This window comes from Bradyrhizobium sp. USDA 4538 (genome assembly GCF_024171045.1).
Taxonomy (GTDB): domain Bacteria; phylum Pseudomonadota; class Alphaproteobacteria; order Rhizobiales; family Xanthobacteraceae; genus Bradyrhizobium; species Bradyrhizobium australafricanum.
This window is the reverse complement of the sequence record NZ_JALJZE010000001.1, coordinates 8177774-8402538: the sequence shown is the minus strand read 5'-3', so window position 1 is coordinate 8402538 and position 224765 is coordinate 8177774. Positions and strand designations below refer to the sequence as shown.

Sequence of the window (224765 nt, the reverse complement as noted above, 5' to 3'; positions counted from 1 at the left end):
TCTCGGGTCATTCCGGACCACTACGACAGTCCGGGACAGACCTCTGTGAAGCAGATCACATGCGCCGCACTTTTTTTGCGGCAGGTTCGCGGGAACGACCCGGCGGATTCCGGGTTGTGTACGCTCAGGCAAGATACGGCGGCGATGGCTCGAGAGTTTCAGACAGCGCGATCAAGGCTTGGCCGGGCAGATGGCATGGATCGCCGCTGGCTGGCGGCGCTTGTCGATGCCATGGAGCAGGCGGCGCGTCCCGAGGTCCGCAACGTTCCCTGCGATGCCAGCTTGATTTCGACCGCCGCAGCCCATCTGGCGCGTCCGGCGCCGACCTTTGGCCATTGCGGGTCGGCCTACAGCCTGCGCAACTAGCCGCAACCCGTTCCTTCAGACCTATTCGCCGGCCAGTTGTAGCCGGGGCCTGGCCGCGCCGGCCTCCTTCAGCCGCAGGCGGGCTTCTTCGCCGCCGATATAGTCGCGGGTTATCGGGACGATGCCCTGGCGCTTGGTGAGCTGGAGCTGGAAGTTCATCATATTCTGCACGCGGAACGACATCTCCGAGGCAGCCAGGTAGAATTCCCACATCCGGGCAAAGGTCTCGTCGTAGAGCCGCACGGCCTCCTCGCGCCGCGCCATGAAGCGCTCGCGCCATGCCTTCAGCGTCTCGGCATAGTGCAGGCGCAGGATCTCCATGTCGCAGATCAGCAATCCGGCCTTCTCGATCGCCGGCATGACCTCGGACAGCGCCGGAATGTAGCCGCCGGGGAAGATGTATTTGCGGATCCAGGGGCTGGTGACGTCGGGGCCGGTCGAGCGGCCGATCGAATGCAGCACCATGACACCGTCGTCGCTGAGCAGTTCGGCGCAGCGCGCGAAGAAGGTTTCATAGTAGGCGACCCCGACATGCTCGAACATGCCGACCGAGACGATGCGGTCGAACGGCCCGGGGATGTCGCGGTAGTCCTGCAGCAGGAAGCGCGCCGATTGCGCCAGGTTCCGCTCCGCCGCCCGGGCGTTGGAAATTTGCAGCTGCTCGGTCGACAGCGTGACGCCGGTGACGTCGGCGTCGCTCATCTCGGCGAGATAGAGCCCAAGGCCACCCCAGCCGGAACCGATGTCGAGGATGCGGTGCCCGGGCTTGATCAGGAGTTTTGCGGCGAGGTGACGCTTCTTGGCGAGCTGGGCATCGTCCAGCGTCGCGTCCGGCGTCTCGAAATAGGCGCAGCTGTATTGCTTGTCCGCGTCGAGGAAGAGCGAATAGAGGCGGCCGTCGAGATCGTAATGACGGGCGACATTGCTTCTGGATCGGCCGCGCACATTGATCTGCTGGGCGCGGCGTCCGAGGAAGCGTACCCAGGCCTGCAGCCTGGCAAAGTTCGGCAGCATGGCTGCCTGACCCATAAGCACCGCCAACACGTCGGCAACGGTGCCTTGCTCCACCACGAACGTGCCGTCCATGAAGGCTTCGCCGAGATAAAGCTCGGGATCGACCAGCACGCGGAGTTCAGCCCCTCGCGTCATGAAGCGCACGGCAACCGGTACGCCCGTGCCGTCACCGCAGGTGAACTGAGCGCCGCTCGCGGTCGTGAACGTGATCGAACCGCGGCGGATGAAGCGCCCCAAGAAGTATCGCAACAATCGGTCCATCGAAACACCAACGGAACGGCAAGCTGCACACCGACACCACCGGAGTTGATCACTCCAATGTGTCCCCAACCTCAAGATAGGCAGGGAATTAGATCGCGCTATAGCGTTGTGGTCAAAGCCGATATTCCAAAATGTGACAATTGCGTGGATGCGTCATGGGCGCGCTTCCATTCGCGCGATAATCGGCTAAAAGGTGACCGCCGCGGCCGATCCATCAGGCGCTGGCGGCGATTTTTCCGGAATCTGGAGACTTAAGGAATGTTGAGCCGAGCCCTCAGTCTGGCGACGGTGGCGCTTCTGATTGGCTGCCTGTCAGCCGTATCGGCGCAGGCGCAAAACCTCGAGGCCGGCAAGAGCCCCTCCCAGATCTTCGCAAGCACCTGCACAGCTTGCCACAAGAGCCCGCGCGGCCTGCTGAAATCGGTCCCGGCCGGTTCGCTGCCGGGCTTCCTGCGCCAGCACTACACGACGTCCAGCGACATGGCCGGCGTGCTTGCCTCCTATCTGATTTCGAATGGTGCCAACGACCCGCGCTACCAGGCCAAGGATCAGCCCAAGGGGACTAAGGGCGGTAGGGAAGGCAGGCAGGAGGCGAACCAGTCCCCGGAGCAGCCGTCCGAGCGTCCGGCCCGCCGACGGCACCAGGATGCCGCGCCGCAGGAAGGGGCCAAACCCGATGGCGATGGCTTGAATCCCGAAGGACGTCCAGCTCACCGCGGCAAGCGGATGGCCCGCCCGAGCGAGACGCCGGAAGGCGCGAAGCCGGATGACGGCCAGACGCCGCAGGCCTTGGGCGAGGGCAAGCCGTCGCGTCAGAAGCACGGCCGTCGCGGCAAGCCCGTCGAGGAGCCGAAGTCCGAGGAGACGCCCAAGGGCGCGGCGACCAGCGACGAGCCCAAGACAGACCCCAAGACATCCACCCGGCATGATGACAAGGGTGAAGCCGAGAAGCCGGCGAAGCCTGCCGCCGAGCCCGACACGGCAAAGGTCGACGCGCCCAAGAGCAATGGCGGCGGCGAGCCGGCTGCCGTGCGATCCGATCCGGTTCCGCAGGTCACGCCGGCGCCTGCCGCGGCTGCGCCTGCGGCGTCCGAGCCGGCAGCAGCCGCATCTCCCGCTCCGGCGCCAGCCGCGCCGCCGGTGACTGCGACGGCGCCGCCGCCGCCACCGCCCACGACGCCAGGCTCCGGCCCGCCGGAAGCTCCGACCTCGAAGTAATCGCCAACGCCGGGCCGCAAGGTCCGGCGTATTTGTTTGACCATCATTAGAGCAGTGCTCTAGAGTGTTAATCTAGTCAGGAGGACGACTTGAGCACGGCGCGCGAAGATCTGCTGGCAGCGGGACTGGCGGTGTTCGACCGCGACGGATTTGAGGGCGCGACGGTGGCCGAGATTCGCTCCCGCGCCCGCGCGTCCAACGGCAGCTTCTTCCACTTCTTCACCTCGAAGAAGGCGCTCGCCGGCACCCTGTTCCTGGAAATCCTGCAGGCCTATCACGCCGCCATCATCAGCTCGGTCGACGCCAGCTGCGGGGCGGGCGAGGGCGTTGAGCGGCTGATCCACGCCCATCTCGATTGGGTCGTGAGCAACCGGCGCGAGGCGCGCTTCCTGTTCGAGATTTCGCGCAGCGAGTGGGGCGAGGAGGTGCGCGGCGCGCAGCGCAGCGAGAATTCGCGGCTCACCGATGGCATCGAGCGCTGGCGCGCGCCACTGCTCGCGCGCGGCGAATTGCTGCCGATGAGCGCCGTGCTGTTCTTCAGCCAGATCGTCGGGCCGGCGCAGATCTTCTGCCGCGCCTGGCTATCGGGCCGCCATACCGGCGATCCGCGCGAACAGGTCGAGACGCTGATCGCCTGCGCGGTCCGCGCGGTGGTGGCGCCGGGTGCGCCAGAACGAACAGGAGAGACTTCATGAGCGAGACCGATCCGGACTTTGCACCGATCGCGACGCGAATTCGCGACAATGTCGGCCGGCAGGGCTTCATGGGTCTTGTCGGTGCCGAGGTAGCCGAGCTGTCGCGCGGCACCTGCACGCTCGCGGTCGACCGCCGGCCGGAGCTGTTGCAGCAGCATGGCCTGTTTCACGGCGGAGTGACGGCGTTTCTGGTCGACAACGCCACCACGATCGCAGCGGCGACGTCGCGCGGCCAGCCGGCGCTGACGGCGGAATACAAGCTGAACCTGCTGTCGCCGGCCTCGGGCGATCGTCTGATCTGCCGGGCGCGCGTGATCAAGCCGGGACGTCAGGTCGCCGTCGTTGCAGCCGACGTGTTCTGCGTCATCGACGGCAAGGAGAAGCACACCGCGACCGCATTGGCGTCGATCGCCATGCTCGACGACAAGGCGGCGGCACGAATCCAAAGCCCGGCCTGATCGAGGCCGGGCTTCGTAGCGTTTAGTCGGTTGGACGATGGAGAGAAGCTTACTTCTCTTCGGCGGCCGGAGCCGGCGCGGCTTCCTCGTCCTGCTGGGCTTCCGGATCGAAGAATTCGCCGGCGGCGGCGAGCGCCTCGGCGGCAGCGTCCTGGTCTTCCTGGCGGGTCGAGATGTCCTCGCCGCGCTTGATCCGCTCGGCCTCTTCGGCGGAGCGGGCGACCGTCACGGTGACGCTGGTCTCGACCTCGGGGTGGACGGCGATCGTCACCTTCTGCGCGCCGATCACCTTGATCGGCGAGTCGAGCCAGACCTGCGGGCGCGACACCGTCACGCCGTCGGCAGCCAGCGCGGCGACGATGTCGCGCACCGTCACCGAGCCGAACAGCTGGCCGGATTCGGAGGCCTGGCGGATGATGACGATGTCGCGGCCGTCGATCTTCTCGGCGACCTTGGCGGCTTCGCCCTTGGCCTGGATGTTGTTGGCCTCGAGCTCGGCCTTCATGCCGTCATACTTGGCGCGGTTCGCCTCGGTGGCGCGCAACGCCTTGCCGCGCTTCAGCAAGAAGTTGCGGGCGAACCCGTCCTTGACGCGCACGACTTCGCCCATCTGGCCAAGCTTGGCGACGCGTTCGAGCAGAATGACTTCCATTTTCGTTCTCCTTTAGATGCAAAGTACGGGTTTAAGTGGTTGGATCGAATCTCAAGCCGTGGGCAAAGGCGGCGGTCTTGTCTGCAGATAGCGCTGGCGCAGCCCGAACACGGCGTCGGCGATGCCGAGCGCGAACATCGCCACGATCGGCCAGCCGAACATGACGACGACCGCATAGATGCCACTGAGCCAGAAGCCGCGATTGGTGAGCGACAGCGTCAAGGTGTGCAGAACGGCGAAGCCGACCAGCGCATAGGCGATTACGAGTGCCGCGGTGACGATCTGCGCCAGCAGCGCAAGCATGCCGCCGATGAAGCTGACGGCGACAGCCGCCAGCAGCGCGACCAAAGTCACGGCGGGAAGCGCCGTGGTGCGGAAATCCGGCCACGGCCGGTTCAGTCGCCCGGAGGTTTGCGTGATCTTGCCGGCGAGCCAGAGGTTCAGCGTCAGCGTCACCATGGCGATGACCGTCGCCGCGAGCGGCGCGAAGATCACCAACGCGTCGACCAGCCGTTCGATGTCACCGCTGGGCTGGGCTTCGCCGGCGCTGAGCATCTTGAGCAGGCCACGCCGCAGCGTGCCGGTGATCGTGTCAGTATCGGTGCCGAGCGTGAGCAGTGCGACGGTCGTGGTGATGATGGCGAAGGCTGCAATCCAGAGCAGGATGCGGCCGACGGGGTACCATTCAAGTGCAGGCGGCTGCTGCTTGGCGCTGTCGCCGGCTGCGCCTGCGATCGGCCGTCCGAGCAGGGCGAGGTGGCCGAGCCACCAGCCGGGTACGGCGACCATCATGGCAAACGCGATGCTGTAGGGAAGGCCGAAGATCGTGCCGAGCACGGATGCCGCACCCACTCCACCAATAGCGGCGGTGAGGGGACCCCAGCCGAGCGCCGCCACCATGATCGGCAGCGATGCGAGATAGAACAGCAATATCGAGATCAGCGCGCCCGAACTGATCGAGGCGAACATCAGCGCCGACGCGGCGCCGGCGGCAAGTGCAACAATGAGTATCCCGATCATCAGCTGTCCCGCCCCCTTTGAGCGGTTAGGGGTCCTGCTTCGAGAACCCCAACCATCGGCGACCGGACGACCCGGAAGCCTTATGAGAATGAGCGGACGGCGACGTATGCCGCCGGCCGGAAACGATTACCTGATCACGTAAGGCAGCAAGCCGAGGAAGCGCGCGCGCTTGATGGCGCGGGCGAGCTCACGCTGCTTCTTGGCGGACACGGCCGTGATGCGGCTCGGCACGATCTTGCCGCGCTCGGAGACGTAACGCATCAGCAGCTTGGAATCCTTGTAGTCGATCTTCGGCGCATTCGCGCCCGTGAACGGGCAGGACTTGCGACGGCGGAAAAACGGACGGCGGGCACCAGCATCAGCCATGATTCATTACTCCTCGGTCGCAGCTTCTTCTTCACGCGGACGGCGCGGGCCACGGTCGCCACGGAAACCACCCTCGCGGTCGCCACGGAAGCCGCCTTCGCGGTCGCCACGGAAGCCACCACCACGGTCATCGCGCTCGCGATCGCGGTCGGCCTTGCGCATCATCGCGGACGGGCCTTCCTCGTGCTCTTCAACGCGCACGGTGAGGTAACGGATGACGTCTTCGTTGATCCGCTCCTGGCGCTCGATCTCGGTGACGACAGCCGACGGTGCGTCGATGTTCATCAGCACGAAATGCGCCTTGCGGTTCTTGTTCATGCGGTAGGTGAGGGAACGCACGCCCCAGCTCTCGGTCTTGGTGACCTTGCCGCCGCCCTGTTCGACGATCCCCGTCATCTGGGCCGTCAGTTCATCCACCTGCTGGGTGCTCGCATCCTGACGCGCGAGAAAAACATGCTCGTAAAGAGGCATGGTTGTCCTTTCCTGTGTTGGCGCGGTTTCCGGCGACAAGCCCTTCGAGACCTTCGGAAAGGACTCGAGCTGCTCAGAAGGCGGGAGCACGGGACGACGGGCCGACTGGCCCTGCCACATCAAAATCAACGGGTGAGTTTGCTGAGACCGTCCGTTCAGCTCCCGGCCGGAGCCCACGAATGGCGCGCTTATACGGATTCTGGCCGCGAAAGCAAGGGGTCTCGGCCTCCCGATGTGCGAGGCGTCGTAGCCCTCCAGGCCGTTTGACGCAACCTCGGGCGATTTCCCGTTGATTTCTTTGTTTGTATATCATACAAACACCTTTGGGAGGACGAGATATGGGTTCGGAGACCGCCAGCGGCATGTCTGCGCCCGATCCGAAGCACGCGGTCCGCGCGACGCGGTCGGCGGGGCGCAAGATGCGCTCGCTGCTGCTCGATGCCGCCAGCCGCCTGTTCAAGGAACGCGGGCTCTCGGGCACATCGATCTCCGATATCGCCGCGGCCGCCGACGCCTTTCCGAGCCAGATCACCTATTACTTCCGCACCAAGGAAGCGCTGTTCGTCGAAGCCGCCAGCCGCGACATGCTCTATCTCGCGCGCGCGACCGAGCAGGCCGCCCTGAATGCCCACACCCCGCGTGACTACACCCACGCCCTGGCCGAGACCGTGACCGCGACCGACACGGTCGCCTTTTTCGCGGAGGCCTTGACCCTCACGCGGCGCCGGCAGGACCTCGCGCCCCTCGTCGAGCGCACCATCGAACGCCTGCACAGCGAGGGCGCGCGCGCCTATGCGGGCCAGGTCGAGCGCCATGGCTGGCGGTCGCTGCGCGCGCCCGAGGAGAGCTCGCGGCGGTTCTGGGCGATCGCGATCGGCGTGATCGTCGAAGGTTTCGCCATGGGCCGCGGCTCCGAGGAAATGTGCCGCGAATTGCTGCGCGCGCTCGGCGAGCAGGCGACATCAACTTCGACGTCGCCCAATGATGGGACGCGGCTGCGCCTGGTCGGCGATCACAGCACTTCATCCTCAACGGACCGGGAGACAAGCTCATGACCGCGCTTCGCATGCGAGCCCGCGATTTCCTGACCGAGGACGAACTGGTCGCGGTGCGCGAGCGCACGACGTGGAAGGGCGCAGCCCTGATCGTGCACGCCTGGGCGCTGATCCTGGGCGCGATCGCGCTGGTCGCGTGGTGGCCCAATCCGCTGACCTATCTGCTCGCCGTTGCGATCATAGGCTCGCGCCAGCTCGGGCTTGCGATCCTGATGCATGACGGGGCGCACGGCTGTCTGTCGGCGGACGAGAGGACCAATCTGACGCTGAGCCAGTGGTTCTGCGCCTATCCGATCTTCGCGGAGACCCGCGGCTATCGCCGCTATCATCTGCAGCATCATGCGCGGACGCAGCAGGAGGATGATCCCGATCTCGTGCTGTCGGCGCCGTTTCCGATCACGAAGCTGAGCTACCGCCGAAAGTTCTTCCGCGACATCACCGGGCAGACCGGCTACCAGCAGCGCAAGGCGCAATTGCTCAATGCGATGGGGCCGAAGGAGTGGCCGTTGTCGCGGCGCGCCGCCAACTTCTGGCAGAAGCTCGGGCCGCAATGCGTCACCAACGCGCTGCTGTTCGCGGGCCTTGCCGCCGCCGGCGTGTGGTGGGCCTATCCGCTGTTGTGGCTGGTGCCGCTGCTGACCTGGATGATGGTGATCACGCGCATCCGCAACATTGCCGAACACGCCGTCGTGCCCGACAGCTCCGATCCCCTGCGCAACACCCGCACCACGCGGGCCAATGTCCTCGAGCGCCTCTTCATCGCGCCGTACTACGTGAACTATCACCTCGAGCATCATCTGCTGTTCTACGTGCCCTGCTACAACCTGCCGCGCGTCCACCGCATCCTCAGCGAAAGCCGTTATGCGGATCGGATGGAGGTGCAGCCGGGCTACGCCGCCGTGCTGCGGCTGGCGACCGCCAGGCCCGCCAGCGAGGATCGTCCGGGCCAGCTGGTCAACAGCGCACGCCGGGCGAGGGCCGGCGCCGAGGTTAACGCCGACCAGAATGCCGGCGGGTTCTAGTGTGCTGAATGCGAAGTTCGTGCGATTTCGCGGCAGCCACTTTCACGAACTTCGCATTCATAAAGCACACTAGAATCATAAGTTTGCTAGTGTCCTTATCGAATCCGAAGTTCGCTCCGAAGGTGCGGCAAATGATGCGAACTTCGGATTCGGGACACTAGCCCGGAGCCGGACCGGCATCCCCAGGGTTCCTCCGGCGCGGCTTGACAGCACCGCCTCCGTCAGTGTCTTACGGCCCGGTCCGGGGCCGGTTGCAAGGCTTGGTTGCAAGGGATTGGCCTGGACCCGCTGTGGCGCGTTTTGCGCGGCGCGGATACCGTTTCCCCTGCGGCAGGCGTAACGCGCCTGCGCGGAGATCACGCTCAACAAGGTAGGGATCGCCGATGACGGCAGCATTTACATTTCCCGGGCAGGGCTCGCAGGCGGTTGGCATGGGCAAGGCCCTGGCCGACGCCTTTCCGGCGGCCAAGGCGGTGTTCGACGAGGTCGATTCCGCGCTGGGCGAGAAGCTGACCGCGATCATCTGGGATGGTCCCGGCGAGACATTGCAGCTCACCGAAAATGCCCAGCCCGCCCTGATGGCGGTGTCGATCGCCACATTGCGCGTGCTCGAGAGCGAAGCCGGCTTTTCGGTCGGCCGCAACGCGGCCTTTGTTGCCGGGCACTCGCTCGGCGAGTATTCGGCGCTGGCCGCCGCCGGAAGCCTCTCCGTCAGCGACACCGCGCGGCTGCTCCGCACCCGCGGGCTTGCGATGCAGAAGGCGGTGCCGGTCGGCGTCGGCGCGATGGCCGCACTGCTCGGTCTCGATTACGAAACCGCCGTGGCGGTCGCCAACGAGGCGGCGCAGGGACAAGTCTGCCAGGCCGCCAACGACAATGGCGGCGGCCAGGTGGTGGTCTCCGGCGACAAGGCCGCCGTCGATCGCGCGGTCGAAATCGCCAAGACCAAGGGCGCCAAGCGCGCCATGCTGCTGCCGGTGTCGGCGCCGTTCCATTGCAAGCTGATGCAGCCGGCGGCCGACGCGATGGCAGAGGCGCTGTCCGGCGTGACCATCAGGGCGCCCGCGGCGCCGCTGGTCTGCAATGTGCTGGCCTCCGCCATCACCGATCCCGACGAGATCCGCCGCCGCCTGATCGAACAGGTCACGGGCACGGTTCGCTGGCGCGAGTCGGTTGCCTATATGGCAGGGCACGGCGTGACGCGGTTCTTCGAGATCGGCGCCGGCAAGGTGCTGAGCGGCCTCGTCAAGCGCATTGCCGACGGCGCGGTCGGCGTGTCCGTCGGCGGTCCGAACGATATCGCTGCGGCCAAGGACGCGCTCGCAGCTTCGGCTTGAAGCAGCCGGAAGGAGAATTCGATGTTTGATCTGACTGGCAAGACGGCGCTCGTCACGGGCGCAACCGGCGGCATCGGCGGCGCGATCGCGCAGGCGCTGCATGCGCAGGGCGCGACGGTAGCGATCTCGGGGACGCGGCGCGAGGTGCTGGACGGCTTCGCGGCCAAGCTCGGCGAGCGCGTGCACGTCCTGCCGTGCAATCTCTCCAGCAAGGATGATGTCGAGGCGCTGGTGCCGGCAGCGGAAGCTGCGATGGGGCAGGTCGACATCCTGATCGCCAACGCCGGCATCACCCGCGACAACCTGTTCGTGCAGCTGCGCGACGAGGATTGGGACGACGTGATCGCTGTCAACCTGACCGCGACGTTCCGCCTGGCGCGCGCGGCGACCAAGCTGATGATGCGCAAGCGCTTCGGCCGCATCATCGCGATCACCTCGATCGTCGGCGTCACCGGCAATCCGGGGCAGGGCAACTACACCGCGTCGAAGGCCGGCATCATCGGCCTGATCAAGACGCTGGGCGCCGAATACGCCAAGCGCGGCGTGACCGCCAATTGCATCGCGCCGGGTTTCATCAAGACGCCGATGACCGATGCGCTCAACGACAAGCAGCGCGAATCCATCCTGGCGAAGGTTCCTGCGGCGCGGCTCGGAACGCCCGAGGACATCGCCGCCGCGGCGGTCTATCTGGCCTCGAACGAGGCCGCCTACGTCACCGGACAGACGATCCACGTCAACGGCGGGATGGCTATGATTTGAGCTACTGGCCGGCTCTCGCAATGCGGCGAAAAGCCGTTTTCGGGAGCCGGTTCAGGCGTGTAGTCAAGGCTTTGGAAGTATGGTAGCTGAAGCCCCCGTGGATGGGCGAAGAACGCCATTGCAGGATTTTGAAACCCTGTATATTGGCGTGGCGACGCCTGCCGTTCGCCGGGGCTTTAATCGGCTACGACCGGGCCGAATCAAGACTATGCGCGACTGAGTAATCGAGACGACCACGATGGCTCGTATCGTCTTGGGGTCGGGTCCAATGGAACAACGAGGTTGAACGATGAGTGAGATTGGCGAGCGGGTTAAGAAGATTGTGGTCGAGCACCTTGGTGTCGAACCCGAGAAGGTGGTCGATAGCGCGAGCTTCATCGATGACCTCGGCGCCGACAGCCTCGACACCGTCGAGCTCGTGATGGCATTCGAAGAAGAATTCGGTTGCGAGATTCCCGACGACGCGGCGGAGACGATTCTGACCGTTGGCGACGCGACCAAGTTTCTCGAGAAGAACGCGAAGAGCTGACGCCGATCGCGAAGTTGACGGGGCCGGACGGACCGTGATCGAGCGGTCCCCCGGCTTCTTATTATCAGCCGCGCATTGCTGGCCGGAGACGTGGAAATGAGACGAGTTGTCGTCACGGGGCTGGGCATGCTTACACCGCTCGGCTGCGGCGTTGACGCAACTTGGGCGCGCATCCTCGCCGGAGACAGCGGCGGCAAGAAGATCGACACGTTCGACGTGTCCGACCTGCCGAGCCAGGTCGCCTGCTACATTCCGCGTGGCGACGGCACTGGCGGCACCTTCAATCCCGATCAGTGGATGGAGCCGAAGGACCAGCGCAAGGTCGACGACTTCATCGTCTATGCGATGTGCGCGGCCAAGCAGGCGCTGGACGATGCCAACTGGCATCCGAAGTCGGACGAGGACCAGTTCGCCACCGGCACGATGATCGGCTCCGGCATCGGCGGCCTCACCGGCATTGCCGAGACTGCGGTGCTGCTGAAGGAGCGCGGACCGCGCAGGGTCTCTCCCTTCTTCATTCCGGGCCGCCTGATCAATCTGGCCTCCGGCTATGTCTCGATCGAGCACGGCCTGAAGGGACCCAATCATGCGGTGGTCACGGCGTGCTCGACCGGCGCGCATGCGGTCGGCGACGCGGCGCGGCTGATCGCGCTCGGCGACGCCGAGGTGATGGTCGCGGGCGGCGCCGAATCGCCGATCTCGCGCATCGGCATCGCCGGCTTCTGCGCGGCGCGTGCGCTGTCCACCGGCTTCAACGAGACCCCGCAAAAGGCATCGCGGCCGTACGACAAGGATCGCGACGGCTTCGTGATGGGCGAGGGCGCCGGCGTCCTCGTGCTGGAGGAATACGAGCACGCGAAGCGCCGCGGCGCGAAGATCTATGCCGAAGTCACCGGCTATGGCCTGTCGGGCGATGCCTTCCACATCACCTCGCCGCCGCCGGACGGCAATGGCGGCTTCCGCAGCATGACCATGGCGCTGAAGCGCGCCGGCCTCGCGGCATCCGATCTCGACTACATCAATGCGCACGGTACCTCGACGCAGGTCGGCGACGAGATCGAGCTCGGCGCGGTCGAGCGCCTGCTCGGCAATGCGGCATCGAAGGTTTCGATGTCGTCGACCAAGTCCGCCACCGGACATCTGCTCGGTGCGGCCGGCGCGATCGAGGCGATCTTCGCGATCCTGGCGATTCGCGATAACGTGGTGCCGCCGACCATCAATCTCGACAATCCGTCGGTGCAAACGGCGATCGATCTTGTGCCGCATACGTCGCGCAAGCGTGACGTCAATGTGGCGCTGTCCAATTCCTTCGGTTTCGGCGGCACCAACGCTTCCGTGATCGTGCAGCGCGTGACCAATTAGTAGGTCGTTAGAGCGTTTTCGAGCGAAGTGGGTGCCGGTTCGCGTGAACGAAACGCGTCGAAAAAGAGAAGCCAAAGTCCCGTTCCGATTCGATCGGAACCGGACTTTAGAACTAGTCCACCATTTTGCCGTATTCCGCGGTGACTCCTAATAGCGGGCGTATGCTATTGGCAGGGCAGGGGTTTGTCCGGCCACGATTCAACCGGCAGGATATTGGTTTGCATCGATGAGTGAGAGGCCGCCCATTTCACCGAGGAGTCCACGCGCCGCGCTGGAGCCCGAACAGCTTCCGCCGCCGCCCAAGCGCTCGGATCGCGCCCGCAATCCCTTCGTGATCGTCGGCAATGCCATCTTCACCATCCTGATCATCCTGATGATCGGCGCCGGCGCGACGTATTACTACGGCAAGCAGGCGCTGGAATCGCCGGGACCGCTGCAGGAAGACAAGATCGTCAACATCCCGGCGCGCGCCGGCAAGCGTGACATCGCCGACGTGCTCTCGCGTGAGGGCGTGATCAACGTCAATCCGTGGGTCTTCATCGGCGGGGTGTTCGCGCTGAAGGCAAGTTCCGATCTCAAGCCCGGCGAATATTCGTTCCAGAAGAACGCCAGCCTGCGCGACGTCATCGCCACCATCGTCGACGGCAAGGTGGTGCAGCACGCCATCACGATACCGGAAGGCCTGACTTCCGAGCAGATCGTGACGCGGCTCTCCGACAACGACATCTTCACCGGCTCGGTGCGCGAGATCCCGCGCGAGGGCACGCTGCTGCCGGAGACCTACAAATTCCCGCGCGGCACCACGCGCGACCAGGTGATCCAGCGCCTGCAGCAGGCGCAGAAGCGCGTGCTCGCCGAAATCTGGGAACGCCGCAACACCGACACGCCGCTGAAATCGCCGGACCAACTGGTCACGCTGGCCTCGATCGTCGAGAAGGAAACCGGCCGCGCCGACGAGCGCAGCCGCGTCGCCGCCGTGTTCGTGAACCGCCTGCGCCAGCGGATGAAGCTGCAGTCCGATCCGACCATCATCTACGGACTGGTGGGCGGCAAGGGAACGCTGGGCCGTCCGATCAAGCGCAGCGAAATCACGCAGCCGTCGCCCTACAACACCTATGTGATCGACGGCCTGCCGCCCGGACCGATCGCCAATCCCGGCCGCGCCTCGCTGGAGGCGACCGCCAATCCGGCGCGCACCCGCGACCTGTTCTTCGTCGCTGACGGAACCGGCGGCCACGCCTTCACCGAAACCTACGACCAGCACGCGAAGAACGTCGCCAAGCTGCGCGCGTCGGAAAAGCAGATCCAGAACGACACCGTCGAGCCCGCGGATGATCCGGCGCCCGCCGCCGCGACGCCCGGCGCCGACACCAATCCCACGGCGACGACGCCGAAGCCCACCAATCAAAAGAAGCCGCCGCGCGGTCGGCAGGGCGCAGCCCAACAGACCAATTCGCCGCCGGTGGTGCAGCGCTAAAGCGCGATCGTCATCGCGCTTTAGCTTCTTGTTTGAGCATGATCTTTCGGAAAACCGCCATACACTTTTCCGGATCATGCTGTAGCTCTGCATTTTCCGGTGGTGGAACGTAATTCCACTTTCACGGAATCCGTTTTAAGGTCGCACCGGCTCCCCACGAGTCTCGCAGGCTCCGGGTGAGTCCCATATCCTTCTGTTGGAGAGTTCACGCGATGGCGCTGTCGAGCATGACTGGCTTTGCCCGAAGCCATGGCGCAAGCGGTCCCTATACGTTCGAGTGGGAGCTGAAATCGGTCAATGCCAAGGGCTTTGACCTGCGGTTGCGGCTTCCGCCGGGCTGGGACGAACTGGAAGCGCTTGCCAAGAAGCGGGCCGGCGAGCTGCTGTCGCGCGGCACGGTCTACGCCAATCTCAGCGTCAAGCGCACCGACGCGGCGCAGACGATCCGGATCAATGAGGACGTGCTCGCCGCCGTGGTGAAGGTCGCCGGCACGCTCGCGCAGCGGATCGACGCGGTGGCGCCGAGCATCGACGGACTGCTCGGCATCAAGGGCGTCATCGAGGTGGTCGAGCCCGAGAGCAACGAGGACGAGGACAAGGCGGCGCGCGAGGCGGCGGCGATGGCCTTCGAGCAGGCGCTCGGCAGCCTTGTCGAGATGCGCCGCCGCGAGGGCGATGCGCTGGGGCAGATCCTGATGCAGCGGATGGACGAGATCGAACGGCTCGCCAGGCGCGCCGAGACCGCTCCCGGCCGCAAGCCCGAGGCGATCAAGGCGCGGCTTGCCGAGCAGATCGCGGCCCTGCTCGAGACGTCCGACCGCTTCGATGCCGACCGCTTGAATCAAGAGGCGATCCTGATCGCCACCAAGGCCGATATCCGCGAGGAGCTCGACCGCATCGCCTCGCACATCGCCCAGGCGCGCGAGATGATCGGCAAGGGCGGTCCGGTCGGGCGCCGACTCGACTTCCTCGCCCAGGAATTCAATCGCGAGGTGAACACCTGCTGCTCGAAGTCGAACGACGTCGAGCTGACCAACACCGGGCTTGAAATGAAGAACGTGGTCGAGCAGTTCCGCGAACAGGTCCAGAATCTGGAGTGAATGATGACGGCGCAGGGTTTTGACGGCGTAGAGCGGCGCGGACTGATGTTCGTCCTGTCGTCGCCGTCGGGCGCCGGCAAGACGACGCTGTCGCGCATGCTGCTGGAGCGCGAGCCGGGCCTGAAGATGTCGGTGTCGGCGACGACGCGGGCGATGCGGCCGGGCGAGGTCGAGGGCCGCGACTATTTCTTCGTCGACAAGAAGAAGTTCGAAAAGATGGTCGAGCAGGGTGAACTGCTCGAATGGGCCACCGTATTCGACAACCGCTACGGCACGCCGCGCGCGCCGGTCGAGGCGGCACTGGCGGTGGGGCAGGATGTTCTGTTCGATATCGACTGGCAGGGCACGCAACAGCTCCACCAGAAAGCCAGCGCCGATGTGGTGCGGGTGTTCATCCTGCCGCCGTCGGCCGCCGATCTCGAGAGGCGGCTGCATACCCGGGCGCAGGATTCGGAGGAAGTCATCCGCGGACGGATGAGCCGTGCCAGTCATGAGCTGAGCCATTGGGCGGAATACGACTACATCGTCGTCAACCAGAACGTCGACGATGCCTTTGCCGAGGTGCAGTCGATCCTGAAGGCCGAGCGCCTCAAGCGCGAGCGCCGCACCGGCCTTACCGAATTCGTGCGCGGCCTGCAGCGTCAGCTCGAGAAGTAGCGCGTTGCGGACGTGATGCGACCGCATCACGTCCGGTTGCATTTTTTCCTAAGCGGACCTTAATTCGTCGCGCTGCGCGCAAGCCGCTGCAGCATTGCGGCGATCTGCTTGTTGTCCTGCTCCCTTTGATCCCGATCACGCGTAGTCTCGCGACGTGGAGCTGGCTTCTCGGCGCGGCGTGGAGCGGGCGTTTCCGCACGGCGTGGAGCGGGCGTCTCCGCACGGCGCGGAACGGGCGTCTCGGCGCGGCGCGGCGCGGCCTCGGACAGCCGCAGCGGACGGTCCCGGCTGACAACTGCCATCGGGGGCGCCGGCTCGGTGTGCAGCGAATCCCACGGCGCCTGCCACTCGTCCTCGGTCTGGTAGGGCGCCGAGCGCCTGCGGGTCAGCCGGAACACCAGCGTGCTGACCAGGCCGGCCAGCGCCAGGGCTCCAACCATCACGATCAGCAGCATCTGCGTCGACGACGGTGACTTCTCGACGGATGCCTCGGCCGAGGCGGGCGCAGCAGGCACCGGCGCGGCCGCCGGTTGCGGCGTCGTGTCTGCCTGCGCAACCGCGGTCGGCTGGTCTGCGGCGCGCCTGGTTCCGTTGGTTCCGGCCATGCTCGATGCATCCAGCCATCTGGCGTTCACATCGGACGGCTGCGCGCTGGTACCGGCGGGCGTGGCTGACGGGTCGGGCGTCGCTGCCGTTCCGCCGGCCTGGCCGGCGTCGGCGCTTGGCGCAGGTACGGCTGCGACCTGCGGCGAGGGCCATTCGGCATGGGCATCGGCGACTGATCTGCGCATCGCCGGCTGCTGCGGCGCGGACTGGCTCTGCGGCGTCGGCTGGCTCTGTGGCGGCGTCGCGTCGGCCGTTGTGGTATCGGGCGCGGTTGCCGCTGGCGGCTGCGCGCTCGTGGTCGCCGTCTTGGCGGCCTTGTTCTTGGCCTCGCCGAGATACCAGCACTTCTTCTTGCTGCGATCGAGATGGTAGAACCAGTGGCTTCCCGCAGGCGCGGTTCCCTTGGGCGCGGACAGGCAGGTGTCTGCCGTGTTGGTGCTATTGGCCGTATTGGCGGCGGTCTGGGCCATGGCGCTGCAACTGGCGCCGGCCAGGATGCTGGCGGCAAGCGCCGCAGCGAATTTCGCTGAACGATTTGACATACGCGTCCCCGGTATCTCTTTTTTAACGCAAACGCTGGAGATTCCAATCTCGGCAAAGAGTTGGGTCGCAATGCGCCGCAAATCCGGAACGGGTAGGGCTTAATTGGGGCTCGCGGCGTGCCGCAATTGCGGCGAGCCCGAGGCCGCGGAACATGAACCGAACGATGGCTTGGTTCGACCGTCAGGTTCCATCGGAGCGGCCGCGTCCCGCCGGCGATAGCAGCACCGGCGGCACGTCATGTCTCAGCGTGATCTTTCGGAAAACCGCGTCACGCTTTTCCGGATCATGCTCTAGTTCTTCAGGATGATGCGTCCGACGACCTTGCCGGCGCGCAGCTCGTCGATCCATTTCTGGACGTCGGCCATCGGCTCTTCCTTCATCGGCGTCGGCCTGATCTTGCCGGCGCGCGCGAGCGCCATCAATTCCTGACCCTCGGCCAGCGTGCCGACCATGAAGCCTTCGATGGTCATGCGCTTGTACACCCACTGCACCATCGGCAGCGTGAACTGGCCGCCCATCAGGCCGGACACCACGATCTTGCCGCCGCGCGCGACCGTCGACACCGCAAACGCCATCGACTTCTCGTTGCCGGCAAAGTCGACGACGCCGTCGAAGCCGCCGTCGCTCTCCTTCAGCATGCGCTTGACGACATCGGGCTCTGCCGGGTCATAGGCGGCCGCCGCGCCGTTCTTCAGCGCGGTCTCGCGCGCCGCGGGGCTGAGATCGGCAACCGTGATCGGCTGCTTGAACATCGCCTGCGCGAACGACAGGCCCATCATGCCGACGCCGCCGAGGCCGATCAGCAGCAGATTGCGCTGGCGCGGACGATCGACGAGGCGCTTCAGCGCGCCATAGGCGGTGACGCCGGAGCACATCAGGGTGGCGGCCTGGTTGACCGGCAGCGGATCGTAATCGAGCAGGTATTTTGCGTCGGGCACCAGCACGTGGGTGGCGAAGCCGCCGTCGATCGAGACGCCGAGGAAGCGCTGCTTGACGCAGAGATTCTCGTCGCCGGCGAGGCAGTCGCGGCACTGGCCGCAGCCGATCCAGGGGAAGACGGCCTTCTTCGTCCCGATCAGATCCTTCGGCGCATCGGGGCCGACCTCGTCGACCACGCCCGCGATCTCATGGCCGAGCGTGAAGGGCAGGGTCATGCCGCGGGTGGTGTCGAGCTTCTTGCCGCCGCCGAGATCGGCGTAGCCGTCCTGGATGTGGAGATCGGAATGGCACAGGCCGCAGCGCTCGATGCGCACCAACACTTCGCGTCCCTGGGGCTTCGGCGTGTCGACGATGGTTTCGCACAGCGGTGCATCGAATTTGACGAGGGATTGGCGAACCATACGCGCCATTACGTTTTCTCCTGTTGTTCTATTTTGTGGCCCGTATATCGGCCAATTCCCGGGCCATGGCAACAAAGCCCGCGACCGGAATGGTTTCGGCGCGCCGTGTCGCGTCGATATCGGCTGCGGCAGCAAGCCGCGCCGGATCGACCGACAGCGATTTCAAACTCTGGCGCAGCATCTTGCGGCGCTGGCCGAAGGCGGCGGCTGCGACCTGCTCGAGCATGCGGCGGTCGCACGGCTCGGGCGCGGCGCGCGGTATCAATCGTACCACCGAGGACGTGACCTTCGGTTGCGGCACGAAGGCCGCGGGCGAGATGTCGAACAGGATCTTGGTCTCGGCGCGCCAGTTGGCGAGCACCGCGAGCCGGCCATACGCCTCCTCGTCCTCATGGGCGACGATGCGCTCGGCGACCTCGCGCTGGAACATCAGGACCATCATGTCGTACCAGGGCGGCCACGGCTCGATCGACAGCCAGTCGACCAGCAGCTGGGTCGCGATGTTGTAGGGCAGGTTGGCGACGATCTTGGCCTTGGCGCCATCGAGCAAGGGACGCGGGTCAAAGCGCTGCGCGTCGCCATGCACGATCTCGATGCGGCCGGGATAGCGCTTGGCGATATAGTCGAGCGCAGCCAGCGCCCGCTCGTCGCGCTCGATGGCGATCACGCGCTTGGCACCCAGCGCAAGCAGCGCGCGCGTCAAGCCGCCGGGACCGGGGCCGACCTCGATCACGGTGGAGTCTTCCAGCGGGCCCGCGGCGCGGGCAATGCGCGCGGTGAGGTTGAGATCGAGCAGAAAATTCTGGCCGAGCGATTTGCGCGCCGACAGCGAATGCTCGCGAATGACGTCGCGCAGCGGCGGCAGATCGTCGATCGTGCTCACTTAGCTTGATGCCGCGGCCATGCGCGCGGCGAGCCGGAGGGCGGCGATCAGGCTCGACGGATTGGCCTTGCCGGTGCCGGCGATATCGAATGCGGTGCCGTGATCGGGCGAGGTCCGGATGAAGGGCAGCCCCAGCGTGACGTTGACGGCGTCCTCGAACGCGACGGTCTTGATCGGGATCAGCGCCTGGTCGTGATACATGCAGATCGCGCAGTCGTAGGTCTTGCGCGCGGCTGCGTGGAACATGGTGTCGGCCGGCAGCGGGCCTCGGACGGCAATGCCGTCGCGGCGCAGGATCTCGACCGCGGGCGCGACGATCTCGACGTCTTCCATGCCGAGCGTGCCGTCTTCGCCGGCATGCGGATTGAGGCCGGCAATGGCGAGCCGCGGCGCTGCGAGGCCGAACCGCGCCTTCATGTCCGCGACCACGATCCGCGCGGTCGACACGATCAGGTCGGTCGTCAATTGCGCCAGCGCCTCGCGGACCGACACATGGATCGTCACCGGGACAACGGCGAGCGCCGGTGACCACAGCATCATCACCGGCTGCGGCGCGCGCCCGCCGCTTGCGGCAAGCTCGGCCAAGAACTCTGTGTGGCCGGGATGCCGGAAGCCGGCGCGGTACAGCACGTTCTTGGCGATCGGATTCGTGACGACGGCGCTGGCCTTGCCGGCGGCGACATCGGCGACGGCCTGCCGGATCGATGCCAGCGCCGCATCGGCACTCGTGCCGTCGGGCTGGCCCGGTCGCGCCGTCGCCGTCTTGCTGGTCGCAACTACGGGAAGGGCGCGTGCGAACGTCGCGGATGCCTCCGCGGCGCTGACCTCGGCCAACTCGACGGCAAGCCCGAGCGTCTTGGCGCGTTCGGCAAGCGCGGCGCGGTCACCCAGCAGATAGAACGGCGGGAGATCGAGTTCGCGGCGGCACAGCCATGCGGCGAGCGTGATGTCGGGGCCGATGCCTGCGGGCTCGCCGGATGTAAGTGCGAGAGGTTGAGCCATGCGTCAACGATAGTCGATCATCGCCCGCCTGGATATTCGATCATCGCGGCTTTTCGGACTTCCTGCAGGTAGGCCTTCGACTTCGCCTCGTACTTCTGCACGTACATCTTGTCGCGCATCTCACGCTTCTTCGGCGTGTCGACGGTGGTTGCCTTCCTGCCGCAGAGGGCGACCATTTCAACGCCCTGCTTGGTGACCTCGGGAGGGGTGAGGTGGCCGACCGGGGTCTTGTCCAGGATGTCGCGCAGCGACTGCGGCAGGTCAGCCGAGGTCTTCACGACGATCTCGCGGATCGCGGCGTTGCGCATCGACTTGAAGAAGGTGTTGGCTTCCTCGCAACTGGTAACGCGCTCGCGCAGGCTGTCCGCTTCCTTGCGGCGTCCCTCGAACTCCGACTGCGGCGCGCCGCGGGGCACGATCAGAACGACCGGCTGCATCCTGTATTCGAATGCCTCGGCCTCAGCCGCGCCTCCGGTCTCCTTGACCGCGTTGGCCACGTCCTTTTCGCCAACCTGCAGGCTTTCCTTGAAGCGGCCGCGGACCAGGCTGGTCCAGACCATGTCGGCCCTGATGCGTTGCTTCAGCGTGTCCGGGCGGATGCCCTTGCCCTCGAGCACCTTGGTGAGTTGGTCGCCGGAAAGCCGCATCCGCTGCGCCATGCCGCCGAAGGACTGGTCGATATCGCCGGCGGAGGGATCGACGCCGAATTTCTTGGCTTCCTTGATCTTCAGCTTCTCATCGATCAGCTCGTCGAGGACGGTCTTCCGATCAGGCGTCTTGCCGCCGGTCAGGGCGTTCAGCTTGGCGCGCTGCTCGATGTCGTAATTGGTGATGGGCTCGCCATTGACCATCACGGCGATGGTCTGGGCATGCAGTCGCGCACCGCCTCCGAGCAGGAGGAAAAGAGCCAGCAGGGAACTCAACACTAGCTGATGGCGGCGCGTTGGCAGGCTAGCGGTCGTCATTATCGTCATGTCAGCCGTTTAAACCAATTCAAGCCGGAGCCACAGGCCCGCAGGCAATCCAAGCACCCCGCCAGACCGCTCGCTCGCTACTGCATGCCAGCCGAACTGCTGGACGTGGAGGTCTGCGCGATCGTCCGCAGCCCGATCTGGAACATGAACGCGTGGCTGAGGACGGGCGGCGTCGAGCCGGCCTGATAGGTATAGGACGTGACATAGTTGGCGGCCAGCACGAAGCAGTCGTCCACATAGCCCGCGCCGAACGCGTACTGGTTGATTTTGTTCGCTTCAAGGTCCCAGCGCGCCGCGCCCTGAACCACCCAGTTCGCCGCCACCTTGATCGATCCGCTGGCGAGGATGCCTTCGCGGCGCGTCAAATAGCCAAGCTCCGGCTGCGCGGCATAGTCGCCGTACATCAGGCTGACCGACCAGCGGTCGAAGTTCGCGCTGGCCTGGGCCTCGAACCGGTTGATGTTCCAGGTCGCCTCGTCCATCCGCGAGCGGACGCTGAACGTGTAGGTGCGGTTGGGCGAGTAGGCGAGGCTCGCGACATAGTCCGAGCGCGGATTCTGCAGGCCGGAATCGATGCCGGTGTTGGTGACGTCCGCGACTGCGAACGAGTTCAACCCGAACATCTGGTAGGACTGTCCGAACATCGCCTTGACGCTGCCGCCGCGATCGAACTGCGTGGTGGCCTGCACGCCGACATTGGCGCGGCTGCCGCCTTCGACGCGGTCGTAGCCCGAGAACTTGTCGATCGCGAACAGGTTCGAGGTGTCGAACACCAGGCTCTGCGCGTCCTCGTTCGGAAGCTTGCCGGCGCTGGGTTCGTCGGGCCGGATGATGACTTGCGCAATCGGCTCGATGGTCGTCGTGCCCCACGGCTGCACGTTGATGAAGGGGTAGCGGTACTCGAAGCCGACGGTCGGCATCAGGCGGACCGTCTGGGTGTCGCCGACCGGCAGGAAGTTGGAAACGCCCGGCTGGTTCGAGATGTCGGCGTTGATGGCATCGGCGCGGACACCGACGAACGGCGTCCAGATCTGGCCGAGCGGGTCGGTATAGGATTTACGCCACTGCGCCTCGGCGGTCAGCCTTGTGTAGGTGCCCGGCATGCCGCGCAGCAGGCACTGCGACGGCGTGCGCGCCATCGGGTCCGCGGATGTGGTCAGGCACAGGCCGTTGGTGTTGGCCGTCGTCGTGATCGGGTCGAACACCGCGGTTTCGCGGGTCAGGTTGGTGAAGTTCACCTTGTAGCTGAACTCGCCACCGAAGATCGGGCTGTTGATCACGTTGTTGTAGTCGATAACGGGCGCGACCACCGGAACCTGGTTCTGGTTGCCGGAGTAGCTGAGATAATAGATCGCGCGTGCGTCGAAGAAGCTGCGGTTGCCGACGCCGGTCAGATAGAGCTGCGAGATCGCCTCGGTCGGCAGCGACAGGAACGATCCGAACGGATCCTTGTACTGGGCCAGCCGGTAATCGGACATGAAGTAGTAGTCGGACAGCAGCACGCCGTCCCAGCCCCAGGTCCATTTGTCGTTCAGCGCGAACTGACCCTTGGTCTCGATGCCGCCGCGGAACTGGCGGTCACCGGGCTGGCCGGCGAAGGCGCCTTGATCAAGCTGGTCGATGCCGTAGAGCCGGATCTGATAGGCGCCGTTCGACAGGCGCTGACGGAATTCGCCCTGGAACAGCACGCCCTGCTTCGAGGTGATGCGCGGATTGAACGTCGCGTCGAAGTCCGGCGCGAGCGCGAAGTAATAGGGGATTTCGACGCCGACGCCGAACGCCGAATACGTGGTGAAGCCCGGCATCAGGAAGCCGCTCTTGCGCTTCACGGTCGGATCGGGCGTCGAGAAATAGGGCAGATACGCCATCGGAACGCCGAAGAACTCGAGCTGGGCGTTCTCGAAATAGAGCATCTTCTCGGTCTGGTTATGGATGATGCGCGCGCCCTTGACCTGCCAGAGCGGCGGCTTCTTCGGATCATCCTTACAGGGCGCACAGGCGGTATAAACGCCGTTGTCGAACACCGTGTAATTGCCGCTGGACCGATCGGCGCGGGTCGCCGCCATGCGGGTCTGGTCTTCGGTATCGACGCGCAGCGAATCGACGAACCCGTCGCGGTAGTCGTCGCTGAGATCAAGGATGTTGGCGTAGGTGATCTTGCCTTCCGCATCGGTCATGCGGATGTTGCCTTCGGCATGAAGACGCTTGGTCTTCTGATCGTAGATGACCTTGTCGGCCTCGACGCTGGTGCCGTTGTAGAACATCTGGACGTTGCCGACGGCCGAGATGCGCTGGTTGTTGTAGTCGTAATCGACCTCGGTCGCCTGAACCAGCATCTGCCCGTCATTCTTGGCCGGCGGGCGGGGCGGCTTCGGCGGACGCGGATTGTAGGTGAAGGCCTGCGCGGCAGCCGGCGTCGACGCGACAACATCGAGCGCGCTGACCACGACGAACGCGGCGAGGAGAGCTGAGATCGAAACGCCAAACGCGGCCATGCGGCTCCGTTGACGGCGCAGGACACTGCGCCGCCCGAGAGCAGGCGACCTCAACTGGCGGGCGGCGACGAGAGCCACTACCCGTCCTCCTGGTACAGCAAGGCTAAGAAACCGGTGAGGCTGCCCACAACGACAGGCAACCACGCCGCAGCGATGGGATGCATCAACTCAGCCTTGCTCAAATCTTCAGTTACTTTCGACAGCACGTAGAGCAGAAAGCCTGCGCCCACGCCACTCAAAACCATCTTCTGCACGCCGCCCATCCGAAAGAAGCGGAGGCTCACAGAAGCCGCCAACATCACCATCGCAGCCAGCAAAAACGGCTGTGCGATGAGCTTGTGATACTGCAAGCGATAGCCAGCCGTCGCGAACCCTGAGCTCTCCGACGAACGGATGTAGTTCGGCAGTTGCCAAAAGGACACAGTTTCCGGGGTGGAGAAACTGTTGCGCACCTGTGCCGGGGTAAGGGTGGTGGTCAGGTAGAAGGTGTCCTGATCCACCGGAGGCTTATCGAGGGTGAATCGGCGCACGCCCTTGAACACCCAACGGCCGTCTTCGAGCGCCGCTTCGCGCGCTTCGATTCGCTCCTTGAACTGGAGCGCCGTATCGAATCGGAACACGGTGAGGCCGGTCAGCCGCACGCCCTGCTGCTCGCTGCGGGCCGCATTGATGATCGCCTGACCCTCGTCGTTGATCTGGTTCAGCCAGAAGCCGGACGCGTCCTGAATGCCGCCGCCTGGCGCCGAGCCGAACAGCTCGGCTTCCATCCGTTTGGACAGCTCGCGCAGATTGGCCGATACTGGATTGTAGGCGGTGGTCGCGAAGATGCCGAGCATGATCGCACTGGCCAGCGCCGGCGAGATGAATTGCCAGGCCGAGACGCCGGCGGCGCGGGCCACGACGAGCTCCAGCCGACGCGACAAGGCGAGGTAGCAGGTCATGGCGCCGATCAGCACGCAGAACGGCATCAGCTTCTCGAGCAGCTGCGGCACCCGGAATAGCGAAGTCTCCGCCACCGTGATCGCGGAGGCCGAGACGAGGCCCGACGTCTTGCGCACCATCTCGATGTAATCGACCAGCACGAGCAGCACGAAGATGCCCGCGAACACGCCCACCGCCGCGACCACGAAGCGGCCGGCGAAATAACGCCCGAGCGTGTTTGTGACCATGCTCATGCGGTTGCCGGCCTCCGGAAGAGGCGCGCAATGCGCTCGTTGTTCCTGTTGATCGCTTCCATCAGCCGCGGCGGCGGTTCGACGACCACGCCGCCGACGATCATCCAGATGCCGATGCCGATGCCGCCGAACAGCATCAGATACTGCACCAGCGCCGCGAGCGGCGTCTTGACCGCCATAACCGAGCAGGCGAACCCGACCATGCGCAGGCCGAACACCGCGAATACCGAGCCGCCGATCGAGAAATTGCGGCTCTGGCGCGTGGTGCGCGGCGCGCCGAGGAAGGCGAAGGTGAGGGCAGCGAACGCGAACGGATAGATCGGCGCCATGAAGCGATCATGCAGCTCCGCGAAGAACTGGCCCGACAGCTGCTGATAGGTCTTGTCTTCCTCGTCCGGCCACATCAGCTCCCAGAGATAGCGCTCGCGAATCCCGAGCGTGACGTCGCGGCCCTGCGAGAATTTCGACATGTCAAAGGCGTAACGGGCGAACGCGACCAGCGCCGGATCGCGCTTGCCAACCTCGAACCGCTGCAGATTGCCGTCATAGAGCACGAGGTACGAACCTCGATCGGTCTTCTGCACGGTGCCGTGGTCGGCGATGATGGTGACGCGCTCCTGCGGATCGCGGCGATCGTCGACGAAGACGCCGCCGAGCACGCCGCCGGGCAGGCGCTCGCGGATCCGGATCGTCAAGTTCTGGTCGAGCTGGGCGAAGCGGCCGGGCTGCAGGATGTTGGTCAGCACGTCGGCGGTGATCTCGGCGTCCCACTGCTTGATTCGGCGCATGCCGTCGGGGGCGAGATAGGCGCCGATGAAGGCGACCAGCGCCGCCACCACGCAGGTGGCAAGGAAGAACGGCCGGAACAGCCGGATCGGCGAGAAGCCCGCCGCGTTCATGACGATGATTTCGGAATCGGTCGCGAGCTTGTTCAGCGTGTGGGAGATCGCGATCATCAGCGCGATCGGGGCGATGATCAGCACCAGGGCGGGAATCACGAGACCGGTGATGCCAAGGAAGGTGAGGATGGTCTGACCCTGGCTGGTCATCAGGTCGATGCCGCGCAGCGCTTGCGTAATCCAGATCACGCCGGTGAGGCTGACCAGGACAAGCGCAAACGACGCCAGCGTCGTTTTAAAGATGTACTTGTCGATCGACCCCATCGCTACCGCACGACCCCCAAGGCCCCCTGCACGCAACCAAACGCACGGCTTCGACCATCCCCGTCAACCCGGGTTCCCCTATGGTCGAGCCGCGGATCCGTCCGGCTCACTCTCTAGTCACTCTCTCACTACCATCCCTTTGATCCGTCAACAAAATGGCCGGGCCAAGGCACGCTTAATTTATGGTTAATTAATCGCTTTTGTGGCCTTCCGGCCACTCCGGCGCTTGGCAGCGGCGCAGCCGGCAGGTCATAGTGTATGACAAGCCCGGTCCGGGCTGGTTCCGGACCGCCATCGCAATGCTCACCCCGCGTGCCGGAAGGACCGCCTCAGGTCCGAGCAACACCCTGAGTTCTGGAGGATTTTCCTATGTCCGACGCCGTCAAGGTCGGCTTTGTTCCGATCTCCGCGTCCGCTCGCGGTATTCTGGTGGTCTTGTGCGACGACCAATTGAAGCTGGGAGCCGCCGCCCGGAAGGCGCTGGGAGCTGCCGCCGAGACGGTCAAGCGGGCCGCGGCCGCCAACCAGTTCAAGGGCAAGAGCGGGGCGGTCCTCGACATCCTGGCGCCGGAGGGAATCAAGGTCGAGCGGCTGATCGTGATCGGCACCGGCAAGGCCGCCGACCTCAAGGAGAAGGATTTTCTCAAGTTTGGCGGCGCGGCGGCCGGCAAGCTCAATGCCGGCAGCGGTTCGATGACCGTGGTCGCGGAACTGCCCGATACCGCGATGGCCGCCGGCCAGGCCGCCGCGATCGCCACCGGCATCCGTCTGCGCGCCTACAAGTTCGACCGCTACAAGACCAAGAAGAAGGACGGCGAGGACGGCGCCCTGCGGGCCGACGTCTCGATCGCCGTCGACGATGTTGCCGCCGCCAGGAAGGCCTATGCGCCTGAAGCGTCCGTCGTCGACGGTGTGAATCTGGCGCGTGAGCTCGTCAACGAGCCGCCGAACGTGCTGTATCCCGAGGAATTCGCACGCCGCGCCAGCCAACTTCGCAAGCTCGGCGTCAGCGTCGAGGTGCTCGACGTCAAGGCGATGACCAAGCTCGGCATGGGTGCGCTGCTCGGCGTCGCGCAGGGATCGGCACGGCCCGGCCGCACCGTGATCATGCGCTGGAACGGCGGCAAGAAGAGCGAGGCGCCGGTCGCGTTCGTCGGCAAGGGCGTCTGCTTCGACACCGGCGGTATCTCCATCAAGTCGGCCGGCGGCATGGAGGATATGAAGGGCGACATGGGCGGTGCGGCCTGCGTGGTCGGGCTGATGCACGCGCTCGCGGCGCGCAAGGCCCGCGTCAATGCGGTCGGTGCCATCGGCCTTGTCGAGAACATGCCCGACGGCAATGCGCAGCGTCCGGGCGACATCGTCACCTCGATGTCCGGCCAGACCATCGAAATCATCAACACGGACGCCGAGGGACGCCTCGTGCTCGCCGACGTGCTCTGGTACGTCGCCAAGAAGTTCAAGCCGAAATTCATGGTCGATCTGGCCACGCTGACCGGCGCGATCATGGTCGCGCTCGGCACCGATCACGCCGGCATGTTCTCCAACAACGACGAGCTCGCCGAGCGCCTGGCCAAGGTCGGCCTCGAGACCGGCGAGAAGGTGTGGCGCATGCCGCTCGGTCCCGAATACGACAAGCAGATCGATTCGCAATTTGCCGACATGAAGAACACCGGCGGGCGCAACGGCGGCTCGATCACGGCAGCGCAATTCCTGCAGCGTTTCGTCGACGGCACGCCGTGGGCGCATCTCGACATCGCCGGCACCGCGATGGGCGCGCCGAAGACCGAGATCAATCAGAGCTGGGGTTCGGGTTATGGCGTCCGGCTGCTCGAGCGGCTGGTCTCCGACTATTATGAAGCCAGGAAATAGAGTGTCGGCCGGCGCATGACCGAGGTTCTGTTCTACCACCTGCAGAACATCACGCTGGAGAGCGTGCTGCCGCCGCTGCTCGAGAAGTCGCTCGAGCGCGGCTGGCGCGTGGTCGTGCAATCGACGTCACAGGAGCGTGCCGAGACGCTCGACGCGCATCTGTGGACCTACAGCGACGATTCGTTCCTGCCGCACGCGACCTCGCGCGTCGCCGACGCGCAGGACCAGCCGATCATCCTGTCGATCGAGGAGAGCAATCCGAATCGGGCCAATGTCCGCTTCCTGGTCGACAATGCGGCGTTGCCGGCCGACTGCGACAGCTACGAGCGGGTGGTCCTCGTGTTCAACGGCGACGACCCCGACGCGGTGGCCTCGGCCAGGGAAAGCTGGACCGCTTGCAAGGCGCGCGGCTTCGAGGTCACCTATTGGCAGACCGACGAGCGGGGACGTTGGCAGCGGCGCCAATAGCGATAGCTACTAATTAATGATAATTCGACGTTTCTTGGGGCGGGCCACGGTCATGCCGCAAAGTGATGTTCGGACAAGCCCTTAGGTAAGGGGTAGGAGCTTTGTCGATCGTGCGGGACGGAACATTCAGTCGGAAGTCGCTGCTGGCGTTGCTGGTGCTTGCACCGGGACTTGCCGGCTGTTCGGGCGCCGGATCCGATTTGTTTTCGCGCGATGCGGAATGGTTCTCGCGTCCCGGGCGGGTGTTCATCCGCAACATCTCGATCGAATCGCCGCCACTGACGCCGGACAAGCCGGTAACCAACGACGATCTCGTCAGTGCCGACGGCAGCTGTCCAGGCATGGCACCGCCGCCGGGCGCCACCGATGCCAACGCGCAGGCCGGCGGTGCACCGCCGCCGCAGCCAACGGGCGGCAGCGTTGCACTCGGCCACACTGAATGCGACGTCGTGCGCGGCATCGGCGCGCCCGACAGCGTCAACCTGTCCAGTGCTCCGGGCGGCGGGCGCGTTGCGGTCGTGACCTGGTCGCGTGGCGCGCGCGCCGGCATCTACACCTTTACCTCGGGGCGCCTGTCGTCCGTCGAACGCGGCCCGGATCCCGTGCCCGAGCCGAAGCAGGCGAAGCCGAAGAAGAAAAAGACCTCGCACGGCTAGAGCGTTTTCGCCGCAGCGGCAGATCGATGCCTGCATGCGCGGGCATGATACCGGACGCGCGGACATCACACCGGATAGATGAGAGCCCCGGCTCTCTCCACACGTCGTCCCTGCCTAGTGCGCAATTGCGCACGGGAGCAGGGACCCATACGCCGCGGCCGATGTGGTTGAGCGGACTCGTCGTTCGACGATCGCGCAGCAACGACCATCTGTGGTTATGGGTCCCTGCTTTCGCAGGGACGACATCGGATATGTGGCTCCGCCCGGTCTAACTCGCCGCTTCGTCGAGTTCGGCGCTGGCTTCCAGCCAGTCTTCCTCGGCGCGCTGTAACGCGCTCTCGGCGCCGGCGCGCGCCTTGGTCAGTTGCGCGGCCTGCTTGGGGTCGCGGGTAAAAATATCGGGCAATGCGAGTGCGGTATCGATCTTGGCGATGATGGCGTTGATGCGCTCGATCTCGGCCTCAGCTTGCGCGACCCGCTGCCTGGGTGAAGCACGCTTCTCGTTGCGGATGCGCTCCGGCTTCGCGGCCTCCTTGACGCGCTCGCGCGAGGCCGGCCGGCCGTCATTGGCCGACAGGATCATGCGTCGATATTCGTCGAGATCGCCGTCATAGGCCGTGACGGTCTGGTTGGCCACGACCCACAGGCGGTCGGCGCAGGCCTCGATCAGATAGCGATCATGCGAGACCATGATGATGGCGCCGGGGAATTCGTTGATCGCCTCCGCGAGCGCCGCACGGCTGTCGATATCGAGGTGGTTGGTCGGCTCGTCCAGGATGATCATGTTCGGGCCGTAGAACGTGGCAAGCCCCAGCAGCAGCCGCGCCTTCTCGCCGCCCGACAGGCTCTTCACCAGCGTGTCGCCGGCCTTGCCGGAGAAGCCGATCGCGCCGACGCGGCCGCGCACCTTGCTCTCCGGCGCCTCCGGCATCAGCTTGCGGATGTGATCATAGGGCGAGCCGTCGAGATTGAGCTCGTCGACCTGGTGTTGGGCGAAATAGCCGACCGACAGCTTGTCGGCCCTCGTGATCCGGCCGGCAAACGGCGCGAGCTTGCCCGCCAGCAGCTTGACCAGCGTCGACTTGCCGTTGCCGTTGGCCCCTAACAGCGCGATGCGGTCGTCGGTATCGACGCGCAGCGTCACGCGATTGAGCACCGGCTTGCCGGGCTCGTAGCCGACCGAGACGTCATCGACCGCGATGATCGGCGGCGACAGCAGCTTCTCCGGCGCCGGGAACGAGATCTCATGAACATCCTGGGTCACCAGCGCGGTGATCGGCTTCATCCGCTCCAGCATCTTCACGCGCGACTGCGCCTGCCGCGCCTTCGAGGCCTTGGCCTTGAAGCGGTCGACGAAATCCTGCAGGCGCTTGCGCTCATCGGCCTGCCGCTTGGCGTGCTTGGCGTCGAGCAACTCGCGCGCGGCGCGCTGTTCCTCGAACGAGGAATAGGTGCCCTTGTAGAGCGTCAGTCTGCCGCGATCGAGGTGCAGGATCTGATCGACCGAGGTGTCCAGCAGGTCGCGATCGTGGCTGATCACGATCACCGTGCGCGGATAGTTGGCGAGGTGGTTCTCGAGCCACAACGTGCCTTCGAGATCGAGATAGTTGGTCGGCTCGTCCAGCAGCAAGAGGTCGGGCGCGGAGAACAGCGTCGCCGCCAGCGCCACGCGCATGCGCCAGCCGCCGGAAAATTCCGCGCACGGCCGCGCCTGGTCTGATGTCGAGAAGCCGAGGCCGGAGAGGATCGCCGCGGCACGGGCGGGCGCGGAATGGGCGTCGATGTCGACCAGCCGGGTCTGGATTTCGGCAATCCGGTGCGGATCGTGCGCCGTCTCGGCCTCGCGCAGCAGCGCGTCGCGCTCGAGATCGGCCTTCAGCACGACGTTGATCAGGCTTTCGGGCCCGTCGGGCGCTTCCTGCGCGAGGCTGCCGATACGCCAGCGCGGCGGAAGCGCGATGCTGCCGCTCTCGGTCGGGATGTCGCCCCGGATGGCGTGAAACAGCGTCGATTTGCCGACGCCGTTGCGGCCGACAAATCCGACGCGGGCTCCGGGTACAATTTGCACCGAACTGTGATCGATCAACAGCCGTCCGGCGATCCGGACCGAGATGTCAGTGATGGAGAGCATGCAGCGTTGTCACCGGACCCGCCGCCAAACGCAACCCCGTCTGTTCGTAAAATCTCTCCCGGAGCTGTTGCAAAACGCAATTGGGCTGCTGGTCAGCCCTCAACATCTAATGGCGATCGCCTTCCCGTCGTTGCATCTCATCGAGGAGTTGCTGCAGGCGAGACGAAAGTGCGGGCTCTGGCCGCATGCTTTGCTGAAGCCGTTCGCCTACGGCATCGCAGATGTAACGGCAGGTCTTGTGATCAATCTGATCGGCGTCCTTGTCGATCTTGCTCATTGTCATCGTCATGGCATGTCTCTTGGCGAGTTCCACCTCGCATGTTCGAGTAGCTCCTCGCCATGACAAGTCGCGACCCCGAATTTGGTTTCCGCGCCTTGCTCTCGCCTTGAGGTAGTGGGTCCCATCATATGCCCGGGTTCCCCCGGCGGACCCGAAAAAAGCCCCGGCGCGAGGGCCGGGGCGAGAAGCAAGTCAGGGGAGCAGTCGTAGATTCGATGGATCAGTAGCAGCGGTTGACCAGGCGCCAGCGGGGCCCCCACGGGGTCGGCACCACGCGGCGCACGTAGCAGCCGCCGCCGTAGCCATAACCGCCGTAATAGGCCGGGCCGCCGACGATGACGCGCGGACCGCCCCACCAGCCGTGGTGCCATCCACCGTGCCAGCCGCCATGCCAACCACCCCACGCAGAAGCGGAGGTCGGGGCGAGCGCGGCGGCACCGAGCGAAACCGCGGCGACGGCGGCAAGCGAGAGTTTGCGTAACATGATCGTCTCCTCGAGGTATGGGCGCGCGCGACGCGCCCGCGGTGACATTTCCCGAGACGTCCTGTGAGGCTTGCGGATGGGGGGCCAGCAAGGCGTCCGATCGCTGCAGAGCCTATGTGACTTGAGCTGAACGGCAGCGGCACGGCGCTGACAGAATGGGTTCACCTAGGTGAAATCGCGGTAAGTTGGCCGAGCCGGCCGCTGTCCGGAGGGCGCCCTAACGACGGTTTTCGTCGTGAAAATGCGTCAAAACTAAAGGCTAACGCGTCACAGGGTCGCTTGCCGTTATCCCATCGCGCCGATATAAGCCCCGGCAACTCCCAGCCAAGTTTACAAGGACGAAATCATGGCGATTGAACGCACCTTTTCGATCATCAAACCCGACGCCACCGAGCGCAACCTGACCGGCGCGGTCAATGCGGTGATCGAGAAGGCGGGCCTGCGGGTCGTGGCGCAGAAGCGCATCCGCATGACCCGCGGCCAGGCCGAGACCTTCTACGCCGTCCACAAGGCGCGTCCGTTCTTCGGCGAGCTGGTCGACTTCATGACTTCGGGCCCGGTTGTGGTCCAGGTGCTGGAAGGCGAGGGCGCTATCCTGAAATATCGCGACGTGATGGGCGCGACCGACCCGTCGAAGGCCGCTGAAGGCACCATCCGCAAGCTCTATGCGAAGTCGATCGGCGAGAACTCGGTGCACGGTTCGGATGCGCCGGAGACCGCGGTGATCGAGATCGCGCAGTTCTTCGCCGGCAACGAGATCGTCGGCTGACACCGTATTGCTGAAAGTGGCGCGGTCTCCCGAGGAGACCGCGTCGAAGTAGAACCGGGGAGCGGCGGACGACCGCCGCCAGGGGCGGCCGCAAGGCCGAATAGGACTCGCTGTGGACTGGCTGTGGCAGATCTTTGATCCGGCGTACATCGGCGCGTTCTTCACCGAATTCAAGAACGAGATGGCGACGCCGACGTTCTGGGTCGCCGTCGGCAAGATCATCTGGATCAACGTCCTGCTGTCGGGCGACAACGCGCTCGTGATCGCGCTCGCCTGCCGCGGGCTCGCGCCGCGCCAGCGCCTGTGGGGCATGATTCTCGGCGCCGCCGCGGCAGTGCTGCTGCGCGTCATCTTTACCGGCATCGTCGCCAGCCTGATGGAGCTTCCCTATTTGAAGCTGGTCGGCGGACTGGCGCTGATCGTGATTGCCGCCAAGCTGCTGGTGCCGGAGCAGGAGGACGAGGACAGCGTGCACGCGGCCGCGCATCTGTGGGCCGCGGTTCAGATCGTCGTCGTCGCCGACATCGTGATGAGCCTCGACAATGTGATCGCCGTGGCTGCCGCCGCTAATGGCAGCGTGCCGCTGCTGGTGCTCGGACTTGCGATCAGCGTTCCCCTGATCGTTGCCGGCGCGGCGCTGATCATGGCGCTGCTCACCAAGCTGCCGGTCCTGGTCTGGGCCGGTGCCGCGCTGCTCGGCTGGATCGCGGGCGACGTCATCGCGACCGATCCTGCCGTGCATCCGAAGCTGGACGCGCTGTTCGCCGGACCGCTCGGTACCAAGCTCGATTCCTGGCTGACGTCGGTCGGGATGTCGCCGCAATTCGCGCATGGCGGCAATGGCGGCGAGATCGCGCTCGCAGTGCTCGGTATCATCGTGGTGCTGGTCGTGGGGTCGATCTGGCGCCGCCACGCACTCCGCAAGGCCAAGCACGCCGCCAAGGCGGCGTGAGGTCTAAATCGCGATGCGATTTGGTCGAGCTCGTTGTTTGAGCATGATCTCCGCGCAAACGCATGCCGCGTTTGTCGCGAGGGAAAACCGCTTCGCACTTTTCCGGATCATGCCCTAGCGCCGCACGATCGAGCCGGCGCGCCCGACCAGCCGCGCCAATTGCTTGAAGCGGCTGCCGACGCGGTCGGCGACCAGATCCACCATCCGGTGCTCGAACACCAGCATCAGCTTGCGGCCCTGGGTGCGGAAATGGGTTGCCGGCAGCACGCCGGTGCGCGCCGCCGTGATCAGATGCGCGACGCGAAATGCGGCGCCGAGCACGCGGGCGCGCTCGTCCATCGCCGGCGTCACCAGCGCGCGGATCTGCGGCGGCGGCTCGTTTTCCTCGCTGAGCCCGGCGTAGCGATAGAACACCGAGAGCGCGACGAAGGCGCGGCCCTGATGCGTGATCGAGCCGAAATTGCCGTTCATGATCAGGCTGAGGGTTTCCTCGCCGCGATGATCGGGATGCACCCGCCAGCCGATGTCGGAGAGCAGGCACGCGACGTGCCGCAGCCTGCGGTCTTCCTCGGTCTCGCGCAGCCTGACGACGCGCACCAGCCGGTCGGTCCACGCCGTCAGCTCCTGGGCGTGGCGGGCCGAGCGCGACAGCAATTCGTTGAGGTTCTGCGCGGCGCACAGCAGTCCGTCCTTGGCGCGTTCGGCCTGCGGCAGCATCTCGTAGAGCAGGCCCTCGCGTACGCCGAAGGTCGAGAACACGATGGTCTTCGGCTGGGCCACGCGGATGATGTATTCGAGCACGAGCGCGGCATAGGCCAATAGCGGCCGCCGCGCGTCGGCGACCGACTCGATATTGGCCAGCATGTTGGTGGCCGCCAGCCGTCGCAGCCGCTGCGCGAAGTCGAGTGCGTCGGCCGCCGGGATCGAATAGCCGTGCATCACCTTGAGCGGGTAGCCGCTCTGGATGATGTGAATGCGCGCCAGCGCACGCCAGGTGCCGCCGACCGCGTAGAAGGTACGGCCACGCCCGGTCTTGAGCTGGGCGACGCCGAGCAGCTCGTTCTTGACGATGCGCTCGGCGCGCTTGAGCGATTTGTTGGAGAGGTCCTGCAGCGCGAGGCTGCCGAGCGGCAACGTCACGCCGCTGCGCACGCGGCTGCCCTTGACATCGATTAGTTCAAGCGAGCCGCCGCCGAGATCGCCGACGATGCCGTTCGGATTGTGCACGCCCGAGACGACGCCGAGCGCGGACAGCTTCGCTTCACGCGGTCCGGTGAGGATCTCGATCTTGGCGCCGCAGATGCGCTCGGCCTTGGCGATGAAGTCCGGACCGTTCTTGGCGTCGCGGCAGGCCGCGGTTGCGATCGCGTAGACGCGGCCGACTTGCTGGATCTTGCACAGCGCGCGAAAACGGCGCAGCGCGGTGAGCGCCTTGTTGACGGCATCGGTTGCGAGCAGGCCGGTGCTCTGCACCTCGCGCCCGAGTCCGCACAGCGCCTTCTCGTTGAAGATGGTGATGAGGCTGCGCGCCATCGCCTCGTAGACCACGAGACGAACCGAGTTCGAGCCGATATCGATGACAGCGACGCTGGAAGCGCGCTTCCGCGGCCGCTTCACCGTAAGGCCCCCTTAAGACGATGGCTGCTGACGCTCGTTGCGACGCGTGAGACGGCGCGGTGAAGATTCCTTGAGAGACTTACCACGGCCGGACAGACTCGGATTTGTCATGAAGTAGTCATGCAGATTGAAGGGCTCTTCGCCTTTCGCGGCCTTCATACGCGTTGACGACCCATCCGGCAACAATTGCCAGCTTTGCTCGGTGTCCTTCAGGTTCGCGACCATGATCTGTTCGAGAACCTGCTGATGCACCGTGGGATTTTGCAGCGGACAGAGAACCTCGACGCGGCGGTCGAGGTTCCGCGGCATCATGTCGGCGGACGAGATATACACAGCAGCTTTTGTGCTCGGCAGGCCCTGACCCATGCCGAAGCAATAGATTCGGCCGTGTTCCAGGAACCGGCCGATCACCGATTTGACGCGGATGTTCTCCGACAGTCCCGGCAGCCCCGGCCGCAGGCAGCAGATGCCGCGCACCACGAGCTCGACCGAGACGCCGGCCTGCGAGGCCTCGTACAGCGCGTCGATGATATCGGGATCGACCAGCGCATTCATCTTCATCCAGACCGCGCCGGGCCGGCCGTGCTTGACGTGCGCGATCTCGCCATGGATGTGCTCGATGATCCGCTTGCGCAGCGTCAGCGGCGACACCGCCATCTTCTCGATGTCGCTCGGCTCGGCATAGCCGGTGATGTAGTTGAAGACCCGCGCGACGTCGCGGCCGATGATCGGATCCGAGGTGAAGTAGGAGAGGTCGGTGTAGATGCGCGCGGTGACCGGGTGATAGTTGCCGGTGCCGGTGTGCACATAGGTCGTGAGATTGCCGCCCTCGCGGCGCACCACCATCGACAGCTTGGCATGCGTCTTCAATTCGATGAAGCCGTAGACCACCTGCACGCCGGCGCGTTCGAGGTCGCGGGCCCAGCGGATGTTGGCTTCCTCGTCGAAGCGCGCCTTCAGCTCGATCAGCGCGGTCACCGACTTGCCGGCCTCGGCGGCTTCCGCCAGCGCGCGCACGATCGGCGAATTGTTCGAGGTGCGATAGAGCGTCTGCTTGATCGCGACCACGTCGGGATCGCGTGCCGCCTGCTGCAGGAACTGCACCACGACGTCGAAGGATTCGTAGGGGTGATGGACCACGAGGTCCTTCTGGCGGATGGCGGCGAAGATATCGCCGCCATGATCGCGCACCCGCTCGGGGTGGCGCGGCACATAGGGCGGGAATTCGAGGTCGGGGCGATTGAGGCGGGTGAGCTGCGACAGCTCGTTCATCGCCAGCACGCCGTCGACCAGGATCACTTCGTCGTCTGCGGCCGACAAGGCGTGCTGCACGAAGATGCGCAGCTCCTCTGGCATCGTGGCCTCGATCTCAAGCCGGATCACCGACCCGCGGCGTCGCCGCTTGAGCGCGGTCTCGAACAGGCGAACGAGGTCTTCGGCCTCTTCCTCGATTTCGAGTTCGGAGTCTCTGATGATGCGGAATGCGCCCTGGCCCTTGACCGTGTAGCCGGGGAACAGGCGGCCGATGAAGAGACCGGTGGCCTGCTCCAGCGTGATCAGCCGCGCCGGCGCGCCTTCCTTGGTGGAGGGGATGCGGATGAAGCGGTCGATCTTGCCGGGCATGCGGATCAGCGCGTTCATCGCCTTGCCGTCGGAGATCCGCGACAATTGCAGCGCCACCGTGAAGCCGAGATTCGGGATGAACGGGAAGGGATGCGCCGGGTCGATCGCCAGCGGCGTCAGCAGCGGGAAGATGCTGTGGAGGAAGTGATCCTCGATCCAGCTGCGCTCGGACTTGGTGACGTCGCGGCCGTCGACCAGCTGGATGCCGACCTTGGCCAGGATATCCCGCAGGTCGCTCCAGATCGCCTGCTGGTCGGAGGCGAGCTGCGAGACGGTCTTGTTGATCATCACGAGTTGATCGGCCGGCAGCAGGCCGTCCGGGCTGCGCTCGGTAATGCCCTCGCGGACCTGCGCCTTGATGCCGGCGACACGGACCATGAAGAACTCGTCGAGGTTATTCGCCGAAATCGACAGGAAGCGGACCCGCTCCAGCACGGGATGGCCGAGATTGACCGATTCCTCGAGCACCCGCCGGTTGAAGTGCAGCCAGGAGAGCTCCCGGTTGATGAAGCGTTCGGGGCTGGTCGCGATTGCGGGAATGGCGGGAAATTCCGCCTCTTTTTCTTTGATTTCAGTAGCTTGTGCCGAGTCCATAAAGTGCTGGTCCAATTCAGGGCAGGGGCCGGGGCGGTGTAGCCGAGAGCCGCAGAGACCATGTGATATTGCGATGACGTTTCGATGACATTGATGTTCCGCTCGCCTGCGCCGTCAAGCCGCGGGGATGGATCAGGCATCGCGCAACAGCTCCGCCGCCAGCGCCCGCGTGACCGGACGGCCGAGCCGGAGTGCCTCGGTATCCAGGAGCTCGACCGCTTGCCGGACGGCAACGTAGGAACGCTCGATCCGGTTGCTCAGATAGCTGACCAGCGGTTCGTCCACGCTCATCTGGCGGTCGGCGCAGAACTTGACGATCAGGCCGCGGAACAGCTGGTCGTCCGGCGGCAGCAGCGTCACGGTCGGCACCGCGCGGAGCCGCGACCGCAGGTCGCGCAATTCGATCTCGAACGCCGAGGGCGGAATGCGCGCCGTGATCAGCACGTAGGCATCGTCCTGGCGCGCCAGATTCATCAGATGAAACATCGCGCGCTCGTCGAAATCCGACGGTCTCAGATCCTCGACCACCAGCGCGCCGGTCGCAAGCGCGGTCGGCACCGTGTCGGCCGTCAGCGCATGCGCCGCGGTCGAGCGCGCGCCGGCGCTCTCGGCCCAGATCGCGGCGAGGTGGCTTTTGCCGGAGCCGCCAGGCCCGACCAGCAGCATGATTCGGTTCGGCCAGTCTGGCCAGCCGTCGATCAGCGCCAGCGCCGCCTCATTGGCTGGGCCCTCGAGGAAATCGTCGCGGGTCAGCTTCTCCTCGTGCGGCAGGGCCAAGGCCAATTGACGAGGTTGAACGCTACTGGCCACGCAGGTCTCCAAACCACTTCATTTTAGCCATGCGCAAACGCGTCGCGTTTGTCGCGGGAAAACCGGCTTCCACTTTTCCGGATCCCGCCTACCGAGCTTCGATGGTGCTCATGTGCCGCACCCACTCCACGAGATAGAGGGACACCGAACCCAAAGTAAAGATCGTGACCAGGCCCATCAGGATCAGGTCGTAAGGATGTGGCTGAAAGCCGAAGCCGAGCGAGGCCAGCACCAGCGCTGCGAACGCGACCTGCGCCACCGTGTTCAGCTTCGACACCATCAGCGGCTTCATCTCGACCGGCTTGTCGAACAACCATGACACAATCACGGCGGAGACGATCATGATGTCGCGTGACACCACGAGAATCACGATCCAGCGCGGCACCGCGCCCCAGATTCCGAGCGCGACATAGATCGACACCAGGAGCGCCTTGTCGGCGAGCGGATCGAGCAGGGCGCCGAGCTCGCTCGTCATGTTGAAGCGCTTGGCGAGGAAACCGTCGACCGCGTCCGAGACGCCGGCGATCACGAAGATCGCGAACGCAATCTCCATCTGGCTGGACACGATGGCCCAGACGATCACCGGCACCAGGATGATGCGGCCGAGGGTGATGATGTTCGGAATGCTCAACTTGGATCGCTTCCCGGCTAGAAGCCTGATTTTACTCGATATCCGGCTCTTTTGCGCAGCCGCCTTGTGTTATCTACATAGTATCGCGGCGGCAGCGCCGCGAGCCATTGCGCGGGGGCGGAATTCCTCGTAACCAGCCCCTGATCATCTGGAATTGGGCATGACCGAGCGCAAAAACGGGCTCACTTACGCGGATTCGGGTGTCGATATCGACGCCGGCAATCGACTGGTCGATCTGATCAAGCCGATGGTGCGGGCCACCGCGCGGCCTGGCGCGGACGCAGAGATCGGCGGTTTCGGCGGGCTGTTCGACCTCAAGGCCGCCGGCTTCAAGGATCCGGTCCTGGTGGCCGCGACCGATGGCGTCGGCACCAAGCTGAAGATCGCGATCGAGACCGGCATTCATGGCGGTATCGGCATCGATCTGGTCGCGATGTCGGTCAACGACCTCGTCGTGCAGGGCGCGGAACCGCTGTTCTTCCTCGACTATTTCGCCTGCGGCAAGCTGCACCCGGAGGCCACCGCGCAGATCGTCGCTGGTATCGCCGAGGGCTGCCGCGAATCCGGCTGCGCGCTGATCGGCGGCGAAACCGCGGAGATGCCCGGCCTCTACAAGGACGGCGATTACGACCTCGGCGGCTTCGCGGTCGGCGCGGCCGAGCGCGGCACGCTGCTGCCGACCGCGGATATCGCGGCGGGCGATGCCGTGATCGGGCTGGCTTCCTCCGGCGTGCACTCCAACGGCTATTCGCTGGTGCGCAAGATCGTCGAGCAGTCCGGCGTTGCCTATGACGCGCCGGCGCCGTTCGCGCCGGTCATGACGCTTGGCGCAGCGCTGCTGACGCCGACCAGGCTCTATGTGAAATCCTGCCTGCGCGCGATCCGCGACACCGGCGCGGTGAAGGGGCTCGCCCACATCACCGGCGGCGGCTTCACCGACAACATTCCGCGCGTGCTGCCGAAGCATCTCGGCGTCGGCATCGATCTGGCGCGGCTGCCGGTGCTCCCGGTGTTCAAATGGCTGGCCGAGCAGGGCGGCATCGCCGAACTCGAACTGCTGCGCACCTTCAACTGCGGCATCGGCATGATCGCGATCGTCAAGGCTGATGCGGTCGACGCCGTGACCGAGGCGTTCACCGCCGGCGGCGAGACCGTGACGTTGCTCGGCGAGGTGATCGAGGCCAAAGGCGAGCATCGCGTGATCTATAACGGTCATCTCGATCTCTCGCGATGAAGCGCCGCGTCGCCATCCTGATCTCCGGCCGCGGCTCCAACATGGCCGCGCTGATCGAGGCTGCGAAGGCTGCGGATTTCCCAGCCGAGATCGTGGCCGTGATCTCGAACCGCGCCGATGCCGCCGGGCTCGAGAAGGCGGCCGCCAGCGGCATTGCGACCATCGTCATCGAGAGCAAGCCGTTCGGCAAGGACCGCGCCGGCTTCGAGGCCGTGCTGCAGCGCGCGCTCGATGACAGGCAGGTCGAGTTGATCTGCCTCGGCGGCTTCATGCGGCTGTTCACCGCCGAGTTCGCGCGGCACTGGTACGGGCGGATGCTCAACATCCATCCCTCGCTGCTGCCTTGCTTTCCGGGTCTCGATCCGCACGGCCAGGCGTTGCGTGCAGGGGTCAAGCTGTCCGGAGCGACGGTGCATTTCGTGATCCCGGAGACCGACGCCGGACCGATCGTGATGCAGGGCGCGGTCACGGTCGCTGACGACGACACCGCCGAGACGCTCGCCGCGCGCGTGATCACCATCGAGCATCGCATCTATCCGGAGGCGCTGCGGCTGCTGGCGAGCGGCCGGCTCAAGCTCGAAGGCGATCTCTGCAGGACCCTGGGCAGCGGCGCAACCGACCATACCCTGATCGCGCCGGCGCCTTAGCGCGCGGTTGCAGGAGACATCCCCCGGGGTGATGCGGCCGGGGGAGGCATCAGGATGAATTCCGCTGGCAGCGGCGTTCAGTGAACCTTGAGGTTCTCTGCCGACGCCTTGCCGCGGTTCTCCACCAGCTCGTACTCGACGGACTGGTTCTCGTTCAATGTGCTGAGGCCCGCGCGCTCGACCGCCGAGATGTGGACGAACACGTCCTTGTCGCCGACGGCTGGCTTGATGAACCCGTAACCTTTGGTCGGGTTGAACCATTTGACGGTACCCTTCGGCATCGTCTCTCTCCCAGTTTAGACATAAAAAAGACGCGGCCACGTTTTCCACGTGCCACGCCACAAGCGGACTTTGCGCTGTCTGTTCACTTCCCGGGTCGTCAGATCCAAAGTCTTCAAGTCCGAAGTTTCGCCTCTCGAGGCCCTGTACATCGAAGCCTTGGATATCAACGTCGCGAAACGCACAGTCGAACGGCCGCAAATCCGATTGTGAACGGATTGCAACACGAAAATTGCGCCTTAGCAAGCGCGGTGGTTTTGCGTGACGCAACCTCAGCCTGTGCCGGTCGAACTCCGGGGCAACGCGTTCGGCCACTGGCCGACTGCCGGTGGAACCTGGCGCGCATCAGGCGGACGCGCTAACCCCGGTCCACCCGCACCACGCGGCCCTTGTCGATCGCCAGCGCGAGCTGGCCGTGCTTGAGCTTGAGCGCGGCCTCGCCGAACAGTTCGCGGCGCCAGCCGTGCAGGGCGCCGACCTCGGCCTGATCGCTGGCCGCGATCTGCTCGAGGTCGTCGACGGTGGCGATCACCTTGCTGGCGACGCCGTGGCGCTCCGAGGTCATGCGCAGCAGCACCTTCAACAGCTCGACGGTCGCCGCGCCGTTGGAATTGTTTCTCGGCTTCTCCAGCTTGGGCAGCATGGCCTGGTCGCGGGCGAGCCCGCGCTGCACGGCAGCAATGATGTCGGCGCCCCATTTCGAGCGCTCAAAGCCCTTCGGCAGCGAGCGCAGATTGCCGAGCTTCTCCAGCGAGGTCGGCGCATGGGTGGCGATATCGCCGACCGCATCGTCCTTGAGCACGCGTGAACGCGGCACGTCGCGGCTCTGCGCCTCCTGCTCGCGCCAGGCCGCGACCTCGATCAGCACCGCGAGCTCGCGCGGCTTACGCACGCGGGTCTTGAGCCGCTCCCAAGCGCGCTCGGGATGGAAGTCGTAGGTCTTCGGCGAGGTCAGGACCTCCATCTCCTCGCTGACCCAGTCACTGCGGTCGCGCTTCTTCAGATCGGCATCGAGGGCTGCGAACACTTCGCGCAGATGGGTCACGTCGGAGACGGCGTAGTGGAGCTGCTCGTCGGTCAGCGGCCGGCGCGACCAGTCGGTGAAGCGATGGGTCTTGTCGGGGCGGTGGCCGGTGACGCGGTCGACGAGCTGGTCGTAGGCGATGCTGTCGCCATAGCCGAGCACCATGGCGGCGACCTGGGTGTCGAAGATCGGATGCGGGATCGTGCCGGACAGGTGCCAGACGATTTCGATGTCCTGCCGCGCGGCGTGGAATACCTTGAGCACGGCCTCGTTCGACATCAGGTCGAAGAACGGCTTGAGGTCGATGCCGGGTGCCAGCGCGTCGACCACGACCGCTTCTTCCGCGCTCGCCATCTGCACGACGCAGAGCAGCGGATAGTAGGTCGTCTCCCGCAGGAACTCGGTGTCGACAGTGATGACCTTGTGTTTGGCGAGCCGGTCGCAGGCGGCGGCGAGGTCGGAGGTCGTGCTAATCAAATCCATGAAGTGTCCATAACGGCTTGACCACACGCGTTCTGCCGAAAGGGCAGCTATGTCAAGGGTCTTGCAGGGATTTTGGCCCTGCGCGGGGTGAGGGACGGGCCGTTTTTGAATTGATTGGGCGTGATTCGAGGGTGTTTTCGGCCTGGTCGTGCCGGCAGTTCGTCGGTCGTCCGCCATCTTCGGTGTCACCGCCCGGCTTGACCGGGCATGACGAACGGGGGCTGAGCGCCACAGGCGATAGCCCGCTGGCGCCGGGACGCACGACCAAAATATCGAAAACAACCCCATGCAAAGGAGCCGACAGCTAGCGGTGTTCGACACGGCAACTTGACACGTCGGGCAAATCAGCGATATTTTTCCATTATTCCGAAGTCATGCGTCGCCACGCTTGGGGCTGTGACATTTGCGGACTTCTGCAACCGACCCGTCATGGTGACGAGGCGCACCGCGCCGTCATTGCGTCCCCACTTGCAGCTTTGATCGCCCGGCTCGACCGGTTGAATCCGCCCAGTATTCCAGAGACAGTTGTGCTCGAACCGAGAGGCCGCGGCGTACTGGATCGCCCGCTTTCGCGGACGATGACAGTCGTAGTGGGGGCGCGCCGCTGCGGGAGCTTGCGCCGTCGGGATGGCGATTTGGGTCAACCGGAGTGCTGAGCTTTCTCGGGGGCCGGCTTGCCTGGCCGATCATGGGTGCCGTACTCTGCCAAAGCAACCTGAAGTCGATGACCAACGAGGAGCCGCTATCGTGATCGCGACGCAGCCCGGGGCTGTCACCAGCGAGCTGTTTCAAATCGCCCCGAACGTCCCAGAACAACGCCGCGATGCAGTGCTCGAGAGCATCAACAGCATCATCGACACGAATTGGCTGACGGAGGAAAAGTTCTGGTCCCACGAACACTCTCCGTTCAAGCCCGACCACGGCATTGTCCTGCTCCATCACGGCGGTGAATGCGTGGCTTACCTCATCATTCAGCGCCTCGCCGTTGCCGGCACGTCGGTGATCTATCTCTCGGGTACCGCCGTCAGAGACACGCATCGTGGTTGCGGCTCTTTCAAGCGGATGTTCGATACCGCTATGACGGCGGAGTTCGGTCACCCGGCGGCGCCGGCTGAATACTGCTTGTGCTGGCGAACGAGAAATCCCGTCATCTACGTGCTGGGTCGCGCGCAGTGCCGCAGCGTCGTGCCGGCTATCTCGGACGACACGCACGCGGATGATCTCTGTCTCAAACTGGCTGCAACCCTGTACCCTCGTCAAACCGTCGAGAAGACGACGATGGTGATGCGGAGGGCCTATGGCCGGCTTCGCTATCGCGATGAGCCGGCGACCCAAACCTCGCCGGATGTCGACCGATGATTCGCGCAGACCATCCCCAACAGCGCTGATGCGGTGTTCTGTGCCGGATTGGCGAGCAATCGCTGGTCACGGCGCTGAGCAGCGTTGCCAACGACTGGATAACCCAGGACGGGCAACTCAGTGGCAGGGGGGCCTGTCATGGCGCGAAAATCGAATGGCTCCGCGCGCAAATTCGTACGTCACGCCATCGTTCGCCGGGCGCCTTTGTCACGCCGAGTGCCGAGCATGCCGGAGGTCGGATGGTGGCGCCCGAGGGGGCGACTCTGGTTTCGCCTACAGACTTGGCGAACGTCATCGCAGTCGGCGAAGGGCCAAAATACCGGTGTGTGCGCTATCTCGAATATCCGAGCGACCGAGGGCAGAGTGCGTCTTCGATCGGTCTGCTCCTTGTTTTCGCACTTTGTGAACGCGTCCAGTCTGGGGTAAACAGGTCCCTTGGCATCGTCGAACGAGGCCCATTGTCGCCAATGGCCCGCAGTCGGACGGATCACAATGCCGGAGAAACAGCCAAGCGCCGATATGGAGGCTGCTCTCAAGCACTGGCTCGAAACCGTTGATCTCGGCCAGTACAGCGACCTCTTTGTCCTGCATCGCATCGGTTTGGACATCCTGCCCGATTTGACCGAGCAGGATCTGGTCGAACTTGGACTTCCGCTGGGAGACCGCAAGCGCTTGCAGCGCGCGGTTGCTTCCCTGACCCGTTCGGCAAAAGGTCCCGCCGGCGGTAGGAGCGTCGCGGAAGGCGCAGCGGTGAGCGCCGAGCGGCGCCAGCTGACCGTGATGTTCTGCGACATGGTCGGATCGACCTCGCTGTCCGAGCAGTTCGATCCCGAAGACGTCCGCGACATGATCGCGAGCTTCAGGGAAAAGTGCGTCAGCGTGGTCAAGCGGTACGAAGGCTTCGCGGCCCGCTACCTCGGGGACGGCATTCTGGTCTATTTCGGCTATCCGAATGCGCATGAGGATGACGCCGAGCGGTCGGTGCGCGCGGCGCTCGAAATTGTACGGAGCCTGTCGTCGGCGAGAGCGAGTGACGCCCGCGACGTTGCAAGTCATGAGCCCAGTGTGCGCATCGGGATTGCGACCGGCCTTGTTGTCGTCGGAGACCTGGTTGGACAGGACACCGAGGAGCACGATTCCGCAGTCGGCGAGACGCCAAATCTGGCTGCCCGTCTGCAGGCCTTGGCGCCTCCGGACGGCGTCGTGATTGCGTCTTCGACGCAATCCCTGCTCAAAGGAAAGTTCGACTACCAGGACTTCGGATTTCACACGCTGAAGGGGATATCCGCGAAGGCGCAGGCCTGGCTCGTGGTTCGGCCCTGCCGCGCCGAAACGCGATTTGCCGCAGCCATGGGCTCCAGATTGACGCCGCTGGTCAACCGCACCGAAGAGGTGGCGTTGCTGCTCACGCGTTGGCAGCAAGCGAAAGCCCATGAGGGGCAGGTCGTGTTGCTGACGGGCGAGCCGGGAATTGGAAAATCCAGGATCGTTCAGGAATTGCGGGAGCGGATCGCTGGTGATCAGCACGGACAAGTTTCGTTCCAGTGCTCTCCCTATTACAGCAGCACCGCTTTTCACCCATTCATCGAGCATCTCAAATTCGCGCTCGGCCTTGACGGCGAGAACGCGTCTGCGCTTTGGCTGACAAAGCTTGAAGCCGGTGTCGCCGCCTCGAACGGCGAGGCGGCGACAGTAGTGCCGATCCTTGCGGCGTTGCTTTCAATTCCCACCGGGGACCGCTACGCGGCCCTGGATCTCTCGCCGCAACAGCTGAAGGATACGACGATCGCCACGCTCGTCAACCATCTGCTCGCGCAAGCGCGCGAGCAGACGCTCCTGATCGATTTTGAGGACGCACATTGGATCGATCCCACCTCGCGGGCCGTGCTCGATCTGCTGGTGGAGAACGTTCGCACCACGTCGATCCTTGTCGTGATCACCTGTCGTCCGGAGTTTCAGCCGGGCTGGAAGGATCACGCGCACACCATCAGTGCGAACCTCAAGCGTCTCGGCCGACAGGTCCGCACGATATTGGTCGAACGTGTGGCTGGAGAAAAGGAGCTTCCCCGAGAGGTGATTGAGGACATCATTGTCAAAACCGATGGCGTGCCGCTCTTCCTTGAAGAGCTGACCAAGGCCGTTCTCGAATCCGACGTCTTGACTGAGCAACATGGACGTTACGTCTTGTCCGGTCCGTGGCATCAGCTCGCTATTCCCGCGACATTGAACGATTCCCTGATGGCCCGCCTCGACCGGATGGGATCATTCAAGAAAATCGCGCAGATCGGCGCCACCATCGGCCGCGAGTTTTCTTATGAGATCCTTCGCGAGGTTGCCGAAGCGCCGGCGGACCAGATCGAAGCCGCCCTGAACCATCTGGAGGCAGCCGGATTGATCGTCCGCTTCGGCTTTCTGCCGGAGGCGCTGTACTCGTTCAAGCACGTGATGATCCAGAATGCGGCGCATGAAAGCTTGTTGCACAGGGAAAGACGGACGCTGCACGCCAGGATCGCGCGCGTGCTGGCCGAAAAATATCCGGAAAAGATCGAGCGCGAACCGGAGCTTCTCGCCTACCACCTGACCGAGTCTGGACAAAGCGAGCCGGCTGCGGGTTTCTGGCTCAAGGCCGGAAAGCAGGCCGCGATGAAGGGTGCGACTCTGGAGGCGATCGGTCATTTGCGTCGTGGGCTCGGGGTTCTGCAAGCCTCACCCGGCATGCAGGGCCGAAACGAGTCCGAGCTTGAGCTTCGCATCGCCCTGGGCACCGCCCTGATCGCGGCAAAGGGATACGCCGTGCAGGAAGTCGAGGAGAACTATGTTCGCGCGCTCGAACTCGGCCGGAATCTTGGCAACATGGCGAAGGTCTTTGCGGCGACGCGCGGACTTTGGGTGTGCCACTTCATCCGCGGCGATCTCGCACGGGCGCATGAGCTGAGCGCGGAGCTCCTGCAGTTCGCAAGGCGCGAGGCATCGAACCAAAGTTCGTCCGCGACGCAACAGACGGGATATCTGATCGAGGCGCATCGGGCGATCGCGATGACCATGCTGTACCGCGGGCGGTTTGTCGCCGCCGAACATCACCTTCATCGCTTCAGGAATCTGTACAGTCCTGATCTACACAGCGCCCTGACGGCAACGCATGGCATCCATCCTGGCATCGTCTCGCTCTCGTATCTCGGGTACGTGTCGTGGTTTCTGGGCCGTCCTGACGCGGCGCGCCGATATAGCCAGCAGGCTATTTCGGAAGCGGAAGACCTTCGCCACCCCTTCACGCTGTCATTTGCGCTGACATTCGGCGCTTACGTTTGCCAGCATCTCCGCGATGTCGAAGGGACCCACGACTACACCAACAGGGCACTGGCTCTCTCATCGGAACACGGCTTCCTGCATTGGAAGCATCAGACGACCATCCTGCGAGGATGGGCGATGACCGAGCTCGGGAATGTCGATGAGGGATTGAACCAGATGCGAATGGCTATCGACGGCTACGAGGGCATGAGCGCCCGGCTAGCCAGTTGCTGGTTCAGAAGCCTGCTCGCGAAGGCTTATGCAAGTGCCGGCTTGCCGGATGCTGCCTTGCACGAACTCGACAGCGCACTGGCGATCGGGAGAAGAACGGGAGAGCATTTTTACGAAGCTGAGATCTATCGTCTGCAAGGTGAGATGACGCTCAATGATTCGAGATCATCGTCCGTTGAATCCGCCGAGCGAATGTTCCTCGCCTCGATCGAGCTGGCGCGCAGGCAAAGCGCGCGGTCCTTTGAATTACGGTCAGCTGTCAGCCTGGCGCGCTTATGGCGACATTCCGGCAAACAGGCGCGAGCAGCCGAGCTGCTGCTACCCGTTGTCCGAACATTCACGGAAGGTCTGCTTGCGCCTGACGTCAAGGAAGCACTCGAGCTTGCGAATGAACTGGCAATGGAAATGCCCGGAGATCATGAATGGAGCGGGCGGGTCTGAGGATAGCGAGGCGCCCCGGCGCCATCCGCCCCCTTACGCCTGATCGTCGTCACCACGCATCGCAGATGAATGATGGTGTTCGCTTCGGCCCAAGGTTCGCTAGGGCGGCAACGTTGGGTGGATGCTGTTCCGGCGGTTTGCGCCGGATTGATCAGCGGTTGGCGATGCTGCTGGCCTCGATTGGCGAGGCAACGTCGTCCCGTTCGATCCGGGCTTCGTTCGCGCGAATGCGTGACGGCCATCCGTGCCGCGAGGCCAGCGTCGTCAGCCTGTCCCTGACGAGATAATGCGCGGGGCCTTCGAGGAAGCGCCAGACGAGCCATGCCAGCACCACCATGCCCGTCACGACCAGCGCGGTCGACAGCGCGTCCGGCGTTGGCGTGATCAGGAGGAGGATGACGTAGCCGAGCTGCAGATGCAGCAGATAGAGCGGATAGGTGATGCCGCCGACGGCCCTGACGAGGCCTGCAGGCAGGGCTACCGACTTGATGCGAGTGGCGGCGAACACGATGCCGAGCGAGACGATGCAGATCACCGTCACGACGCGGGGATCGAAGCTGCCATGGGTGTGGACGCCGAGCCGCTCCAGCTTGTGCACGGCCTGGAACGTCGCCGTGCCGATCGCCAGCGTCAGCAGGCTGTAGAGCCTGGTGTCGCGCCGTCCGCGGTAATGCTCATAGATCAGGAGCCCGACGGCGAAGAAGCCGCTGTCGTCGGCCATGAACAGCTTCTCGAACAGCGGAACGTCGAGGGTCAGCTCGTTGGCGAAGGTGATTGCGATCCACGCCACGATGATCGTGTCGATGCGCCGCGGAAAGATGCCCCAGGTCAGGAACAGCGCGATCCAGGCGTAGAACACGACCTCGATCACCAGCGACCAGTAGGCGTCGTCCATGTAGGGCTGACCGAGCATCGGGGCCGCGATGAACAGGTTTGTCAGCCATTGCCCCCACGTCACGTGGAAGTACGCGTGGCCCAACAGCAGCGTCGCGAGGAAGGTCAGCGTCATGCAGATGACGAAGGTCGGATAGATCCGGCTGAAGCGGGCGATCGCGAAACCGACCGGCGTGCGGCCTTCGGCGGAATAGGCGATGACGAAGCCAGAGATCGCGAAGAACACGGGGACGCCGAGGAAGCCGTATTGCGCGACCGGGGCGAGGTACGGCATCGCCACCTTTTGCACGCCGTTCGATGCCACGCCCCAGAAGCCGTAATGGTACAGGATCACGGCCCCGACCGCGGCGAGCCGCAGCAGGTCCAGCACGGGAACTCGGGTCGGATCCGGTTGTTTAGAAACGCTCGGCATATATCCGCTATCGTGGCGGCGAGGCATGAAGGCGTTCTTAATCCACCCGGCGAAACGACCGCGCGATCGTTCACGATTGCAGGAGCCCCGTGGCGATGCCGGCGGCCGCGCTGAGCACGACCACCACGAGCGGCGGCGCGCGCCATGCCGTGAGCAGGACGAAGCCGGCCAGCGCGATGCCGAAATCGAGCGGACGGTGCACGCTGCTGGTCCACACCGGATTGTAGAGCGCGGCCCCCAGAAGGCCGACGACGGCGGCGTTGACGCCGCGCACCATCGCCTGCGCCGCCGGCCGTTTGCGAAAGCTATCCCAGAACGGCAGCGCCGCGAGCAGCACGAGAAGTCCCGGCAGGAAGACGCCGACGAGGCCGACGATCGCGCCCGGCAGGCCGCCGATCACGGCGCCGAGATAGGCGGCAAAGGTGAATAGCGGGCCCGGCACCGCCTGCGCGGCGCCGTAGCCGGTCAGGAACGCATCGTCGCCGATCCAGCCCGGCGTCACCACGGCTTCGCGCAGCAGCGGCAACACGACGTGGCCGCCGCCGAACACCAATGCGCCCGAGCGGTAGAAGGCCTCGAACAGGCCGAGGCCGGGCCATGTCCGCGACAGCAGCGGCAGTCCGACCAACAGCGCGACAAACAGGATCAGCGCCGCGACGCCAACGCGGCGCGATACCGGCATCGCGATATGGGTGACTCCGTTGGCCTGTTGCGCCCGGCAGAACCAAAGCCCGGCGATGGCGCCGAGAATGATCGCGCCGATCTGCGCGATCGACGACGAACTGGCGAGGATGACGAGTGCTGCGACCGTCGCGATCGAGGCGCGTTCGCGATCGGGGCAGAGCGAGCGCGCCATGCCCCAGACGGCCTGGGCGACGATCGCCACCGCAACCAGCTTGAGGCCATGCACCAGGCCGCTACCCGCCGGGCCACTCAATCCGCTGGCGCCGAAGGCAAACAGCACGAGCGCGATCGCCGAGGGCAGCGTGAATCCGGTCCAGGCGGCCAGCGCCCCCAGGTACCCGGCGCGCATCAGGCCGAGCGAAAAGCCGACCTGGCTGCTCGCAGGGCCCGGCAGGAATTGGCAGAGCGCGACCAGATCCGCATAGGCCTGTTCGTCAAGCCAGCGCCTGCGGGTGACGAACTCGTCGCGGAAATAGCCGATATGGGCGATCGGGCCGCCGAAGCAGCTGACGCCGAGCTTGAAGAAGATGAGCAGCACCTCCAGCGGCGAATGCGTCGAGCTCGCGGTGGCGGGCGGTGTGCCGGGCTGCGGGACGTCGGTGTTGTTCAAGCGTCGTCAATTCCCGCAATTTGCGTCCCAGGTCGGGACTCGTCAGCGCGAGCATATCGCCATTCGATGACGTTTGAGCGCGTTATTTCTCGCGGCTCTCACTCGTAGCGGATGTTCTTCGACGGCCGGCGCGCGGCGGGCATCGCCAGCACGACGAGACAGAGCGCGATCATCGCCAATCCCATAAATTCGAATGCAAATGCGTCCACGGGCCATTCTCCCCATCAGAAACAGTTAGACTTGTTGGGGGAGCGTTGACGCGCTGTTAAGCCTTATGGTTACCGCTGCCGGCCTCGGCGCATGGTGGAGAGTGAGTTAACGCTCACATCGCGAAGCTAGGCGGCTACGCTGAGCGGTCCGGTGCGCAGCTTCAGATCCACCGGCGTCGGGTTGCGCAGGATGTCCAGCACGGGGCAATGACGGTCGACGGTTTCCTTCAGCCGGGCGATGTCGGCCGCGGAGGCCGGGCTGTCGATGGCGACCTCGGCCTCGATCTGCTGGAAACCGGCTCGCACGTCTGGATCGACGCTGAAGAAGCCGCGCAGATCGATGGCGCCCGACAGCTTGACGGACACGCCGTTGAGGGGAATGCCGAGCGCGTCGGCATAGAGCCGATAGGTGATCTCCTGGCACGAGCCGAGCGCGGCGAGAATGTACTCGACCGGGTTCGGTGCGGTGTCCTCGCCGCCCAGCGCCGGTGGCTCGTCGACGCTGACGTTGAATTGCCGCACGGCAACGCGGCTATTGACGCCGTCGCCGAGTTGCGAAGTCGCCTGGAACACGGCCTGCGCCTGCGCCGGTTCGGCGCCGAGCGCCTGTTGGGTGTCTGCGAAAACCTGCTTGAACCTGAAGCTCATCGTTCGTCTTCCCCATGGCATCAATCACGAGAGGCTGATCGAACGGCCCATGCAGGGCAATAGTCGCGAGATAAAAACGACAGCAGCTCCGCGAAGCGCGAAATTTGCAGCAGCATTTTTCCCGCGCGCGTCGATGCGTAGGATGAGTAGAGCCAACGGGGCCGCGCAAGGCGCGGCCCGTTGATAGAACTCCGCGAAACCCATAGTGGTGCCGCTCGCGAGATGAGCTGATGGGTTTCGCTGCGCTCTACCCATCCTACGGGCCACCCATCCTGCCGTGTCACGCGGCGAGGGCGTCCTGGTTGATCTCGCCCTTGGCGAGCGCCGTCAGCAGCGTGTCGACGTGCCGCTCTTCGTCGAGACTGTCGTGCAGCAGCCGCTGGTCGTCGCGCAGATTGAGCTGACCGGCGAGGGCGGCCGCGCTGCCATAGGCGGCGATCTCGTAATGCGCGAGCTTCTGCGCCGACGCGACGAGGCCGGCATCGCGCAGATTGTCGTCGGGCAGCAGCGAAACCATCTTGGCGGTCTCGTGGATCAGCGCCTGCATGGCCTGGTCGGTGTGCTCCAGCGGATCGGCCCCGTGCATCCGCAGCAGCGACTTCAACCGCTCGCCCTGCACGATGGTCTCGCGGTGATGGCGGCTGAACGCATCCTTGAGCGACGGATGCGAGGCGATCTCCGCCATCCGCGCCAGCGCCACGGCGAGCTGCTCCTCGACGCTTGCGAGTTCCTGAAGCTCGGCGACATACATGTCCTTGAAGCTGGTGATCCTCATCGTGAATCCTTTCTTGTTTCGGCGTTCAGGCGGTGTGGCCGCCGGAACCGGAATCGACCGGCGTCTTCTTGGCGCGTTGTGGCGTCATCTTCGCCGGGTCCGGTTGCCCGGGCACGCCGCGCGGCCCGAGTTGCTGTCGCTGCAGATCGTCCTCGGAGAAGGGCGGCTCGACGCCGTTCGGGTTGCTGCGCTCGATCGCGGTTTTCAGGTCGTCATCGCGCTGGTTCATGCTGGCGCTCCATCATCTCGGCGGTACGGAACCTGGATCGGACGAGGCCGCACGTTCCGCGCTGCCCGGCCAACGATGCGCGCGCGAAATCGTTGCAAACAAATCGGGGGCGCGGCGCTACGCCACGAGCTTCGGCAGCGCGGCCGCGAGCGCATCCACCGCAAAGCGGATCTTGGGTGGCAGTCGCGGCGTCGGCAGCCACAGCGCGTGGCAATCGTAGGGAAATTCCCCGCTGTCGCCGAGAACGCGGACCAGCGCGCCGGTGTCGAGGCGTTCGCGCACCAGCCAGGAGGGCAGCCACGCCAGCCCCATGCCGCGCGCTGCGGCATCCGCGATGGCTTCGAGGTCGTCGAGCCTGAGCCGCCCGGCCGGCCAGACCTCGTGCGGCGCAAGACCGTCGCGCGGGAACAGCCACGGGCGAACGCGGCCCGAGCGGCGGTAGACGATCGCCTGGTGCCGGCCGAGCTCGTCGAGCGTGCGCGGCCTGCCATGGGCCTTCAGATAGGCGCGCGAGCCGCACACCACCATGCGCTGGCGCGCGATGCGCCGCGCGATCACGCCGGATTGCTCGTTAAGCTCGCCGGTCCTGATCGCAAGGTCGTAACCGCCCTCCATCAGATCGGCGATCGGATCGCCGAACGCGAGATCGAGCTCGAGCGCCGGATGTTTCTGCGCGAGCTTCAGCAGCGTGGGGACGATGCAGTAGCGGCCGAGCAGCGCCGGCATCGTCACCCGCAGCCGCCCGCGCGGCTGCGACGATTGATCGGAGGCGAGCGCGTCGGCCGCCTCGGCCTCGCCGAGCACGATGCGGCAGCGCTCGTAATAGGCTTGCCCTGAATCGGTCAGGCTCTGCCGCCGCGTGGTGCGATGGAGCAGGCGGACGTCGAGCCGTTGTTCGAGGAAGCGCACATGCTTGCCGACCATGGGGGCCGACATCTCGAGCGCATCGGCGGCGGCCGCGAACGAGCCGAGATCGACCGCCCTGACGAAGACGGCCATGCTGGTGAGGCGATCCAATTCAAAACTCCTGGTTTCGATTGTCGGAGCTACCGGGTGATTTATCCGGCGATCGCCGCCGGGCATAGCGGCATTCCATTCAATTGTTTTGGAGTTCGCCCATGGCCCGCGTCGTCCGCTTTCACCAGCATGGTGGTCCCGAGGTGCTGCGTATCGAGGAGATCGCGGTTGCGCCGCCGGCGCCCGGCGAGGTTCAGATCCGAGTCAAGGTGCTTGGGCTCAACCGCGCCGAGGCCTCGCTGCGCCGGGGCAGCTATATCGAGACCGCGACGCTGCCGTCCGGCCTCGGGCTGGAAGCCGCCGGGATTGTCGCGGCGATCGGCGAAGGCGTCGAAGAATTTGCGCCGGGCGATGCCGTGAGCATCGTGCCGCCGGTCTCGATGGTGCGCTGGCCGGCCCATGCCGAGCTCGCGACCTTTCCGGCGGAGCTTGTCGTCAAGCATCCGCCCGCGCTCGGTTTTGAAACGGCCGCTGCGGTGTGGATGCAGTATCTCACCGCGTTCGGTGCGCTGGTCGATCTTGCAAGGCTCGGGCGAGGCGAGTTCGTCGTCATCACAGCGGCGTCGAGCAGCGTCGGGCTCGCGGCGATCCAGATCGCCAACCGTATCGGCGCGGTCCCGATAGCGGTGACGCGGACATCGGCCAAGGCGCAGGCGCTGCGCGAGGCCGGCGCGGCGCACGTGATGGCGTCGGCGGAGCAGGATCTGCAATCAAGGCTGGAGCAGATCGCGGGACCGAACGGCGTGCGCGTGGTGTTCGATGCCGTCGGCGGCCCCGCCTTCGTGCCGCTGACGGCGGCGATGGCGCCCGGCGGCATCCTGATCGAATATGGTGGACTCAGTCCTGAGCCGACGCCGTTCCCGCTCGCCAACGTGCTCGGCAAGAGCGCGACCCTGCGCGGCTACCTCGTGCACGAGATCGTGCGCGATCCCGGCCGGCTTGCCGCGGCGAAGGCGTTCATCCTCGACGGGCTTGCGGACGGCGCCTTGAAGCCGATCATCGCCAGGACGTTTCCGTTCGAGGAGATCGTCGAGGCGCACCGGTACCTGGAGTCGAACACGCAGTTCGGCAAGATCGTGGTGACGGTGTGAGGGTCGCACCAGCGTCATTGCAAGCGAAGCGAAGCAATCCATCGGCTCGCATGCACGGAGGTATGGATTGCTTCGTCGCTGCGCTCCTCGCAATGACGGCGGAAAGACCTCACGTCCCGCAGAATGTCTGCGTCACGCGCTGCTCGGGGAGCGGCGGATCGGCGTAGGCCGCGAACTGCGGCTGGTCCTCATAGGGCTTGGCCAGCACCGTCAGCAGCTCCTCGAACGGCGCGTAGTCATCCGAGTTCACCGCAGCCGCAATCACCGCCTCGATCCGGTGGTTGCGCGGGATGAAGGCCGGATTGACCGCCTGCATCGCGGCCTTGCATTCGGCCGGCGTTTGCGGCTCCAGCGCGAGGCGGGCGCGCCAGCGGGCGGCCCATTCGTCGAACGCCGCGGGATCGGTGAACTGCGCGCGGACGTCCGCGGCGTCATCGCTTGCGGCCTCGCCGAGATGGCGGAAGGTCAGGGTGAAGTCGGCCGCGTTCTTGGCCATCGCGTCGAGCAGATCCTGGATCAGCGCCTCGTCACCGTCGCGCACGGTGAACAGGCCGACCTTGGCGCGCAGGCCGGCGTTATAGGCTGCGGTGAACTTTTCGGGGAATTCGCCGAGGATCACTTGCGCCTGCTCGATGGCCTTCTCCTGCTCGTCCGCGAACAGCGGCAGCAGGCATTCGGCGAGCCGGGTCAGATTCCACAGCGCGATGCGCGGCTGGTTGGCATAGGCGTAGCGGCCCATCTCGTCGATCGATGAGAATACCTGAGCCGGATTGTAGGCATCGAGGAAGGCACAGGGACCGTAATCGATGGTCTCGCCCGAGATCGAGGTGTTGTCGGTGTTCATCACGCCGTGGATGAAGCCGACAAGGAGCCAGCGCGCGACCAGCGCGGCCTGCCGTGCCACGACGCCGGCGAGCAGGGCGTGATAGGGCTGGGCCGCGTCCTTCAGCTCGGGATAGTGCCTGGCGATGACATGGTCGGCGAGCGCGCGCACGCCCTCGGTGTCGCCGCGGGCGGCGAAGAACTGGAAGGTGCCGACGCGGATGTGGCTCGCGGCGACGCGGGTCAGCACCGCGCCCGGCAGCGCGGTCTCGCGCATCACGGGCTCGCCGGTGACGACCGCCGCAAGTGATCTGGTGGTCGGGATGCCCAACGCGAACATCGCCTCGCTGACGATGTATTCGCGCAGCACAGGACCGAGCGCGGCGCGGCCGTCGCCGCGGCGGGAGAACGGGGTCGGGCCGGATCCCTTGAGCTGGATGTCGCGGCGGACGCCGTCCTTGTCGATGACCTCGCCGAGCAGGATGGCGCGGCCGTCGCCGAGCTGGGGAACAAAGTGCCCGAATTGATGGCCGGCATAGGCCATGGCGATCGGGTCGGCGCCGTCAGGCAGCCGCTTTCCGGCAAGGATCTCGGCGCCCTCCGGCGTCGACAGCAGGTCCGGATCCAGCCCAAGCTGGACGGCGAGCGTCCGGTTCAGCTTGATCAGCCGGGGGGCGGCGACCGGGGTCGGCGCGACACGGGCGAAAAAGTTCGCCGGCAGCGCCGAATAGGTGTTCTGGAACGGGAAATGAATGGTCATATCCAGAAGATAGGCCTGCGGGCCGAATAGGCAAACGATTGGCGCCCATCTGGCGCCGGATCGCAGCAAAATCTGCAGTTTCGGGCCAAAAGCGGGCGTTCCCTTGGTTGCCGCCCCGAGCGGGCTCGGGTAAACCCAGCGCCTTCGGATAGGAAGTTTCCTATCGCGATTCTCCTCCGACATCAGTTTTTGGAACGACTATGCATCGCTACCGGTCACACACATGCGGCGCGCTCCGAGAGGGCGATATCGACCAGACGGTCCGGCTTTCGGGTTGGGTTCACCGGGTCCGCGACCATGGCGGCGTGCTGTTCGTCGATCTGCGCGACCATTACGGCATCACCCAATGCGTGGCCGATCCGGACTCGCCGGCATTCGCCGAGGTCGAGAAGTTCCGCTCCGAATGGGTGGTGCGGATCGACGGCAAGGTGCGCCGCCGTCCCGCCGGCACCGACAACCCCGAACTGCCGACCGGCATGGTCGAGATCTACATCAAGGAGATCGAGGTGCTGGGCCCGGCGGCCGAGCTGCCGCTGCCGGTGTTCGGCGAGCAGGAATATCCTGAAGATATCAGGCTGAAATACCGCTTCCTCGACCTGCGTCGCGAGAAGCTGCACCAGAACATCATGACCCGCGGCGCGGTGGTCGATTCCATGCGCAAGCGGATGAAGGAGCAGGGCTTCTTCGAATTCCAGACCCCGATCCTGACGGCGTCCTCGCCGGAAGGCGCGCGCGACTTCCTGGTGCCGTCGCGCATCCATCCCGGCAAGTTCTACGCGCTGCCGCAGGCGCCGCAGCAGTACAAGCAGCTGTTGATGATGTCGGGCTTCGACCGCTACTTCCAGATCGCGCCGTGCTTCCGCGACGAGGACCCGCGCGCCGACCGTCTGCCGGGCGAGTTCTATCAGCTCGACGTCGAGATGAGCTTTGTCACCCAGGACGACGTGTTCGCGGCGATGGAGCCTGTGATCACCGGCGTGTTCGAGGACTTTGCCAAGGGCAAGCCGGTGACGAAGAACTGGCCGCGGATTCCGTTCGCGGAGGCCGTGCGCAAATACGGCTCCGACAAGCCCGATTTGCGCAACAAGATCGTGATGCAGGAAGTCTCCGAGCACTTCCGCGGCTCCGGCTTCAAGGTGTTCGCGCGCATGCTCGAAGACCCGAAGAACCAGGTCTGGGCGATCCCGGGCACCGGCGGCGGCAGCCGCGCGTTCTGCGATCGCATGAACTCGTGGGCGCAGGGCGAAGGCCAGCCCGGTCTCGGCTACATCATGTGGCGCGAGGGCGGCGAGGGCGCAGGTCCCCTGGCGAACAACATCGGCCCCGAGCGCACCGCTGCGATCCGCGACCAGCTCGGCCTCAAGGAAGGCGATGCGGCGTTCTTCGTCGCCGGCGATCCCGAGAAATTCTGGAAGTTTGCGGGTCTCGCGCGCACCAAGCTCGGCGAGGAATTGAACCTGATCGACAAGGACCGGTTCGAACTCGCCTGGATTGTCGACTTCCCGATGTACGAGTATGACGAGGAGAACAAGAAGGTCGACTTCTCGCACAACCCGTTCTCGATGCCGCAGGGCGGCCTCGACGCGCTGAAGTCGCAGGACCCGCTGACCATCAAGGCGTTCCAGTACGACATCGCCTGCAACGGCTACGAGATCGCCTCCGGCGGCATCCGCAACCACAAGCCGGAAGCGATGGTGAAGGCGTTCGAGATCGCAGGCTATGGCGAGCAGGAGGTCATCGACCGCTTCGGCGGCATGTACCGTGCGTTCCAGTATGGCGCCCCGCCGCACGGCGGCATGGCGGCCGGCCTCGACCGTATCGTGATGCTGCTCTGCGGCACCAACAATCTGCGCGAGATCTCGCTGTTCCCGATGAACCAGCAGGCCATGGACCTGCTGATGGGCGCGCCGTCGGAAGCAACCCCGAAGCAGCTCAAGGAGCTGCACATCCGCACCAACCTGCCGGCGAAGGGTTAGGCGGGCAGGAGAGGTGCGTAGCCCGGATGGAGCGAAAGCGAAATCCGGGGCGGTCCCTCCTGCGGCGACGCTGTTCCCGGATTGTGCTTCGCTCCATCCGGGCTACGGGCGGGAGAATCACAACCCCGTCGAGGCCTCGATCCGGAACTGCGCCAGCGCCGATTGCGGATCGGTCTTGAGGAGCTGCATCAGCTGAAGCGCCGGCGCCTTCGCGCGCGGAGTGAGCTTGATGACCAGCGTCTGTCCCGGCGTCTCGATGAACTGGCCGATCGCGGTGACGAGCGCGGTGGCGTCGGGATTGCTCCCGCCGATCTCGCCGCCCTGCGCCTTGATGGCGTCGAGGATGACCTTGCGCGCCTCGTCGCGGCTGATGTTCCGGGTGCGCGCAAATTGAGCGACCGCGAGATCGATGACGCCGAGGTCGTGGACCGTGAGCTGGATCGTGCCGGCTTCGATCTGCGCGGCAGCGCCCATCGCTTCCGCGGCGCTGGTCGAGAATGCCTCGCGCGGCACGTTGCCGAGCGTGACCTTCGCCGACGCGCTCAGCACGCCCGCCATGTCGAGCTTGACCGGCTCGAGTGCGAACGCGCGCGAGGTCTCGGTCCAAACGGCGCCGAGATCGGCATCGACGGCCATCCGGTCGATCCCGGCAGCGACGAGCGGTTGCTGCCGCGGATCGGCCGCATCGAGCGGCGCCGCCAGCTTGGCGGTCAGCCGCAGCTTGCTCGGGATCGATCCGACGAACTGACCCCAGTCGAGACTGAAGACGTCGATGTTGACCGGCTTGCCGGTGGCCTTGTAGGGCGACGCGACGCCCTTGATCTCGACGCCTTCGATCAGCGGGAATAGCGCCAGCGCCTGTTCGGCCGACGGCTTCTGCGCAGCGAATTGTGCCGACAGCCGCATGAAGTTGGCGACGTCGAGCGACTTCAGCGCGAAGCGTCCGACCTTGATGGGACCATTCGGCGCACGGGTATCGAGTCCCTCGACCGCAAGCTCGCCGATCTTGCCGTGTTCGAAGTTGAACCGCACCGAGGCGAGCTTGAGCGGGCCCTGCGGCGTCTCGAGCGAGAGCCCATGCATTTCAGCATTTGCAATTCCGATGCCCGAATAGAGGCCGGCGACCTTGTCCAGCAGTTCGCGCGCCTGGACGGCAGACGGCGGTGGGCTCCCTTGCGGCGGGATCATTGCCAGCAGTGCCGGCAGCTGCATCCGTGACGGATTGATCCTGGTGTCGTCGACGGTCACGCCCCCGATCCGCATGTTCACGCCGGGCGCAGCGGTGATGACATAAGGACCGGCCGAAACGTGTCCCTGGACCCGGTACTCCCTGTCATCGTTGGCCTTGCCTGGATCGAACATCGCCGCCATCGCGCCGACGTCGATATCGGTCGCGGCGATGTTGGCGAGCTCGCCGGTCATTTTGATCGGCTTGCCGGCCGCCTGCTGGTTGATCGTGAACACAACCTTGTCGGTTTTGCTGGACGCGATTTTTCCGTCCTTCATGTTTTCGATGGCGATGCCCGAATAGGCGAATTCGCCGCCGGCGCCGTCGCCGGCTTTTGCGGCGGCGCTGAAGGTCATCGTTCCGGTCAGGCTAGGCGCAGCGACCGATGATGCGTTGATGCTCGCGAGCAGTCCGAACGCGGACCGGTACAGCTCGAAGATCGACGACGACGCCGGAAGCTGGGGCAGGCTGGCGGGGCCGGAAAAATCCTTCACAGTGATCCGCGGCGCCTTGTAGGTCAGTGAGGTGATCGTCGGGGTAGGTCCTGCCACGCCGATCTCGACATCGCTGAACTCGACATTGCCGGCGGAGACCCGTGCCGCGTCGGTTTGACCGAGGCCGGTCATCGTGAGACTGGCAATCTTGACGCTGACCGGGGATTGCGTCCCCGACTCGGTGGCGACGTCGGCGATCGTCAGGGTGCGGCTCTTGACGTCGAACGTGATCTTGCCGTGGCTCGCCTTGGCGCCAGTGGCACGGACCTGCTCGAAGGCGGCCTCGACGTCGCGCGTGACCCGGCGCTGGGCGTAAAAGTCGAAACCGAAGAAGCCGGCGGCCGCGATCACAACCACGGCGATCAGGCCGAGCAGAATTTTCTTCATTCGGTCAACTCCGGATCATCAAGGGAAAAAAATTGCCAATCCCGGCCGAAAGGCGCGGGGAGGGGCAGGCGTCGATGAACGGCCGGCCCGGGCCTGTTGACGGGGACATTATCGGATGTTGCATCCAAGTGGTTGGACATGCTTCACATCCGGCTCGATTTGCCGGACAACTGACTTTTGCCTGGATTAGCACAGAAACAAGAAATTTGGGCCGGAAACGCGGGGAGCACGCATGTCGTCATCGTCTGAAGAACTCCACAACGCGGCGCTCGCCTACCACCGGCTGCCGCGGCCGGGCAAGCTCGAGATCCAGGCGATCAAGCCGCTTGCCAACCAGCGTGACCTGGCGCTGGCCTATTCGCCGGGCGTGGCCGCCGCCTGCACCGAGATCGCCAAGAACCCGGCCGAGGCGGCGACGCTGACCGCGCGCGCCAATCTGGTCGCCGTGGTCTCGAACGGCACCGCGGTGCTCGGTCTCGGCAATATCGGTCCGCTGGCCTCGAAGCCCGTCATGGAAGGCAAGGCGGTGCTGTTCAAGAAATTCGCCGGCATCGACGTGTTCGACATCGAGATCAAGGCCGACACGATCGAGCGCGTAGTCGAGACCGTTGCCGCGCTGGAGCCGACCTTCGGCGGCATCAATCTCGAGGACATCCGCGGACCTGAGTGCTTCGAGATCGAGGCGCAGCTCAAGGAGCGCATGAAGATCCCGGTCTTCCACGACGACCAGCACGGCACCGCCATCATCGTCGCCGCGGCGATCGTCAACGGGCTGTTGTTGAACGGCAAGCAACTGTCTGACGTGAAGATCGTCTGCTCGGGCGCCGGCGCCGCCGCGATCGCAACCCTCAATCTGCTGGTCTCGATGGGGGCGCAGCGCAAGAACATCTGGGTCTGCGACATCGACGGTGTGGTCTATGAGGGCCGCAACACCACGATGGATCGCTGGAAGGCGGTCTATACCCAGAAGACCGACGCACGCGTGCTCGCCGACGTCATTCCGGGCGCGGACATCTTCATCGGCCTGTCGGCGCCGGGTGTGCTGAAGCCCGAAATGGTCAAGCAGATGGGCGACAAGCCGCTGGTGATGGCGCTGGCCAATCCGGTGCCGGAGATCATGCCGGATGAGGCGCGTCTGGCGCGTCCCGACGCGATGATCTGCACCGGACGGTCGGACTTTCCGAACCAGGTCAACAACGTGCTCTGCTTCCCCTTCATCTTCCGCGGCGCGCTCGACGTCGGCGCCACCGCGATCAACGAGGCGATGAAGCATGCCGCGGTGGACGCGATCGCGCAGCTCGCGCGCGATCCGCCGTCGGATGCGGTGGCCCATGGTTTCGAGAGCGGCGAGACCCAGGGGTTTGGCCCCGGTTCGCTGATCCCGAGCCCGTTCGATCCGCGCCTGATCCTGCGCATCGCGCCGGCGGTGGCCAGGGCCGCGATCGAGTCCGGCGTCGCGACCCGGCCGATCACCAATTTCGACGAATACGCCGCCAATCTCGAACGCTTCGCCTTCCGCTCCGGCCTCACCATGAAGCCGGTGTTCGCCAAGGCGAAGACCCAGCCGGTGCGCGTGATCTACGCCGAAGGCGAGGACGAGCGTGTGCTGCGCGCGACGCAGGTGGTGCTCGAGGAAAAGCTGGCGCGGCCGATCCTGGTCGGCCGTCCGTCGGTGGTCGAGACCAGGATCAAGCGCTTCGGCCTGTCGATCAAGGCCGGCCGCGATTTCGACCTGATCAATCCCGAGGACGATCCGCGCTACCGTTCCTATGTGCAGTCCTATATCGACGTCGCCGGCCGGCGCGGCGTGACACCGGAGGCCGCGCGGACCGTGGTCCGCACCAACAATACCGTGATCGCGGCGCTTGCCGTGTCGCGTGGCGAGGCCGACGCGATGCTGTGCGGCGTCGAGGGCCGCTACATGAGCCATCTGCGCCATGTCCGCGAGATCATCGGCTTCCTGCCGGGGGTCAGCGACTATGCCGCGCTGGCGCTGATGATCACCTCCACCGGAGCCCATTTCCTCGCCGATACCCAGGTGCGGCCGAACCCGAGCGCGGAGGAACTCGCTGAAGTGGCATCGCTCGCGGCGATCCACGTCCAGCGCTTCGCCTTCAAGCCGAGGGTCGCCTTCGTGTCACATTCCGACTTCGGCAGCTATGACACGGATTCCTCGCGCAAGATGCGGCGAGCGACCCAGCTCTTGAAGGACAAGCATCCGGAGATCGAGGCCGACGGCGAGATGCAGGGCGACACCGCGCTGTCGGCGGCGGCGCGGCGCCTGGTGCTGCCGCAGTCGCGGCTGGAAGGCGAGGCCAACATCCTGATCATGCCGAACCTCGATGCCGCCAACATCGCCTATCAAATGATCAAATCGCTGGCCAACGCGTTGCCGGTGGGGCCGATCCTGATCGGTCCGGCGCGCCCGGCGCACATCCTCACCCCCGGCGTGACGGCGCGCGGCATCCTCAACATGACGGCGGTGGCCGCCGTCGAAGCCCAGGAACGCGCCGGCCGCGCGCAGCCGACGCTGTTCGGCTGACGGCCGTTGTTTGAGCACGTTATGTTCGGATAACCGCAGCGCGGTTTTCCGCATCGTGTTTGAACCGAGATGGATTCGATTTGATCGAGGCAGGTGGAGCGACCATAATCGCTTCGCCTGCTTCGTCCGATTTCTGCCATCCAGTGAGGCCGACCCATGCCAGCGTTCATCACCTTCGGGCGGATCCTGTTCGCCGTGCTGTTCCTCTATTCGGGAGCGAGCAAGCTGTTCGGCATCCAGGCGACGGCGGATCTGCTGGCGGCCAAGGTGACGATCCCGGCCGTGGTCGCGCCCTATACGCAGCAGATCGAAACCGCCGTCGGCATGCCCCTCATGCAGCTGCTGGCGGTCACGATCGGCGGCTTCGAGATCGTCGCGGGGCTGATGATCGCGGTGAACGTGCTGGCGCGGTTCTTCGCGATTCTCCTGATCATCTTCGTGTGCTTCGCCACCTTCTACTTCCATGACTTCTGGAATCAGCCGGCGCCCGACAACCTCAGGACGCTGATCGATGCGCTGAAGAACCTGTCGTTGATCGGCGCGCTGTTCATCATCGCCGGCTACGGCCGCGGCCCGCGCCGCGACGACCCGGCCTATGGGGACGTGTAGGTCACGGCAGACCGCCGGGCGATCTACGCTGCGCTAGCTCGTCCGACGAGTTATTGCCGGCTTGTCACGCATCCATGCGCCACTGTGAGGTTCAGAAAAGTGGTCCCCACATCGGTACGCTCTCAAACCTTTCTAGCCTGATCGTTTTCCCGCCAGCCGATGACGTGTCGGTGCCAAGTCGCATGATATCCCGGTCTTTGGTATCGACGCGCAGTTCGAGTTCGCCTGGACAGTCTTTGGGCTGATCGATTTCCAGGGCGAACGGAATGGGAAGCGTCTCGCTCGTGTTGGGAACCACGAACGATTGAAAGAGCTTCTCCGGGCCCGTCGGGCCCTCCGTCGTCATTTCGACGAGGTAGAAGTACAGGAATTCCCCGACATAGGCCTTGCGGTCGCCGGGCGCTTGCACGAGTTCGCCGCGCAGGGTGGTTTTGCAGGCGCCAACTGCGCTGGTTGCGACCAGCGACGCCATCGCCACAAGAGCTACGGCCTTCGCCAGGGAGGTCATGCCGTTGTTCATCGCAAGCTGCTCGGGATCTATGCGCTTCGCCGCCACGGCGTAACGCTGACGTCCTGCGCAGCATCGATCAGCTGCGGCGCGCCGGCGTGCAGGCCGTGCGCTGACAGCACCTGCTGCGGGGTGCGGGCGGGGACGCCGGGAAAGCACGGCTCGCCGTCGGGGATGCGCACCCGTGGCGCGACCGAGAGCCAGAACGTGTCGTAGCGATCCATGAACATGCCGAACACGCCGGGGCCGCCGATGATCGCGACCATGCCCGAGGTCACGCCGGCCTCGCGGCTCGCGGTCTCGAACGGGCAGCCGGCGGGATTCCACAACAGCGCCTTCGGATTGTCGGGGTCGGGCGCGGTCGCCGCAACCTTGCTGGTCAGGATCAGGCGCCGCCGCTTCGGCGCGTTCGGCTGCTCTTCCTGGGAGTTACGACCATGCACGACGAGGTCGGCGCGGTCGAGGGCCGCGGTGAAGAACCGCTTGTCGCCCTCGATCTTGAGGTCGTCGGGCATTACGTTCCGCGCATTCGCCAGCCGGCCATCGGCGGAGACGATGACGAAGCCTTCGATACGCAGCGCCGGCACCAGGATTGTCGCCGGCGTTATTGCTGATCGACGGTGGTGACGACGCTGTTCACCGGGCGCGAGCTTACGGTCGGCAGCTTGACGTCCTTGGCGAGCTCCTGCTCGTATTGCGGCAGCACCGTCACCGGGAACTTGGCGCGCATCGCGACCACCTTGTAGCCGCCGGCCTTGAGCTGCGTCAGCAGCGTGGGTAGCGCTTCCGCGGTGTGCTTCTGGAAGTCGTGCATCAGGATGATGCCCTTGCCGAGCTTGTTCAGCTTCTTCATCACGGTGTCGATCACCTGCTGCGGCTTGCTCGCCTTGAAGTCGAAGGAGTCGAGGTCGCAGGAGAAGATCGCGATGTTGCGGTTGCCGAGATAGGTCACCATCTCCGGCGGATGCTGCAGCGCCGGGAAGCGGAAGAACGGCGAGGGTGAGGTCTCGAGCGCCCACTTGACCGCAGCGTAGCCGCGCTCGATCTCGTCCTTCTTCTGATCCTCGGTCAGCTTCTTGTTGTTCAGATTGGCGTGCGACCAGGTGTGAGCGCCGACCGTGTGGCCGGCGGCATAGACCTGCCGCAGGATTTCGGGGTGATAGGTCGCGTGCTTGCCGATCGGGAAGAAGATGCCCGTGGTGCATTCATCCGCGAGCGCCTTCAGCACTGCCGGCGTGTTGCCCGGCCACGGGCCGTCGTCGAAGGTCAGCACCACCTCATGGTCGCGAAGGAAGTCGAGCTGCTTGAAATGCTCGAAGCCGAAGCCCGGACCGCCGGTGGTATCGATCTCGACCGTGCGGCCGACGCCGAGCGCGTTCGGATTGTTGCAGGCGGCGCGCGCCGGCTGTGGCGGTTGCTTCGGCGGAACCGGGGCTGCGGTTGCGGTTGCCGGGGCCGGTGCTGCGGCGGCGGGCGCGGGAGCCGCGGCCGCTGGTGCCGCCGGTGCCGCAGTAGCGCCCTTGGGGGGCGACGTCTGCGACCAAGCTGCGCTCGACGCGAGCAACGATACGGTCCCCGCAAAAATCAGACCTGTCGCAATGCGCATGGCGTGTTCCCTGCTGCTCGCGCTCCCGGCGCCGGCATTGCCGCGACCGGGTCGCTTCGCCCCCAACCGATCGTACCCTAGTCGCAGTGGCGACGCCAAGGCAATGAACGTGGCGAGCGCGTGTCCAAAATCCTCGTCGGATCAGTTAATTCCGGGGATTATCGTCATATCTCACGCGGCCGCCGATGCCCGTGCGATCCCGGTCTTGATGCGCGTGTCGTCGGGCGCAACCGACTCAGCGAAAACGTCGGCGATGTAGCCGTCGCGGCCGATCAGGTATTTGTGAAAATTCCAGCGCGGCACGTCCTTTGGCCGAGCCTCCGCCGCCCAGCGGTAGAACGGATGCGCGCTCGCTCCGCGGACGATTGCTTTCGCCGCGATCGGGAAGGTGACGCCATATTGATGCTGCGCAGTCTCGGCGATATCGGTTGGGCCGCCGGGCTCCTGGCCGCCGAAATCATTGGAGGGGACGCCAATGATGACGAAGCCGCGATCGCGGAATTCGGTCCAGAGTTGCTGCAGGCCGGCATATTGCGGCGTGAAGCCGCAAAGCGAGGCCGTGTTCACGATCATCAGCGGACGGCCGGCATAGTCGGCAAGTCTGATATCGCCGCCGCCGAGTGCCGGAAATGAGAAGGCGTAGGCGGTGATCCGGCTTATCGCGGGCTGCTCGGCATGCAGCGGGCGGGATGCCGCGGCTGCGGCGATCGCGGTCACGATCAGGGTCCTGCGGTCCATCATGGTCTCGTCCCCGGAACAGATGTTCGTCGGGATCATAATCCGGAGGGGACGCGCAGGCTTTCAAGAAGGCGTTATTGCCGGAGGCGAGTAGCCCGGATGGAGCGAAGCGAAATCCGGGATCGATCGCCTCAACGCAGCGGCAGGATGAAGTCAGTGCCTTCGCCGGTCTCGCCCTGGTTCACACCGAGGTCGGAGACGATGATCGATCCGCCGGTGCCGAGCGCTTCGCTGATCCGCGCCATCACGTCGGCCGGAATCGAGATGCGGTCGAGCGCCTCGGCCGGACTGTTGGTCACCGGCTGCGGCCTGGCCTCGGCCACTGCTGCCGCCGCGACCTTGCGGCGATGCGAGGCACGCTCCTCGACGTCGATGCGGGCGACGTTGCGGGTCGGCAGCGTCACCACCGACCAGCGCAGCAGGTTCGTATCGGTCTTGTCGGCTTGTGCGGTGAACACATGGGTGCCGAGCGGCCGGTCGCTTGCCGCGATCGTCACCGGCACCTCGAACAGAGGTGCAAAATTCTGCCGCACGTAGAGCTTGGAATCCTTGCGGCTGATGAACACCGCAATCTGGCCGGCGCGCTTCGGCACGTCGATCCTGGCGGTGCCCGGCAGCCGCGCCGGATCCTTCTTGGCGTCGGGCCCATCAGCTGCGATCGCTGCCTCGGCGGGCTTGTCAGCGGCCTTCGATGCATCGGCCTTCGGTGCATCGATCTTGGGCGCCTCGGCAACACCAGGCTTGGCGGCGTCCGCCTTCGGCTCGTCGGCCTTGGCTTCCGCCTTCACCGGATCGCTTGCGGAGACCTCGCTCTTTGGCGTGTCGGTGCTGGCGGTGGTTTCGCCGACCGTCTTGTCATCTGTGGTCGCGTTGCTGTCGTGGCCGGCGGAATTGGTCTCGGCCGGCTTGTCGGCGGCGGCCGTCTCGGGCTTCACGGTCTCGGACTTGTCCGCTGCGATCTTCTCCGCGATGGCGTCGCGCGCCGTGGAAGAGGACGCATCGGACATTGTCACTGACGCACTCGCTGCCGGCATCGCGCTGCTGGCGTCGGCGGTGTGGGTGTTGTCGCGCAGCGACGCGGCGGCATGACCGACGCTGCTGCGCAAATCGAGACTGGACTGCTTGTCGGCGCCCTTGTCGCTCTTCACGCCGAGCGGCGCATCCATCTTCAGAATGTCGTCGGCAACCGGCTGCTGCGGCGCCACCTTCTGCGTGACCAGCAGCGGGTGCGAGAAACTTTCCGGCGAGATCGTGCCCGGCGTGACGAAGACGCGGGCGCCCATCCGCGTCCAATTGTACATCTTGACCGCGAACGACATCGGCATGCGGATGCAGCCGTGGGACGCCGGATAGCCGGGCAGCACGCCGGCGTGCATGGCGATGCCCGACCAGGTGATGCGCTGCATATACGGCATCGGCGCGCCGCTATAGATGTTGGACTGGTGGTACTTCTGCTTCTGGATGACGCTGAAGACACCCATCGGGGTCGAATGCCCCTTCATGCCCGTTGACACCGGGCTCTCGGCATAGAGGCCGTTGGCGTCGTAGAGGCTGACCCGCTGCTGGTCGATCGAGACCGAGATGATCAGGGGACCTTGCGGCTTGCTGCCGGCCTCCTTCTCGATCGCCGGATTCTTCTTGGCTGTGCTGCGCTTCGGCTTTTGCCGGTGCGGCTGTGGCAGCGGCATCGGCTCGTAGTCGCCGTAGAAGGCGGAGTCGCGGTTCCAGTAATAGAGCGCTGCATCGGCCTGCGTGGAGGCGGCGACGGTGCCGGCGGTCGTCAGAATTGCCAGCTGCCAGAACCGCTCATTCGCGAAGTCAAAAACCGAAATCCGCCGTCCACCTGCGCGCATATTCCGAATCCCAGTCCAAACTACATGTTGGTTGTCGCAGACGCACAACGCGTTCACCAGCGCAAGCGATCTAACCCTTCCGTGAGGGCGGTATTTTCGACGAAAGAGTAACAAAAAAGCCTCACAAGAGGTTAAAGCGCCGCGTTCGATCACCGAACTGTCAGCGCCTTCCTGTGCGGCGTTTGCGCACTACATAGGCGGGACCCACCCCGCGGAGACCTCAATGACATCGAGAACTGTGAGCTTGTGTGACCTGCGACGGTTGTCTCGATGGGGATGCGCGGTGCTGCTGATGTTGCTGGCTTTGGGGCAGGCGGGTCCTGCGGTCGCGGCCGACGAGCCGGACCTGATCTTCCGCCGCTCCACCGTGTTCAAATGGGTGAGCCCCAACGACAAGCTCGCGACCTATGGCGTCGATGATCCCGAGGTCGAGGGCGTCGCCTGTCACTTCACGGTGCCGGAGAGGGGCGGCTTCAAGGGCTGGCTTGGCCTTGCCGAGGAAGTCTCCGATATCTCGCTGGCTTGCCGGCAGATCGGGCCGATCCGCTTCAAGACCAAGCTCGGGCAGGGCGATGACATGTTCAGCAAGCGCCGGTCGCTGTTCTTCAAGAAGATGCAGATCGTGCGCGGCTGCGACGCCAAGCGCAATGTGCTGGTCTACATGGTCTATTCGGACCGCCTGATCGAGGGCTCGCCAAAGAACTCGACGTCGTCGGTGCCGATCATGCCGTGGGGCGCGGCCGATACTGCCGTGCAGAAGTGCGGCGAGTTCATTCAATAGCTGGAGCAGGGGCAGGGGCTTGGCCCAGGCGGCTGAGGCGGTGGGCGAGCTAGCGCTCGGTTTGCCCGAACTGCTTCGCGCTGATGCCAAGGCCCGGTTTGACCTTCGAGTCGCGGCAGCCGACGAGGCGGACCAGCTTCTGCGGCGCGCACTCATTGTCGCCCATCACGTAGGCGCCTTGCTGCGGCATCGCGGCCGTCATCTGCTGCTGGCCGGATTTGCTCGCCGCGGATTCATTGCCAACACCGATGTTGCCATTGCCCACGACTGACATCCTTCGTTGGATCGGGAGGGATTACGACAACGTGCCACCGCGAAGATGGTTGCACGGCGCCCAGACATGAGTCGACGAAACCGCCGCCCGGTTCACCGCAGCCCTTGCTGTGCTGCTTCTCCTCTCAGCAGAGGAAAGTTAACAAAGCGCGGTAGCTCGTTCAGTTTGCACGCATAATTGGCTGTCGCTCCGGCAGTGGCCGGGGGCCGGCATTGTCGCGCGAAGTTTTCAACAGCTTTTCAGTCACGCTGCTGCCGCTGAAATCATTGGTGTTTTCCGCCGAATGTTTCGTGGACCGCTGGTCGACGAAACAATTCGAGTTCCGACGAAACCATTTTCGGCTTGTTCCGCAGAACTCCGGAAACGGCAGATCGTTATCAGACCGTCACACAACGGCGCCGGACGCCGACGAGCGGAATAACGGAGACTTTCAGATGCGAACCATGAGCCTGATCCTCGCCTTCGCCTTTGTGATGGCCGGTTCGTCGATGGCAGGCTCGCCGGACAGCGGTTTGCCCGGGATTGGCACCTTCTCCTATAACGGCTCGCCGGTAGTCACCCCGGTCCCGATGGTGCTGGCGCAGGCCAACTGAGCGCGACGCAAAAAACAGAACTGCCGGTAAAGGCTCCCCATGCTGCTCCGTATCTGTTCCGCCGCGATGTTGGCATCGCTCGTCCTGATGGGGCCCTTGGCGGGCGCCGCGCAGGCCCAATCCCAGCTCCCCCTCGAATCGATGCAGATCCGCTCGCTGTACCGCGTGCCTGAACCGCGCGACGAGTTCGTGCGGCAATGCGCGCCGCATATGCTCGGCCGCTGGGCGCATCCCGAGGCCGTGTGCGGCTGCCTGCACGACCACGCCGCCGCGACCGTGGACGATCCCGACCTGCGCCAGGCGCTGCTACGCGGTATCAGCGAGACCGGCGTGCCGACCATCGAGACCGATTGGGTGCCGCCGTCCAAGCAGGGCGAGATCGGGCCGACCTTCACCAAGATCGCCAAGCCGACCCTGCAATGCATGTTCGAGCCGGTCTCGAACTGAGCCGCGCCTCAAAGCAATGAGGACCGCAGCGCCTCGCGTCAGCGGGGCGTTTTACTTTTTGGCGAGGCGCGGCACGCAGCTGCTGGTCCGCACCACGCCGTTCTGGCTCAGCCTGGAGCCGACGACCTGCTTGATCTGCCCGGCCGGGCACGAGCCGTCATCGACAAGGACGCGCTGGCCGACCCGCAGATCGACGATGTCGCCCTCGCGCATGTAGGACTGCTCTGCTGCGGCGGATTGAGTCATCGCGCCAAGAGCTGCGACGCTGACCAGCGCGACGAATCCCAAGCGCAGCATCGCAGCCTCCTTCACTTGTTCTGGATCTTGAGCCCGTCGGGGCCGACATTGATCTGAAGGCCTTCGGGCTGCTTGTTCGCCTGATAAAGATTGTAGCCGAGCATGCCTGCGATCACGACCAGCGCGGCGATCACGAGATACAGGACGTTGCGATTTGGCATCCGGTATCTCCGTAAGCGGACACTGACTGAACGCGGGCGACCTTAGTCAGGTGACTGCGATTCTCCTAGAGCGCTGCGGCTTGGCGGATGGCTTGACCGATGTCTTGCGCGTCGCGCGCAGCGCGGCGAGCGTTGTCTTCGCCAATCGTTCCGCCGATGCAACGAGTTGCGGAGCCGGATGCCCGGAAAATCCCAGCACGAAGCCAGGCAATGGGCGCGCGCGATGATAGGTCTCGGCGAGCAACCAGCCGCCGACGCCGGCATTAGCCTTTGCCTGCGCGGCAATCAGCGGATCGGTCGCGGGATCGAGCCGCGCCACGAGGTGCAGGCCCTGCGAGGGCACGGGAACCGTGAGCTCGCCTTCGGATGCGCTCACAAGCGTCGACGCCAGGACGTCGCGCGCCTCGCGATAGAGTTTGCGCGATTTGCGTAAGTTGGCCGCAAAGGCGCCGGAGTTCAGCATGTCGGCGACCGCGCCTTCCATCAACGTGGCGGGAAAGCGGTCGAGCGCGGCGCGCGCCGCCGTCACCGGTCCGATCAAGGCTTCGGGCAGGGCGCAATAGCCGATCCGCAATCCGGGAAACAACGTCTTCGCAAACGTGCCCATGTAGATCACGCGGCGCAGATGATCGATGCCGGCCAGCGACAACAGCGGCGCGCCGTCGTAGCGGAACTCGCTGTCGTAGTCGTCTTCGAACACGAAGGCGCCGGCATCCCGTGCCCAGTCGAGCAGCTCGAGCCGGCGCGGCATCGACATCTGCACGCCGAGCGGAAACTGGTGCGAGGGCGTGACATAGGCAGCGCGCGCTTGCGGCGCGGACGCGCGCCCCTTGTCGATGCGCATGCCCGACATGTCGACCGGCACCGACACCGGACGATAGCCGCAATGCTCGATCGCGCGCCGCGCCGCCGGATAGCCGGGGTCTTCGCACCAGACCTGGTCGCCGGGCTTGAGGATCGCCCCGAGCACGATGCGCAGGGCATGCAGCGTGCCGGACGCCAGCATGATTTGGTCGGGGTCGCAGCGCAGCCCGCGCGCCGACAGCAGATGGTCCGATATCGCCGCGCGCAGCTCGCTGCTGCCGCGGGGATCGCCGTAATGCAGATGCTCGGACCCGAAGGCGCGCAGCCTGCGGCCGGCGAAGGCGCGGAAGCGCTGCAATGCGCGCTCGTCGATATGGGTGCAGCCGAGCGACAGCGCATTGTGCTGCGGCGGCTCGATCGCGATCCTTGCGCGGCGCGGCGCGGCGGCCTGCGCCGGAATGCGCGCCGCGACGAAAGTTCCGGAGCCCGTGGTTGCCACCGCAAAGCCGTCGGCGATCAGCCGCTCATAGGCCGTGGTGACCGCGTTGCGGCGGAAGCCGGTCTGCTTGGCGAGCGCGCGCGACGGCGGCAGCGGCTCGCCCGGCTTGACGAGGCCGCCGACGATCGCGTGGCACAGCGCCTGATAGAGCCGCTGCTGCGAGGCCGCGCCGGGGGTGACGTGCGGGCCGGCGAGATCGAGCGGCAGCTCGGCCTTGCGCGCCGCGGGCTCCCGGGAATTGGTCGGAATTTTTCGCATGGAATTGGCACTATCGCAGACCAAATGAGCCGCTACAATTCTGGACAGATTCCAGATTTCGAAAGGCTCACCGTGACCGAAGGCGCATCCGCTCCGTCCTATCCCATGTCGTCCCGCAGCCGCGTGAAGCGCCGCCACGACCGCGGCTTCTACGACCACGCCACCGTGCACAAGATCCTCGACGCCTCGATGCTGTGCCACGTCTCCTACGTGATCGACGGCCAGCCCTATTGCACGCCGACCTTCTTCTGGCGCGAGGGCACCAGGCTCTACTGGCACGGCTCGAGCGCGAGCCGGATGCTGGAGAACCAGTCCGAAGGGCAACGCGTGTGCCTGACGGTCGCCCATCTCGACAGCCTGGTGCTGGCGCGCTGCGGCTTCAACCACTCGGCCGACTATCGCGCGGTGATGGCGTTCGGGTCAGCCTATCTCGTCACCGACCCCGCAGAGAAGGAACGCGCGATCGTCGCGATGGTCGACCGTTTCTTCCCCGAGCGCACCGCGAGCCTGCGTGCCAGCAACAAGCAGGAGATCAAGGCGACCTCGTTCATCGCGATGGAGATCGAGGAGGCCTCGGCAAAAATTCGCGCCAAGGGCGTCGCCGACGATGACGAGGATTACGAGTTGCCGATCTATGCCGAGCGCATTCCGGTGCGCGCCGTGCTCGGCGCGCCCGAGCCGTGCCCGCGGCTGCTCGACGGCGTGACGCGGCCGAAGACGCTCGATGGCTATTCGGAAGGCCGGCTGCTCGAAGATGCATTGCGGGACGCCTATTTTGCGCAATACCCCGCGGAGTGAAATCGGGCTACGCTGCGGCTCCCGCCTGATCTGTTTTCCCGATGGAGCCAAAGCATGACTGCCGAGACGCAACAACGAATCCTTGCCGCTGTTGATGAGGGATTCGATGCGCAGCTTGCGACGACGCAGGCCTTTGTCGCGATCCCCTCGAGCCGCGGCGCCGAGGGGCCGTGCCAGGACATGATCGGCGATCTCCTGCGCGAGCGCGGCTACGAGGTCGACGACTGGCACATCAATCTCGACGAGCTGAAGGATTTGCGCGGCTTCGGCCCGATCGAGCATGATTTCTCGAAGGCGCGCACGGTGGTCGGCACTTACCGCCCGGCCAGCAATGCCGGCAAATCGCTGATCCTGCAGGGCCACTGCGACGTGGTGCCGACCGGTCCGCTCGAGATGTGGGAGACGCCGCCGTTCTCGCCCGTCATCAAGGACGGCAGGATGTATGGCCGCGGCGCCTGCGACATGAAGTCCGGCACCATCGCCGCGCTCTATGCGCTGGATGCGATCAGGAAGGCCGGGCTGAAGCCGACAGCGCGGATTCACTTCCAGTCCGTGATCGAGGAGGAGAGCACCGGCGTCGGCGCGCTCTCGACCTTGCAGCGCGGCTATCGCGCCGATGCCTGCTTCATCCCGGAGCCGACCAACGGCACGATGATCCGCTCGCAGGTCGGCGTGATCTGGTTCCGCCTGAAGGTGCGCGGTTTCCCGGTGCATGTGTTCGAGGCCGGCGCGGGCTCGAACGCAATCATGGCGGCGTATCATCTGGTGCATGCGCTGGAGAAACTCGAGATCGCCTGGAACGAGCGCGCCAAGGCCGACCGCCACTTCAAGGACGTCAATCACCCGATCAATTTCAATCCGGGCATCATCAAGGGCGGCGACTGGGCCTCCAGCGTGCCGGCCTGGTGCGACGTCGACTGCCGCATCGCGGTCTTGCCGGGCTGGTCGATCGCCGAGTGCCAGAAGGAGATTCTTGCCTGCGTGTCGGCGGCGGCGCGCGATCATCGCTTCCTCTCCAATAATCCGCCGCAGGTCGAATGGTCGGGCTTCCTGTCGGAAGGCTACGAATTGGTGAACTCCGAGGCACCGGAAGCTGCCTTCGCCAAGGCGCACTCGGTCGTCTATGGCGGCGCGGTGGAAGACCGCGCCTTCACCGCGTTGACCGACACGCGCTTCTACGGTCTGAACCACAACATCCCGAGCCTCTGCTTCGGCGCCACCGGTGCGGCGATGCACGGCTTCAACGAATATGTCGAGCTGGAGTCGCTGCGCAAAGCGACCAAGGCGATGGCGCTGTTCATCGCGGAATGGTGCGGCGTAGAGAAGGCGTAGGTAGTCTCTCCGTGATTGCGAGGAGCGAAGCGACGAAGCAATCCATTTCTCGGCAAGCGGTGACATGGATTGCTTCGCTTCGCTCGCAATGACGATGGCGAGAGCTTAAGGGGGCTCCGGCCACAACGCCTTCACGATCGCATCGAGCCCATCCGTCAGCGCGGCAGGCCCGGGCTGCAGAATGATCGGCGACTTGATCTCGACGATGCGGTCGTTGCGCACCGCCGGGATTTCGCTCCAGCCCTCACGCTTGCGGATGCGGTCGGGCACGACCTTCTTGCCGCACCAGGACGCCAGGATCACGTCGGGCATCGCCGCGCGCACCGCGTCAGGCGTGACGATGCGATCCTTGGCCGCCTTGTGAACGCGCAAATGCGGCAGCGCGTCCTCGCCGCCGGCGATCTCGGTCAGTTCGGACACCCAGCCGATGCCGCTGATCAGCGGATCGTCCCATTCCTCGAAATAGACCTTTGGCCGCGGTGCCGGACGCGGCGTTGCCGCGATCGTCGCCAGCCGTTGTTCGAGGTTTTGCGCGAGCCGATCGGCGCGGTCGGCGGCACCGACCATTGCGCCCAGACTGCGGATCATCGCGAGGATGCCGGCGACGTCGCGCTGGTTGAAGACGTGGACGGCGACGCCGGCGCGCACGAGATCGGCGACGATGTCGGCCTGCAGATCGGAGAAGGCGAGCACCAGATCGGGGTCGAGCGCCAGGATCTTTGGCATGTCGGCGGAGATGAACGCCGACACGCGCGGCTTCTCCCGGCGGACCTGCGGTGGCCGCACCGCGTAGCCGGAGACGCCCACGATGCGGTCCTGCTCGCCGAGCAGATAGAGCGTCTCGACCGTCTCTTCGGTCAGGCAGACGATCCGGCGGGGAGGGAAGTCGCGCATGGCAGGCGGTATGCAGGCTCGGAGGCACATTGTCACTCATGTCATGACGTCATTCGCGCCATTACCTCAGACGTCATTGCCGGGCCCGCTCTGGCAATCCATCATGCCCGATATCAACCTCGAAGAAGGCCACAAAGCAGGGAGTGCCCATGACGCCGCTCGAAAAGATCCAGTCGATGAAGATGCCGTTTGCGGAACTGAAGGGCGTTACGTTCATCGAGGCCGATCAGGACCGGGTGGTCGCGAAAATGGTGGTGCGGCCGGACCTCTGCACCCTCCGCAACACGATCCATGGCGGCGCGGTAATGGCCTTTGCGGACTCGGTCGGCGCCGCCGCGACCGTGATCAACCTGCCCGGGGACGCCAAGGGCACCACGACGCTGGAGAGCAAGACCAACTTCATCGGCGGCGCCAAGGAGGGGACGACCGTGATTGCGACCGCAACACCGGTTCACCGCGGGCGACGGACCCAGGTGTGGCAGACCAGGCTGGAGACCGAAGACGGCAAGCTGGTCGCGGTGGTGACCCAGACACAGCTGGTACTATGATGGGGCGATAATGTGATTTTCCAATCACCACATGCCTTAATTGAATGAATCTCGGTACTTGAATTTTATGGTGCGTCGCACAATATAGGTATTGCTAGGGACTCGACGCCTCCTCGAGGGCTACCAAGAGGAGTTATGAAATGAACTATGATTCCATTTGTTCGACGGCCGCCAAGGGCACCGTGCGGACGTTGAGCCAGCAGGAAGAGCTTCCGCTGCTGCGCGATCACCTGCTGCGGCTGGATCGCACCAGCCGTCATGATCGTTTTCATGGCTTCATCGACGACAGTTTCATCCGCCGCTACGCCGAGCGCTGCGCCAATGACGGCACGGTCATCATCGCCTATTTCGAGGACGGCGTGGTCCGCGGCGCGGCCGAGTTGCATCCGCCGGAGCAGTCACCGGATGCCCAGCCCGAGATCGCTTTCAGCGTCGAGCGGTCGGCGCGGCGGAAGGGCGTCGGCAGCACCCTGTTCCGCAAGCTGATCGCCGAGGCGCACGCCAAGGGCTACGGCAGCCTGCGCATCACCACTGGCGCACAGAACGATGCGATGCGGGCGCTCGCTACCAAGTTCGGTGCCCAGCTGACCTTCCGTCATGGCGAGTCGACCGGCAGCATCGACCTGAGCGAGCGGCAGCAGCCCGAAGCGGCGCCGGCTGTCGCCGCGGTGACGCCGGTCGAGGCTGCGCACGCGATCGTCGAAATGAACCGCGCGTATTGGCGCATGGTGATGCAGATCTCCGGCTGGGGCCGGGCGGCCTGAATCGGCAGCGTTTCCAAGCGAAGTGGATACCGGTTCGCGTGAAGGACACGCGCCCAACAAGAATCTCGGATCAAACGAAAAAGGGCAATCCACTCAATGGATTGCCCTCTTTCTTTCAGCAATTGGATGGTGCGTCTCAGGTGCCGGTGCGCTTGTCGGTCGCAAAGCGGCGGACCACGCGGCGCTCGACTACCACGGAGCGCTGCGCGCCCTGTTCGCCGGCGATGACGCGGGTTGCTGTGCCGGTGCGGGCACTGACGCGCGCGGTCTTCTTCACCTCGGCGAGCACGTCGTCATAGGGCAGTCCCATCAGGGCCGACGCGATCTCGGCCTGGGCCTCCACGTCATCGGTGATGCCGATGGCAGCGAAGATTGCTTCTTCCAGCGTCGGCGGATCATGCCGCACGCGCCGGGTGCCATACTTGGTGTTCCAGTCTCCGCTCATCGCCGCCTCATCATTGAATCGCGAGAGATACGTAAGGTCCCCAATGTTGCATTGCAATATGAATGTGAGATGGCAATCCAGCCATGCAGCTAGAGTCTCTCAATCTTGTGAGCGTCATAAAGTTCGATGGTGGTCGCCGCGGCCGCGAGAGATTGCAGCGAGCGGACGAAATCGCGCGACGCAGGGACCGCAAAATGCGCCGCCAGCGCGGCGCGGTCGGCCCATTGCTCGAAGAACACCAGTCTAAGCGGATTCTCGCAGTCGACATGGACCGCGTGGGAGATACAGCCGGGCTCGGTGCGTGAGCGATGAACATGTTCAAGGCTCAGCCGCCGCACCTCGTTGAACGAGTCGGGGCGGGCGGTGACGCTGCCGGTGACGACGATCATGATTTCCCCCTCCAATGCGCGATGAAGCCAAGTCATCATCGCGCTTTAGGTTCTTGTTTGAGCATGATCTTTTCGGAAAACCGCTTCGCACTTTTCCGGATCATGCTCTACGGGGCGGCTTCTGCCCCGGATGCACTCGTCTGTTGCTGCGGCCAACGCTTCAGCGCGGCGCGACCGGCATCGGTCAGCACATAGATGCCGCGCTCGGCGCGATCGAACCAGCCATAGACATTATGCAGCAGGATCTTGCCGGCGTCGGGAATATCCGCGCGAAGGTCGCGCACCCGCCGCGGCCCATCCGAAAGCGCACAGGCGCAGGCCAGCGCCTGCTGCCGGTAGGCGGTCATGATCGGCGCCCGCGTCGATCCGCCCATTGCGGGATCGCCCTTGCGCTTCTGGTGCTCGGTGATCAGCCGCGAACGTTTCTTCGGATTGCGGCGGGGCGCGGCGGTCGGCGGCGGCACCAGCACCTCGACGTCGCCGCGATCGGTGACGCCGAGCATGCCGAAGCCGAGCCGCCGGCACAGATTGCGATAGCGCGCGTCGCTCTCGCGGCCCTTGCCGCGGGCCGACACCTTGGCCGCGATCCACACCTCGTCAGCGGCGCCGGCGCGATCGACCGCCTGCAGGATCAGTTCGAGATTGAAGGCGAGCTTGAGTTCGCCGATCACGACGACCGGTGGATCATCGCCGCTCAGCGCTACGAGATCGCAGCCGCCGATCTCGCCCTTCACCGTGAAGCCGAGCTTTTCCAGGAAGCGTTTGACGGGCAGATAAAGCGCGGTTTCCAACAGGCAGGCTCCTGCGGCATCGGCCGCGACTCGGTGCGCCAGCATAGCGCGGAATTGGGCCCGCCGAGGGCGGATGGAATTTGCGCAAGGCACGGCTGAACGGCTATTGTCGGAACCGGGACCAGGCGCAGCTCATGATCCGGAACGGGCTCTATCACATCACCGTCGAATTTCTCGACGGCGTCTCTGGCGGCAACCAGGGCGTCATGGTGCTGCGCGACGGACAGATGCGCGGCGGCGACTCGTTTTTCTTTGCCTACGGCAGTTACACCGCAGCCGATGGCAAGTGGAAGGGCGAGGTCACCAACGAGGAGCATTCGCCGACCTATGGCGAGCGCCCGGTGTGGGAACGCAAGGTGGTCACGATCGGATTTACCGGCACCTATACCGATCAGACCGCCGAAGGTGACGGCATGGCGCTCGCCGGCAAGCAGAGCATCCGCTTCAGGTCGAAACTGCGGCTGCTGGTTGCGGATTAAACCCGCCCGTTCACCGGCAGGAGCGCGCCGGTGACGGCGCTCGCGGCATCGCTGGCGAGGAACAAGATCACGTCGGCGAGCTCTTTCGGCGTCACCCATTTGGAGATGTCGGCCTTCGGCATCGCAGCGCGATTGGCGGCGGTGTTGATGATCGAGGGCAACACCGCGTTGACCGTGACCTTGCCCTTCAGTTCCGCAGCGAGCGACTCGGTAAGGCGGTGCACGCCGGCCTTCGAGGCGGCGTAGGGACCCATGCCGGAGGCCGCCTGCAGGGCACCGAGCGCGCCGATATTGATGATCCGTCCGGCGCCCGACTTGGTGAGATGCGGGATGGCGGCGCGCGAGGTGTTGAGCGCCGTCATCACGTTCATCGCGTACATGCGCTGCCAGGTCGCCGGATCGCCGTCGCCGACCGCCTCGAAGGTAAAGCCGCCGGCGATGTTGATCAGCCCGTCAAGCCGGCCGAAATGCGCGGCCGCCTTGTCGATCGCGGCCGTCGCCTGCGCAGTGTCGGTGAGGTCGACACCGCCCAGCTCGATATGGTCGGCCGTCGCCGCAAGCGTTGACGCGGCATGATCGATGCCGGCGACGCGCGCGCCGCGCGCCAGCGCCTCTGTGGCGACCACTTTGCCAAGCGCGCCAAGGGCGCCCGTGATGACGATGGCTTTTCCGTGCATGGCGGTCTCCGCATTCGCGAGCAAACGAATGCCCACTATGATCAGGCGGAATTCATTTGCAATGCCGCCAATTTCGCCGCCTACTGCGCGCATTCATCAATTCATTCACCTCAAGGATGTTTGCTATGCCGACACCCAGACCGTGCGAAACCCATCCCGATCTCGTCAGGTTCGGACATAAGCTGCCGCACTTCGCGGATGCGCTGCGGCATCAGCGCAAGATCAAGCTGGTGGCGCTTGGATCGTCCTCGACCGCGGGCGCCGACAACATCCTGCCGTTTCCGCCGCGGCTCGAGATGCTGCTGCGGCAACGCTTCTTCGGCCGGATGATCGACGTGATCAATCGCGGGATCGGCGGGCAGGAGGCGCCGGAGGAATATTCGCGCATCGAGTCCGACGTGACGGCTGAGGCGCCGGTGCTGGTGATCTGGCAGGTCGGCACCAACGCCGTCTACAAGGGCTACAATCCGGCCGAGGTGCGCGCGACGCTGGAGGCCGGGCTCGACGTGCTCACAGCGCTTCCGCTTGACGTCGTCGTGATGGATTCCCAGTACACGCAGGCGATCGTCGGCACTGAAGCTGCGCTCAATCTCGCCAACGTGATCATGCCGATGATCGCCGAAGTGACCGCAAGCAAGAAGGTGAATCTGTTCAGCCGCTTCGCGCTGATGAAGCGCTGGACCGATGACGGGATTCCACTCGCCGAGCTCGACGATGGCGGGCAGCTTCATACCAGCGAATGGGCGACCAATTGCGTAACCCAGTCGCTGTTCGGCGCGATCGACGACGCCTTGAAGCCGGAGGCGATCACGTAAGCCCAACGACGTCGGCCCGACTACGTAAGACTACGGGGTAGGGCCGGTTGGATAAAATTTGCAGCAGTTCTGTAAGTCGTTTGCAGAACCCTTTCCTTAGAAGCGGAACTCCAGCCAAGGTAGGGGTTATGCGAATGGGAAATCTTCCGGATCACGGTTTACCGCTGGTTCAGCTTAAGGAGCAGCGGCGCGATCTCGTGGTGGCGCTGCAAAACCGCAAGGGACCAGTGGGCAGCTGGGAATTGATGCAGATCGCCGCGATCCAGCAGGCAATCTCGGCGTTCGAGGATGTGATTGCCGACCTCGATGCGGAGCTCGAGCTCGAGGCCGCAGCGGCCTGAGCTTTTTTAGTTCAGCCGCGTTTCCTTCACGCGAACCGGTGTGCACGTCGCTCGAAAAGTCGGGCGAACTGATCAGGCCTGCAGATAGCGGCCTTCGAGCGCCTTGCGCTCGGCTTGGCCGAGCCCGAGGCCGTCGCGGAAATAACCGTCGAGGCCGCCATAGTCGGCATCGATCGCCTCGAATGCAGCCTCCAGAAACGCCGCGCGCACGGTGCCGAGCACCTGCTTGACGTCGTCAGGCAGCTCGGTGCTGTGGGCCGGGTCGCGCTTGTAGAACTGGTTGGTCAGGAGATAGTCGTCCGCGATCACCTGATCGGACACGCCGAGCGCGTGCAGGATCAGCGCACAGGCAAAGCCGGTGCGGTCCTTGCCGGCGGTGCAGTGGATCACCAGCGGCGCCCGGTCTTCCAATAGATGGGCAAACAGCGTGCGGTAACGCGCCGTGTTGTCCTGCACATAGCCCCGGTAGGAGTCCCGCATCACGTCGATCGCATCGGCTTCCGAGAGCTGACGGTTGCTGGCGATCTCGCGCAGCGAAGCCACCACGGTCGGCTCGACGGGAAGCGAATGCACGGTGACGTCGCTCATGCCGCATAGCGCCTCGGCGCGCTCGGCGACGCCGCGAAAATCGAACGCGCTTCTGACCCCGAGCGAGCGCACCACGGCGACGTCCTGCTCGGTAAGATGCGCAAGATGGTTGGAGCGGAAGATCTGGCGCCAGCGCACCGTCCGCCCGTCGCGCGTCTGGTAGCCGCCGAGGTCGCGAAAATTGCTGGCGCCGGCGAGATTGAGATGACGGGCAGGGGCTTCGGACATCGGGCGGGCCTGTTGCAGCTGATGAGGTCTTGGCGCAGGAATAGCGGCGCAGACAGGTCTATAACCGGCCCGTTGGGGGGAGAATATGACTTATCGCGGGGGCGCCATTGTCATCGGCGCAATTCTTTTCGAGCTCTTTGGTTCCTCGAACGTGTCGGCGCAGTCCGCCTTCCGGAATTATCGCTGCGCTGACGGCACGCAATTCATTGCCGGGTTCTTCAACGGGGATACGCGCGCGCATCTGCAACTCGACGGCAAGGCGGTGACGCTGAAGAAGCGCCTGTCGCTGACTGGCACGCGCTACAAGGGCGGCGGGGTCACGCTCGAGATCAGCCGGGCCGGGCTTGCCAGGCTCCGGCATGCGAGGCGGCCGGCGACAGCCTGCGAGCCGGCATGAAAAAAGGGCCGAAACGCTCGCGTTCCGACCCTTGTTATTGTTCTGCTGCTGTCTGACGTTTTTGCGTCGCGCCCCTCGATCGCATCGGCATCAGTGATCGCGGCCCGGCTTGGCGTCGTCGATGGCCGCCTGATGGTACCAGCTCTCGCTGCAGGCCGAGGTCTCGACTTCAGCGGCGAGTTCGAGCGCGGTCCGCGTCTCGCCGTAGCGGCGTCCGCCAAGAGCCGCGCGGCCTCCTGCCGGGAATTGATAGATTGTTGCCGATCCCTGGATCGGTCCTTGGTTTTGGCCCGTGGTGATCATGTCAAAGTCTCCTTTGGCCGGAGCGAGCCTCCATGGTGCGCCCGACTCATTCGCGTGTGGTTACCGTGTTTTCGATATCGGCCCGGGCTCGGCGGGGTGCAAGTGAACAAGAAATAGTCATTGTTTGATCAATTCGTGGGCAGATTCGGGTTTGCTTCCTGTGAGGCAGGATGCAGCTGACCAACGCTTGAGCCGCGGCGGTGGTTGCAGGGCGCCCGACCGTTGGACACGAACTGTCACATGGCGCTGCCGCCGTAATAAGCGGCAGGCGATGCCGTAGCCGAATTTGCTGCAGAAACGGGCGGTGGAGAGCGTTGAGAGAAGATTTTGACTGACCGCGGCGCATGCCAGCCGCGCTGCTATGTCGCAGAAAAAAATGTGATCTCCGCTGTGGACATCCGCGGCCGGGCGGGCGCCGCAGTGCAGCAACTGGCATTTTAATTGCTTAGTAAGAGCCGGCCGATGGTGGCCGGGTACGCGTGCGGCGGCCGACTGGCTTTCGGTTCCTCACGGTTTTGCATCATCAACAGAGAGGTTCAATGACCAAGTACAAGCTCGAGTATATCTGGCTCGACGGATATACGCCGACGCCGAGCCTGCGCGGTAAGACGCAGATCAAGGAATTCGCGTCGTTCCCGACCCTCGAACAGCTTCCGCTGTGGGGCTTTGACGGTTCGTCCACCCAGCAGGCTGAAGGCCACAGCTCTGACTGCGTGCTGAAGCCGGTCGCCTGCTATCCCGACGCCGCGCGCGAGAACGGCGTGCTGGTGATGTGCGAAGTCATGATGCCCGACGGCAAGACGCCGCATGTCTCGAACAAGCGCGCCACCGTTCTGGATGACGAAGGCGCCTGGTTCGGCTTCGAGCAGGAATACTTCTTCTACAAGGACGGCCGTCCGCTCGGCTTTCCGGAAGAGGGTTATCCGGCGCCGCAGGGCCCGTACTACACCGGCGTCGGCTACAAGAACGTCGGCAGCGTCGCCCGCAAGATCGTCGAAGAGCATCTCAATCTCTGCCTCGCCGCCGGCATCAACCACGAAGGCATCAACGCCGAAGTGGCGAAGGGCCAGTGGGAATTCCAGATCTTCGGCAAGGGCTCCAAGACCGCCGCTGACCAGATGTGGATGGCCCGCTACCTGATGCTGCGCCTCACCGAGAGTTACGGCATCGATATCGAATTCCATTGCAAGCCGCTCGGCGACACCGACTGGAACGGCTCGGGCATGCACGCCAACTTCTCGACCAAGTACATGCGCGAAGTCGGCGGCAAGGAGTACTTCGAGAGCCTGATGAAGGCCTTCGACAAGAACCTGATGGATCACATCGCCGTCTACGGCCCGGACAACGACAAGCGCCTGACCGGCAAGCACGAGACCGCGCCCTGGAACAAGTTCAGCTACGGCGTGGCTGACCGTGGTGCCTCGATCCGCGTTCCGCACTCCTTCGTCAACAACGGCTACAAGGGCTATCTGGAAGACCGTCGCCCGAACTCGCAAGGCGACCCCTACCAGATCGCTTCGCAGATCCTGAAGACGATCTCCGAGGTTCCGACCGGCGCCAAGGCTGCGGCCTAAGCTGCTATCGGACCCGGATGGAGCCATCCGGTACCGCAAATCGGGTCCGCCAGGGCGACAGCCTTGGCGGACCTTCGCTATTTAGCGATACCCTTTGCAGGCGGCGTTCCGCCGAAACCGGTTTCGCTGCGTTATGAACCGCGCTAGATAACGGGTGCATCTTGGCTGCCGGGGATGCGGCGCTTGTTTGAGGGGTTTTACAAGGTCCGGTTCGAACTCGGCGGCGCCGTCGGCCGCGGCGTGATGTATGTCGGCGATGGCAAGATGCTGGGCGGCAATTCGGCGTTCGCCCATATCGGCACCTACGAGAAAGCCGGCGACGAGGTCGCAGTCGAGATCCAGACCGTCCGCCATAACCCCGATCCGAACTACCGCGCGATGGCCGGTACCGATGACGCCACGCTGATTGCCAAAGGCCGGCCGGACGGCGACCTCTACCGCTTCAAGGGCGAACTGAAGGAGTTGCCCGGCGTGCCGTTCCAGTCGGTGATGACGCCGATCACCGAGGGGGACATCCCGCTCGCCGGCGGGGTCGGCGAGGGCGGCGTCATCAACGGGCTCTATTCGATCCACATCCGCGTGCTCGACGGGGTCGACGGCGGCCTCACCGGCGTGATGCTGCTGAACAACGGCCGCATCCTTGGCGGCGACGCCTTCTTCTACTATCTCGGCACCTACACTTCCGAGAAAGGCCGCTGGAAGGGCCAGATCCTCAATCAGGAGCACACTTCGGCGATGGGCGAGAACCCGATCTTTGGCGGCCATGAGGTCGGCATCGGCTTTGCCGGCACCTGCGACGCCGAGGGCGCCGTGCTGGAGGCGACCGCGCTTGCCGGCAAGCGCAGCCTGCGCCTCACGGCCGCGCTCAAGCTGATGCGGCGGGCATAGGCCATATGAGCAATTCGGTTCGTGTTCTTTCGACACTGGCGTTGAAGGGCGCGGTCGCGCGGCTTGCCGCCGCCTATCAGGCGGCGAGCGGCGTTGCGATCGACGCCGATTTTGCGCCGACGCTGGCGCTGCTCAAACGCCTGCGCGGCGGCGAGGGCGCCGACCTCGTGATCCTGACCCGCGAAGGCCTCGATGAGATGATCGGCGAGGGCCGCGTTGCGCGGGAGAGCGCAGTGGATCTTGCGCGTTCCCATGTCGGCGTCGCGGTGAAGGCGGGGGCGGCGCATCCCGACATCGCAACTGAAGCCGCGCTGCGTGCGGCGCTGCTCGGTGCGCGGGCGGTGGCCTATTCGCGGCTCGGCGCCAGCGGCATCCTGTTCGCGCAGCTGATCGCGCGTCTCGGCATTGTGGCGGCGATCAACGCGCGGGCGGTGATCATTCCGAGCGGCTTCACCGCGGAAAAGCTCGTCAGCGGCGACGCCGATCTCGCAATCCAGCAGATCAGTGAGTTGAAGCAGATCGAGGGCATCGAGGTCGTCGGGCCGATTCCGCTGGATTTGCAGACCCCGGCGGTGTTTTCCGCCGGCCGCATGGCAGCCTCGCAGCGCGCAGCGGCCGCCGATCATCTGCTGCGCTATCTGTCGTCGGCTGATGTCGCGCCAGTGCTGCGCGAGACCGGGCTCGAGCCTTGAATTTGCCCGCACCGCGACGCAACCTGCTGGTCATGTTCAAACCACTTCACGCGATTGTCTTTGCTGCGGCGCTTGCCGCGCCCGTGTCTGCCCACGCGCAATCGGCCGACCTCGTGCTGTGCGACCGGCTTGCCGCCGATCCCACCGATCCCGACAAGCCGGCCGACGTGAAGGGCGTGCCCGACATCGCGTCGGCCGACATCGCGACCGCGATCAAGTACTGCGCGGTGGCCGCAAGATCGTCGCGCCGCGCGATGTACCAGCTCGGCCGGGCCTATGCCGCCAACCGGCAGACGGCGGAAGCCGCAAGCGCTTGGCGCAAGGCCGCCGACAAGGGCTCGACCTCGGCGATGGTCGAGCTCGGCGTGCTCTACGGCAACGGCACCGGCGTTGCCAAAGACGAGGCGCAGGCCCGCAAATTGTTCGAGCGCGCGGCGCAGGCCGGCAACGCGCGCGGCGTCAGCAATCTCGCCGCGCTCGGCGGCGGCGGCGCGGCAGCTGATCCGGCACGCGCGCGCGAATTGCTCGCCAAATCCGCCGAGACCAATGCCGAAGCGCAGTACCAGCTCGGCATGATGCTGGCCGAAGGCCAGGGCGGCGCGCAGGACGATGTCGGCGCGCGGGCGCTGTTCGAGAAGGCCGCTGCGCAGAACCATCCGGGCGCGCTGGAGCGGATGGGCGCCTTCGCGCAGGCCGGTCGCGGCGGGCCGAAGGACAGCGATGCCGCGAAAGCTTATTACGAGCGGGCGGCGGCGCTCGGCGACGAGGATGCCAAGAAGGCGCTGGAGCGGGCCCGCTGTCCCTATGTCATCAAGGACAAGCGCGGCAATGCCGTGACCAATCTCTGCTTCTAACCGAACTGGAACGCTCTCCGCGGCATGTCGTTGACATGCGAAAGGCATTGGCGAGGCGTTGCGATGATCCGCAAACTAAGTTCCGGCGAGTACCGGCTCTATTCCCGCAAGGTCAATCCGAAGACCGGCAAGCGCCGCAATCTCGGCACCTTCAAGTCGCGCGCGGCGGCGGAGAAGCACGAGCGCGACGTGCAGTATTTCAAGCGCCACTAGTTCGGAGTTGCGCGACTTAAGGCACTGGGCAGGCCGCGCCGGTCTTCACCCAGGCCTCGACCAGCGCGCCGGCCTGCGCCTGCGTGCCCGGTGCCGGTGCGCGGCCGAAGCCGGGATGCCAGGCCCAGCCCACCAGCGTGTCCTTGCCGATATGCTCGACCAGCTCCTCGACCTTGCGGCCGCCATTGCGCGCGGGGTCGCGGATTTGCGCGCAAATCTCGCCGACGGTCTTGCCGGCCCATGCCATCTCGCGCGGCGCAAGGTGCCATTCCGGGTGTCCCGGCACCCGACCGGGGTCGAAATTGGCGTGCTGGTGACAGATCGAGCAGCGCATGGCGTCCTTGCCGTGGCCGTCCGCACCGCGCGTCACCGGCGGCTGATGCATGCGGCTGATGTCGCCCTGCCGCGGGCTGTCGCCGGCGGGATGGCAATTGGTGCAGCGCGGATGCGTCAACACCTTGCCGAGCTCGGTGAAGATCGCCGCCGAGCGCTGCTCGACATTCTCGATGCCGGCAAAGCTTTCCGGCGAGGCGAGGGCGTGGCTCGCGCTTTCCGACGCCGCGTAGCCTGCGCACAGGCTGGTCGCGAGCGCCGTCAGCACCGCAACGATCCGAAACCACGTTTCCGATGGCATTCTTGCGCGCTCACTTGCTGGCGGTCAGATAGCGTTTGGAATCGGCGAGGATCACGTCGCGCACCGCCTGGTGATACTTGATGTAGCCGGTGCAACGGCACAGATGGCCGTCGAGCGCATCCGCAATGACGCTCTCGAGCTGGTCCCGCGCCACCGGCGCCTTCGCCAGCCGTTCGAGCAGCACCTGGCCTTCGTTGAGGAAACCGGCCGTGCAATAGCCGCACTGGAACGCGAAGTGGTCGATGAAGGCGCGCTGCAACGCCGAGAGTTCGCCGTCCCTGGCGTGGCCCTCGACGGTGCGGATCGCCTTGCCGTCGAAATTGGCCGCCGGCACCACGCAGGTCGGGGTGGTGTAGCTCGTGCCGTCGGGATTATCGATGATAACGGCACAGCTCAAGCATTGCGCGGCGCCGCAGCCGAACTTGGTGCCGGTCATCCCGAGCATTTCCCGAAGGAAATCGTTCATCGAGAGGTCGTCGCGGACCTCGATCGGGCCGTGCTTCTGGCCGTTGATGGTAAGGTTGAGCGTCGTCACGCCAGCGCTCCCTTGAGCAGGCTTGTTGTCACCGGCAGTGAGCGGAAGCGGTGGCCGGTGGCATCGTTGATGGCGTTGAGCAGCGCCGGCACGATCGGGATCATCACCACCTCGGCCATGCCCTTCGGCGGCTCGTCCGGCGTCAGCGGCGGCAGCATCTCGATCTCGAGATCGTGCAGCGGCAGGTCGGAGCCGCGCGCGATCAGGTACTGGCCGAGATTCCACTGCCCGTTGCCGGGCCCGCCTTCGAACGGCGGCAGGGTTTCCAGCAACGCGTAGCCGACGCCCATCGCGAACCCGCCATGCGACTGGCCGAGCACCACTTCGGGGACCAGCGCCTGGCCGCATTCGAACACGCTGTAGGCCCTGGCGATGCGCAAGATGCCAGTCGCGCGCTCGATCTCGATGCGGACCAGCGTGCCGCACATCGAGGTGTAGGCGGTGCCGATCCGGTTGTTGTCGGTCGGCGGGAATTTCACGCTTGTTCGGTCGATCCGCTCGAACTGGCTTCGGCCGCGACGAACAGCGAGCGCGTCGATCTCGGCGCGGTACTGCTCGCCGAACAGCGGGAAGCGGGCGCGCGACCAGGCCCAGCGCGAGAAGCTGTGCGCGATGGCGCCGGTGACGAAGCCGCGCGCATGCGCGGTCGCGGCAAGCTTTGGCAAGGGTAGCGGCGCGAGATCGTCGAGCACCAGCTGGCCATCCTTCCAGTGCGCCTTGTCCCATTGGCGGGTGCGGGGATCGGCCTTGGCGATGTGCCAGAGCTCGAGCGCCGCCGGCCACAGGCCGAAGCGGAAGATGACGCGGGCCGCCTCGGCCGACGAGTGCGTGCCGACATGGGCGCCGATCGACGCGCTGGTTGCCGAGCTGATCGCCGGCACCCAGCGCGGGTTCTTCTCGGCGAGATCCTGGGTCTTCTGATCCATCGTGTAGGGATCGCCCGAGTTGACGAGCCCGAGCGCGTCGTAGCTGTCGACGCGGGAGACCGCGACCTCGTCGGCGACGGCGCCGAGATGGCTCGCGACCCGGTTGGCGAGCGCGGTGCCGACGCCGTTGCCCATCTCGACGTGGTCGCAGTGGATCGCGATCCGTCCTTCGGCATCGATCTCGACCCGGCCGAGCGAGCAATCCGCGCCCGAGCCGTAATCCTTGGTGACGCAGGCGACGCCGGTGCCGACCAGCCGCCCCTCCGGCGCCTTCTGCTTGAAGTCAGCACGCTGCCGCCAGATCGGATGCTTCTCGAGCTTGTCGAGGATGTCTGATGTGCGCACCGACACGATGTAGGGATTGCCGGTCATGGTCCGGCCGTTCTGCTTCAGCGCATTGTTGCGCCGGAATGCGATCGGATCGACCTTGAGCTCGCTCGCCGCCTCGTCGATCAGGACTTCGAGCGCGGTCATGGTCTGCAGCGTGCCGTAGCCGCGCATCGAGCCTGCGGTGACGCCGCGCGAATGCAGCGCCACGGTGGTGACGTCGACTTTCGGGATGTCGTAGATACCGATCGCAGCCGTCGCGGCAACGACCGCGACATTGGCGGAGAAGTTGGCGAGCCCGCCGCCGTCGAGCACATGGTCGGCGGCGAATGCCGTGATCTTGCCGCTCGCGTGATCGATGCCGATCCGCGAGCGCATCTTGATCGGGTGGCGTTTGATGCCGCCCTGGAATTGCTGGTAGCGGTCCTGCGCCAGCCGCACCGGACGGCCCGGAAAGAACATCGCCGCCAGCGCCACGTAAAGCACGAACGGGGTATGGTCGCGGCCGCCGAAGCCGCCGCCGACATGGGCGAACTGCGCGTTGATGTGCGAGGGCCGGAACGGCGGGCGAGCCTTGCCGAGCATGAAGGCGATCGACTCGGTCGCCTCATAGGGCGACTGCACGCCGAGCACCAGTTCGAGATTGCCGCTGTTGTCGCTGTACCAGGCGAGCCCGCTCTCCGGCTCGAGGAACATCGGATCGACCGACTGGGTCTCGAACTCGCGGTCGAGCACGAGCTGTGTCGGATCGTCCTTGGCGAGTTGGGCGCGGATCGCTTCGCCATGGGTTGCGGCCTTGGCGTAGTCGGCCTTGGTCTCCTTGGCGAGCGGCAGCCAGACCGGCAGCGCCGCGTTCTGGATGCGGCTCGGCGAAACCCAACCGGCCTGGATCGGCGAATAGACGTCGGGCGCGTCAGGCGAGGCGCCCGCCACGCGCGTGAAGCGATACGCGCCGTAGTTCGGCAGGATGACCGGCCCGGTCTCGTCGCCGAATTTGACGAAGCCGCCGTCGCGCAGCGCGAGGCGCGCGCGGTCGAAGGCGTCGAACTGCTCGAAGATCAACAGCGCGACCGGTTGTCCGAGATAGAGCGGCGTCTTGCCGACCGGGCAGAACAGGTCGCCGGTGTAGAACTCCGGGACCCGCGTGCCGATCCGGTCGAGATCGGCAGCGGTTACGATAACCGACGGCTTTGCCGGACCATCGAGACGGGCGAGGTCCATGCCGGCATAGACATGCGTCGCGTCATCGGCGCGGACCAGGATGGCGTGCGCGGTGGTCGCGGGCCAGCCCGCCATGTCGGCGGCGCGGAAGTCGGACGCGTAGAGTTTTGCGCCGGTGACCTTGGCGACGCCGTCGACACGGCCGGCGCCCTTTTCCGCCGGGTTGAAATGGCCGCGGCCGGGCAGCGTCTCGCGGGTCGCGAAAGCCGGTTCCTTCGCCAGCGCCAGATGCGACAGGCTGACCGAGATGCCGCCTGCCGACAACCACTTCACGAAATCGCGTCGCGAAGGCCGCATGGTCTGATCTTTCATCGACACCTCGACGACGGCATATCGCGCCGGGGTTTAACAATTGGTGCAATACACGCGAAAGTATTGCGGCAAAGCGAGCGCAACCGCAACGCCGCAATAGGTCGTAGCTGCCTCACTTGTAGCTTTGGGCTCACTTCAGGTCGGCGATGGTGGCCGGTCCCGGACCTGGCGTGATCAGCGTCGGCCACTGCTTGGAACCGAACGGCACCAGCGGCGGCAGGAAGGCGGTCATGCCGCGCTTCTTGGTCTCGGCGATGATCGCCTCGCGCGCGTCGCCCCCCATCAGCTCATAGTCCATCAGGTGATAGCTGCCGAAGAACAGCGCGCCGACCGAGCGGTCCGCGATGATCCGGGTCAGCGACTCCAGCATGTCCGACGGCGTCGTGGTGAAGGAGATCGTCTCGATCAGCATCAGGCGGCTGTTGATGGCGTCAGGCCCGAAGAACTGCGCCAGCACGCTGAAGATCACGTTGTTCTGCCGCGCTACATAGATCGTGTTGCTCGCGCCGTAGGTCTTGTCCCAGTCGGCGCCGAGCTGGGATTTCCAGTCGGCCATGACCGTCATCCAGTGCGCGACCTGGGTCTGCGCGGCCCAGGCGACGTTCTTGGCGAGCAGCGGCGCCTGCTTCTTGCCGAACGCCTCGAGCGTCGCGAAGGGGATCGCGCCGGCGGTGAGGCATTCATCCATGAAGGCGATGTTGTTCTTGAGGATGGCACGGTTGTTGTCGCGCCAGTCCGCCTGCATCGGCGTGGCATCGAGCCCGTCGAGCGCCGACTGCATCCGGCTGCGATAGGCCTGCATCGACCCGCGCCATGCCTTGTCGTCGGGATTGTTGACATAGGGGCCGACCACTTCGGCCAGCGCCATCGTGCTGTGGCCGACCGATTTGAGCAGCTGATAGACGATCGGCACCTGCGGCGCCTCGGTAGGCGGCTTGCCTGGCCGGTACAGGATCAGGCGGCCGCCGGCGCCGGAGAACAGGCCGAGGATCACAGGGTGTTTGTCGAGGATGTTCTTCTGGAAAATCCGCGCCGCATCGCCATAGAGCTCGAACATGCCGGTGTTGAGCGCGAGCACGTCCTTGGTCGCGACGTCGGCCGGCGTTGATGAGGTCTTACCGGAGATCGGTCCCATATAGTCGGGCAGCGACTGCGCCAGGGCTGTGCCACCGCTGCCGAGCAGCAGCGCCAGCGCGGCGGCCAGGCCAAGGCGATTGATCATGTGATGCTCCTCGAAGCCTCGCCTGTGTCGAGGCCGGGTGCGGCCGCGCGACCATTGGCGGAATGCGCAAATGCTTGGACACAATGAACTGGGAGAGTAGAGAACCGGCAGACCGGATCCCGCGTGACGCAGCACGACGCGGGCGGTGCCTACAGCTAAGCGACGAATCGGCCGCTGTCCACACCCGGACATCGCGGGTTTGCCTGCGCCAAAAGACGCAATGGTGCGGCGTTCGGCCCGGTGCTATGTGGCGAACAGAATCAATTTTATTTTTTTTGGATTTTTTGCGTGCTCAACGGACTTTACAAGGTCGAGTACGGCATCAACGGCGCATTCGGCCGCAGCATCATGTGCATGCATGACGGCAGGATGCTGGGCGGCAATTCGGCCTTTGCCCATCTCGGCACCTATCAGGTGACGGAAGGCGAGATCGCCGCCGAGGTGATCACCGAGCGCCACAATGACGATCCGAACTTCAAGCCGCTGATGGGCGCCGACGTCACCGTCATCAAGGTGCGCGGCAGGAGCGAGGGGTCCACCATCCTGCTCGAGGGCAAGGCTGACGCCATGCCGGACGGCGTGTTCTGGGCGAATTTGGCGCCGCTCGACGACGAGGCCTTGCCGCCGCGCGGGGCGGTCGGTCCCGGCGGCATCGTCAACGGACTGTACTCGATCCATCTGCGCGCGCTCGACGGTGTCGATGCCGGGCTCACCGGGGTCATGCTGCTGATGGACGGCCGCATCCTCGGCGGCGATGCGTTCTTCTACTATCTCGGTTCGTATTCGTCGGCCGATGGCCGCTGGCGAGGCGAGATCGTCAACCAGGAGCATACGCCGGCGAAGGGCGAGTACCCGGTGTTCGGCGGTTATGAAGTCGGCATCGGTTTTGCCGGTTCGTGCCGTGCGGACGGTGCCGAGCTCGAAGGCATCGCGCTGGCCGGCAAGCGCAGCCTTCGCCTGTCCGCCGAATTGCGCCTGATGCGCCGCGCCTGACGAGAGCCCGTCAATCCTTGATCAGAAGCACGCCGCCGATGATCAGCGCGATGCCGGCCAGCCGTGAAACCGACACCGGGTGCTGCGCCAGCCCGAACAAGCCGAAATGGTCCATCGCGATGCCCGCGAGCATTTGACCCGCAACCACCAGTGCCAGCAGGGTCGCGGCGCCGAGTGGCGGCAGCAGCAGGATCATCAGCAGGATAAAGATGCCGCCGAGGACGCCGCCGCTCCAGGCCCACCACGGCACCGCCGTCACCAGCTTCCAGGACGGCACCGGCTCGCGCGTCGCGACCAGCACGACCGCCATCGTCACGAGCCCGCCGAGATAGCTGACGAGCCCGGCCCAGGCCGGCGAGTTGAGGGCTGACCTGAGATTGCCGTTCAGGACCTGCTGAACGGCGACGCAGATGCCGGCGCCGAGCGCGAGCAGATAGAGAAACCAGACTTGCATAAGATGCCCCAAAACCGATCGTCGAACCGCTTCATGTCATATTCGATTGGCAACGATCGTGGCATGCACGAAACGCGGCACGAACCTGCGGAATGGGCTTCCACCCACGTCCCAGATCGAATAAGAGGCCGCAAACCCTCAGTTCCCCAGTATTAGAGCATGATCCGCCTCGATAACGTCTCCAAGCAAGTCGGCCACCAGATCCTCTTCATCGAAGCCTCCGCGGCGCTCCAGAAGGGCGAGAAGATCGGCCTCGTCGGGCCGAACGGCGCCGGCAAGACCACGCTGTTCCGGATGATCTCGGGCCGGGAAATCCCGGACGAGGGCCAGGTCTCGCTCGATCGCGGCATCTCGATCGGCTATTTCAGCCAGGATGTCGGCGAGATGTCCGGCCGCAGCGCGGTCGCCGAGGTGATGGATGGGGCAGGGCCCGTCAGCGTGGTCGCGGCCGAACTCAGGGAACTCGAGGCCGCGATGGCCGACCCCGACAAGGCCGACGAGATGGACGATATCATCGCGCGCTATGGCGAGGTGCAGCATCAGTTCGAGGAGCTCGACGGCTATGCGCTCGACGGCCGCGCGCGCGAGGCGCTGGCTGGTCTCGGCTTCAGCCAGGAGATGATGGACGGCGACGTCGGCAAACTCTCCGGCGGCTGGAAGATGCGGGTGGCGCTGGCGCGCATCCTCTTGATGCGTCCGGACGTCATGCTGCTCGACGAGCCGAGCAACCATCTCGATCTCGAAAGCCTGATCTGGCTCGAGCAGTTCCTGAAAGGCTATGAGGGCGCGTTGCTGATGACCTCGCATGACCGCGAGTTCATCAACCGGATCATCAACAAGGTGGTCGAGATCGACGCCGGCCAGCTCACCACCTATTCCGGCAATTACGAGTTCTACGAACAGCAGCGCGCGCTCTCCGACAAGCAGCAGCAGGCGCAGTTCGAGCGGCAGCAGGCAATGCTCGCCAAGGAGATCAAATTCATCGAGCGCTTCAAGGCGCGCGCCTCGCACGCCGCCCAGGTGCAGAGCCGGGTCAAGAAGCTCGACAAGATCGAACGGGTCGAGCCGCCGCGGCGGCGGCAGACCGTGGCGTTCGAATTTCAGCCGGCACCGCGCTCGGGCGAGGATGTCGTCAGCCTGAAGAACGTCCACAAGGCCTATGGCAGCAAGCGCATTTATGACGGCCTCGACTTCATGATCCGTCGCAAGGAGCGCTGGTGCGTGATGGGCATCAACGGTGCCGGCAAGTCGACGCTCCTGAAGCTGGTCGCCGGTTCAACCGAGCCCGACGACGGCGCGGTCGCGGTCGGCGGCAGCGTCAAGATGGGCTATTTCGCCCAGCATGCGATGGACCTGCTCGATGGCGAGCGCACCGTGTTCCAGTCGCTGGAGGACGCGTTTCCGCAGGCCGGCCAGGGCAGCCTTCGCGCGCTCGCCGGCTGCTTCGGCTTCTCCGGCGACGACGTCGAGAAGAAGTGCCGGGTGCTCTCGGGCGGCGAGAAGGCGCGGCTGGTGATGGCCAAGATGCTGTTCGATCCGCCGAACTTCCTGGTGCTGGACGAGCCGACCAACCATCTCGATCTCGCCACCAAGGAGATGCTGATCAATGCGCTCTCCGAGTTCGAGGGCACGATGCTGTTCGTCTCGCACGACCGGCACTTCCTCGCCGCGCTCTCCAACCGCGTGCTGGAGCTGACCCCTGACGGCATCCATCAATATGGCGGCGGCTACACTGAATATGTCGCGCGTACCGGCCAGGAAGCGCCGGGACTGCGGAGCTAGCGTTCGCGATTACCCCGCCCACTTCGTAGCCCGGATGAAGCGAAGCGAAATCCGGGTCAGTCCTTCCGCTCGCCGAAGTCGTCGTTGTCCATAGCTCCGCTACCGCCCCAATCAGCCGGCAATATCCCACCCCGGACATATCGGTGAAGAGACGTGTGTTGCCAGTCGACAGGCGAGGAAACGAGGCGGTGTTTGGTCGGATTGTAATGGACGTAGTCGACGCAACGTTCGAGATCGCGTTCATTACGGATGGTGTGTTCCCAAAACCGTCGCTGCCAAAGCGGGTACTCGCCGCGGTGGTTTACCGAGAGCGGCACGCCGGCGGCAACAACGGCGCGCGTGAAGTAACTCTTGATCTGCCGCCAGCGATCCGGGAAGTCGCTGTCGCCGGGTGGTAGTGTCATGACCGTATGCAGGTGATCTGGCAGGATCACGATGGCATCCAGCGTGAACGGCTTCTTGGCGCGCGCTGCGCGAAAGGCATCGCGCAACAGCCCGCCTTGTTCGACCAGTAGCGACGAAGTCCGATCTTCCAATGTGACTGTGAAGAAGAACGTGCCGCCGGGTATGAAGTTACGCCGATATTGTACCATGCGGCTAGCTTACCCCGGATTTCGCTTCGCTCCATCCGGGCTACGAAGTCAAACGGCTCTATCCCGTAGCCCGGATGGAGCGAAGCGAAATCCGCGTCAGTCCTATGCTCAAGTCCGCCATCGCGCGCAAAACGCCTCGACGTCGCCGGACTGGAATTCCGGCAGGCGCTCCCAGAGGGTTTCAGCCGGCCAGTTCCACCAGGCGATCTGCGACAGCTCGGCGGCGATCTTTCGGTTGAACCGCTCCTTGATCGGCCGGGCCGGCACGCCGCCGACGATGGTGTAGGGCGCGACATCGCGCGAGACCACGGCGCCGGCCGCCAGCACCGCGCCGTCTCCGACGGTGACGCCGGGCAGCACGATCACGCCGTGGCCGATCCAGACGTCGTTACCGATCACGACGCGATCCGCGCGTCGGTTCCTGAAGAAGTCATGATCGCGCTCGGCTGAGGCGGTGTAATATTCCGGACAATAGGTGAAGCGATGCTGGGAGGGGCGCTCGAGCGGATGATTGGGCGCGCCGATCCGGACCTGCGCCGCAATCGCGCAGAAGCGGCCGATCACGGCGTCGGCGACGATGCAGCCGCTGCCGAGATAGGAGTAGTCGCCAAGCTCGGTGTATTCGATCGCGGTGTCGCCGAGAACCTCACAGCAACGTCCGACCCTGACCTCGCGCAGCTTGACCGTCGGCTCGATGACGGTTTCGGCGATCTTGGGGCGGGTCAGGCTCGGTGCGTTCATAGCGTTGTCCTCGATGCGACGAGCCGCTTCAGTCGCACAATTTCTATGACGGAGAGATGACGGGAGGAGGCCGGATCTAACGCCCGGCGAGGCGGGCGATGGTCTCGATCTCGTTGGTCCAGATCCCGCCGGAATAGCTTTCGGGCAGGCGCCTGAACAGGTCGGCATCGTCAACCCCGGTCGAGAATTCGCCGCCCTGATAAGGCCCGAGCACGAAGACCGCGCTGTTGGCTGCGGCCATGCGGTTGAGGAAGCGGTCCGGCCATCCCCATAGCCATGGCGCGTAGTTGATCGGCACCAGCACGATGGCGTTGCGGCAGGCATCAGGCACGATGCCGGTCCAGCCATAGCCGATATAGCGGATGAGGCAGCTCTTGAGCGCCGCGCGGGAAATGGTGCGGGTTTCCAGCGCAAGCCGCCGGATCGTCTCGATCGGCTCGTCGCCGCCATAAACCAAGATCAGCTTGCGCCGCTCGGCGGCGAGCCGGTTCAAGACCGTTGCGAGCTTCTCGCCCTCGGCGGGATCGCGGCTCTTGACGTTGATCAAGAGCCGGCGATCCGGAAAGGTCTTAAGCACCTCGTCCAGCGACGGCATCAGGCCGATGCCCTTGCCGCGGAACGGGAAGGTCTTGCCGCCATCGGCCGTGTAGCCATAGCCGATATCGAGCATCTTCAGCCGCGCCATCGGCTGTTCGCGGGTGACGCCCTGGCCATCGGTGCGGCAATCGACGGTCCAGTCGTGAAACACCGCGAACTCGCCGTCGGTCGTCGGATGGACGTCGAGCTCGACGATATCGGCGCCGCGCTCGAAGCTCGCTTGCATCGAGCGGACCGTGTTCTCGAGATAGTCATGGCTCGGCGGCAGCATGCGCGCCGCGGTGCAGGTGTCGTTCCTGAGGTCGCGCTCGTCGAAACGCTGCGCCATGCCGCGATGGGCGAGCAGCACCGGCTTGCCGCCGGCATGCGTTGCGAGAAGGCTGGTGTTGTTGAGGTAGATTGCGGCGGCGACGGCGACGATCGTCGCTGCCGCGTATTTCAGTTTCCTGCCCAAGCGACTCGGTTCCTTGCTGGATCGCCGGCCCGGGTAGGGGTGCTTTCTGGTCGATTTGCGGCGGCCTAATCCTTCAAGCCGTCCACTGCGGCAATCGCCCGCACCATCGCGTCCTGGAGCGCCGCGCTGTTGGCGAGATTCGACTGGCGGCGACGGCCGGGATCGTCGAAATCGTGGGTGGCACCCGGATAAACCACGACGTCGATCTTGCTGCCGGCGGCAATGGAGCGGCTGGCGACGTCCCGGCAGCGGTCGGGCGATACTTCCTCGTCGTCCGTGCCGAGCAACATCGTGATCGGTGCTGCCGACCTGAGCGTCTGCGCCAGCAGCGCGGCCGGCCCGCAGCCCGGATAGAACACGAGCGCGGCACGATAGCCCGACGTCGCCGCGCCTTGCCGCTGCATCACGTTCAGCGCGGTGCTGCCGCCGTTCGACCATCCCTGCAGGAAGATGCGGTTGCCGCTGATCTCCTGCTGGCTGCGCAGCCAGCTCAGCGCGCCCTCGGCGTCGAGCGGCCGCACGGTCCTTTCATTGACGTCGCTGCGATCAGGATCGTCATGCGTGAAGCGGCCGAAGCCGTGCGCCTTGCCGCGCGGACCAAAACTGTCCGGCAGCAGCGCGAAATAGCCGTGGTCGGCCCAATACTGTCCCCACATCGCGTGGCGCTTGGACAGGCTGCCGGCATTGCAGGCCGCCGACGGATTGGTCCGCGACACCAGCGTGCAGTCCTTGTTGACGTTGGTCGAATAGGGGCCGCCGCGGCCGTGCAGCAGCACGATCGCGGGGTGCGGACCCGGCTTTTGCGGCCTGAACAGGTAGCCGACGATCTCGGTCTTGCCGTCGGCGCTCGGAAAGAAAACGGTGTCGGGCGCGGCTGCCGCCGCTGTCGGCAATGTCGTAAGCATCAGGAGGACGATCGGAATCGCGCGATGGGTCATTCCCGCAGCATGAACAGGATTTCGGATGAATTGCGGCATGGTTGTTTCCTTCCAGCAATGCAAAGCCGCATGGCGTGCTGCACGGCGCTCGGCTTGTGAGGCGAGGTGCCGCCCGCTACGCTTTACAAAAAACCGGGAGCGAAACAACCATGAAGCAGATCAGGATCGGCGACATCACGATCGACGCGGTGATCGAGCGCGAAGGACCGTGGCGGCGGCCGCAGGATTTCTTCCCGACCTACAACGACGATGTGTTCAAGTATCATCTGAAGACGATGGAGCCGGAGGTCTTCGACGCCGCGCGCGGCATGATGATGATCACCTATCAGACCTTCGTGGTGCGGACGCCGCGTTACACCATCCTGGTCGATACCTGCACCGGCGAGGACAAGGGCCACCCGCCGCCGTTCGACTTCCCGGGCAAGGAGCGCTGGCGCAACGAGCTGTTTGCGCTCGGCATCTCCTATGAGCAGATCGATTATGTGTTCTGCACCCATCTGCACATCGACCACACCGGCTGGAATACGACGCTGCGCGACGGGCGCTGGGTGCCGACCTTCCCGAACGCGAAATACGTCTTCCACAAGGGCGAGTATGCGGCCTGGGAGGCCGAGAACGCCAAGGGCGCCAATCCGCCCGGTACGGTGTTCCGCGACAATTGCCTGCCGATCGTCGAGGCCGGGCAGGCGCTCCTGGTCGACGACGACTACGCGCTCGACGACACCGTGACGCTGACGCCGACCCCGGGCCATTCGCCCTGCCATTGCTGCATCAACATCTTCTCGAAGGGGCAGCGCGCGGTGGTCGCCGGAGACCTGATGCACCATGCAATCCAGTGCCGCGAACCGGAATGGTCGGCCAAGCCCGATTGGGACCCGAAGCAGTCGGCGATATCGCGGCGGAAATTCTTTGCCTCCGTTGCCGAGACCGACACGCTGATCCTGCCGATCCATTTTCCGGCCCCGACGGTCGGCCTGATCAAGGCGGATGGCGATCGCTTCGACTATCGCTTCAAGCGGGAGTAGGCGCGCGACAGTCGGTAGCTCAAGGTCACCGCGCTGCGCGGGTCCGGCGCGGGACCTGGGTCAGAAACCGTTCCAGATCGGCGCACAGGCGATGCGCCATTTCCTCGTCGATCGCAAACGTCGCGACGGTGCCGGCGCAGTCGATCTCGATGGTCCCGCGCAACGGTGCGGCGGAGGTGGTCGATACCCTGATGTTGGTCGCTCTCTGTACGGTCATGTCGTCAACTTCCCTTCGGGCCGGTTGCGGCAATCCTCACCTTGGAATGACGGGGCGTCCCTTTCGCCGTCTCTCTTCGATGAACCTCACGCCGATCTCGGCACCGTCGACGCGAACCAGCTCGCAGCGGCGGAAGGCCAGTCCACGCGAGGACAGCACCAGGAAGAACTCCTGGGCCTTCAGCACATCGAGCGATCCGTCGACCTCGAGCCGGGCCCCGCTCTGCGAGACGTCGAGCAGGATGCAACTCCGCCGCCACGTGCCGTCGACACCCATGAGATTGACGGGATAGCGCGTCTCGAGCTTGACGCGCTCCGCCCTGCGGTCACCATACGTCATTGCATCACTCACACTGCCTGGGAGCGCTTCGCGGTCAGCTCGCTAAGCGAACCAAACCGGATCGTGCGCTGCGCGTTGGATAGCGCCAGTCCTTCAAACATGTCCCGTGCGCGCTGCAGCTCCTCGGGTGCAACCGTCAGCCCGGCCTTCCGGTAGCTGACGATGGCAGCCGTCGTGTTCCAGTTCAGTCGCGATGCGCGGCAGGCGATCACGAGCCCGCTGATGTCGGCGGCTTCCATCAGCGGTGCGATCGTCTCGATCGGAACGGTTGCGAGCTGCGCCAGCGCCGCAACGACGTTGCGGACCTCTCGCCTGATCGCGAAACGGTTGACGCTGGAATCGTTCAACCGCCCGGTTCTGTTCAAGGCCAGCACGGTGGCCCGCGCCTCCGCATAGTCGATTGTGGCTGGTGGGGTTGCGGAGGCGCGGGCTGCGCTGGCATCGATCGCAGCGCGGATCGCGTCCTGAATGTCGAGGCGTGCGCGTTTGAGCAGCCGGGCCTGTTGGCGCGGCGTTGATCGCATCACGAGGTCGACAAGAACGCGATGGGGCAGGTCGCTGCGCGATATCAGCGCGTCGGCGATGTCGTCGTCGCGCTCGGCGGCATCGACCATCATGGCGAGGCCTGCGCTGGTCAGATCAGCGCCGGGATTGCGCGCGAGGACTCGAAGCACGCTGCTGTCGCCTCGCATCAGGAGAATGTCCGTGAGCTCCGCATTGACGGCCTTGCGTCCTGCGATCGCGCAGAGGTGTCCCTCGGCCCGCATCCAGGCGATGTCGATCAGGTCGGCATCGGGGAGGCATTCGCATTTGCGCAGGATCGGAGCGGCGACATCGGCGTCGTCATGGTTGGCCAGACGGCGCGCGAGTTCCCGCGGCACCAGGCGCAAATCGGCAAACGAGCGGCTGAGCGTGGTCAGGGTCCGTAGTTCGACGCTCTCGGTCAGGCGGACCAGGATGCCGTCGAACATCTCGACGTGGTGCGCGCTGAGGCGGTGAGCGTCTTCGAGAAACAACCCGGCCACCTCCTGCAGCATGCGCGTGCGGAGGTCGGGCGAGCCAGCTTTCAAGACATGGTCGAGTTTGGCAATAAGATCGGGCGAGGCAATAACTGTCATTGCGGTCTCTAAAATGGTCCGCGACGAGGAACATCATCGTTCCCGATGCCAATTTGCTCCTCGAATCTTTAATAGGGGTATAGAAATTGATGGGGAGGGCCGATTGCGGCGGTGGATATCCCGCTAAAGACTATCGAAATTCGGCAGCCGCGTTACATTGGCGGATTGTCCGGTTCGACGAACGGACCGCATTTTTCCTGATTGAACCTATTGGACGATTCGCATTTTGTGCATGGAATTTATTGATGCGGCCGGCGCGCAAGGCGCCGCGTCGCGCGCAATTTTTCAAGAGCATTTCACGGGAGCGGTCATTTGACGGCGCCATTACCGGTGCCGAGAGTCTTTCGTTTTGACGATGTTGATGCATTCCGGAGTTCGATCCGAAATCTGGATGTTGATTTCACGCCACTTGCGCGGAAGATTTCGGCCGAGCAGGTCATCCTGAGTTTGCCGGGATGCGAGCTCAACTACACGCAGTCCTTTCCGCGGATCGTCGACGCACAGCTTGCGCCGCACACCACTGCGGTCGGCTTCACGATGGATGACGGGGTCCCGATCCGCTTCAACGGCGTCGAGCGCGATCGCGCGGTCATTGTGCTCGGTGGCGGCGGCGCGTTCTACACCTCGGTGGAGGAGACGCCCCGCCAATATGCCTCGGTGATGTTCACGCCGGAGATTGTCGACCGCGGCTGGCCGCGGGCGGGTCTTCATTTCAGCATCCACGAAATTTCTCAACGCGCGCAGGATCGGCTGCGTGAAGTGGTAAGGCACATCCTGCTCGTGACCTCGCAGCCGACCGAGGATGCCCAGTTCGCTAGCGGCGAGTCGATCAAGGAGACGCTGCTTGCCGCGATCGACAACGCCTTCGCCGAGATCGTGCCGGCCAAGTGGACGACGCGGGCCAACACGACGCGCCAGTTCAAGGTCTTCAACGACGCGCGCGCAATTCTGGCAGGCGACGTGGCGCACCCGATCTACAGCGGCGAACTTGCCAGGCAGATCGGCGTGTCGGTGCGCACGCTGCATGACGCCATCCAGCGCTACCGGGGCGTCAGCCTGCATCGCTATTTGCGGTTGCGCCGGCTCTGGCTGGTGCGCCAGCAACTGCTGGCCGGTGCGCCGAGCGTCAAGACGTGCGCGCTGGCCTACGGATTTTGGCACTTGAGCGATTTTTCGCGCAGCTATCGGTCGCAGTTCGGGGAAGCGCCGTCGGAGACGCTGGCCGCCTCGCGCCGTCCGGGCGCCACCCGCGCCGATCCGTCCCGCGGACACGGTTCGTAACCATCGATCTGAACGGAATCTTAACGGCCGCCGACGAGCCTGTGGGTACGATTTCACCAGAGGCGACGGCAATGCATCCCCGGAGATTTGCGCGTGTTCGTCCGAGCGGATGCGTATCCAGCGTGGTCAAGCTCCAGCTTGAACCGAAGGCGCCGCTGATCGAATGCCGGCTGGTGGACTATTCCGCCGGCGGAGCGTGCCTGGAATTTGCCAAGCCGACCCAGTTGCCGGAACGTTTCGAAATGTTTCACGGCAACACCCGGAAGCGTTGCCGGCGGGTCTGGAGCAGGGGCGTGCGGGTCGGCGTCTCGTTCTGAGGGCGCCTCAGAATACGCGTCCCGTCCAGCGGCCCTCTACCGCCAAAAGCCGATCGGGCCGCGGCCCGGCGCGACCCGATGGTCTGTTCCCGATTGTTGGGGCGTGTAGACGCCCGTCGAGGGGCTCAGGCGCCGCTCTGGCACTTCTTCATGAACGAGGTCTTGGCCGCGCCGGCGAGCTTCTTGCCGTCGGAGCCGACCGCCTTGGTCTCGCAGGCGTCCGTCGTACACTTCTTCATGAACGAGGTCTTGGCCGCGCCGGCCAGCGGCTTGCCGTCCTTGCCGACGGCTTTCGTCTCGCAGGAGGCGTCCTGTGCAAATGCCGAACCGGCGGCAAAGGTCGCGATCACGGCCGCCAAGAAAATCCGCTTCATCTGGGTTCTCCCTAAACCAAACCAGCGGCCGGATTGGATACGGGATTCCTGGCCCGATCAAGTTCCCATGGCCGATTTTGTCGATAAAATACCCCGATCAGATCAAGGAAATTCCGCGTGCAGCGCGGAACAAAATCGGGGAAGCGCGGAATGGAATTCGAGACGCTGGTACAGTCACGCAAAAGCGTGCGCGGGTTCAAGCAGCAGCCGGTGTCGCGGGCGACGGTCGAGGAGATCATCGAGGTGGCCAAGCGCGCGCCGTCCTCGATGAACACCCAGCCCTGGCACGTCCACGTCCTGACCGGGGCGCCGCTGGAGGAAGTGCGCCGCCGCAACATGGAAGAGATGGTCGCCGGTGCCAAGGTGAAGCGCGACATCGTCAGCCATGGCGAATACCAGGGCGTGCACTGCGGCCGCCAGGTCGACATCGCTAAGAAGCTGTTCGGGGCGATGGGGATCGCCCGCGACGACAAGCCGATGCGGCAGGATTGGGTGCTGCGCGGCTTCCGCCAGTTCGACGCCCCGGTGTCGCTGGTCCTGACCTACGACCGGATCCTCGATCCGGGCGCGGTCTGCCATTTCGATCTCGGCGCGCTCTGCTACGGCATCGTGCTGGCAGCCTGGGATCGCGGCCTTGGCAGCGTGATCAACGGCCAGGGCATCATGCGCTCCGACATCGTGCGCGAGGTCGCCGACATCCCGGAAGACGAGGTGATCATGACCTGCGTCGCAATGGGCTATCCCGACGACGGCTTTGCCGCCAATGCGGTACGCTCCGACCGCGAGGCCAACAACGATTTTGTCCGCTACGTCGGCTTTGCCGATTAGCGCCGCGTCGTTCGCTTGCTCAGGGGAACAACCTCGTGCGGCACGCTCGGTTGCGCGATGCACGGGCGTGTCCGGCGCATTTGCGTACGCGCCGACCACGCCGCGGGATATTGAATTCCGCGCCGTGAAACCATCGCGCGAGCGTGAGCACGGCTGCGCGTTTCCGCTATTCTCGCCGGTAAAAAATGCGCTACTGGTTTTTTGAAGCACCAGCGCGGGCGAGGAATCCCAGATGAGCGACGATGAACAGACAGCCATGATCCGCGAGACCGTCGCGAGATTCGTCGATCGCGAACTGATCCCGCTCGAGCCGCACTATCTGAAATCGAAGCTGCCCGGCAGCGATCACCCCGAGCTCACGTCGGAACAGCGCAAGCGGCTGCGCGACGTCTCGAAGGAGCTCGGCCTCTGGGGCCTCGATGCGCCCGAGGATCTCGGTGGCCACGACCTGCCGACGCGCACGATGGCTGCGGTGCACGAAGAACTCGGCCGCAGTTGCGTGCCGTTCGTGCTGCCGCCGGACTCGCCGAACCTGCGCATGCTGCAGGCGGTCGGTACCGACGCGCAGAAGAAGAAATATCTGCAGCCCTATATCGAAGGCCGGATGGCCTCGGCGATCGCGATCTCCGAGCCCGGCGCCGGCGGCGATCCCGCGGGCATGAAGACGCGCGCGGTGCTCGAAGGCGAACAGTGGGTGCTCAACGGCCGCAAGATCTGGATCAGCAATGCACGCGCCGCCGACTTCATCATCGTGATGGCGCGGGTCGGCAACGATCAGCGCCAGGGCGGCATCACCTCCTTCATCGTCGAGAAGGGCACGGCGGGCTTCATCATCGAGCGCGAGATTCCGATGGTCGGCGGCGGCTCGACCTACGAGATCGTGTTCGAGGATTGCCGCATCCCGAAGGACTCCGTGCTGGGCGAGGTCGGCAAGGGCTATGCGCCGATGCAGCTGCGGCTGCGCACGCGGCGGCTCGAGATGGGATCGACCTGCGTCGGCATCACCAAGCGTGCGCTCGACATGATGTGCGAGCACGCCAGGCAGCGCGAGACCTTCGGCGTCAAGCTCGCCGAGCGCCAGGCGATCCAGTGGTGGATTGCCGATATCTCCACGCGCATGCATGCGTGCCGGCTGATGGTGCGCGAGGCTGCCGACAAGACCGACCGCGGCGAGGACATCCGCCACGAGGCCTCGATGATCAAGGTGTTCGCGACCGAGATGGCCTATGACGCCTGCGACCAAGCCATGCAGACGCTCGGCGCGCTCGGCGTCACGCTGGAATTGCCGCTGAACGCGCTGTGGCAGAAGGCCCGCCTGATGCGGGTCTACGAAGGCCCGAGCGAGGTCCATCGCCAGGCGATCGCCCGCCGCGTGCTCGGCTTGCGCGGCGGCTAGCAGGGCGCGCGGCCCTCAAGCAAACCCGTCATTGCGAGCGCAAGCGAAGCAATCCATCGTGCCGCAGTGGAGACATGGATTGCTTCGTCGCTGTCGCTCCTCGCAATGACGAGGAGAAAACCTGCCACGTGGTCACCACGTGCTCTCGGTTACGCCGCCCGCACGTCGGACAGGAAGCGGTTGACCTGGCCGGCGAGGTCCTTGGACTGCGTCGAGAGCTGTTCGGCTGCGCCGAGCACCTGGTTCGCGGCGCCGCCGGTGTCGTCCGCGGCGCGCTGCACGCCGGAGATGTTGGAATTGACCTCCTGCGTGCCGCGCGCGGCTTCCTGAACACTGCGTGAGATCTCCTTGGTCGCCGAGCCCTGTTCCTCGATCGCAGCGGCGATCGCGGTGCCGATCTGGTCGATCTCGGTGATGACGTCGATGACGCTCCGGATCGCCGTCACGGTCTCGTCGCTCGCGGTCTGGATCGCGGTGATCTGCTCGGAGATCTCCGTGGTTGCCTTCGCGGTCTGGCCGGCCAGCGACTTCACCTCGGACGCGACCACGGCAAAGCCGCGGCCGGCCTCGCCGGCGCGGGCCGCCTCGATGGTGGCGTTGAGCGCCAGCAAATTGGTCTGTGCCGCGATGCTCTGGATCAGCGTCACGACGTCGCCGATCTTCTGCGCGCCCTCGGCCAGCGAGCGCGCGGTGTCGCCGGTGCGCCGGGCATGATCGACCGCGCGCGCGGCGATCTCGGTCGAGGTCGCGACCTGGCGGGCGATCTCCGAGATCGAGGAGGTCAGCTCCTCGGTGGCGCTCGCCACCGTCTGCACGTTGGTCGAGGTCTGATCGGACGCCGCTGCGACGACGGCGGCCTGGCGGTTGGTGGCGGCGGCGGTGGCCGACATCGATTGCGCCGTGTCCTCCATCACCGAGGATGCCGCGGACAATCCGCCGACCAGCTCGGTGACCTTGGCTTCGAAGGCGCGGGTCAGATCGTCGAGCACGCGGGCGCGGCGCATCTTGACGTCGTTCTCGGCTTCCTTCTCGGCAGCGAGGCGATCGGCTTCGATCTTGTTGTCCTTGAACACCTGCACGGCGGCGGCCATCGCGCCGATCTCGTCCTTGCGCGCGGCGCCCGGGATCGTCTCGGCAACTTCGCCCGCGGCAAGACGCGACATCCGGCCGGTGAGGGCCGCGATCGGGTTGAGGATGCGGCGGCGGACCATGACGATCAGGCCGGCACTGACGGCAACGACCGCGAGCAGCCCGATCAGCGCCACCACGAAGCTGAAGCGCGCCGACGAATAGGCGCCCGCAAGGCCTTGCTCGGCATTCTCGTAGAATGCGTCGCGCACGGTGATGATGGAGGCGAGCCCGATCTGGGACTCGGCATAGTAGGTCTCGACGTCCTGCTCATACTTGCCGGAGATCGCGCCTTCCTTGGCGAGCTTCAGGGCCTTGCCGAAACGCTCGACATAGTCGGCCTGCATCTTGCCCAGCGCCGTCAGGACATTGGCTGATGTCGCCGGATTGTTGCGCAACTCCTGCAGCGTCGAGAGGATCTGCTCGGTGCGGCCGGTGCTGCGGAACAGCTCCAGCTTTTCCTGTTCGGTCGCGACGCGCTTGGCGCCGACCAGCGCCTTGTGCAGGCTGGCATTGAGGCCGCCGGTGTCGCGCAGGGTCCAGGCGACATTGGCGTAGCTGGCCTGGCGGTAGGCGTTGCCGTCAAGGCCGGCGAGGCGGCGCACCTGCTCGTCGAGCAGCACGGTGACGCCGGCGTTGAAGACGGAGTTGTCGGCGACGATCTTGGTTGCCGCCGGACGGCGGGCGTCGAGCGGACCTGCGATCGCTTTCTCGATCGCGTCGCGGAGCGCGGCGAACTTGGCCTTCAGCGCATCGATCGCGCTCGCAACCGCTTCGCCGTCGTCGAGCGAGCCGGGCAGCGTGGCGCGGACCTGATTGACCTTGGCGAGCGCGCCGTCGGTCAGCTTGCGCAGCTTGTCGAGATCGGTGATCTGCTTCTGGTCGATCGCGCCGGTACTGAACAAGAGGTTGGTGGACATGCCGCGTTCGGAGTTCATGTAGCGCGGGATGTCGCCGACGGCGCGGACGATTTCGAGCCGGCTCTGCGCGGTCGAGACCTTGTCCATGGTCTGGTACTTGGTCACCGCGACATAGGCCGCCAGTCCGCCGCCGACCGCGGACAATGAGACGATCGCGGCCGTCAGGAGAGTACCGATTTTCATGGGATGCGCGCCATTCTTGACGAGAGAGGGGAGGCCTCAACCGTAGCGGGCGTGCATTAAGCTTGGGTTTATGATGCGGGAGTCGCCGCAACGGTCCCGGCAGTTTGGTCCGAAAGTCGAAGGCGCCGCATCGCCCCGGCCGCGTGGGGCGGCAGGCGTGACACGTCAGTGCTCGTCGTCGTCAGCGCCCTTGGCCGCGGGGCGGTGCTGGGTGGCGCCGTTCGAGCCCGCTTCGCCGCAGGGGAGTTGGTTCCAGGTGCCATCGGCGGCCTGCTGATAGGCCTGGCAGCCGGACGAGGTGGTGGTCGTGGATTTGTCGTCGGCCTTCTGCCGCTCGGTACTCTTGCCCAGCGCGGGCGTGGCAACGGCAGCGATGGCTGCGAGCGAGCCTGCGAAAACCAGCTTTGCGATCCGCATGTCGGTTCCTCCTTCTCGAAGCGAAAACATATCCAGAAAACAAATCTGGCGATTTTTGGCCACGGCGAAGGGCCTGCGACGAATTGCTTAATGCTGGCGGAACGAGCCGGCATGCCGGTTAACACTTGTGCGCGGCGGCTCACCGCGCCCGCGCCGCAGGACGCTGTTGCCGCACCGTGCTAGGATCGCCCCATGACCCACCGCATACTCGTGTTCTACGGCTCCTATCGCTCGGATCGCATGGGCATCCGGCTGGCACACTTCGTCGTCGACGGCCTTCGTGCCCGCGGCAACGATGTCGAGTTGATCGATGCCAAGGAGGTCGGCCTGCCGATGCTCGACCGGATGTACAAGGAACATCCCAAGGGGCAGGCGCCGGCCGTGCTCGAAACGCTCGCCGGAAAAATCCGCGACGCCGACGGCTTCCTGTTCGTCACCGGCGAATACAATTGGGGCATTCAGCCCGGGCTGAAGAACCTGACCGACCATTTCCTCGAGGAATGGTTCTGGCGTCCCGCGGCGATCGCAAGCTATTCGGCCGGGCGGTTCGCCGGCGTGCGTGCCGCGACCGCCTGGCACGGTACGCTGTCCGAGATGGGCATGGTGGTGGTATCGAGCACGATCGGTGCGGGGCCGATCGCGCAGACGCTGTCGGCCGAGGGCAAGCCGATCGGCGAGGGCGGCAAGGCGCTCGAACGCGCCTTTCCGCGCTTTGCCGAGGATTTTTCCTGGTGGATCGAAGCCGCCAAGGTACAGCGGGCGCGCAAGGCGCCGCCCTACTGAGCGCAGGTCTGCCAATCCCGGGAGTTTCGCGATCATGAGCCTCTTCACATCGCCGTTCGATCCCGCACGCGAGACAGCCCTGGTCACCGGCGCGGGCAACGGCATCGGCCGCGCCATTGCGCAGGCCCTGGTCGGCGAAGGTGTGCGGACGGTGTTTGCCGATCTGCATGAGGACAGGGTTCTGGCGGCGATCAAGGCCGCGCCGCGTCCCGAACTCGCGGTCGCGTGGGCCGGCGATCTCGCGCAGCACGCGGCGTACGACGCCCTGTTGGCGCATGCGCAAGCCTCGCTCGGGCAGGTGACCCATTTCGTCCACAGTGCTTCGCCGCCGCGCCGCGAAGCCGATCATGCGATGGCCGTCGATCAAGAGATCTGGCGGCAGATGCATGCGGTCAATCTCGATGCCGGCTTTCATTTGTCGCGCGAACTGGCGCGCAGGCTGATCGCGGCGAAGACGCCGGGCTCGTTCCTGCTGCTCACCTCGCTGCATGCCGGCACGCCACGCAACCTGCCGCATTACTCGACCGCGAAGGCCGGCATGGCGATGCTGGTGAAGGAGCTTGCCAAGAGCTGGGGCCGCTATGGCATCCGCGTCAATGCGCTGGTGCCCGGCGCGATCGCGGCCGGCGGCTTCGTCGCCGATCCCGCGCTGGCAAAGCATATTCCGCTCGGACGGCTTGGCCAGGCGGACGATCTTGCGCCGATGGCGCTTGCCGTGCTCTCGCACAAGCTCTCCGGTTACGTCACCGGGGCGTCGATCGTGGTCGATGGCGGCCTGTCGCTGACCAACTGGTTCGCGCCGCCGGAGCTCGATTGAGGATTCTCGTTCGACGTGTTTTCTTCACGCGAACCGGTGCCCATCCCGCATCAAGTGCGGGACAGGCTTCGCTCGAAAACGCTTTCTATTCCTTCGTCCTGATGTAGCCCGCGAGCCGCGTCTTCTGGTCCTGGCACCAGGTCGTCATGCTGCCGGCGCGGCGCTGATCGAGGTCGGTGGTCTGGGTTGCGATCGCAACTTCCGTCATCAGGTCGTCGGCCTGCTTCTCGCCCATCTTGCCGCCGGTATGCATGAAGGCGATCGCCTTGCGCACCTTCTCGGTGGTGCCGTCGGGCAGATGCATGTCCTGCGCCCGCTGCACGAGGTCCTGATAGACCAGATCGGTGCCGGGGCACTCGACCTTGGCGGCAAAGGCCTGAAGCACCATCGTGACATAGGCCGCGCGCGGATCGGCATGGGCAGGGGTTGCTGCGACAATCAGGCCGCCGATCAGCAGGGCGTAACGCATGAATTTCCTCCGGAGGTTTTGGACGTTTTTTGTGAAGCTAGCGTCCAAGGGAACCGAGTGCAACCGCCAGGACACACTCACGGAAAGAACCGATCAAACGGACGTGTTCCAACCTGCGCTGCCACGATTTGAGCACGATTTCGGCAGCATGTGGCACAAGTTGACGCAGGGGAGAATGATCGTGTCAAAGTTGGGGCTTGCTGCGGTGCTGGTGGGATCACTTGCGCTTGGCGGGTGCATGCAGGCGACGCTGTCGCCGGCGACGGATGTCGCGATGACGTCGCGCGATCGGCAATTGCTGGCGCATCCGCCCTATGCGGATGCCAAGATCCCGCAGCAGTTCCAGCGGCACATTGTCGAGTACACCCGTCGGGAGCAGCCGGGCTCGATCCTGGTCGATACCGACGCGCGCTACCTCTATTACGTGCTGCCCGGCGGCAAGGCGATCCGTTACGGCGTCGCCGTCGGCGAGGAGGCGATGGCCTTCTCCGGCGTCGCCACGGTCGGCCGCCTGGCCGAATGGCCGGATTGGGTTCCGACCCAGGATATCCAGGAGCGGCTCGGGCCGTATCCGAAGCGTGTCGCCGGTGGACCGGCCAATCCGCTCGGTGCCCGCGGCATCTACCTCTACCAGGGCAACAAGGACACGCTGTATCGCATCCATGGCACCAACCAGCCCGAATATATCGGGCAGGCGATCTCGTCGGGCTGCATTCGCATGACCAATGGCGACGTGATCGACCTTTATCAGCGGGTCAAGCCGGGCGCGACCGTGGTCGTTCTGCCGCCGGGACAGAGCGCGTAATTCGAATACAAAGTGTATTGCGGCCGATCGCGTCATCGCGATCGGCCGCACGCTTTTTTAAAGGTCAGTCAGGCTCAGCGCAGCGGCATCGGCGGCCGAACCACCGGGCCGCCATCATCCGCGTCAACAACCGAGGACTGCTGCTGCACCGGCCGCGGTGCCGCAACCGCCTGTGGGGCGGCGGCGGGAGCCGGCAGCGGCGCTGCTGATGCGGGCGGTGGAGGCGGCGGGATATAGGCCTGCGCCGGTCGGCGCACCGGCGGCGGCGCAACGGCGGCATGCGGCGCCGCCTGTGGCGTGACCGCGGCGCGCGGGCGCGGCGGAGCGACCGGCCGCGGCTCGACGGCCCTGGTCTCGGTCGTCTTCGCGACGCGCTGTGCCAACTGATCCTGGCCGGCCTTGAGCTGATCGATGCTGGTCTTCAACTGCTCGATCTGCTGTCCCATCGACGCGAGATCGCGCGCCATCGATTGCAGCAATTGCGTCTGGTCGGGTGCCGTTGCGGCTGGTGCCGCCGCGGTAGCGGGCGCAACCGGTGCTGCTGTGGCAGCCGGGGCCGCGACAGGGGCGGGCGCCGGCGCGGCTGCGGCGGGCACGGCCGTGGCGACGTCCTGTGGCGGAGTGGCCGGTGCAGCTTCAGCTGCCGCCTGATCGGTTGTCGCCGCCGGTGCTGGCGGCGCACTCGCCTGATCCGAGGCGGAGGCTGCCTTGCCTGGGATCAGCGAAGTCAGTGCAGCGATCTGGGGCGCCCACTCGGCGGCGATCTGCTTGGCGCGATCGCCGTAGTGCTGCCACGCCGCGGTGCCCATGGCGCCAGCGATCGCGAAGCAGAACCAGAAGGCGCGGATCGCCCATTTGCTGGTGGGGCGCGGCGCGCGGTCCAATCTGATGTCGTCCAGTCGGCCGTCATGGCTTGGCGCGCTATAGGCCGGCTCGGCCGCCACTGACATTGGCGTGACCGGCGGCACCGAGGCGACGGCCGCGACCGGGGGTGTGGACGTAGGCGCGAGGCTTGAGCCGAAATAGGGCTCGCGTTGCCCCGGCGCTGCCCTTCCGGCTGGCGCTGCGGCGTTGTCCGGACGTACCGGAGCGAAGCTCGGTTCGATCGCGAAAATATCGTGTGGATCTGCGTCTTTCAGTGTCGATTGCATGGCGGTCCCCGTTTCATTCCAAGGTCAACCGCAAATGGGCGGCCGGCAAATTTACGCTCTGTATTGACCCCTGACCCTGTCCCCACGACTCCAGTCCGGTTTGACCAAAGCAAGGCGAGAGGGTGGAGAGGTTGGGGAGTTTGGGGAACCGAAACCCGGGGGCGAGGGGGCGTGGCCATCCACGGCCCGAGTGCGGCGCTTCAAGCCGGCATTTCCGGGTGAAGCGTCCGGGTTGTGTGGCGCATCCACCACATCCGAGGGGAAATCGCATCGCGTGCGGCAGGTCTGACCGCGCTCCGCCACCGTTCCGCCCCGATTGGATTCGGCTGATAGGCCGTTGGATTTTCGGCTTGGGCTGGGGGCGCAAGTTGGGGGTGCAACATGTCACGCGACGATGCAGTCAACTCGTACGTCGGCGTCAAATGCAGCGCGCATGGTGCTGCGGCCCCGATCCTGTTTGCGCATGCCCGAAAGCCGCTCCGGCTGCTCGCCGTGATGATCGGCGCGGCGTCGCTCGCGGCGTGCGCGCAGTCCTCCGTTGTCAGCCAGCGCTCGCAGGCGCTCGCGAGCCGGCCGGCATCGATCGAGCCGTCACGGGCTGCGTCATCTGCCACGCGCACACGCGTCGCCACGGCGCGCAGGCATACGCCTTATGCCTCGCGCAGGACGGGCAACAGCAAGATCGCCTCGCACGGCGTCGCGAGCTTCTACAGTGAGGAGCAGCCGACCGCGAGCGGCGAGAAGTTCGACGGGCGCGAGTTGACCGCCGCGCATCCGACATTGCCGTTCGGCACCAGGCTTCGCGTCACCGACGTCAAGAGCGGCCGTTCGGTCACGGTGCGCGTCAATGACCGCGGACCCTACGTTCCCGGGCGCATCGTCGACGTCTCGCATTCTGCGGCGCAATCGCTCGGCATGATCGGCAAGGGCATCACGAATGTCAGGCTCGACGTGGTGCAGTGAACCGCGCCGCACAGGCGAGGTCCGGGATTTTTGCCAGCTGGATCGGGAAAAAGTCCCGGCGCTGCGCGCGCTTTAATCCTGTTGTCCGAACGACGGCGGCAAATAGAATTGTTGCCGCTACTTCCCCGCGCTCTCCATTTCCAGGCGCGTGGATTTCCACCCAATGAACCTTCCCCGCCTTGGTGTCCTTCCAAGGCGGGATTTTTTCTTGTGGCCGCCATGCGCGCCGCATGCGTTGACAGCGCAGGCCGACGCCATAGCCTCCGTTCTGCTTTGGAGGGCGGCGATGCCAAACAACAATCAAGAAACGGACGGCTTCGCACGCTCGAGGACGGCAGAGGCACGCACCGGATCGAGGTCGGCCTCGATGCGCCGCGCGAGGGCACCACGACGATGACCGGCAACAAGTTGCATCACGAATACCAGCCCGACCTGATGCGCGTGGTCGCGAGCGGTACCTGGCGCGACCTGCGCACTTTCGTGATGACCTGGACCTTCGTGGAATCGGCGTTTCGCGACACCGTGACCCGCACCTTCGAGGGACCGCAGATGCGATTCGCGCGCAGCGTCAACGTCAACTCATTGGCGCTGGATATGCCGACCTTGATGGGAAAGCTCGCATAGGCGCGACCGAAGGTTGCGCGCTGGCGGATCCTGCGCCGGCGGTTCCACCAAATTGTCACAGTCCCAGCGAAATCCGGCCCAAAGCCGCTGCCAACAAACGCCGGATGGACCAAGTCGGCGAGGGACAAGCGTTGGCCTACAAGATGATCGCAGAACGCGAGAACGAAACGGTCAGGATCGAGCGCGAGAGCACCTTCATCATCATCGCCAAGGCCAAGGTCTGGGCGAGCGAAGGGTGGCAGGTGGTGATCACCGACAAGGACGGGAAATCATACCCGCCCGAGGAGTTCGACAAGCTGCTCGCGGCCTAGCGCTGCGCTGACACCAGCAGCATCATCGGCCGTTCGAGCTCGTCGGCCAGTTCGGGTGCGGCCTTGATCTGCTCCCGCGTCGGGCAGAACTCCTCGACATGGCGCAGCGTGAAGCCGGCGGCGATCAACGCGTTGAGCGTGGTGCCGATGGTGCGGTGATATTTCAGCACACCCTTCACATACCAGTCGGTCCGGCGCTCGCCTTCGATGAAGTAGCGGTTGACCGGCCAGGTCTTGCGGCCGTCTTCGTCCTGCCCCCAGTCCGGATGGACGGCCGCCATGTAGACCGGATGCTCGACGGTGAAGACCAGATGCCCCTCCGGGACCAGCGCGCGATACAGCATGCGCGCCAGGCGATCGAAATCCCTGATGTAGTGGAAGGCGAGGGCGGAGTAGGCGAGATCGAATGTCGATTTCGGCAGCTCGAGCGTCTCGAGGTCGGCGATCTCGTAGGTGATCGCCGCATCCTGCGTCATGGCCGCGGCGCGGGCGATCATGTTCTGCGAGAGGTCGATGCCGAGCACGTCGGATGCGCCTTGCTCGCGCATCCAGCGCGACACCCAGCCGAAGCCGCAGCCGAGATCGACCACGCGCTTGCCCGCGACATCGGACAGCATGGCGCGGATCGCCGGCCATTCGGGCGCGCCGAGCAGTCCGCGGACCTGCCGCGGCAGCTGGCTGTAGCCGGCGAAGAAGCCGGGATCGTCGTAGATGTTCTGCGCCATGGCTCTCTCTGTAACCGCCGCCGCACCGTGTGGGAACCGCTGATTGTGTCGCGCCCGGCGCGCTGCTGGAACCAGACGCGGCGCTCAGTGGTTTCTGATGTCAGCAGTCGACAGCCGAGGAGAGCGCCATGTTAGCCGAGATGCAAATCCACACCATCGCGCGGCAGATGCTGTTGAAGCACGGTCCGGAGGCGATCGCCCAGGCCGCGCAGAACGCCGTGGCTTGCGAGAGCAAGGGCGAGACCGACGACGCGCGCGACTGGCGCCATATCGAGGACGCGCTGAAGATGATGCGCGGACCGCATCAGAGCTGACGGCGGGCAGGCTAGACGACCCCGCCGTCGCGCAACGACACAGGGACCGCGCGAGCGCGATCGCCGCAACCCTAACCGACGGACGCTAGCCCGCCCGGCGCCACCGCGGCACGGGATCGAGCGGCGTGCGGTAGAGCTCGCGCCGGTCGATGTCGGTGACGCGCACTGCGCAGCCGCGCGCCTTCAGCTCCGGCTTGACCTGCGACAGCTCGTTGGCGAGCTGGTCGGCGCGGTCGGAGGCGAGGCTGATGTCTTCGAGGATGATGGTTCCTTGATTGCGGAACTCGTCCCCCACCACGAGATCGAAGGTGTAGTACGGCATTCCGAAGTCTCCGTTTCGGTTTGCATCACAGGGTAACACTGAGTCGAGCATTCCCTAAGATGCGTGGCGCACAATCGGCGTGCGATCGGCGCAAAAACGATGTGCAGCGCATCAAGCACGACGAACGAACAAGCCACGCCGCACGGCGAAGGAGTCCTTTGAACCAGCTCACCGCCATGCCGTTAAGATTTGATTAAAACAGTCGTCGCAAGCTCAAGACCAAGTGGAATCGCAGCGGAACCGGACTCCGGGAACCGGCAGCTGCAGGAGAAGGCCGGTGGCGTAACGCCCGCCGGCCTTTTCTCGTCGGGGATGCCGCGAAGCTAGTCGCGCAGTGTGGCTTGCCGCCGGGCGCGGCATTTCGGGCCTGGTCCGCGCATGTAGTACAGTTCGGGGCGATAGGGATTGATGACGCCATCGATCAGCGCGACGCAGCGCGCGACGAGGCGGGCGAGGTGGCGCCGCAACGGCTGCAGGGCAAGTTCCATCGCATTCATGGCATGCCCTCAGTGCAGCTCGCCGAGGATGGCGGTGAACGGCAGCTCGAAGATCTCGGTTCCGATGTCGTCGGTGACGTGAACCGCCCAGTTGCGCCAGTCCTCCACGCTCGGTGTCATGACAAAGCTGCGCGCCAATTGCTCCGCATACACGCGCGCCTCCGCCAGATCCATCGCGGCGCCGGTGCGATCCAGGATGACGTGCTTGTCGTCGGAGCAGTGAAAGAAAACTGCGGACATTCTTCCGATTCCCATGCCGAAGCGATTCTCGCGCGCTGCAATAGCAGCGCGCGCGGGCACTGAGAATCCGGGTGATCCCCCATCGGTAAACTACGGGGAATCCAGACGATTTGAATCACGCGGCCGTGATCAGCCCGACGTCAGAAGATCGGCTCGCCGATCGCAACCTCGCTGCGCGGGCCGAGCACGATCACCTCGCCGCTGGCGTCCTTGGCGCCGAGGATCAGGAGTTCCGAGGTGAAACCCGCGATGTTCTTCGGCCCAAGATTGCAGATGCACACGACCAGCGAGCCGACCAGCGCCGCCGGCTCGTAATTCGTGATCTGCGCGCTCGACCACATGATTCGCCCGGCGCCGACATCGACGCCGACCTTGTAGGACGGATTGCGGGCGCGGGGAAACGGCTGCACCTCGACGACCTTGCCGATCCGGATATCGAGGCGGGCGAAGTCGTCGTAGCTGGCCTGCGGCTTGAGCGGAGACATCAGCGCTCCTGGAACGCAAGGCGGACGCCGAGCGCGATATAGATCGTGCCGACCACGCGGCCCTGCCATTGCCCGATGCGGCGATGCCGCCTGATCCACGGGCTGATCTGGCCGGCGGCGAGCGCCAGCAGCGAGGTGTAGACCGCGCTCATGACGACGAAGATCAGGCCGAGGGTCGCGAACTGCGCCACCGCCGAGCCGTGGCCGGGATGCACGAACTGCGGCAGGAAGGCGAGGAAGAACAGCGCGGTCTTCGGATTGAGCATTTCCGCCCAGATTGCCTGCCGGAACGCGCGGCGCGGATCGACCGGCTGCGCCGCCGGCAAATCCAGCTCGTCGTTCTTCTCGAACAGGGCGCGGACGCCGAGCACGATCAGGTAGATCACGCCGGCATATTTCACGACCGAGAACGCCAGCGCCGAGGTCATCAGCACGGCCGAGAGGCCGAATGTCGCCATCGCGGTGTGGACGAGATCGCCGAGCGCGATACCGAACCCGGTCGCGACGCCGACGCGCGCTCCGCCGGTGACCGAGCGCGCGAGCACCAGCAGCACCGCCGGCCCGGGGATCAGGAACAGGCCGAGCACGACGGCGGCGTAGGTGAGGAGGGTGGTGATGTCGATCATGAAGACCTGTCCCGGATGTCAGGATGCGGCGATGGTAACCGCCGCGAAGCGCGGCTTCGGATCAAGCATCACGCCGGCGCTTTCGACAATGCGCATTTCCTCGGTTCCGCTCTGCGCCGTGCGCTCCAGCACGCCGTGGATGCCTGACGCGGCGTGGCTGAGCGCATCCGGCGTCGCCAGGCCGCGCGTGCGGGCGGCGACGAACAGCGCGGCGAACAGGTCTCCGGTGCCGGACGGGCTGATCGGAACCCTCGGCGTGCGCACGCGCCAGGCGCAAGTCTTGTCGGATTGAGTGCGCTCGATCGCCAGCGTCTCGATCTCGCTGTGCGGCGTGCCCGCCAGCTCGGCGCTGGTGATGACAACGGTCGCAGGTCCCTGCGCCATCAGCGCGCTCGCCTGCGCGACGACGTCATCGATCGTCGTCACGCGCGCGCCGCAGAGGAATTCGAACTCGAAATGGTTGGGCGTGATGATGTCGGCGAGCGGGCAGAGCTGGTCGCGCACCAGCGGCGGAATGTCCGATCGCACGAACATGCCGCGGTCGCGGTCGCCCAGCACGGGATCGCAGCAATAGAGCAGGGCCGGGTTCGTCGCCTTCGCGCGCTCGACGAAGTCGGCCACGTCCATCGCGATGTCGGCCGAGCCGAGATAGCCCGACAGGATCAGCCGCGCGGCTTCGACCGCGCCGCGCTCCTCGATGCCGCGCAGCAGGTCAGCGACCAGCTGCACGTCGAGCACCCGGCCGCGGATGGTCGGATAGCCCGGCCGGTTGCTGAGCAGCGTGGTCGGCACGGCGACGACATCGATGCCGTGCAGCTGGATCGGAAAGCTGGCGGCGCTGTTGCCGACATGGCCCCAGGCGACCTGTGACTGGATTGAGATGACCGTCATCTTGTGCGCATCACCCGAACAGTGCGGCGTAGATGACGTAGAGCCAGCCCAGGATACCGTGGATGATGGCCCACAGGATCGAATGGTTCTTGGTGTAGGAGATCGCGATCGCCAGCGCCGAGCCGAACCCCACGCCGTATTTCGCGCCCTCGACGCGGACGCCATAATATCGATTGCCGTTCATGGGGAATCCTTCCAGCGGGAGGGCGTGAGCGTGAAGGCAGCGTAACCTGCTAGTTGCCGTCAGTTCAACGGCGGATTGGAATTCCGCGGCATTGCTAAGCTCGATCATTCTCGGGCAAAGCCTTCGCCTCTGCTGCCGGCATGACGGTGATGGAGTCGGTGCGCGCATCTTTCTCCATTCGCCGGGACGACATCGAATGTGTGGTTCGCTGCGAGTCATATATCCGCATTCTCGCGACATGTTTTGTCTGATCGCACCCATGGGCCGCGAGCAAAGGGCAGTAAGCGGAATATTTTCTTATTCTGATATCGACATGTTTTGCTGAGTTGTCCGTCGGGCTGTCTTGTCGCAGGCGGCGGAGCCGGTTTGATTTGCGGGTTCGCGTCGGGATCTCGTCTGTCACGCTGCGATCAACCGATCGTGTCGGGTCGACGTGGAAGAAGATGCACGGGTGGACTGTCCTGCATCCAAACGCTTGCCTCATGGCGTCGGAACAAGACGGCAGAGCGATCGATCTTGATGTGAGCGCGAACCGATCGGCGGGCGGCGAACAATGCGCCGGCGCGCCGAGTCCAACAGGAGCAACTGATGTCCAGGATCAAACAGATTGCGGCCGCGCTGACCGCGCTCGCCATGCTGACGGCGTCGGCCATGGCACACGAAGTGCCGGCGGCGGGCCCATCCGCGCTCGCGAAGAGCCATGCCGCCGCCGGCCGCTGGAGCGGTGGTCCGCCGCGCATGGCGGTCCCGCATTTCGGCGAGTCCGAGGCGCCGCCGCGCGACCAGCCCGGCGGCGTCTGCGATCACGGCGACAATGCCAGGATCTGCTGAGCCGGATCGTGCATGGCGGTGATCTCCGGCGAAAGTTGCGCTAGCCTTGCTGGGTCGTCTCCCTCCAGCTCGCGAGCGCTGCCGCCATGCACATCCTCCGTCCCCAGTTTCGCATTGAGCAAGACCGCGCGCTCGCCTTTGCGGCGGCGCGCGGCTTCGGCGCCATCGTCGCCGCCGATGCACGCGGCCCGCGCGCGTCCCACGTGCCGTTCGTGATCGAGCGGCGCGACGAGCGCATGATCGTGCAGATCCATCTCACCGCGAAGAATCCGCTGGTCGAGCTCGCCGACGGTGTCAGGCGCTTCCTCCTGATCGTCTCCGGCGATGACGCCTACATCTCGAACGACTGGTATGTCTCACCCGACAACGTTTCGACCTGGCTCTACGAGGCGGTGCATTTGTCCGGCGTCGCGCATCTGCGCGATCACGGCGAGAACCGCGGCCATGGCGACGCGCTGCTCGCGGTCTCCGAGGCGCGGTTGCAAAAGCAGCCCTGGGACCTGACGCAGATGGAGCCCGGCAAGCGCGAAGCGATGCTGGCGGGGATCAGGGTGATCGACATCGTCGTCGACGAGATCGAGGGCCAGTCAAAGCTCAACCAGCACAAGAGCGATGCGGAATATGTCGCGCTGGTCAATCGCCTTGCGCGGGCGCAGGAGACGGCGAGCCAAAGGCTGGCGGAGAAGATGCGCGCGTTGCGGCCGGAGCTTGGATACGACGTTGGACGGCACGGACGGGTCAGCTCCGTGTAACCCGGCGCTGTCTCAAGGCGGCAGAGAGCGGATTACGCTTGCGCTAATTCGCTCCACAGAGCCGATCGGCATTGGGTCCGCAAACCTGTTGTTAAGAATCGCTCCGCGCTGATTTGTTCGATTCCGATTCGTTCTTTGCGAACAAAATGGAGTCGAATGGGGAACATGTGGTGCGTGATCCATGTAGCCCGCATGAGCGAAGCGATATGCGGGGCCCGATCACGTACTCTTGGAGCGGTCCCGGATGTCGCTTCGCTCATCCGGGCTACACAGTCATAGGGCGGAGAGCGCCAGGAAGCTCACGACCTCGCTGTTGAATCGATCCGCCTGCTCAATATTGAGGATATGAACGCCGGGCAGCAGAACGAGCTTGGCATCGGTGATTGTCGCGGCGATATCAGCGCTATGATTGGCCCGCGTGACCGCGTCGCTCTCGCCGCCGATCACGAGGGTCGGCGCCGCAATCAGCGAGATGACGCGGCGGAGATCGACGTCGCGCAGTGCGGCGTAACATCCGGCGAGACCGCGCGGCGGCGTGGTCAGCACCATGTTGCGGAATTCGTCGACGACCTCGTTCGGCGCGGCCAGCATCGCTGCCGGAAACCAGTTGCGCATGAAGCCGTCTGCGATTCCATTCATGTCCGTGGCCGCGAGCACCGCGCGGATCTGTTCGTCGAACGCCAGTTCGGACGCCAGATAGGACGAGGTGTTCGAGAGGATCAGGCGGTCGATGCGGTCAGGCGCGAAGATGCCGAGCCATTGCCCGACGAAGCCGCCGAGCGACAGACCGAGGAAATGCGCGCGATCGATGCCGAGGGCGTCGAGCAGTTCGACCACGTCGCGGCCGAGCCGGTCGATCGAGTAGGCGCCCACCGGTGCGTCCGACCCGCCGTGACCGCGGGTGTCGTAGCGGAGCACCCGAAACGACCGGCTGAGGGCCGGCATCGAACGATCCCACATGTGCAGGTTGGTGGCGATCGAGTTCGACAGCGCGAGCACCGGCCGATCGACGGGGCCGTCGATACAGTACGCAATCCGGCAGCCATCCGCCGTGGTGAAGTGTCGATCGCTGCTCATCTCGTCAGTCCCTTGTGCTGGTGGAAGCCGGCAGGCTTCGCGTCGAGCCAGGCTAGGACTCGCGCCTCCGAAGAAAAATTACTAAGATTGATCAATCTCTGTAGGTTTTATGGACAATGGATCGGATCAAGCTGCACGATTTGCGCTGCTTTGACGCTGTCGCGACCAAGGGAAGCTTTCAGGCCGCCGGGACGGCGCTGAACCGGTCGCACCCGTCGGTGTTCGCGGCGGTCGCCCGGCTCGAGCAGCAGCTCGGCCTCACGCTGTTCGATCGCAGCGGATACCGTATCGGGCTGACGGACGCCGGCCGGACGTTTCACGCACGCGCGCAGGTGACGCTGCGCGAGCTCGATCTGCTGCAGGGGTATGCGGAGCAGCTTGCCGGCGGAGAAGAGGTCGTCCTGCGCGTCGTCATCGGCGACCTGTGCCCGCGGCCGCCGGTGCTGCAGATGCTCTCGGCGTTCTTTGCCCGCTATCCCAACACGCGCCTGCACCTGGAGTATGAGGCGGTCGGCGGGCCGCTCGAGCGCCTGATCGATGATAACGCTGATCTGGTGTTTCATCGCGCGGAGCCGTCCGATCCGCGCTTCGAACAGATCAAGCTCTCGCGCACGACCATGGTGCCGGTCGTCGCTCCCGGCTTTCTGCCGTTTGCGTGGACGAAGCGGATCTCGCCGGAGCAGATACGTCCCTTCACGCAGTGCGTCATCCGCGACACGGCGCGGCGAGCGTCGTCGGAAAACTTCTTCCTGATCGAAGGTGCGCACCGGTGTAGCGTGCCGGACCAGATGATGAAGAAGGAGCTGATCCTGCATCGTCTTGCCTGGGGCCATCTGCCCGCATGGCTGATCGAGGACGAACTGCGGGACGGCAGGCTGATCAGCATCGCCGGACCGAATTTTCCGGGCCGCGAGGAAAATCTTGCGGCAGTCCGTCATCGCCAGCATTCGCACGGACCGGTCGCCGAAGCGCTCTGGCTTCACCTCAAAGGCTGGCGGCTCGCTCAGCGTGCAGGGCGGGCGGCCCGACCGGTCCGCGCGAAGCACGGCCGATAATCGGCGCGGAGTAACCCGACGCAGTGATGTCGTCGATGGATGTCCGATTACGCTTGCGCTCATCCGCCATACCAAGTGCCGCGGCATCGAGCGCGCAAACCTCTTGTTAAGAATCGCTTCGCGCCGATTTTTCGATTCCGATTCGTTCCTCGCGAACAAACTGGAGTCGGATCGGGAACGCTGCCTTAGTGCGACTCATCGATCGATCAGTGATGCGGGAGAACGCAGTGTGCCTGAGATGCGCCGCGGTGTTGCACGCCGAGAGCAATAATCCCATCATGATACAACATCGATTGTTCGGATGCGGTCGATGTATGTGCGTTGTTAACATCTGGATCGCGCCGATTTTCCTGATTCCGATTCGTTCTTGGCGAACAAATTGGAGTCGGATCCAGAACGCCGCTGTGGCGCGCGATACGTTTCTCTGCTCCACTCGGCGCATAGGAGAGCGGATTGATGGCCAAGAAGGCAGGCAACAAGACCAGCAAGAAAATGAACAGGCCCGCGTCGCGGCGCACGGTGCTCGTGATCGACGTCGGCGGCACGCATGTGAAGGTCATGACCGACAAGGAGCGCATCAAGCGCGAATTCGAGTCAGGTCCAACTCTGTCCGCGACCGAGATGGTGCGGCAGGTCAAGCTGCTCACAAAGGACTGGTCCTATGATGTGATCTCGGTCGGTTATCCGGGACCCGTCGTTCACAACCGTCCGCTGACCGAGCCGCACAATCTCGGCCGCGGCTGGGCCGGCTTCGATTTTCACCGGGCGTTCGGCCGCCCGACCAGGGTCGTCAACGATGCGCTGATGCAGGCGATCGGCAGCTATCAGGGCGGCCGGATGCTGTTTCTCGGGCTCGGCACCGGCCTCGGCTCCGCGATGATCGTGGACGGTGTCTACGAGCCGATGGAGCTTGGTCATTTGCCGTACCGCAAGGGCGCGACGTTCGAGGATTATGTCGGCGCCGCGGGTCTCGAGCGGCGCGGCCGGAAGAAATGGCGCAAGAGCGTCGACGACGTCATCGCGCGGCTGTCCGCAGCGCTGGAGCCCGAGTACATCGTGCTCGGCGGCGGCAATGCCGACAAGGTCGACAACCCGCCGCCCAAGGTGAGGTTCGGCGACAACGCCAACGCATTCGAGGGCGGATTTCGAATGTGGAAGAAGCGAGCGCGCAAGGCGAACGGCGCGGGTCGATGAAACCGGAACCGCCACCAAATCGCCGCAACTGCCGAAGTTTCGCGCTGCATCGTCACCCCTGTTGTCGGAACTGATGGGTGCGCCGCTCGTTTTATGCGGCATAACATCCTGTTCCATGAGGAGTGAGCCATGCGAAGTTTCATTATTCCCGCGATCGCGGCCCTGGCGATCGGCGCAGCGACGCCGGCGATGGCCTACGATTCCGGTAGCCAGATCTCGATGGAGGCCGCGCTCGATGTCGCGACCGGTCTCGGCATCGTGACGGTGTCCAATACCCAGTTCCTCGGCGACGAGTGGGAGGTCGAGGGGCGTGACCGCCTCGGCCGCTGGATGAAGGTCGATGTCGACGCGCGGACCGGCGAGGTGCGCAACGTGGATCGCGGCTGGTAGCCCGCGTCTTCACCGCTGCGTGAAAATTCGGAACGGCCGGCGGAGCAGGGCGCACGCCGGCCGTTCGTTATCCAGAACTGTCTGATGCCGTGCTTTGGCTGAATGGCATAAAGCTGGGGTATGCTGGTCCCATCATTCCGGGAATCGCCGCCAGCGCGGCGGCCCGTGAACAGGAGACCGGCCATGACAAAACCGTTTCCGTCCAAAACCCATATCGGCAATCACCTGCTGCATCCGGAAACCCAGATGCTGAACTACGGCTACGATCCGCAGCTGTCGGAGGGGGCCGTCAAGCCGCCCGTGTTCCTGACCTCGACCTTCGTGTTCCGCACCGCCGAGGACGGCAAGGACTTTTTCGACTTTGTCGCGGGCCGGCGCGAGCCTCCGGAAGGCATGGGGGCGGGGCTGGTCTATTCGCGCTTCAACCATCCGAACAGCGAGATCGTCGAGGACCGGCTTGCGATCTATGAGCGCACCGAGAGCTGCGCGCTGTTCTCCTCCGGCATGTCGGCGATCTCGACCACGGTGCTGGCCTTCGCGCGGCCCGGCGACGTGATCCTGCATTCGCAGCCGCTCTATGGCGGCACCGAGACGCTGTTCACCAGAACACTGGCGGGCTTCTCGATTCACGCCGTGGGCTTTGCCGACGGCCTCGACGAGAGTGTCATCCGCGCCGCTGCCGACGAGGCGATGAAGAAGGGCCGTGTCGCGATGATCTTCATCGAGACGCCGGCCAATCCGACCAACGGCCTGGTCGATATCGCGCTGATGCGGCGCATCGCCGACGCGATCGGCAAGGCACAGGGCCATACGCCGATCATCGCCTGCGACAACACGCTGCTCGGGCCGGTGTTTCAGCGGCCGATCGAGCACGGCGCCGATCTCTCGCTGTACTCGCTGACGAAATATGTCGGCGGCCATTCCGACCTGATCGCGGGCGCGGCGCTCGGCTCGAAGAAGCTGATGAAGGACGTCAAGGCGCTGCGCGGCGCGATCGGCACCCAGCTCGATCCGCATTCCTGCTGGATGATCAGCCGTTCGCTGGAAACGCTCAGCCTGCGCATGGAAAAGGCCGACCGCAACGCGCGGATCGTCGCCGACTATCTGCGCGATCATCCCAAGGTGGCGCAGGTGCATTACCTCGGCCATCACGATCCGGCGTCCCCCGCGGGGCGCGTGTTCGCGAGCCAAAGCAGCGGTGCCGGTTCGACCTTCTCGTTCGATATCGTCGGCGGGCAGCAGGCGGCGGAGAAATTCCTCAACTCGCTGCAGATCTTCAAGCTCGCAGTCAGCCTCGGCGGCACCGAGTCGCTCGCGAGCCTGCCGGCCACCATGACGCATTCCGGCGTGCCGGCCGACATCCGCAAGCGGATCGGCGTGCTGGATTCGACAATCCGGCTCTCGATCGGGATCGAGCATCCGTCCGACCTGGTGGCCGACATCGCGCAGGCGTTGAGCCGGGTGTGAGCCAGTCAAAAGCGTGTAGGATGGGTCGAGCCAACGGGGCCGCGCGTCGCGCGGCCCGATGATAAACTCCACGAAACCCGTCCTACGGGCTACCAACCTCCGGAGAGAGTGCATGCTGGCAATCACGGCGATCATCCGCGCGAAGAAGGGCCATGAGGCGGCGATGCGTCAGGCGTTGCTCGACGTCGTCGAGCATGTCCGCGCCAACGAGCCGTCCACCGTCGGCTACTACGTCTCGCAGGATGTCGACAGTCCGCGGATATTTTCGACGTATGAGCGATACCTGGATCAGGCGGCGATGGACCGGCACAACAATTCGCCGGCTGTGGCGCGCTTCTTTGAGGTCGCGAAGCCGATCCTCGACGGCGAGGTGATAGTGGTCTTGGCGAACGAGATTGCGAGCAAGCGAGAGTAGGGCGTTCGCTACCGGGTCACAAATAATAGCCTGCTCCGGAAAGGCTCCGCCGCAGCGCATTCATTCTCCGATTTCGGTGGCGCGGAGCATTGCAGCCCGGCGCGGTCGACGATTTCAGGACAAACCCATCGTCGCGGAACTGCGCTCGAAGCGAGCGTACACCCGGACAACGTTGACGCGGAGGCGGCGCGCCGTTATTGGCGGCGCGGAAAATTCCGACGCAACGATACGGGATGGTCTCGATGCAAGTGACTTTGATGAAGGGCAAGATTCATCGCGCGCACGTCACCGAAGCGGACTTGCATTATGAGGGGTCGATTTCGATCGACCGCAATTTGATCGAGGCCGCCGGTTTCCTCATCAATGAACGTGTTGACATCTATAACATCGACACCGGCGCGCGGTTCTCGACCTACGTGATCGAGGCGCCGACGGGATCGGGCACCATCGGCCTCAACGGCGCGGCCGCACGGCTTGCCATGGCCGGCGACAAGGTCATCATCGTCGCCTATGCCAGCTTCGACGCCGACGAGGCGCGCAAATTTCATCCGCGGGTCGTGCTGGTCGACGACAAGAACCGGCACATCGCGAAGGCTGCCGCCGCACCGGCGAAAGCCTTGGCGGATGCGTAAGCTGGGCTACGCTAGGCCTTCTTGACGAACTCCGATTTCAGATTCATCGCGCCGATGCCGTCGATCTTGCAGGCGATGTTGTGTCCGTCGCTGCCCTCGGTGAGGCGGATGTTCCTGACCTTGGTGCCGCCCTTGACCACCGACGACGAGCCCTTGACCTTGAGGTCCTTGATCACGATGACGCTGTCGCCGTCCGTCAGCGGGTTGCCGTGCGCGTCGCGCACGCCCGCTTCCTGCGCGGTCTCGGCGGCCGCGGCCGCATCGCTGCTCCACTCATGGGCACATTCCGGGCAGACCCAGAGAGCGCCGTCCTGATAGGCATGCTCGGAATTGCATTTCGGGCAGTTCATTGCGGCGTCCATAGTCGAGATCGTCTCCGTCGTTGCGGGCGCACCGTAGAGGCACAGGCGGCCAAAGCAAGCAAAAACCCGGCGATTTGATGCGCAAAGCGGCGCAAAGGTGGCGAGCCACTCGTCCACCCGCGGATGCCGGTGGAACGGTCTGCGCCTCTATCCGTTGCCGTCCGTCGCTCGGCATTGCGCCCCTGTGCTGCAGGGAACGGTTCACTGATCGTCGCGTCCGGGCCGGCAATTCATCCAGGAGCAATCGGCTGATCCCAAACATGGACGCGGAAGATGAATCAGAGAAATTCGGCCTTCGTCTGCCTTCGCACGTCGCTCGTCACCGCCGCCTTCACGTCGGCGTTGCTGGTGGGCGCTAGTCTTGTGAGCGCAAGTCTTGCCCACGCACAGCCAGTGAATTCGCGCGCGGATCATGGCAATGGTGGTCCTGGCGAGTTCGCCGACCTTGCCGAGAAGGTCGGGCCGGCCGTGATTGGCGTCAACGCCAAGGTGGCGGCTGCGGCGGATGACGACGATTCTTCTCCAGGCGAGTCTCCCGGTGACTCCCCCGGCGGTTCTCTCGGGCCGGACGGCTCTCCCGATCAGGACACGCCGGGAAGGGCCGTTCCGGATCCCGGCAGGCGCGGACCGGGCAATCTGCCGAAGTTGGGTGAGATGACCTCGATCGGTTCGGGCTTCTTCATCTCGGCGGACGGCTATGCAGTGACGAACAATCATGTCCTCGGCGGCAGCGACCGCGCCGACGTCCGCACCAGTGACAACAAGGTCTACAAGGCGAAAGTCCTGGGCAAGGATCCGGTCAGCGACCTGGCCCTGCTCAAGGTCGATGGGCGGACCGACTTCAGCTATGTCAAGCTCGCGGATCAAGCGCCGCGCACCGGCGATTGGGTGCTCGCGGCCGGCAATTCATTCGGCCTCGGAAACACCGTCACCGCGGGAATCGTCTCGGCGCGTGCGCGCGACCTGGAGACCGGGTCGTCGGAAGATTTCGTCCAGATCGACGCGCGGATCAACCGCGGCGATTCCGGCGGGCCGAGCTTCAACACGCATGGCGAGGTGATCGGCGTGAACAGCCTGATCTTCTCGCCCTCCGGCGGCTCGGTCGGTGTCGCGTTTGCGATACCCGCCGATACCGTGAAGACGGTGATCCCGCAGCTGAAGGACAAGGGCATGGTCACGCGCGGCTGGATGGGCGCCCAGATTCAATCGATCACCCCCGGCATTGCCGAAAGCTTAGGTGCGAACAATCTGCACGGCGCGGTCGTGGTCGGCGTGCAGACCGGCGGTCCGGCAGCGAAGGCCGGATTGAGGCGAGGCGACGTGATCACCTCGGTCAATGACGAGCCGATCAAGAGCGCCAACGAGCTGACCAAGAAGGTCTATGCGGGCGCGCCGGGCAGTTCGGTCAAGCTTTCGATGCTGCGGGACAATGCGCCGAATTCGCTGAGCGTGACGCTCGGCCAGCTCGCACAGTCGCAGGCGCCCGCCGGCGCGCCGAAGTGAGGCTGCGTTAGTGCGTAGGCCACTACCCATCCTGCAGGCTACGTCTGCGGTGTGATCCCGCCGGCCTGGGCGATCAATTCGAACGATCGCAGCCGCTTCTGGTGATCATAGACGTCGGACACGATCATCAGCTCGTCGGCGCCGGTCTCCGCGACCAGCGCGTCGATGCCGGCGCGCACCGTCGCGGGCGAGCCGATGATGGAGCGCGCGAGCATCCGCATCGCCTGCACCTTCTCCGACGGCGACCAGTAGCTCTCGATGTCGTCGATCGGCGGCTGGCTGAGGCCGCGCGCGCCGCGGAAGATGTTGGTGAACGACATCTGCTGCGTGGTCGCGAGCCGCCGCGCCTCCTCGTCGGTGTCGGCGGCGATGATGTTGACGCCGACCATGGTGTAGGGACGATCGAGCTGCTCCGACGGCTTGAAGCGGGCGCGGTAGATCTGCAGCGCCTGGATCAGCAGCTCGGGGGCAAAATGCGAGGCGAAGGCGTAGGGCAGGCCGAGCTCGCCGGCCAGCATCGCGCCGAAATTGCTCGAGCCGAGAATCCACAGCGGCACGTCGGTGCCGGCGGCCGGCACCGCCTGGATGCGCTGGTTGGGACCGGCGGCGGCGAGGAAGGCCTGCACCTCGAGCACGTCCTGCGGAAAGTTCTCGGCGGATTCCGGCGTGCGGCGCAGGGCGCGCAGCGTGAGCTGGTCGGTGCCGGGCGCGCGGCCGAGGCCGAGGTCGATACGATCGGGAAACAGCCGCGCCAGCGTGCCGAACTGCTCGGCGATGACATAGGGTGCGTGGTTCGGCAGCATGATGCCGCCGGCGCCGACCCGGATGGTCTTGGTGCCCGCCGCGATGTGCCCGATCACGACCGACGTCGCGGCGCTGGCGATGCCCGCCATGTTGTGATGCTCCGCCACCCAGATGCGGCGATAGCCGAGAGCCTCCGCATGCACGGCGACATCGCGCGCGTTATAGAGCGCGCCGCGCGCGTCGGTTTCCTCGGTGACGCGGACGAGATCGAGAATGGAGAGGGCGGCCACGGCGACTCCGGAGCGTTAGGGACGGGGAGCCGATGGTATTTGGCTGTGTCCAGGTGGATGCGAAACGGCGGGGAACAGCCGGTTCATGCAGATGCATATGGATGCGGTCGCCATGCCGGTCAATCCGCCTGATGCGATCGACGAAGCAGGGCTGCCCATCCAAAATATCGAAAACAACCCCATGCAAAGGTGCAGGTTGCCGCAGGCACTCGGAAACGCGCCTTGACGCGTCGGGCAAATCGGTGATATTTTTCCATTATTCCGAAATAGTGCAGGCAGTCCATTGCTGCACAATGGCTTCGGCGGTCAGCAGCGTAGCGTAGGATGGGTAGAGCGCAGCGAAACCCATCATCTCGCCACTCGGCTTGCAGCCTGATGGGTTTCGCTTCGCTCTACCCATCCTACAGTCCTCATTCGCACGCTCGACCACCGCTATCGGAGAACCGACGCGTCAGTCCCCAGACGATTGCGGCCGTGGCTGAAGTCGCGAGCAGATGCTTCAAGGTGTGTCCGCTGACGTACTGAAGCGTGTCTGCGATCTGATGGTCGAGCACCTCGGCGATCTTGGCCACAACGTACAACATCATCGCGGCGGCGAATGCGATGCGGTCGGCGCGCGGCGCACGATAGATCGACTGCCAGAGCGGGATCAGGATGAGCGGGAGGACCTGCAGCAGCAGATACGGTCGAAGGTCGCCCGTACCATGCCGGTCGGTGGCGACCCACCACGCGACGCTGGCGGTGGCGTAAAGCCCGAGAACGATCGCTTCGATATTCGTCTTCGATCCCGGCTGGGTGTCGCCGCGGACGCCGACGAGCAGGCCCGCGCCGGCAAGCGCAATCGGCAGCATGTCCCAGGTCAGCCGGCCATTGCCGGGGGCGAGGTGAAAGAACGCGGACCCGAAGGCGGTCAGGAACAATCCGATCAGGAACAGGCGGTAGCCCGGCCATCCGGTGCGAAGCTGATCGCTGTTGCGGTGAGGGCGCAGCGCCAGCCAGCCCCAGCTCGCGACCAGGGCGAAGCCGATGTTCGACAAGACATCGCCTGCGTGGGGGATGCCCAAGAGGGCCGAGTGGTCGGCGAAATCGTTGTAGTGGGCCGGCTGTGCGATGCGTCCGTGCGCCGCGAATGCCGCCATGATGCCGATCGTGATGATCGTCGGGGCGTACTTGATCCACGATTTCACGGATCGGTTGGGCCCGATCGATCCGTCCGTCCAGGAGGTGGTTTGCATCACCGGCTCCGCAGAAATGAACATTGTTCAACAATAAATCAGGAAAATGAGCGATGTTCAAGTTTTATTTGAGAGGAGCTTTTGGCCGCCTTTGCAGCGGCTTTTGTGATTCTCGCCGCCGTTGCGTGCGGAAGGATTGCACCCGACGACCGCAGCTCCACATCTTGATGGATTGAGGCTGATCGTGCAGAAGCGGACTGTCGAAAGGCAAACCGATGCGGCTGGCGGATTTCGTCGCCAAAAGAAGACCGTCTTTCGCCGATATCGCCACAACGGCGGTGGCTTACGTTTGTGGCGAGGCGTTCGGGTGGGCCGGCGCTTTTCTGATCCTGTTGGCAGGTAGCATCAGCATCTACGCTGGCCTGGCCGTACTTTTATGTCTTGCGCTGTTTGTTACGCTGATCGTGCGGCGAGAACTCAAGCGGGACATCAGAGCCCTCGACGATCCCAACGACAATCCCCGAGCGAACCGATTGATCGGCGATACCTCCAGCGCCTCAATCAGAACGCATCGGAGCGCGCTTCGCCCGGCCGTGCCTCGTCCGGATCGTCGTATGACCCGCGCACTCGACGCCCTGGAAGACATGGCGGTTCGATTTGCGATCGAACTCTTCAAATCCGTCGCAATCATCATGGCTCTGACGCTGGGGATGGGCTTTGCCGCTGAAGTGGTTGCGTTCGTTCTGTCCGACCGGGATGTCAGTGGCGCCTTCGGTTCTGGTCTGGCCGGAGTTGCCGGCGGCGTACTTGGCCTGGTCCTCGCCGTCGTGATCGTGCTCAGGCGCATTGCGGATATCGAAGACTGATCGGGCGGCTTCTGGCGTATGCGCCATGACACAGGGGCGGCCAGCCCGTAGCCCGCATGAGCGAAGCGATATGCGGGGGCCGGTGGCGTGTTCTTGCGAGGCGGATCCCGGATGTCGTGGAGCCTGTCATCGGGCGCGCGTTCGCGCGACCCGTTGGCTCATCGGGCTACTGGGACAAAAGCGCAGGGCGTTTCGGCGAAGCGCGACTTGCCGAAAATGTGCTGACGATGGCGGCTTACGCCCGCGGCCGATCCACCCTACCTTCGCAGGGCGCCGACCCGCACAGCCTTAACCGATCCGATCCGGAGCGAGACCTATTCCCCAGCTCATATTCGGCCTGACCAGCCTGCTGATCCTGGCCCGCTTCATCTGGCCGCTCGACTGGCCGCTCGCGGCAAAGATCGTTGCCGCGTTGCTTGTGCTGGTCGCCTTGCAGTTTCACCGCTGGAACAGGCTGTCGTCGGGATCGGAATTCTCGCCGGAGTTTCCGCGTCCGGTGGTCGTCCTGTTCAACTGGGCGTTCGGCGCGATCATGCTGCTGGCGCTGCTGCAACTGGCGCTCGATGCCGGGCTGCTGGTTGCCGCGCTGATCCACGGCGGCTTCGTCGGCGCGCCTGATGGCGTCCGCTACGCACTTGCAGCGGTCGCGGCCGCAGCCGCCGCGATCGGCGTCCATCAGGCGATGCGCATTCCGCCGCTCAGGGATGTCGAGGTCGGGATCCGCGGACTTCCGCGAGCGTTCGACGGCTACACCATCCTGCAACTGACCGATCTTCACATCAGCCGGCTGTTTCCTGCGCCATGGGCGCGCGCCGTGGTCGAGCGATCGAACAAGCTCGGCGCCGACCTGATCGCGATCACCGGCGACCTGATCGACGGCACCATCGATGCGCGGCGGGGCGACATCGCGCCGCTGCGCGACCTGATGGCGGCCGATGGCGTCTACGTGATCTCGGGCAATCACGAATATATCTTCGGCTATGACGGCTGGATGGCGCACTACGAAGCGCTCGGCCTGCGCTCGCTCGAGAACCGGCACATCGTGCTCGAACGCGGTGGCGGCCGCCTGGTGATCGCGGGGATTACCGATCGCGCGTCGCGCCACCGGGGGCATTCCATCCGCGACCTTGCCGCGGTTCTCGACGGCGCCCCGAAAGGCGCGCCCATCGTCCTGCTCGACCACCAGCCGAGCGACGCACGAAAGGCAGCCCGGCTCGGCGTCGCGCTGCAACTCTCCGGACACACCCATGGCGGATTGATCCTGGGGATCGATCGCCTCGCCGCGCGCGCCAATGCCGGCTTCGTCTCCGGCCGCTACGACGTCGACGGGATGACGCTCTACGTCAACAACGGCACCGCGCTATGGCCCGGCTTTGCCTTGCGGCTCGGCCGCCCGTCCGAATTGACCCGGATCACGTTGCGCGTGGCGGGCGACACCTGACCGATCGATTGCAATGACGCCGTGACGCTTGCGATGGCGCGCCGAGGTGGCCGGGTTAGCGCGGACGTTCCGAAGGTCGCAGGAGGGTGAGAATCGGTCACTCACGTTCCAAGGCCGGCGGCTGCCATGCGTCGATCGCCGTCTCCGGGTAAATCTGCACCGAGCCGGGCTCGAAGTAGCTCTCGATCGCATATCCGAGCCTGGTCAAATCCGTACGATACCAACCAACGATTCGACCGCGCCATGATGCTCGCCCTTTCTTGGCGGCATAGTCACCCATCTGAAACTTTGCATCTGCGGGCCACGGATCGACCATCTCGCCTCCGACCGAATTGCCTTGAAAAGAAGACATTATGGCCGACCCATCTACGTCCGCAACGGGTCGATTTCGTCCCGCCGATCTCGGTCTGACAGCGGCAATGATCTTGCCAGCTTCACACCAATCTCTTCGCGATCGAGGTGCAGCGAAGGCGGCCTGAGCGAAACGAACAAGCACGTAACGAATAGGGTGGGTTCGCCAACGGATCGCGCGGAGCGCGTGTCCGATGATAGACTCCTCGTAACCCGCCGCTCGGCGTTACCGCGACGAAGGGCGGATTACGCTGCGCTAATCCGCCCTACGAGCCGCGAGATGTTCATCGCGTCGGTCTCTTTTGGTAGACACCTGAAAATGAGACGTTTGTCCCGCCGCAATGGAGGTTGTCGCCGACAACCAGTAACTTGCCGACGAGCTGCATCGTGACCTGACAGTCGAGTTCGTCCGTCCCGTCACCGAATTTCATCTTATCGCCTGAAGGTTTTGCTTCGTAATCAAGCTCGCCGGAATGGGTGCGGCTGCCCGAACCCCAAATGGCCTCGCCCTTGATGGCCAGCTGACCTTCCTCTTTCGATTTCGAGATGCGAATGACGTTGTCGTAGGCACGCCATTCGCCGAGCCAATCCCGTTCTGCCGGTCGTCGTATGTCCTCCTGCCACGCAAGCCTTTCGATCTCGATCCAGCCGACCGTCTCAGTGCCCTTGCGAGGTTGAAACCAACTGCATGCGAACTTGCCTGACGTCCGGGAAACAATGACTTCATCGTTGCGAACGACATAAGTTTTCAGACGACAGGCTTGGTCGTCGGGGCAACGCTCGTTGCCGTCGCCGCGGAAATAGATCCTGTCGCCGGCTGCGCCTTTGATCTTCGCCAGCCTGTAGTCGGTGCTCTCGCGCGGGAAATATCCGTTCCGACAAATGTTGTCGGCGTTGCCCTTGAGCTGGCCGGATGCGGGCGAGGTTTGGAGAATGCTCCATGCGAGGAGTCCGAGCGAAGCCTGGACAACGCGTCTCATTGGGTTTTCACCTTCGATTCATTTTCCGCATGGAATGCGGCAGGGTGGCGGGGCGGTGATTCCATACTAATTTGGTCCGACAAAGCGCCGCAGATCAATCGCATGAAAACGTGATCAATCAGTTGTTGCCATCGCGTAGGGCGGATTAGCCGAAGGCGTAACCCGCCGACCTTTAGCTCATTGAGCGAAGGCGGAAGCGTAATCCGCCGAAGTTCTCGCATTGTTCTCGGAAGGATTCACAAGACCATCTGTTGGTCAACCTCAGACAATGACGAAGAACTTTTCTTTTCCCTTCTACTGTATGCCAAAGTCTGCTTCGGCCGCGCAACGGGACAAGGGAAAATCAGAAATCATGATCATGGACCGTGGAATTGCCGACGCTGGTGCGATGGGCGAGGGCGCTCTGCCTGGGCCTCGGTCGCGGCTTCTCAACCGCCGGGCGTTTCTGGTCGGTTCTGCTGCTGGTCTCGCCGCACTGAGCCTGGCCGGTTGTGCGTCCGACTACATGAGCCTGGCCGAGGCGGAGAAGGTCTACGGGCCCGTGCCCGACGAGAAATTCCCGATCCCCGCGGTCGACGTCAGTAAGGTCGATCCGAAATATTTCCGCAAGACCGTGAAGTACCACAGCGATGAGGCGCCCGGTACGATCATCGTCGATCCGAGCAAATACTATGTCTACCGCATCGAAGGCGAAGGAAACGCGACCCGCTATGGCGCCAATGTCGGCCGCGATGGGTTCCGGTGGAGCGGGGAGGCTTATGTCGGGCGCAAAGCCGAATGGCCGACCTGGACGCCGCCCAAGGAGATGATCGCGCGCCAGCCGGAGGCGGGCAAATATGCTCGCGGCATGGCGGGGGGTCTCGACAATCCACTTGGCGCGCGCGTGCTCTACCTCTACCAAAATGGGGTGTACACGCTTTACACGATCTATAGCACCAGCGCCCCCGAAACGATCGGGAACGGTATTACGAGCGGCTGTACCGGCCTCCTCAGTCAGGACATGATCGACCTCTATTCGCGAACGCCCCTCAAAACGAAGGTGATCGTGCTGCCGGCGTAAACTGCGTCGGCCGTCGGCCCCAGGCGCTGCCAGGGACGCCTTTGTGCGGCGATGGTTGTCGAAAGACGCAGGCAGGGTGATTTGGACGTGGTGATGCTTTCGCGGAGGCCAGTCATTGTTGCGGCGATGCTCGTGCTCGGGACCTTATCGGTCCGCGCGCAGCAAAGCGTCGAGTATGATGCGTGCATGGACAAGGCCGAAGGGGTGTCGACGAAGATGCTCGATTGCGGCAAGACCGAAATCGATAAGTGGGACACGAGGCTCAACACCGCCTATCAAGCCCTTCTCGCCAGCTCGAAGGGCGAGGCGCACGCGCAATTGCTCAGGGAGCAGCGGGCCTGGCTGAAGCATCATCTCAGCGAAACCCATCGCCTCGCCGCGGACCCCAACAACGGCTCCGTCGCATTCCTCGACTCCCAGGCGTTCGAATTGAGGGACATCGCCGACCGCACGCTGCTTCTTGAAAAGCGTGCCAGCCGGTAGCCCGCAGGAGCGAAGCGATATGCGGAGTCGGGTGGTCACGTGCTGTGATGCTTGTCCCGGATGTCGCGGAGCCTGTCATCGGGCGCGCATTCGCGCGGCCCATTGGCTCATCCGCCCTACGCTTGCTGCGCGCTCATCGCTTCGGGGTGCGCCCGCGGATCCGGTCGAAGCCTTGCTTGATTGCGGCGAAGCGCGCGTCGACAATCGGCTCGAATTCGAGGTCGGTGAAGATATAGGGCCAGTCGTTTTCGATGCCTTCGCGGACGAGCTCACCGACATAGTTGGGATCGATGCCCTGAGAGACGCGTTGGCGGATCAGATTGATCTGCTCGGCAATCGGGCCCGACGTCGGCAAGGTACGGACCGCCCCCTCGAAGCGCTCGGGAAGGTTGCGCCTCGAGTTCACGATTTGCGTGCGGATGAACCCGGGACACAGCACCGATACGCCGATTCCGCGGGGTGCGAGTTCAAGCCGCAGTCCCTCGGATAGCGCGACAACGCCGTATTTCGAAACATTGTATGCGTTGCTGGCCCCTGAAATAAGACCGGCGATCGAGGCTGTGGAGATGATGTGTCCACCCTCGCCATGCTGCTCTATCAACGGCCCGAAAATCTCGATTCCCCAAACGGTCGCCATCAGGTTGACGCCCAGTGTCCAATCCCACGACCCGTCGGTCCAGGTGCCATAGGGCCCACCGCCACCAACGCCCGCGTTGTTGACGAGGATGTGCACCTTGCCGTAGCGGGCAGTCGTGGCTTCGGCGGCCGCCACGAGTTCGGGTTTGAGGGAGATGTCCGCTTTCACGCCGTCGACATCGACGTTGGTGCGCCTCAGTTGCTCGAGCGCCGCGGACAGAGCCGCTTCCTCAATATCGCAAAGCATGACCTTCGCCCCCGCCTGGGCCAAAGCCGTCGCGATCCCCAGTCCGATGCCCGACGCTGCACCGGTCACGAACGCGGTCTTTCCAGCGAGTTCTTTCACGCGCATTCTCCCCCCGCAAGCCGAGACCCTCGCCCCAAACGCCGAGTGCCCCCGGACGGTATATGACCGCACTTTCGCGCGATTGGGAAGCGTGCCGGATGTCTGCGTCTGGCCCAGGTGATCTAAGCGCGGAGCCTAGGATAGGGACAGCGAAGCGTAACCCGCCGCGATCGTTTTCACCGAAAGGGCGGATTATGCCTTCGGCTAATTCGTCCTACGCTTGCCTTGCTTTCATTTTCACGACCACGAAAGACAGCTCTGAATTTCTCTAATGGAGTATGGGTATTGGACGGGGATCTTTAGCTGAGGCCCTTGTTGGCCTCGGTAACGATCGCGAGTTGCCTTCCATACTCGACGATCAGATAGTTCGTGCCTTCCACGTAGCATCCAGGTGCGCGTATCTCGAATCCGATGCAATAGTCGTTGGGCCTGTTGATCATGTTTAGGGGGACGATAATGCCAAGTGCAGGCATCAACGTGGGCTGCTCCTTAAAGAGCGGCATTGTCTTGTTCGGGAAGAATGTCAGTCGGTATGGAATGACGCTGAAACCATTGTGCTTGGCCATTCCGAGCCTTTCGTATTTTGTGGTCAGCACCGTAACCGACCGCGCGCGACCCGGACCGTTCGAGAACGATGCGATCGACCGCCGAACCAATTATTTCGGCCGTTACCCTGGATATGTCAGTTCCGATCGGTACACCGACGGTTTGTCCTGATTGGCCCAGTCGCAGAGCCCAATCCATGTGGTTCCCGTAGTTGTTTGGATCGTTTGGATCCGTATTAGACTTTGCCGCTTGCTTCCCATGAAGGGCCCATGGGATCGAGTGCGTATAAATTGATGGATAGAATTTGGCGATGTCGGCCCTGATAATGTGCCGGGCACGCGCCGAGCGGTTCTTTGCTTCACGCTGCACGTTTTCAAAGGAGGGCGTCCGGATCGCGCGGTCCGTTCCTTGGCCGTCGGATAGGGAAAGCGGCGACGCAGTTGATTTTGAAGCGTTGCAATGATCCGCTATCTTGTCCCAATGCGAGGACAGCCAGCCCGATGCTAGCGCAACGGATATCGGGTGCATCAAATTGAACACTCGTCTTGAATAACCTCTTTTGGTGCAGCTGTAGGAAATGCGATCAAACGTGTGACCTTTTAAGTCAACGTCGACCCCGAGCTGGCACTGGTTAGCGAAGCCCACCGACGTAAAGATCGGAGGTAGTACTTCTGGCAAAAAGCCGAAGGCCGCGAATTTCCAGAAAGTGGGATGATCGCCGATGCTTACCTTGACAGGCATGTACCGCCCCGTAGTTACGCGTATAAGTTGCTCATAAAGGTTATCTGGTCAAAAGAGAAGGGCGGCCCCTTCGTGCCGCCCTTCGTGGATGCCCGGGCCAAGCCCGGTCGTGAAGAAGACTATCGTCTTCTGGCTCTTCTCACGAACACCCCGTCGTGGACCCGCAAGTATCGCACTTCATGCAGGTCCCATTCCGCACCAGCGTGAAGTTGCCGCACTCCGAGCACATCTCGCCTTCGTAGCCCTTGGCCTTCGCCTCGGCGCGACGCTCGGCCTTGGACGGGGCGGCGGCGGCTGCGGTGCCGGGCTTGCTCCAGTTCAGCGCCTCGAGCTTCTCGGTCGGCGAGAGGTCGTGGCTGACTTCCTGCTTCAGGGCGACCGCGCCCTCGACGGTGTCGGAGGCGCCGCGCGAGGTTGCGCCGTGGGAGGCGAGCGCGGTGACGCGGTTGCCGGCGGGCGCGTTGTCGGCGCCCGGGCTCACCGCGGCCGAGCCGCCGCGCATGACGACGAGGTTGTCGGTGCGCGACCGGGTCAGGCCCTTCGACAGGTACTTGGTGGCCTGGTGCTGGGCGGGGGCCTCATCCGGCTCCTTGCCTTCCTCGACGCCCTTGCCGAGCGCGTCGAAGCCAGACTCGTTCGGATCGACATGGGCGAGATCGAAGCGCGCCATGTAGCTCACCGCGAGCTCGCGGAAGACATAGTCGAGGATCGAGGTCGCGTACTTGATGGAGTCGTTGCCCTGCACCGGACCCGCGGGCTCGAAGCGGGTGAAGGTGAAGGCATCGACATATTCCTCCAGCGGCACGCCGTATTGCAGGCCGAGCGACACCGCGATCGCGAAGTTGTTGATGAAGGAGCGCAGCGCCGCGCCTTCCTTGTGCATGTCGATGAAGATCTCGCCGAGCCGGCCGTCGTCATATTCGCCGGTGCGCAAGTACACCTTGTGGCCGCCGACAACCGCCTTCTGGGTGTAGCCCTTGCGGCGATCGGGCATCTTCTCGCGCTCGCGCATCACGACGATGCGCTCGACCAGCTTCTCGACGATCTTCTCCGAGACCTGGGCGGCACGCGCGGCCATCGGCTTCTCGTAGAGCGCTTCGACCGCATCGTCCTCGTCCTCGTCGTCGGCGATGAGCTGCGAGTTCAGCGGCTGCGACAGCTTCGAGCCGTCGCGGTACAGCGCGTTGGCCTTCAGCGCCAGCTTCCACGACAACAGGTAAGCGGACTTGCAGTCCTCCACCGTGGCGTCGTTCGGCATGTTGATGGTCTTGGAGATCGCGCCCGAGATGAACGGCTGCGAGGCCGCCATCATCCTTATGTGGCTCTCGACCGAGAGGTAGCGTTTTCCAATTTTACCGCAGGGGTTGGCGCAGTCGAACACGGGGTAGTGCTCGGCCTTCAAATGGGGGGCACCTTCGACCGTCATCGCGCCGCAGATGTGCACGTTGGCGGCCTCGATCTCGCGCTTGGTGAAGCCGACGGCCTGGAGCAGGTCGAAGCCGGGGGCTGCGATCGCTTCCGCGCCGATGCCGAGCTGGTCGCGGATGAAGTCTTCGCCGAAAGTCCACTTGTTGAAGGCGAACTTGATGTCGAACGCGGTCGGCAGCGCCTTTTCCACCTTGGCAACGGCTTCATCGGTGAAGCCCTTGGCCTTCAGGGTCGAGGCATTGATGCCGGGCGCATTCGACAGCGAGCCGTGGCCGACGGCGTAGGCCTCGATCTCCGCGATCTCGCTCTCGCGATAGCCGAGCGCGCGCAGCGCCGACGGTACCGCTTGGTTGATGATCTTGAAGTAGCCGCCGCCGGCGAGCTTCTTGAACTTCACCAGCGCGAAGTCGGGCTCGATGCCGGTGGTGTCGCAATCCATCACCAGGCCGATGGTGCCGGTCGGCGCCACCACGGTGGTCTGGGCGTTGCGATAGCCGTTGACCTCGCCGAGCGCCAGCGCGTCGTCCCAGGCCAGCCTGGCATGGGTGACGATGTCCTCCTGCGGGCAGGAGGCGTGATCGAGCGGCACCGGGTTGACCGAGAGCGCCTCGTAGCCGGCGGCGTTGCCGTGGGCGGCGCGGCGGTGGTTGCGGATCACGCGCAGCATGTGCGCGGCGTTCTTCTTGTAGCCCGGGAAGGTGCCGAGCTCGGCCGCCATCTCGGCCGAGGTCTTGTAGGAGATGCCGGTCATCACAGCGGTCAGCGCGCCGCACAGCGAACGGCCTTCCTTGCTGTCATAGGGCAGGCCCATGGTCATCAGCAGGCCGCCGATGTTTGCGAAGCCGAGGCCGAGCGTGCGGAATTCGTAGGACAGCTCGGCGATCGCCTTCGACGGGAACTGGGCCATCATGACGGAGATTTCGAGCACGATGGTCCAGAGCCGGCACAGGTGCTCGTAGGACTCGATGTCGAACCGCTTGGTGGTGGTGCTGTAGAACGTCAGCAGGTTGGCCGAGGCGAGGTTGCACGCCGTGTCGTCCAGGAACATGTATTCCGAGCACGGATTGGACGCGCGGATGTCGCCGGACGCCTTGCAGGTGTGCCAGTCGTTCATCGTGGTGTTGAAGTGCAGGCCCGGATCGGCGCTCGCCCAGGCGGCGTAACCGATCTTCTCCCAGAGGTCGCGGGCCTTCAGCGTTTTTGTGACTTTCTTGGTGGTGCGGCCGACCAGATTCCAGTCACCGTCCGTTTCCACCGCGCGCAGAAAATCGTCCTTCAGCGACACCGAGTTGTTGGAGTTCTGGCCGGAGACGGTGAGGTAGGCCTCGGAATCCCAATCGGTGTCGTAGGTGTCGAACGAGATATCCTTGTAGCCCTGCTTGGCGAACTGGATGACGCGCTTGATGTAGTTGTCGGGCACCAGTGCGCGGCGCGCGAGCTTGATCTCGCGGCGGAGCGCCGGGTTCTTCTCGGGATCGAAGCAGTCGTCGCCGCTGCCTTCGCAGTTGACGCAGGCCTTCATCACGGCCTTGAGGTGCTTCTGGTTGATCTTGGAGCCGGTGACGAGGGCGGCGACCTTCTGCTCCTCCTTCACCTTCCAGTCGATATAGGTCTCGATATCGGGGTGATCGGCGTCGACCACGACCATCTTGGCGGCGCGGCGCGTGGTGCCGCCCGACTTGATCGCGCCCGCGGCGCGGTCGCCGATCTTGAGGAAGCTCATCAGGCCGGAGGAGCGGCCGCCGCCGGACAGCTTCTCGCCTTCGCCGCGCAGGCTCGAGAAGTTGGAGCCGGTGCCGGAGCCATATTTGAACAGGCGCGCCTCGCGCACCCAGAGGTCCATGATGCCGCCCTCGTTGACGAGGTCGTCGCCGACGCCTTGGATGAAGCAGGCATGCGGCTGCGGATGCTCATAGGCCGACTTCGACTTGGTCAGCTTGCCGGTCTTCCAGTCGACGTAATAGTGGCCCTGGCCGGGGCCATCGACGCCGTAGGCCCAGTGCAGCCCGGTGTTGAACCACTGCGGCGAGTTCGGCGCGACCATCTGTTTTGCGAGCTGGAAGCGGAGCTCGTCGAAGAAGGCGAGGGCGTCTTCTTCCGTGGAGAAGTAGCCGCCCTTCCAGCCCCAATAGGTCCAGCAGCCGGCGAGGCGATCGAACACCTGCTTGGCCGAGGTCTCGCCGACGATGCGCTCGTTCTCCGGCAGGAGGCCAAGCGCCTCGGTGTCGGGCACCGAACGCCACAGCCACGACGGCACGGTCTCTTCCTCGACCTTCTTCAGGCGCGCGGCAACGCCCGCTTTACGGAAATACTTCTGCGCCAGCACGTCGGAGGCGACCTGCGACCAGAACTCCGGAACCTCGACGTTCTCGGCGCGGAACACGACCGAGCCGTCCGGATTGCGGATCTCTGATGTGGTCAGGCGGAAATTGATCCCGGCATAGGGAGATTGTCCGCTGGTGGTGTTGCGTCGTTCGATTCGCATGGTCGAGCCCCGTCTCTTCTTCTGCCCGGCCCCACGTTTCCCCGCAGGTGCCGGAATGTTGTCTGTTCGCGGACTCCGGGAACACGCGTCAGCACGCCTCCCGTCATCCGCAGCTCAGCCGGTGGATCCGGCCTGTTTTCTCTCATCCGCTGGGCACCGGTATGACCGGTCCTGCGGCGGCATCGTCCCGGCGCGGCGCCCGACTGGTCGGGTGCTCCGGGTCATGCATTCAACGCCCCAAACGCTTCACGCGACACGTCACGCGTACGCTTCTTGCGGGCCGGTTGCGGCCTCTGTTTCCGGGTCCTTCGCGGCCCGTTTGTCGTCCCCGACGGCGGCCCCAAAATCAGGGCAGAAAAGCCCTTCACCCGCGGCCCGAGGGCCTGGCGGAGTGGTCATTTTGGAACCCTTGTGGGAGCGACCGGCGGGGACCCAAACACACTCGCGCCGAACAGGTTGAAAGCTAGGCCATGTCCGTCACGCCCGTCAAGGACTAGTACGAGTTTCTGAATCAAACACTAAATATGGTGGAAAGAGGGGGATAACAGGGGTCGGTGCCGCGCCTGTGATCGGGCCAACTATCGGTGAGTCCTCAGGGATTCCCAAGCCAAAAAAATTCCTATCGCCTGTGGATCGGAGCTTCGCCCCGCTGTTCACAGGCGAAGTTTTTATTCGCGGTCCCGGATTGAATTTTGGGGACTCACGTAGGCCTACGGGCAAAGTACGGATCAGGCATGTCAGAGCCGTGATGGTCGGGCGACAAAATCGCGGGCAAGGTGAGGCCGACTCACATCCCCGCCGGGTTCCATGACAGTCCAGAAGCCCTCCGCGCGGCCGCGCCTTGCGCCCGCCGGCCTGATGTTCCTCGCCATCACCTCGGTGGGTTGGGGGTTCAACTGGCCGTCCACCAAGTTCCTGCTCGGCGAGCTGCCGCCGCTGACCTTGCGCGGCACCACCGGGGTGATCGGCGCCGTGCTGCTCGCGGTGCTGGCGCTGATCCGTGCCCAGAGCCTGCATGTCGAGAAACGGCTGTGGCCGCGGCTCGCGCTGTATGCGGCGCTCAACGTCACCGGCTGGATGGTGCTGATGGGGCTCGCGCTGCTCTGGCTGCCGGCGAGCGAGGCGGCGCTGATCGCCTACACCATGCCGGTATGGGCCTCGCTGCTGGCCTGGCCGGTGCTCGGCGAGCGGCCGACGCTGCTGCGGACCATCGCGCTGGTGATGGCCTTTGCAGGCCTCGCCGCGATCATGGGCGGCAGCGGCATCACCGCGAGCAGAGAGAAGCTGCCGGGAATCATCATGGCGCTCGGCGGCGCCTTCGGCTTTGCGCTCGGCACCGTGCTGGCCAAGAAGTACCCGCTGGTGATGCCGCCGATCCCGGCCGCGGCCTGGCAGATCGGCCTCGGCTGCGTGCCGATCGCGATCGTCGGCCTCTTGATCGAGACCACACATCTCGACCGCATCACGACGGTCGGCTGGTGGCTGCTGGTCTACTCGACGCTGATCCAGTTCTGCGTCGCCTATGTCGCCTGGTTCGCCGCGCTCGCCCGCCTGCCGGCCTCGGTGGCGGCGATCGGCACCATGGCGGTGCCTGTCATCGGCGTGGTGGCGTCCGCGGTCGCATTGCACGAGCCGCTGGGGCCAAGCCAGATCGTCGCGTTGCTGTTCACGCTCGCCGGCGTCGCGCTCGCGACGAGGTAGCGATGGACTCCACCTCGCCCCGCTTGCGGGGAGGGGTCGGAACGCATCGTTAGATGCGTTCCGGGTGAGGGGGAGTCTCCGCAGACGCAGCTAGCAGCGAATGCGCGGAGACGGCCCCTCACCCCAACCCTCTCCCCGCAAGAGCGGGGCGAGGGAGCAAAGCGCCGTTGTGGTTGCTACCCGACCTTATCCATCGCGCTGGTCTAGCTCACCTCACTCGCCGAGCGCCTGCTGCAGCATGCTGGCGAGCTGCGCCTTGCGGTAGGGCTTGGCCAGCAGCAGCACGCCTTCGTCGAGGCGGCCGTGATGCACGATCGCGTTCTCGGTGTAGCCCGAGGTGTAGAGCACCTTGATGCCGGGGCGGCGTTTTTGCACCTCGTCGGCGAGCTGGCGGCCGTTCATGCCGCCGGGCATGATCACGTCGGTGAACAGGAGGTCGAACTTCTCGCCCTTGTCGACCAGCGCCAGCGCGGCGCGGGCGTCGGGCACGGCGATGGTCTTGTAGCCGAGCGCGCCTAGCTGCGTGACGACGTAGTTGCGCACCAGCTGGTCGTCTTCCACCACCAGGATGACTTCGCTGCCGCGCCGCACCGGCTCCGGCGGGGGCGCCTCGACCTCGACCTGGCCGCGGGCAGGGGGCAGATAGAGCTTGATCGTGGTGCCGTGGCCTTCCTCGCTGTAGATCTTGATATGTCCGCCGGACTGCTTGACGAAGCCGTAGACCATGCTCATGCCGAGGCCGGAGCCCTTGCCGACTTCCTTGGTGGTGAAGAACGGCTCGAACACCTTGTCCTGCACCGCGTGCGACATGCCGGTGCCGGTGTCGCTGACCGCGAGCAGCACGTAGCGGCCCGGCGTGATGTCGGGATTGACAGCCGCATAGGCGTCGTCGAGCACGATGTTGCTGGTCTCGAACAGCAGCTTGCCGCCGTTCGGCATCGCGTCGCGGGCGTTGATCGCCATGTTGAGCAGCGAGTTGGCAAGCTGCGACGGATCGATATGGACGCTGGCGACATCGGGCGCCAGCACCGAATTGATCTCGATCTGCTCGCCGAGCGTCGGCCGCAGCAGCTTGGCGATGTCGACCACGGTGCCGTTGATGTCGACGGTGCGCGGCTCCAGCGGCTGGCGGCGCGCGAAGGCGAGCAGATGCTGGATCAGCTCGCGGCAGCGCTCGGCGGCGCGGTCGATCAGCTCGGCGGTTTTCGCGAGCTGCGGCTGGGCGCGCAGGCTGTCGACCAGCGTCTCAGTGGTGCCGGTGATGACCGTCAGCATGTTGTTGAAGTCGTGCGCGACGCCGCCGGTCAGCTTGCCGATGGCGTCGAGCTTCTGTGCCTGCTGCAGCTTGTGCTCGGTTTCGCGCGAGGCGGTGATGTCGTGATAGATCAGCGCCGCGCCGGTGATGGTGTCGTCGCCATCGCGCAGCGGCCGGCCCGACACCACGAGGTGAATCTCCGGCGCGCCGCGCACCGGCTTGGCGACGAATTCCAGCCCGTCGAATTCCTCGCCGCGCAGCGTCCTGGCCGACGGCATGTCGTCGGCCTGCATCGGCGTGACGCCGTCGGACTGGAACACGTTGCTCATGGCGCGCAGCTGCCGGACCGTCATGCCAGGCTTGTAGCGCAGCATCTTCTCGGCGGCCGGGTTCGACAGCAGCACGGTGCCGGCGCTGTCGATCACCAGCACCGCCTCCGCCATGGTGCGGAAGGTGGTTTCCATCACCGAGGTGGAACGGCGGAGCTCTTCGAGCGCGGCTCCGAGATCCTTGGTGCGATCGGCGACCTTGCCCTCGAGCGACAGATTGGTCGCCTTGGTCGCGCTGAGCGCGCCCTGCAGTTCGCGGCTGGCGCGCCGGGCCGTCACCGTTAGCGCGATCGCGAGCAGCAGGATCATCGCCACGCCGGCGAGATCGATCATCAGCAGCAGCCGTCCATTGGTCTTGGACTGGTCGGTGCGAATCCGGAGCAGGCGGCGCTCTTCGGTGACCAGGCGGTCGAGCGCCGCGCCGACCTTGTCGGTCAGCGCGCGGCTCTCGCCCGCGGAGACCAGCGCCGCGGCGCCGGCCGTGTCGCCCGCGCTGCGCAACCTGATCAGCTCGGCGCCGAGCGCAATGGCACGCTGGACCTCGACCCTGGTGCCCGTGATCAGCTGCGCCTCCTCGGGGGCCGACGTCACCGCCGCCATCAGATCGTCGAAGGCCGCGGTGAGGGCTGCGCTCTGCTCGCGAAACTCGTCGGCAAAGGACGCATCGCCGGTCAGCGCGAAACCGCGCGCCGCGCTCTCGACGCTGCGCGGCAGCTGACGCGCGTCCGAAATGCGCTTCAGGATGCTGAGCGTGCGGTCGACCGAATCAATCTCGCTGCGCGACTTGACGTCCAATCCGATCGACGCCGCGCTGATGACGAGGAGGATCGCAAGGCCGCTGCCGAGAATGAGACGCTGGGAAGCCATCGACGATTAGTACGAGCAATTATTTCGAAAGACGAGCGGAAGGTGCATACTTCGCAAGACATTCGTTAACGGCGGCAATCAGCGCCTGCGGGGTGAACGGCTTGCGCAGGCAGGCGGACGCGCCGAGCTCGATCGTCATCCGCAGGAAGTCCGGCGCGCGATCGGCATTGGCGAAGGCATAGCCGGACATCGCGATGACGGGAATATCGGGGGCACGCTCGTGGAAGACGCGGATCGCCTCGAACCCGCGCATATGCGGCATGAAGACGTCGACCAGCATGACATCGAAGGTGGCCTGCTCCAGCGCGCGCATGCCGGCTTCGCCGCCATCGGCGACGGTGACCTCGAAGCCCTGGCGTTGCAGACACACCTCGATGGCAACGCACACCATCGGGTCGTCATCAACCACGAGAACGCTCGGCACGATGCATCCTCTTTCTAACGGCCTCGCGTGCCGGCGACTCGCTTGGCCTGTTCGTCAATTAAGGCGGAACCTGGACGGAAAGTCTGTATCATAGAATGCATATGCTGTTTGCTGACAAGCAGATTTCCAGCTAGCCGTGACACATCACCTGTATTTGTCCATCCCCTTTACGACAGGTCCATGACTGCAGTTCCCGTCGCCGGCCGCGCCCCGCTGTCACCGCTTGGCCTCGCATTCCTGGTCGTTGCCTCGATCGGCTGGGGACTCAACTTCCCGATCATGAAGTTCCTGCTCACGGAGTGGCCGCCGCTGTCCGCGCGCGGGCTGTGCGGCGTGGTCGGCGCGGTTGCGCTCGGTCTGGTCGCGCTGATGCGGGGACAGACGCTGCGCGTGCCCGACGGCATGTGGTTGCGGCTTGCTTTGGTGTCGACACTGTCGATCGGCGGCTGGGTCGCGTCCATGGGCCTCGCGCTGATCTGGCTGCGGGCCAGCGAGGCGGCTGTGCTCGGGATATCGATTCCGGTGTGGGTCGCGCTGGTGGCCTGGCCGGTGCTCGGCGAGCGCGTGTCGCTGCCGCGTGCGCTTGCGCTTGCGGTGGCGCTCGCCGGGATCGCGGCGCTGATCGGCGGCGGCGGCATCGACACAAGCCTCGGCAAGCTGCCGGGGATTCTGTTCGCGCTCGCCGGCGCGCTCTGTGTCGGGCTCGGCACGGTGATGACCAAATCGTTCAAGCTCGCGATGCCGCCGCTGTCGCTCGCGGCCTGGCAGCTTGCGATCGGCTGCGTGCCGATCGCGATCATCGGCATCATGATCGAGCAGCCGCAGCTCGCCGCGCTGTCGCAGTTCGGCTGGGCGTCGATGATCTACATGACGCTGATCCAGTTCTGCCTTTGCTATGTCTGCTGGTTTGCGGCGCTCGAGCGATTGCCGGCGGCGACCGCGTCGATCGGCACGCTGCTGGTCCCCGTCGTCGGCGTGCTCGCGGCAGCGGCGATGCTGCGCGAGCCGCTCAACGCGAGCGATATCGCAGCGCTCGTGGTGACGTTCGCGGCCGTCGCGGTCGCCTTGCGCACATAAGACTTGCGTACATCAAAAAGGGCGGCGCTGGCGCCGCCCTTTTGCAATCAAGAATTCAGGCCTTCATTACGGGCAGGGATGCCGCCGGCCGTCGTAGCCGAGATAGGTGCCCGAGGCCGGATCGTAAGACCTGTAGCGCTGCGCGCAGTAGCTGGCGCCGCCGCCACTCGGCACCTCCACGGCGACAGACGGTTCATCGTAATAGCCGTAGCTGTCGTCATAATAGCCGGGGCCGTAGCCATAGCCGGAGCCGTAATACGCGCCCGAGGCGAGCGCGCCGCCGACGACCGCACCGGCCACCGCGCCGGGCCAGAACCCGCCGCCACGATGGTACCCGCCGTGCCAGCCGCCACCGCCGCGCCAACCGCCGCCGCCACCACCGGCCCAGTGACCGCCGCCACCGCCGCCGTGCCAGCCGCCGCCTCCGCCGCCCATGCCACCTCCGCGGCCGCCGCCGCCAAAGCCACCACCGCCGCCACCACCAACGTGGCCACCGCCGCCGCCCATCGCACCCATCTGTGCGGCAGACTGGGCGAACGAAACGGTCGGCGCCACAGCCAACGGCAGCGCAAGCGCCAGAGCCGCGGCGGTGCTCAGAACCTTCATATTGATCATTTTGGACTCCATCAAAACGGTGAATGTCTAACCATCTCTGTGGTCGGACGTTCCCGTGCTCCACATTGATTGTGGGTCATCTTCGCGTAGCCGGCGGCTCATGTATGGCAGCTGAACAAAACTCCTCGTGAGCGCGTCATTTGGTCGCCAACTGGGTGCATAAACCGGGGGCTGTCCGAGGGGTGCGGGGCTACCTTGGCGGCGGCTGGACATTTGGGGAATGAGGTGGCATCAGAGCCCATAGCATCGAACCGACGACCGGCCACGCATGAAACAATTCCTGCTGAAATTCTTCACCTGGTGGAATGGCCAGACCTTTGGCACGCAATTGTGGACCTCGCGATTCGGCGAACTGGTCGGCGAGGACGAGCAGGGCAACCGCTATTACCGCACCAAGGGCGGTGAGATCGACCCGACGCTGCATTTCGAGCGCCGCTGGGTGGTCTACAACGGCTACGCCGAAGCCTCCCGCATTCCGGCCGGCTGGCACGGCTGGCTGCATCACACGGTTGATGTGCCGCCGACCGAGGAGAGCTACCAGGCGCGCGAATGGGAGAAGCCGCATCTGCCGAACCTGACCGGCACCGCGCAGGCTTACCGCCCGTCCGGCTCGACGCTGGCGAGCGGCCGCCGCCCCAAGGCGACCGGCGACTATCACGCCTGGACGCCGGGAAGCTGACTTTCACGCATTGTTGTTCTGACGTGCACGTGCGTAACGACGCGCGTGCATCGCACACGCGCCCGGCAGCGCAAGCGCGCGCCTGTGAACAACGGTAACAGCGGGGACAGATGGGCCGCAGCCGATGCTGCCCGCTTGCGCCGGGCGCGGGTTCGCGGCTCAATAGGGCCATCTTACGGAGATGGGAAACCATCGCGTCGGATCGGGCTTCAGATCGCGACTGTCCCGATGTGCAGCGGCCTCCGAGTTGGATGCGGCCGGGAGATAGGCCCCCGGTACAGACGTCCTGAAATCGCCCGCAAATGTGAGGCTACCGTAAGACAGGAAGGGCCGCTCGGGAAACCGGGCGGCCTTTTTCTTTGCGGCGATCAGGTCAGGACAGCCGTGCCGCGGCACGGCCCATCAAGTCGGCGCGGCGCGCCTGCGACGGCGCGATCCGCTCTTTCATGAAAGCGAGGATCTCGGCCGGTGCGGTCTCCGGCGAGCCCGCGTTGAACGGCGGGGCCGGGTTGTATTCGAGCCTGAGCTGGATCGCTTCCGCGGTCTTGCGGTCGACGAGCTCCGACACCAGCGTCAGCGCGAAGTCGATGCCCGCGGTGACGCCGCCGCCGGTGAAGCGGTTGCGGTCGACGCAGACGCGCGTCCTGGTCGGAATGGCCCCGAAGCCCGACAGGAAATCAATCGAGCTCCAATGCGTGGTGGCGCGATAGCCCTTGAGCAGGCCGGCCGCGCCGAGCACCAGCGATCCCGTGCAGACCGACGTGACGTATTTCGCACCCTCGGCCTGCTTGCGCAGGAAGGCCAGCATCTCCTCGTCGCCGACCATGTCGTCGGTGCCGAAGCCGCCGGGCACGCAGATCACGTCGAGCTGCGGGCAATCGGCAAAGGTCGTGGTCGGCGTCAGGACCATGACGGAATCAGTCGGAACGGGTTCGATGCGCTTCCAGATCAAATGGACCTTGGCGCCGGGGACCGAGGAGAACACCTGCAGCGGACCGGTCAGGTCGAGCTGGGTCACCTTCGGGAAGACGAGCAATCCAATCTGCAGGGGTTCGGTCATCGGGGGCTCCAAATAGCGCTTGACGGAACCACGATGTCATGATGGCCTCTCGTCCAAAATGGCGTATTTCCCTCATTTTCGGACGCAAGGCTCCTGAGACGAGACTCCCGAGAGACGCAAGGCTCCTGAGAGAGGATCGCCAAGAAAGTAACGTCACCTGCGAGGATTTGGCGATGATCGGCATCCTGATCTTTCCCGACTTCCAGCTGCTCGACGCGGCCGGGCCGATCGCGGCCTTCGAGATCGCGGCGCGCTTCGCCAACAACGCGCCGGCGATCAGGACGCTTGCGGTGAAGGCAGGACCGGTGCGCTCTTCGTCCGGTGTCGAGATGCTCGCGCGCGGCCTCAAGCCAGCGACGGCGATCACCACGCTGATCATTGCGGGCGGCAACGGCGTGCGCACGCCGGCGACCTGTCCAGCCACGCTGTCATTCGTGCGGCGGATGGCCGGCCGTGGCATTCGCGTCGCCAGCGTCTGCTCGGGCGCCTATGTGCTGGCCGAGGCGGGCCTGCTCGACGGCCGCCGCGCCACCACGCATTGGCAGCGCACGCCGCATTTCGTGAAGACTTATCCGAAGATCAAGCTCGAGCCGGACCAGATCTTCGTGCGTGACGGCAATATCTGGAGCTCGGCCGGCATCACCGCCGGCATCGACCTCGCGCTCGCGATGATCACCGAGGACTATGGCGACGAGGTCGCGCAGAACACCGCGCGGCAACTCGTGCTGTATCATCGGCGCAGCGGCGGGCAGTCGCAGTTTTCCTCGCTGCTGGAATTGAAGACGCCGAACGGCCGGTTCGGGCCGCTGCTCGCCTGGGCACGCGAGCATCTCGATGCGCCGCTGACGGTCGAGGACCTCGCCGACAAGGCCGGGATGAGTTCGCGGCATTTCACCCGCGCCTTCATCGCGGAGACCGGCACGACGCCATCGAAAGCGGTCGAGCGGCTCAGGATCGAAGTCGCGCGGCAGCGCGTGCAGTCGTCGGGCGAGGCGATCGAGCGCGTCGCCGAGATCACCGGCTTCCGCGATCCCGAGCGGATGCGCCGCGCCTTCATCCGCGCCTTCGGCCAGCCGCCGCAATCGCTGCGGCGTGCGGCGCGGGCCGGGTAGGCCCGTTTGGGACAAGCTCGTTGTCCGATTTCACCCGATCCATGTCGGCTTTGCAGTGATGAACCTGACGAGGGTTCCCGTGACCCACGTTAAGTGGCATTGGGGACCCGAGGAGGTTCTAATGACAAAGCATCGAACGATTACCGGGTTCGTGGCTGTCGCCCTGCTGGCTGTCACCGCGACCGCCGCGACCATCAAGTCGCACGCGCCCCGGACCGACGGCATTGCCGTCGCCGGCACGGACGCGCTCCCGGCCAAGGATTTCAGCGATCGCTGGTCCGCGATATCCGATTTGCCTCCGGCAACGGACATGACCGGGCGTGCAACTGACGCACGTTAAGGGCATGGACGGAGGTCCGGCCGGTTCGAGGACGCAGCCCGTGCAGAGATCACTCGTCTCGCAACAAAAAATGCCCCGCCGAAGCGGGGCAAGATGTTGAACGACTTAGTCTTGAGCGACTTGGTCTTGAATAGAACTAACGGTTCCACCGCGCCGGAATAGCGCAGTCATTCACCAATACAGGATCAGCCCACGATCGCAGAGATCCACGGATGCTCTGATCACGAACCGTGCTTCAACCGAAAGATCACTGGCCCAATGTATCGGTTGCGATCTTCTTCTTGAGTGCTTCGCAGGTATCCCTGACCTCCGCGGTCATCAACGAGACGGCTTCGATCTGCAGGAAGAAACGCTTGCCCTGATCGCGGTAACCGGCAGCGAACTCCTTGATCTCGGCGATCATGTCATGAACGCCTGCGACCATGACCTCGCAGTTCTTCGCGGCCAATTGCAGTTCCGATCCAAGGGCCTCGATCTCTTTCACCGCCGCTTCATATTCGCGCACGACCGCCTCGGCCGACAGCTTGCCCACCTCGTTGACGCCGTTGCGATGCTCGACATAGTCCGGCATCGGTGAGAGGGGCCGGATGTTGCTGCGTGGTCGATGCGAAGTCACCGTGTTGATTTCGTCCTCCATCTGCTCCGACGGAGCGCGGGCGAGGACTTCTGCACTAACACTCATGCGAACTCTCCATAACTTGTTACGGCGAATGGAGTTTAGCAATGTCAACGGAATTGTCTCGATTTTCCACAGTTTTGAGGTAAGCGCAATTGTGCGCTGCAGCATTGTGTTGCGTCAATGTGGCGCGTCGGGATGCCAGCCAAGCAGTGCGAGCATCACAAAGAAGCCGACGACATAGGCCGCCATGATCGGCCAGCCCTGGGTGATCCAGCGGACCACCGATTTGGCTTCCGGGTACATGTTGGACACCGCAACGCCCGCCGACGAGCCGAACCAGACCATCGACCCGCCAAATCCGACCGCGTAGGCGAGGAAGCCCCAGTCATAGCCGCCTTGCTTCAGCGCCAGCGCGGTCAGGGGAATATTGTCGAACACCGCCGAGACGAAGCCGAGCCCGAGCGCGGTCTGCCACGATGCGGCGGGCAATTTCTCCACCGGCATCATCGAGGCCGCCGTCACCAGCGCGAGCAGGAAGACGGCGCCCTTCAGCGTCTCGGGCATCACCGACCAGTCCGGCCGCCGCAGCACCGAGGTGACCAGGATCGCGGCCCAGACCGCGAGCCCGAGCACGGGCAGCGTATCGAGCAGCGCGGGGAACTTCAGATTGGCCGTCACATTGGCCGTCAGCGCGGCGAGCAGGATCACGGCCACGATCGCAACCCGCGCCCAGTCGATTCTGAGGCCGGACGGTGCATCCTTCACGATCGGCGAAAAGCGGTGCTGTTGCAGCGAGGCCGGCACCGCAAACACCAGCATCGCGACGATGGCTGCGACATATGCCTCCACGACCGTGAGCGGGCTGATGCCGTCGATCCACATCATCGTCGTCGTGGTGTCGCCGACGACGCTGCCGGCGCCGCCGGCATTCGATGCGGCGACGATGGCCGCGAGATAGCCGATATGGACGCGGCCACGGAACACGTGGCGGGCCACGGTGCCGCCGATCAGCGCGGCCGCGATATTGTCGAGGAAGCCCGACAGCACGAACACGATGACCAGCAGGATCAGTCCGCCCTTCCAGTCATCGGGCAGCAGCGCCGGCATCTCGTCGGGAATGCGGCTCTCCTCGAAATGGCGCGACAGCAGCGCAAAGCCCATCAGGAGCAGAAACAGGTTGGCGAGCGTGACCCACTCATGCTCCATGTGATGCGCGAGACCGGGCAGGCCCGCGCCGAATTTCGCAAAGCCCGCGAACAGCAGCTTGTAGGCGACGATCGCGGCAAGGCCCGTCAGCGCCACCGCGAGCGTGTGGTGATGGAAGATCGCGACGCCGAGCAGCGTCAGCGCGAACAGGATGAAATCGAGCGGGATACCGTAGACGAGGAGTGGCGTGAGCAAGACGATCTCGATGGCTGGAGTGCCCGGCGGCGTGAAGCGCTGACGGCGGCACTATCGCGCGGCGTGGGGAACTTCAAGGCGCACTAACGCCGCAAGAGGCTCGCGATGCGCTCGCGAGCCCCGATCGGGAACGACGCCAGCCACGTCGCCGCGGGTCCGATTGCTCAGCCCAGCGTCTTCAGCCAGGCGCTGATCTCGGTCACCGCGATATTGGCCTGATTGAGCAGCTTGCCCATGGTGAAGAAGCCGTGGAACTGGCCGGGGAAATGCCGATAGGTCACCGGCACGCCGGCGTCCTTGAGGAATTTCGCATACTCGTCGCCTTCGTCGCGGAGCGGATCGGCGCCGGCGGTCAGCACATAGGCCGGCGGCAAGCCGGCAAAGTCCTTCGCGCGCGCCGGCGAGGCACGCCAGTCGTTGTTGTCGGCGTCACCGAGATAATGGTTGGCGAACCAGCCGATCACCGAATGCGTCAGGAGGATGCTGGTCTCGGGCTCGCGATGCGAGGGATGCTTCCGCGAGAAATCGGTCGCGGGATAGATCAGCAGCTGGGCCGCGAGCTTCGGCCCGCCGTCGCGGGCGGTCAGGGCAACCACCGCCGCGAGGTTGCCGCCGGCGCTGTCGCCGCCGACGATCAGGCGCGCGGCGTCGATGCCGAGATCCCTGGCATTGGCGGCGACCCATCGGGTCGCGGTGATGGCGTCATCGACCGCGGCAGGGAAACGATGCTCGGGCGCGAGCCGATAATCGATCGAGATCACGATCAGCTCGCCCTCATGGGCAAGCTTCTGGCAAACCACCTCATGGGTATCGAGGTCGCCGATCACCCAGCCGCCGCCGTGGAAGAACACCAGGCAGGGCGCGAGCCCGTCTTTCTTGCGCAGCGTGTTCGGCGTGTAGATGCGGGCAGGGATCGTGCCGTGCGGCGCCGGGATCGCGAGCGGCTTGCTCGATTGCAGCGCGGGCGGCTCGGGATTGGAGACGACGCGGGCGGCTCGGTAATAGTCGCGCGCTTCCGGCGCGGTCAGCGTCTCGTAGGCGGGACGGCCGGCCTCCTGGAACGCCTTGTAGACGGCAGCGGCATCGGGATCGAGAACGACGGGCATTGGGGGGACCTTCTTTTGGTGATGTCATTCCGGGGCGATGCGAAGCATCGAACCCGGAATCTCGAGATTCCGGGTCTGGTGCTTGCGCACCATCCCGGAATGACGGTCGTGTCAGGCGGCGGTGCGGCCGCCGTCGACGGTGTAGGCGGAGCCGGAGACGTAGCTCGCCTCGTCGGAGGCAAGGAAAGCGACAATGGAGGCGACCTCGCTTGCGAGGCCGAGCCGGCGCGCCGGGATGCGGTCGACGATCTTCTCGATCGGCGGCGGCGCGTTGCCGCCGGAGCGGCCCTGCAGGATCGTGCTCAGCATCCGGCTCTCGATCATGCCGGGGCAGACGCAATTGACCCGCACGCCGGTGCCGGTGCATTCCCAGGCCGCGCTCTTGGTCAGCCCGATTACCGCGTGCTTGCTCGCGCTGTAGACCGCGATCATCGGCGATCCCACAAGGCCGGCGATCGAGGCGGTGTTGATGATGCTGCCCTTGTTCTGCTTCAGCATGACCGGCAGCACATGCTTCATGCCGAGGAAGACGCCGACCACATTGACGTCGAGCACCCGGCGAAAGCTCTCCAGCGAATATTCGGGGATCGGCCTGATGTCGCCCTCGACGCCGGCGTTGTTGTAGAAGGCATCGATGGTGCCGAAGCGGTCGACGGCGGCGCGGACATAGTCCTTGACCTCGTTCTCGTCGGTGACGTCGGCTTCGATTGCGAGGGCCTCGGCCGAGGCCGGCAGGTCCTTGATGGCGGCTTTGAGATCGGCGCCCTTGCGGTCGACTGCGACAATCCGCGCACCCCGTTCGGCGAGCAGCTGGAGCGAGGCGGTTCCGATGACGCCGGCAGCCCCGGTGACGACGGCGACGCGGCCGTCGAGCCTGATGCGATCGGGCATGGTGGGTTTCCTCTGGCTGGTCCGGTTCGATCCGGATTTTCCTGGTTTTCACGCGCGGCGGCGTGCCTTCAGCGTGAGGACTATCACACGTGTTCCCAGGAGTGACCAGAGGCTGCCCAGTGGACCGGGGAGAGGTGGCCGGGTGCCCTTTCCCCGCCGTATTCGGCGTGTTAACCGGTGGCCTGCGAGCGGCCGATATCAAGGTAGACTGTCGCGAGCCCGATTCGCCCTTTAAAGCCGCGCGAGATGCTTCGAACCGTTGCCCTGACTGGCTTTGCGGCCCTGGTTGCCGCCTCAACCATCTCGCTTGCGCCGCCCGCGCGCGCGCAGATCGGAACGATTTTCTCCGATCCCGCGCCGCGTCCGCCCGGCTCGATCCCGCGTGGTCAGCCGGCTCCTCCCAGCGACGACGACGAGGAAGTGCCGGAATTGCCGCGCGGCCGTCTGCTGCCGACACAGCCGCGGGCGCTGCCGCCAGGCCAGGCGGTGCCGCCGCCCGGCAGCGTGCAGTCGCAGCCGCTGGCGCCGCCGCCGGGCTCGACGGTGGCTCCGCAGGGCACCCAGCCCGGTGTCGCAGTGCAGCCGCCGCAACCCGGCGGTCCCGCCGTCGCCAATACGCCGCCCGGCGCCAACCCGCTGCCGCCGGGGCAGCGTCCCAAGGGCACGCCCCCAGGCACCCCGCCGCAGACGCCTGCCACGTTGCAGCCGGGCGACGAGGTCGTGCAGGAGCCGCCGTCGACCAAGATCACCAACAAGAAGGCGAGCTTCTCCGGTCTCGACAAGATCACCGGGCGCATCATCAATTTCGACGAGGATATCGGCGAGACCGTGCAGTTCGGCGCGCTGCGGGTGAAGACCGATGCCTGTTACACGAGGCCATCGACGGAAGCCGCCAACACCGATGCCTTTGTCGAGGTCGACGAGATCACGCTGCAGGGCGAGGTGAAGCGGATCTTCTCGGGCTGGATGTTCGCGGCGAGCCCCGGCCTGCACGGCGTCGAGCATCCGATCTACGACATCTGGCTGACCGACTGCAAAGGGCCGGACCAGACCATCGTGACCGCCGCGCCCGATCCGCCGAAGGCGCCGACGCCTCCGCCGCCGCCGGCCCAGAAGCGCGCGCCGCCGAAGCAGGCCGCGCCGCGTCCGCCGCCGCAGCCGCAATACCAGCAGCAGCCGCCACCTCCCCCGCCCCAACAACAGCAGCGGCCGGGCGGGTTGTTCGGCGGATTGTTTGGGAACTAGCAAGCACGGCGTAGCCCGGATGAAGCGCAGCGAAATCCGGGTTTCTCTCCGCGGACAGACTTGTCCCGGATTGCGCTTCGCTTCATCCGGGCTACGCGATCAACCGTTCAATTGCGTTCGGCGATGATTGCCAGCGCGTCGGCACCTTTGACCGGCTGGGTGGCGTCGAGCCTGCGGAAATCCGCCGGCGCGCCCGTGATCGCCTTGTCGAGCAGCGTGCGATAGCGGCGCCGCGAGATCTCGATCGCGCCGAACGTCCTCAGGTGCTCCGTCACATATTGCGTGTCGAGCAGTTCGAACCCGCCCGCGATCAGCCGCGCCACCAGATGCACCAGCGCGACCTTCGATGCGTCGCGCGTGGTGTGAAACATGCTTTCGCCGAAGAAGGCGCGGCCGAGGCTGACGCCGTAGAGCCCGCCGACCAGATTGTCGTCCTGCCAGACCTCGACGCTGTGGCAATGGCCCGACGCGTACAGCCCGACATAGAGATCGCGGATGCGCCTGTTGATCCAGGTGTCGTCGCGGCCGGGCTGCGGCGCCGCGCAACCGGCGATCACGGCCTTGAACGCGGTATCGACGGTGACCGTGAAGGCATCGGAGCGCACGGTGCGCGCCAGGCGGGAGGCGACACGGAAGCCGTCGAACGGAATCACGCCGCGCAATTCCGGCTCGACCCAGAACAGGGTCGGATCGTCGGCGCTCTCCGCCATCGGGAAGATGCCGCAGGCATAGGCGCGCAGCAGCACCTCGGGCGTGATCTCGGAGGAGGCGGAGTCGCGTGACGTCATACCGCCAAGGATAGCAAAGCGCGGGCGGTCTTGCGATGGGGGCTGCCACCGGGACGCTACGTGTTGACGAAACGCGCTGGTTCCTCCACAAGCCGCGCCGTTCCGCAGCAGTTTCCCGAGACGGACTGCGCGGTCGTGCTAGATTGCAACAAAAAGATGGCGGCGCTGCCGGGACACGGCGGCTTGCGCGCCCGACAATCGACACAGGTGAGGGGGACGCTGCATGAAATGGTCATGGCGGACGTTTGCGCCGTTGCTGGTTTGGCTTGTGATCTATCTGGTCCCGGTGCCTTCGGGGCTGAACGCCAATCAGTGGCACTATTTCGCGGTGTTCGCCGCCGTGATCACCGGGCTGATCCTTGAATCGATGCCGGTCGGCGCGGTCGGTCTGATCGGCCTGACGGTCGCCGGCATCGGCGGCTATGTCGAGCACGACCCGAACAAATCGCTGCGCTGGATGCTCGGCGGCTTTTCCGAGAGCACGGTGTGGCTGATCGTCGGCGCCTTCGTGTTCTCGATCGGCTATCGCAAGAGCGGGCTCGGCCGCCGGCTGGCGCTGCTCTTGGTGCGCGGCCTCGGCCGCCGCACCATCGGGCTCGGCTATGCGGTGGCGTTCTCCGATCTCGTGCTGGCGCCGGCGACGCCCTCAAACACCGCGCGCTCCGGCGGCACCATCTATCCGATCGTCAGCAACATCCCGCGCATCTACGGCTCCGAGCCCGGCCCGACCGCGGGCAAGATCGGCACCTTCGTGATGTGGACCGCGTTCGCGACCACGGCCGTCACCAGCTCGCTGTTCCTGACCGCACTGGCGCCGAACGCCGCCGCGCTCTCGATCGCCAAGAAGCTCGTCAACATCGAGGTCGGCTGGTCGCAATGGTTCATCGGCTTCGCGCCGCTCGGGATCCTCTTGCTGCTGCTGGTGCCGCTGCTCAGCTATCTGGTCTGCCGGCCCGAGATCAAGGAGAGCCCCGAGATCGTGACCTGGAGCGAGGGCGAGCTCGCCAAGATGGGGCCGCCGTCGCGGCACGAATGGATCATGGCGGTGCTGGTGGTGCTCGCGATGTTCCTGTGGATCTGCGGCTCCAACCCCAACATCAGCGTGCCGCTGCTCGGCTCGAATTTCATCAACGCGACCACGGTCGTGTTCGTCGTGATCTCGCTGATGCTGCTGACCGGCGTGATCGCGTTCGAGGACATCGTCGCGGAGAAGAGTGCGTGGGAGGTATTTTTCTATTTCACCTCGCTGCTCACGCTGTCGTCCGGCCTCAACGAGATCGGCTTCATCAAATGGGTGGCCGAGGGTTATGCCAAGCCGCTTTCCGGCACGTCGCCGATGGTCGGGATGATCCTGCTCGTCACCTTCTTCTTCTGGATCCACTATTTCTTCTCGAGCATCACCTCGCATACCGCCGCGGTGCTGCCGGTGGTGCTCGCCGTCGGCTCCAGCATTCCCGGCCTGTCGGTGCAGACCCTGATGCTGCTCTGCGTGTATTCGCTGGGCCTGATGGGCGTGATCTCGCCCTATGCCACGGGACCGGCGCCGATGTATTACGGCAGCGGCTATATCGGCAAAGGCGACTTCTGGAAATTCGGGCTGATCTTCGGCCTGATCTACTTTGCCGGATTGTTGCTGATCGTGTTGCCTTGGTTACAAATGATCGGGTAAAATAGCCACAATCCAGCGAGAAACAGCGGCCGACCGGGAAGAGCCGCTATCCTTTACAATTCTTAACGCGCTTTGTCCGGCAGAAGCCTTCAAAATGCTTCGTCGGATGTGGCGCGCGCGGAGTTCAGGGGACACATAGAGCCGCGCGAGCTCATTCGTGTTTCTTCGTGGGCAGGTTATGGACCAGCAGATCAAAGACCCGTCGATTGTGGCGCCCGAGCGAACCAGGCGAGGATCGCGTTGGCGGGGGTTTCTGACGGGATGTCTCGTGCTGGCGGTGCTGGCCGGCATCGTCTGGTGGACGCGGCAGCAGGCCGCGCCGCCGCAGGCCGGTGGCGGGCGCAACGCCGGGCCGATGTCGATCGTACCGGAGACGATCGGCAAGGGCGATATCGGCGTCAGCCTGAATGCGCTCGGCACCGTGACGTCGCTCGCGACCGTGACGATCAGGAGCCAGATCAGCGGCTATCTGATGAAGATCGATTTCAAGGAGGGCGATGAGGTCAAGAAGGGCGACCTGATCGCCGAGATCGATTCGCGCCCCTACGAGGCGACGCTGGCGCAGGCCAAGGGCCAGCTCGCCCGCGACGAGGCGCAGCTGAAGGGCGCCCAGGTCGATCTCACCCGCTACCAGAACCTCGCCGCGCAGAACGCCGTGCCGCATCAGACGCTCGACACCCAGGTCGCGCTGGTCGCGCAGTACCAGGGCACGGTGGAGGCCGATCGCGCCTCGGTGAAGTCGGCCGAGGTGAATTTGCAATATTGTCACATCGTGTCGCCGATCAACGGGCGCGTCGGACTGCGCCAGGTCGATCTCGGCAACTATGTGACGCCCGGCGATACCAACGGCCTCGTCGTGATCACGCAGCTCGAGCCGATCAGCGTGCTGTTCACGCTGCCGGAGGACAATCTGCAGGCGGTCTCGAAGCGGTTGAGGGAGGGCGCGGTGCTGCCGACGGCGGCTTATGACCGCAGCGGCGCCAACAAGCTCGCCGAGGGATCGTTGCAGACCTTCGACAGCCAGATCGATGCGACCACCGGCACCATCAAGCTGCGGGCGCAGTTCGAGAACGACAAGCGCACGCTGTTTCCGAACCAGTTCGTCAACGTCCGCCTGCTGCTCGATACCCACAAGGATGCGACGACGATGTCGACCGCCGGCATCCAGCGCGGTGTCCCCGGCACCTTCGTCTATCTCGTCAACGCCGATAGCACGGTCTCGGTGCGGCCGGTCAAGCTCGGCGTCACCGACGGCGACCGGGTCGAGGTGCTGTCCGGGCTCGCGGCCGGCGATCGCATCGTGATCGACGGCGCCGACAAGCTGCGCGAGGGCGCGAAGGTGGTCGTGCGCTCCGCTGCCGATGCCGCGAACCCTGCCGCTGCGGCCAAGGGGGCGGCGAAGGGAGATAGCAAGGGAGATAGTAAGGACGGCGCTGATCCCGGAGGCGGCCACCACAAGCGGTCCGAGGACGGGCAGAAGAAATGAACCCGTCGCGGCCATTCATCCTGCGGCCGGTAGCGACGACCCTGATGATGATCGCCATCATGCTGTCGGGCATGCTGGCGTTCAGATTTCTCCCGGTCGCGGCGCTGCCGGAGGTCGACTATCCGACCATCCAGGTGCAGACCTTCTATCCGGGCGCGAGCCCCGACGTGATGACCTCGTCGGTGACGGCGCCGCTCGAGGTGCAGTTCGGCCAGATGCCGAACCTGACCCAGATGAGCTCGGTGAGCTCGGCGGGCTCGTCCGTGATCACGCTGCAATTCGGCCTGTCGATCTCGCTCGACGTCGCCGAGCAGGAGGTGCAGGCCGCGATCAATGCCGCGGGCAATCTGTTGCCGTCGGACCTGCCGGCGCCGCCGATCTACGCCAAGGTCAATCCGGCCGATGCGCCGATCCTGACCCTCGGCCTGACCTCGAAGACCATGCCGCTGACCCAGGTACAGGATTTCGTCGACACGCGGCTGGCGCAGAAGATCTCGCAGCTGCCGGGCGTCGGCCTCGTCAGCATCAGCGGCGGCCAGCGGCCCGCGGTGCGCATCCAGGCTGATATCCGCAAGCTCGCGGCCTATGGCCTCAACATCGACGATCTCCGCACCACGCTCGGCAACGCCAACGTCAACACGCCGAAGGGCAACTTCGACGGCGCGATGCGCGCCTACACCATCAATGCCAACGACCAGATCCGCAATGCCAGCGACTACCGCTCGCTGATCATCGCCTACAAGAACGGCTCGCCGGTCCGCCTCAGCGATGTCGGCAACGTCGTCGACGGCGCGCAGAACGACAAGCTCGGCGCCTGGATGAACGAGACGCCGGCGATCATCCTCAACATCCAGCGCCAACCCGGCGCCAACGTCATCTCGGTGGTGCAGGGCATCAAGGACCTGCTGCCGCAGCTGCAGGCCACGCTGCCGGCCGCGATCGACCTCAATATCCTGACCGACCGCACCGTCACGATCCGGGCCTCGGTGCGCGACGTCGAATATGAGCTGTCGCTCGCCGTGATCCTGGTCGTGCTTGTGATCTTCGTGTTCCTGCGCTCGACCCGCGCCACGCTGATCCCGAGCCTGTCGGTGCCGCTATCGCTGGTCGGCACGCTGGGCGCGATGTATCTGTTCGGCTTCAGCCTGAACAATCTGTCGCTGATGGCGCTGACGATCGCGACCGGCTTCGTGGTCGACGACGCCATCGTCGTGATCGAGAACATCTCGCGCTACATCGAGGAGGGCGAGTCGCCGCTCGAGGCGGCGCTGCGAGGGTCGGAGCAGATCGGCTTCACCATCATCTCGCTGACGGTATCGCTGATCGCGGTCCTGATCCCGCTGCTGTTCATGGGCGACGTCGTCGGCCGCCTGTTCCGCGAATTCGCCATCACGCTGTCGGTCACGATCCTGATCTCGGCCGTGGTGTCGCTGACCCTGGTGCCGATGGCCTGCGCCAAGCTACTGAAGCCGGAGGCCATGGCGCGGGAAAACACCTTCCAGCGGCTCAGCCGCGAAGGCTTCGAGGCCGTCATTGCGATCTACGCCCGGATGCTCAATTGGGTGCTGGATCGCCAGACCTTCGTGCTGCTGATCGCGCTCGCCACCTTTGGTCTGACGGCGCTGCTCTACGTCGTTATCCCCAAGGGCTTCTTTCCGGTGCAGGACACCGGCGTGATCCAGGCGATCTCCGAGGCGCCGCAATCGGTGTCCTATGCGGCGATGGCCGAGCGGCAGCAGCGGCTCGCCAGCGCGATCCTGAAGGATCCGGACGTGCAGAGCCTGTCGTCGTTCATCGGCGTCGACGGCACCAACACCACGCTGAACAGCGGCCGCATCCTGATCAATCTGAAGCCGCATGAGCAGCGCAAGGCCAATGTCTCGACGATCATGGACCGGATCAAGGCGAGCACGGCGGCGCTGACCGGCATCACGCTCTACATGCAGCCGGTCCAGGACCTCACCATCGAAGGCACGGTGAGCCGGACGCAGTACCAGTTCATCCTGCAGGATGCCGATCCGAACGAGCTTGCGGAATGGACGCCGAAGCTGGTCGACAAGCTCCGGGAATTGCCCCAGCTCAGCGATGTCACGAGCGATATTTCGGCGCAGGGGCTTTCGGTGTTCGTCGACATCGACCGCGACCAGGCGGCGCGGTTCGGCATCACGCCGGCGACGATCGACAACGCACTGTACGATTCCTACGGCCAGCGCATCGTCTCGACCGTCTTCACCAATTCGAACCAGTACCGCGTGATCCTCGAGGCCGATCCGTCGCTGCAGACTTCGCTGGACTCTCTGTCGTCGATCTACCTGCCGTCATCGGTGGGCTCGACGCCGGTGCCGCTGTCGGTGATGGCCAAGATGCGGGTGGAGACCGCGCCGCTGCAGATCTCGCATCTCGGCCAGTTCCCGTCGGCGACCGTCTCGTTCAACCTGGCGCCCGGCGCCTCGCTCGGCGGGGCGGTGACGGCGATCAAGCAGGCGCAGGCCGACATCAACCAGCCGCTCGGCATGATCACGAGCTTCCAGGGCGCGGCGCTGGCGTTCCAGTCCTCGCTGTCCAACCAGCTGTTCCTGATCCTCGCCGCGATCATCACGGTCTATATCGTGCTCGGCGTGCTCTATGAGAGCTTCATCCATCCTTTAACCATCCTCTCGACGCTGCCCTCGGCCGGGATCGGCGCGCTGCTGGCGCTGATGATGGCCGGACAGGATCTCACGATCATCGCGATCATCGGCATCATCCTCCTGATCGGCATCGTGAAGAAGAACGCGATCATGATGATCGACTTCGCGCTCGATGCCGAGCGCAACGAGGGCAAGCCGCCGCGGGAGGCGATCTATCAGGCCTGCCTGCTGCGGTTCCGGCCGATCATCATGACGACGATGGCAGCTGTGCTCGGCGCGCTGCCGCTGATGCTCGGCAGCGGCGCGGGGTCCGAGCTGCGGAATCCGCTCGGCATTTCGATCGTCGGCGGCCTCCTGGTGAGCCAGCTGCTGACCCTGTTCACGACACCGGTGATCTACCTCTGGTTCGATCGCCTCGCGCTGCGATTTGCCGGGCGGGCGGACGAGATCGGCGAGGCGAGCGGGTCGCGTTGAGCCATGGATCCGTCAACGCCCTTCATCCGTAGGCCGGTGGCAACGACGCTGTTGACGTTCGGGCTTGCGGCGGCCGGCATTGTCGCGTTCTTCAAGCTGCCGGTGTCGCCGCTGCCGCAGGTGGATTTCCCGACCATCTCGGTGCAGGCGACGCTGCCCGGCGCCAGCCCGCAGGATGTCGCGACCACGGTCGCAAGTCCGCTCGAGCGACATCTCGGCCAGATCGCCGACGTCACCGAGATGACGTCGTCGAGCTCGGTGGGCGCGACCCGCATCACGCTGCAGTTCGGGCTGAACCGCGACATCAACGGCGCGGCGCGCGACGTGCAGGCCGCGATCAATGCGGCGCGGGCCGACCTGCCGACCAGCCTGCGCAGCAATCCGACCTACCGCAAGGTCAACCCGGCCGACGCGCCGATCCTGATCCTGACGCTGACGTCGGATACGCTGACGCGCGGCGATCTCTACGACGCCGCCTCCACGGTGCTGGCGCAGAAGCTGTCGCAGGTCGAGGGCATCGGCGAGGTGGTGGTCGGCGGCAGCTCGCTGCCGGCCGTGCGCGTCGATCTGATCCCGCAGGCACTCTACAAATACGGCATCGGGCTGGAAGACGTCCGCGCGGCGCTGTCGAGCGCCAACGCCCACAGCCCCAAGGGGGGCATCGACGTCGGCGACCAGCGCTACCAGGTCTACGCCAACGACCAGGCCAACAAGGCCGACGACTACAAATCGCTGATCGTGGCCTACCGTAATGGCGCACCGGTTCATCTCTCCGACGTCGGCGAGGTAGCCGACGGCGTCGAGAATTTGCGCAATGCCGGGCTCGCCAACGGCAAGCCGGCGGTGCTGATCATCCTCTACCGGCAGCCGAACGCCAACATCATCAGTACCGTCGACCTCGTGAAGGGGGTGATGCCGCAGCTGCAGGCGTCAGTCTCGCCGGCGATCGATATAGGCTTTGCGGTCGACCGTTCGACCACCATCCGCACCTCGCTCCGGGACGTCGAACGAACCCTCGTTCTGGCGGTGCTGCTGGTCATCATCGTGGTGTTCGCGTTCCTGCGCAATGCGCGGGCCACCTTCATTCCGGTGGTGGCGGTCTCGGTGTCGCTGGTTGCGACCTTCGGGGCGATGTACCTGTTCGGATACAGCCTCGACAATCTCTCCCTGATGGCGCTGACGGTCGCGACCGGATTCGTGGTCGACGACGCCATCGTGGTACTGGAGAACGTCACCCGTTACATCGAGGACGGTCTGAGCCCGCTCGAGGCGGCGCTGAAGGGCGCCAACGAGGTCGGCTTCACCGTGCTGTCGATGAGCATCTCGCTGATCGCGGTGTTCATCCCGATCCTGCTGATGGCCGGCATCGTCGGGCGGTTGTTCCGCGAGTTCGCGATGGTGATCTCGATCTCGATCCTGATCTCGCTCGCGGTCTCGCTGGCGACCACGCCGATGATGTGCGCCGTGCTGCTCAAGCCGGACACCGGCGGCCATGGCCGGCTCTATTGGGCGAGCGAGCGCTTCTTCGAGGCGATGCTAAATTTCTACCGCAGAACGCTGACCGCGGCGTTGGTGCATCCGCTGTCGGTGATGCTGATCCTGGCGGCGGTGTTCGGCCTCAACTTCTATCTCTACGACGTGATCCCGAAGGGCTTCTTCCCGCAGCAGGACACCGGCCGGCTGGTCGGCTCGATCCAGGCTGACCAGAGCGTGTCGTTCCAGCTGATGCAGCAGAAGCTCGCGCGGTTCGTCGGCATCATCAAGCGCGATCCGGCGGTTGAGACGGCGGTCGGCTTCACCGGCGGCGGGCAGACCAATTCCGGCTTCGTGTTCGTCTCGCTTCGTCCGCTTGATGAGCGCAAGATCGGCGCCGACGGCGTGATCGCGCGGCTGCGCCGCGAGATGTCGGTGGTGCCGGGCGCGAGCCTGTTCCTGCAGGCGGTGCAGGACATCCGGGTCGGGGGCAGGGCCTCGAACGCGCAGTATCAGTACACGCTGCAGGGATCGACGCTGGAGGAGCTCAATGAATGGACGCCGAAGATCGCGGCGGCCCTGCAGCGCGATCCTGATCTCGCCGACGTCAACAGCGACCAGCAGAACAAGGGCCTGGAATCCGATCTCGTGATCGACCGCGACGCCGCGGCCCGGCTCGGCATCACGGTGAGCCAGATCGACAACACCCTCTACGACGCCTTCGGCCAGCGGCAGGTGTCGACGATCTATGTCGCGCGCAACCAGTATCACGTCATCATGGAGGTCGCGCCGCGCTACTGGCAGAACCCGGAGACGCTGAAGGACGTCTATATCAGCACGTCCGGCGGATCGGTCGGCGGCTCGCAATCGACCAACGCGGTGGCAGGCACGGTCGTCGCCCCAGGCAACTCCAGCGCGGCCAGTGCAGCCAACGCCCAGGCCGCGCGCAACCAGGCCACCAACTCGATCGGTTCGACCGGGAAGGGCGTTGCCTCGACCGGATCGGCCGTCTCCACCAGCAGCGAGACCATGATCCCGCTGTCGGAAGTTGCAGCATTCAAGCAGGGCGCGACGCCGCTTGCGGTCAATCACCAGGGTCTGTTGGTCGCCAACACCATCTCGTTCAACCTGCCGCCGAACGTGTCGCTGAGCACGGCGGTCGGCAGCATCGAGGCGACCATGAACCGGATTGGGGTCCCGGCCACGATCCGCGGCACCTTCCAGGGTACCGCCAAGGCGTTCCAGGACTCGCTGAGCAACCAGCCGTTCCTGATCCTGGCCGCGCTGGTGGCGATCTACATCGTGCTGGGCGTGCTCTACGAGAGCTACATCCATCCGCTGACCATCTTGTCCACATTGCCCTCGGCGGGTGTGGGCGCCTTGCTGGCGCTGATGGCATTCAAGACCGAGTTCAGTATCATGGCGCTGATCGGCGTCATCCTGCTGATCGGCATTGTGAAGAAGAACGCCATCATGATGATCGACTTTGCGCTGGAGGCGGAACGCAGGCGCGGGCTGGAGCCGCTCGAGGCGATCCGGGAGGCCTGCCTGCTGCGCTTCCGCCCCATCATGATGACGACGATGGCCGCGCTGCTCGGGGCGGTGCCGCTGGCGATCGGCATGGGCGACGGCGGCGAGCTGCGGCAGCCGCTCGGCATCGCCATCGTCGGTGGCCTGATCCTGAGCCAGGTCCTCACGCTCTACACGACGCCGGTTATCTACCTCTATCTCGACCGGTTCCGCCTGTGGGCCCAGCGCGCGCGCCGTGGCGGCGCGATGCGGACGCCGGGCTCCTCACTTCAACCGGGCGAGTAAATGCCGACAGGTACAGCGTTGCGAAATCTTCAGTTGATGCGCAAGCCGATCCGGTTTCTGCGCGTGGCGGCGTTCGGCGGCCTCAGCCTCGGTCTGTCCGGCTGTATTCCCGGGGCGGAGAAGCCGGAGCTCAGCCTCGAAGTGCCGGCGAGCTACAAGACTGCGGCCAAAGGCGATGCCGACGCGGCTGTTCCGGCGCTTGCCTGGTGGCGCGGCTTCCGCTCGCCCGAACTGACCGGGCTGATGGAGTCCGCGCAGCTCTACAATCTCGACATCGCGGTGGCGATCGCCCAGATCGTGCAGGCCGACGCCCAGGTCGGCGTGTCCGGCGCCGCGCTGCTGCCGTCCATCTCCGGATCGGCGAACGCCGAGCGTCAGCGTGTGGCAACGGGATCCAGTTCGTCGTTCGGCACCAGCGGCACTTTCTCGCAGTACAGCCTGGGGCTGAGCGCAAGCTACATCGTCGATTTCTGGGGCAAGAACCGCGCGACGCTGTCGGCCTCGGAGGAGAGCGCGACCGTCGCGCGCTACAATCGCGAGGTGGTCGCGCTGACCACGATGGCGACGGTCGCCAATACCTATTTCCAGCTGCTGGCGGCGCAGGACCAGATCAAGGTCACCCGCCGCAACCTCGCGGCGGCCGAGCGCATCCTTGCGCTGATCAAGTCGCAATTTGCGGGCGGCACCGCTTCGCAGCTGGATCTGTCGCAGCAGGAGGCGCTGGTCGCCACGCAGCGCGCGGCGATCCCGCCGCTCGAGGTAACGGTCGGGCAGAACACCGCGGCGCTCGCCGTGCTCGTGGCGCGCGCGCCGGCCGATTTCAAGGTGCGCGGCGGGTCCACCACGCAGATCGCGGTGCCGCGCGTCACGCCGGGACTGCCGTCGGAATTGCTCTACCAGCGGCCTGACGTCCGCGAGGCCGAGGCGCAGCTGGCGTCGTCCAATTTCAGCGTCGACGCGGCGCGCGCGGCATTCTTTCCGCAGATCCAGCTGACCGGCACTACCGGCTTCCAGAGCGCGGCGCTCGCCGCGCTGTTCGCGCCCGGCGCCTGGTACTACACGCTCGCCGCCGGGCTAACCCAGCCGCTGTTCGACGGCTTCCTGCTGGAGAGCCAGCTCAAGCTCGCCAAGGGGCAGCAGCTGCAAAACCTGCAGGCCTATCGCAAGGCGGTGCTGTCGGCCTTCGCCGATGTCGAGAAGGCGCTGATCGCGTTGCAGAAGTACACATTGCAGGAGCGCCTGCAGTCCGACGTCGTCGCCGCCTCGCGCAAGGCGTTCGAGGTCGCCGAGACGCAGCTGCGCGGCGGCACGGTCAACCTGATCACGGTGCTGCAGACGCAGCAGACGCTGTTCACGGCAGAAAACAATCTGGTTACGGTCCGGCTCAACAAGCTGCTGGCGGCGAGCAGCCTGTTCCAGGCGCTCGGCGGCGGCTGGACGCCCGCCGGTACGCTGGCGGCGGCAGTGCCATGAGGTCAGCCATGCAGCGTTTCGCGACACTCCTCGTTGCCCTCGTCATCGGGCTCGGCGTATCGACCGGCGCGTCCCGCGCGCAGCAACGTCCACCCAACAGCGTTCCGCTCGCCTTCGGCATGAGCGCCGACCAGGCCAGCCGGTCGCTCGGCGTTCCCCTGAATTATGTGCGCGGCACGCCGGGCAATGAATTGTTCGTCGCGCTGCCCAATGTCAGGGGCAGCGTGCTGTCGAGGCGCAGCGACGGGCTCTATCTGCAATTCGGCAAGGGACGCCTGATCGCCTGGAAGGGCGACTGGGGCACCCTTCCGCAATGAGGGTTCTGGCCATGATCGCCATGAGAGGATTGATCGCCTGCGCCGCCATCGCGCTCAGCGTAGCCGCGGCATCGGCCCAGCAGCGGCCGCTGCGCTACGGCAGCACCGGCGGCGCGTATTTCGACGGCAGGGACGACGACCGGGATTTTCGCAGCAACGGCTATTTCCCCGGCAATTTCGCGGCCGATCCCTTCAGCGCGGGGTTCGGTGCGGCCGGCCTGTTCGGCTCGACGCCGTGGCATTCCGCGCGACCCTATCCGTCGCAGGTTGTGTTTGGCGCGCCGTGCCAGGACTGCCGTCCGCACCGCGCACGCCGGCACCGCGGCAGGCACGAGTGAGGCGCTTCGCAAAGGCTTGATGCCTCTAGGCCTTGCGCAAGAGCTCGTCGATGATGCGCAGCTTCATCCAGCCGGCCTTGTCGATGATTTCGTTGCGCAAGGTGTCCTTTTCCATCTCGTATTGTTCGTGCGAGATATCCCGGCCGCCGGTCGCGGTGATCCCGAACGTCTCGAGCAGGGCGTTGTGCCGCGCCTTCCACGCGATCACATGCTCGGTCATGACTTGCGTCACGGATGGAAGGAAGCCGGGATGGCCTGCGAGACCGCATGACGCCGTGGTCTGCGGGTCTTCTGCCAGCATGATCACGTTCCACTCGTCGTAGCCGATCAGCCCCATCTGCGCGTAGAGAAACGCGCCTTGCGGTCCATCCCAGATTTTCTGGTCGATGACCAGGAACGGCACCGCGTGGCAGTGGCCGTGCCGCGCCGTCATGTCGCGGTTGAAGGTCTCGGTACGGTCCTGCAATCGCTTGCTGGCCGCAGCGAACACGGCAAGGCGATTGTCTGCCGTCGGTACGATGCTGGCTTCGCCATCAGGCGCGAAGCCTGCATCGCGCAGCATCGACCCGATCAGCGGGTGATCCCACTGCTGCTTGTGAAAAGCCGGCGTCGCGCCCTCGGCGCCCGACGCCGGACGCACGGTCTCCTTGAGCTCGCCCGAGTTTGTCTCTTGGGTCGTCTCTTGCTTCTTTCCAAAAACTGGCCTGCGCCCGAACATCGCGTGCCGCTCCTGCCAAGCAGTCGGCACAAGCATCGCAAAGGACGCCCAGAACTTTCTTAAACGGTCAGGCCTGGCGGGCAGCGATCGATCAACAGCATGACGCAGTCGTTAAAACGAACCGGACAAATCAATCGAATTTGCTGAAATTGGCGGCATTAGCTGGCGGCGGCGCTTGTCGATTTGTCGAGCGCCGGGCTGACGCGGGCGAACCGCACCACGAAGCGGGTGCCCTTGTGGCCGGGGTCGCGCTCGACGCTGGCATCGAGCTTGGCTGCCATCGCGCTGACGATCCGCTGGCCCATGCCGGTGCCGCGCGGATCGGCCTTATCGGAAAAGCCGACCCCGTCGTCGCTGATCGCGAGCTGCAGATCGTCGCCTTGCGGCTTCAGCTCGACATGGATCGGGCCGGCGCCGTCGGGATAGGCGTACTTCACGGCGTTCATCACCAGCTCGTTGACGATGATGCCGATCGCGACTGCGCGGTCGGGATCAATCTCGATCGGGTCGGCCTTCAAGGTCAGCCGCGACATCTTGTTGCCTTCGGCCGATCGCCGGAGATCCTCGAGCAGTGCCTCGAGATACTGGTTGAGCATCACCGTCTTGAAGTCGTGCGAGGTGTAGAGGCGGCGGTGCACCTGTGCGACGGCCGCGACGCGCCCCATCGCGTTGGTGAGCGCCGCCTTCACATCCTGCTGGGTCGAGGAGTTGGCCTGCAGATGCAGCAACGAGGCGATGATCTGCAGCGAATTGCCGACGCGATGGTTGACCTCGCGGAGCAGAACCTCACGCTCTGCGGCGAGCGCGGCATAGCGGTCGCGCGAGGCGTGCACCTCGGCCTCGGCCTCGTCGCGCGCCTTCTGGAGCGCGGCCTGCCGGATCGCGCCGTTCACCGCGACCTGGAGCAGGGGGATGAACTCGCCCCTGACGTCCTTGACCAGATAGTCCGCCGCGCCGGCCTTCAGTGCGGTGACGGCGATCGCCGAATCCTGCGACGCGGTGACGAACACCACCGGCGGAGCGTCCGGTATCTTGAGGATCTGCTCCAGCGTCTCCAGCCCGTCGAGGCCGGGCATGTACTGATCGAGCGCGACGACGTCGATGCCGCCCTGGGCGAGCCGATCGAGGCCTTCCTGGCCGCTTGCGGCGTGCACGACCTTATAACCCGCGCGCGTTAGCCCGCGTTCGACGAGGCGCGCCAGCGCCGCGTCGTCGTCGATGTAGAGCAGTGTCGGCGTTGCGCTGGTCATACGGAAGCCGGCGGCACCTGAATCACGGAAAAGAACAGGCCAAGCTGACGAATGGCGTTGGCGAAGCTTTCGTAGTTCACCGGCTTGGTGATGTAGACGTTGCAACCCAGCTCGTAGCAACGCTTGATCTCCTGGGAGTCGTCGGTCGTGGTCAGCACGACCACCGGCGTCGACTTGAGATATTTGTTCTCCTTGACCCGCCTCAGAATATCGATGCCGGTCATATCGGGCAGATTGAGATCGAGCAGGATCAGCAGGGCCTGGCCCTTGCGCTCGACGGCGCTGCCATCCTTGCCGAACAGGTAGTTGACCGCCTCTGTACCGTTGGTGAACGGGATGATCTCATTGTTGACACCCGAGCGCCGGATATTCCGCTCAATCAGGCGGGCATGGCCCTCGTCGTCCTCGATCATGATGATGGTGACTGGATCACTCATGTCACTTTGTCCCGGTTCTTGCCTGACCAATTGATAGGCAGCGTAATCGTGAAGGTGCTGCCGTTGTGAAGTTCCGATGCTACCGACATGGTGCCGCCCAGTCTGCGCACAAGTGCGCGGACATGGGCAAGCCCGATGCCCTGACCGGGCTTGTCCTGGGTTCCGGCGCGGCGGAACAAATCGAAGATGCGCTGGTGGTCCTTGGGATCGATGCCGCGGCCGTTGTCGGTGACCTCGAAGATCGCGAAGCCGAGCTTGGTGCGGCCCTCGATCGAAATCTCGCCGGGAACGCCGTTCCTGAGGTACTTGAGGGCGTTGTCGATCAGATTGGAGAAGATCTGCTCCAGCGCGAGGCGGTCGCTGACGATATTTGGCAGCGCGCCGACCTCGACGGTCGCGTTGGCCTCGACGGCCTGGTGAGCCATCGTCTTGACGATGCCGTCGATCAGCTCGCGCAGATCGATGCGTTCGGGCTTGAACTCGCGGCGGCCCTCGCGGGTGAGATTGAGGATCGCACTGATCAGGCGATCCATCTTGGCGATCGACGATTTGATGAAGCCGAGCGATTCATTGAAGTCGTCGGATAGCTGCTTGTCGGAGCCTTCGAGCTCTGGCTCGGCCACATCGGTCGCGTCTTCCGGCATCGCCGGCGCTAGCGAGGCGGCGCGATTGAGCGTGGCGATCCGCTTGAAGATGTCGCCGCGCAGTTCCTCGAGCTCGCTGGTGAAGCCCATGATGTTGACCAGCGGCGAGCGCAGATCGTGGCTGACGATATAGGCGAAGCGCTGGATTTCCTCGTTGGCCTCGCGCAGGTCGGAGGTGCGCTCGTCGACGATGGTTTCGAGATTGACGTTGCTGTCGCGCAACCTGGCCTCGGCCTCGTCGCGTGCCCGCGACGATCGCCGCAGCAGCACCACCGAGAGGGCGGCGAGCGCCAGCACCATGCAGGAGCCGGCGATCGTGACGGAGGAGGCCAGCACCTGGGTCTTGTCCGCCGTCGCGGTGCGCAATGCCAGCAGACGATCCTCCTCGGTGCGGATGTCGCGGGCGATCCGGGCGATCGCCTCGACCGCATCGGTCGATGTGGTCTTGCGCAGGACGTCGACGCTGGTCGCCGTGTCGTTGTTCTTGACGCGCTCGATGCTGAGCGCGAACTCGGCCAGCCGTTGCTCGACGGCGGCCTTGAGCTTCGCGGCATTGGCGACCTGCGCCGGATTATCCACGGTCATCATCTGGAGATGGTTGAGCGCGGCCGGGACTCCCGCTGCCGCGGACTGGTACTCGGACAGGTATTGTGGTGCTGATGTCAGCAGATATGCCCTGGTCGCGCTTTCGGCGCGCCTGACGTCGAGCAGCAGGTTGGCAATCTGGCTGTCGGTCTCGACGGTGTGAATCACCCAGGCGTTGTCCTCGCGCGCCTTGTTGACCAGCAGGACGGACGCCACGCTGACCGCGACCAGCACGAAAAATCCCGCCGACAGCAGGAGGATCTGTAACGTCGATCGGCGTCGTGAAACGACCGTCACGACGATCTCGCTATGGGAGTGGGATTCAACGCGTCCCCGTGGAAAGCCAATAACCCTATAGTACGTCTGAGGAAGGGCTGGGTTCCACGGAGTTCCGAACTATTTTGCGGCGTCGGACGGCTGACCGGCGAGGTACTGCTCCAGCCAGTGAATGTGGTAGTCGCCCTCGATGATGTCGGGCTCGCGCACCAGCGCGCGGAACAGCGGCAGCGTCGTCTCGATCCCGTCGACCACCATCTCGTCCAGCGCCCGGCGCAGCCGCATCAGGCATTCGCCGCGGGTCTTGCCGTGCACGATCAGCTTGCCGACCAGCGAGTCGTAATAGGGCGGGATCACATAGCCCTGATAGACGGCGGAATCGATCCGCACGCCGAGGCCGCCAGGCGGATGGAATTGCGTGATCCGTCCGGGCGAGGGACGGAAGGTCTGCGGGTTCTCCGCATTGATGCGGCACTCGATGGCGTGGCCGATGATCGCGATGTCGTCCTGTTTGGCCGGAAGGTCGCCGCCGGCGGCGATCCGGATCTGCTCCAGCACGAGATCGATATCGGTGATGCTTTCGGTGACGGGATGCTCGACCTGGATGCGCGTGTTCATTTCGATGAAATAGAACTCGCCGTCCTCGTAGAGGAATTCGATGGTGCCGACGCCGAGATATTTCATGTCCCGCATCGCCTTGGCGCAGGTCTCGCCGATCCTGGCGCGCGCCGCCGCCGCGAGCACGGGCGACGGGCCTTCCTCCCAGACCTTCTGGTGACGGCGCTGCAGCGAGCAGTCGCGCTCGCCGAGATGGATTGCGCCGCCGCGGCCGTCGCCGAGAATCTGGATCTCGATGTGGCGCGGCTTCTGCAGATATTTTTCCAGGTAGACCGAGGCGTCGCCGAATGCCGACTTGGCCTCGTTGGCCGCGGTCGAGAGCGCGAGCGCGAGGTCAGCCTCAGTATGGGCGACCTTCATGCCGCGGCCGCCGCCGCCGGCCGCCGCCTTGACCAGCACCGGGAATCCGATGTCTCTGCCGATCGCGAGCGCGTCGGCCTCCGAGGTCACCGCGCCGTCCGAGCCGGGCACCACGGGAATGCCGAGGCGCTTGGCGGTCTTCTTGGCTTCGATCTTGTCGCCCATCAGGCGGATGTGCTCGGCCTTCGGTCCGATGAAGCCCAGATTGTGGTCGGCGAGGATCTCGGCGAAGCGCGCGTTCTCGGACAGGAAGCCGTAGCCGGGATGCACGGCGTCGGCGCCGGTGATCTCGCACGCCGCGAGCAGCGCCGGCACGTTGAGATAGGAATCCTTCGACGGCGGCGGGCCGATGCACACGCTCTCGTCGGCGAGCCGCACATGCATGGCGTCGGCGTCGGCGGTGGAATGCACCGCGACGGTCGAGATGCCGAGCTCCTTGCAGGCGCGCAGCACGCGAAGCGCGATCTCGCCGCGATTGGCTATGAGGATCTTGTCGAACATCGCAGCGCCTGGTGTTGACGGAAGCTATTCAATGATGACGAGCGGCTCGCCGAATTCGACCGGCTGGCCGTCCTCGACGAGAATCTGCGTCACGGTGCCCGCGCGCGGCGACGGGATCTGGTTCATCGTCTTCATGGCCTCGATGATCAGAAGCGTCTGGCCGGCGGAGACCTTGGTGCCGATTTCAATGAACGGCTTGGCGCCCGGCTCGGGCGCCCAATAGGCGGTGCCGACCATCGGCGACGGCACGGCGCCCGGGTGCTTGGCGAGATCGGTCGCAGCCGCAGCCACCGGGACGGCAATGGCGGCCGGTGCGGCAACGCCCGCCACGGAGGCGGCGGGCACCGAGGCCGCGATGCTGATGTTGCGCGCGACGCGGACACGCAGGCCGGCACGCTCGATCTCGATCTCGGTCAGATTGGTTTCCGCAAGCAGCAGCGCGAGTTCGCGAATGAGGGCGCTGTCGTCGCTCTTGGAGTCGTTCTTTTTTGCGGTTGATTTGTCGTCTGGCTGGCGCGCCATGCTCTGTGATCCAAAATCTTTGTCTGGTGACGGGGAACGTCAGGATTGACGATTAAGTCTTTGGCTTGGCGTCGATCTTGACGCCGATCCTGGTGGCGAGGCCGATGATCGCAAGCCGGTAGCCGTCGATGCCGAAGCCGCAAAGTGACGCGAAGGCGGCTTTAGCAGTGAACGAGTGGTGCCGGAAGCTTTCGCGGGCGTGGATGTTGCTGACGTGAACTTCGACCGCGGGGATCTTGACCGCGATCAGCGCGTCATGCAGCGCGATCGAGGTATGAGAGTAGCCACCGGCGTTGATGATGATGCCGACCGCCTTCTTGGCGTGGGCCTCATGGACGAAGTCGATCAGTTCACCCTCGCGGTTGGACTGTCGGCAGTCGGCGCTCAGCCCGAACTGGCGCGCGGTGTCTGCGCACAGCTTCTCGACATCGGCGAGGGTGGCATGGCCGTAGGTCTCCGGCTCGCGCGTCCCCAGCAGATTGAGGTTCGGGCCGTTCAGCACATAGATCGTTCCGGCAGCAGCCATTCCAGAGTTTCCTGCTAAGGGTTCCGGCCAAAGGTTCCGAAGGGGGTCCGACAAGGGGTGGAGTGGGCCGGGTTATAGGTAACAACCGGCCGAAGGGGAAGTCTTTAGGTGAAATCGGAACGTCTTCAACAACTTCCTCCGACCTGTTAGATGACTGTCCTAACCTGCGGAAAATGCTGATTAACCAAATCTTGCGGAAGCGCCTTCGGCGGGCGCTCCGGCCCGCCATCCACTGCGCGATGCGGGGTGCGGCCGAAAGCAAGACCCCGCCCCGAAGGGGCGGGGTCGAGATGAAGGCGAGGGCCCGTTTGGGCGCCCTCGCACCGAGGCCGGTTTAGCCCTCGATGATGTAGACGATCTCATGGGTCTCAGGCTGCACGATCACGTAGCGGCCCTTGACCAGGATGAACTGATAGCCGCGCCACTGCGGGTAGATCGTCACGACCCGCTCCGGCACCGGGTAGAAGTGAACGTCAGCCGGAACGCGGGTGCCGACCGACACGTTAAAGTTGACGTTGGTGGCTTCGGTCACGTGCTCCGACTTGATCGCGGTCGTGATCTGGCTGCGCTTCTCGGCCGGCGGAGCCGCGGTGGCCGACGTTGCCGCGTTACCGGTCGTGGTCTGCGTGCGGCTCGTGTCGTTGGTCTGCGCGCGGTTGGGGTCGGCCGGGCTCTTGGTCTGAGCGTTCTGGTTGGTCGTGGCACCGGCACCGCTCTTGTCGCGGCCCTCGGCGTTCATCTTGCCGCTCTTGTCACGCTCCTCGGCTTTCATGTTGCCGCTCTTGTCGCGACCTTCGGCCTTCATGTCCTTCGAGCCCTCCTTGGAGCCCTTGGTCGCTTCGTTCTCCGAGCTCATGCCCTTCGACTTTTGGGTACTGTCCTGCGCGCCCTTGGTGGCAGTGCCGGACTTGTCGGACTCCGCACCCTTGGTGCTCGACTCACCGGTCGTCGAATGCTCGGAACCCTTCATGCCGCTCTTGTCATGCTGCATGGTGCCCGATGACGCACCACCGGACGGTGCAGACTGCTGCGTGGTCGCACCACCACCGGCCCCGGTTTCCTTGTTGGCGCCGCCGGCGCCCTGTGCGTTCGCGAAACCGGTGCCGGCGATCAAAGCCGCCGCCGCGACCGAAATCAGAAAGCGGTTAGACATCGCAATTCCTCCTCGTTTTTCAGCATTGCCCGCGCCGACAACGGGAGAGCATGTGCGATGTTCCTGTTGATTTGCGGTTCCTTGCGGTTTGTTCTTGAGGTGAATGCGCGATGAACGCGCGAGATGAATGCGCGGCTGCTTCAACCGCAGGCCCAGTCGAACTCCGCGCCCGCATGATCGAGCTGGCCGTTGCCGCCGCCGAAATTGAAGCCGCCGAAATGCTCTTCGATCTCGAGATTAGGTCGCGCTATATTTTCGGCTTCGCGCGACTTGCGTCGTTGGTGACGGCCCTTGGTTGCGACCCGCGCGGAATCGGTTCGGGTGGCGGCAACAAAAAATCCGGCTGCATCGCAGCCGGATTTTGTACGCGATGAGCGCTGTCGGAGCGGCGATCAGCAGGTCGCCTTGCCGCAGCGGGCGATGCCGATCTTTTCCTTGAGGTTGTCGACGCCGACGGCGCCGATCACGACCTGCTTGCCGATCACGTAGCTCGGTGTGCCGTTCATGCCCATGGATTCGGCGAGTCGGAAGTTCTCCTCGATGGTCGCCTTCACCTCGGGGCTCGCCATATCCTTCTCGAGTTTCGCCATGTCGAGACCGACCTCCTTGGCGACCGCCAGCGCACGCGCCTTGTCGGCGGCGCCACGGCCGCCGAGCAGCTTCTGGTGGAAATCGAGATACTTCTTGCCGGTCGGATCCTGCATGCGCACGGCGACCGCGACCTGCGCGGCCTCGACCGAGCCCTGGCTCAGCACCGGGAATTCCTTCAGCACGACCTTCAGCTTCGGATCCGCCTTCATCAAATCGAGCATGTCGGACATCGCGCGCTTGCAGTAGCCACAATTGTAATCGAAGAACTCGACGAAGGTGACGTCGCCGTCCTTGTTGCCGAGCATGACGCCGCGCGGCGAATTGAAGATGGTGTCGGCGTTCTTGGCGACGCTCTGCTCATGCTTCTCGGCTTCGGCGGCGGCCTGCCGCTTGCTCAGCTCGTTCATCGCCTCCTCGAGCACCTCCGGGTGCGCGATCAGATAGTTGCGCACGATGGTCTCGATGTCGCCGCGCTGGGTGTCGGTGAAGCTCTGCGCGGACGCCGGAAGCGGCGCGGCGCAAACGCCGAGCGCGAGCAGGGCAGGGGCAAGAAAACGAAGCGCTGGCATGACAAAATCCTTGTTCGCGGTGGCTCAAAAAAACGGCGGGGCCGTGAGCCGGTTTCGGTGATCGTTGTATGGAACTACGGTTTATTTCTAGTTGTTTTTCTGACCCGGCATGGGCTTGGCGCTCACAATGTCGTCAGCTTTGACCCAGCCGGGCGTGCCGATCGCGAACCGCGTCTTGGCGCGTGACGCAAGATCGCGGGCGGTCTTGGTGTCGCCGCGGAGATAGGCGGCCTGCGCCGAGGCGAGGTCGGCCTGGGCATAGTCGCCCTTGCGGCCATAGGCCATCGCGAGCTGGGTATAGCCGAGCGGCGCCTCGGGCTCGCGCGCCATCGCGGCACGCAGCATGTTGATCGCCTCGTCGGTGTAGGCCTTGTTGTCCGAGGCGATCAGCGCCTGGCCGAGCAGCATCTCGATCAACGGCGAATTGCTGGAGAGCTGCACTGCGCGGCGCAGCGGCGCGATGGCTTCTGCCGGCCGGCCGCCTTCGAGCAGCGCCTGGCCGCGCAATTCATGGAAATAGGGATTGTTGGGCTGCACCTGGATCAAGCCGTCGATCTGCGCGATCGCCGAGCGCAGATCGCCGTGCAGATAGGTCGTGATCGCGCGTGCATAGCGCGCCGGCAGGCTGGTGTTGGACAGCGGATAGCGGCGGTAGACCGTGTCCTGCCGCTCCATGAAGCCCGAGATCTTGGCGCGCATCATGTCGTGGCGCAGCTGCAGCGCCGGATCGTCCTTCTTGTCCCAATAGGGGCTGGAGCGCGCCAGTTCCTGCAGCGCGGAGACGCGATCGACCGGCATCGGATGCGACTGCAGATAAGGGTCAGCCCCGCGCGAGGCGAACAGGCTCTCGTCGGTGAAGCGCTTGAACGTCTCGTACATGCCCTTGGCGGACTGTCCGGTCGCGTTCAGGAACTTGACGCCGGCGCGATCGGCGTTTTCTTCCTGCTGGCGCTGATAGGACAATAGCGTGCGCTGAATGACCGCTTGCGGCGCCGAGATCGCCGCGGCGCCGGCGCTGGAGAGACCGTTGCCGCCGCCGCGGCCGCCCGCACCCGCGGCAAGCGCGCCGACGCCGAGCAGCATCGCGATGATCATCTGGGTCTGGGCTTGCGCCAGCTGCTCGCGCATCTTGGCGAGATGGCCGCCGGCGAGGTGGCCGGTCTCGTGCGCCAGCACGCCGATGATCTGGTTCGGCGTCTCCGATTGCAGCAGCGCGCCGTAATTGACGAAGATGCGCCGGCCGTCGGCGACGAAGGCGTTGAACGAGCCGTCGTTGATGATCACGATCTGGATGTTCTGCTTCTCCAGACCGGCGGCGCGCAGGATCGGCCTTGTGTATTCGCGCAGCAGCTGCTCGGACTCGGTGTCGCGCAGCACCGGCGGGCCTTTTTGCTGGGCTCGCGCAGGGACCACGGGGCCGACCGCGAGCGCAACCGCAGTCATGAGCGCGGTGAGCTTGAAGGTCCTGGTGCGAAGCGCGAGGCGGAACAGCATGGGCGATCTATCGGCGATGACTGGCCGCGCCGGCGCGAGTCCGGGGGCCGGGCCCGACCGGATTTGGCGCGTGGCGCAGTCTGTTGTTTTTGCAGTTCTTCTTCACGCGAACCGGGTATTCACTTGGCCTGAAAGCGTTATAAGGAGCCACCGAATGCGGCCAGTCTGGGGCGGCAGCCGGTAACGGGAACCCGAATTCGGCAGCGGCCGTGCAATAGCAGAAATCCATGCGTGAAGCGACACCGAGAGACCGTGTAGGCAGCCTGTTGACAGCGTCCGGACGGAGCGATGTTCCGCCGTTCATGGTGATGGACGTGATGGCGGCGGCCGCGCGAATCGAGGCCGCCGGCGGCCATGTCATCCATATGGAGGTGGGGCAGCCTGCCGCAGGCGCGCCGAAGCCGGCGATCGCGGCCGCGCAGGCCGCGCTTGCGGACGGGCGGATCGACTACACCTCGGCACTTGGCATTCCCTCGCTGCGCGCACGCATCGCCCGGCACTACAGCGACACGTATGGTTGCGCGGTAGACGCTGAGCGCATCATCGTCACGACCGGCTCGTCGGGTGGATTCATCCTGGCGTTTCTTGCGATGTTCGAGCCCGGCGACCGGGTCGCCGTGACCGTGCCGGGCTATCCGCCGTACCGGCATATCCTGACCGCGCTGGGCTGCGAGCCGGTGCTGATCGAAACCTCCGGCGACACCCGCCATGCCCTGACCGGCGAGGCGCTGCTCGCCGCCCATCGCAAGGCGCCGCTGAAGGGCGTGCTGGTCGGCAGCCCCGCCAACCCGACCGGCACCATGATGTCGCGCGAGGCGCTGTCGACCCTGATGGCGGCCGCCGACAGCGCGGGCATCCGCTTCATCTCCGACGAGATCTATCACGGGCTCGACTATGCGTTTCCTGCGGTGACGGCCGCAGAGCTGTCGCCGAACGCGCTCGTGATCAACTCGTTCTCGAAGTACTTCTGCATGACCGGCTGGCGTGTCGGCTGGATGGTGGTGCCCGACGTGCTGGTGCGGCCGATCGAGCGGCTGCAGCAGAACCTGTCGATCTCGGTGCCGACCCTGTCGCAGATCGCGGCCGAAGCGGCGTTCGAAGGCCGCGAGGAGATGGAGGCGATCAAGCGCGGCTATCAGGAGAACCGCCGCATCCTGATCGAAGGGCTGCCGAAGGCCGGCCTGACCAAATTCCTCCCCGCTGACGGCGCGTTCTATCTCTACGCCGACGTCTCCGACTTCACCTCGGACAGCTTCGCCTTCGCCAGCGAGATGCTCGAGAAGGCGCATGTCGCGGCGACCCCCGGCGTCGATTTCGATCCGATCCACGGCGGCGCCTTCATCCGTTTTTCCTATGCACGCTCGGCCGCGGAGATGCAGGAAGCAGTTGCACGGATCGCGCATTGGCTTAAATAGCCCGCGAACTCCAGGAGCCTTCAAACTCCAAGAGCCATCAAGAGCCTTCCGGCGTTCGCTTTGCCTTTCGGATCGGTTTCGCAGCGCAGTGCCGTGGTTTCGCCGGCACTGTGGCGGGCGGATCATCGCGGATAAGCGGCAGGGCCCACACAGTTCCATTTGACTTGAACCGCCAAGTTGATCTTGGCTGTTTCCGCCATTTCTGAGGGGGAGTGACACATGGCAACGGCAACCGTTGTCACGGCTGCGCCGGCGAGCGCCGGCAGCAAGCCGTGGTATAAAGTTCTCTATGTCCAGGTCCTGATCGCGATCGTGCTCGGCGCATTGGTCGGCTGGTTGTGGCCGGGCCTTGCCACCAACGAGTGGATCAAGGCGCTCGGTGACGGCTTCATCAAGCTGATCAAGATGGTGATCGCGCCGATCATCTTCTGCACCGTGGTATCGGGCATCGCCCATATACAAGATGCCAAGAAGGTCGGCCGCATCGGTGTCAAGGCGCTGGTGTATTTCGAGGTCGTCTCGACCTTCGCGCTGGTGATCGGATTGCTCGTCGGCAATCTGGTCAGGCCTGGCGCCGGCTTCGGCAATGCGGCGGCGAACGCGCAGGCGGTCGCCGGCTATGCCAAGCAGGCGGAGGCGCAGAAGAGCGTCGACTTCGTGCTGCACATCATTCCGGACACAGTGGTCGGCGCATTCGCGCAGGGCGAGATCCTTCAGGTGCTGCTGTTCTCGGTGCTGTTCGGCTTCGCGATCATGGGCCTTGGCGAGCGCGGCCACACCATCCGCTCGTTCATCGACGACGCCGCGCATGCGGTGTTCGGCGTCATCTCGATCGTGATGCGGGCGGCGCCGATCGGCGCATTCGGCGCGATGGCCTTCACCATCGGCAAGTTCGGCACCGGCGCGATCCTCAACCTGATGGGGCTGATCGCGACGTTCTATCTGACCGCCGCGTTGTTCGTGTTCGTGGTGCTCGGCATCATCGCGCGGATCGCCGGGTTCTCGATCTTCAAGTTCCTGGCCTACATCAAGGACGAGCTCCTGATCGTGCTCGGCACCTCGTCCTCCGAGAGCGCGCTGCCATCATTGATGGAGAAGCTCGAACGTCTCGGCTGCTCGAAATCGGTGGTCGGCCTCGTGGTGCCCACGGGCTATTCGTTCAACCTCGACGGCACCAACATCTACATGACGTTGGCGACCCTGTTCATCGCACAGGCGCTGGGCTTCGATCTCACCTTCAGCCAGCAGATCACCATCCTGATCGTGGCGATGCTGACCTCGAAGGGTGCCTCCGGCATCACCGGTGCCGGCTTCATCACGCTGGCGGCGACGCTTGCGGTGGTCGATCCGCGGCTGGTGCCGGGCATGGCGATCGTGCTCGGCATCGACAAGTTCATGAGCGAGTGCCGCGCGCTGACCAATCTGTGCGGCAACGGCGTGGCTTGCGTGATCGTCGCCTGGTGGGAGGGCGAGCTCGACCGCGACAAGCTCAATGCCAATCTCGCCAAACAGGTCGACCCAACCGACATGGAGACCGCGTTGACGACGGACTAGTTCTCCTTAGTTAGAACCGGTCCAGCCGATACGGCGAGGTGTCCACCGCGGATGCCTCGCCGTTCATCGTTTCGGCCAGCACCCGCGCGGTCGCGGGGCCGAGCGTGAAGCCCTGATGGCCGTGGCCGAAATTCACCCACAGCCCGCGATGCCGCGGCACCGGCCCGAGCACCGGCAGCATGTCGGTTGTGCAGGGGCGGGTGCCGAACCACGGTTCGGGCTCGACGCGGCTGCCGATCTCGATCAGCTCGCGCGCCGCCGCTTCGGCGTAGCCGAGCTGGATCGGCGTCGCCGGTGCGTCGGGACTGGTCAGCTCCGCGCCGGTGGTGATGCGGATGCCCTTGGCCATCGGCGCCATCGCGTAGCCATTTGCAGTGTCGACCAGCGGCAGGTCGAGCGAGCGGCCGCCCTGGTAGTGCATGTGGTAGCCGCGCTTGCGTACCAGCGGGATCCGGTAGCCGAACTTGCGCAGCAATTGCGGTGACCACGGGCCGAGCGTGACCACGACGTGGGCGGCATCGATCCGGCCGCCACTGGTGTCGACCGACCAGCCGGACGTCGTCTCCGTCAGCGTCTGGGCGTCGCCGCGCAGCAGCTTGCCGCCGAGGTGCTCGAACAGTCCGGCATAGGCGGAAACAAGCCCGCCGGGGTCCGACACGGTCCAGGGCCCAAGCCAGTGAATGGCGCCGGGCAGGTCGTCGCGCAGCAACGGCTCCGCCTTGGCGAGCTCGCGGCCGTCAAGCACGCGAAACGTCACGCCGAAGTCACGCTGGTTCTCCTCGGCGATCGCAATGGCCTGTTCGAGCGCGGCCGGGTCGCGATGCAGCAGGCGATAGCCGGCGCGGCGGATCAGATTATCGGCATGGGCATCGCGGATCAGCGTGTCATGCTCGGCGGTGGCGTAGGCGATCAGGCGCGCCCAGGCGAGGGTCGCTTCGCGGTGCCGCTCGGGCGTCGAGTTCCACCAATAGCGCAGCAGCGGACCGGCGTGCTGCGGCAGCGACGCCAGGCGATAGCGCACGTCGTTGGTGCGTCCCATCGCGATCCTGGCAAGGACGGCAGGATCGCGCGGCATCGGGTAGGGCCGCACCGCCTCGCTCTGAATGATGCCGGCATTGCCGTAGCTGGTTTCGCGGCCTGGTTCCCTGCGGTCGACGAGCGTCACCGACCAGCCGCGACGCTGCAGATGCAGCGCCGTGCTGACGCCCACCATGCCGCCGCCAAGAACGATCGCGCTTTGCATTGGGATCCGTCTCCGTCAGGCTCCGTTACGCCGGCGTCTGACGAACGGATTGCCTGTTCAACAAAAACGCCCGGCGTGAACCGGGCGTTTTGACTTGCAGGTGGCGCTAGTTGCCGCCGCCGAAGCGGCGCGACCACCAGCCCTTGCGGGCCGGAGCCTCGGCCGCAGCGGCCGGTGCCGGCTCTGGAGCAGCCGCGGCCGGCTCAGGGGCTTCCTCCGCGGGGCTCTGAACCAGCGCCGCTGATGCCTCGGGCAGTGGGCTCGACGCGAAGTTGACCTTTTCGCGCACCGTCGAGCGGCGGCGCTGCGCGCGGTCGCCTTCGGCAGCCGTGTCCTCGGCTGCAGACGCCGCGGCGGTTTCGGGCTCGGGTGCCGCGACCGGCTCGACGGGTGCGACCTCGGTCGGCTGCCACTCCGGCGGCTCGGCGACCAGTTCGGGCTGCGCCAGCGAGGGAGCCGGCTCCGCATCATGACTATCGAAATCGGCGACTGCGTCGGAGGCCTCCGACGTCGCCGCCGGGCTCAACTCATCGGAGATCGATCCGGCGAGACCGTCATCCGGTCCGCCACCGCCGCGCCGGCGGCGGCCGCCACGGCGCCCGCGGCGCCGCGGACGGCGATCGCCATTGCCGGCCTGGTCGTCGCGGGCAACGCCCTGCTGCTCGTCGCCTTCGTCCTCATCACCTTCGGCTTCGGCGGCAGCAACCGCCTCGGTGCCTTCGGGCAGGACATGCATGAGATCGCCGTCCTCGCGCGGCTGCTGGGCGCCTTCACGCGCCTCGCTGCCGCCGCGGCCGCGACGCCGGCGGCGCCGCTTGCGGCGCTGACCGTCGCCTTCGCCCTCGGCGGAGCCTGCTTCATCACCGGCCGCCCGCTCGTCGGCGAGGCCTTCGGTCTCGTCGGTCTCGATCTCGGCCTCGTATTCGAACAGCTCTTCCTCGTCATCGGCCTCTTCGGCCTGGGCCGGCGCAGCGGCAGCCTGCGCAGCGAGCAGCGCCTTGGCCGCTTCGAGCGTATGCACCTGTTCGCCGCGGTCGATGATGTAGGACTGCTGGCCGTGCACCGTGGCGTCCGCGACGATCGACAGCGAAACCCGGAAGGAGTCTTCGAGGTCGCGCAGATGACCGCGCTTGTGATTGAGCACGTAGAGCGCGACGTCGGTGCGGGTGCGGACCACCAGATTGTGGGTCGCGCCCTTCATCAGGATTTCCTCGATGCCGCGCAACAGCTGCAGCGCCACCGATGAGACCGAGCGGACGTGACCGCTTCCGCCGCATTGCGGGCAGGGCTCCGTCGAGCTTTCGAGCACGCTGGCGCGGATGCGCTGGCGCGACATTTCCAAGAGGCCGAAATGCGAGATGCGGCCGACCTGGATCCGCGCACGGTCCTGGCGCAGGCAGTCGGACAGCTTGCGCTCGACCGCGCGGTTGTTGCGCTTCTCGTCCATGTCGATGAAGTCGATGACGATCAGGCCGGCGAGGTCACGCAGGCGCAATTGGCGCGCGACTTCTTCCGCCGCTTCCAGATTGGTCTTGAGCGCAGTGTCCTCGATATGGTGCTCGCGCGTCGCCCGTCCGGAGTTGACGTCGATCGAGACCAGCGCCTCGGTCTGGTTGATCACGATGTAGCCGCCGGAGCGCAACTGCACGGTCGGCGAGAACATCGCGTCGAGCTGGCTTTCGACGCCCATGCGCGAGAACAGCGGCTGGCCGTCGCGATATTGCTTCACCGCCCGCACATTGGCCGGCATCAGCATCTTCATGAAGTCGCGCGCTTCACGGTAGCCGGCTTCGCCCGCCACCTGGATCTCGTCGATCTCCTTGTTGTAGAGGTCGCGCAGCGAGCGCTTGATCAGCGAGCCTTCTTCGTAGACCAGCGTCGGCGCCTGCGACTTCAGCGTCAGGTCGCGCACCGTTTCCCACATCCGGATCAGGTATTCGAAGTCGCGCTTGATCTCCGGCTTGCTGCGGGAGGCGCCGGCGGTGCGCAGGATGATCCCCATGCCCTCGGGCACGTCGAGATCCTGCACCACTTCCTTCAGCCGCGAACGGTCCTGGGCGGAGGTGATCTTGCGGCTGATGCCGCCGCCGCGCGCGGTGTTGGGCATCAGCACGGCGTAGCGGCCGGCGAGCGACAGATAGGTGGTCAGCGCGGCGCCCTTGTTGCCGCGCTCTTCCTTGACGACCTGCACCAGCATCACCTGCCGGCGCTTGATCACTTCCTGGATCTTGTACTGGCGGCGCGGACGGAACGGGCGCTCCGGAACCTCCTCGAGCACATCGTCGCCGCCGACCGACTCGACGACGTCCTCTTCCTCGCCTTCCTCGCCGTCATCCTCTTCGTCATCTTCGCCGGCCTCGTCGCCAGGCCCGGTCTCTGGCGCGACCACCTCGGCGAGCGCGCCGTATTCGGCGACCGCGTGCTCATCGGCGGCGGCGTGAACCTCGTCGGACGCCACATGCGGCGCGTCGTCGGCATGCGCGGCGTTTTCCTCGATCTGCTCCTCATGGGCGCGCTCGGGCTCATGATTGACCTCGACCGTCTCGACGGTCTCGGGCGCGGCCGACGCGGCGGAGGCTTCGACCACAGCAACGACGGGGTCGGACGGGGCGTCGGCAACCGCCGCCTCGCTCACCTCGGGGGCGTGGTCGTGATCATGTGCATGATCGTGGTCGTGATGGTCGTCGTGACCATGATCGTGGTGGCCATGATCGTCGTGGTCATGCTCATGGTCCTCGTGATGCGCATGATCATGCTCCTCATGCTCGTGGCCTTCGTGGGCGACCACGCCGTGATCGTGGTGCCCGGCATCTTGCTCATGATGCTCGGCATCGACGGGATGTTCGTGGGCCTCGATGGTGGGCAGCGCCTGCGTGTCGTTCGCCCCCTCGATCACCTCGCTCTGGACGCGCTCGCCATGGCCGCGCCGACGGGCGTTGCGATGGCGCGACCGGCGGCGATGGCCGCGGTTCTCGTGCTCTTCCTCGGCCTCGCGATGGGCGCGCTCGTCGGCCTCGATCAGCGCCTGACGGTCGGCGACCGGGATCTGGTAATAGTCGGGATGGATTTCGCTGAAGGCCAGGAAGCCATGCCGGTTGCCGCCATACTCGATGAAGGCGGCCTGCAGCGACGGCTCTACGCGCGTAACCTTGGCGAGATAAATGTTGCCGCGCAGCTGTTTGCGCTGGGCGGTCTCGAAATCAAACTCTTCGACGCGATTGCCACGGACCACAACGACCCGGGTCTCTTCCGGGTGGGTGGCATCGATCAACATCTTGTTGGGCATTTTGGAGCTCTTGACGGCGGCGGGCGCGGATCATGGCGCGCGCAAACTGCGCCGCCCGGTGACGCGACGGTCCACCTGATTCGGGGGTGAGGGGAAGGCCGAAACGCATCTCGCGGCGCAGCGCCGGACGGGAACTCACCGGGATGATGCGACGGGCGAAGTTTTCACCTCGCGTCAGCGCGATCATTCGGGGGATCCTGGTCGGCAATGCAGTCTGGCGCATTAAGCGTCGGCCCGTCTAAACATGTTGGCGGCGAAAAATACCGCCGTATCTTTTGCTGAAAGCCCCGTCTGGCGCCGAAGCGCCTGCCGGCCATCGCATATCGAGGCCCCAAGGGACCGGATAATCGGTTATGCCTTGTCTCAAACCGTCCCTCTGGCGAGGGAGTGTGCCTGGGACCGGACGCCGCTCGGGCTTGAATCCGCCACTCCGTGTCAGCCGCGCGCGGCGCTGGCTGGGGAGGGACCGGAAAAACACGGCGGGATCTTCGATCGGGAAGGTTCCACCGCTGCACCGGGAGGCTGAACGCGACACAACCGGGAGTACTAGCCGTCAGCACCTCGTACATACGTGGATTGACCGCCGCGTGCAAGGGAAGCGTCACGCCGCCGCAACACTCGGTTCTTTTCACCGGAGCGTCATTAGGGGGCGATTAACCGTGTGGTTCTAATGCGGTAAGAAGCAGCTGGGAGGCTACGAATCGGGTGGCGAACCGCGCAAAACACCTTGTTTTTCTGGGATGCGGGCTGTTGTGCGCCGCAGCATCGGTGTTTGCCATTGCCGGCGCCCCGAGCGCCGCCGAGGGACCGCAGAACGGCCCGCCGGCACCACCGGCCGCGAGCGCCCCGAATTTCCCGGTCGCATCCGGCGCCAGGCTCGCCGGCGACGCCAAGCAGACCCGATTCATCCTCGACCTCGACCGCAAGATCGAGTTTCGCGCCTTCCCGCTGGCTGACCCCTACCGCGTCGTGGTCGATATCCCGCAGGTCGATTTTCAGCTCGCGGCCGGCACCGGCTCGGCGGGGCGGGGCCTGGTGAAGGCGTTCCGCTATGGCCTCGTGATGCCCGGCGGCTCGCGGATCGTGTTCGACCTGACCGGACCGGTGAAGATCGCCAATTCCTACGTGCTCGACGCCGCCAACGGCCAGCCGCCGCGGCTGGTGCTGGACTTCGAGGAGGTCGACCGCACCAGCTTCGTGCAGTCGCTGGCGCCCGCGAGCCGGCCCGAATCGAAACCGGCGATTTCCGAATCCACCACCGCCACCATTCCGGCCGTCACCTCGGCGGCGCTGCCGCCGGTCGCGGTCACCGACGCGCGCCCGCTGATCGTGATCGATCCCGGTCACGGCGGCATCGACAACGGCACGCAATCCGGCGACCAGACCGAGAAGAACCTGGTGCTGGGCTTTGGCCTTGCCCTGCGCGACCGGATCGAGAAGTCGGGCAAGTATCGGGTGGTCATGACGAGGTCCGACGACACCTTCATTCCGCTCAACGATCGGGTGAAGATCGCGCGCTCCCAGTCCGCGGCGCTGTTCGTCTCGATCCACGCCGACGCCCTGCCGCGCCGCGAGGGCGATGCCCAAGGCGCCACGATCTACACGGTGTCGGACAAGGCCTCCGACGCCGAGGCCGAACGGCTGGCCGAGGCAGAAAACAAGGCTGACGCCATTGCCGGCGTGAACCTGACCGACGAGCCGACCGAGGTCGCCGACATCCTGATCGACCTCGCGCAGCGCGAAACCAAGACGTTCTCCAATCGCTTCGCCCGTCTTCTGATGGACGAGATGAAGACCACGGTGCGGATGCACAAGCATCCGCTCAAATCGGCCGGCTTCCGGGTGCTGAAGGCGCCCGACGTGCCGTCCGTGCTGGTCGAGATCGGCTACGTCTCCAACAAGGGGGACCTCGAGCACCTGGTCTCCGAGAGCTGGCGGAACAAGGCGGTCGGCTCGATGGTGCAGGCGATCGACACGTTCTTCGCCAAACGGCTGGCAACTGCTGGGTCGGCAAAGTGAAATCGGCTCGCTGAAAAGCCGGGGCCGCTGCGCCGAAGCCCTAGTTTGGCCACAGCCGCGACGGTATAGACAATGGACCGCAGGTCCGCAGAATCGACCATATTGTCCGGCGGCTCTTGTATACTCGCGTGCGCAAGGTGGCTCGCTGGGCCAAGGCTTCGTTGTGTGAGGCTCTCGCACTTTTGGACAGGCGCTTCTGATGGCTGAGCGCCGGAGGGTAGGAACGGAACGTCGATAATGCGCCTGCTCGTGCGGTTTATGGGTTTCTTGTTCGCCGCCGGAACCGTCGTGTTCCTGGTCGGTGTCGCCGCCGTCGCTGGCGCCATCTGGCATTTCTCCAAGGATTTGCCCGACTACTCGCAGCTGCAGGACTATGAGCCGCCGGTGATGACCCGCGTGCATGCCACCGACGGCGCGCTGCTTGGCGAATACTCCAAGGAGCGCCGGCTCTATCTGCCGATCCAGGCGGTGCCGAAGCTCGTGATCAACGCCTTCCTCGCCGCCGAAGACAAGAACTTCTACGAGCACGGTGGCATCGACTATCAGGGCATGGCGCGCGCTGCCATCCTTTATGCGCAGAACTACGGCTCGAACCGCCGCCCGCAGGGCGCCTCGACCATCACCCAGCAGGTCGCGAAGAACTTCCTGCTCACCAACGAGGTCTCGTTCAGCCGTAAGATCAAGGAAGCCTTGCTGGCGATGCGCATCGAGCGCGCCTATTCCAAGGACCGCATCCTCGAGCTCTATCTGAACGAGATCTATCTCGGCCTCGGTGCCTACGGCATCGCGGCGGCGTCGCTGGTCTATTTCGACAAGTCGGTCAACGAGCTGACGATCGCGGAGGCATCCTATCTCGCTGCGCTGCCGAAAGCGCCGGCGGCGCTGCATCCGGTGCGCAACCGTGACCGCGCGATCGAGCGCCGCAACTATGTGATCGATCGTCTGCTGGAGAACGGCTGGATCAAGCAGGCCGACGCCGACAAGGCGCGCAAGGACCCGCTCAACGTCACCAGCCGCTCGAACGGCGCGCACATCTTCGCCGGCGAATATTTCGCCGAGGAAGTCCGCCGCGACATCTTCGAGCGCTACGGCGAAAAGAAGCTCTACGAGGGCGGCCTGTCGGTGCGCACCACGCTCGATCCCAAGATCCAGGTGATGGCGCGCAAGACCATGGTGGCGGGGCTCGTCAATTACGACGAGGCGCAGGGTTGGCGCGGGGCGCTGCACAAGCTCGACATTTCCGGTGACTGGGGCGTCAAGCTCGCCGACGTGAAGTCGCTGTCCGACATCTCGCCGTGGCGGATGGCTGTCGTGCTCGAGACCAGCGATCAGTCGGCGCGGATCGGCTTCCAGCCGGGTCGCGAGCTCGGCGGCGCGGTCAGCAAGGAGCGGCAGACCGGCATCATCACGATGGACGGCGTGCGCTGGGCCAAGACCAAGGGCAAGGCGCCGACCGCCGTTTCGCAGGTGCTGCAGCCCGGCGACGTGATCTACGCCGATCCGCTGGTGACCAAGGACGGCAACGCGGTCGAAGGCCAGTATCGCCTGCGGCAATTGCCTGAAGTGTCCGGCGCCATGGTGGCGATGGATCCGTGGACCGGCCGCGTGCTCGCGATGGTCGGCGGCTTCTCGTTCGACCAGAGCCAGTTCAACCGCGCGACGCAAGCCTACCGGCAGCCGGGTTCGTCGTTCAAGCCGATCGTGTACTCGTCGGCGCTGGACAATGGCTATACGCCGTCGACCACCGTGATCGACGCGCCGATCGAGATCGATCAGGGGCAGGGCGCCGGCGTGTGGCGTCCGGAAAACTATTCGACCGGCAAATATTACGGCCCGACCACGCTGCGCAACGCGTTGCAGCGCTCGCTCAACACCGTGACGGTGCGGCTCGCGCAGGACATCGGCATGCCGCTGGTCGGCGAATACGCCAAGCGCTTTGGCGTCTATGACGAATTGCCGAACTATCTGTCGTATGCGCTGGGTGCCGGCGAAACGACCGTGATGCGCATGGTCACGGCCTATTCGATGTTCGCCAATGGCGGCCGCCGGGTGAAGCCGACGCTGATCGATCGCATCCAGGATCGCTACGGGCATACCATTTTCAAGCACGACACCCGCGAATGCCGCGGCTGCGACGCGCCCGGGGGCTGGAAGAGCCAGCCGGAGCCGCAGCTCGTCGACCGCCGCGAACAGGTGCTCGATCCGATGACCGCCTACCAGATCACCGAGATGATGGAAGGCGTGGTCCAGCGTGGCACCGCGACCGTCGTGAAGGAGGTCGGCAAGCCGATCGCCGGCAAGACCGGCACCACCAACGACGAGAAGGACGTCTGGTTCGTCGGCTTCTCGCCCGATCTCGCAGTCGGCGTCTACATGGGCTACGACAAGCCGCGCAATCTCGGCCGCGCCGCCACCGGTGGCCACGTCGCCGCGCCTATCGCCCGCGATTTCCTCAAGCTTGCGCTCGCCGACAAGCCGCCGACGCCGTTCAAGGTTCCGGCCGGCATCAAGCTGATCCGCGTCGACGCCAAGACCGGCATGCGCGCCGGTCCCGGCGACGGCGGCAACACCATCCTCGAAGCCTTCAAGCCGGGCACCGCGCCGCCGGAGAACTATTCGGTCATCGGCGTCGCCGATGCCGATGGGCGCGGCCCTGCGCCTGGCCCGCAGCCGTCGCAGAATGGGGCGCAGCCGGATGGCGGCTTCTTCATGCGTCCGGGAACCGGGGGGCTTTACTAGCGGTCGATCCGGCCAAATCGCCGGGATAGTGCGGCCAAGTCGATTGCGCTTTGCCGCGCCGGTCGCTACATCCCCCGGAACCTTTTTAGCCAACACCTGAAAGACCATGCGCGCGGAAATCGAACGCCTTGTTGAAGAGATCAAGCAGTCAGTCGGGCTGCTGAGGAGGCATCTTTGACGTCGAACAATCGACGGCACGCCTCGCTGAGCTGAACAAGCTCGCAGAAGACCCCAATCTCTGGAACGATCCCCAGAAGGCCCAGCGGCTGATGCAGGAGCGTACCTCACTGGAGGACGCGCTCTCAGGCATCGGCAAGGTCGAGCGCGAGCTCGAGGACAATATCGGCATGATCGAGCTCGGCGAGGCCGAGAACGATGAGGGCGTGGTCGCCGAGGCCGAGAAGGCGCTCAAGGATCTCAAGAAGGAGGTCGCCCGGCGCGAGCTGGAGGCGCTGCTGTCGGGCGAGGCCGACAAGTTCGATTCCTATCTCGAAGTCCATGCCGGCGCCGGCGGCACCGAGAGCCAGGACTGGGCGCAGATGCTGCTGCGCATGTACACGCGCTGGGCGGAGAAGCACGGCTTCAAGATCGAGTTCCTCGAAGAGTCCCAGGGCGAAGAGGCCGGCATCAAGTCAGCCACCATCCAGATCAGTGGCCACAACGCCTATGGCTGGTTGAAGACCGAGGCCGGCGTGCATCGCCTGGTGCGCATCTCGCCGTTCGATTCCAACGCGCGGCGGCACACCTCGTTCTCGTCGGTGCAGATCTTCCCCGTGATCGACGACTCCATCAAGATCGAGATCAAGGAGTCCGATGTCCGCACCGACACCATGCGGTCGGGCGGCGCCGGCGGTCAGCACGTCAACAAGACCGAATCGGCGGTGCGCCTCACCCATATTCCGACCGGCATCGCCGTGGTCTGCCAGGCCGGCCGCTCCCAGCACAAGAACCGGGCGCAGGCCTGGGACATGCTGCGCGCGCGGCTCTATGAGATCGAGCTGAAGAAGCGCGAGGAGCAGGCTGCTGCCGATCAGGCCGCCAAGACCGACATCGGCTGGGGTCACCAGATCCGCTCCTACGTGTTGCAGCCGTATCAGATGGTGAAGGACCTGCGCACCGGTGTGCAGACCTCCGACACGTCGGGGGTGCTCGATGGCGACCTCGATGAATTCATGGCGGCGACCTTGGCGCAGCGTGCCTTCGGCACCGGGCCAGGATCCGTCGAAGATGTGGATTAGCCCATGCCGCGCGTCGCTTTCATCGGATTGGGACGCATGGGCCATGGCATGGCCGGCCGTTACCTCGATGCCGGCTTCACGGTCGCCGTGTGGAACCGGAGTAGGGCCAAGGCCGCGGACCTGATTGCCCGCGGCGCGCTGTGGGCGACCTCGCCGGAGGATGCCGCGATCGACGCCGATGCGGTGGTGACCATGGTCGCCGACGACGAGGCCTCGCGCGCGGTCTGGCTGACCAAGGACGGCGCTGCCGCCAACATGAAGGCCGGTACGCTCGCGATCGAATGCTCCACGGTCTCATACCAGCACACGCTGGAGATGGCGCGCGAGCTCAACAGCCGCAGCCTGATCTACATCGATTGTCCGGTCACCGGCCTGCCGGAGGCGGCGGCCGCCGGCAAGCTGACGCTGCTAGTGGGCGCTGATCCGGCCGATCTCGAACGCGCGCAGCCCTATCTCGCGCCGATCGGCAGCACGATCCGGCATTTCGGCCCCGTCGGCACCGGCACCGTGTTCAAGCTGATCAACAACCTGATCGGCGCGGTGCAGATCGCAAGCCTCGCCGAGGGCGTGGCGATTGCCGAGCAGGCGGGCCTCGACATGCAATTGGTCGCCGAGGCGCTGGCGACCGGCGCGGTGGCAAGCCCGCAGGTGATCCGCCACAGCAAACGGATGATCGACCGCAACTTCTCCGGCGCCTCCTTCACCGCGGCGCTGCGCCACAAGGATGCCGACTACGCCGTGCGGCTCGCCGAGACCTTGCTGCCCGGAGTACCCGTCAGCCGCGCCGCGCTCGCCGCCTACGAAAAGGCGAAGGCCCATGCGCCCGACGCCGACGAGGGCCAGATGATCGAGATCGTGTCGCGGCCGAAATAGGCGGGCCGCCATTGTCGGAAATCGGGTGGGAATATTCGCGGCGCTGCCCTAGTCACCTGTCCGACTGCAGGTGAGTGCCCGACATGCCTTCCGCCGACAACTGGATCGATCGCCGCGACTGGGGGCTGCTTGTCCTGCTGTCGGTACTCTGGGGCGGCTCGTTCTTCTTCAACGGCGTGATCCTACGCGAATTGCCGCCGCTGACCCTGGTGCTGTTGCGCGTCGTGCTCGGCACGATCATCCTGCTGCCGCTGCTGCGGGCCGCCGGAATCGAATTCCCGCGCAGCCTGTCCGGCTGGGCGCCGTTCGTTGCGATGGGGCTGTTCAACAATGTGCTGCCGTTCGCGCTGATCGTGTTCGGGCAGACTTATATTCCGAGTGGGCTGGCCTCGATCCTCAACGCGACGACGCCGCTGTTCGCGGTGATCGTGATGGCGGCGGTCGGCGAGGAACGGTTGCAAGCGCGCCGCGTGGCGGGCGTTCTGGTCGGGCTGATCGGGGTTGCGATCCTGCATGGCGATGCGCTCGGCTTCGAGAGCCGGCAGGGCATCGGCATCCTGCTGTGCCTCGCGGGCGCCTTCAGCTACGGCATCGCGGCGCTAGTCGGGCGGCGGCTGCCGCAGCGCGTGCCGCCGCTGGGGACCGCGACGTTCCAGATGATGGCCTCGGCGGTGCTGATGGCGCCCATCGCCGCCGTCGTCGATCGGCCGTGGCTGTTGCCGATGCCGCATCCCGCGACATGGCTCGCCGTGCTCGGGCTCGCGGCGCTGTCGACGGCGCTGGCCTATATAGTGTTCTTTCAGATCCTGCAGCGCTCCGGCGCGACCAATGTGATGCTGGTGACGCTGCTGATTCCGGTCACCGCGATGCTGCTCGGGTATCTCGTGCTCGGCGAGCCGATCGCACTGCGCGAGGTGATCGGCGCGCTGGTGATCGCGAGCGCGCTGCTCTTGATCGACGGCCGCGTGCTGGCCTGGTTCAGCCGCGCGCCTGCTTCCACGCCGCATACCATCCGCTGAAGCGGCCGCTGTCACGCTCGCCGCCGTGCCAGGCGGCGCAGGCGGTGCCGTCGTCGGCGACCAACACCACGGCATCTAGCCCCTTGGAGCGGCGCAGCGTGTCCATCGCCTGCGCCGGCGTCTGCGCGATCGGACCTGCGACGTTGAACGAGGTGTTGACCGACATCTCGACGCCGATATGGCGGCCGAGCGCCTTCAGATAGGCGTAGGTGAGGGGATCGTCGGCCTCGCGCACGATCTGGATGCGGCCGGTGCCGTCGGCATGCACCACCGCCGGAATTTTCGCGCGCGCCTCGGGCTTCGAATGCGCCGTCAGCACCATGTAGTTATAGGCGTTGTAGTCGGCGTCGGAGGCGCCGTCTGCGAGCTCGAAATAATCGCGCGCAGCTTGCAGTGTCGCCATCGGTGCCAGCGGCCGGATCGCCTCGCGATACTTGACGCGCTCGTTGAGCCGCTCGCGCACCTCGGGGTCGCAGGGATTGGCGAGGATCGAGCGATGGCCGAGCGCGCGCGGGCCGGTTTCGGCGGCGCCCTGATAGATCGCGATCACGCCGCCTCGCGCCACCATGGACGCCATCAGGTCGGCAACCGCGTCGCGCCCTTCTGATGTCGCCACATTGCCGATCTCGGTCGAGGCGACGTCGTCGGCTTGCAGCGCCGTCGCGATGTCGGCGTTCGAGGGCGGCAGGCCGCAATAGAATGCGTGCGACAGCGGCGCGCCGCGCGGCGCGCCCGCCATATGCGCGAACAGCCAGGCGGCGCCGATCGGCACGCCGGGATCGCCGGGCACCGGCGGCACCCACATATGCAGCCGCGTCTTGCGCTGCTGTGCGCCTTCGAACCAGGCCTCGTCGAAATGCTCGAGCAGACGCATGTTGCCGAGCGCGTTCAGCGCGACGCCCCCGGTCAGCACCAGGCGGTCGGTGCCGGTGGTGCGCAGGAGATGGTCGATGACATGGATCATCGCGTCCTCGAACACCAATTGCGTCGCGGCCGCCTTGTCGACGCGGTCCTTGGTGTCGGGGCGGTGATTGATGTTCTCGACGCGCAGCACGGCGTCGGGATTCCAGAGCTGGTCGGGGCGCAGCGGCGGGCCGAGAATGTCGATCAGCGGCTGATGATAGGGATTGTCGGCGGGATCGGCGTACCAATTGGCCATCGCGCGATTGAGCTGAACGCTGCCATTGGGCCCGAGCTGTAGCACCGCCTTCAAGCGCTGATAATACGGATTGGTGGCGCGGTTCATGTCGCCCCAGGCGGCGGCGCCCATGTAGCGGCCCTCGCTGGAGAGCCAGGTCCAGCCGCCCTGGCTGGATGAGATCACGGTGTAGAAAGCACCGAGCGAGTCGAACAGGCTCTCGTTGCAATAGAGCTGCTTCATCTCGCCGTTCTCGGCGACATAGAGCGAGATCGAGCCGACGTCGCCGGTACCGTCGAGCACCGCGATCGCGACACGCTCGCGCGCATCGGCGAACGGCGAGGCCGTGAACGAGTACCAGGCGTGATTGTCGTGATGCGGCATGCAGATCAGCGGCAATTGCTTGTCGAGCCCGTACATCCTGCCGAGCCGGCGCGACAGCCGCCGCACCTGATCCAGCTGGCGCAGATTGATCGCCGGTGCGATCGGGGCGCGCAGCAGTTTGAGGCTGGCCGGCGCTTCCTCGAGCGAGGTGCGGATCAGCATCGCCAGCAGCGCCGGATAGTCCCATGTCGTGACGAAGGCGGCGATATCGCCGATGTCGCGGCCCATCCGCTGCAACACCTTGCGCATGTCGTCGAGCGCGTGTTGCGGGAACTCGTTGGTGTGCTTGTTACCGGAGAAGCGCTCTTCCTCGTTGTTGACGATCAGGCGCGGTCCGTCCTTCTGGGTGATCTCGACCAGCGCGACGCCGGTATTGTGCGTGCCGGGGCAGGCGAGGCCTGCGATATAGACGGTCTCGCCGCGCTGCAGCTTTTCGCGGATCGAGGCGATCGTGCGCTGCGCGAACGCGCCATTTGCCTTGTGCAGGCCACGCTTCGCCAGCGCAGACTCGCTGAGGCGGCGCGTGATCTCATAGCCCGCGGCCGCAAGATGCGGATGCCGCGGACCGGTACGGATGTCCGGTTTACGCAATCAGAACGCCTCGACTCGTGATCCCCAGATCGACCTTCAATCATAAATAGCGCCAGGCAACAATGCCGTTTCGCCCAACGGAAAAACCCAGCGCTTGCCAGCACATGCGTCTCTTGCGAGACTTGCCGCCAAAACCAACGACAAAAATCGGGAGAAAACGATGCCGGCTCGTTTCGGATATATTGGCGCAATCGCGGCGTTCGCAAGTGCGGCACTGATCGCGACCTCGGCCACCGCGCAGAAGAAATACGATCCCGGCGCGAGTGATGGCGAAATCAAGATCGGCAACATCATGCCATACAGCGGCCCGGCGTCGTCCTATGGGGTGATCGGCAAGACCGAGGCCGCGTTCTTCAAGATGACCAACGAGCAGGGTGGCATCAACGGCCGCAAGATCAACTTCATCAGCTACGACGACGCCTATTCGCCTCCGAAGGCGATCGAGCAGGCGCGCAAGCTGGTCGAGAGCGACGAGGTGCTGCTGATCTTCCAGCCGCTCGGCACGCCGTCCAATTCGGCGATCATGAAATACATGAATGCCAAGAAGGTGCCGCAATTGTTCGTCGCCTCCGGCGGCACCAAATTCGGCGACCCCAAGAACTTCCCCTGGACGATGGGCTTTCAGCCCAACTACCAGAGCGAGGGCCGCATCTACGCAAAGTACATTCGCGACAAATTCCCTGACAGCAAGATCGCGGTGTTCTGGCAGAATGACGATGCCGGCAAGGATCAGTTCAAGGGCCTGAAGGACGGGCTCGGCGACAAGGTCGGCATGATCATCGCCGACAAGTCGTACGAGGTCTCCGATCCCTCGATCGATTCGCAGATCGTCGCGCTGCACGATTCCGGCGCCGACATCTTCTTCTCCTGGGCGGCGCCGAAGGGCTCGGCGCAGGCGATCCGGAAGGTGGGCGAGCTCGGCTGGAAGCCGAAATTCTTCCTCGCCAACACCGCGACCTCGGTCGCCTCGGTGCTGAAGCCGGCCGGACTCGAGTTCTCCAAGGGCATCATCTCGACCGCCTATCTGAAGGACCCGACCGATCCGACCTGGGACAAGGATCCGGCGGTGCAAAGCTGGCGCGCCTTCATGGACAAATATTATCCCGACGGCGACAAGGCCAATGCCAACAACCTCTATGGCTATGTCCAGGCCGAGGCGATGATGCAGGTGCTGAAGCAATGCGGCGACAATCTCACGCGCGAGAACGTGATGAAGCAGGCCGCCAGCCTGAAGAACTTCCACTCCGACCTGATGCTCCCGGGAGTCATGGTCAACACCTCCCCCGACGACTACTTCCCGATCGAGCAGATGCAGCTGATGCGCTTCAACGGCGAGGCCTGGGAGCTGTTCGGTGACGTCATCACCGGCGAGGTCGGGCACGAGGCGTCGCGGTAGGCGAGTGGTCGTTATGAGGGCGGCGCTGGCTCGGTAAACACCGCTGTCGTCCCGGCGAAGGCCGGGACCCATACGCCGCAGCGGATGTTGTTGAAGGGACTCGTCGTTCCAGCATCGCGCAACAATCAGCATTTGTGGTTATGGGTCCCTGCTTTCGCAGGGACGACACCGAATGTGCTGCGCGGCGTGAGTCACAAATCTACGCCATAATTTTCTCCGGCCGGCGGGCGCGAAGCGCCATGCCGCCGGCGACGCCGACGCCGATCACGTACATCCAGCCCTCGTGAAAATCGGACAGATGCGAATTGAGCAGCGAGCTTGTGATGTTCTGCACGACCACGGCGAGTCCGATCCAGCTCACGAGATCGCGGCCGGCGAACAGCCTGACGTGGCTGATCCACATCGCGTAGAGCAGCAGGATGCCGATCAGCCCCCACTGGACCCCGACATTGAGGGTCTGGTTGTGCGGGTTGTTGATCACCTCGGCCTCAAGGCTGGCTTGTCCGACGGCATCCTGCGTGAACATGCGCCTGATCGCGCCGGTGCCGTGCCCGAGCCACGGCGCCTCGCCGATGAACTTCACCGACTTCCGCCAATAGGTCAGGCGCTGCGCCGTGGAAGCGATGCCTGACGTATCGTGGGCCCGATACTCGATGCCGACGTCGGCGATGCGCTGGCGGAGGTAGGGAGACGTGGTCCAGACCACGAGGCTGGTGACCGCGACGCCGGCGAACAGCAGCCGCGTGGCGCGCCGCGACAGATGCAGCGAGGCGAACAGGATCAACAGCACCGGCATGTAGACCAGCGCGGTCCGCGCAGAGACGACATAAAGCATGTTGGCGACGAACAGCAGCATCAGCGCGATGGCGCCGGCAGCGAAGCGCCATTGCCGGGCCCTCAGCGTCGTCAATGCCGGCAGTGCCAGCGCGAACGCACAGAGCGCGAACTCCTGACTCTGGTCGAGGTAGTTCTTGACCGGCACGCCGTCGGATGCGGTGTGCGCGAGCTTGAGCTGCGGCACCGCCAGCGCGATCCAGGACAGGATCATCAGCAGCGTGCACGATACCAGGAAGGCTACGAATACCCAGAGCCCGCGCTGTGAGCGCTGGAAATAGCCGAGCAGGAACGGCAGCAGCAGCAGCTTGCTGAGCGGCTTGATGCCTTGCAGCCGTTCGACCCAGCTCGTCTCCGACCACGCTAGGCCGATCACCGCGAGTGCGACCAGCGCGATCGGCAAGGCAAAGGCCGGTTGCGCGAGGTCGAGAATGAACTGCTCCCAGTCGATGGTCGGGATCACGGCGACAAGCCACAGCAGCATGAAGACGGCGAATGCCGTGGTCGACCAGGGTAGCGACGCCGCGGCCAAGACGATCAGGGTATCGGCGGCGCGGACATAGGGGACTGAGCCGGACCAGGTGCGGACGCGATCGCGCCATCGTGCTGGCGGTTCGATTGCGAGACCAATGGCGTCGGAATCGGTGCTCATGACCGGTTACACGCCGTGCGCGGTTGCACCGCTGAAGGTCGCCATCGCGGCGGTGAGCGCCTCGGCGGCGGCCGCGACGTCCGGGGCAGCCCAATGCGACAGCAGGTCGCGCGCCTGGGTGTGGTGGCCGAACCGCTCTGCAAGTTCGGCCCGCCGCGCGCGGATCCGGTCGCGCCATTGCTCCTGCTGCGCCAGCACGCGCCGCACCGAAGCGCAGATCGAGTCGGTCGAGAACGGATCGAAATAGTCGGCAAGCTCGCCCGCGACCTCGCGGAACACGGCAATATCGGAGCACAGCACAGGAGTGTTGGCCGCGAATGCCTCGATGATCGGGACGCCAAAGCCTTCGGCGAGGCTCGGCATGATCAGGCCATGCGCGTCCGCGATCAGTGCCGCCTTCTCGTGCTCGTCGACATAGCCGGAGAAGCGGACGTTCTTCGGCAGGTTGCGCGCCTGGTTGGCGCCGCCGGCATAGCCGATCACGACGAGATCGGCCTCCGGCAGCTTGCGGAAGGCGCGGATGACGGCCGCGAGGTTCTTGCGGGGCTCGTTCGAAACGATGACGACGAAGCTCGGCCGAGCCGGGACGGCGGTTGGCACCGGCGCAAGCGGCGCTTCCGCGACGTCGAAGCGGGTCCGCGGATAGACCACTCGCGCCGGAATATGCGCATATTGCGGGAGCAGGGCGCGGAAGCGGTTCATGCTGTAGTTCGAGACGAAGGCGAGCTCGTCAGCCTGATTCACGCTGGTGAAAAGGCGCGACAGGAACAGGCGTGTCGCGATGTCGTCCAGCTTGAGATCGGTGATCGGCAACAGGTCGTGCACGACGCAAATCACCTTTGCGCCCGGGCGGCGTTGGATCGCAACCCGGGTCGGGGTGTCGACGAGAATGACGTCATAGTCGCGCGCATCGACCCGCGGTGGCGGCAACCGGGTCAGGGCCGAGGTGTCCTGATAGCTGTAGAAGCCGGGCTCGAGCAGGAAATCGCCGAACAATTCGAGATGGCGCAAATCGGTCGGAATGTATTCGAGGCCCTCGGTCCGGTTCTCGATCAGCTTGACGCTGGTCGGCAGCAGATGAATCGAGCGCAGGAAGGCGATGATGAATTCGAGCGAGGTCGCCGCGTCGAGCTTGTGCTTGAACCAGCTGACGGTGCGGCGCAGGCCGCCGCGCATGATCGGCGAGTTCATGTCGGTTTCATCGAGGTAACGATAGAGCGCGAGCAGCTCGATCAGCCGGGAGTCCTCGGGCAGCAGGCGCGTCCGCTGCTGCCTGCGGCGCAGCTTCCGGTACCGGCGCGTGGTCTCCACGACGAGGGTCAGGGCATGGCCGTCGCCGGCCAGCGAGCGGATCAATTCACGGGTGAAATGGAAGATGCCGCGCTTGTGGTTGGGCTCGCCAAGCGCCTCGCTGACGACCAGGATCTTTGTCATGCGCTGATTTCTCTAAGCTCGAGGTGATGCGGGACGGGCGCATCCAGCCCGACGGTGCTGGCGATGCGGCCGTGATCGAGATTGATGATGCTGTTGCAGGTCCGGCGCAGCAGGGCGTGGTCGTGCGAGGCGATGATCACGATCGCCGCGGTCTCGACCATCTTGCGCAGCCGCTGCTCGGCCTTGGCCGAGAAATTCTCGTCGACCACGCTGAGCCACTCGTCGAGCAGCAGGATATCGGCGGGAAACGCGGTCGCGGTCGCGAACAGCACGCGCATCAGCATGCCCGACGAGAACATGCGCAGCGGCAGCCGCTGCATGCGCTCCTCCAGTTCGGTGAACGCCCAGATCTCGTCCAGGATCGCCGGCGTCGGCTTGCGTCCCGAGATCCGCAGCAGCAGGCTGATATTGTCGGCGGCGACGAAATCGAGATTGACGCCGGCACCGAGGCCGAGCAGCGGCACGATGTTGCCTGATATCTCGACGCGGCCGCTGGTCGCCGGGAACACGCCGGCGATCAGCCGCAGCAGAGTGGACTTGCCGGAGCCGTTCGGGCCGGCGAGGCCGATGCGGGCGCCGGCGTTCGCCTCGATCGAGATGCTGTCGACCGCGCGGATGGTCCGCATCTCGCTGGCCTGGCGGAACAAGCGGCCGAGCAGGCGGCGCTTCAGCGAGAAGTCGTAGGCGCCGTACAGCGGATAATCGAGGCAGACGTCGCGGAGGTGGATGCTTGCCATGCCCTAGATCCAGAATGCCGCTTTGCGCAGATGAGTCGTGGTGACGATCGCGGCGATCGCGAGCGCGGCGAGGCACGCCAGCACGTAGATCACGCTTGCCGTTGCGACATGACCGGTCGCCAGCGGGTCGCGCCAGATCGCGAACAGATGCGTCAGCGGATTGAGCCGCATCACGGTCGAGCCGCGATCGATCATCTCGGATGTCCAGATGATCGGCGAGGCCAGGAAGGCCAGCGTCAGCGAGGACTCGATGATCGGCTTGATGTCGCGGTAACGCGTCGCCAGCGCGCCGAGCACGAGGCTCAGCCCCAGCGTGCAGACCACGAACAGGGCGAGGCCGGGGAGGGCGGCAATGGCGCCGCCGACATCGCGCGGCGTCAGCACGAGCCACAGGAGTAGCGGCACGACCGCGTTATGGGCGGCGAACAGCGCCTGGCGGAAGGTACATTGCAGCAGGAAGATCACCGGCGGCAGCGCGCGATCCTTGATCAGGCTGGCCGAGCCCTGCAGCGCGGTGGTGGCGTCGAGCACCACGCTGTTGAGGAAGGTCCAGGCGGTGAGGCTCGCCGCCAGCATCGGCAGCCGCGCCACCGCGCTGGCGTTGGAGAGATGGCCGATGACCGAGCCGAGCACGGCCACCATGATCGCCATCTGGATCGACATCCAGAAGGGTCCAAGGAGGGAGCGGACGTAGCGATGACGCACGTCGGACCAGGCCAGTGTTGCCGCGATCTGGATCGCGCCGACGAAACCTGCCGTTCGGGGACGCGGGGCTGGGGCTGACGACCCCGCGTCCCTTGCGGCGGCCTCCTCGGTAACGACCTTGCGATACACCGTCTCGACTCCCTCCTTGAAGGCTGCGGTTGAGTATTTCGTCATCGCGCGATGGCGTGCGGCCTGACCCATGCGGCGGCGCCGCTCGGGATCGTTGATCAGCGTCTCGATGGCGTCGGCGAGCGCGGTGGGATCGCCGGGCGGCACCGTGATGGCCTCGAGGCCGTCGCGGGCGACATGCGGAACGCCGGTGTCGAGTGCGGTGTTGACGACGGGCCGGCTTGCGGCCATCGCCTCGAGCTGCGCCAGCCCGAAAGTCTCCGCATTGGTCACCGACGGCATCACGAAGACGTCGGCGATGCGCATCAGCTTGATGCGTTCGCTCTCGGACACCGAGCCGAGCAGGCGGACGCGGTCCTGCAAGCCATAGTCGCGGATCAGCTGCTCGAGGTTGTCGCGCTCGCGGCCCTCGCCGACGATCCAGACCTCGAAATTGCGGGCATGCGCGGCGCGCACCAGCACGTCAAAACCCTTGTAGGGCACCAGCCGTCCGCAGGCGAGCACGAGACGGCCGCGGGCATTGACGTCGTCGGCCTGTGCGGCCGGCCTGTCATATTTGGCGACATCGACGCCGAACGGAACGGCGTGGCACTTGTCGGAAAATTCCTGCAGCAGCGGCGTGGTTTCGATCAGCACCGGATCGGAGACGATGATCGCGGCGGCCCGGCGCAGCGTTCGCCGCATCATCGGCTCGACGAGGAAGCGCAAGGCCGCGTGCGAGACGATGTCGGCGTGCCAGTGCACGACCAGCGGGCGGGTGCGGCCGAGCCCGAATGCGAAGACGAGGTCGGCGAGCGGGAAGGGGGCGTGCAGCGCCAGCAGGTCGTGCTCGGCGATGCGGCGCCACAGCCGCCACGGATAGGTCGGCGCGGCCGGCAGCGACAGCACGTCGCCGAACGAGTGCACGCGCTCGACCGCAACGTCGTTGACCACGATCTTTTGCTCGCCGCCGGAGCGCGAGCAGACCAGTACGGCGGCGTTGAACGTGTCCTTCAGTCCGGCGCAGATATCGCGGATCACCGTCAGCGTGCCGCCGAACAGGTCGGGATAGTAGACCTTGAAGATGTGGAGCACCGACGGACGCCGGGCCGGCTCGTTGACGACGATCATGGGCGGCTCGATCCGGATCATGCGACGAACAGGGCGACGATGAACGGCAGCGCCAGCGCGGCGGCGAACACCAGCGAGCGCAGCAGCGCCGGAAACACCGGCTCGATCGGGCCGCAAGGCGCCTGCGGCGTGAAACAGAATGGCGCCTGCGGCGTGAAACGGAGTGCGGTGGCGGCGAACCGACCGGGTTCCTGAAATGAACAGGATTCGCGGGACGAACGAAGAGACATTGGGTCGGATTCCCTTTTGGATGAATTCTGGATACGTGGGAAAATTTCACACGTCAATGGCGGGCGGACTAAAATGTGGGATTATGTCCCACGTATGGCGGTGGACAACTTTTTGCGGACGGCGGCGGAACGCATGACGGTGCGATCGCGCCGCGACGGCGCGGGCGAGCGAATGCGGGCGTATCTAAAGCGCCATGAGCCTACTTGTGGATCGAGCAACGGCCTCCGCTTCACCTCGCCCCGCGTGCGGGGAGAGGTCGGAACGCATCGTCAGATGCGTGCTCTAGCGGAGCGTCAGGCCGGCTCGGCGGTGCTGCGTTCGATCGGCTGCAACTGGCGCCTGATCGCGGCGATGTCGAAATGAATCCGCTCAGGCAGCATTGCCGCTGCCGGGCGCTGCAGATCCTGCTCGATCACGACGCGCTTGCCGCCGTCGGAGGTCAGCGCAATCGAGATCGATTGCGCGCGTGGCTCGGCGCGGAGGCCGGCATGCGCGCGGCAGGCATATTCGCCGGCGCGCAGACCGCCGAAGCCGAAGGCGAGCAGGCGGCCGTAGATGTAGAGCGCGAGCAGGTCGGTTTCGTCGAAGCGGCGCGGCGATCCGGGCGCAACGCCCGGCAGACAGGGATAGCCGCCCGCCATCACCGTCGACACGAACTCCTCAAAGGGAACCTGGGCGATCCGGCAGGCTTCCGCGATCGCAAGCTCGAATCGGGCAAACGTCATGGAGCGGTCCGTGGCGATGGCGGCAGTGCCGGACTCCGTGACACCCGCTGGCGAGCGCGCGAGCTGTGTCCGGAGGTGATTTTGTTTCCCATAAGTGGGAAAATGTCACACGTCAAGTGAGGTGGGATTGTGTCCCACGGCGCGGACGGCTAAAAGTTAGGCATGAATGCCAAGGGCCCGAAGTCGAAGGTGGGATCGTCTGCGCCGATCGCCGCAGCGAAGCTGCATGCGCCGCTGGCGCGGATGCTGCGTCCGCTGGTGCGGCTCTGCATCCGCGGCGGCATGACGTTTCCGGCGCTGACCCAGCTGCTGCGCGAGCTCTATGTCAACGTCGCCGAGCACGACTTCGCGCTCGAGGGCAAAGAGCAGACCGACAGCCGCGTCAGCCTGCTGACCGGCATCCACCGCAAGGAGGTGGCGCGGCTGCGCGGCGCCGGCGCGCCGGTCAATGCGGTGCCGGCGACGCTGTCGCGCACCAGCGCGATCATCGCGCGCTGGCTGGCCGGGCCCGAGTTCACCGATGCCAAGGGCGATCCGCTGCCGCTGCCGCGCACCGCGGACGGAGGCGCGCCGTCGTTCGAGACGCTGGTCGAATCGATCACCAAGGATGTGCGGCCGCGCGCCGTGCTGGACGAATGGCTCGACCGCAAGCTCGTCACCATCAATGACGACGACGAGATCATGCTGGTCGAGGAGGCCTTCGTGCCGCATGGCGACGACGACCGCAAATGGCACTATCTCGGCCGCAACCTGCATGATCACGTGGCGGCCGCCGAGATGAACGTGTCGTCGGCCGCGCCGCGCTTCCTCGAACGCGCGGTGCATTACGACGGCCTGTCGGCGAAGCTGGCGAAACGGCTCGAGGGCCGCTCGCGCGAGCTGGCGATGGAGGCGCTCAAGGTTGCCAACCGCGAGGCCAACCGCGCGCTCGCAAAAGACAAGGGCGGCGACTATCGCTGGAATTTCGGCATCTACATCTACCGCGAGGGGCCGGATGGTCCGGTCGATGACGATGCCGACGAAGGCGGTGCAGCGTGAAGCGCCCGCCGGTCATTTCGCGCCGCGCGCTGCTGGCAGCGTTCTGGCTTGCCGGAACGTCGCTCGCGGGCGCGCAGGTCAAGAAGCGCGGCAACGACCAAGGCATCGGCGGCACCGGCATCACCGGTTCCGATCAGGGCATCGGTGGCACCGGCATCGTCGGGGTGATCCAGCGGTTCGGCTCGATCTATGTCAATGGCGAGCGCGTCGCCTACGCACCCGAGGTGCCGGTCAGAATCGACGGCGAGGCGGCGAGCGCCAAGGCGCTGCGGATCGGACAGCTCGCGCGCGTGGTGGCGCAGCGCGATGCCGGCGGCACGCTGTCGACCAAACGCATCGATGTGACCAGCGAGGTGACCGGGCCGGTCGAGCAAATGAAGCCGGGCGGGCTGACGGTGCTCGGCCAGACGGTCGCCTGGACCGGACGCGAGAGCTGGCTGAAAGTGGGCGCGCATGTCGCCGTGTTCGGGCTGCGCCGTACCGACGGCATCGTCGTCGCAAGTCTGGTGCAGGAGCGCCATGACGCCGCGGCGCGTGTCGCAGGGCCGCTCGAGCGCGACCGTGCCGGCGTCTTGCGGATCGGCGAGCTCAAGCTCGCCGGCGTCGATGCGGCGCTGGTCGGTCAGCGCGTGCAGGCCGAGGGACACGTCGCGCAGGGCGTGATGCAGGTGTCGCGCAGTCGGGCCGACGACTTCTCCGATCTCGCCGGCGCGAACCGGCTGTTGATCGAGGCCTATGTGCGGCGGGTCGGCAACGACCTGCAGCTCGGCTCCGGCTTTGTCGCGCGCGACCATTCGCGGTTTTCGCCGGCGGCCGATACGCGCGTCGTCGTCAACGCGCAGCTGTCGGGCCCGCGCGAGCTGCGCGTCGAATCGGTGCAGTCGGTCGGCAAGTTCCCGGGCTCGTCGGTGAAGAGCCCGGGCACGCCGGGCCGCGGCCCCGGCGGATCCGGGCCGGGTCATGGATCGGGACCGGGCGGCCCGGGCGGCCGCGGCGCGCCTGGTGGCGGCGGTGGGGCGCCGTCCGGCATGCCGGGCGGCAGCCCGCCAGGCGGCGGGCCTGCGCCTGATCCCCTGAGTGGTGGACCGACCGGCCCCGGTCCCGGTGGCTTCGGCCCGCCCGGCGGATCGTTCGGTCCTGGCGGCGGTGGTGGTCCGTTCGGGCCCGGCGGCGGATTCGGCGGTGGCGGACCGCCCGGTGGCATGGGCGGCGGCGGCCGCCGCTGAAACCACAAACAAGATCGGCGCAAGCGAGACCGCTTGCGCCGATGTTCAGATCGATCGTCGTGAGATTGAGCTAGCCGGCGCTGAGCCGAACGCCGGCGCGGAGGAATTTCTGCGGATCGACCGCTTCGCCGTCGATGCGGGTTTCATAGTGCAGATGCGGACCGGTGGAGCGGCCGGTCGAGCCAACGGCGCCGATCACCTGGCCGATCTTGACGTATTCACCGACCTTGACGCCGATCTCGGAGAGATGGCCGTAGCGGGTGGAGAGCCCGTTGCCGTGATCGACCTCGACCATGCGGCCATAGCCGCCGGCCCAGCCCGCCGACACCACCTTGCCGTTGGCGGTGACACGCACCGGATCGCCTTGCGCGGCGCGAAAGTCGAGGCCGGTGTGCATTGCCGGCCGGCCGAGGAAGGGATCGGAGCGCACGCCGAAGCCGCTGGTGAATTCGACTTCACCGACCACGGGCTTGCGGTAAGGCACCAGCGCCAGCGTCTGGTTCAGTCGCTGCATCTGTGCCCGGTTGATGCTGATGCGATAGAGCTGGCGTTCGAACGCGCCGGCGTCGGCAGAGAGTTTCACAGGGACAAAGGGCCCGCCCATGCCGGAGCGCGGCGTCGCCGCCTCGAGCTGCGCCATGTTGAGGCCGAGATCGGAGATGACGCCGCGCATCCGGCGCACCTTGGAATCGATGCTGTCCTCGACCGAGGCGAGCGCGGCAACCTGGCGCCGCTCGACCTGGTCAAGCGAGGTTTGCAGGCGGACCAGCACGTTGTCGACGCCCTGGGCCTTGGCGAACTGGTTCGGCTGCGTCTTGGCGATCAGCGGCGCGCGCGATTCCAGCCGCGCCTCGCGATCCGGCGGCGCCACGAAGATCACGGTGTCGCTGATCGGGGAGGGTTTCGGCGTGCCTGAGGACGGCGCCGCCTCGGCGCGGCCCTGCGGCTTGATCGATCCGGTGCTCGTGACGTCAGGCATCGCGCCGAGCGCGGTGGCGCGCGATTCCAGCGTCGACTGCCGCTTCATGATCTGGTCGAGCTTCTGGTCGAACTGCTCCTGGTCGAGCAGCTGGCGGCTGGTGGTGCGGTCGACCTTGGCGCGCAGCTCCGAGATGCGGTCCTCATAGGCGTATTGCATCTCGGCCTGGCGCGCGATCAGCCGGGTCAGCACGTCGTCGCGGAACGCGAAATAGGTCGCGGTCGCCGCCGACCACATGCCGAGCAGCACCACGGTGCCGACGATGATCCAGAACACCACCGGCCCGAACCGGACCTGCTTGCCGGCATGGACCAGGGTATAGCCCTCGCCGGAGGCCGCCACCACCGCGGCGGCAGGTGCGGGGTGATGGGCTGCCGGACGGCGTATCGGCGTCCGGCCATGGTCCTGCGGATGATGGTGTTTGTGGTGACCGGACCGGCTCGACATCGGTACTCCCGCGGCCGGTCGGACCAAGCTCCGTACGGCTAATTTGCGGGGCCGATTTGAGCCCGTCATGGTTAATTTTCAGGAAACGGAACCCGCCCGATCAGAGCGCCTGGGCAGCCTCCAATACCGCTTCGGCGTGGCCGTCGACCTTCACATGACGCCAGATCCGGGCAATTTTTCCACCGGAATCGACCAGAACCGTCGTGCGAATAATTCCCATGAAGGTCCTGCCATACATGGATTTTTCGCCCCAGGCGCCATAGGCCTCCAGCATCTGGTGGGCCGGATCGGAGACCAGCGGCACCGACAGCTGGTGTTTGTTTCGAAATGACTCCTGCGCCTTAACCGTGTCGGCGGAAATGCCGACCACTTCGGTCCCTGCCGCTACGAACTCGCTTTTGAGCCGGGTGAAATCGATCGCCTCCCTGGTGCAGCCGGGGGTGTCGGCGCGGGGGTAGAAGAACAGCACCAGCTTCTTGCCGGCAAAATCCTTCAGCGAAACGCTGTCCCCGCCGTCGCGCGGCAGGTTGAAGGCCGGTGCAGTGGCGCCCTCGACAAGTGTGACGGCGGACGAACTGGTCACGGTAGCGGCCGGCTCTCGCTTTAACGGTTTCGATGCCGCCTTGTGCGAGGCTTTGCTTTGAACACCCGCTGCGGTCGCCTTGGTCGTTTTCTTAGTTGTTTTCTTGGCCGCTGCCTTCTTCGCAACCGCTGTGCGGGTTTTCGTCGCGGACTTCCCAGTGCTTGCGCTTGCGGCGCGCGCAACCTTTGTTGCGACCCGCTTCCCGGTTGTGTTGGAGGATTTCTTGCGCGTTTTCTTGGACATACGCCTTCCTTTCGTCGCTTTCCGAAGCTCAACCATTGGGGTATTGCGGTCTTATTGGCGGCGGCCGGATTCGCACCGGCCGCTGGGCAAGTTTGATGGCCACGGAGTAAGGTGACAAGGAATTCGACGCGTGACCCGTCCGCTTGCTGAATTGGCTTTTGATTGGTTGGTTTGGTCCGCTCTGGGGGCCATCGGCGAGTAACATGATTAGGCGAGGATAGGCGGCGATGCCGGCACAGGAGCGCTCGATACGAATCGACGGGCGCCCCGATGGCGGCGATCAGCTTCGCCGTCAGCACCGAGAGGCAATGGCAAGGAACACGTCGCCGCAGGGTCCAAATCCGCGCGCCGGGACTGACCTCTCGCAATGGGAGGACGACGCTGCGTGGGACGAGCAGGATGAGGCGGCGGGCAACCGTGCGCGGCAGTTGCTGGCGCGTTCCCACACCAACCTGCATCGCTTCACCGATTTCTGCTCCGGCATGCAGCGCTGGCTGAACGGCGAGCGCTGGATCCGTCGCATCGGACTGGTCCTCGTGGTGCTGGTCGCGATGTTCGCGACCTGCTTCGGCGGGCTGTGGTGGCGGCTCGGCGCCGGCCCGATCAATCTCGACATGGCGACGCCGTGGCTCGCCGCGGCGATCGAGGAGAACATCGGCCACGGCAACACGGTCGAGGTCGGCGGAACGCAGATCGAGCGCGCCGGCCGCGTCAGGATCGCGGTGCGCATCCGCGACATCATCGTCCGCGACCGCGACCATGCGGTGGTTGCGAGCGCGCCCAAGGCCGAAGTGCGCCTGTCGGGAACCGCGCTCTTGATGGGCCAGTTGCGGGCGGAGAGCCTCAATCTGGTCGATGCTGAACTGTCGGTGCGCATCACGCCGGACGGCAATGTTACCGTGTCCGCCGGCGACACCGCAAAACCGCTGGCCACCGGCGTTGCCTCCAAGCGGGAGGCGGGGATGCCGCCGACATTCCCGCGTCCGACACCCGCAGCCCCGCCGCCGCCGGTTGCTTCGCCGCCAGCTGCCGCCGAGCCCTCGGCGTCGCCCGATTCGGCCCAGAGCGGGCTGCTCGCCGGTCTCGACTGGCTCGACAGCCTCAGCATGACCGGCCTCGACGGGCAGAACCTCAACGAGATCGGCCTGAAGAACGGCAATCTCGTCGTCGACGATCAGCAGCGCGGCAACAAATGGAGCTTTGAGAACATCAGCCTCAGCCTGCGGCGCCCGAGCGGCGGCGGCGTTGCGCTCAGCTTCGGCGAGGAAGGCGCAAAACCCTGGTCGGTGCGCGTGCTGGTCGGACCGCAGCAGAATGGCGTGCGTTCGGTCGACATCAAGGCCGACAAGGTTTCCACCCGGAACATCCTGCTCGCGCTCCGGACCAAGGATCTGACCTACACCGCCGACCTGCCGCTGTCGGGCGAGATGAAGGGCGAACTCGGCCGCGACGGCCTGCCGACCTACTTCCGCGGCAAGATCAATGTCGGCGCCGGCAACATCATCGACACCGACACGCCCGACTACCCGATGCCGATCGATTCCGCCGAGATGAGCGTGGAATGGGATTCGGGGCGGCGCGTGCTGCTGGCGCCGATCAAGATCATCTCGGGCGCCAACCGCATCACGCTGCTCGGCCATCTCGAGCCGCCGAACGACAACGTCACCGACTGGCAGGCCGGCCTGTCGGGCGGCACCATCGTGCTGGCCGGCGCCGACAAGAACGAACCGCCGTTGATCTTCAATCGCATCAACATCGGCTTCCGGTTCGACACCGACAAGAAGCGCGTGCTGCTGACCCAGGCCGACATCTCCAATGGCGAGATCGGCGTCGCCGGAACCGGCAGCATCGACTATTCCGGCGAGCCGCGGCTGCAGCTCGGATTCGCCGGCACGCCGATGTCGGCCTCGGCCCTGAAACGGATGTGGCCGGTCATCATCGTGCCCGAGGTGCGCGAATGGGTGCTCGAGCGGATCGACCGCGGCACGCTCCAGCGTATCGATGTCGGCGTCAATTCGCCGGTACACAACCTGTCGCGCAAGGGACCGCCGATCCCGGATGACGGCCTCTCGGTCAACATTGTCGCCTCGGGTGTCACGGTGCGTCCGGTGGACCAGATGCCCGCGGTGCATGACGCGGATCTGAAGGCCAGGGTGACCGGCCGCACCGCGACCGTGACCATCAACCAGGGCATTGCCGACACGCCGGCGGGCCGCAAGATCACGCTGTCGGACTTCACCTTCGAGGTGCCGGACATGGCGCCGAAGCCGTCACCGTCGAAGGTCAAGTTCCGGGTCGACTGTCCGGTGCCGGCCGCCGCCGAAATCCTCGCCTCCGACCGGCTCAGCGATCTCTCCGGTCCGCCGATCGATCCCAACGCCAGCAAGGGCAACGTCACCGCGACGATCAATCTCGGCATGCCCGTGAAGGGCGAGCTGACCAAGGCCGATACGCTCTACTCGGTCACCGCCGACATCTCCGGCGTTGCCGTCGACAAGCTGGTGATGAACCAGAAGCTCGAAGCCAACGCGCTGAAGGTGATCGCCAGCAATACCGGCTTCCAGGTCAAGGGCGATGTCAAGATCAACGGGCAGGCGGCCTCGCTCGACTACCGCAAGCCAGCCGAGGGCGATGCCGACGTCAAGTTGCAGGCGACTCTGGACGATGCGAGCCGCGCGCGCCTCGGGCTTGATCTCGGTCCCGCGGTCTCGGGCGCGATCCCGATCAAGCTGAGCGGCAAGATCGGCAGCGGCGACAATCCCACCACCAAGATGGGCGTCGAGGCCGACCTGACCCAGCTCAAGCTCGACAACATCCTGCCGGGTTGGGTCAAGGCGCAGGGCCGGGCCGGCAAGGCGACCTTCAACGTGGTGCCGAAGGGGCAATCGACCAGGTTCGAGGATATCTCGATCGACGGCGCCGGCGTGTCGATCAAGGGGGCGCTCGAGGTCGACCAGAACGGCGATCTCATGAATGCGTACTTCCCGACCTACGCGCCGTCGGAAGGCGACAAGACCTCGCTGCGGGCCGATCGCGGTCCCGACGGCGTGATCAAGGTGACGATGCGCGGCGACGTGTTCGACGGTCGCGGCTTCCTGAAGTCGGCGATCTCCGGCCGCGATAACGATCCCAAGAGCAAGACCAGGACCACCGATTTCGATGTTGATCTGAAACTCGGCGCGGTCGCAGGATTCAACGGCGAAGCGCTGCGCAGCGTCGACGCCAAGGTCTCGCGCCGCAACGGGTTCTTCAAGGCGTTCACGCTGAGCGGCAAGGTCGGCCGCGACACCCCCGTCACGGTCGATATGCGCGGACGCCAGCAGGGCCGCGAGGTGATCTATCTGCAGACCAGCGACGCCGGTGCGTTCCTGCGCTTCATCGACACTTATTCGAAGGTGGTCGGCGGCCAGCTTACGCTCGCGATGGAGCCGCCGATCCCCGAGCCGAGCCCCAGGGAGGGGCTCATCAATATCACCGGATTCTCGGTGAAGGGCGAAACCCAACTCGATCGCGCCGTTGCCGGCGGGCCGGTCAGCACCCAGAACGGCATCGGGTTCGACGCGCTGCGCGCCGAATTCACGCGCCAGAGCGGCCAGCTTTCGATCCGCAATGGTGTGGTCAAAGGACCGACCATCGGCGCGACCATCGAAGGCAGCATCGACTATATCGGAAACCAGGTGCGGATGAACGGCACCTTCATTCCGATGTACGGGTTGAACAACATGTTCGGCCAGATCCCGTTCTTCGGGATTTTCCTCGGCGCCGGCAGCAATGAAGGCCTGATCGGCGTGACCTACGAAGTGGTGGGCACGCCGAGCGCGCCGGTGCTGCGCGTCAATCCGATCTCCGCGCTGGCGCCCGGCCTGACGCGCAAGATCTTCGAGTTCAAGCAGTACGGCCCGAACGATCTGCCGACGACGAACAACTAGAACGCTCGCTCGTCGACGCCTGCTTTCAAGGTCGGTTGAGATCGCGCGCTGACGCGCGGCGGCGGGTTCCTGTCCGCATTCATCCGAGGCTGCGACCAAGTCCGAGCGGCCCGCCGTCCGGATGACGTTCGCGCAGGAACCTTGCCCTGTCTGGGATGTTGGAGAGCAATTCAACAAACTCAGGAGGAACTCTCATGAGAGCCCTGTTATTGGCTGGTGTACTGGCGGTCGCCGGTTTCGCTATGGCCACGCCGATCTCCATTGCACCCGCGTCAGCTCAGGTTGCCGTTGATACTCCGCTCGGCGGCGTGAGAGTGGGCCCGGAGCCCCGTTACTACCGAGACTACGATCGACCCGCTTATCGCGCCTACGGGTATGATCGCGGATATCGCGGATGCCGCACCGTCACGATCGAGCGTGACGACGGATCGGTCCGGAGAGTTCGTCGCTGCGGCTAGCAGTACCGGACCAGAGGATCGACTTCCGGGTCTTAAAAGACCGTTCGAGCCGGTTCTCGCAATCAAGGAATTGGAGCCATCGACTAGGGCCGCTGCTGTTGGCGGCCTGTTTCATTTCGCGAATGCCGCCTATCGGCCCAAGGTGTTGGGTCCAAGGCCGGCATGCGTTCATGTCGGATTCCACATCGCCTCCGCAGGGGCAAGCGGACGCGTCCGAACTCACCGTCGCAGCGCCGGCACCACCAGGAACGGGATCAGGCCGAGCACCACATTGACCAGCGCGAAGGCGATCAACGGATTGTAGCTGTGGGTCCAGTCGTGGATCAGGCCGCCGCCCCATGAGCCAAGGCCGGAGCCGAGGCCGCTGCCGATCATGATCGTCCCGTAGATCGTGCCGACCCGCTCGCCGCGGAAGATCTTCAGCGCGGTCGCGGTGATCAGCGGGCCGCGCGAGCCGATCATGCTTCCGAAGCAGATGATGAAGCCGGTCAGCAGCCAGTAGTTCGGATACCACTGCAACAGCCAGAGCAGAATGATGCCGAGGATCGAGACGCCGTAGCTGAACAAGACCGAGGGCCGGCGGCCGATGATGCCGTCGAGGGTGGACACGCCCAGCATGCCGACGAACAGCGCGACGCCGGAGAAGCCCCAGGCGGTTGCCGCCTGCAGCGGCGGGAAGCCGACATCGATCAGATAGGCGACGATCTGCGCGGTCAGCGCATACATCGCGATCGCGGTGAAGAAGAAGGTGGAGAACAGCGCCCAGAAGGCGTGGTGGCGCATCGCGCTGAGCAGTGTCCAGCCGTCGTCGGCCAAGCTGCTTTCCGCCTTCCGGACGATATGCGGCGATCCGCCGGCGAGCAGCTGCCACGGCAGAAAGACCAGCGGAACAAGCAGGCAAAGCGCGCCGATGCCGAACACCTGATAGGCCTCGCGCCAGCCGATCCGGTCGATCAGAACCTGCGACAGCGGCAACAGCAGCAACAGGCCGGCGCCGGTCGCCGAATACATCACGGCCATCGCGGTCGGCAGGCGTGGTCCGAACCAGCGGCCGAGCAGGATCGAATTCGACACGTTGCCGATCAGCGCGGTGCCGAAACCGACGCAGAGGCCGACGCTGAGCTGGAATTGCCAGAGCGCTTGCGCGCGCGAGGCGACGAGGAAGGCGCAACCGAGCAGCGACAGGCCGAGCGCATAGACCACGCGCGGACCCGAGCGGTCGAACAGGCGTCCGACCAGTGGCGCGGTCAGGCCGCTGGCGAGCCAGGTCAGCGAGTAGACCGACACCACAGAGGCGCGGTCCCAGCCGAAATTTTCCGAGATCGGTTTCAGGAAAACGGTGAAGCTGTCGCTAAGGCCGCGCCCAAGCACCGACAGCACGAAGCAGAGCGCGAGCACGTTCAGCGCGACGCGGGACTGCTTCGCCGGCGTTGCAAGCGTGTCGTTCGGAGGCGTGGTCTGGTCCATCGGAAAGATGGGAGCGCGCTTTCCGCGCTCCCGACAACCGACAAATGCGAATGCGCCTATGCAGGCTTCAGCAGGACGTGGCGCTTCTTGCCGAGCGACAGTTTCACCACGCCTTCCGGCGTGAGATTGGCCGAAGTCAGCAGCATCTTCTCATCGGTCACGGCTGCATCGTTGACGCGCAGGCCGCCGCCCTTGATCTGCCGGCGCGCTTCGCCGTTGGAAGCGACGAGCTCGGCCTTGACGAAGGCGACCAGCACGCCGACGCCGGCTTCAAATTCGCCGCGCGGAATTTCCACCGTCGGCAAGGTTTCGGCCAGCGCACCTTCCTCGAAGGTGCGGCGCGCGGTCTCGGCGGCTTCGTTCGCTGCATCGCGGCCATGGAGCAGGGCGGTCGCCTCGGTCGCCAGCACCTTCTTGGCCTCGTTGATCTCGCCGCCGGCCAGCGCCGCAAGCTTGCTGATCTCGCTCATCGGCAGGATGGTGAACAGCTTGAGGAACTTGACGACGTCGGCGTCCTCGACATTGCGCCAGTACTGCCAGAAATCGTAGGGCGAGAACTGGTCGGCGTTGAGCCACACCGCGCCCTTGGCGGTCTTGCCCATCTTGTCGCCGGAGGCGGTGGTGAGCAGCGGCGTGGTCAGCGCGAACAGTTGCGGCGTGCCCATGCGGCGGCCGAGATCGACGCCGTTGACGATATTGCCCCACTGGTCGGAGCCGCCCATCTGCAGCCGGCAGCCGGCGCGGCGCGACAGCTCGACGAAGTCGTAGGCCTGGCAGACCATGTAGTTGAACTCGATGAAGCTCATCTCCTGCTCGCGCTCGAGCCGGAGCCGCACCGAGTCCATGGTCAGCATGCGGTTGACCGAGAAGTGCCGGCCGATGTCGCGCAGCATCTCGATCCAGTTCAATTTGGTCAGCCACTCGGCATTGTCGAGCATGATGGCGTCGGAAGGCCCGTTGCCATAGCGCAGCACCTTGGCGAACACGCCGCGGATCGAGGCCTTGTTGGCTTCGATCTCCGCAACCGTGCGCATTGCGCGCGTCTCGTCCTTGCCGGAGGGGTCGCCGACCATCGTGGTGCCGCCGCCCATCAGCGTGATCGGCTTGTTGCCGCTCTGCTGCAGCCAGTACAGCATCATCATGGTGAGGAAGTTGCCGATGTGCAGCGACGGCGCGGTGCAGTCATAGCCGACATAGGCGGTCGCCTGGCCCTTCGCGGCAAGCGCGTCGAGGCCCTCGAAATCGGAGCACTGGTGGACGAAGCCGCGTTCCTGTAAAGTGTTCAGGAAATCCGATTTAAATGCAGTCATTTGTCGGCGAGCCAGATCATTCTTGTTTTACGGTTTTTGCATCTATTTGCGGAACCTTGATGCTTGAGGCTGCCGCAGGCGGACGCGCAGTGGCATTATAGGATGTACTTGTTTGAGACAAGCCGGGGGTTCCCGGCTGGGGCGCTTCCAGCATGATGTTAACGGCACTCGGTCTGATGAGCGGTACCTCGCTCGACGGGGTCGACGTGGCATTGATCGAGACCGACGGCCGCCAGATCAAGGCCTTCGGCCCCTCGGGCTATCGGCCTTATACCGAAGGCGAGCGCAGCCTGCTGCGCCAGGCGCTGACGGAGGCGGTCCATCTGTCGCGGCGCGACGCCCGGCCGGGGATTTTGCGGCAGGCCGAGCAGGCCGTCACCACGGCCCATGCCGAGGCGGTCGCCAGCTTCACGACACAGCACCGGATCTCGGCCCAGGACATCGACATCGTCGGGTTCCATGGCCAGACCGTGCTGCATCGCCCTGAGCGCAGGCTGACGGTGCAGATCGGCGATGCCCTGGCGCTCGCCAAGGTGATCCACATTCCGGTGATGCACGATTTCCGCGCCGCCGACGTCGAGGCCGGCGGGCAGGGCGCGCCGTTCGTGCCGGTCTACCACCGCGCGCTGGTGCAATCGCTGAACCGCGAGGGGCCGATCGTCGTGGTCAATATCGGCGGCGTCTCCAACATCACCTATATCGACGGCACGGACACGCTGATCGCCTGCGACACCGGGCCGGGCAATGCGCTGCTGGATGACTTCATGTTCCGTCAGATGCACCAGCCGTTCGACACCGCCGGCAAGTTCGCCGCGCTGGGCAGGCCCGACGAGGCCTGGATCGCACAGGCTCTGAAGCTGCCGTTCTTTGCGCTGCTGCCGCCGAAATCGCTCGACCGCAACGACTTCGCCAGCCTCAAGCTCGGCGCCGTGGCGCCGGCCGATGGCGCCGCGACGCTGACCGCCTTCACTGCCGCGGCCATCGCCCGCGTCGTGCCGCTGCTGCCGAAACGGCCGAAAAGCTGGATCATCTGCGGCGGCGGCGCCTCCAACCTCACGATGCTGCGGATGCTGCGCGAGCGCCTGGCGCCGGCGACCGTCGAGCCGGCCGAGGCGCTCGGCTGGGCGGCGGACGCGATCGAGGCGCAGGCGTTCGGCTTCCTTGCCGCGCGCGGCATGAAGGGCCTGCCGCTGAGCTACCCCGCCACCACGGGGGTGCCGATCCCGATGACCGGCGGCATTATCGCGCGACCGTGATTTAGATGCAAATGCATCTACCTTGACAGTTCCATGCTGTTGCATTTAATTCGATGCAGTTGCATTGAACCCGAGGTTCGTCATGGCCGCCCTGAAACTGATCAGCCACAAGCTCTGTCCCTATGTGCAACGCGCGGTGATCGCGCTGCGTGAGAAGGGCGTGCCGTTCGAGCGGATCGACATCGATCTCGCCAGCAAGCCGGACTGGTTTTTGAAGATCTCGCCGCTCGGCAAGGTGCCGGTGCTGGTGGTGACGCGCGACGACGGCAAGGAGGTCGCGCTGTTCGAGAGCAACGTGATCTGCGAGTACATCGAGGAGACGCAAGGCGGCGCGAAGCTGCATCCGCAAGATCCGCTCGCGCGTGCCGAGCATCGCGCCTGGATGGAGTTCGGCTCGGCCATTCTCGGCGATCTCTGGGGGCTCGAGACCGCAACCGATGCCGCTGCATTCGAGAGCAAGCGGCAGGCGGTCGCGGCGAAATTCGCGCGCGTCGAGGCTGCGCTCGGCGCCGGTCCGTTCTTCGCCGACCAGAATTTCAGTCTGGTGGATGCGGTGTTCGCGCCGATCTTCCGCTATTTCGATCTGTTCGACCAGCTGACCGATCTCGCTGTGTTCACGCACACGCCAAAACTTCGCGCCTGGCGCAGCGCGCTGGCACAGCGGCCGAGCGTACGCAGTGCGGTGTCGCCTGACTATCCGGCGCTGCTGCATGCGTTCCTGGTCGGCCACCGCGCGCATATGCTGAAGCTTGCCGCGTAAGCCATGTCTCATTCGGTTGCCTGGATCGCGCTCGTCGTCGCCGGCCTGCTGGACGTCGGCTGGGCGATTTCGATGAAATATGCCGAAGGCTATACGCGGCTCGGCTGGACGCTGGTCTCGCTGCTGCTGCTCGCCGCGTTCGTGTTCCTGCTCGGACGCGCGCTACAGGTGCTCGGCGTCGGCGTCGCCTACACGGTGTGGACCGGCATCGGCGCGGCCGGCACGCTGGCCATGGGCGTGCTGCTGTTCAACGAGGCCTTGAACCCGATGAAGGTCGCGGGGATTGCGCTGGTGCTGGTCGGGATTGCGGCGCTGAAGCTGGCGCCGGAATGAAAGTAGGGACCGTAGCCCGGATGAGCGCAGCGATATCCGGGTTCTTGTCGGCCGCGCCCCGCATGTCGCTTCGCTCATGCGGGCTACGTGGAATCCGTAGCCCGGATGGAGCGAAGCGCAATCCGGGGCAGGTCCAACCACGGAGTCCGTGATCCCGGATTTCGCTTCGCTCCATCCGGGCTACAAGATCGCGTCAGCGCACGTTGGCGAGACGCATGTCGAGATAGCCGGTCACCGTCTCCATCAGCGGCTCGAGCTTGCCGTCGAAGAAGTGGTTGGCGCCGGGGATGACCTGCTGGTCGATCACGATGCCCTTTTGCGTCTTCAGCTTCTCGACGAGCGTGTTGACGTCCTTGGGCGGCACCACGGCATCCTTGTCGCCGTGCACGATCAGGCCCGACGACGGGCAGGGCGCGAGGAACGAGAAGTCGTAGAGATTGGCGGGCGGCGCGATCGAGATGAATCCCTCGACCTCCGGCCGGCGCATCAGAAGCTGCATGCCGATCCAAGCGCCGAACGAGAAGCCCGCAACCCAGCAGGCGCGCGCCTCCGGATTGATCGCCTGCGCCCAGTCCAGCGCACTGGCGGCATCGGACAATTCGCCGGTGCCGTGATCGAACGAGCCCTGGCTGCGACCGACGCCACGGAAGTTGAAGCGCAGCACCGAGAAGCCGCGATGCGCGAACGCGTAGTAGCACTGATAGACGATCTGGTGGTTCATCGTGCCGTGGAACTGCGGATGCGGATGCAGGATCATCGCAATCGGCGCGTTCTTCTGCTTGGCCGGGTGGTAGCGGCCCTCGAGGCGGCCAGCAGGGCCGGTGAAAATGACTTCAGGCATTGTGTTCCCTTGATTGCCGCGTTCCCTTGATTGACGTCGATCAATCAACCGGTTGGAGCCATCTTCAGCGACGGTTCGCGAACAGAGCAGCTCGTGATGAAATCGGCGCAGGCACCGCCGCGCGGCACGCTGGAGGCCTTCTAGCATGACGCAAGGGGCAAAAATCAAGGAAATTGTGCCGCTTGGCGGTCGCGAATCCGCGTGCGAACGCGCGCGCAGCCAGTGCGTCGGCGGCGATCCGGATCGACACGCCGGATCGCCTCGAAGGCTACCTGAAGTTTCAGTCTGTCATAATGCTATCGCGCTCAGGGGATCGCGAACGCCGTGTCTCGCGGCAGCAAGGCTCCCGCCGCGCGTGAAAAATCTCCCGTGCCGGTGACATCTGATCTGGTCTCGGTCGTCAACTGTCGTTATCTCGCAGTGAAGGCCGCAACCACGGTGGTTGCCGCGGATAGCTCCATGGCCGATCGCGTCTATCTCGACTGGAATGCCACCACGCCGCTTCGCCAGGAGGCGAAGGCGGCGATGGCTGCGGCGTGGGAATTGATCGGCAACCCGTCCTCGGTGCACAGCGAGGGACGGCGGGCGCGACGGCTGCTTGAGGATGCCCGCAATGCCGTGGCGAAGGCGGTCGGCGGCCGGCCGCAGGACGTGGTGTTTCTCTCCGGCGGGACCGAAGCCAATGCGCTCGCACTGACGCCGGGATTGCGCCGCGCTGCGGGCGCGCCGGTGCAGCGGCTCCTGGTGTCGGCGATCGAGCACGCGTCCGTGCTCGCGGGCGGTCGGTTTGCGACGGAGGCGACCTCCGCAATCCATGTCACGCGGGCCGGTGTGATCGATCTCAACCATCTGCGCGCACTGCTGGCCGATGGTCCGCCGGCTCTGGTCTCGGTGATGCTGGCGAACAACGAGACCGGTGCCATTCAGCCGGTGGCTGACGTCGCCGAAATCGTCCATGCGGCCGGCGGGCTGCTGCATGTCGATGCGATCCAGGCGTTCGGCAAGATCCCGTTCGATCTGGCCTCGACGCAGGCCGACCTGGTGACGCTGTCGGCGCACAAGATCGGCGGACCGAAGGGCGCAGGCGCGCTGGTGCTCGCCGAGGGCGTCGAGGGCCTTGAGGCGTTTCTGCGCGGCGGCGGGCAGGAGCTCGGGCGGCGGGCAGGGACCGAGAATATCGCCGGCATCGCCGGGTTCGGTGCGGCCGCCAAGGCCGCGATGGCGGCGCTGAAGGCCGATGCAGCCCGCGTCAGGGGACTGCGCGACCGGCTCGAGCACGGGCTGCGGCAGACGCCGGACGTGCTGGTGTTCTCCGATGACGTCAAGCGGTTGCCGAATACCGTCTTGTTCACGGCACCCGGAATGAAGGCCGAGACGGCGGTCATCGGGTTCGACCTTGGGGAAATCGCGGTCTCGTCCGGTTCCGCCTGCTCCTCGGGCAAGGTCCAGCCGTCCCACGTGCTGGAGGCAATGGGGTACCGTTCGGAGGTGTCCCAAGGAGCGGTGCGACTTAGTCTTGGCTGGTCTACCACGGAGACAGACGTGGATTTGACCCTCAAGGCTTGGCGAAAGCTCGCCGATACCTTAGTTAAGGGGGGACGACGAAACACAGCTTGAACTGTTCTAAGCGGATTTCGTCATCAAAGCATCGTAAGAGATTTTCGGAACTTGAGATCCACCGCGGTCCTTGAAACCGCGAGCGGAGGATTGAATGCCTGCTGTACAAGAGACGGTCGAGCGCGTCCGGCGCATCGACGTCGACCAGTATCGATATGGGTTTGAGACGCTGATCGAGTCCGACAAGGCCCCGAAGGGGCTGTCGGAAGACACCGTCCGCTTCATCTCCGCAAAGAAGAACGAACCGGCCTGGATGCTGGAATGGCGCCTGGAGGCGTATCGCCGCTGGCTGACCATGACCGAGCCGACCTGGGCGCGCGTCGACTATCCGAAGATCGACTACCAGGACATCTACTACTACGCGGCGCCGAAGCCGAAGAAAACGCTGTCCTCGATCGACGAGATCGATCCGGAAATCCTCAAGACCTACGAGAAGCTCGGTATCCCCTTGCGCGAGGTCGCGATCCTCGAGGGCGTCGAGCCGCCGCCCGGTGGCGAGCAGACGCCGAACCGCAAGATCGCGGTCGACGCCGTGTTCGATTCGGTTTCTGTTGCGACCACCTTCCAGAAGGAGCTGAAGGCGGCCGGCGTGATCTTCATGCCGATCTCGGAGGCGATCCGCGAGCATCCCGAGCTGGTGCAGAAATATCTCGGCACCGTGGTGCCGACCTCGGACAACTACTTCGCGACATTGAATTCGGCTGTGTTCTCCGACGGCTCGTTCGTCTACGTGCCGCCGGGCGTGCGCTGCCCGATGGAGCTGTCGACCTATTTCCGCATCAACGAGCGCAACACCGGCCAGTTCGAGCGCACGCTGATCATCGCCGACAAGGGCTCCTACGTCTCCTATCTCGAGGGCTGCACCGCGCCGCAGCGCGACGAGAACCAGCTGCACGCCGCCGTGGTCGAGCTCGTCACGCTCGACGATGCCGAGATCAAGTATTCGACGGTGCAGAACTGGTATCCGGGCAATTCGGAAGGCAAGGGCGGCATCTACAATTTCGTCACCAAGCGTGGCGACTGCCGTGGTCGCAATTCGAAGATCTCCTGGACCCAGGTCGAGACCGGTTCGGCGATCACCTGGAAATATCCGAGCTGCATCCTGCGCGGCGACAATTCGAGCGGCGAGTTCTACTCGATCGCGATCTCGAACGGCTTCCAGCAGGTCGACAGCGGCACCAAGATGATCCATCTCGGCAAGAACACGTCGAGCCGGATCATCTCCAAGGGCATCGCCGCCGGCAAGTCGCAGAACACCTATCGCGGCCTGGTCAGCGCGCACCGCAAGGCCACCGGCGCGCGCAACTACACCGCCTGCGACTCGCTTCTGATCGGCGACAAATGCGGCGCGCACACCGTGCCCTATGTCGAGGCCAAGAATTCCTCGGCGACGTTCGAGCATGAAGCGACGACGTCGAAGATTTCCGAGGACGTGCTGTTCTACTGCATCCAGCGCGGGCTCTCGCAGGAAGAAGCCGTCGGCCTCGTCGTCAACGGCTTCGTGAAGGACGTGCTGCAGCAACTGCCGATGGAGTTCGCGGTGGAAGCGCAGAAGCTGATCTCGATCAGCCTTGAAGGTTCGGTTGGCTAATCCATCCCGCCAACGGCGCGGCCGACGCGCCTCGGGGTGACGCTCAGGAAAAATCAGATGTCTCTGCTTGAAGTGAAAGATCTGCAGGTTCGTGTCGAGGAGCGTGAAATCCTCCACGGGCTATCGCTCACGGTGAACCCGGGCGAGGTGCACGCGATCATGGGGCCGAACGGCTCCGGCAAGTCGACGCTCTCCCACGTCATCGCCGGCAAGCCGGGCTATGAAGTCACCGGCGGGCAGATCCTGTTCAGGGGCGAGGACCTCCTGGAGATGGAGCCGAACGAGCGCGCCGCCAAGGGTGTGTTCCTGGCGTTCCAGTATCCGGTCGAGATTCCCGGCGTCACCACCTGGAATTTCCTGCACGCGGCGCTCAACGCCCAGCGCAAGGCGCGCGGCGAGGACGAGATCTCGTCGCCGGCCTTCCTCAAGAAGGTCCGCGAGGTCGCCAAGTCGCTGAACATTCCGCAGGACATGCTGAAGCGCGGCGTCAATGTCGGCTTCTCCGGCGGCGAAAAGAAACGCAACGAGATCCTGCAGATGGCGCTGTTCGAGCCGGCCGTCTGCATCCTCGACGAAATGGATTCCGGCCTCGACATCGACGCGCTGCGGATCGCGGCCGACGGCGTCAACGCGCTGCGCTCGCCGGAGCGCGCGATGGTCGTGATCACCCACTATCAGCGGCTGCTCAACTACATCGTGCCCGACTTCGTGCACGTGATGTCGAAGGGCCGGGTGGTGAAGAGCGGCGGCAAGGAGCTGGCGCTGGAGCTGGAAGAGTCCGGTTACACGCAGTTCGAAGACGCTGCCTGACAAACGCGGGTTTTGTGATGAACGTTGTTGCAAAGACCGAGACCGGGCGCGCGCTGGGCGACGCATTCGCCGTGGTGCGCGACCGTCTGCCGGGCGAGGGCAAGATCGCCGATCAGCGGCGCCAGGCGTTCGAGGCTTATGAACGATCAGGCCTGCCGCATCGCCGGATCGAGGACTGGAAATACACCGACCTGCGCGCGCTGATGCGCGAGGTGCTGCCGCTCGCGGCGGCCCCGGATGATGCCGCGCTGAGCCGCGCCAGGGCCGTCGTACAGGCCCGCGCGATCGAAGGCGTCCGGCGTCTGGTGCTGGTCGACGGCGCGTTCGCGCCTGATCTCTCCGATTGGCGAGATCTGGAGAAAGGGCTCTCGATCAATCCGCTGCGCCTCGCGCTGGAAGCCGGCGACGAGATCGTCGCGACACAGGCTCTCGCGTCCGATGTCGCCAACCCCATGATCGCGCTGAATGGCGCGATGGCGACCGACGGGGTCGTCATCGACGTCGCCAACGGCACGGTGCTGACCCAGCCGCTGCACATCGTGCATGTCGCATCCGGCACTGTGCCGGCCTCGACGTTCACGCGGTCGCTGCTCCGGCTCGGCCGCGATGCCGGCGTGACGCTGGTGGAGAGCTGTCTCGCCGCCGACGGCGCCAAGGCCTACCAGACCCATGACGGACTGGTTGTTGCGATCGGTGACAATTCACGGCTCGATCACGTGCGCCTGGTCGAAGACAGCGTCGATGCCTTCAATATTTCCTCGGCGACGGTGTCGCTCGGCGCGCATGCCCATTTCAATACCTTCGGCCTGACCTCGGGCGGTCATGTCAGCCGCTATCAGCTGACGGTGACCTGCGCCGGCGAGGGCTCGACGGTCGAGACCAACGGCGTCAATCTGATCAACGGCAAGCAGCACGCCGACACCACGCTGTTCGTGGATCACGCGGTGCCGCACTGCGCGAGCCGCGAGATCTTCCGCGCCGTTGTCGACGACCGCGCCCATTCGGTGTTCCAGGGCCGCATCATCGTCCGCCCCGACGCGCAGAAGACCGACGCCAAGATGATGACCCGTGCGCTGCTGCTGTCCGACGACGCGGAGGCTGACAACAAGCCCGAGCTCGAGATCTTCGCCGACGACGTCACCTGCGGTCACGGTGCGACCACCGGCGCGCTCGACGAGAGCCTGCTGTTCTACATGCGCGCCCGCGGACTGCCCGAGAAGGAAGCGCAGGCGCTCCTGATCCAGGCCTTCGTCGGCGAGGCGATCGAGACCATCGCCAGCGACGCATTGCGCGAGGTCGCAATTGCCACCGCGCAGCGCTGGCTTCAGGCGAGGGCGTGAGCATGCACAAGGCGGTCGCCAACGGCAGTTACGACGTCGCACTGGTGCGGCAGGATTTCCCGGCGCTCGCCATGCAGATCTACGGCAAGCCGCTGGTCTATCTCGACAACGCGGCCTCGGCGCAGAAGCCGAATGCGGTGCTCGACCGCATGACCGAGGCCTACAAGAGCGAATACGCCAACGTGCATCGCGGCCTGCATTACCTCGCCAATGCCGCGACGGAGGCCTATGAGGGCGCCCGCGGCAAGGTCGCGCAGTTCATCAACGCCCGCCGCAATGAAGAGATCGTCTTCACCCGCAACGTCACCGAGGCGATCAACCTGGTGGCGTCGTCCTGGGGCGGGGTGAACATCAAGGAGGGCGACGAGATCGTCCTCTCGATCATGGAGCACCACTCCAACATCGTGCCCTGGCATTTCCTCCGGGAGCGCCATGGTGCCGTGATCAAGTGGGCACCGGTCGACGACGAGGGCAACTTCCTGATCGAGGAGTTCGAGAAGCTCCTGACCCCGCGCACCAAGATCGTCGCGATCACCCAGATGTCGAACGCGCTCGGCACGCTGGTTCCGGTCAAGGACGTGATCCGGCTGGCGCACGACCGCGGCATCCCGGTGCTGGTCGACGGCGCACAAGGTGCGGTGCACCTGCCGATCGACGTCCAGGACCTCGATTGCGATTTCTACGCCTTCACCGGCCACAAGGTGTACGGACCGACCGGCATCGGCGCGCTCTATGCCAAGCACGAGCATCTGGTGGCGATGCGGCCGTTCAACGGCGGCGGCGAGATGATCCGTGAGGTGGCCAAGGACTGGGTCACCTATGGCGATCCGCCGCACAAG

At 65.1% G+C, this 224765-nt stretch carries 218 protein-coding genes (2 of these 218 running past the window's edge); 104 read left to right on the top strand and 114 right to left on the bottom strand.

Going from position 1 to position 224765, the window contains the following annotated elements; genetic code table 11:
- Nucleotides 1-11 carry the start of a hypothetical protein gene (locus tag J2R78_RS44860; protein WP_256520498.1) on the bottom strand. Its footprint begins 112 nt before the window's first position, so the window shows 11 of its 123 coding nt (coding positions 1-11); it begins with the start codon at nucleotides 9-11; its stop codon lies beyond the left edge, outside the window.
- Nucleotides 12-195: 184 nt separating this feature from the next.
- Here J2R78_RS44860 and J2R78_RS38790 point away from each other — a divergent pair, with 184 nt between their 5' ends.
- Nucleotides 196-366: a hypothetical protein gene (locus J2R78_RS38790; protein ID WP_253608925.1), complete on the top strand. Its 171-nt coding sequence runs from the start codon at nucleotides 196-198 to the stop codon at nucleotides 364-366.
- 21 nt (nucleotides 367-387) lie between these two features.
- Here J2R78_RS38790 and J2R78_RS38785 read toward each other — a convergent pair whose 3' ends face one another.
- On the bottom strand, nucleotides 388-1641 hold the full coding sequence (locus tag J2R78_RS38785) for a cyclopropane-fatty-acyl-phospholipid synthase family protein (protein ID WP_253608924.1): 1254 nt from the start codon (nucleotides 1639-1641) through the stop codon (nucleotides 388-390).
- 258 nt (nucleotides 1642-1899) lie between these two features.
- Here J2R78_RS38785 and J2R78_RS38780 point away from each other — a divergent pair, with 258 nt between their 5' ends.
- From J2R78_RS38780 to J2R78_RS38770, 3 genes are all read left to right on the top strand, one after another.
- The gene (locus J2R78_RS38780; protein WP_253608923.1) at nucleotides 1900-2859 is read left to right on the top strand and encodes a hypothetical protein; all 960 of its coding nucleotides are present in this window, start codon (nucleotides 1900-1902) and stop codon (nucleotides 2857-2859) included.
- 89 nt (nucleotides 2860-2948) lie between these two features.
- A complete protein-coding gene (locus J2R78_RS38775; RefSeq protein WP_057019874.1) occupies nucleotides 2949-3554 on the top strand; it encodes a TetR/AcrR family transcriptional regulator in 606 nt (201 codons plus the stop codon).
- Nucleotides 3551-4012: a PaaI family thioesterase gene (locus tag J2R78_RS38770; RefSeq protein ID WP_028344793.1), complete on the top strand. Its 462-nt coding sequence runs from the start codon at nucleotides 3551-3553 to the stop codon at nucleotides 4010-4012. The genes J2R78_RS38775 and J2R78_RS38770 overlap by 4 nt, the downstream gene beginning before the upstream one ends.
- A 49-nt stretch (nucleotides 4013-4061) precedes the next feature.
- Here the strand turns inward: J2R78_RS38770 and rplI are convergent, their stop codons facing one another.
- The 4 genes from rplI to rpsF all read right to left on the bottom strand — a co-directional run bounded on the left by rplI (nucleotide 4062) and on the right by rpsF (nucleotide 6521).
- The gene (gene rplI, locus J2R78_RS38765) at nucleotides 4062-4664 is read right to left on the bottom strand and encodes a 50S ribosomal protein L9 (RefSeq protein WP_168856970.1); all 603 of its coding nucleotides are present in this window, start codon (nucleotides 4662-4664) and stop codon (nucleotides 4062-4064) included.
- 51 nt (nucleotides 4665-4715) lie between these two features.
- A complete protein-coding gene (locus tag J2R78_RS38760) occupies nucleotides 4716-5684 on the bottom strand; it encodes a hypothetical protein (protein WP_253608922.1) in 969 nt (322 codons plus the stop codon).
- Nucleotides 5685-5810: 126 nt separating this feature from the next.
- On the bottom strand, nucleotides 5811-6050 hold the full coding sequence (gene rpsR / locus J2R78_RS38755) for a 30S ribosomal protein S18 (RefSeq protein WP_016844287.1): 240 nt from the start codon (nucleotides 6048-6050) through the stop codon (nucleotides 5811-5813).
- A gap of 6 nt (nucleotides 6051-6056) precedes the next feature.
- Nucleotides 6057-6521 carry a 30S ribosomal protein S6 gene (gene rpsF, locus J2R78_RS38750; protein WP_029083529.1) on the bottom strand — a complete coding sequence of 155 codons (465 nt, stop codon included), beginning with the start codon at nucleotides 6519-6521 and terminating at the stop codon, nucleotides 6057-6059.
- A 338-nt stretch (nucleotides 6522-6859) separates the two neighbouring features.
- On the opposite strand from rpsF, the gene J2R78_RS38745 reads away from it, so the two are divergent.
- The 9 genes from J2R78_RS38745 to gmk all read left to right on the top strand — a co-directional run bounded on the left by J2R78_RS38745 (nucleotide 6860) and on the right by gmk (nucleotide 15819).
- Entirely contained in the window at nucleotides 6860-7576 is a 717-nt protein-coding gene (locus J2R78_RS38745) for a TetR/AcrR family transcriptional regulator C-terminal domain-containing protein (protein ID WP_253608921.1), read from the top strand.
- Nucleotides 7573-8598 (top strand): fatty acid desaturase family protein, encoded by a 1026-nt coding sequence (locus J2R78_RS38740; protein WP_253608920.1) that lies wholly within the window; start codon nucleotides 7573-7575, stop codon nucleotides 8596-8598. The genes J2R78_RS38745 and J2R78_RS38740 overlap by 4 nt, the downstream gene beginning before the upstream one ends.
- 383 nt (nucleotides 8599-8981) lie before the next feature.
- Nucleotides 8982-9935, top strand: coding sequence for an ACP S-malonyltransferase (gene fabD, locus J2R78_RS38735; protein WP_253608919.1), 954 nt, complete (start codon nucleotides 8982-8984; stop codon nucleotides 9933-9935).
- Nucleotides 9936-9956: 21 nt separating this feature from the next.
- The gene (gene fabG, locus J2R78_RS38730) at nucleotides 9957-10694 is read left to right on the top strand and encodes a 3-oxoacyl-[acyl-carrier-protein] reductase (protein ID WP_076831958.1); all 738 of its coding nucleotides are present in this window, start codon (nucleotides 9957-9959) and stop codon (nucleotides 10692-10694) included.
- 289 nt (nucleotides 10695-10983) lie between these two features.
- A complete protein-coding gene (locus tag J2R78_RS38725; protein ID WP_002716125.1) occupies nucleotides 10984-11223 on the top strand; it encodes an acyl carrier protein in 240 nt (79 codons plus the stop codon).
- 96 nt (nucleotides 11224-11319) lie between these two features.
- Entirely contained in the window at nucleotides 11320-12585 is a 1266-nt protein-coding gene (gene fabF, locus J2R78_RS38720) for a beta-ketoacyl-ACP synthase II (RefSeq protein WP_253608918.1), read from the top strand.
- 226 nt (nucleotides 12586-12811) lie between these two features.
- The gene (gene mltG / locus J2R78_RS38715) at nucleotides 12812-14062 is read left to right on the top strand and encodes an endolytic transglycosylase MltG (RefSeq protein WP_076831963.1); all 1251 of its coding nucleotides are present in this window, start codon (nucleotides 12812-12814) and stop codon (nucleotides 14060-14062) included.
- A gap of 212 nt (nucleotides 14063-14274) precedes the next feature.
- Nucleotides 14275-15162 carry a YicC/YloC family endoribonuclease gene (locus J2R78_RS38710; protein WP_028344801.1) on the top strand — a complete coding sequence of 296 codons (888 nt, stop codon included), beginning with the start codon at nucleotides 14275-14277 and terminating at the stop codon, nucleotides 15160-15162.
- Nucleotides 15163-15165: 3 nt separating this feature from the next.
- Nucleotides 15166-15819: a guanylate kinase gene (gene gmk, locus J2R78_RS38705; RefSeq protein WP_253610024.1), complete on the top strand. Its 654-nt coding sequence runs from the start codon at nucleotides 15166-15168 to the stop codon at nucleotides 15817-15819.
- 59 nt (nucleotides 15820-15878) lie between these two features.
- On the opposite strand, the gene J2R78_RS38700 is transcribed toward gmk, so the two are convergent.
- The 8 genes from J2R78_RS38700 to lptF form a co-directional block, all read right to left on the bottom strand.
- Complete coding sequence (locus tag J2R78_RS38700) at nucleotides 15879-16967, bottom strand: hypothetical protein (protein WP_253608917.1); 1089 nt, start codon at nucleotides 16965-16967, stop codon at nucleotides 15879-15881.
- A 291-nt stretch (nucleotides 16968-17258) separates the two neighbouring features.
- The gene (locus tag J2R78_RS38695) at nucleotides 17259-18317 is read right to left on the bottom strand and encodes an alcohol dehydrogenase (protein WP_253608916.1); all 1059 of its coding nucleotides are present in this window, start codon (nucleotides 18315-18317) and stop codon (nucleotides 17259-17261) included.
- 19 nt (nucleotides 18318-18336) lie between these two features.
- Nucleotides 18337-19191: a 16S rRNA (adenine(1518)-N(6)/adenine(1519)-N(6))-dimethyltransferase RsmA gene (rsmA, locus tag J2R78_RS38690; protein ID WP_057019884.1), complete on the bottom strand. Its 855-nt coding sequence runs from the start codon at nucleotides 19189-19191 to the stop codon at nucleotides 18337-18339.
- On the bottom strand, nucleotides 19192-20193 hold the full coding sequence (gene pdxA, locus J2R78_RS38685; protein ID WP_253608915.1) for a 4-hydroxythreonine-4-phosphate dehydrogenase PdxA: 1002 nt from the start codon (nucleotides 20191-20193) through the stop codon (nucleotides 19192-19194).
- Nucleotides 20194-20210: 17 nt separating this feature from the next.
- A complete protein-coding gene (locus J2R78_RS38680; RefSeq protein ID WP_092088232.1) occupies nucleotides 20211-21158 on the bottom strand; it encodes a SurA N-terminal domain-containing protein in 948 nt (315 codons plus the stop codon).
- An 86-nt stretch (nucleotides 21159-21244) separates the two neighbouring features.
- Complete coding sequence (locus J2R78_RS38675) at nucleotides 21245-23662, bottom strand: LPS-assembly protein LptD (RefSeq protein ID WP_253608914.1); 2418 nt, start codon at nucleotides 23660-23662, stop codon at nucleotides 21245-21247.
- A gap of 77 nt (nucleotides 23663-23739) precedes the next feature.
- Nucleotides 23740-24837 (bottom strand): LPS export ABC transporter permease LptG, encoded by a 1098-nt coding sequence (gene lptG / locus J2R78_RS38670; RefSeq protein WP_028335173.1) that lies wholly within the window; start codon nucleotides 24835-24837, stop codon nucleotides 23740-23742.
- Nucleotides 24834-26000, bottom strand: coding sequence for an LPS export ABC transporter permease LptF (lptF, locus tag J2R78_RS38665; protein WP_016847429.1), 1167 nt, complete (start codon nucleotides 25998-26000; stop codon nucleotides 24834-24836). Before lptF ends, lptG begins: the two co-directional genes overlap by 4 nt.
- 369 nt (nucleotides 26001-26369) lie before the next feature.
- Between lptF and J2R78_RS38660 the strand changes: the two genes are divergently transcribed.
- From J2R78_RS38660 to J2R78_RS38650, 3 genes are all read left to right on the top strand, one after another.
- Nucleotides 26370-27872 carry a leucyl aminopeptidase gene (locus tag J2R78_RS38660; RefSeq protein ID WP_253608913.1) on the top strand — a complete coding sequence of 501 codons (1503 nt, stop codon included), beginning with the start codon at nucleotides 26370-26372 and terminating at the stop codon, nucleotides 27870-27872.
- Nucleotides 27873-27887: 15 nt separating this feature from the next.
- Nucleotides 27888-28340: a DNA polymerase III subunit chi gene (locus J2R78_RS38655; protein ID WP_057019887.1), complete on the top strand. Its 453-nt coding sequence runs from the start codon at nucleotides 27888-27890 to the stop codon at nucleotides 28338-28340.
- A 101-nt stretch (nucleotides 28341-28441) separates the two neighbouring features.
- Complete coding sequence (locus J2R78_RS38650) at nucleotides 28442-28996, top strand: hypothetical protein (protein ID WP_083715152.1); 555 nt, start codon at nucleotides 28442-28444, stop codon at nucleotides 28994-28996.
- Nucleotides 28997-29264: 268 nt separating this feature from the next.
- On the opposite strand, the gene J2R78_RS38645 is transcribed toward J2R78_RS38650, so the two are convergent.
- From J2R78_RS38645 to J2R78_RS38635, 3 genes are all read right to left on the bottom strand, one after another.
- Nucleotides 29265-31127, bottom strand: a complete 1863-nt coding sequence (locus tag J2R78_RS38645; RefSeq protein ID WP_253608912.1) for an ABC-F family ATP-binding cassette domain-containing protein — start codon at nucleotides 31125-31127, stop codon at nucleotides 29265-29267.
- A 106-nt stretch (nucleotides 31128-31233) separates the two neighbouring features.
- On the bottom strand, nucleotides 31234-31404 hold the full coding sequence (locus tag J2R78_RS38640; protein WP_167350433.1) for a hypothetical protein: 171 nt from the start codon (nucleotides 31402-31404) through the stop codon (nucleotides 31234-31236).
- Nucleotides 31405-31627: 223 nt separating this feature from the next.
- On the bottom strand, nucleotides 31628-31891 hold the full coding sequence (locus J2R78_RS38635) for a hypothetical protein (protein ID WP_018271306.1): 264 nt from the start codon (nucleotides 31889-31891) through the stop codon (nucleotides 31628-31630).
- A gap of 346 nt (nucleotides 31892-32237) precedes the next feature.
- Between J2R78_RS38635 and ndk the strand changes: the two genes are divergently transcribed.
- Both ndk and J2R78_RS38625 read left to right on the top strand, forming a co-directional pair.
- Nucleotides 32238-32660, top strand: coding sequence for a nucleoside-diphosphate kinase (gene ndk, locus J2R78_RS38630; RefSeq protein WP_016847423.1), 423 nt, complete (start codon nucleotides 32238-32240; stop codon nucleotides 32658-32660).
- Nucleotides 32661-32772: 112 nt separating this feature from the next.
- Entirely contained in the window at nucleotides 32773-33612 is an 840-nt protein-coding gene (locus tag J2R78_RS38625; protein ID WP_076831988.1) for a TerC family protein, read from the top strand.
- 114 nt (nucleotides 33613-33726) lie between these two features.
- Here the strand turns inward: J2R78_RS38625 and ppx are convergent, their stop codons facing one another.
- From ppx to J2R78_RS38605, 4 genes are all read right to left on the bottom strand, one after another.
- Complete coding sequence (gene ppx, locus J2R78_RS38620) at nucleotides 33727-35229, bottom strand: exopolyphosphatase (RefSeq protein WP_225159070.1); 1503 nt, start codon at nucleotides 35227-35229, stop codon at nucleotides 33727-33729.
- 12 nt (nucleotides 35230-35241) lie between these two features.
- A complete protein-coding gene (locus J2R78_RS38615) occupies nucleotides 35242-37446 on the bottom strand; it encodes an RNA degradosome polyphosphate kinase (RefSeq protein ID WP_076831991.1) in 2205 nt (734 codons plus the stop codon).
- A 132-nt stretch (nucleotides 37447-37578) separates the two neighbouring features.
- Complete coding sequence (locus tag J2R78_RS38610) at nucleotides 37579-38256, bottom strand: DnaA ATPase domain-containing protein (protein WP_253608911.1); 678 nt, start codon at nucleotides 38254-38256, stop codon at nucleotides 37579-37581.
- Between the two features lie 88 nt (nucleotides 38257-38344).
- On the bottom strand, nucleotides 38345-38887 hold the full coding sequence (locus J2R78_RS38605) for a CDP-alcohol phosphatidyltransferase family protein (protein ID WP_028332358.1): 543 nt from the start codon (nucleotides 38885-38887) through the stop codon (nucleotides 38345-38347).
- Between the two features lie 160 nt (nucleotides 38888-39047).
- Here J2R78_RS38605 and purM point away from each other — a divergent pair, with 160 nt between their 5' ends.
- Entirely contained in the window at nucleotides 39048-40121 is a 1074-nt protein-coding gene (gene purM, locus J2R78_RS38600) for a phosphoribosylformylglycinamidine cyclo-ligase (protein ID WP_253608910.1), read from the top strand.
- Nucleotides 40118-40768 (top strand): phosphoribosylglycinamide formyltransferase, encoded by a 651-nt coding sequence (purN, locus tag J2R78_RS38595; protein ID WP_253608909.1) that lies wholly within the window; start codon nucleotides 40118-40120, stop codon nucleotides 40766-40768. The genes purM and purN overlap by 4 nt, the downstream gene beginning before the upstream one ends.
- 77 nt (nucleotides 40769-40845) lie before the next feature.
- On the opposite strand, the gene J2R78_RS38590 is transcribed toward purN, so the two are convergent.
- Nucleotides 40846-41049 carry a cold-shock protein gene (locus J2R78_RS38590; RefSeq protein ID WP_016847412.1) on the bottom strand — a complete coding sequence of 68 codons (204 nt, stop codon included), beginning with the start codon at nucleotides 41047-41049 and terminating at the stop codon, nucleotides 40846-40848.
- Between the two features lie 356 nt (nucleotides 41050-41405).
- Nucleotides 41406-42554, bottom strand: coding sequence for a ribonuclease D (rnd, locus tag J2R78_RS38585; protein ID WP_092086435.1), 1149 nt, complete (start codon nucleotides 42552-42554; stop codon nucleotides 41406-41408).
- 747 nt (nucleotides 42555-43301) lie between these two features.
- On the opposite strand from rnd, the gene J2R78_RS38580 reads away from it, so the two are divergent.
- Nucleotides 43302-43913, top strand: a complete 612-nt coding sequence (locus J2R78_RS38580; protein WP_253608908.1) for a GNAT family N-acetyltransferase — start codon at nucleotides 43302-43304, stop codon at nucleotides 43911-43913.
- A gap of 492 nt (nucleotides 43914-44405) precedes the next feature.
- A complete protein-coding gene (locus J2R78_RS38575; protein WP_253608907.1) occupies nucleotides 44406-47873 on the top strand; it encodes an AAA family ATPase in 3468 nt (1155 codons plus the stop codon).
- Between the two features lie 151 nt (nucleotides 47874-48024).
- Here the strand turns inward: J2R78_RS38575 and J2R78_RS38570 are convergent, their stop codons facing one another.
- The 6 genes from J2R78_RS38570 to J2R78_RS38545 all read right to left on the bottom strand — a co-directional run bounded on the left by J2R78_RS38570 (nucleotide 48025) and on the right by J2R78_RS38545 (nucleotide 53351).
- The gene (locus J2R78_RS38570) at nucleotides 48025-49137 is read right to left on the bottom strand and encodes an acyltransferase (protein ID WP_253608906.1); all 1113 of its coding nucleotides are present in this window, start codon (nucleotides 49135-49137) and stop codon (nucleotides 48025-48027) included.
- Nucleotides 49138-49249: 112 nt separating this feature from the next.
- The gene (gene chrA / locus J2R78_RS38565; protein WP_253608905.1) at nucleotides 49250-50473 is read right to left on the bottom strand and encodes a chromate efflux transporter; all 1224 of its coding nucleotides are present in this window, start codon (nucleotides 50471-50473) and stop codon (nucleotides 49250-49252) included.
- 335 nt (nucleotides 50474-50808) lie between these two features.
- A complete protein-coding gene (locus J2R78_RS38560) occupies nucleotides 50809-51330 on the bottom strand; it encodes an OsmC family protein (protein ID WP_076832005.1) in 522 nt (173 codons plus the stop codon).
- Nucleotides 51331-51610: 280 nt separating this feature from the next.
- Nucleotides 51611-52105 (bottom strand): ferritin-like domain-containing protein, encoded by a 495-nt coding sequence (locus J2R78_RS38555; RefSeq protein WP_028344824.1) that lies wholly within the window; start codon nucleotides 52103-52105, stop codon nucleotides 51611-51613.
- Nucleotides 52106-52130: 25 nt separating this feature from the next.
- Nucleotides 52131-52334: a hypothetical protein gene (locus tag J2R78_RS38550; RefSeq protein ID WP_253590428.1), complete on the bottom strand. Its 204-nt coding sequence runs from the start codon at nucleotides 52332-52334 to the stop codon at nucleotides 52131-52133.
- 117 nt (nucleotides 52335-52451) lie between these two features.
- Entirely contained in the window at nucleotides 52452-53351 is a 900-nt protein-coding gene (locus J2R78_RS38545) for a LysR family transcriptional regulator (RefSeq protein ID WP_253608904.1), read from the bottom strand.
- A 101-nt stretch (nucleotides 53352-53452) separates the two neighbouring features.
- Here J2R78_RS38545 and J2R78_RS38540 point away from each other — a divergent pair, with 101 nt between their 5' ends.
- Nucleotides 53453-54442: a zinc-dependent alcohol dehydrogenase family protein gene (locus J2R78_RS38540; protein WP_253608903.1), complete on the top strand. Its 990-nt coding sequence runs from the start codon at nucleotides 53453-53455 to the stop codon at nucleotides 54440-54442.
- A gap of 109 nt (nucleotides 54443-54551) precedes the next feature.
- Here the strand turns inward: J2R78_RS38540 and J2R78_RS38535 are convergent, their stop codons facing one another.
- On the bottom strand, nucleotides 54552-56024 hold the full coding sequence (locus J2R78_RS38535) for a YdiU family protein (RefSeq protein ID WP_253608902.1): 1473 nt from the start codon (nucleotides 56022-56024) through the stop codon (nucleotides 54552-54554).
- A gap of 200 nt (nucleotides 56025-56224) precedes the next feature.
- Between J2R78_RS38535 and aspS the strand changes: the two genes are divergently transcribed.
- Nucleotides 56225-58000 (top strand): aspartate--tRNA ligase, encoded by a 1776-nt coding sequence (gene aspS / locus J2R78_RS38530; RefSeq protein ID WP_253608901.1) that lies wholly within the window; start codon nucleotides 56225-56227, stop codon nucleotides 57998-58000.
- Nucleotides 58001-58117: 117 nt separating this feature from the next.
- Here aspS and J2R78_RS38525 read toward each other — a convergent pair whose 3' ends face one another.
- Nucleotides 58118-60109 carry a hypothetical protein gene (locus J2R78_RS38525; protein ID WP_253608900.1) on the bottom strand — a complete coding sequence of 664 codons (1992 nt, stop codon included), beginning with the start codon at nucleotides 60107-60109 and terminating at the stop codon, nucleotides 58118-58120.
- Nucleotides 60110-60341: 232 nt separating this feature from the next.
- Between J2R78_RS38525 and J2R78_RS38520 the strand changes: the two genes are divergently transcribed.
- Complete coding sequence (locus J2R78_RS38520) at nucleotides 60342-62651, top strand: NADP-dependent malic enzyme (protein WP_057019906.1); 2310 nt, start codon at nucleotides 60342-60344, stop codon at nucleotides 62649-62651.
- 156 nt (nucleotides 62652-62807) lie between these two features.
- Entirely contained in the window at nucleotides 62808-63260 is a 453-nt protein-coding gene (locus tag J2R78_RS38515; protein ID WP_253608899.1) for a DoxX family protein, read from the top strand.
- A 91-nt stretch (nucleotides 63261-63351) separates the two neighbouring features.
- On the opposite strand, the gene J2R78_RS38510 is transcribed toward J2R78_RS38515, so the two are convergent.
- From J2R78_RS38510 to J2R78_RS38490, 5 genes are all read right to left on the bottom strand, one after another.
- Nucleotides 63352-63780: a hypothetical protein gene (locus tag J2R78_RS38510; protein WP_253608898.1), complete on the bottom strand. Its 429-nt coding sequence runs from the start codon at nucleotides 63778-63780 to the stop codon at nucleotides 63352-63354.
- A 17-nt stretch (nucleotides 63781-63797) separates the two neighbouring features.
- The gene (locus tag J2R78_RS38505) at nucleotides 63798-64355 is read right to left on the bottom strand and encodes a dihydrofolate reductase (protein ID WP_253608897.1); all 558 of its coding nucleotides are present in this window, start codon (nucleotides 64353-64355) and stop codon (nucleotides 63798-63800) included.
- Nucleotides 64356-64372: 17 nt separating this feature from the next.
- Complete coding sequence (locus tag J2R78_RS38500) at nucleotides 64373-65374, bottom strand: polysaccharide deacetylase family protein (RefSeq protein WP_253608896.1); 1002 nt, start codon at nucleotides 65372-65374, stop codon at nucleotides 64373-64375.
- A 171-nt stretch (nucleotides 65375-65545) separates the two neighbouring features.
- Nucleotides 65546-66115, bottom strand: coding sequence for a glutathione peroxidase (locus tag J2R78_RS38495; protein ID WP_253608895.1), 570 nt, complete (start codon nucleotides 66113-66115; stop codon nucleotides 65546-65548).
- A gap of 128 nt (nucleotides 66116-66243) precedes the next feature.
- Nucleotides 66244-67965: a L,D-transpeptidase family protein gene (locus tag J2R78_RS38490; RefSeq protein WP_253608894.1), complete on the bottom strand. Its 1722-nt coding sequence runs from the start codon at nucleotides 67963-67965 to the stop codon at nucleotides 66244-66246.
- Between the two features lie 223 nt (nucleotides 67966-68188).
- Here J2R78_RS38490 and J2R78_RS38485 point away from each other — a divergent pair, with 223 nt between their 5' ends.
- Entirely contained in the window at nucleotides 68189-68746 is a 558-nt protein-coding gene (locus J2R78_RS38485; RefSeq protein ID WP_253608893.1) for a CreA family protein, read from the top strand.
- 49 nt (nucleotides 68747-68795) lie between these two features.
- Here J2R78_RS38485 and J2R78_RS38480 read toward each other — a convergent pair whose 3' ends face one another.
- On the bottom strand, nucleotides 68796-69020 hold the full coding sequence (locus J2R78_RS38480; RefSeq protein WP_076832039.1) for a hypothetical protein: 225 nt from the start codon (nucleotides 69018-69020) through the stop codon (nucleotides 68796-68798).
- A 212-nt stretch (nucleotides 69021-69232) separates the two neighbouring features.
- Between J2R78_RS38480 and J2R78_RS38475 the strand changes: the two genes are divergently transcribed.
- Nucleotides 69233-69613, top strand: coding sequence for a hypothetical protein (locus J2R78_RS38475; protein WP_253608892.1), 381 nt, complete (start codon nucleotides 69233-69235; stop codon nucleotides 69611-69613).
- A 39-nt stretch (nucleotides 69614-69652) separates the two neighbouring features.
- The gene (locus J2R78_RS38470; RefSeq protein WP_057019915.1) at nucleotides 69653-70060 is read left to right on the top strand and encodes a hypothetical protein; all 408 of its coding nucleotides are present in this window, start codon (nucleotides 69653-69655) and stop codon (nucleotides 70058-70060) included.
- 51 nt (nucleotides 70061-70111) lie between these two features.
- On the opposite strand, the gene J2R78_RS38465 is transcribed toward J2R78_RS38470, so the two are convergent.
- The 3 genes from J2R78_RS38465 to J2R78_RS38455 are packed head-to-tail and all read right to left on the bottom strand — an operon-like array spanning nucleotide 70112 to nucleotide 72079.
- The gene (locus J2R78_RS38465; protein WP_210262764.1) at nucleotides 70112-70357 is read right to left on the bottom strand and encodes a DUF6719 family protein; all 246 of its coding nucleotides are present in this window, start codon (nucleotides 70355-70357) and stop codon (nucleotides 70112-70114) included.
- Between the two features lie 11 nt (nucleotides 70358-70368).
- The gene (locus tag J2R78_RS38460; RefSeq protein ID WP_167350431.1) at nucleotides 70369-70518 is read right to left on the bottom strand and encodes a hypothetical protein; all 150 of its coding nucleotides are present in this window, start codon (nucleotides 70516-70518) and stop codon (nucleotides 70369-70371) included.
- Nucleotides 70519-70564: 46 nt separating this feature from the next.
- Nucleotides 70565-72079 (bottom strand): PLP-dependent aminotransferase family protein, encoded by a 1515-nt coding sequence (locus J2R78_RS38455; RefSeq protein ID WP_253608891.1) that lies wholly within the window; start codon nucleotides 72077-72079, stop codon nucleotides 70565-70567.
- Nucleotides 72080-72184: 105 nt separating this feature from the next.
- On the opposite strand from J2R78_RS38455, the gene J2R78_RS38450 reads away from it, so the two are divergent.
- Nucleotides 72185-72877 (top strand): pyridoxamine 5'-phosphate oxidase family protein, encoded by a 693-nt coding sequence (locus tag J2R78_RS38450; protein WP_375167144.1) that lies wholly within the window; start codon nucleotides 72185-72187, stop codon nucleotides 72875-72877.
- A gap of 54 nt (nucleotides 72878-72931) precedes the next feature.
- Nucleotides 72932-74209: an ArgE/DapE family deacylase gene (locus J2R78_RS38445; RefSeq protein WP_253608890.1), complete on the top strand. Its 1278-nt coding sequence runs from the start codon at nucleotides 72932-72934 to the stop codon at nucleotides 74207-74209.
- Between the two features lie 105 nt (nucleotides 74210-74314).
- Here J2R78_RS38445 and J2R78_RS38440 read toward each other — a convergent pair whose 3' ends face one another.
- Nucleotides 74315-75103 (bottom strand): cobalamin-binding protein, encoded by a 789-nt coding sequence (locus tag J2R78_RS38440; RefSeq protein WP_253608889.1) that lies wholly within the window; start codon nucleotides 75101-75103, stop codon nucleotides 74315-74317.
- Between the two features lie 149 nt (nucleotides 75104-75252).
- On the opposite strand from J2R78_RS38440, the gene J2R78_RS38435 reads away from it, so the two are divergent.
- Both J2R78_RS38435 and J2R78_RS38430 read left to right on the top strand, forming a co-directional pair.
- Nucleotides 75253-75651 (top strand): PaaI family thioesterase, encoded by a 399-nt coding sequence (locus J2R78_RS38435; RefSeq protein WP_253608888.1) that lies wholly within the window; start codon nucleotides 75253-75255, stop codon nucleotides 75649-75651.
- A 140-nt stretch (nucleotides 75652-75791) separates the two neighbouring features.
- Nucleotides 75792-76415 (top strand): GNAT family N-acetyltransferase, encoded by a 624-nt coding sequence (locus J2R78_RS38430; protein ID WP_253608887.1) that lies wholly within the window; start codon nucleotides 75792-75794, stop codon nucleotides 76413-76415.
- Between the two features lie 136 nt (nucleotides 76416-76551).
- On the opposite strand, the gene J2R78_RS38425 is transcribed toward J2R78_RS38430, so the two are convergent.
- From J2R78_RS38425 to J2R78_RS38415, 3 genes are all read right to left on the bottom strand, one after another.
- Nucleotides 76552-76860, bottom strand: coding sequence for a hypothetical protein (locus J2R78_RS38425; protein ID WP_016843036.1), 309 nt, complete (start codon nucleotides 76858-76860; stop codon nucleotides 76552-76554).
- An 89-nt stretch (nucleotides 76861-76949) separates the two neighbouring features.
- Nucleotides 76950-77249, bottom strand: coding sequence for a putative quinol monooxygenase (locus J2R78_RS38420; protein WP_253608886.1), 300 nt, complete (start codon nucleotides 77247-77249; stop codon nucleotides 76950-76952).
- Nucleotides 77250-77356: 107 nt separating this feature from the next.
- Entirely contained in the window at nucleotides 77357-78040 is a 684-nt protein-coding gene (locus J2R78_RS38415) for a DUF2161 domain-containing phosphodiesterase (protein ID WP_253608885.1), read from the bottom strand.
- 134 nt (nucleotides 78041-78174) lie between these two features.
- Between J2R78_RS38415 and J2R78_RS38410 the strand changes: the two genes are divergently transcribed.
- Nucleotides 78175-78519, top strand: coding sequence for a GrlR family regulatory protein (locus J2R78_RS38410; RefSeq protein ID WP_035634127.1), 345 nt, complete (start codon nucleotides 78175-78177; stop codon nucleotides 78517-78519).
- Here J2R78_RS38410 and fabG (J2R78_RS38405) read toward each other — a convergent pair.
- Nucleotides 78516-79196, bottom strand: a complete 681-nt coding sequence (gene fabG, locus J2R78_RS38405; protein WP_253608884.1) for a 3-oxoacyl-ACP reductase FabG — start codon at nucleotides 79194-79196, stop codon at nucleotides 78516-78518. The genes J2R78_RS38410 and fabG (J2R78_RS38405) overlap by 4 nt on opposite strands.
- A gap of 125 nt (nucleotides 79197-79321) precedes the next feature.
- On the opposite strand from fabG (J2R78_RS38405), the gene J2R78_RS38400 reads away from it, so the two are divergent.
- Together J2R78_RS38400 and J2R78_RS38395 are read left to right on the top strand one after the other, a co-directional pair.
- Nucleotides 79322-80011 carry a GDSL-type esterase/lipase family protein gene (locus J2R78_RS38400; RefSeq protein ID WP_253608883.1) on the top strand — a complete coding sequence of 230 codons (690 nt, stop codon included), beginning with the start codon at nucleotides 79322-79324 and terminating at the stop codon, nucleotides 80009-80011.
- A 134-nt stretch (nucleotides 80012-80145) separates the two neighbouring features.
- Nucleotides 80146-80352, top strand: coding sequence for a hypothetical protein (locus tag J2R78_RS38395; RefSeq protein ID WP_035634033.1), 207 nt, complete (start codon nucleotides 80146-80148; stop codon nucleotides 80350-80352).
- A 72-nt stretch (nucleotides 80353-80424) separates the two neighbouring features.
- On the opposite strand, the gene J2R78_RS38390 is transcribed toward J2R78_RS38395, so the two are convergent.
- Nucleotides 80425-81168 (bottom strand): tyrosine-protein phosphatase, encoded by a 744-nt coding sequence (locus tag J2R78_RS38390; RefSeq protein ID WP_253608882.1) that lies wholly within the window; start codon nucleotides 81166-81168, stop codon nucleotides 80425-80427.
- Between the two features lie 85 nt (nucleotides 81169-81253).
- Between J2R78_RS38390 and J2R78_RS38385 the strand changes: the two genes are divergently transcribed.
- The gene (locus tag J2R78_RS38385) at nucleotides 81254-81565 is read left to right on the top strand and encodes an MliC family protein (protein ID WP_253608881.1); all 312 of its coding nucleotides are present in this window, start codon (nucleotides 81254-81256) and stop codon (nucleotides 81563-81565) included.
- A 90-nt stretch (nucleotides 81566-81655) separates the two neighbouring features.
- On the opposite strand, the gene J2R78_RS38380 is transcribed toward J2R78_RS38385, so the two are convergent.
- Complete coding sequence (locus J2R78_RS38380; RefSeq protein ID WP_051002896.1) at nucleotides 81656-81868, bottom strand: DUF2735 domain-containing protein; 213 nt, start codon at nucleotides 81866-81868, stop codon at nucleotides 81656-81658.
- Between the two features lie 539 nt (nucleotides 81869-82407).
- Here J2R78_RS38380 and J2R78_RS38375 point away from each other — a divergent pair.
- The 5 genes from J2R78_RS38375 (at nucleotide 82408) to J2R78_RS38355 (ending at nucleotide 86089) form a co-directional block, all read left to right on the top strand.
- The gene (locus J2R78_RS38375; RefSeq protein WP_024581543.1) at nucleotides 82408-83442 is read left to right on the top strand and encodes a glutamine synthetase beta-grasp domain-containing protein; all 1035 of its coding nucleotides are present in this window, start codon (nucleotides 82408-82410) and stop codon (nucleotides 83440-83442) included.
- Nucleotides 83443-83625: 183 nt separating this feature from the next.
- Nucleotides 83626-84330 carry a hypothetical protein gene (locus tag J2R78_RS38370; RefSeq protein ID WP_057020062.1) on the top strand — a complete coding sequence of 235 codons (705 nt, stop codon included), beginning with the start codon at nucleotides 83626-83628 and terminating at the stop codon, nucleotides 84328-84330.
- Between the two features lie 5 nt (nucleotides 84331-84335).
- Nucleotides 84336-85022 (top strand): substrate-binding domain-containing protein, encoded by a 687-nt coding sequence (locus tag J2R78_RS38365; RefSeq protein ID WP_225163023.1) that lies wholly within the window; start codon nucleotides 84336-84338, stop codon nucleotides 85020-85022.
- Nucleotides 85023-85054: 32 nt separating this feature from the next.
- Nucleotides 85055-85876 carry a tetratricopeptide repeat protein gene (locus tag J2R78_RS38360; protein ID WP_253608880.1) on the top strand — a complete coding sequence of 274 codons (822 nt, stop codon included), beginning with the start codon at nucleotides 85055-85057 and terminating at the stop codon, nucleotides 85874-85876.
- Nucleotides 85877-85939: 63 nt separating this feature from the next.
- On the top strand, nucleotides 85940-86089 hold the full coding sequence (locus tag J2R78_RS38355) for a hypothetical protein (RefSeq protein ID WP_092086355.1): 150 nt from the start codon (nucleotides 85940-85942) through the stop codon (nucleotides 86087-86089).
- A 16-nt stretch (nucleotides 86090-86105) separates the two neighbouring features.
- Here J2R78_RS38355 and J2R78_RS38350 read toward each other — a convergent pair whose 3' ends face one another.
- The 4 genes from J2R78_RS38350 to J2R78_RS38335 form a co-directional block, all read right to left on the bottom strand.
- Nucleotides 86106-86723, bottom strand: coding sequence for an Isoquinoline 1-oxidoreductase subunit (locus tag J2R78_RS38350; RefSeq protein WP_253608879.1), 618 nt, complete (start codon nucleotides 86721-86723; stop codon nucleotides 86106-86108).
- 10 nt (nucleotides 86724-86733) lie between these two features.
- A complete protein-coding gene (locus tag J2R78_RS38345) occupies nucleotides 86734-87258 on the bottom strand; it encodes a (2Fe-2S)-binding protein (RefSeq protein WP_253608878.1) in 525 nt (174 codons plus the stop codon).
- The gene (locus J2R78_RS38340) at nucleotides 87255-90029 is read right to left on the bottom strand and encodes a xanthine dehydrogenase family protein molybdopterin-binding subunit (RefSeq protein ID WP_253610022.1); all 2775 of its coding nucleotides are present in this window, start codon (nucleotides 90027-90029) and stop codon (nucleotides 87255-87257) included. Before J2R78_RS38340 ends, J2R78_RS38345 begins: the two co-directional genes overlap by 4 nt.
- A gap of 145 nt (nucleotides 90030-90174) precedes the next feature.
- On the bottom strand, nucleotides 90175-91266 hold the full coding sequence (locus J2R78_RS38335) for a hypothetical protein (protein WP_253608877.1): 1092 nt from the start codon (nucleotides 91264-91266) through the stop codon (nucleotides 90175-90177).
- Nucleotides 91267-91554: 288 nt separating this feature from the next.
- Between J2R78_RS38335 and J2R78_RS38330 the strand changes: the two genes are divergently transcribed.
- Nucleotides 91555-92259 (top strand): GrlR family regulatory protein, encoded by a 705-nt coding sequence (locus J2R78_RS38330; protein ID WP_057019933.1) that lies wholly within the window; start codon nucleotides 91555-91557, stop codon nucleotides 92257-92259.
- Between the two features lie 10 nt (nucleotides 92260-92269).
- On the opposite strand, the gene J2R78_RS38325 is transcribed toward J2R78_RS38330, so the two are convergent.
- Entirely contained in the window at nucleotides 92270-92713 is a 444-nt protein-coding gene (locus J2R78_RS38325) for a DMT family transporter (protein WP_016843015.1), read from the bottom strand.
- A gap of 159 nt (nucleotides 92714-92872) precedes the next feature.
- Between J2R78_RS38325 and J2R78_RS38320 the strand changes: the two genes are divergently transcribed.
- Nucleotides 92873-94495 carry an ABC-F family ATP-binding cassette domain-containing protein gene (locus J2R78_RS38320; RefSeq protein ID WP_253608876.1) on the top strand — a complete coding sequence of 541 codons (1623 nt, stop codon included), beginning with the start codon at nucleotides 92873-92875 and terminating at the stop codon, nucleotides 94493-94495.
- Between the two features lie 56 nt (nucleotides 94496-94551).
- On the opposite strand, the gene J2R78_RS38315 is transcribed toward J2R78_RS38320, so the two are convergent.
- From J2R78_RS38315 to J2R78_RS38300, 4 genes are all read right to left on the bottom strand, one after another.
- Nucleotides 94552-95088: a transposase gene (locus tag J2R78_RS38315; protein ID WP_253608875.1), complete on the bottom strand. Its 537-nt coding sequence runs from the start codon at nucleotides 95086-95088 to the stop codon at nucleotides 94552-94554.
- A 108-nt stretch (nucleotides 95089-95196) separates the two neighbouring features.
- Complete coding sequence (locus J2R78_RS38310; protein WP_253608874.1) at nucleotides 95197-95829, bottom strand: DapH/DapD/GlmU-related protein; 633 nt, start codon at nucleotides 95827-95829, stop codon at nucleotides 95197-95199.
- A gap of 76 nt (nucleotides 95830-95905) precedes the next feature.
- Entirely contained in the window at nucleotides 95906-96880 is a 975-nt protein-coding gene (locus J2R78_RS38305) for a glycerophosphodiester phosphodiesterase family protein (RefSeq protein ID WP_253608873.1), read from the bottom strand.
- A gap of 65 nt (nucleotides 96881-96945) precedes the next feature.
- Complete coding sequence (locus tag J2R78_RS38300) at nucleotides 96946-97857, bottom strand: dienelactone hydrolase family protein (protein ID WP_253608872.1); 912 nt, start codon at nucleotides 97855-97857, stop codon at nucleotides 96946-96948.
- A 110-nt stretch (nucleotides 97858-97967) separates the two neighbouring features.
- On the opposite strand from J2R78_RS38300, the gene J2R78_RS38295 reads away from it, so the two are divergent.
- Nucleotides 97968-98843: an MBL fold metallo-hydrolase gene (locus tag J2R78_RS38295; RefSeq protein WP_253608871.1), complete on the top strand. Its 876-nt coding sequence runs from the start codon at nucleotides 97968-97970 to the stop codon at nucleotides 98841-98843.
- Between the two features lie 25 nt (nucleotides 98844-98868).
- On the opposite strand, the gene J2R78_RS38290 is transcribed toward J2R78_RS38295, so the two are convergent.
- From J2R78_RS38290 to J2R78_RS38280, 3 genes are read right to left on the bottom strand one after another with little or no spacing between them, the layout of a single operon-like run.
- Nucleotides 98869-99060 carry a hypothetical protein gene (locus tag J2R78_RS38290; RefSeq protein WP_253608870.1) on the bottom strand — a complete coding sequence of 64 codons (192 nt, stop codon included), beginning with the start codon at nucleotides 99058-99060 and terminating at the stop codon, nucleotides 98869-98871.
- 36 nt (nucleotides 99061-99096) lie between these two features.
- Nucleotides 99097-99399 carry a PilZ domain-containing protein gene (locus tag J2R78_RS38285; protein ID WP_253608869.1) on the bottom strand — a complete coding sequence of 101 codons (303 nt, stop codon included), beginning with the start codon at nucleotides 99397-99399 and terminating at the stop codon, nucleotides 99097-99099.
- 8 nt (nucleotides 99400-99407) lie between these two features.
- Nucleotides 99408-100517, bottom strand: coding sequence for a DUF2336 domain-containing protein (locus J2R78_RS38280; RefSeq protein ID WP_253608868.1), 1110 nt, complete (start codon nucleotides 100515-100517; stop codon nucleotides 99408-99410).
- Between the two features lie 312 nt (nucleotides 100518-100829).
- Between J2R78_RS38280 and J2R78_RS38275 the strand changes: the two genes are divergently transcribed.
- Together J2R78_RS38275 and J2R78_RS38270 are read left to right on the top strand one after the other, a co-directional pair.
- A complete protein-coding gene (locus J2R78_RS38275) occupies nucleotides 100830-101798 on the top strand; it encodes an AraC family transcriptional regulator (RefSeq protein ID WP_253608867.1) in 969 nt (322 codons plus the stop codon).
- A 71-nt stretch (nucleotides 101799-101869) separates the two neighbouring features.
- Nucleotides 101870-102115 (top strand): hypothetical protein, encoded by a 246-nt coding sequence (locus J2R78_RS38270; protein ID WP_076832093.1) that lies wholly within the window; start codon nucleotides 101870-101872, stop codon nucleotides 102113-102115.
- A gap of 125 nt (nucleotides 102116-102240) precedes the next feature.
- Here the strand turns inward: J2R78_RS38270 and J2R78_RS38265 are convergent, their stop codons facing one another.
- A complete protein-coding gene (locus J2R78_RS38265) occupies nucleotides 102241-102489 on the bottom strand; it encodes a hypothetical protein (protein ID WP_021079659.1) in 249 nt (82 codons plus the stop codon).
- A gap of 150 nt (nucleotides 102490-102639) precedes the next feature.
- On the opposite strand from J2R78_RS38265, the gene J2R78_RS38260 reads away from it, so the two are divergent.
- Nucleotides 102640-103317, top strand: coding sequence for a nitroreductase (locus tag J2R78_RS38260; RefSeq protein ID WP_253608866.1), 678 nt, complete (start codon nucleotides 102640-102642; stop codon nucleotides 103315-103317).
- Between the two features lie 232 nt (nucleotides 103318-103549).
- On the top strand, nucleotides 103550-104713 hold the full coding sequence (locus tag J2R78_RS38255; protein ID WP_253608865.1) for an acyl-CoA dehydrogenase family protein: 1164 nt from the start codon (nucleotides 103550-103552) through the stop codon (nucleotides 104711-104713).
- Between the two features lie 149 nt (nucleotides 104714-104862).
- On the opposite strand, the gene J2R78_RS38250 is transcribed toward J2R78_RS38255, so the two are convergent.
- Nucleotides 104863-106944: a methyl-accepting chemotaxis protein gene (locus J2R78_RS38250; protein ID WP_253608864.1), complete on the bottom strand. Its 2082-nt coding sequence runs from the start codon at nucleotides 106942-106944 to the stop codon at nucleotides 104863-104865.
- 165 nt (nucleotides 106945-107109) lie between these two features.
- A complete protein-coding gene (locus J2R78_RS38245; RefSeq protein WP_057019943.1) occupies nucleotides 107110-107361 on the bottom strand; it encodes a hypothetical protein in 252 nt (83 codons plus the stop codon).
- 192 nt (nucleotides 107362-107553) lie between these two features.
- Here J2R78_RS38245 and J2R78_RS38240 point away from each other — a divergent pair, with 192 nt between their 5' ends.
- Together J2R78_RS38240 and J2R78_RS38235 are read left to right on the top strand one after the other, a co-directional pair.
- Complete coding sequence (locus J2R78_RS38240) at nucleotides 107554-108144, top strand: NADPH-dependent FMN reductase (protein WP_253608863.1); 591 nt, start codon at nucleotides 107554-107556, stop codon at nucleotides 108142-108144.
- A gap of 34 nt (nucleotides 108145-108178) precedes the next feature.
- Nucleotides 108179-108961: an SDR family NAD(P)-dependent oxidoreductase gene (locus J2R78_RS38235; RefSeq protein WP_253608862.1), complete on the top strand. Its 783-nt coding sequence runs from the start codon at nucleotides 108179-108181 to the stop codon at nucleotides 108959-108961.
- Nucleotides 108962-109046: 85 nt separating this feature from the next.
- On the opposite strand, the gene J2R78_RS38230 is transcribed toward J2R78_RS38235, so the two are convergent.
- Nucleotides 109047-109430 carry a hypothetical protein gene (locus J2R78_RS38230; RefSeq protein ID WP_016843931.1) on the bottom strand — a complete coding sequence of 128 codons (384 nt, stop codon included), beginning with the start codon at nucleotides 109428-109430 and terminating at the stop codon, nucleotides 109047-109049.
- A gap of 175 nt (nucleotides 109431-109605) precedes the next feature.
- Between J2R78_RS38230 and J2R78_RS38225 the strand changes: the two genes are divergently transcribed.
- The gene (locus J2R78_RS38225; RefSeq protein ID WP_016843930.1) at nucleotides 109606-110235 is read left to right on the top strand and encodes a L,D-transpeptidase; all 630 of its coding nucleotides are present in this window, start codon (nucleotides 109606-109608) and stop codon (nucleotides 110233-110235) included.
- 74 nt (nucleotides 110236-110309) lie between these two features.
- Here J2R78_RS38225 and J2R78_RS38220 read toward each other — a convergent pair whose 3' ends face one another.
- The gene (locus tag J2R78_RS38220; protein WP_225163042.1) at nucleotides 110310-111185 is read right to left on the bottom strand and encodes a hypothetical protein; all 876 of its coding nucleotides are present in this window, start codon (nucleotides 111183-111185) and stop codon (nucleotides 110310-110312) included.
- A 582-nt stretch (nucleotides 111186-111767) separates the two neighbouring features.
- Here J2R78_RS38220 and J2R78_RS38215 point away from each other — a divergent pair.
- The 3 genes from J2R78_RS38215 to J2R78_RS38205 all read left to right on the top strand — a co-directional run bounded on the left by J2R78_RS38215 (nucleotide 111768) and on the right by J2R78_RS38205 (nucleotide 113284).
- The gene (locus J2R78_RS38215; RefSeq protein ID WP_253608861.1) at nucleotides 111768-112349 is read left to right on the top strand and encodes a septal ring lytic transglycosylase RlpA family protein; all 582 of its coding nucleotides are present in this window, start codon (nucleotides 111768-111770) and stop codon (nucleotides 112347-112349) included.
- Nucleotides 112350-112559: 210 nt separating this feature from the next.
- Nucleotides 112560-112973, top strand: a complete 414-nt coding sequence (locus J2R78_RS38210) for a hypothetical protein (RefSeq protein ID WP_253608860.1) — start codon at nucleotides 112560-112562, stop codon at nucleotides 112971-112973.
- Nucleotides 112974-113077: 104 nt separating this feature from the next.
- Nucleotides 113078-113284 (top strand): hypothetical protein, encoded by a 207-nt coding sequence (locus tag J2R78_RS38205; protein WP_057019948.1) that lies wholly within the window; start codon nucleotides 113078-113080, stop codon nucleotides 113282-113284.
- Here J2R78_RS38205 and J2R78_RS38200 read toward each other — a convergent pair.
- Nucleotides 113281-114009 carry a bifunctional 2-polyprenyl-6-hydroxyphenol methylase/3-demethylubiquinol 3-O-methyltransferase UbiG gene (locus tag J2R78_RS38200; protein ID WP_253608859.1) on the bottom strand — a complete coding sequence of 243 codons (729 nt, stop codon included), beginning with the start codon at nucleotides 114007-114009 and terminating at the stop codon, nucleotides 113281-113283. The genes J2R78_RS38205 and J2R78_RS38200 overlap by 4 nt on opposite strands.
- Nucleotides 114010-114137: 128 nt before the next feature.
- Here J2R78_RS38200 and J2R78_RS38195 point away from each other — a divergent pair, with 128 nt between their 5' ends.
- A complete protein-coding gene (locus J2R78_RS38195; protein WP_016840754.1) occupies nucleotides 114138-114323 on the top strand; it encodes a hypothetical protein in 186 nt (61 codons plus the stop codon).
- Between the two features lie 85 nt (nucleotides 114324-114408).
- Here J2R78_RS38195 and J2R78_RS38190 read toward each other — a convergent pair whose 3' ends face one another.
- The 7 genes from J2R78_RS38190 to J2R78_RS38160 form a co-directional block, all read right to left on the bottom strand.
- A complete protein-coding gene (locus J2R78_RS38190; RefSeq protein WP_016840755.1) occupies nucleotides 114409-114645 on the bottom strand; it encodes a hypothetical protein in 237 nt (78 codons plus the stop codon).
- A 323-nt stretch (nucleotides 114646-114968) separates the two neighbouring features.
- A complete protein-coding gene (locus J2R78_RS38185) occupies nucleotides 114969-115142 on the bottom strand; it encodes a hypothetical protein (RefSeq protein ID WP_253608858.1) in 174 nt (57 codons plus the stop codon).
- A gap of 9 nt (nucleotides 115143-115151) precedes the next feature.
- Complete coding sequence (locus tag J2R78_RS38180) at nucleotides 115152-115382, bottom strand: DUF6894 family protein (protein ID WP_028332292.1); 231 nt, start codon at nucleotides 115380-115382, stop codon at nucleotides 115152-115154.
- Between the two features lie 140 nt (nucleotides 115383-115522).
- Nucleotides 115523-115867, bottom strand: coding sequence for a tRNA-binding protein (locus J2R78_RS38175; protein WP_057019951.1), 345 nt, complete (start codon nucleotides 115865-115867; stop codon nucleotides 115523-115525).
- Nucleotides 115867-116493, bottom strand: a complete 627-nt coding sequence (locus tag J2R78_RS38170) for a LysE family translocator (RefSeq protein ID WP_028344883.1) — start codon at nucleotides 116491-116493, stop codon at nucleotides 115867-115869. Before J2R78_RS38170 ends, J2R78_RS38175 begins: the two co-directional genes overlap by 1 nt.
- Nucleotides 116494-116511: 18 nt before the next feature.
- Complete coding sequence (pdxY, locus tag J2R78_RS38165; RefSeq protein WP_253608857.1) at nucleotides 116512-117384, bottom strand: pyridoxal kinase PdxY; 873 nt, start codon at nucleotides 117382-117384, stop codon at nucleotides 116512-116514.
- Between the two features lie 10 nt (nucleotides 117385-117394).
- On the bottom strand, nucleotides 117395-117568 hold the full coding sequence (locus J2R78_RS38160) for a hypothetical protein (protein ID WP_016840760.1): 174 nt from the start codon (nucleotides 117566-117568) through the stop codon (nucleotides 117395-117397).
- A gap of 588 nt (nucleotides 117569-118156) precedes the next feature.
- Here J2R78_RS38160 and J2R78_RS38155 point away from each other — a divergent pair.
- Nucleotides 118157-118399: a hypothetical protein gene (locus tag J2R78_RS38155; RefSeq protein WP_253608856.1), complete on the top strand. Its 243-nt coding sequence runs from the start codon at nucleotides 118157-118159 to the stop codon at nucleotides 118397-118399.
- An 86-nt stretch (nucleotides 118400-118485) separates the two neighbouring features.
- Entirely contained in the window at nucleotides 118486-119151 is a 666-nt protein-coding gene (locus J2R78_RS38150; protein WP_253608855.1) for an FMN-binding negative transcriptional regulator, read from the top strand.
- A 273-nt stretch (nucleotides 119152-119424) separates the two neighbouring features.
- On the opposite strand, the gene J2R78_RS38145 is transcribed toward J2R78_RS38150, so the two are convergent.
- On the bottom strand, nucleotides 119425-120228 hold the full coding sequence (locus tag J2R78_RS38145) for an alpha/beta fold hydrolase (RefSeq protein ID WP_253608854.1): 804 nt from the start codon (nucleotides 120226-120228) through the stop codon (nucleotides 119425-119427).
- Between the two features lie 116 nt (nucleotides 120229-120344).
- On the opposite strand from J2R78_RS38145, the gene J2R78_RS38140 reads away from it, so the two are divergent.
- The 6 genes from J2R78_RS38140 (at nucleotide 120345) to panD (ending at nucleotide 125381) form a co-directional block, all read left to right on the top strand.
- Entirely contained in the window at nucleotides 120345-121283 is a 939-nt protein-coding gene (locus J2R78_RS38140; protein ID WP_253608853.1) for a LysR family transcriptional regulator, read from the top strand.
- Nucleotides 121284-121739: 456 nt separating this feature from the next.
- Nucleotides 121740-122477: an ROK family protein gene (locus J2R78_RS38135; RefSeq protein ID WP_253608852.1), complete on the top strand. Its 738-nt coding sequence runs from the start codon at nucleotides 121740-121742 to the stop codon at nucleotides 122475-122477.
- 129 nt (nucleotides 122478-122606) lie between these two features.
- Nucleotides 122607-122867 carry a PepSY domain-containing protein gene (locus J2R78_RS38130; protein WP_092086263.1) on the top strand — a complete coding sequence of 87 codons (261 nt, stop codon included), beginning with the start codon at nucleotides 122607-122609 and terminating at the stop codon, nucleotides 122865-122867.
- A gap of 183 nt (nucleotides 122868-123050) precedes the next feature.
- Complete coding sequence (locus tag J2R78_RS38125; protein WP_253608851.1) at nucleotides 123051-124334, top strand: cystathionine gamma-synthase family protein; 1284 nt, start codon at nucleotides 123051-123053, stop codon at nucleotides 124332-124334.
- 112 nt (nucleotides 124335-124446) lie between these two features.
- Nucleotides 124447-124749 carry a putative quinol monooxygenase gene (locus tag J2R78_RS38120; RefSeq protein WP_057019963.1) on the top strand — a complete coding sequence of 101 codons (303 nt, stop codon included), beginning with the start codon at nucleotides 124447-124449 and terminating at the stop codon, nucleotides 124747-124749.
- A gap of 242 nt (nucleotides 124750-124991) precedes the next feature.
- Entirely contained in the window at nucleotides 124992-125381 is a 390-nt protein-coding gene (gene panD / locus J2R78_RS38115) for an aspartate 1-decarboxylase (protein WP_253608850.1), read from the top strand.
- A gap of 11 nt (nucleotides 125382-125392) precedes the next feature.
- Here panD and J2R78_RS38110 read toward each other — a convergent pair whose 3' ends face one another.
- Nucleotides 125393-125743: a zinc ribbon domain-containing protein YjdM gene (locus tag J2R78_RS38110; protein WP_028332282.1), complete on the bottom strand. Its 351-nt coding sequence runs from the start codon at nucleotides 125741-125743 to the stop codon at nucleotides 125393-125395.
- 273 nt (nucleotides 125744-126016) lie between these two features.
- Between J2R78_RS38110 and J2R78_RS38105 the strand changes: the two genes are divergently transcribed.
- Nucleotides 126017-127246: a S1C family serine protease gene (locus J2R78_RS38105; RefSeq protein WP_253608849.1), complete on the top strand. Its 1230-nt coding sequence runs from the start codon at nucleotides 126017-126019 to the stop codon at nucleotides 127244-127246.
- Nucleotides 127247-127284: 38 nt separating this feature from the next.
- On the opposite strand, the gene J2R78_RS38100 is transcribed toward J2R78_RS38105, so the two are convergent.
- A complete protein-coding gene (locus tag J2R78_RS38100; RefSeq protein WP_253608848.1) occupies nucleotides 127285-128280 on the bottom strand; it encodes an LLM class flavin-dependent oxidoreductase in 996 nt (331 codons plus the stop codon).
- Between the two features lie 85 nt (nucleotides 128281-128365).
- On the opposite strand from J2R78_RS38100, the gene J2R78_RS38095 reads away from it, so the two are divergent.
- On the top strand, nucleotides 128366-128506 hold the full coding sequence (locus J2R78_RS38095; protein ID WP_253608847.1) for a hypothetical protein: 141 nt from the start codon (nucleotides 128366-128368) through the stop codon (nucleotides 128504-128506).
- Between the two features lie 184 nt (nucleotides 128507-128690).
- On the opposite strand, the gene J2R78_RS38090 is transcribed toward J2R78_RS38095, so the two are convergent.
- Nucleotides 128691-129419, bottom strand: a complete 729-nt coding sequence (locus J2R78_RS38090; RefSeq protein ID WP_253608846.1) for a hypothetical protein — start codon at nucleotides 129417-129419, stop codon at nucleotides 128691-128693.
- Between the two features lie 311 nt (nucleotides 129420-129730).
- Between J2R78_RS38090 and J2R78_RS38085 the strand changes: the two genes are divergently transcribed.
- Together J2R78_RS38085 and J2R78_RS38080 are read left to right on the top strand one after the other, a co-directional pair.
- Nucleotides 129731-130321, top strand: a complete 591-nt coding sequence (locus J2R78_RS38085; RefSeq protein WP_253608845.1) for a hypothetical protein — start codon at nucleotides 129731-129733, stop codon at nucleotides 130319-130321.
- 316 nt (nucleotides 130322-130637) lie between these two features.
- Nucleotides 130638-131762 (top strand): metallophosphoesterase, encoded by a 1125-nt coding sequence (locus J2R78_RS38080; protein ID WP_253610021.1) that lies wholly within the window; start codon nucleotides 130638-130640, stop codon nucleotides 131760-131762.
- 97 nt (nucleotides 131763-131859) lie between these two features.
- Here the strand turns inward: J2R78_RS38080 and J2R78_RS38075 are convergent, their stop codons facing one another.
- Together J2R78_RS38075 and J2R78_RS38070 are read right to left on the bottom strand one after the other, a co-directional pair.
- A complete protein-coding gene (locus tag J2R78_RS38075) occupies nucleotides 131860-132114 on the bottom strand; it encodes a hypothetical protein (RefSeq protein WP_063790162.1) in 255 nt (84 codons plus the stop codon).
- Between the two features lie 283 nt (nucleotides 132115-132397).
- Nucleotides 132398-133093, bottom strand: a complete 696-nt coding sequence (locus J2R78_RS38070; protein ID WP_253608844.1) for a hypothetical protein — start codon at nucleotides 133091-133093, stop codon at nucleotides 132398-132400.
- A gap of 352 nt (nucleotides 133094-133445) precedes the next feature.
- Between J2R78_RS38070 and J2R78_RS38065 the strand changes: the two genes are divergently transcribed.
- Both J2R78_RS38065 and J2R78_RS38060 read left to right on the top strand, forming a co-directional pair.
- On the top strand, nucleotides 133446-134153 hold the full coding sequence (locus J2R78_RS38065; RefSeq protein WP_168859022.1) for a L,D-transpeptidase: 708 nt from the start codon (nucleotides 133446-133448) through the stop codon (nucleotides 134151-134153).
- Between the two features lie 186 nt (nucleotides 134154-134339).
- On the top strand, nucleotides 134340-134636 hold the full coding sequence (locus J2R78_RS38060; RefSeq protein WP_253608843.1) for a lysozyme inhibitor LprI family protein: 297 nt from the start codon (nucleotides 134340-134342) through the stop codon (nucleotides 134634-134636).
- 133 nt (nucleotides 134637-134769) lie between these two features.
- Here the strand turns inward: J2R78_RS38060 and J2R78_RS38055 are convergent, their stop codons facing one another.
- From J2R78_RS38055 to J2R78_RS38045, 3 genes are all read right to left on the bottom strand, one after another.
- Nucleotides 134770-135624 (bottom strand): SDR family NAD(P)-dependent oxidoreductase, encoded by an 855-nt coding sequence (locus tag J2R78_RS38055; protein WP_253608842.1) that lies wholly within the window; start codon nucleotides 135622-135624, stop codon nucleotides 134770-134772.
- A 483-nt stretch (nucleotides 135625-136107) separates the two neighbouring features.
- Entirely contained in the window at nucleotides 136108-136905 is a 798-nt protein-coding gene (locus tag J2R78_RS38050) for an RNA-directed DNA polymerase (protein WP_253608841.1), read from the bottom strand.
- A 139-nt stretch (nucleotides 136906-137044) separates the two neighbouring features.
- A complete protein-coding gene (locus J2R78_RS38045; protein ID WP_253608840.1) occupies nucleotides 137045-140818 on the bottom strand; it encodes a vitamin B12-dependent ribonucleotide reductase in 3774 nt (1257 codons plus the stop codon).
- 807 nt (nucleotides 140819-141625) lie between these two features.
- Here J2R78_RS38045 and J2R78_RS38040 point away from each other — a divergent pair.
- Nucleotides 141626-142519, top strand: coding sequence for a DMT family transporter (locus tag J2R78_RS38040; RefSeq protein WP_253608839.1), 894 nt, complete (start codon nucleotides 141626-141628; stop codon nucleotides 142517-142519).
- Between the two features lie 213 nt (nucleotides 142520-142732).
- Here the strand turns inward: J2R78_RS38040 and J2R78_RS38035 are convergent, their stop codons facing one another.
- Both J2R78_RS38035 and J2R78_RS38030 read right to left on the bottom strand, forming a co-directional pair.
- Nucleotides 142733-144970 (bottom strand): CHASE3 domain-containing protein, encoded by a 2238-nt coding sequence (locus J2R78_RS38035; protein ID WP_253608838.1) that lies wholly within the window; start codon nucleotides 144968-144970, stop codon nucleotides 142733-142735.
- 19 nt (nucleotides 144971-144989) lie between these two features.
- Nucleotides 144990-145394 carry a response regulator gene (locus tag J2R78_RS38030; protein ID WP_026192708.1) on the bottom strand — a complete coding sequence of 135 codons (405 nt, stop codon included), beginning with the start codon at nucleotides 145392-145394 and terminating at the stop codon, nucleotides 144990-144992.
- A gap of 180 nt (nucleotides 145395-145574) precedes the next feature.
- On the opposite strand from J2R78_RS38030, the gene J2R78_RS38025 reads away from it, so the two are divergent.
- Nucleotides 145575-146471, top strand: a complete 897-nt coding sequence (locus J2R78_RS38025; RefSeq protein WP_253608837.1) for a DMT family transporter — start codon at nucleotides 145575-145577, stop codon at nucleotides 146469-146471.
- A gap of 66 nt (nucleotides 146472-146537) precedes the next feature.
- Here the strand turns inward: J2R78_RS38025 and J2R78_RS38020 are convergent, their stop codons facing one another.
- Nucleotides 146538-147086 carry a BA14K family protein gene (locus J2R78_RS38020; protein WP_253608836.1) on the bottom strand — a complete coding sequence of 183 codons (549 nt, stop codon included), beginning with the start codon at nucleotides 147084-147086 and terminating at the stop codon, nucleotides 146538-146540.
- Nucleotides 147087-147354: 268 nt separating this feature from the next.
- Here J2R78_RS38020 and J2R78_RS38015 point away from each other — a divergent pair, with 268 nt between their 5' ends.
- On the top strand, nucleotides 147355-147765 hold the full coding sequence (locus J2R78_RS38015; protein ID WP_057019975.1) for an NADH:ubiquinone oxidoreductase subunit NDUFA12: 411 nt from the start codon (nucleotides 147355-147357) through the stop codon (nucleotides 147763-147765).
- 373 nt (nucleotides 147766-148138) lie between these two features.
- Here the strand turns inward: J2R78_RS38015 and J2R78_RS38010 are convergent, their stop codons facing one another.
- Nucleotides 148139-148825, bottom strand: a complete 687-nt coding sequence (locus J2R78_RS38010) for a DJ-1/PfpI family protein (RefSeq protein WP_057019976.1) — start codon at nucleotides 148823-148825, stop codon at nucleotides 148139-148141.
- A gap of 173 nt (nucleotides 148826-148998) precedes the next feature.
- Between J2R78_RS38010 and J2R78_RS38005 the strand changes: the two genes are divergently transcribed.
- Together J2R78_RS38005 and J2R78_RS38000 are read left to right on the top strand one after the other, a co-directional pair.
- Nucleotides 148999-149937: a GlxA family transcriptional regulator gene (locus J2R78_RS38005; RefSeq protein ID WP_016844521.1), complete on the top strand. Its 939-nt coding sequence runs from the start codon at nucleotides 148999-149001 to the stop codon at nucleotides 149935-149937.
- Nucleotides 149938-150058: 121 nt separating this feature from the next.
- The gene (locus J2R78_RS38000; protein WP_253608835.1) at nucleotides 150059-150277 is read left to right on the top strand and encodes a hypothetical protein; all 219 of its coding nucleotides are present in this window, start codon (nucleotides 150059-150061) and stop codon (nucleotides 150275-150277) included.
- Nucleotides 150278-150524: 247 nt separating this feature from the next.
- Here the strand turns inward: J2R78_RS38000 and J2R78_RS37995 are convergent, their stop codons facing one another.
- The 4 genes from J2R78_RS37995 to J2R78_RS37980 all read right to left on the bottom strand — a co-directional run bounded on the left by J2R78_RS37995 (nucleotide 150525) and on the right by J2R78_RS37980 (nucleotide 154294).
- Nucleotides 150525-151064: a hypothetical protein gene (locus J2R78_RS37995; RefSeq protein ID WP_246715851.1), complete on the bottom strand. Its 540-nt coding sequence runs from the start codon at nucleotides 151062-151064 to the stop codon at nucleotides 150525-150527.
- 9 nt (nucleotides 151065-151073) lie between these two features.
- Entirely contained in the window at nucleotides 151074-152297 is a 1224-nt protein-coding gene (locus J2R78_RS37990) for an SLC13 family permease (RefSeq protein WP_253608834.1), read from the bottom strand.
- A gap of 164 nt (nucleotides 152298-152461) precedes the next feature.
- Complete coding sequence (locus J2R78_RS37985; RefSeq protein ID WP_253608833.1) at nucleotides 152462-153403, bottom strand: alpha/beta hydrolase; 942 nt, start codon at nucleotides 153401-153403, stop codon at nucleotides 152462-152464.
- A 111-nt stretch (nucleotides 153404-153514) separates the two neighbouring features.
- The gene (locus J2R78_RS37980) at nucleotides 153515-154294 is read right to left on the bottom strand and encodes an SDR family NAD(P)-dependent oxidoreductase (protein ID WP_253608832.1); all 780 of its coding nucleotides are present in this window, start codon (nucleotides 154292-154294) and stop codon (nucleotides 153515-153517) included.
- A 246-nt stretch (nucleotides 154295-154540) separates the two neighbouring features.
- Between J2R78_RS37980 and J2R78_RS37975 the strand changes: the two genes are divergently transcribed.
- Nucleotides 154541-155539 (top strand): DUF2155 domain-containing protein, encoded by a 999-nt coding sequence (locus J2R78_RS37975; protein WP_253608831.1) that lies wholly within the window; start codon nucleotides 154541-154543, stop codon nucleotides 155537-155539.
- A gap of 107 nt (nucleotides 155540-155646) precedes the next feature.
- On the opposite strand, the gene aat is transcribed toward J2R78_RS37975, so the two are convergent.
- Nucleotides 155647-156327 carry a leucyl/phenylalanyl-tRNA--protein transferase gene (gene aat, locus J2R78_RS37970; protein ID WP_057019982.1) on the bottom strand — a complete coding sequence of 227 codons (681 nt, stop codon included), beginning with the start codon at nucleotides 156325-156327 and terminating at the stop codon, nucleotides 155647-155649.
- Nucleotides 156328-156550: 223 nt separating this feature from the next.
- Here aat and J2R78_RS37965 point away from each other — a divergent pair, with 223 nt between their 5' ends.
- The 7 genes from J2R78_RS37965 (at nucleotide 156551) to J2R78_RS37935 (ending at nucleotide 168002) form a co-directional block, all read left to right on the top strand.
- On the top strand, nucleotides 156551-157996 hold the full coding sequence (locus tag J2R78_RS37965; RefSeq protein ID WP_225162515.1) for a DASS family sodium-coupled anion symporter: 1446 nt from the start codon (nucleotides 156551-156553) through the stop codon (nucleotides 157994-157996).
- A 178-nt stretch (nucleotides 157997-158174) separates the two neighbouring features.
- Entirely contained in the window at nucleotides 158175-159482 is a 1308-nt protein-coding gene (locus J2R78_RS37960; RefSeq protein WP_256558727.1) for an MdtA/MuxA family multidrug efflux RND transporter periplasmic adaptor subunit, read from the top strand.
- Nucleotides 159479-162586: an MdtB/MuxB family multidrug efflux RND transporter permease subunit gene (locus J2R78_RS37955; protein WP_253608829.1), complete on the top strand. Its 3108-nt coding sequence runs from the start codon at nucleotides 159479-159481 to the stop codon at nucleotides 162584-162586. The genes J2R78_RS37960 and J2R78_RS37955 overlap by 4 nt, the downstream gene beginning before the upstream one ends.
- A gap of 3 nt (nucleotides 162587-162589) precedes the next feature.
- Nucleotides 162590-165874, top strand: coding sequence for an efflux RND transporter permease subunit (locus tag J2R78_RS37950; RefSeq protein ID WP_253608828.1), 3285 nt, complete (start codon nucleotides 162590-162592; stop codon nucleotides 165872-165874).
- A complete protein-coding gene (locus J2R78_RS37945; protein ID WP_253608827.1) occupies nucleotides 165875-167347 on the top strand; it encodes an efflux transporter outer membrane subunit in 1473 nt (490 codons plus the stop codon).
- Between the two features lie 8 nt (nucleotides 167348-167355).
- On the top strand, nucleotides 167356-167664 hold the full coding sequence (locus J2R78_RS37940) for a hypothetical protein (RefSeq protein WP_253608826.1): 309 nt from the start codon (nucleotides 167356-167358) through the stop codon (nucleotides 167662-167664).
- Nucleotides 167665-167675: 11 nt separating this feature from the next.
- Nucleotides 167676-168002 carry a BA14K family protein gene (locus J2R78_RS37935; RefSeq protein ID WP_253608825.1) on the top strand — a complete coding sequence of 109 codons (327 nt, stop codon included), beginning with the start codon at nucleotides 167676-167678 and terminating at the stop codon, nucleotides 168000-168002.
- Between the two features lie 25 nt (nucleotides 168003-168027).
- Here the strand turns inward: J2R78_RS37935 and J2R78_RS37930 are convergent, their stop codons facing one another.
- The 8 genes from J2R78_RS37930 to J2R78_RS37895 all read right to left on the bottom strand — a co-directional run bounded on the left by J2R78_RS37930 (nucleotide 168028) and on the right by J2R78_RS37895 (nucleotide 175592).
- Entirely contained in the window at nucleotides 168028-168720 is a 693-nt protein-coding gene (locus tag J2R78_RS37930) for a hypothetical protein (RefSeq protein WP_253636037.1), read from the bottom strand.
- Between the two features lie 158 nt (nucleotides 168721-168878).
- Complete coding sequence (locus tag J2R78_RS37925) at nucleotides 168879-169970, bottom strand: sensor histidine kinase (protein ID WP_253608823.1); 1092 nt, start codon at nucleotides 169968-169970, stop codon at nucleotides 168879-168881.
- Complete coding sequence (locus J2R78_RS37920; protein ID WP_092084305.1) at nucleotides 169967-170407, bottom strand: response regulator; 441 nt, start codon at nucleotides 170405-170407, stop codon at nucleotides 169967-169969. Before J2R78_RS37920 ends, J2R78_RS37925 begins: the two co-directional genes overlap by 4 nt.
- Nucleotides 170404-171933, bottom strand: coding sequence for a CHASE3 domain-containing protein (locus J2R78_RS37915; protein ID WP_253608822.1), 1530 nt, complete (start codon nucleotides 171931-171933; stop codon nucleotides 170404-170406). The genes J2R78_RS37920 and J2R78_RS37915 overlap by 4 nt, the downstream gene beginning before the upstream one ends.
- A gap of 99 nt (nucleotides 171934-172032) precedes the next feature.
- Nucleotides 172033-173391 (bottom strand): acetyl-CoA carboxylase biotin carboxylase subunit, encoded by a 1359-nt coding sequence (gene accC / locus J2R78_RS37910; protein WP_028344933.1) that lies wholly within the window; start codon nucleotides 173389-173391, stop codon nucleotides 172033-172035.
- A 24-nt stretch (nucleotides 173392-173415) separates the two neighbouring features.
- On the bottom strand, nucleotides 173416-173913 hold the full coding sequence (gene accB, locus J2R78_RS37905) for an acetyl-CoA carboxylase biotin carboxyl carrier protein (RefSeq protein ID WP_253608821.1): 498 nt from the start codon (nucleotides 173911-173913) through the stop codon (nucleotides 173416-173418).
- A 52-nt stretch (nucleotides 173914-173965) separates the two neighbouring features.
- On the bottom strand, nucleotides 173966-174439 hold the full coding sequence (aroQ, locus tag J2R78_RS37900; RefSeq protein WP_253608820.1) for a type II 3-dehydroquinate dehydratase: 474 nt from the start codon (nucleotides 174437-174439) through the stop codon (nucleotides 173966-173968).
- A gap of 334 nt (nucleotides 174440-174773) precedes the next feature.
- A complete protein-coding gene (locus tag J2R78_RS37895; protein ID WP_057019995.1) occupies nucleotides 174774-175592 on the bottom strand; it encodes a DUF1236 domain-containing protein in 819 nt (272 codons plus the stop codon).
- A gap of 173 nt (nucleotides 175593-175765) precedes the next feature.
- Between J2R78_RS37895 and J2R78_RS37890 the strand changes: the two genes are divergently transcribed.
- A complete protein-coding gene (locus J2R78_RS37890) occupies nucleotides 175766-175966 on the top strand; it encodes a hypothetical protein (RefSeq protein ID WP_253608819.1) in 201 nt (66 codons plus the stop codon).
- A gap of 18 nt (nucleotides 175967-175984) precedes the next feature.
- Here J2R78_RS37890 and J2R78_RS37885 read toward each other — a convergent pair whose 3' ends face one another.
- Nucleotides 175985-176752 (bottom strand): DsbA family protein, encoded by a 768-nt coding sequence (locus J2R78_RS37885; protein ID WP_016840097.1) that lies wholly within the window; start codon nucleotides 176750-176752, stop codon nucleotides 175985-175987.
- 87 nt (nucleotides 176753-176839) lie between these two features.
- Nucleotides 176840-178246 carry a M48 family metalloprotease gene (locus J2R78_RS37880; RefSeq protein WP_253608818.1) on the bottom strand — a complete coding sequence of 469 codons (1407 nt, stop codon included), beginning with the start codon at nucleotides 178244-178246 and terminating at the stop codon, nucleotides 176840-176842.
- A gap of 227 nt (nucleotides 178247-178473) precedes the next feature.
- Here J2R78_RS37880 and J2R78_RS37875 point away from each other — a divergent pair, with 227 nt between their 5' ends.
- Both J2R78_RS37875 and J2R78_RS37870 read left to right on the top strand, forming a co-directional pair.
- Nucleotides 178474-179661 (top strand): pyridoxal phosphate-dependent aminotransferase, encoded by a 1188-nt coding sequence (locus J2R78_RS37875; RefSeq protein WP_253608817.1) that lies wholly within the window; start codon nucleotides 178474-178476, stop codon nucleotides 179659-179661.
- A 219-nt stretch (nucleotides 179662-179880) separates the two neighbouring features.
- The gene (locus tag J2R78_RS37870; RefSeq protein WP_057020000.1) at nucleotides 179881-181215 is read left to right on the top strand and encodes a dicarboxylate/amino acid:cation symporter; all 1335 of its coding nucleotides are present in this window, start codon (nucleotides 179881-179883) and stop codon (nucleotides 181213-181215) included.
- A 10-nt stretch (nucleotides 181216-181225) separates the two neighbouring features.
- Here the strand turns inward: J2R78_RS37870 and J2R78_RS37865 are convergent, their stop codons facing one another.
- The gene (locus tag J2R78_RS37865) at nucleotides 181226-182458 is read right to left on the bottom strand and encodes an FAD-binding oxidoreductase (protein WP_253608815.1); all 1233 of its coding nucleotides are present in this window, start codon (nucleotides 182456-182458) and stop codon (nucleotides 181226-181228) included.
- Nucleotides 182459-182564: 106 nt separating this feature from the next.
- Nucleotides 182565-185045, bottom strand: coding sequence for a ribonuclease E/G (locus J2R78_RS37860; protein WP_309145051.1), 2481 nt, complete (start codon nucleotides 185043-185045; stop codon nucleotides 182565-182567).
- A gap of 75 nt (nucleotides 185046-185120) precedes the next feature.
- Here J2R78_RS37860 and J2R78_RS45065 point away from each other — a divergent pair, with 75 nt between their 5' ends.
- The 6 genes from J2R78_RS45065 (at nucleotide 185121) to J2R78_RS37835 (ending at nucleotide 193632) form a co-directional block, all read left to right on the top strand.
- Nucleotides 185121-185834 carry a hypothetical protein gene (locus J2R78_RS45065; RefSeq protein WP_309145031.1) on the top strand — a complete coding sequence of 238 codons (714 nt, stop codon included), beginning with the start codon at nucleotides 185121-185123 and terminating at the stop codon, nucleotides 185832-185834.
- A gap of 615 nt (nucleotides 185835-186449) precedes the next feature.
- Nucleotides 186450-187763, top strand: coding sequence for an N-acetylmuramoyl-L-alanine amidase (locus J2R78_RS37855; protein WP_253608810.1), 1314 nt, complete (start codon nucleotides 186450-186452; stop codon nucleotides 187761-187763).
- A gap of 237 nt (nucleotides 187764-188000) precedes the next feature.
- Nucleotides 188001-190502 (top strand): penicillin-binding protein 1A, encoded by a 2502-nt coding sequence (locus J2R78_RS37850; RefSeq protein WP_253608809.1) that lies wholly within the window; start codon nucleotides 188001-188003, stop codon nucleotides 190500-190502.
- A gap of 106 nt (nucleotides 190503-190608) precedes the next feature.
- Nucleotides 190609-191740, top strand: a protein-coding gene (gene prfB / locus J2R78_RS37845) for a peptide chain release factor 2 (protein ID WP_141342568.1) whose coding sequence is annotated in 2 segments (ribosomal slippage) — nucleotides 190609-190677 and nucleotides 190679-191740 — 1131 coding nt in all. Because the reading frame shifts where the segments join, the coding sequence is not laid out codon by codon here.
- 3 nt (nucleotides 191741-191743) lie between these two features.
- A complete protein-coding gene (locus J2R78_RS37840; RefSeq protein WP_253608807.1) occupies nucleotides 191744-192613 on the top strand; it encodes an NAD(P)-dependent oxidoreductase in 870 nt (289 codons plus the stop codon).
- Nucleotides 192614-192696: 83 nt separating this feature from the next.
- On the top strand, nucleotides 192697-193632 hold the full coding sequence (locus J2R78_RS37835; protein WP_253608806.1) for a DMT family transporter: 936 nt from the start codon (nucleotides 192697-192699) through the stop codon (nucleotides 193630-193632).
- Here the strand turns inward: J2R78_RS37835 and J2R78_RS37830 are convergent.
- Nucleotides 193592-195745, bottom strand: coding sequence for a carbamoyltransferase C-terminal domain-containing protein (locus J2R78_RS37830; RefSeq protein ID WP_253608804.1), 2154 nt, complete (start codon nucleotides 195743-195745; stop codon nucleotides 193592-193594). The genes J2R78_RS37835 and J2R78_RS37830 overlap by 41 nt on opposite strands.
- Nucleotides 195746-195905: 160 nt before the next feature.
- Here J2R78_RS37830 and J2R78_RS37825 point away from each other — a divergent pair, with 160 nt between their 5' ends.
- Nucleotides 195906-197141, top strand: a complete 1236-nt coding sequence (locus tag J2R78_RS37825) for an ABC transporter substrate-binding protein (protein ID WP_253608802.1) — start codon at nucleotides 195906-195908, stop codon at nucleotides 197139-197141.
- Nucleotides 197142-197340: 199 nt separating this feature from the next.
- Here the strand turns inward: J2R78_RS37825 and J2R78_RS37820 are convergent, their stop codons facing one another.
- From J2R78_RS37820 to J2R78_RS37795, 6 genes are all read right to left on the bottom strand, one after another.
- The gene (locus tag J2R78_RS37820) at nucleotides 197341-198627 is read right to left on the bottom strand and encodes an O-antigen ligase (protein ID WP_253608801.1); all 1287 of its coding nucleotides are present in this window, start codon (nucleotides 198625-198627) and stop codon (nucleotides 197341-197343) included.
- 6 nt (nucleotides 198628-198633) lie between these two features.
- On the bottom strand, nucleotides 198634-200061 hold the full coding sequence (locus J2R78_RS37815) for a glycosyltransferase family 1 protein (RefSeq protein WP_253608798.1): 1428 nt from the start codon (nucleotides 200059-200061) through the stop codon (nucleotides 198634-198636).
- Nucleotides 200058-200798 carry an ABC transporter ATP-binding protein gene (locus J2R78_RS37810; protein WP_253608796.1) on the bottom strand — a complete coding sequence of 247 codons (741 nt, stop codon included), beginning with the start codon at nucleotides 200796-200798 and terminating at the stop codon, nucleotides 200058-200060. Before J2R78_RS37810 ends, J2R78_RS37815 begins: the two co-directional genes overlap by 4 nt.
- A gap of 3 nt (nucleotides 200799-200801) precedes the next feature.
- On the bottom strand, nucleotides 200802-202742 hold the full coding sequence (locus tag J2R78_RS37805; protein WP_253608795.1) for a glycosyltransferase: 1941 nt from the start codon (nucleotides 202740-202742) through the stop codon (nucleotides 200802-200804).
- A gap of 17 nt (nucleotides 202743-202759) precedes the next feature.
- Nucleotides 202760-202972, bottom strand: coding sequence for a hypothetical protein (locus tag J2R78_RS37800; protein ID WP_253608793.1), 213 nt, complete (start codon nucleotides 202970-202972; stop codon nucleotides 202760-202762).
- Between the two features lie 294 nt (nucleotides 202973-203266).
- Nucleotides 203267-203698, bottom strand: coding sequence for a hypothetical protein (locus J2R78_RS37795; RefSeq protein WP_253608791.1), 432 nt, complete (start codon nucleotides 203696-203698; stop codon nucleotides 203267-203269).
- A 162-nt stretch (nucleotides 203699-203860) separates the two neighbouring features.
- On the opposite strand from J2R78_RS37795, the gene J2R78_RS37790 reads away from it, so the two are divergent.
- On the top strand, nucleotides 203861-204736 hold the full coding sequence (locus J2R78_RS37790) for a DUF6502 family protein (protein ID WP_253608790.1): 876 nt from the start codon (nucleotides 203861-203863) through the stop codon (nucleotides 204734-204736).
- The gene (locus J2R78_RS37785) at nucleotides 204733-205962 is read left to right on the top strand and encodes a DUF5666 domain-containing protein (protein WP_253608788.1); all 1230 of its coding nucleotides are present in this window, start codon (nucleotides 204733-204735) and stop codon (nucleotides 205960-205962) included. Before J2R78_RS37790 ends, J2R78_RS37785 begins: the two co-directional genes overlap by 4 nt.
- Nucleotides 205963-206032: 70 nt before the next feature.
- Here the strand turns inward: J2R78_RS37785 and J2R78_RS37780 are convergent, their stop codons facing one another.
- Complete coding sequence (locus J2R78_RS37780) at nucleotides 206033-207388, bottom strand: M23 family metallopeptidase (RefSeq protein WP_253608786.1); 1356 nt, start codon at nucleotides 207386-207388, stop codon at nucleotides 206033-206035.
- Between the two features lie 100 nt (nucleotides 207389-207488).
- A complete protein-coding gene (locus tag J2R78_RS37775) occupies nucleotides 207489-208214 on the bottom strand; it encodes a peroxiredoxin (RefSeq protein ID WP_253608785.1) in 726 nt (241 codons plus the stop codon).
- Between the two features lie 227 nt (nucleotides 208215-208441).
- Here J2R78_RS37775 and J2R78_RS37770 point away from each other — a divergent pair, with 227 nt between their 5' ends.
- A complete protein-coding gene (locus J2R78_RS37770; protein WP_253608784.1) occupies nucleotides 208442-212143 on the top strand; it encodes a DUF3971 domain-containing protein in 3702 nt (1233 codons plus the stop codon).
- Between the two features lie 677 nt (nucleotides 212144-212820).
- Here J2R78_RS37770 and J2R78_RS37765 read toward each other — a convergent pair.
- The gene (locus J2R78_RS37765) at nucleotides 212821-214068 is read right to left on the bottom strand and encodes an MFS transporter (protein WP_253608781.1); all 1248 of its coding nucleotides are present in this window, start codon (nucleotides 214066-214068) and stop codon (nucleotides 212821-212823) included.
- 56 nt (nucleotides 214069-214124) lie between these two features.
- Entirely contained in the window at nucleotides 214125-215378 is a 1254-nt protein-coding gene (gene tyrS / locus J2R78_RS37760) for a tyrosine--tRNA ligase (RefSeq protein WP_253608780.1), read from the bottom strand.
- A gap of 152 nt (nucleotides 215379-215530) precedes the next feature.
- Between tyrS and J2R78_RS37755 the strand changes: the two genes are divergently transcribed.
- The 3 genes from J2R78_RS37755 (at nucleotide 215531) to J2R78_RS37745 (ending at nucleotide 217727) form a co-directional block, all read left to right on the top strand.
- Nucleotides 215531-216634, top strand: coding sequence for an anhydro-N-acetylmuramic acid kinase (locus J2R78_RS37755; protein WP_253608777.1), 1104 nt, complete (start codon nucleotides 215531-215533; stop codon nucleotides 216632-216634).
- An 82-nt stretch (nucleotides 216635-216716) separates the two neighbouring features.
- Nucleotides 216717-217394 (top strand): glutathione S-transferase family protein, encoded by a 678-nt coding sequence (locus tag J2R78_RS37750; protein ID WP_253608775.1) that lies wholly within the window; start codon nucleotides 216717-216719, stop codon nucleotides 217392-217394.
- Nucleotides 217395-217397: 3 nt separating this feature from the next.
- Nucleotides 217398-217727, top strand: coding sequence for a multidrug efflux SMR transporter (locus J2R78_RS37745; RefSeq protein ID WP_028332217.1), 330 nt, complete (start codon nucleotides 217398-217400; stop codon nucleotides 217725-217727).
- Nucleotides 217728-217920: 193 nt separating this feature from the next.
- On the opposite strand, the gene J2R78_RS37740 is transcribed toward J2R78_RS37745, so the two are convergent.
- Complete coding sequence (locus J2R78_RS37740) at nucleotides 217921-218568, bottom strand: alpha/beta hydrolase (protein ID WP_016843213.1); 648 nt, start codon at nucleotides 218566-218568, stop codon at nucleotides 217921-217923.
- A gap of 459 nt (nucleotides 218569-219027) precedes the next feature.
- Between J2R78_RS37740 and J2R78_RS37735 the strand changes: the two genes are divergently transcribed.
- The 5 genes from J2R78_RS37735 to J2R78_RS37715 all read left to right on the top strand — a co-directional run.
- Nucleotides 219028-220185: a cysteine desulfurase family protein gene (locus tag J2R78_RS37735; protein ID WP_253610020.1), complete on the top strand. Its 1158-nt coding sequence runs from the start codon at nucleotides 219028-219030 to the stop codon at nucleotides 220183-220185.
- A 94-nt stretch (nucleotides 220186-220279) separates the two neighbouring features.
- A complete protein-coding gene (gene sufB / locus J2R78_RS37730; RefSeq protein WP_038380064.1) occupies nucleotides 220280-221776 on the top strand; it encodes a Fe-S cluster assembly protein SufB in 1497 nt (498 codons plus the stop codon).
- A 57-nt stretch (nucleotides 221777-221833) separates the two neighbouring features.
- Nucleotides 221834-222586, top strand: a complete 753-nt coding sequence (gene sufC, locus J2R78_RS37725) for a Fe-S cluster assembly ATPase SufC (RefSeq protein ID WP_028342146.1) — start codon at nucleotides 221834-221836, stop codon at nucleotides 222584-222586.
- Between the two features lie 17 nt (nucleotides 222587-222603).
- A complete protein-coding gene (gene sufD, locus J2R78_RS37720; protein ID WP_253608771.1) occupies nucleotides 222604-223926 on the top strand; it encodes a Fe-S cluster assembly protein SufD in 1323 nt (440 codons plus the stop codon).
- A protein-coding gene (locus J2R78_RS37715; RefSeq protein WP_253608770.1) for a cysteine desulfurase crosses the window boundary here: on the top strand, nucleotides 223923-224765 show its 5' portion. Its footprint extends 405 nt past the window's final position; the window shows 843 of its 1248 coding nt (coding positions 1-843); the start codon lies at nucleotides 223923-223925; its stop codon lies beyond the right edge, outside the window. The genes sufD and J2R78_RS37715 overlap by 4 nt, the downstream gene beginning before the upstream one ends.

Bases quoted from the DNA above. Each gene is read 5' to 3' on its own strand.
- J2R78_RS38120 (WP_057019963.1), top strand. From the start codon at position 124,447: ATGCTGGCAATCACGGCGATCATCCGCGCGAAGAAGGGCCATGAGGCG.
- J2R78_RS38095 (WP_253608847.1), top strand. From the start codon at position 128,366: ATGCAGATGCATATGGATGCGGTCGCCATGCCGGTCAATCCGCCTGAT.
- J2R78_RS38500 (WP_253608896.1), bottom strand. From the start codon at position 65,374: ATGCGCATTGCGACAGGTCTGATTTTTGCGGGGACCGTATCGTTGCTC.
- J2R78_RS38270 (WP_076832093.1), top strand. From the start codon at position 101,870: ATGCATCCCCGGAGATTTGCGCGTGTTCGTCCGAGCGGATGCGTATCC.
- J2R78_RS38290 (WP_253608870.1), bottom strand. From the start codon at position 99,060: ATGACCGTACAGAGAGCGACCAACATCAGGGTATCGACCACCTCCGCC.
- J2R78_RS38560 (WP_076832005.1), bottom strand. From the start codon at position 51,330: ATGAGCTTCAGGTTCAAGCAGGTTTTCGCAGACACCCAACAGGCGCTC.
- J2R78_RS37935 (WP_253608825.1), top strand. From the start codon at position 167,676: ATGATCGCCATGAGAGGATTGATCGCCTGCGCCGCCATCGCGCTCAGC.
- J2R78_RS38355 (WP_092086355.1), top strand. From the start codon at position 85,940: ATGATCCGCAAACTAAGTTCCGGCGAGTACCGGCTCTATTCCCGCAAG.
- pdxA (WP_253608915.1), bottom strand. From the start codon at position 20,193: ATGGCTCAACCTCTCGCACTTACATCCGGCGAGCCCGCAGGCATCGGC.
- J2R78_RS38205 (WP_057019948.1), top strand. From the start codon at position 113,078: ATGGACCAAGTCGGCGAGGGACAAGCGTTGGCCTACAAGATGATCGCA.
- J2R78_RS38335 (WP_253608877.1), bottom strand. From the start codon at position 91,266: ATGATCAATCGCCTTGGCCTGGCCGCCGCGCTGGCGCTGCTGCTCGGC.
- J2R78_RS38430 (WP_253608887.1), top strand. From the start codon at position 75,792: ATGAACTATGATTCCATTTGTTCGACGGCCGCCAAGGGCACCGTGCGG.
- J2R78_RS38655 (WP_057019887.1), top strand. From the start codon at position 27,888: ATGACCGAGGTTCTGTTCTACCACCTGCAGAACATCACGCTGGAGAGC.
- J2R78_RS38440 (WP_253608889.1), bottom strand. From the start codon at position 75,103: ATGCGCGACTTCCCTCCCCGCCGGATCGTCTGCCTGACCGAAGAGACG.
- J2R78_RS38375 (WP_024581543.1), top strand. From the start codon at position 82,408: ATGACCAAGTACAAGCTCGAGTATATCTGGCTCGACGGATATACGCCG.
- J2R78_RS38160 (WP_016840760.1), bottom strand. From the start codon at position 117,568: ATGAACGGCAATCGATATTATGGCGTCCGCGTCGAGGGCGCGAAATAC.
- J2R78_RS37755 (WP_253608777.1), top strand. From the start codon at position 215,531: ATGATGTTAACGGCACTCGGTCTGATGAGCGGTACCTCGCTCGACGGG.
- panD (WP_253608850.1), top strand. From the start codon at position 124,992: ATGCAAGTGACTTTGATGAAGGGCAAGATTCATCGCGCGCACGTCACC.
- J2R78_RS38215 (WP_253608861.1), top strand. From the start codon at position 111,768: ATGTCACGCGACGATGCAGTCAACTCGTACGTCGGCGTCAAATGCAGC.
- aroQ (WP_253608820.1), bottom strand. From the start codon at position 174,439: ATGGCTGCTGCCGGAACGATCTATGTGCTGAACGGCCCGAACCTCAAT.
- J2R78_RS38240 (WP_253608863.1), top strand. From the start codon at position 107,554: ATGACCCACCGCATACTCGTGTTCTACGGCTCCTATCGCTCGGATCGC.
- J2R78_RS37960 (WP_256558727.1), top strand. From the start codon at position 158,175: ATGGACCAGCAGATCAAAGACCCGTCGATTGTGGCGCCCGAGCGAACC.
- rpsF (WP_029083529.1), bottom strand. From the start codon at position 6,521: ATGCCTCTTTACGAGCATGTTTTTCTCGCGCGTCAGGATGCGAGCACC.
- J2R78_RS38075 (WP_063790162.1), bottom strand. From the start codon at position 132,114: ATGTCTTCTTTTCAAGGCAATTCGGTCGGAGGCGAGATGGTCGATCCG.
- J2R78_RS37745 (WP_028332217.1), top strand. From the start codon at position 217,398: ATGTCTCATTCGGTTGCCTGGATCGCGCTCGTCGTCGCCGGCCTGCTG.
- J2R78_RS38025 (WP_253608837.1), top strand. From the start codon at position 145,575: ATGACTGCAGTTCCCGTCGCCGGCCGCGCCCCGCTGTCACCGCTTGGC.
- J2R78_RS38285 (WP_253608869.1), bottom strand. From the start codon at position 99,399: ATGACGTATGGTGACCGCAGGGCGGAGCGCGTCAAGCTCGAGACGCGC.
- J2R78_RS38155 (WP_253608856.1), top strand. From the start codon at position 118,157: ATGTCCAGGATCAAACAGATTGCGGCCGCGCTGACCGCGCTCGCCATG.
- J2R78_RS38640 (WP_167350433.1), bottom strand. From the start codon at position 31,404: ATGAGCAAGATCGACAAGGACGCCGATCAGATTGATCACAAGACCTGC.
- J2R78_RS38110 (WP_028332282.1), bottom strand. From the start codon at position 125,743: ATGGACGCCGCAATGAACTGCCCGAAATGCAATTCCGAGCATGCCTAT.
- accC (WP_028344933.1), bottom strand. From the start codon at position 173,391: ATGTTCGACAAGATCCTCATAGCCAATCGCGGCGAGATCGCGCTTCGC.
- J2R78_RS38260 (WP_253608866.1), top strand. From the start codon at position 102,640: ATGGAATTCGAGACGCTGGTACAGTCACGCAAAAGCGTGCGCGGGTTC.
- J2R78_RS38005 (WP_016844521.1), top strand. From the start codon at position 148,999: ATGATCGGCATCCTGATCTTTCCCGACTTCCAGCTGCTCGACGCGGCC.
- J2R78_RS38295 (WP_253608871.1), top strand. From the start codon at position 97,968: ATGAAGCAGATCAGGATCGGCGACATCACGATCGACGCGGTGATCGAG.
- rnd (WP_092086435.1), bottom strand. From the start codon at position 42,554: ATGGATTTGATTAGCACGACCTCCGACCTCGCCGCCGCCTGCGACCGG.
- J2R78_RS38185 (WP_253608858.1), bottom strand. From the start codon at position 115,142: ATGAATGCGATGGAACTTGCCCTGCAGCCGTTGCGGCGCCACCTCGCC.
- J2R78_RS37840 (WP_253608807.1), top strand. From the start codon at position 191,744: ATGCCGCGCGTCGCTTTCATCGGATTGGGACGCATGGGCCATGGCATG.
- J2R78_RS38490 (WP_253608894.1), bottom strand. From the start codon at position 67,965: ATGCGCGCAGGTGGACGGCGGATTTCGGTTTTTGACTTCGCGAATGAG.
- J2R78_RS38175 (WP_057019951.1), bottom strand. From the start codon at position 115,867: ATGTCTCCGCTCAAGCCGCAGGCCAGCTACGACGACTTCGCCCGCCTC.
- J2R78_RS38200 (WP_253608859.1), bottom strand. From the start codon at position 114,009: ATGGCGCAGAACATCTACGACGATCCCGGCTTCTTCGCCGGCTACAGC.
- J2R78_RS38055 (WP_253608842.1), bottom strand. From the start codon at position 135,624: ATGCGCGTGAAAGAACTCGCTGGAAAGACCGCGTTCGTGACCGGTGCA.
- fabD (WP_253608919.1), top strand. From the start codon at position 8,982: ATGACGGCAGCATTTACATTTCCCGGGCAGGGCTCGCAGGCGGTTGGC.
- J2R78_RS38300 (WP_253608872.1), bottom strand. From the start codon at position 97,857: ATGCCGCAATTCATCCGAAATCCTGTTCATGCTGCGGGAATGACCCAT.
- J2R78_RS37795 (WP_253608791.1), bottom strand. From the start codon at position 203,698: ATGACGTTTGCCCGATTCGAGCTTGCGATCGCGGAAGCCTGCCGGATC.
- J2R78_RS38180 (WP_028332292.1), bottom strand. From the start codon at position 115,382: ATGTCCGCAGTTTTCTTTCACTGCTCCGACGACAAGCACGTCATCCTG.
- pdxY (WP_253608857.1), bottom strand. From the start codon at position 117,384: ATGACGGTCATCTCAATCCAGTCACAGGTCGCCTGGGGCCATGTCGGC.
- rpsR (WP_016844287.1), bottom strand. From the start codon at position 6,050: ATGGCTGATGCTGGTGCCCGCCGTCCGTTTTTCCGCCGTCGCAAGTCC.
- J2R78_RS37775 (WP_253608785.1), bottom strand. From the start codon at position 208,214: ATGTCCAAGAAAACGCGCAAGAAATCCTCCAACACAACCGGGAAGCGG.
- J2R78_RS38385 (WP_253608881.1), top strand. From the start codon at position 81,254: ATGACTTATCGCGGGGGCGCCATTGTCATCGGCGCAATTCTTTTCGAG.
- J2R78_RS38310 (WP_253608874.1), bottom strand. From the start codon at position 95,829: ATGAACGCACCGAGCCTGACCCGCCCCAAGATCGCCGAAACCGTCATC.
- J2R78_RS37765 (WP_253608781.1), bottom strand. From the start codon at position 214,068: ATGGACCAGACCACGCCTCCGAACGACACGCTTGCAACGCCGGCGAAG.
- J2R78_RS38050 (WP_253608841.1), bottom strand. From the start codon at position 136,905: ATGCCTGTCAAGGTAAGCATCGGCGATCATCCCACTTTCTGGAAATTC.
- J2R78_RS37800 (WP_253608793.1), bottom strand. From the start codon at position 202,972: ATGTCTCTTCGTTCGTCCCGCGAATCCTGTTCATTTCAGGAACCCGGT.
- J2R78_RS38090 (WP_253608846.1), bottom strand. From the start codon at position 129,419: ATGGCGGCATTCGCGGCGCACGGACGCATCGCACAGCCGGCCCACTAC.
- fabG (WP_253608884.1), bottom strand. From the start codon at position 79,196: ATGCACGGAAAAGCCATCGTCATCACGGGCGCCCTTGGCGCGCTTGGC.
- ndk (WP_016847423.1), top strand. From the start codon at position 32,238: ATGGCGATTGAACGCACCTTTTCGATCATCAAACCCGACGCCACCGAG.
- J2R78_RS38590 (WP_016847412.1), bottom strand. From the start codon at position 41,049: ATGCCGAAGGGTACCGTCAAATGGTTCAACCCGACCAAAGGTTACGGG.
- J2R78_RS37995 (WP_246715851.1), bottom strand. From the start codon at position 151,064: ATGCTGCAGCGCACAATTGCGCTTACCTCAAAACTGTGGAAAATCGAG.
- J2R78_RS38425 (WP_016843036.1), bottom strand. From the start codon at position 76,860: ATGAGCGGAGACTGGAACACCAAGTATGGCACCCGGCGCGTGCGGCAT.
- J2R78_RS38250 (WP_253608864.1), bottom strand. From the start codon at position 106,944: ATGAAAATCGGTACTCTCCTGACGGCCGCGATCGTCTCATTGTCCGCG.
- J2R78_RS38265 (WP_021079659.1), bottom strand. From the start codon at position 102,489: ATGAAGCGGATTTTCTTGGCGGCCGTGATCGCGACCTTTGCCGCCGGT.
- J2R78_RS38550 (WP_253590428.1), bottom strand. From the start codon at position 52,334: ATGAACCAGCGCGATGACGACCTGAAAACCGCGATCGAGCGCAGCAAC.
- J2R78_RS38195 (WP_016840754.1), top strand. From the start codon at position 114,138: ATGTTAGCCGAGATGCAAATCCACACCATCGCGCGGCAGATGCTGTTG.
- J2R78_RS38245 (WP_057019943.1), bottom strand. From the start codon at position 107,361: ATGCGGATCGCAAAGCTGGTTTTCGCAGGCTCGCTCGCAGCCATCGCT.
- J2R78_RS38320 (WP_253608876.1), top strand. From the start codon at position 92,873: ATGATCCGCCTCGATAACGTCTCCAAGCAAGTCGGCCACCAGATCCTC.
- lptF (WP_016847429.1), bottom strand. From the start codon at position 26,000: ATGGGGTCGATCGACAAGTACATCTTTAAAACGACGCTGGCGTCGTTT.
- sufD (WP_253608771.1), top strand. From the start codon at position 222,604: ATGAACGTTGTTGCAAAGACCGAGACCGGGCGCGCGCTGGGCGACGCA.
- J2R78_RS38445 (WP_253608890.1), top strand. From the start codon at position 72,932: ATGACTGCCGAGACGCAACAACGAATCCTTGCCGCTGTTGATGAGGGA.
- J2R78_RS37955 (WP_253608829.1), top strand. From the start codon at position 159,479: ATGAACCCGTCGCGGCCATTCATCCTGCGGCCGGTAGCGACGACCCTG.
- J2R78_RS37890 (WP_253608819.1), top strand. From the start codon at position 175,766: ATGATCGAGCTGGCCGTTGCCGCCGCCGAAATTGAAGCCGCCGAAATG.
- sufC (WP_028342146.1), top strand. From the start codon at position 221,834: ATGTCTCTGCTTGAAGTGAAAGATCTGCAGGTTCGTGTCGAGGAGCGT.
- J2R78_RS37880 (WP_253608818.1), bottom strand. From the start codon at position 178,246: ATGCTGTTCCGCCTCGCGCTTCGCACCAGGACCTTCAAGCTCACCGCG.
- J2R78_RS38465 (WP_210262764.1), bottom strand. From the start codon at position 70,357: ATGCTGCGCTTGGGATTCGTCGCGCTGGTCAGCGTCGCAGCTCTTGGC.
- J2R78_RS38070 (WP_253608844.1), bottom strand. From the start codon at position 133,093: ATGAGACGCGTTGTCCAGGCTTCGCTCGGACTCCTCGCATGGAGCATT.
- mltG (WP_076831963.1), top strand. From the start codon at position 12,812: ATGAGTGAGAGGCCGCCCATTTCACCGAGGAGTCCACGCGCCGCGCTG.
- J2R78_RS45065 (WP_309145031.1), top strand. From the start codon at position 185,121: ATGATCGTGGTCGTGATGGTCGTCGTGACCATGATCGTGGTGGCCATG.
- aat (WP_057019982.1), bottom strand. From the start codon at position 156,327: ATGACGTCACGCGACTCCGCCTCCTCCGAGATCACGCCCGAGGTGCTG.
- J2R78_RS37945 (WP_253608827.1), top strand. From the start codon at position 165,875: ATGCCGACAGGTACAGCGTTGCGAAATCTTCAGTTGATGCGCAAGCCG.
- J2R78_RS38535 (WP_253608902.1), bottom strand. From the start codon at position 56,024: ATGACCATTCATTTCCCGTTCCAGAACACCTATTCGGCGCTGCCGGCG.
- J2R78_RS38010 (WP_057019976.1), bottom strand. From the start codon at position 148,825: ATGACCGAACCCCTGCAGATTGGATTGCTCGTCTTCCCGAAGGTGACC.
- J2R78_RS38020 (WP_253608836.1), bottom strand. From the start codon at position 147,086: ATGATCAATATGAAGGTTCTGAGCACCGCCGCGGCTCTGGCGCTTGCG.
- J2R78_RS38235 (WP_253608862.1), top strand. From the start codon at position 108,179: ATGAGCCTCTTCACATCGCCGTTCGATCCCGCACGCGAGACAGCCCTG.
- J2R78_RS37825 (WP_253608802.1), top strand. From the start codon at position 195,906: ATGCCGGCTCGTTTCGGATATATTGGCGCAATCGCGGCGTTCGCAAGT.
- J2R78_RS37865 (WP_253608815.1), bottom strand. From the start codon at position 182,458: ATGCAAAGCGCGATCGTTCTTGGCGGCGGCATGGTGGGCGTCAGCACG.
- J2R78_RS38350 (WP_253608879.1), bottom strand. From the start codon at position 86,723: ATGCCATCGGAAACGTGGTTTCGGATCGTTGCGGTGCTGACGGCGCTC.
- J2R78_RS38790 (WP_253608925.1), top strand. From the start codon at position 196: ATGGATCGCCGCTGGCTGGCGGCGCTTGTCGATGCCATGGAGCAGGCG.
- J2R78_RS38460 (WP_167350431.1), bottom strand. From the start codon at position 70,518: ATGCCAAATCGCAACGTCCTGTATCTCGTGATCGCCGCGCTGGTCGTG.
- J2R78_RS37885 (WP_016840097.1), bottom strand. From the start codon at position 176,752: ATGCCAGCGCTTCGTTTTCTTGCCCCTGCCCTGCTCGCGCTCGGCGTT.
- J2R78_RS38435 (WP_253608888.1), top strand. From the start codon at position 75,253: ATGACGCCGCTCGAAAAGATCCAGTCGATGAAGATGCCGTTTGCGGAA.
- accB (WP_253608821.1), bottom strand. From the start codon at position 173,913: ATGGCGCGCCAGCCAGACGACAAATCAACCGCAAAAAAGAACGACTCC.
- J2R78_RS38450 (WP_375167144.1), top strand. From the start codon at position 72,185: ATGTCGTCCCGCAGCCGCGTGAAGCGCCGCCACGACCGCGGCTTCTAC.
- J2R78_RS38455 (WP_253608891.1), bottom strand. From the start codon at position 72,079: ATGCGAAAAATTCCGACCAATTCCCGGGAGCCCGCGGCGCGCAAGGCC.
- J2R78_RS38410 (WP_035634127.1), top strand. From the start codon at position 78,175: ATGATCCGGAACGGGCTCTATCACATCACCGTCGAATTTCTCGACGGC.
- J2R78_RS37925 (WP_253608823.1), bottom strand. From the start codon at position 169,970: ATGACCAGCGCAACGCCGACACTGCTCTACATCGACGACGACGCGGCG.
- J2R78_RS38760 (WP_253608922.1), bottom strand. From the start codon at position 5,684: ATGATCGGGATACTCATTGTTGCACTTGCCGCCGGCGCCGCGTCGGCG.
- J2R78_RS38615 (WP_076831991.1), bottom strand. From the start codon at position 37,446: ATGGACTCGGCACAAGCTACTGAAATCAAAGAAAAAGAGGCGGAATTT.
- J2R78_RS38645 (WP_253608912.1), bottom strand. From the start codon at position 31,127: ATGCTCTCCATCACTGACATCTCGGTCCGGATCGCCGGACGGCTGTTG.
- J2R78_RS38660 (WP_253608913.1), top strand. From the start codon at position 26,370: ATGTCCGACGCCGTCAAGGTCGGCTTTGTTCCGATCTCCGCGTCCGCT.
- J2R78_RS38495 (WP_253608895.1), bottom strand. From the start codon at position 66,115: ATGATGGACCGCAGGACCCTGATCGTGACCGCGATCGCCGCAGCCGCG.
- J2R78_RS37975 (WP_253608831.1), top strand. From the start codon at position 154,541: ATGCTTCGAACCGTTGCCCTGACTGGCTTTGCGGCCCTGGTTGCCGCC.
- purN (WP_253608909.1), top strand. From the start codon at position 40,118: ATGAAGCGCCGCGTCGCCATCCTGATCTCCGGCCGCGGCTCCAACATG.
- J2R78_RS38015 (WP_057019975.1), top strand. From the start codon at position 147,355: ATGAAACAATTCCTGCTGAAATTCTTCACCTGGTGGAATGGCCAGACC.
- J2R78_RS38745 (WP_253608921.1), top strand. From the start codon at position 6,860: ATGGGTTCGGAGACCGCCAGCGGCATGTCTGCGCCCGATCCGAAGCAC.
- J2R78_RS38105 (WP_253608849.1), top strand. From the start codon at position 126,017: ATGAATCAGAGAAATTCGGCCTTCGTCTGCCTTCGCACGTCGCTCGTC.
- J2R78_RS38065 (WP_168859022.1), top strand. From the start codon at position 133,446: ATGATCATGGACCGTGGAATTGCCGACGCTGGTGCGATGGGCGAGGGC.
- J2R78_RS38725 (WP_002716125.1), top strand. From the start codon at position 10,984: ATGAGTGAGATTGGCGAGCGGGTTAAGAAGATTGTGGTCGAGCACCTT.
- J2R78_RS38480 (WP_076832039.1), bottom strand. From the start codon at position 69,020: ATGTCAGTCGTGGGCAATGGCAACATCGGTGTTGGCAATGAATCCGCG.
- J2R78_RS37740 (WP_016843213.1), bottom strand. From the start codon at position 218,568: ATGCCTGAAGTCATTTTCACCGGCCCTGCTGGCCGCCTCGAGGGCCGC.
- J2R78_RS38780 (WP_253608923.1), top strand. From the start codon at position 1,900: ATGTTGAGCCGAGCCCTCAGTCTGGCGACGGTGGCGCTTCTGATTGGC.
- J2R78_RS37850 (WP_253608809.1), top strand. From the start codon at position 188,001: ATGCGCCTGCTCGTGCGGTTTATGGGTTTCTTGTTCGCCGCCGGAACC.
- J2R78_RS38220 (WP_225163042.1), bottom strand. From the start codon at position 111,185: ATGTCAGTGGCGGCCGAGCCGGCCTATAGCGCGCCAAGCCATGACGGC.
- J2R78_RS37810 (WP_253608796.1), bottom strand. From the start codon at position 200,798: ATGGCAAGCATCCACCTCCGCGACGTCTGCCTCGATTATCCGCTGTAC.
- sufB (WP_038380064.1), top strand. From the start codon at position 220,280: ATGCCTGCTGTACAAGAGACGGTCGAGCGCGTCCGGCGCATCGACGTC.
- J2R78_RS38225 (WP_016843930.1), top strand. From the start codon at position 109,606: ATGATCGTGTCAAAGTTGGGGCTTGCTGCGGTGCTGGTGGGATCACTT.
- J2R78_RS38540 (WP_253608903.1), top strand. From the start codon at position 53,453: ATGGCCCGCGTCGTCCGCTTTCACCAGCATGGTGGTCCCGAGGTGCTG.
- J2R78_RS38675 (WP_253608914.1), bottom strand. From the start codon at position 23,662: ATGGCCGCGTTTGGCGTTTCGATCTCAGCTCTCCTCGCCGCGTTCGTC.
- J2R78_RS38325 (WP_016843015.1), bottom strand. From the start codon at position 92,713: ATGCAAGTCTGGTTTCTCTATCTGCTCGCGCTCGGCGCCGGCATCTGC.
- J2R78_RS37950 (WP_253608828.1), top strand. From the start codon at position 162,590: ATGGATCCGTCAACGCCCTTCATCCGTAGGCCGGTGGCAACGACGCTG.
- J2R78_RS37870 (WP_057020000.1), top strand. From the start codon at position 179,881: ATGGCAACGGCAACCGTTGTCACGGCTGCGCCGGCGAGCGCCGGCAGC.
- J2R78_RS38125 (WP_253608851.1), top strand. From the start codon at position 123,051: ATGACAAAACCGTTTCCGTCCAAAACCCATATCGGCAATCACCTGCTG.
- J2R78_RS37920 (WP_092084305.1), bottom strand. From the start codon at position 170,407: ATGAGTGATCCAGTCACCATCATCATGATCGAGGACGACGAGGGCCAT.
- J2R78_RS37780 (WP_253608786.1), bottom strand. From the start codon at position 207,388: ATGTCGAGCCGGTCCGGTCACCACAAACACCATCATCCGCAGGACCAT.
- J2R78_RS38400 (WP_253608883.1), top strand. From the start codon at position 79,322: ATGCCGACACCCAGACCGTGCGAAACCCATCCCGATCTCGTCAGGTTC.
- J2R78_RS38420 (WP_253608886.1), bottom strand. From the start codon at position 77,249: ATGATCGTCGTCACCGGCAGCGTCACCGCCCGCCCCGACTCGTTCAAC.
- J2R78_RS38000 (WP_253608835.1), top strand. From the start codon at position 150,059: ATGACAAAGCATCGAACGATTACCGGGTTCGTGGCTGTCGCCCTGCTG.
- J2R78_RS38515 (WP_253608899.1), top strand. From the start codon at position 62,808: ATGCCAGCGTTCATCACCTTCGGGCGGATCCTGTTCGCCGTGCTGTTC.
- J2R78_RS38470 (WP_057019915.1), top strand. From the start codon at position 69,653: ATGCTGCTCCGTATCTGTTCCGCCGCGATGTTGGCATCGCTCGTCCTG.
- J2R78_RS38525 (WP_253608900.1), bottom strand. From the start codon at position 60,109: ATGAAGAAAATTCTGCTCGGCCTGATCGCCGTGGTTGTGATCGCGGCC.
- J2R78_RS38575 (WP_253608907.1), top strand. From the start codon at position 44,406: ATGCCGGAGAAACAGCCAAGCGCCGATATGGAGGCTGCTCTCAAGCAC.
- J2R78_RS38485 (WP_253608893.1), top strand. From the start codon at position 68,189: ATGACATCGAGAACTGTGAGCTTGTGTGACCTGCGACGGTTGTCTCGA.
- J2R78_RS38380 (WP_051002896.1), bottom strand. From the start codon at position 81,868: ATGATCACCACGGGCCAAAACCAAGGACCGATCCAGGGATCGGCAACA.
- J2R78_RS38170 (WP_028344883.1), bottom strand. From the start codon at position 116,493: ATGATCGACATCACCACCCTCCTCACCTACGCCGCCGTCGTGCTCGGC.
- J2R78_RS37875 (WP_253608817.1), top strand. From the start codon at position 178,474: ATGCGTGAAGCGACACCGAGAGACCGTGTAGGCAGCCTGTTGACAGCG.
- fabG (WP_076831958.1), top strand. From the start codon at position 9,957: ATGTTTGATCTGACTGGCAAGACGGCGCTCGTCACGGGCGCAACCGGC.
- J2R78_RS37965 (WP_225162515.1), top strand. From the start codon at position 156,551: ATGAAATGGTCATGGCGGACGTTTGCGCCGTTGCTGGTTTGGCTTGTG.
- J2R78_RS37835 (WP_253608806.1), top strand. From the start codon at position 192,697: ATGCCTTCCGCCGACAACTGGATCGATCGCCGCGACTGGGGGCTGCTT.
- J2R78_RS38785 (WP_253608924.1), bottom strand. From the start codon at position 1,641: ATGGACCGATTGTTGCGATACTTCTTGGGGCGCTTCATCCGCCGCGGT.
- aspS (WP_253608901.1), top strand. From the start codon at position 56,225: ATGCATCGCTACCGGTCACACACATGCGGCGCGCTCCGAGAGGGCGAT.
- J2R78_RS37985 (WP_253608833.1), bottom strand. From the start codon at position 153,403: ATGCCCGTCGTTCTCGATCCCGATGCCGCTGCCGTCTACAAGGCGTTC.
- J2R78_RS37735 (WP_253610020.1), top strand. From the start codon at position 219,028: ATGGCCGATCGCGTCTATCTCGACTGGAATGCCACCACGCCGCTTCGC.
- J2R78_RS38060 (WP_253608843.1), top strand. From the start codon at position 134,340: ATGGACAAGGCCGAAGGGGTGTCGACGAAGATGCTCGATTGCGGCAAG.
- purM (WP_253608910.1), top strand. From the start codon at position 39,048: ATGACCGAGCGCAAAAACGGGCTCACTTACGCGGATTCGGGTGTCGAT.
- J2R78_RS38085 (WP_253608845.1), top strand. From the start codon at position 129,731: ATGCGGCTGGCGGATTTCGTCGCCAAAAGAAGACCGTCTTTCGCCGAT.
- rplI (WP_168856970.1), bottom strand. From the start codon at position 4,664: ATGGAAGTCATTCTGCTCGAACGCGTCGCCAAGCTTGGCCAGATGGGC.
- fabF (WP_253608918.1), top strand. From the start codon at position 11,320: ATGAGACGAGTTGTCGTCACGGGGCTGGGCATGCTTACACCGCTCGGC.
- J2R78_RS37790 (WP_253608790.1), top strand. From the start codon at position 203,861: ATGAATGCCAAGGGCCCGAAGTCGAAGGTGGGATCGTCTGCGCCGATC.
- J2R78_RS38190 (WP_016840755.1), bottom strand. From the start codon at position 114,645: ATGCCGTACTACACCTTCGATCTCGTGGTGGGGGACGAGTTCCGCAAT.
- J2R78_RS38150 (WP_253608855.1), top strand. From the start codon at position 118,486: ATGCACATCCTCCGTCCCCAGTTTCGCATTGAGCAAGACCGCGCGCTC.
- J2R78_RS38700 (WP_253608917.1), bottom strand. From the start codon at position 16,967: ATGTCAAATCGTTCAGCGAAATTCGCTGCGGCGCTTGCCGCCAGCATC.
- J2R78_RS38255 (WP_253608865.1), top strand. From the start codon at position 103,550: ATGAGCGACGATGAACAGACAGCCATGATCCGCGAGACCGTCGCGAGA.
- gmk (WP_253610024.1), top strand. From the start codon at position 15,166: ATGACGGCGCAGGGTTTTGACGGCGTAGAGCGGCGCGGACTGATGTTC.
- J2R78_RS38710 (WP_028344801.1), top strand. From the start codon at position 14,275: ATGGCGCTGTCGAGCATGACTGGCTTTGCCCGAAGCCATGGCGCAAGC.
- J2R78_RS38555 (WP_028344824.1), bottom strand. From the start codon at position 52,105: ATGAGGATCACCAGCTTCAAGGACATGTATGTCGCCGAGCTTCAGGAA.
- J2R78_RS38230 (WP_016843931.1), bottom strand. From the start codon at position 109,430: ATGCGTTACGCCCTGCTGATCGGCGGCCTGATTGTCGCAGCAACCCCT.
- J2R78_RS38680 (WP_092088232.1), bottom strand. From the start codon at position 21,158: ATGACGACCGCTAGCCTGCCAACGCGCCGCCATCAGCTAGTGTTGAGT.
- J2R78_RS38040 (WP_253608839.1), top strand. From the start codon at position 141,626: ATGACAGTCCAGAAGCCCTCCGCGCGGCCGCGCCTTGCGCCCGCCGGC.
- J2R78_RS38390 (WP_253608882.1), bottom strand. From the start codon at position 81,168: ATGTCCGAAGCCCCTGCCCGTCATCTCAATCTCGCCGGCGCCAGCAAT.
- J2R78_RS38280 (WP_253608868.1), bottom strand. From the start codon at position 100,517: ATGACAGTTATTGCCTCGCCCGATCTTATTGCCAAACTCGACCATGTC.
- J2R78_RS38340 (WP_253610022.1), bottom strand. From the start codon at position 90,029: ATGCGGCCTTCGCGACGCGATTTCGTGAAGTGGTTGTCGGCAGGCGGC.
- J2R78_RS37940 (WP_253608826.1), top strand. From the start codon at position 167,356: ATGCAGCGTTTCGCGACACTCCTCGTTGCCCTCGTCATCGGGCTCGGC.
- J2R78_RS37770 (WP_253608784.1), top strand. From the start codon at position 208,442: ATGCCGGCACAGGAGCGCTCGATACGAATCGACGGGCGCCCCGATGGC.
- J2R78_RS38140 (WP_253608853.1), top strand. From the start codon at position 120,345: ATGGATCGGATCAAGCTGCACGATTTGCGCTGCTTTGACGCTGTCGCG.
- J2R78_RS38695 (WP_253608916.1), bottom strand. From the start codon at position 18,317: ATGGCGCGTATGGTTCGCCAATCCCTCGTCAAATTCGATGCACCGCTG.
- J2R78_RS38130 (WP_092086263.1), top strand. From the start codon at position 122,607: ATGCGAAGTTTCATTATTCCCGCGATCGCGGCCCTGGCGATCGGCGCA.
- tyrS (WP_253608780.1), bottom strand. From the start codon at position 215,378: ATGACTGCATTTAAATCGGATTTCCTGAACACTTTACAGGAACGCGGC.
- J2R78_RS38395 (WP_035634033.1), top strand. From the start codon at position 80,146: ATGGGAAATCTTCCGGATCACGGTTTACCGCTGGTTCAGCTTAAGGAG.
- J2R78_RS37750 (WP_253608775.1), top strand. From the start codon at position 216,717: ATGGCCGCCCTGAAACTGATCAGCCACAAGCTCTGTCCCTATGTGCAA.
- J2R78_RS38740 (WP_253608920.1), top strand. From the start codon at position 7,573: ATGACCGCGCTTCGCATGCGAGCCCGCGATTTCCTGACCGAGGACGAA.
- J2R78_RS37820 (WP_253608801.1), bottom strand. From the start codon at position 198,627: ATGAGCACCGATTCCGACGCCATTGGTCTCGCAATCGAACCGCCAGCA.
- J2R78_RS38035 (WP_253608838.1), bottom strand. From the start codon at position 144,970: ATGGCTTCCCAGCGTCTCATTCTCGGCAGCGGCCTTGCGATCCTCCTC.
- J2R78_RS38135 (WP_253608852.1), top strand. From the start codon at position 121,740: ATGGCCAAGAAGGCAGGCAACAAGACCAGCAAGAAAATGAACAGGCCC.
- J2R78_RS38770 (WP_028344793.1), top strand. From the start codon at position 3,551: ATGAGCGAGACCGATCCGGACTTTGCACCGATCGCGACGCGAATTCGC.
- J2R78_RS37815 (WP_253608798.1), bottom strand. From the start codon at position 200,061: ATGACAAAGATCCTGGTCGTCAGCGAGGCGCTTGGCGAGCCCAACCAC.
- J2R78_RS37930 (WP_253636037.1), bottom strand. From the start codon at position 168,720: ATGTTCGGGCGCAGGCCAGTTTTTGGAAAGAAGCAAGAGACGACCCAA.
- J2R78_RS38315 (WP_253608875.1), bottom strand. From the start codon at position 95,088: ATGGTACAATATCGGCGTAACTTCATACCCGGCGGCACGTTCTTCTTC.
- J2R78_RS37805 (WP_253608795.1), bottom strand. From the start codon at position 202,742: ATGATCGTCGTCAACGAGCCGGCCCGGCGTCCGTCGGTGCTCCACATC.
- J2R78_RS38145 (WP_253608854.1), bottom strand. From the start codon at position 120,228: ATGAGCAGCGATCGACACTTCACCACGGCGGATGGCTGCCGGATTGCG.
- J2R78_RS38045 (WP_253608840.1), bottom strand. From the start codon at position 140,818: ATGCGAATCGAACGACGCAACACCACCAGCGGACAATCTCCCTATGCC.
- J2R78_RS38635 (WP_018271306.1), bottom strand. From the start codon at position 31,891: ATGTTACGCAAACTCTCGCTTGCCGCCGTCGCCGCGGTTTCGCTCGGT.
- J2R78_RS38510 (WP_253608898.1), bottom strand. From the start codon at position 63,780: ATGAACAACGGCATGACCTCCCTGGCGAAGGCCGTAGCTCTTGTGGCG.
- J2R78_RS37980 (WP_253608832.1), bottom strand. From the start codon at position 154,294: ATGCCCGATCGCATCAGGCTCGACGGCCGCGTCGCCGTCGTCACCGGG.
- J2R78_RS38365 (WP_225163023.1), top strand. From the start codon at position 84,336: ATGAGCAATTCGGTTCGTGTTCTTTCGACACTGGCGTTGAAGGGCGCG.
- lptG (WP_028335173.1), bottom strand. From the start codon at position 24,837: ATGAGCATGGTCACAAACACGCTCGGGCGTTATTTCGCCGGCCGCTTC.
- J2R78_RS38360 (WP_253608880.1), top strand. From the start codon at position 85,055: ATGTTCAAACCACTTCACGCGATTGTCTTTGCTGCGGCGCTTGCCGCG.
- J2R78_RS38520 (WP_057019906.1), top strand. From the start codon at position 60,342: ATGTCGTCATCGTCTGAAGAACTCCACAACGCGGCGCTCGCCTACCAC.
- J2R78_RS37895 (WP_057019995.1), bottom strand. From the start codon at position 175,592: ATGTCTAACCGCTTTCTGATTTCGGTCGCGGCGGCGGCTTTGATCGCC.